The organism is Variovorax sp. Soil_C_26 (genome assembly GCF_057657075.1).
Genome location: NZ_JBDGJC010000002.1, coordinates 56481 through 279183, shown reverse-complemented (window position 1 = coordinate 279183; position 222703 = coordinate 56481). Strand labels below are relative to the sequence as shown.

Sequence of the window (222703 nt, the reverse complement as noted above, 5' to 3'; positions counted from 1 at the left end):
CGCCATTCGGTGCGCCAGAGCGTGGCGCCGGGCGTGGAGAGCTTCTTCTTCCTGGCCGACTACCACGCGCTCATCAAGGTGCAGGAGCCCGCGCTGATCCAGCGCTCCACGCTCGAGATCGCCGCGAGCTGGCTGGCCTGCGGGCTCGACCCCGAGCGCGTCACCTTCTATCGCCAGTCCGACATCGTCGAGATCACCGAGCTGACCTGGTTTCTCACCTGCGTGACCGGCAAGGGCGTGCTCAACCGCGCCCATGCCTACAAGGCGCAGCTCGACAAGAACGTCGCGAAGGGCGAAGACCCCGATGCCGACGTCACGGCCGGCCTCTTCATGTACCCGGTGCTCATGGGCGCCGACATCCTGATGTTCAGCGCCCACAAGGTGCCCGTGGGGCGCGACCAGGTGCAGCACATCGAGATGGCGCGCGACATGGCGCAGCGCTTCAACCACCAGTACGGCGAGCACTTCACGCTGCCCGAGGCCGAGATCGACGATGCGGTCGCCACCCTGCCGGGCCTCGACGGCCGCAAGATGAGCAAGAGCTACGGCAACACCATCCCGATGTTCGCGCCGCGCGCCCAGCTGCAAAAGCAGATCGCGAGCATCGTGACCGACTCGCGCGCACCCGGCGAGCCCAAGGACACCGAAGGCTCGGCGCTGTTCCAGATCTACCAGGCGTTTGCAAGCGCCGACGAGACCGAGGCCCTGCGCCAGGCCTACGCCGAAGGCATCGCCTGGGGCGATGCCAAGCAGATGCTGTTCGAGCGCATCGACCGCGAAGTGGCGCCGCTGCGCGCGCGCTACGAGGCGCTGATGAACGACCCGGCCGAGATCGAGCGCGTGCTGCTCGCCGGCGCCGAGAAGGCGCGCCAGCTTTCGCGGCCGTTCATGGCCGAGCTGCGCCATGCCGTCGGGCTGCGCAATCTCGCGGCGGGCCGCGACAAAGGCGGTGCCCGCAAGGCGGCCAAGGTCGCGAAGCCGAGCTTCAAGCAATACCGCGAGCGCGACGGCCTGTTCTATTTCAAGCTGCTCGACGCGCAGGGCGTCGCCCTGCTCCAGAGCCGCGGCTTCGCGTCGCCGCAAGACGCCGGCCGCGCCATTGCCGCCCTGCAGCAGCAGCGCGCAGAGGCCCTGGCCGCGCTGGCCGAGCAGCTCGAGCCGGCCGACGCCGACGCATTGCGCGCAGCGACCGAGGCGCTGGACGCACTGGCAGAGGCCACGGCCGCTGGCAGCAGCGAAAGTTGAAAGAGATCACTCCATCGGTTCACCCGCCGAGGAGCGACCGCTAGAGAAGACGACGGGCGATCATTAAGGAAGAAAACATGAGCATTTATGTCATCGACGACCACCCCCTGATGCGCGACGCGATCGTGATGGTGTTGCGGCGCCTTCGGCCCGCCGAGAACATCGTCGAGCTCGACCGGCTCGACAAGCTCGCGGGCTCGGTCCAGCAGCGCGGTGCGCCGACCCTCTTCTGCCTCGACCTGAAGCTGCCGGACACCAACGGCGTCTCGGGCGTGGTCGCGGTCAAGCAGGTCTATCCGAACGTGCCGATCGCCGTGTATTCGGCGGCCCCGGCCGCGGACATGGAAGACGCCTGCATCGAAGCCGGCGCCGACACCTACATCGAGAAGTCGGCCAGCTCGGCCGAGCTGGCGGCCGCCCTGCGCGGCCTGCTGATGGCCGGCTCCGAAGAGGCCGACGAGCCCGCGCTCGCCAACAACAGCAAACTCTCCAAGCGCCAGACGCAACTGATCGCGATGCTCGACAAGGGCATGAGCAACCGCGACATCGCCACCGATCTCGAGATCAGCGAGCACACGGTCAAGGTGCACCTCTGGCGCCTGTTCCGGCGCCTGGGCGTCAAGAGCCGCACGCAGGCGCTGCACTACGCGCGCACCAACGGCCTGCTGTCCTCTTCCAACTGAAAGGGCCAGGCAGGCCTAAAAAGAACCGCGCACACACGGCGCGGTTTTTTTCTGCCTTGTCGCGCTTCTTCTCTCAGCCGCCGCCCGAGGCGCTGACGCGCGCCTGGGCCACGGCCTCGTCGGCATCGTGGAGCGCGACGCGAAACACGCTGCCGCTGCCGAGCCGGGAGCGCACGCTGACCGGATGGCCCAGCACATGCGAGAGCCGGGCGACGATCGCCAGGCCAAGGCCGAAGCCGTCCGACGTGCCGGCGTGGTCGGCCACCTTGTAGAACTCCAGGAACACGTCGCGCAGGTGCTCGGGCGCAATCCCGATGCCGGTGTCCCACACCTCCACGCGCAGGCCGTCGCGCGTCTGTCGCGAGGCCAGCAGCACGCCGCCGTGGGTGGTGTACTTGATCGCGTTCGCGAGCAGGTTGCCGATCATCCGGCGCACGCGGATCGGATCGGTCAGGAAGCTGCCTTCGGTCACGTGCACGCGGAAGTCGAGCCCGCGGCTCTCGGCCACCGGGCGGTATTGCAGTTCGAGGTCGTGCAGCAGCTCGGCCACGTCCACCCGCTCGATGTGCAGCCGCACCTGGCCCGAGTCGATGCGCGCCAGGTCGAACATCGAGTCGAACAGCGCATTGACCGCGTGCGTCGCACGAACGATCTTCGGCGCGAGTTCGAGCACCAGCTCGGGCTCGTTGCGCAGCCAGTCGGCATACAGCGACAGGGCTAGCACCGGTTGGCGCATGTCGTGCGCGGCGCTCGCGAGAAAGCGGTTCTTCATCGCCACCGCCGACACCGCGGCCTGCCGCTGCTGCGTGAGCGACTTGATCAGGATGTGGTTGTGGAACAGCAGCTCGAGGCTGTTGCGTGCGGTCTCGTGGATGTGGCGGCCGGCGCGCAGCAGCAGAAACCAGTGCAGCATCGGCAGGATCGGCATCAGGTAGCCGTACTGGAAATGCGGATTCTCCAGCGTGATGCCGACCAGCCGGACCAGCACCGCGCCGAGCATGGTGATGAACAGCGTGTTCACATAGCGCTTGAGCAGCGGCGGATGCAGCGCGAGGCCGTTGAGCGGAAAGGTGCCGACGCCCGCCACGATGAGCCAGCTCATGAACTGGTTGACCTGCGGGATGCGCTCGAAGAACAGCAGGATCGACAGGCCCCAGACGACCGCACTTGCGCTCCAGACGAAGCCATAGCGCTCGGTGAACTGGAGCTGCGCCGCAGCGCTGCGGCCCGCGTAGCGCACGGCATAGACCCTCGCGCCCCAGGCACGGCAGGCCGTGGCCACGATGCCCGCGGCAAGCCAGGTCAGCAGTTCCCAGCGCGGTACGTAGAGCCAGCTCAGACCGACCATCGCCGGCATCAGCGCCGCCGAAACCAGGTAGGAGCCGCGCGCCGAGCGCATCAAACTGCGGATCAACTCGCCGCGTACCCACGACTCGGCTTCGTCCGCCGACCCCGGGACCGGAGTCAGGCTCGTGATCGACGCATTGGCCATGTGGCGCTGAGCCTCCTCGTTGTTGGAAATCTGGGGTCGCCCACGGCCGCCGCTGAGGCGCAGGGAGGAGGCGATCTTAACGGCGGCCGGAAGGCCGCTCGAGGGGTGTCGGCGCGATAGTTCGCCCGCACCGGCGCACCAGGTCGAGCAACGTGAACTTTCGGCTGAAGCGAAATGCTGCGGCCAAAAAAATAGCCCCTTGCGGGGCCATTTCTGGAGGAGAGGGAGGGATTCGAACCCTCGGTACTATCGCTAGTACGCCTGATTTCGAGTCAGGTACATTCGACCACTCTGCCACCTCTCCGGTGTTTTGTCGAGCCAGCGATTCTAGCAGAGAAATCGCGGGCTTTTTCAAGCCCTGGCCGTTCAGGCCCGCAGCACCTCGCCCCCGCCCAGGTACGGCCGCAGCGCCGCGGGCACGCGGACCGAGCCGTCCTCGTTCTGGTGGTTCTCGAGCACCGCGACCAGCGTCCGCCCGACCGCGAGGCCCGAGCCGTTGAGCGTGTGGACGAGTTCGTTCTTGCCCTGCGCATTCTTGAAGCGGGCCTGCAGGCGCCGCGCCTGGAAGGCCTCGCAGTTCGAGATCGAGCTGATCTCGCGGTAGGTGTCCTGCGCGGGCAGCCAGACCTCGAGGTCATAGGTCTTGGTGGCGCCGAAGCCCATGTCGCCGGTGCACAGCAGCACCACGCGGTACGGCAGCTCGAGCGCCTGCAGCACGGCCTCGGCATGGCCCGTCATCTGCTCGAGCGCCTCGTAGCTCTTCTCGGGATGGACGATCTGCACCATCTCGACCTTGTCGAATTGGTGCTGGCGGATCATGCCTCGGGTGTCGCGCCCCGCGCTGCCGGCCTCGGAGCGGAAGCACGGCGTATGGGCGGTGAGCCTGATCGGCAGTTGCGACTCGGCCACGACCTCGTCGCGCACGAAGTTGGTCAGCGGCACTTCGCTGGTGGGAATGAGATAGAGCGCCGAATGGTCGGGCGCGGGCTCGCCCTCCTGGCCGCCCTTCTTGGCGGCGAACAGGTCGCCCTCGAACTTGGGCAGCTGGCCGGTGCCGCTGAGCGTGGCGGCGTTGACGATGTAGGGCACGTAGCACTCGGTGTAGCCGTGCTTCTCGGTTTGCGTGTCGAGCATGAACTGCGCGAGCGCGCGGTGCAGCCGGGCGATCGGGCCCTTCATGACCGTGAAGCGCGAGCCGGCGAGCTTGGCGCCGGTTTCGAAGTCGAGCCCGAGCGGCGCGCCCAGGTCGACGTGGTCCTTGGGCGCGAACGGCAGCGGCGTGGCCGATGCACCGGCGCCGCCTTGCGGGCTCCAGCGGCGCTGCTCGACGTTGCCGCTCTCGTCCTCGCCCACCGGCACGCTGGCATGCGGCAGGTTCGGCACCGCCAGCAACAGCGCCTGCAGTTCGGGCTGGATCTCGTCGAGCCGCTTCGACTGCGATTCCTGCTCGGCCTTGAGCGCGTTGACCTCGGTCATCAGCGCATCGACCGATTCGCCCTTGGCCTTCAGCGGGCCGATCTGCTTGTTCAGCGCGTTGCGCCGGGCCTGGATTTCCTCGGTGCGGGTCTGCAGGGTCTTGCGCTCGGCCTCGAGCGCGGTGAAAGCCGCCACGTCGAGGTAGGGCTGGTTCTTCTTGCGTTTTTCGAGACCGGCGACGGCGGAGGCCAGGTCTTTGCGGAGCAGGGTGATGTCGAGCATCGGGCGATTTTAGGTGGCGAGCGACGCGGGATCGACGTTCGCGCCGCAGACGATCAGGCAGACCTTCTCGCCTTCGCGCGGCAGGTACGCGCCGGTCTGCAGCGCCGCGAGCGGCAGTGCGGCGGCGGGTTCCACCGCGAGCTTCATTTCCTTCCAGAGCCACCGCTGTGCGGCACGGATGGCATCGTCGGAAACGAGCAGCGCGTCCTGTACGAATTGCTGGGTGATGTCCCAGGAAATGGCGCCGATGCGGCGCGCGCCGAGCGAATCGGCGGCAATGCCGCCCACGTCGACATCGACCGGCTCGCCAGCTTGCCGCGCGCGGTACAGCGTGGGCGCCTTTTCGGGCTCGAGTGCCACCACGCGGGCGCGCTTCTCGAACCAGCCGGCGAGGCCGCCGATCAGGCCGCCGCCGCCCACGCTCACGAGCACGGCATCGGGCAGGCCGCCCTGGGCCTCGATCTCGTGGCCGAGGGTGCCGGCGCCGGCCACGACCTCGGGCTGGTCGTAGGCGTGGGTCAGCAGCGCTCCGGTCTCCTGCTGCCGCGCGAGGCAGGCCGCCAGCGCGTCGGGATAGAGTTCGCCGACCACGACCACTTCGGCGCCGAGCGCCCTCAGGCGGGCACGCTTGGCTTCGGGCGAGACGCCCGGCAAGAACACCTGGCAGCGCACGCCGAGCGCTTTGGCTGCCGCGGCGGTGGCGATGCCGGCATTGCCGCCCGAGGCCACGACCACGCCGCTGTCGGGAATGTCGTTGGCCAGCAGCCGGTTCATCATGCCGCGCGCCTTGAAGCTGCCGCTCACCTGCAGGTGCTCGAGCTTGAGCCAGACCTCGGCACCGGGGGCTTCAATGCCCAGCGCCGAGGCCGGCAGCTTCCACAGCGGGGTTTCGCGCAGGAAGCCGGCGGGGCCGGCGCGCAGCCGGTTGACGGCGGCTTCGGTTTCGAGGCGCCAGTTGGTTGTCGTTGTTGCTTGCATGTTCAGGAGATGTGCCCCGGCGGCGGGATGTCGTCGAGCTTGAGTCCCTTGGGGAGCGGGAACTTGATGGTTTCCTCGATGCCGTCCATCTTGCGCACCGACACCGCGCCGAACGCGCGCACGCGATCGATCACGTCGCGCACCAGCACCTCGGGTGCCGAGGCGCCGGCCGTGAGGCCGATGCGCGTCTTGCCCTCGAACCATTCGGGCTTCAGCTCGTCGGCCGAGTCGACCATGTAGCTCTCAGTGCCGAGCCGCTGGGCGAGTTCGCGCAGGCGGTTGCTGTTCGAGCTGGTGGGGCTGCCGACCACGATCACGAGCTCGACCTGCGGGCTCATGATCTTGACCGCGTCCTGGCGGTTCTGCGTGGCGTAGCAGATGTCCTGCTGCTTGGGCTCGCGCACGTTCGGAAAGCGCGCGCGCACGGCCGCCGCGATCTCGGCCGCGTCGTCCACGCTGAGCGTGGTCTGCGTCACCACCGCGAGCTTTTCGGCCTGGCCGGGCGACACGCGCGCCACGTCGGCCACGTCCTCGACCAGGTGGATGCCGCTCGAGAGCTGGCCCATCGTGCCCTCGACCTCGGGATGCCCCTTGTGGCCGATCATGATGAACTCGTAACCCTCCTTCGCGAGCTTGGCCACTTCGACGTGCACCTTGGTCACGAGGGGGCACGTGGCATCGAAGATCTCGAAGCCGCGGTCGCGCGCCTCCTGCTGCACCGCCTTGCTTACGCCGTGGGCGCTGAACACCAGCGTGGCGCCCGGCGGCACTTCGGCCAGGTCTTCGATGAAGATCGCGCCCTTGGCCTTGAGCTCGTTGACGACGTAGGTGTTGTGCACGATCTCGTGGCGCACGTAGATCGGCGCGCCGAACTTGGCGATCGCGCGCTCGACGATCTCGATCGCGCGGTCGACGCCGGCACAGAAGCCGCGCGGCTCGGCGAGGAGGACTTCCGAGATGGCTGGCACTGCGCTCATAGCACCCCGATCAGCTTCACTTCGAAGGTCACGGGCTGGCCGGCCAGCGGATGGTTGAAATCGAAGCGCACCGCAGTGTCGTTCGATTCGACCACCGCGCCCGCGTAGCTGCCGACGCCGTCGGGCGTGGGGAACTGCACCACGTCGCCGACCGCGTACTGCTCATCGGGGTCGCCCATCTGCGCGAGCAGCTTTCTCGCCACCCACTGCTGCATCTCGGGGTTGCGCTCGCCGAAGGCTTCGCCGGCCGGCAGCTCGAAGGTGGCGTGCGTGCCCTCCTCGAGGCCGATCAGCCGCTGCTCGACGGCCGGCGAGAGCTCGCCGGTGCCGAGCGAGAGCGTGGCGGGCTTGTCGGCGAAGGTGTTGATGATGTCGCCTGCCGGACCCGAGAGGCGGTAGTGCAGGGTCAGGAAAGAGGCGGAAGTCACGACATGGGACATGGGTGCGGCGGAGGTGGGCAAAGACAAGGTGGGTGTCCCGATAAACTGGACCGCATTTTAAGGAGCCGGGGCTTCCACCCGCTCTTCGAAGGTTTCCCAAGGTTTCACCCGATTTTCCCGATGGCATTCAAGGACCTCCCCGCCCACGCCCGCCCGCGCGAGAAGCTCATCGCGCGCGGTGCTGCGGCGCTGGCCGATGCCGAGCTGCTGGCGCTGCTGCTGCGCACCGGCGTCGCGGGAAAGAACGTGCTGCAGCTCGCCCAGGAACTGCTCGAACGCTTCGGCGGCCTCTCGGGGCTGCTCCAGACCGGCGCCGCAGACCTCAAGGTCGTGAAGGGCATGGGCGGCGACAGCAAGCGCGCCGAGCTGATCGCGGTGCTCGAACTCGCGCGCCGCGCCATGGCCGAGCGCCTCAAGGAGCGCACCGTGTTCGATTCACCCGACAGCGTGAAGCAGTACCTGCAGATGCACATCGGATCGCGGCCCTACGAGGTGTTCGCCGTGCTGTTCCTCGACGCGCAGCACCGGCTGATCGTGCTCGAGGAGCTGTTCCGCGGCACGCTGACCCAGACCAGCGTCTATCCGCGCGAAGTGGTGGTGCGCGCGCTGCACCACCAGGCGGCCGCCGTGGTGCTGTCGCACAACCACCCGAGCGGCAGCATCGAGCCATCGCGGGCCGACGAGGCGCTCACCCAGACGCTGCGCGCCGCACTCGCGCTGGTCGACGTGCGCGTGCTCGACCATGTGATCGTCAGCACCGGCCAGGGCTTCTCGATGGCCGAGGCGGGGGTGCTCTGATGGCGTCGCGCAAGCCGCCGGGCCAGGCGCCGATCAAGGACCTCTCCGACCTCAAGCAGGTTCAGCGCGCGCTGGCGGAAACCCGCGAGCGCGAGGCCGCCGAGGCGGCTGCGCAGGCCGCGGCGGAGCGCCGGCGCGCGGCCGAGAAAGACCTGTTCACGCGCGCCATCGGCGCGACCGAGCCGCTCAAGCGCAAGGCCGCGGTGCCGCTCATGCCCGAGCCGCCCGCGCCGATCCCCGTGCAGCACCAGCTCGACGAGCAGCGCGTGCTGCGCGAATCGCTGTCCGACGAGTTCGACGTGACGACCTTGCTCGACGTCGACGACGCGATGAGCTTTCGCCGCCCCGGCATCGGCACCGACGTGACGGCGCGACTGCGCAAGGGCGACTGGAGCATCCAGGCGCAGATCGACCTGCACGGCCTGCGCAGCGACGAAGCGCGCGAGGCGCTCGGCGGCTTCATCCGCAGTTCGTACAAGAAGGGGCTGCGCTGCGTGCGCGTGGTGCACGGCAAGGGGCTCGGCTCGCCGGGCCGGCAGCCGGTGCTCAAGACCAAGACGCAGCGCTGGCTGATCCAGAAGAACGAGGTGCTGGCCTTCGTGCAGGCCAAGCCGGCCGAAGGCGGCGCCGGCGCGCTGGTGGTGCTGCTGGCCCCCGCGCGCCGCTGAGCCTCAGGCCAGGTGGTTCTTGAGCGGCACGGCCGCGTCGGCCACCGCGTCGGGCGCCGGGCTGCGGCCGGCCTCGAGCAGCTTGCGGCTCATCATGTGGTCGACCGGGGCGTTGACCGATTCGACGCACACCAGCTGGCCGTCGACGTAATGGAACAGCGAGAACGCCTCGGGCTTGGGCCCCGCGCGGCGCACGCTCGCGAGCCCCGGCGTGCCTTCGGCGGGCATCAGGCCGGCCATCTGCAGGCGCAGCGCGCCCTGGTCGGACCAGAACCACGCCACCGCGTCGTGCGGGCGCGGCGCGCCGGTGAGCGTGGTCACCGCCGTGCGCGCCTGGTCGTTGGCGTTCTGCACCGATTCGAGCCGCAGCGCGCGGCCCGCGCGGCGGTCGGGAAAGCGCGTGCAGTCGCCCACCGCGAGCACGCCGGGCGCGCTGGTCTGCATGTGGCCGTCGACCACGATGCCGTCGGCGCATTCGATGCCGGCCGCCTGCGCCAGTGCGGTCTCGGGCACCGCGCCGATGCCCAGCAGCAGCAGGTCCACCGGTTGCCGTTCGCCGTTGACCTGGACCGACAGCAGCCGGTCGCCTTCGACCTCGAACGCCCCGGTGCGCGCGCCGAGCACGATCTCGATGCCGGCCGCGCGGTGCGTCGCGAGCACGTGGGCCGAGAGCTCGGGAGACACCGCGCGGCCGAGCAGCCGCGGCGCGCTTTCGATCACCCGCACCTGCTTGCCGAGCGCGCGGGCCGTCGCGGCCACCTCGAGCCCGATGAAGCCGCCGCCGAGGACGGTGACCCGCTCGGCATCGGCCAGGCACGCGCGCAGGCGATGCGCCTCGTCGGCCGCGCGCAGGCTGACCACGTTCTCGAGGCCCGGCTGCAGGTCGGGCATCTGGCGCGCGCGCGTGCCGGTCGCCAGCACCAGGTGTTCCCAGGGCAGCACCGCGCCCGAGCGCAGCCCGACGGTGCGCGCCTCGCGGTCGATGGCCACGGCCGCGTCGCCCAGGTGCAGCGTGATGCCGGCGTCGCGGTACCAGTCGAGCGCCTTGTGCGGCTGGGTGGTTTCCTCGTGGCTCTTGAGAAAGGCCTTGGACAGCGGCGGGCGGTGGTAGGGCTCGCAAGCCTCTTCGCAGACCAGGTGCACGCGTGCGCCCTGCCCCGCTTCGGCGAGTCCGGCGCAGAGCTGGGCCGCGGCATGGCCGCCGCCGATGATGACGATGGAATTCATTGGACGAAGGTCTTTCTTCGGAAGTGGTTGTCTCGTTTCAGCCGCCGCGGTTGCGCATCCAGTCGGCGGTCTGGAAGAAGGAGTCGCGCAGCCTGGCGCGCAGGCCCTCGGGCACGCCGGTCTCGCCCATCGCCTGGTCCATGCAGGCGAGCCACTGGTCGCGCTCCTTGATGCCGATGGTGTGGCCGCCGATGCTTTGCGGCAGGTGCCGCGCGCGCAGCATCGGATGGCCGAAGCGGTCGGTGTAGTGCTGCGGCCCGCCGAGCCATCCGCAGAGGAACCAGAACAGGCGCTGGCGGGCGTTGTCGAGGTGGGTGCCATGCACCGCGCGCAATTCGACGTATGCGGGTTCGAGCTCCATGAGGTCGTAGAAGCGGTCGACCAGCGCCTGCACCTTGGGTTCGCCGCCGATCCACTCGAACGGGGTGTCGAAGGGGGGCTTTTCGTGAATCTGCATGGCGGGGAGTATCCCTCCTCGCCTATTCCGGCATCCGGGCCATGGGATGCGGAAACCAACGCGGCAGGTGCGCCATCGCGCCATGCAGCGAGTCGAGCACATGCAGGGCCTGGTCGAGAATGGCCGCCGGCGGATGCTTGAGGTCGGGCACGATCACGACGCGCAGGCCCGCGGCCAAGGCGGCCCGAGCGCCGTTCTCGCTGTCCTCGAAGGCCACGCACTGCCCCGGTTCGACGCCCAGGCGTGCGGCCGCGAGCAGGTAGAGCGCGGGATCGGGCTTGGCGCGCGCCACCTCGTCACCGCCGGCGAAAGCGTCGAAATGGTCGAGCACGCCGAGACTGCCGAGGCAGGCCTGGATCTGCGCGCTGGTCGACGACGACGCCACGGCGCAGCGCGTGCCCTGCTCGCGCAGCGCGCCCAGGAATTCGGCCGCGCCGGGCTTGATGGGAAAAAGCGGAACGCCGTCCGCGCGCTCCAGCTGCAGGCACTTGCGGACATGGTCGATGGCGTGCAGGTAGGCCTCGTCGCCGCCGAGCAGCGTGCGCAGGATCAGCTGCGACTCTGCCGTGGCCAGTCCCACGCACTGGAGGTAGTGACTCTGCGAAAGCTCGATGTCGAGCGTGCGGGCGGCCTCGATCCAGGCGGCCATGATGGGGCGCTCCGAATCGATCAGCAGCCCATCCATGTCGAAGATGGCGGCGGCGAACATGGCCGCATCTTAGGGCCCTGCCGGCCCGCCGTCAGTCGCGCGCCAGCGCCCGGTCGAGCCCCAGCGCGGCCAGCGTGCCGACCGCGCCCGACAGCAGGTAGACGCTGACGTAGGCGAGCCCGAAGTTGGCCGACAGGCCCAGCGCCACGAGCGGCGCGAAGGCCGCACCGATGAGCCATGCGAGGTCGGCCGTGAGCGCTGCGCCGGTGTAGCGGTACCTCGGCGCGAAGTTCGAGTTCACGGCGCCGGCCGCCTGGCCGTACGACAGGCCCAGCAGCACGAAGCCCAGCAGGATGAAGATGTCCTGCCCGATCCGGCCGCCGTCGAGCAGGGTGGGCGCGAAGCCGCTGAACACCGCGATCAGCGCGGCCAGTCCGCCGAGCGTGAAGCGCCGGCCCACACGGTCGGCGATCAGGCCCGATGCCACGATGCCGGCGGCGCCGAGCACCGCGCCGATCATCTGCACCACGAGGAATTCGGTGATCGACTGGTCGGAATACAGCGTGATCCACGACAGCGGGAACACCGTGATCAGGTGGAACAGCGCGTAGCTCGCGAGCGCCGCGAAGGCGCCGATCAGCAGGTTGGTACCCTGCGACGAGCGCAGCAGTTCCATCACCCCAGTGGGCTCGAGCTCGCGCTCCTCGAGCTGGCGCGAATACTCGTCGGCGGCCACCAGCCGCAGCCGCGCAAACAGCGCCACGACGTTGATCGCGAAGGCCACGTAGAAGGTGTAGCGCCAGCCCCAGTCGAGGAAGTCCTTGTGCGAGAGGTTGCCGTACAGAAAAGCGAACAGTGCGCTGGCCACGAAGAAGCCGAGCGGCGCGCCGAGCTGGCCCAGCATCGCGTACCAGCCGCGGCGGTTCTTCGGTGCATTGAGCGCGAGCAGCGACGGCAGCCCGTCCCAGGAACCGCCGAGCGCGAGGCCCTGGGCAAAGCGGAAGATCGAGAGCAGCACGATCGCGGTGAAGCCGATGCTCGCGTAACCCGGCAGGAAGGCGATGCCGGCCGTGGAGGTGCCGAGCATGAACAGCGCGATGGTCAGCTTGGCCTCGCGCCCGAAGCGCCGCTGGATCGCCATCGAGATGATGGTGCCGAACGGCCGTGCGATGAACGCGAAAGAAAAGACCACGAAGGCGTAGAGAGTTCCCTCGAGGCGCGCCTCGAACGGGAAGAACACCGCCGGGAACACCAGCACGGAGGCGATGCCGTAGACGAAGAAGTCGAAGTACTCCGACGCCCGGCCGATGACCACGCCCACGGCGATCTCGCCAGGCGCGATATGTGAATGCCCATCACCCTGCGGGGCATCGTTTACAGACGTGTTCGGCGCGGGCTGCGCCCCGTGCGGACGGATGCTGGACGTCGTCGTCATTGCGTTCTTTATTCAGGTGTGTCACGGACAGTGACAGGGATAGACCATGGAACCAAGGCGCCAAGCGTCTCACCGAACGGACATTCCCGCCATAGGACAAAACGTCCAATGGCCGGCCGCCGCCTTTGGTCGTAGATTGTGGGTTCCTTGCGCAGCCCACGCACTACCTTCTTTCGGCATGCCTACCTCCAAATCCCTTCGCCGATGGCTCCTGTTGCTCCCGCTGGCCCTGCTCGCGGGCTGCAACACGGTGCTGCTGAACCCGTCCGGCGACATCGCCAACCAGCAGGGCCGACTCATCGTCGTGTCCACCGTGCTGATGCTGATCATCATCGTCCCGGTGATCGCGCTGACGCTCTACTTCGCCTGGCGCTATCGCCAGTCGAGCAAGGAGGCCGAGGCCGAGTACGCGCCCGACTGGGACCACTCGACGCAGCTCGAGCTCGCGATCTGGGCCGCGCCGCTCCTGATCATCATCGCGCTCGGCGCGATCACCTGGATCAGCACCCACACGCTCGACCCCTACCGCCCGCTCGACCGCATTGAGGCCGGGCGCCCGGTGCCCGCCGACGTCAAGCCGCTCGAGGTGCAGGTGGTGGCGCTCGACTGGAAGTGGCTCTTCATCTATCCCGAGCAGGGCATCGCCACGGTCAACGAGATGGCGGCCCCGGTCGACCGGCCGATCAGCTTCAAGCTCACCGCCTCCACCGTGATGAATTCGTTCTTCATCCCGGCGCTGGCGGGCCAGATCTACGCCATGCCGGGCATGGAGACCAAGCTGCATGCGGTCATCAACAAGCCCGGCGAGTTCGAGGGCTTCTCTGCCAACTACAGCGGCGCGGGCTTCTCGGGCATGCGCTTCAAGTTCCACGGACTCAGCGACGAAGGCTTCGACCAGTGGGTGCAGAAGGTCAAGGCCGGCAAGGACGGCGAACTCACCCGCGAGAAATACCAGCAGACGCTCGAGCGCCCGACCGAGCGCGAGCCGGTGCGCCATTACGGCAGCGTCGCGCCCGACCTGTATGGCGCCATCCTCAACCTGTGCGTCGACCGCAACAAGATGTGCATGCACGAAATGATGGCCATCGATGCGAGCGGCGGCCTCGGCAAGCCCGGCGCGTTCAACGTCGCCACCAAAGCGGCCTGGCAGGCCGATGACCTCCTCACCGCGGCGCCCACACGCAAGTACGTCACCGCGATGTGCACCACCGAAGAATGACGATGTTCGAGAACCTTGACCTGACGAAGCTGATCTTCGGCCGCCTCAGCTGGGAGGCGATTCCCCTGCACGAGCCCATCCTGCTCGCGACCTTCGCGGCCGTGGTGCTGGGCGGGCTCGCCATCGTGGCGGCGCTCACCTACTTCAAGCTCTGGGGCACCCTGTGGCGCGACTGGTTCACCAGCATCGACCACAAGAAGATCGGCATCATGTACATCGTGCTGGGCCTGGTGATGCTGCTGCGCGGCTTTGCCGACGCCCTGATGATGCGGGCGCAGCAGGCCGTGGCCTTCGGCGACAACATGGGCTATTTGCCGCCGCACCACTACGACCAGATCTTCACCGCGCACGGCGTGATCATGATCTTCTTCGTGGCGATGCCGCTGGTGACGGGCCTAATGAACTTCGTGGTGCCGCTGCAGATCGGCGCGCGCGACGTGGCGTTCCCGTTCCTCAACAACTTCAGCTTCTGGATGACCACCTTCGGCGCCGGCCTCGTGATGGCGTCGCTGTTCGTCGGCGAGTTCGCCAAGACCGGCTGGCTCGCCTACCCGCCGCTGTCGGGCATCCTCTACAGCCCCGACGTGGGGGTCGACTACTACATCTGGTCATTGCAGATCGCCGGCGTCGGCACATTGCTCTCGGGGGTGAACCTGCTGGTCACCATCGTGAAGATGCGCGCGCCCGGCATGACGATGATGAAGATGCCGGTCTTCACCTGGACGGCGCTCTGCACCAACGTGCTCATCGTGGCCGCCTTCCCGGTGCTGACCGCCGTGCTGGCCCTGCTCTCGCTCGACCGCTATGTCGGCACCAACTTCTTCACGAACGACCTCGGCGGCAACGCCATGATGTACGTGAACCTGATCTGGATCTGGGGCCACCCCGAGGTGTACATCCTGATCCTGCCGGCCTTCGGCATCTTCTCGGAAGTGGTCTCCACCTTTTCGGGCAAGCGCCTGTTCGGCTATGCCTCGATGGTGTACGCCACGGTGGTGATCACCATCCTGTCGTACCTCGTCTGGCTGCACCATTTCTTCACCATGGGCTCGGGCGCCAGCGTGAACTCGTTCTTCGGCATCACGACGATGATCATCTCGATTCCGACGGGCGCGAAGATCTTCAACTGGCTGTTCACCATGTACCGCGGCCGCATCCGCTACGAGCTGCCGATGATGTGGACCATCGGCTTCATGGTCACCTTCGTGGTGGGCGGTATGACGGGCGTGCTGCTCGCGGTGCCGCCGGCCGACTTCGTGCTGCACAACAGCCTGTTCCTGATTGCCCACTTCCACAACGTGATCATCGGCGGCGTGCTGTTCGGCATGCTGGCCGGCATCACCTACTGGTTCCCGAAGGCCTTCGGCTACAAGCTCGATGCGTTCTGGGGCAAGTGCTCGTTCTGGTTCTGGCTGGTGGGCTTCTGGGTCGCGTTCATGCCGCTGTACGTGCTCGGCCTGATGGGCGTCACGCGCCGCATGAGCCACTTCGAGGACACCTCGCTGCAGATCTGGTTCCAGGTCGCCGCCTTCGGCGCGGTGCTGATCGCGCTGGGCATCGCCTGCTTCCTGATCCAACTGGTGGTGAGCTTCATCCGCCGCGAGTCGCTGCGCGACACCACCGGCGACCCGTGGAACGGCCGCACGCTCGAGTGGTCGACCTCGTCGCCCCCGCCGGCCTACAACTTCGCGTTCACGCCGCGCATCCATGACAACGATGCCTGGACCGACATGAAGGGCCGCGGCTATGCGCGCCCGCTCGAAGGCTATACGCCGATCCACATGCCGAAGAACACCAGCGCCGGCTTCATCGTCGCGGCCCTGTCCGCGGCCTGCGGTTTCGGGCTGATCTGGCAGATGTGGCTCTTTGCCGGCGTGGCGTTCGTCGCCCTGGTGGCCGCCGTGATCGTCCATACCTTCAACTACAAGCGCGACTACTACATCCCCGCGGAAGACGTCGTCCGCACCGAGACCGAACGCACGCGCCTGCTGGCCACCGCCCATGTCTGACACCACCGCACTCCACGCCCACAGCGACCAGACGGGCAAGCCGCCCGTGTTCGAGCTGTTCCACGTCGGCAACGACCACCATCCGGAGAACGCAACCCTGCTCGGGTTCTGGATCTACCTGATGAGCGACTGCCTGATCTTCGCCTGCCTGTTCGCGGTGTACGGCGTGCTGGGCCGCAGCTATGCGGCCGGGCCTTCGGGCGCCGACCTGTTCGACCTTCAGCTGGTGGCGGTCAATACCGCGCTGCTGCTGCTGTCGTCGATCACCTACGGGTTCGCCGTGCTCGAGATGCAGAAAAAGCGCATGCGCGGCACGCTCGCCTGGCTCGCTGTGACCGGCCTGCTCGGCGCGGGCTTCATCGGCCTGGAGCTCTACGAATTCGCGCACCTGATCCACGAAGGCGCGGGCCCGCAGCGCAGCGCCTTCCTGTCGGCCTTCTTCGCGCTGGTCGGTACCCATGGGCTGCACGTGAGCTTCGGCCTCATCTGGCTCGTGGTGCTGCTGTTCCAGCTGCCGAAGCACGGCTTCAGCGCCGCCAACCGCCGCCGCGTGATCTGCCTGTCGATGTTCTGGCACTTCCTGGACGTCATCTGGATCGGCGTCTTCACCTTTGTGTACCTGATGGGATCGATGGCATGACGACAGCCTCCGCACACGACGACCACCACGACGACGACGGCCCGGCGAGCCACAGCACCTTCAAGGGCTACATGACCGGCTTCGTGCTGGCCGTGATCCTGACCGCGATCCCGTTCTGGCTCGTCATGGGCAACGTACTCGGCAAGCCCAGCACCACCTCGTTCGTGATCCTCGGCCTGGCCGCGGTGCAGATCGTGGTCCACATGGTCTACTTCCTGCACATGGACGCCAAGTCCGAGAGCGGCTGGAACATGCTGGCGCTGATCTTCACGATCGTGCTCGTCGTGATCACGCTGGCCGGATCGCTCTGGGTCATGTACCACATGAACGCCAACATGATGCCGATGTCGGTGCACGACATGAAGAACATGCCCTGACGCCGATGCCGTGACCGCCACGCCGCCAGACCGCCCCACCCCCGCCGCCATGCCGGCCGGCCGCCAGCGCCCTGCGGCCACGCGGATCGTCGCCATGGTGTTCGCGGCGCTGGCATTCGCGGGCTTCGTGGCGCTCGGCAACTGGCAAGTCGAGCGCCGCGCCTGGAAGCTCGATCTCATCGCACGCGTCGAGGCGCGCGTGCATGCCCCGGCCGCGCCGCCGCCTGCGCGCAGCCAGTGGCCGCAAGTGAATACGGCCAACGACGAATACCGGCATGTGCGCATCGCCGGCACCTTCCTCCACGACAAGGAGACGCTGGTGCAGGCCAGCACCCGGCTCGGCGCCGGCTTCTGGGTGCTGACGCCGCTCGCGACCGCCGACGGCGTGGTGCTGGTGAACCGCGGCTTCGTACCGCCCGAGGCCCGCACGCGCGCCGCCCGCGCCGCGAGCGAGCCGCGCGGCGAAACCCGCGTGACCGGCCTGCTGCGCATCACCGAGCCCGGCGGCGGCTTCCTGCGCCGCAACGATCCCGCCGCCGACCGCTGGTTCTCGCGCGACGTGCAGGCCATCGCCGCGGCGCGCGGTCTCTCCGACGTGGCGCCCTATTTCGTCGATGCCGCGGCGGCAGAGGCCCCGCCCGGCGCTGCGGCCGGCTGGCCCGCCGGCGGCCTGACGGTCGTCGCCTTTCCGAACAGCCATCTGGTCTACGCGATCACCTGGTACGGCCTGGCGCTGATGGTGGCGGGCGCGGCGTGGTTCGTCTGGCGCGACGACCGGCGGCGCGGCCGGGGCCTGCCGGCCGCGAACGGTGAAAATGCGGCCCATGCCGCCGACCCCAGCGCCCGCCCCGGAGCCCCCGATGCCCCCCGCGACTGAAGCGACGACCAGCGCGGTGGCCGGCGAGCTGCACCCGCTGCGCGCGGGCGTCGCGAGCCTGGACAACGCCACCGGCCACCAGAACATGCAGCAGCTGATCCAGCTGCGCTGGTTCGCGGTGGTGGGACAGGTCGTCACGATCCTCGTAGTGCACTACGGCTTCGGCATCCGGCTGCCGCTCGACCAGATGCTGCTGGTGCTGACCTGCCTGGCGCTCTTCAACGGCCTGAGCCTGCTGCGATCGCGCCAGATCCGCCGCGTGACCAACGGCGAGCTGTTCCTCGCGCTGCTGGTCGACGTCGCCACGCTCACCGCGCAGCTCTACCTGAGCGGCGGCGCCACCAACCCCTTCGTCTTCCTGTACCTGCTGCAGGTCATCCTGGGCGCGGTGCTGCTCAAGGCCTGGTCCACCTGGACGATCGTCGTGGTCACCGGTGCCTGCTTCGCGGGCCTGGCGCTGTTCTCGCGCCCGCTCGCGCTGCCGCTCGACCACGACCGCGGCCTCTGGAGCCCGTATGTCCAGGGCATGCTCGTGTGCTTTGCGCTCAATGCGGCGCTGCTGGTGGTGTTCATCACGCGCATCAGCCGCAACCTGCGCGCCCGCGACCAGCGGCTGGCCGACCTGCGCCAGCGCGCCGCCGAAGAAGAGCACATCGTGCGCATGGGGCTCCTGGCCTCGGGCGCCGCGCACGAGCTGGGCACGCCGCTTGCCACGCTCGCGGTGATCCTCGGAGACTGGCGGCGACTGCCGCATTTCAGCTCAGACCCCGAACTCCTGACCGAGGTGGCCGAGATGGAACTCCAGATCCAGCGCTGCAAGAGCATCGTGAGCGGCATCCTGCTGTCGGCTGGCGAGACGCGCGGCGAATCGTCCGAAGAAACCACGGTGAGCACCTTCCTCGACGAGCTGGTCGATGAATGGCGCACCACGCGCCCGGTGGAAGCCTTCGAGTACGACAACCGCTTCGGCCAGGACCTGCCCATGGTCTCCGATTCGGCCCTCAAGCAGATGGTCTGCAACGTGCTCGACAATGCCCTCGAAGCCTCGCCGCACTGGCTGCGCCTCGAAGTGGCGCACGATGCCGATGCGCTGATCCTCACGGTCACCGACACGGGGCCGGGTTTCCTGCCGGCGATCCTGAAGGAGTTCGGCAAGCCCTACCAGTCGAGCAAGAACCGGCCCGGCGGCGGGCTCGGGCTGTTCCTGGTCGCGAACGTCGCGCGCACACTGGGCGGCCGCGTCGCGGCGCGCAACCGGGCCGAAGGCGGCGCGGTCGTGACCATCACGCTGCCGCTCGCGGCCGTGGTGCTCGACGAAGAGGACGACGCCACGCTCGAACACGCCATCGCCGCCAGCGGCGCTAAGACCCCATGACCGACGAAGACACCGCCGCCGACGCCGGCCGCCGCCTGCTGATCGTCGAGGACGACGCGGCCTTCGCCCGAACACTGGGCCGTTCGTTCGAGCGCCGCGGCTATTCGGTGGCGCTGGCCAGCAGTCTCGAAGACGTCGAACAGCTGCTGCTGCAGGGCGATGCATCGGGCTACGGCTATGCGGTGGTCGACCTCAAGCTCAACGGCGAAGCCTCGGGCCTGGCGTGCGTGGAGCGGCTGCATCGGCACGCTCCCGAGATGCTCATCGTCGTGCTCACGGGCTTCGCGAGCATCGCCACCGCCGTCGAGGCGATCAAGCTCGGCGCCTGCCACTACCTCGCCAAACCCTCGAACACCGACGACATCGAGGCCGCGTTCGGTCGCGCCGCCGGCACCACGGAGGTCGAGCTGACGAACCGCTCGACCTCGATCAAGACGCTCGAGTGGGAACGCATCCACGAGACGCTCGCCGAGACCGGCTTCAACATCTCCGAGACCGCGCGGCGGCTCGGCATGCACCGGCGCACGCTCGCGCGCAAGCTCGGCAAGCAGCAGGTCAAGTAGCGCGACGCCGTCGCGTCAGTAGGTTCCGGGGTACGCGCCGCCGTCCGCGAGCACGTTCTGTCCGGTGACGTAGCCTGCCTGCATGCTGCAGAGGAACGCGCAGATCGCGCCGAACTCGGCGGGTGTGCCGAAGCGCTTCGCCGGAATGTTCTTCTTGCGGGCTTCCCAGACGGTGTCGAAGTCCTGGCCGGTCTTTTGCGCCGTGCCGGCCATGGTGCCCTTGAGGCGATCGGTGTCGAACGAGCCCGGCAGCAGGTTGTTGATCGTCACGCCCTTGGCCGCGATGGCGGTGCGCGCCACGCCCGCCACAAAGCCGGTCAGGCCGCTGCGTGCGCCGTTCGACAGGCCGAGGATGTCGATCGGCGACTTCACCGAGCTCGAGGTGATGTTGACGATGCGCCCGAACCCGCGGCTGGCCATGCCGTCCACCGTGGCCTTGATGAGTTCGATCGGCGTGAGCATGTTGGCATCGACCGCCTTGATCCAGGCCTCGCGGTCCCAGTTGCGGAAGTCGCCGGGCGGCGGTCCGCCGGCGTTGGTCACCACGATGTCGAAGTCGTGGCCGAGCGCGAACACCGCGGCGCGGCCGGCCTCGGTGGTGATGTCGGCCGCCACCTGCTTGACGAACGCGCCACCCGCGCCCTTGGCCGCATCGAGCTTCTTCGCGGCCGCTTCCAGCGCCTCGGCGCCGCGCGCCACGATCACCACGTTGACGCCTTCGCGCACCAGCGCCTCGGCGCAGCCGTAGCCCAATCCCTTGCTCGCGCCGCACACCAGTGCGGTCTTGCCTGCAATACCCAGATCCATGTCGTTGCTCCTGAACTGCAGGGACGCCGAACCTAGCGCCCCTTGCGTGTGAAAACGAAGATGCCCGCGATCACGAGCACCGTGCCGGCCGCGATCCACGCGGTGAACGGCTCGTCGAGTATGACCACGCCCATGAGGATGGTGGACAAGGGCCCGATCATGCCCGTTTGCGCGGCCATGGCGGGGCCGATGCGCTCGATGGCCATCATCACCATCAGCACCGGCACCGCGGTGCACAGCGTGGCATTGAGCACCGACAGCCAGATGACCTCGGGCGCCAGTTGCATCGCCACGCTGACTGGCCGCATGAGCACGAACTGCACGATGCACAACACGCACGCCACGGTGGTGGCCAGGCCCACGAGCCGCAGCGATCCGAGCCGCTTGACGAATTCGCCGCTGTAGACGAGGTAGCCCGCATAGCTCACCGCGCTCAGGAACACCAGGAACGCGCCCCATGCCGCCGCGCCGCCGCCCTTGCCGTCGCCGCCGCTCCAGAGTTCGTGGCCGAACACCAGCAGCACGCCCGCATAGCTCACGACCATGCCGAGCACCTGCGGCCGCGTCGCGCGCCGGCGGTACAAGAGCCAGCCGAACAGCAGCACGAGCGTCGGGTTGAGGTACAGGATCAACCGCTCGAAGCTGGCGGAGATGTAGGCAAGCCCCGCGAAGTCGAGAAAACTCGCGAGGTAGTAGCCCGAGAAGCCAAGCCCGATCACGCCGAGCCAATCTCGCAGCGTGAGCGCAGGCTTGCCGCGTCCGGCCCACCACGCCATCACCGCGAAGAGCGGCAGCGCGAACAGCATGCGCAGCATGATCAGCGTGACCGCGTCGACGCCGTAGCGGTACGCGAGCTTGACGATGATGGCCTTGCCGCTGAACGCGATCGCGCCGAGCGACGCGAGGATGAGGCCGGGAAGGAGGTTCTTCTTTTCGATGGTCAAGTGGTCACGCGGATGGAACGGCCTCAGTATCCGGCAGCCACGCCGTCGCGGCGCGCGTCACTCGCGGCCACGTAACCTTCCACGGACGGGTCACCCGCACGCCAGATGAACTGGCCGGCGCCGAAGTCCTGGTAGGAGTCGTTGATCACGTCGAGCTGGTGCCCGAGGCCGCGCAGGCCCTGCACGGTGTCCGCATTCATTGCCGCCTCGACGTTGATCTCGAGCCCGGCGTTGAAGCGCCAGCGCGGCGCGTCGCAGGCCACCTGGGGGCTCTGGCGGTAGTCGAGCATGCGCACCAGCGTCTGCATGTGGCCTTGGGGCTGCATGTTGCCGCCCATCACGCCGAAGCTCATCACGGGCTGGCCGTCCTTCGTGAGGAAGGCCGGGATGATGGTGTGGAACGGCCGCTTGCCGGGCGCCACCACGTTGGGGCTCTCGGCATTCAGGCTGAAGCCGTGGCCGCGGTTCTGCAGGCTGATGCCGAATTCGGGCTCGACGCAGCCGGAGCCGAAGCCCATGAAGTTGCTCTGGATGAAGCTCACCATCATGCCGCGCTCATCGGCGGCCGTGAGATAGATGGTGCCGCCCTTCACGGGGTTGCCGGCCTTGAAATCCTGTGCCTTCTTCACGTCGATGAGTCTCGCACGCGAGGCGAGGTACGCGTCATCGAGCATTTGCTCGGGGGTCACCGTCATCGACGATGGCTCGGAGACATAGCGGTACACGTCGGCGAAGGCCAGCTTCATGGCCTCGATCTGCAGATGCTGCGAGGCCACCGAATCGACGGGTAGCGAGGCGATATCGAACTTCTCGAGGATGCCGAGCGCGATCAGCGCCGCGATGCCCTGCCCGTTCGGCGGGATCTCGTGCAGCGTGTGGCCGCGATAGTCGCGCGAGATCGGCTTGACCCATTCGGGCTGGTAGGCCGCAAGGTCGGCCACGGTGAGCGCGCCGCCCTGCGCCTTCGAGAACTTGGCGAGCGCCTCGGCGATCTCGCCGTTGTAGTAGGCCTCGCCCTTGGTGCGTGCAATGGCCTTGAGCGCGCGTGCCGCGGCCGCGAAGCGGAACAGCTCGCCCACCTCGGGCGCACGGCCGCGCGGCATGAAGGCCTGCGCGAAACCCGCCTGGCCTTCCAGCACCGGCGTGGCGGCCGCCCACTTCTGCTGCACCACCGGCGGCACGAGGTAGCCCCGCTCGGCAATGTCGATGGCTGGCGCCAGCAGGTCGGCGAACGGCAGCTTGCCGAAGCGCTCGGAGAGCGCCACCCAGCCGCGCACCGCGCCGGGCACGCTGACCGAGTCGATGCCGCGCATCGGCGGCGTGGTGGCGTCGGCGCCGTACTTGGCCTTGAAGTACTCGGGCGTCCAGGCCTTGGGCGCGGGCCCCGATGCATTGAGGCCGTGCAGTTCCTTGCCGTCCCAGAGGATGCAGAAGGCATCGCTGCCGAGGCCGTTGCTCACCGGCTCGACCAGCGTCATGACCGCCGCGGTGGCGATGGCGGCATCGACCGCATTGCCGCCCTGCTGCAGCGTGCGCAGGCCGGCCTGCGACGCGAGCGGATGCGAGGTCGACACCACGTTGCGCGCGAAGACGGGGATGCGGGTGGTGAGGTAGGGGTTCGCGTAATCGAATTGCATGATGTGCCTTCTGGGGGGACGAACGGTTGGGGAGCGAGGCTGTCAGTCGTTGGAAATCTTGCGATCGACGACGATCTTCTTCCACTTGGCCGCATCGCCCGCGACCAGCTTCGAGAACTGCTCGGGCGTGCCGGGCGCGGCGGGCGAAATGCCCAGGCGCGAGAGCTTCTCTTTCAGTTCGGGATCGGCGAGGGCCTCGTTGGCCGCCTTGTTGATGCGCGCCACCAGGTCGGCCGGCAGCCCCTTCGGCCCGTACAAGCCGAACCAGGTGTTCGACTCGAAGCCCGGCAGCGTGTCCGCGATGGGGGGCAGCTCGGGGGCGAGCGGGCTTCGCTGGAGCGAAGTCACGCCGAGCGCGCGGAGCCGTCCGTCGCGCACGTGCGGCATGCCCGTGGGCAGCGAATCGAAGAGCACGTCGACACTGCCGGTGATCAGGTCGGGAATGGCGAGCGCCGTGCCCTTGTAGGGGATGTGCGTCACGAACACGCCGGCCTGCGACTTGAAGAGTTCCGCGGTCAGCTGGACGATCGTGCCGTTGCCGCTCGATGCATAGTTGAGCTGGCCGGGGTTCTTCTTGGCATGGTCGATCCACTCGCGCACGTTCTTCGCGGGCGAGTCGACCGGCACCAGCATGATGCTCGGCGCGTCGCCCACGTGCGCAATGGGCGTGAAGTCGCGCACCGTGTCGTAGGGCAGCTTGCGGGTGATGGCGGGGCCGATCGCGTGCGTGCTGGTGGTGGCCAGCAGCAGCGTGTAGCCGTCGGCCGGCGCCTTCGCGGCCAGGTCGGAGCCGATGGCGCCGCCGGCGCCGGGCTTGTTGTCGACGACCAGCGTGGTGCCGAGCTTTTCGCCCAGCTTCTGGCCGAGCGTGCGCGCGAAGAGGTCGGTGGCACCGGCCGCGGGGAACGGCACGATCAGCCGCACCGGCTTGGCCGGGTAAGCCTGTGCCAGGGCCGCCGTCGGAGCGGCCATGCAGAACGCAGCAGTTGCAGCAAGGGCTTGGAGGAACTGGATTCTTTTCATGGGCGGATTCTGGCGCGTTGAGGAAAACCTCCCATGCTATGCAGCCGCCACGCATCAAGCCAGATAATCCTGGTTATTCGACTATGAGCTGAACTAATGACACGATCCGCCACCGAAGCCGTTTCGCTGCAGCAGTTGCGGGCGCTCGCGGCCGTGGCCGAATCGGGCAGCTTCACGCGCGCGGCCGAGCGCCTGCAGCTCACGCAGCCCGCGATCAGCCACCTGGTGAAGCGCATCGAGGAAGAACTCGGGCAGCCGCTGGTGGTGCGCGGGCGGCGGCTGCAGCTCACGGGCGCAGGTCAGCTCATGGCCGAGACCGCGGTGCGCGCGCTGCGGCTGGTCGACGAATCGGTCGAGGCCTGCCGTTCGCAATCGCAACTGCGCGAAGGCCGCGTGGTGCTGGCGGTCGGCCACCTGACCGCGGGCGCGTTGCTGCCGCCGCTGCTCGAGCGCTTCTCGCGCGCGCACCCGACGCTGGCGGCCACGCTGCTCGACAGCACGGCAGAGCAAATGATCTCGCGCATCCTCTCGCAGGAGGCCGACCTCGGCTTCGGCTCCGACATTGGGCAGAAGCACTCGGAGCTCGCAACCGAGCCCCTGTTCACCGAGCGCATGGCGCTCTTCGTGCGCGACGACCATCCGCTCGCGCAGCGCGTGGTGGTCGATGCGCGGCACCTGGAGTCGCTGCCGTTCATCCACGTGAACCCCGACGCCAACGTATGGCGCGCCGTGAGCAGCCAGCTCTCGAGCATGGCCAACGTGTACCCGCGCGTGGTGCACCACGTCTCGATGCTCTCGACCGCCTTCGGCCTGGTGCAGGCCGGTGCAGGCGTCGCCCTGCTGCCGCGCTATGTCGAGGTGCTGATGCCCGGCAACCTGCGCGCCGTCGCCGTCACACGGCCGGTGCTCGAATACCCGGTCGTTGCGATCCGGCTCGCCAAGCATCCGCTCACGCCTGCGGCGATGGCCTTCCTGGCGATGGCAAGGCAGCACATGAAGCCCCCGAGGGCGAACAAGCCCTGAAATGGCAACGGCGCCCGAAGGCGCCGTTGCATGTTCGCGAACACCGCGGAACCGGCTTTGCCGGGCCGCAGGTGTTGCCCCCTCGAGGGGGAGGCGGCGACACGAAGTGCGCCGCTTCGGGGGTGGGTCAATCCTCGACGAAAGCTTCTTCGCGTTTCGCCTTCACGGCCGGCAGCAGCACGATCACCAGCAGCAGCAGCGCAGCCAGCAGCAGGCCGAGCGAGATCGGGCGCGTGACGAACACGCTCCAGTCGCCGCGCGACAGCAGCAGCGAGCGGCGCAGGTTCTCTTCCATCATCGGCCCCAGGATGAAGCCCAGCAGCAGCGGCGCAGGTTCGCAACCCAGCTTGAAGAAGGTGTAGCCCACGAAGCCGAAGATGCCGACCATCCAGATGTCCCAGGTGTTGTTGTTCGTGGAGTACACGCCGATGGCGCAGAACAGCACGATCGCCGGGAACAGGAACTTGTACGGCACCGTGAGCAGCTTGATCCACAGGCCGATCAGCGGCAGGTTCAGGATCACGAGCATCGCGTTGCCGATCCACATCGAGGCGATCAGGCCCCAGAACAGCTCGGGGTTGCTGGTCATCACCTGCGGGCCCGGCTGGATGTTGTGGATCGTCATCGCGCCCACCATCAGCGCCATCACGGCGTTGGGCGGAATGCCCAGCGTCAAGAGCGGGATGAAGGAGGTCTGCGCACCGGCGTTGTTGGCTGCCTCGGGGGCTGCCACGCCGCGGATGTTGCCCTTGCCGAAAGGCACTTCGCCCGGCTTCAGCTTGGTCTTCTTCTCGATCGTGTAGGCCGCAAAGGCCGACAGCAGCGCGCCGCCACCCGGCAGGATGCCGAGCGAGGAACCGAGCGCCGTGCCACGCAGGATTGCGGGAACCATGCGCTTGAAGTCTTCCTTGGTCGGGAACAGGCCCGAGACCTTGGCGGTGAACACCTCGCGGTCCTCGTCGGGGCGCGAGAGGTTGGCGATGATTTCGCCATAGCCGAATACGCCCATGGCGATCGCCACGAAGCCGATGCCGTCGGTGAGTTCGGGGATGTCGAAGCTGAAGCGCGCGACGCCCGAGTTGACGTCGGTGCCGACGAGGCCGAGCAGCAGGCCCAGCACGATCATGCCGATGGCCTTGAGCAGCGAACCCGAAGCCAGCACCACAGCACCGATCAGGCCCAGCACCATCAGCGAGAAGTACTCGGCCGGGCCGAACTTGAAGGCCAGCTCGGTCAGCGGCGGCGCGAAGGCCGCGAGGATCAGCGTGCCCACGCAGCCTGCGAAGAACGAGCCCAGGCCGGCGGCGGCGAGCGCCGGACCGGCGCGGCCCTTGCGCGCCATCTGGTAGCCGTCAATCACGGTCACCACCGAGGACGATTCGCCCGGCAGGTTCACGAGAATCGCGGTGGTCGAGCCGCCGTACTGTGCACCGTAGTAGATGCCGGCCAGCATGATGAGCGCCGACACGGGCGGCAGCGCATAGGTGGCGGGCAGCAGCATCGCGATGGTCGCGACGGGCCCGATGCCCGGCAGCACGCCGATCAGCGTGCCGAGAATACAGCCGCCGAGGCAGTACAGCAGGTTGGTGAAGGTAAAGGCAACGCCAAAACCCATCGAGAGGTGGTCAAACAATTCCATGAGCGCAGCTTTCGTCTCAACCGGTGATGAAGGTCGGCCAGACCTGGATCTGGAGCTTCAGCGCCCAGATGAAGGCCACGTAACTGCCGACGGCCAGCACGGTGGCCAGGATCAGCACGGTGGGCAGCTTGTACTCGTGGCCCGCGAGGCTCGCGATGAGCACGAGCGCGTAGATCGCGATGATCATGCCCATGGCCGGAACGCCGAAGGTCGGCAGGCCGCCGAGCAGCACGCCGAAGGCGAGGTTGGCGCCCAGGATGAACACCACCTGCTTCCAGGCCCACTTGCCGATCGGCTCGCCGTCGGTGGTTTCGACGGTCATGCCGCTGAACATGATCCCCAGGCCGATGACGGCCATCAGGATGCCCAGCATCAGCGGGAAGTAGCCGGGTCCCATGCGGGCGCCGGTGCCTACGCTGTAGGTGGTGGCGCCCCATGCGAACGCCAGACCCACGACCGTAAACATCACACCCGAGAAAAAGTCTTTCTGACTCTTGATTTTCACGAACAGTCTCCTCGAACAGATTTCGATGCGGGATTGTCGAGTCCGCCGGAGACCGGCTCGATGTGGATTCCACTAACGAAAGTGCTAGGGATAACCCGAGATCACCAATGCGGGCTCCCTCGCGGGAAACACCGCGGAACCGGCTTTTCCGGGCCGCTGGTGTTGCCCCCGCGAGGGGGGAGTCGAGCTACACGAAGTGAGCGAGGGACGGGGGTGGGCCCTACTCCAGCGGTGGCGTCGCGCTCAGCACTTCCTCGATGGTGGTGACGCCTTCGGCCACGCGCAGCGCGCCCGCGAGGCGCAGCGGGCGCATGCCGTCGACGACGGCCTGGCGGCGCAGGCCCGAGAGGTTGGGCTCCTTGGTGACCAGGCCCTTGAACTCTTCGCTGACGCTCAGCAGTTCGTACAGCCCCATGCGCCCCATGTAGCCGGTCATGCGGCAGTCGACGCAGCCCACGGGCTTGTAGGCGCGCACCGAGCCGGTGATCTGCCACGGCTTCACGATGGCTTCGAGCTTCTCGCGCGTGATGCCTTCGTCGGGCTGCTTGCAATGGGGACACAACGTGCGCACGAGCCGCTGGGCCAGCACGCCGAGCATCACGGCATTGATGAGGTACGAGGGCACGCCGAGCTCCATCAGCCGCGTGATCGCGCTCGGCGCATCGTTGGTGTGCAGCGTGCTGAAGACGAGGTGCCCGGTGAGCGCGGCCTGCACCGCCATCTCGGCCGTGGCAAGGTCGCGGATCTCGCCCACCATGATGATGTCCGGGTCCTGCCGCATCAGCGCGCGCAGGCCCTCGGTAAAGCCGAAGTCGAGCTGGGGTTGCACCTGCGTCTGGTTGAACGCGGGCTCGATCATCTCGATCGGGTCCTCGACCGTGCTCACGTTCACCTCTTCGGTCGCCACCCGCTTGAGCGTCGAGTAGAGCGTGGTGGTCTTGCCCGAGCCGGTCGGCCCCGTCACGAGGACGATGCCGTTGGGCCGCGTGACGAGCTGCTCCCAGCGGTGCGCGTCATGCTGCGAGAAGCCGAGCGCGTCGAGGTCCTTGACCGCCGTGTCGGGGTCGAAGATCCGCATCACCATCTTCTCGCCGAAGGCGGTCGGCAGGGTCGACAGCCGCATCTCGACCTCGTCGCCGCGCATGTTGCGCGTCTTGATGCGGCCGTCGAGCGGCCGGCGCTTCTCGACCACGTCCATGCGGCCCAGCAGCTTGATGCGCGCCACCATCGCGTTCATCACGCCCATCGGCATCTGGTAGGCCGGATGCAGGATGCCGTCGATGCGGAAGCGGATCACGCCCTGCTCGCGGCGCGGCTCCAGGTGGATGTCGCTGGCGCGCTGGTCGAACGCGTACTGCCAGAGCCAGTCGACCACCTGCACCACGCTCTGGTCGTTGGCGTCGAGCTGCCGGGTGCTCTTGCCAAGCTCCACCAACTGCTCGAAGCTCGCACCGCCCGTGTTGCCGCCGGCCTTCTGCGCGGCGCGCACCGACTTGGCGAGCGCGAAGAACTCGGCCGTGTAGCGCTGGATGTCGGCCGGGTTGGCCACCACGCGGCGCACCGAACGGCGTGCCTGGCGCTCGACCTCGGCGATCCAGTCGGTCAGGAAAGGCTCGGCCGTGGCCACGACCACCTCGTTGGGCAGCACCTGCACCGGCAGCACCTTGTGGCGCTCGGCGTAGGCGGCGCTCATGGTGTCGGCGACCTTGCCCACGTCGACCTTGAGCGGATCGATGCGCAGGTAGGCCAGGCCCGCACGGCCCGCGAGCCACTGCGTGAGCATTTCCAGGTCGAGCGGCTTGCCGTCGCTCTCGCGCGTCATGGCCACGTTGGCGAGCCGCACCAGCGGCGCTTGCCGGCTTTCGGCCTGTGCGCAGCGCGCGATGGTGCGCTTGGCCTCCACGGCCGAGATCACGCCATCGGCAGCCAGCCACTCGATCAGGCGGCGCAGGTCGAGCGGGCCTTCGTGGCGCACGGAAACGGCAGCGGGAACGGCAGGGACAGCACTCATGAACCGGAAGAACGCGTGAGGGTGGGATGGAGCGGCTTGAACACCCGCAGCCACTTCGGCGCAGGCAGGTCCCAGCGAGTCTGGATCGTTTGTGCGCGCTCGGCAAGCGCCTCGCGCTTCGGCCGGGCGGGCGCGCGCTGTGCCAGCACCACCGTGTTGCCTTCGCGCGTCGGCTTGAAGGCCCACACCGCGTCCGCGCCGAAGGCAGCCGCGATCTTCTCGAGGCTGCGCTCGTAGCTCGACGACCGGCCGAACAGGTTCACCGTCATGCAGCCGGTGTCGGTGAGTAGCGCGCGGCAGTCGGCATAAAAGTCTTCGCTGTCGAGCACTGGCGCCGCCGCCTCGTGGTCGTACAGGTCGACCTGCAGCGCATCGACCGTGCCCTGCCACTCGGCCTTGCGGATCTCGGCCGCGGCATCGGCCACCACCACGCGCAGCTTCGCATCGTCGGCCGGCAGCTTGAACCAGCCGCGGCAGGCCGACACCACCTGCGGGTTCAGCTCGATGGCCGTGGTGCGCATGCGCAGCGTCTTGCGGCTGAACTTGGTGAGCGTGGCCGCACCCAGGCCGAGCTGCATGGCGTGCAGGTTCGCCACCTCTTTCGGCTCGGCGAACAGCAGCCAGGCCATCATGCGTTGCACGTACTCGAGCTCGATCTCGAACGGCGCGTCGATCTTCATCGATCCCTGGACCCATTCGGTGCCCAGGTGCAGGTAGCGGATGTCGCCCCAGTCCGAGAAATTGACTTCGGGAAGCACGGGGGTTTTGCTTTTCTTGCTGGTGGCCATCAAAGAAGGTGGTGGGCGGCGAAGACCTCGCGCCAGGCAGCGAGCTTGCGCTCGAAGCGCCAGGACGCGTTGGCGGGACTGGTGGAAGGCAACTGGTAGACCGGCACGCCCAGGGTGCGCGTGTGGCGTGCATGCTTGAAGCTCTCGCCGCCGTTGTGGGCGATGGCGGCGAGCTTCGGCAGGTGCAGCGCCGCAATGTCGTTCACCACGGGCGCGCGGATCGCGGTGTCGAGGCTGCCCTCGCGCTCGCAGGCGCCATAGACGTCCCACACGCCCAGCCCGCGTTCGAGCAGCCAGGCCTTCTTCTGCGGGTAGCTGTCCACGCCCATCGGGAGCGGGTGGTCGGGCCAGATGGCTTGCAAGATCTTCCAGAACTGGTTTTGGGGATGCGCATAGTACTGCTGGAGCTCGAGCGAGCGCACGCCGGGGAAGCTGCCGAGGATCAGCACGACGGTGGCCGGCGAGACCACCGGGGCCAGGCCGGTGAGCACCGGGCCGGGTTTGCCGCTGGCGCGGCCGGTTCGGGTGGATTGCGTCATGGGCGTGATCTTGGCATTGCCCGGGCCAACGAAAAAACCCGCCGAAGCGGGTCTTGTCACGCGGCGGGCCGGCGCTTATTTCTTGGCCGCGTCGTGCTCGGCGGTGCCGGGCACCTTCTCCCCGATCGCATGGCCGGCGCTGCGCATGCCGTCGGCCGTCTTGTGGCCAGCATTCTCGACGGCATCGCCGGTCTTCGCAGCGACGTTCTTCGTTGCGCTGGTGGCCTTCTTGGTCGTGTTCTTGGTGGCGTCCCACGCCTTTTCGGTGCCGCTTTCGGTGGCGTTCACGGCCTTCTTGGTGGTTCGCTTGGTCGCGTCCCAGGCCTTCTCGGCGCCGTTCTCGGTGGCGTTGGCCGCCTTCTTGGAGGTGCGCTTGGTGGCGTCCCACGCCTTCTCGGCACCGTTCTCGGTGGCATTCACCGCCTTCTTGGTGGTGCGCTTGGTGGCGTCCACCGCATCGCTGCCGGCCTCCTTCGCCCTTTCGGTCACGGTGGGCTCGGCGGTGGTCGTGGCCGGGGCGGTGGTCTGCGCCACGGCCGAGATGCCGATCGAGGCGAGCGCCAGTGCGAGCACGGCGGGCAGGGTGCGAATCGAAGATGTGGTCATGTGAAGACTCCTTTTTTGAATCAGGTGTTGGAGTGGCGGAGTTGCCACTCATCGGCAACGCCACTTCGAACCCGGAGGATGACAGCAAAAAAATGCCTTTCACCGGCGTGGCCCCAAGTCGGGGCACCGGCCTACGGGCTGGGCGGCCCGCCTTCCGACAGTGCGAGTAGGCCATGGAGCCGCGGCATGGCGTCGAGCGCATTTCGCGTCGTGGCTTCGGCCAGTTCGTCGACCCCGATGCCGCGCAGCTGCGCCACCACTTCGGCGATGCGCGGCAGCTCGCCGGGCTCGTTGCGGCCCTGCGCCTCGCCGGCCGCGCGCTGCGCCTGCGTGCGGTAGATCCAGTGCGGCTGGATGTCGGGCGCGTCGGTTTCCATCACCATCGATTCGAGCGGCAACGATGCCGCCAGGCGCCGCAGCTGCAACGCGCGCTCGAAGGTTACGGCGCCGCCGAAACCCAGCTTGAGCCCGAGTTCGATGCAGGCCCGGGCCTGCTGCTCGCTGCCGTTGAAGGCGTGGGCAATGCCGCGCCACGGCCGCCCGCCCGCCGTCTGCCGCAGGTGCTTGAGCACCTTGTCGACCGAGCGGCGCACATGGATGAGCACCGGCAGATCGTGTTTGCGCGCAAGTTGCAACTGAGTGTGAAAGAAGTGCTGCTGCTTGTCGCTGTCGAGCCCCTCGACGAAATAGTCGAGGCCGATCTCGCCGACGGCAACGAGCCGCGGATCGTCATGGCGTGCCGACAGCTCGGCGTCGAGGGTCTCGAGGTCGGCCTCCTCGGCATTGCCGGTGCACAGCGGATGAATGCCGAGCGCATAAGCGTCGCCCTGCACCCGCGCGAGCTCACGCACGGTGGCGAAGTTGAAGACGCCCACGGCCGGAATGACGCACAGCGCGACGCCGCGCTCGGCCGCGCGCGCCCGGACGACGGGCATTTCCGCACCGAATTCGGGCGCGTCGAGATGGCAGTGGGTATCGATCAAGACAGCCATCGCCCGATGATGCCCGAAGGGATGCAAGGCCGCGGAAAGCGTGCTACTGTGAACCCCTCTCCCGTCGTTCCTTTGCCGGAGGTGCTTCGATGCGCAGGCCCGCCTTCTACAGCCGTTCGCCCCGCACGCTGCCTGGTGCGGCCGACGAGGCCGCCTCGCCTTTGCCAGAAGCCGCCGGCGGCACCCCTTCCCCGGCCGTCCCTCCGGGCAAGGCCGGTTGGCAGCCCGGCCGACGCAGCTTCGCACTGGTCGTGCTGCTGAGCGCCGCGCTTGTTGCCGGCACCGCCTGGTGGCCGCGCCAGGGCGCCAGGGCGCTCACGCAGAAAGACATCGATTCGGCCGTGCTGCGCACGCTGCAGACCCAGCCCCTTCCGTCTCCCGCCGCCAAAGCCGCCGAGATCGTGCGGCCTTCGGTGGTGCGCGTGGTCGGCTACGGCCCCGAAAAAGCTACGCCCGAAGCCAAGACGCAGAAGCGCGGCCGCAATCTCGCCAAGGGCAAGCCGCCCGAGGCCGACCCGCCTCCGGGCGAGGTCGAGCGCGGTGTGGGCACCGGCGTGGTGATCGTCGACAAGGGCGTGATCCTCACCAACCTGCATGTGGTCGCAGGCTCCGAGACGATCAAGGTCACCTTCGCCGATGGCTTCGAAGCCACGGCCACCATCACCGGCGTGCAGCCCGAGAACGACCTCGCTGTGCTGCAGGCGCAGAAGATTCCCGACGACCTGATTCCCGCCGTGATGCGCTCGACCGCCGACCTGCAGCCCGGCGATCAGGTGGCCGCGGTGGGCTTTCCGTTCGGCATCGGCCCCTCGGTATCGGCCGGCGTGGTCTCGGGCCTGAAGCGCTCGTTCCGCTCGCCCGAGGGCAAGCAGGAACTCGGCAACCTGATCCAGTTCGATGCCGCCGCCAACCCCGGCAACTCGGGCGGCCCGCTCGTCAACATGGAAGGCGAGGTGCTCGGCATCGTCACCGCCATCCTCAACCCGACACAGCAGCGCACCTTCATCGGCATCGGTTTTGCCGTGCCGATCGAGAACGCCGCTTCGGCCGCGGGCTCGCCGCCGTTCTAGCCGGCCCGAAGCCCATCCGCCCCTTCGAACTTTCGACCGTCCATCCAGCAAGAGGCCACCGCATGAGCACCGAGACCCCTTATTCCACGTCCACCGGCACGGCCGAGCTGATGGAGCAGATCCTCTACGAGGTCAAGCGCGTGGTGGTGGGCCAGGACCGCTTTCTCGAGCGCGTGATGGTCGCGATGCTTGCGGGCGGGCACCTGCTGGTCGAGGGCGTTCCGGGCCTCGCGAAGACACTCACCATCAAGACGCTGTCCGACACGGTGCGCGGCCAGTTCAAGCGCATCCAGTTCACGCCCGACCTCGTGCCGGCCGACCTCGTCGGCACCCGCATCTACAACCAGAAGACCGGCGAGTTCAGCACCTCGCTCGGCCCGGTGTTCGCCAACCTGCTGCTGGCCGACGAGATCAACCGCGCGCCCGCCAAGGTGCAGAGCGCGCTGCTCGAGGTGATGCAGGAGCGCCAGGTCACGATCGCGGGCGAGACGCACCGCGTGCCGCGCCCGTTCCTGGTCATGGCCACGCAGAATCCGATCGAGACCGAAGGCACCTATCCGCTGCCCGAAGCGCAGGTCGACCGCTTCATGATGAAGGTGCTGGTCGACTACCCCACCGACGAGGAAGAGTTCGTCATCGTCCAGCGCGTGATCGGCGCACCGCTCGAGGCCAACCCGGTCGCCACCACCGAGCAGCTCGCGGCGCTGCAGGCCGAGGCGCGGCGGGTCTACGTCGACCCTTCGCTCATCCAGTACGCGGTGAAGCTGGTCTCGGCCACGCGCACGCCCGACAAGCACGGCCTCAAGGACATGCGCCGCTTCATCACCTTCGGCGCCAGCCCGCGCGCGAGCATCAGCCTCACCGAAGGCGCCCGCGCGCTCGCGCTGCTGCGCGGCCGAAGCTATGCGCTGCCCGAGGACATGACCGCGCTGGTGCCCGACGTACTGCGCCACCGCGTGACGCTTTCCTACGAAGGATTGTCGGAAGGCCTCACACCCGACAGCCTGATCGAGAAGATCATGAAGGCCGTCCCTGCTCCCCCAAAGCCCCTCGAACATGAAAAGCTGGTGGCGTAAGGCCCCCGCGGCCGCCAACGACGAACGCCTCATCGCGCAGGCTGGCGGGGCGGAGCGGGTGCTGCGCCGGCTCGAATGGACGGTGATCCGCCGGCTCGACGGGCTGCTGCAGGGCGACTACCGCACGCTGATGCGCGGCGCCGGCCTCGACCTGGCCGACCTGCGCGAATACCAGCACCACGACGACGTGCGCCATATCGACTGGAACGTCACGGCGCGCCTGCAGACGCCCTACGTGCGCGTGTTCACCGAAGACCGCGAGATGGCGGCCTGGTTCGTGCTCGACCTGAGCCGCTCGGTCGATTTCGGTTCGGGCCTGAAGGCCAAGCGCGAGATCTCGGCCGGCTTCGTCAGCGTGCTCGCGCGCCTGCTCACGCGCCACGGCAACCGTGTCGGCGCGCTGGTCTACGGCAGCGACCTGGAGGCAGTGATCCCGCCGCGCAGCGGCCGCCGCCATGTGCTGCACTTGCTGCACGCCATGGAGCGCCGCGCCGACAAGGCCGAGGCCGCGCCAACCCAGAAAGGCATGACACGGCTGGACGAGCTGCTCAAGTCGGCCGCCATGCTGATGCCGCGCCGCTCCATGGTGTTCGTGGTGTCCGACTTCCTCAGCGAACCGGGCTGGGAGCGCCCGCTCGGCCAACTGGTGCAGCGGCACGAGGTGGTGGCGGTGCGACTGTTCGACCCGCTCGAACTCGAGCTGCCCGACCTCGGACTGGTGCCGCTGCGCGACGCCGAGACCGGCGAGCAGCTCTGGGTCGACACGCACGACGCCGGTTTCCGCAAGCGCTTCGCGCGGCTCGCCGCCGAGCGCGAGAACGCACTGCGCGCGGCGCTCGCCAAGGCGGGCGTCGACGCGCTCGAGCTTTCGACCAGCGACGACCTGGTGGAAGCCATCGTTCGTTTCGCCGACCTGCGCAAGCGCCGCACGCGCATCGGCCCGGGCAGCATGAAGGCGGTGGCAGCATGACGTTTCTCTGGCCTCAATTCCTCTGGTTGCTGGCGGCGCTGCCGCTCTTGGTGCTGCTCTACATCTGGCTGATCCGGCGCAAGAAGAAGATGGCGGTGCGCTATGCGAGCCTGTCGATCGTGCGCGAGGCCATGGGCACGGGCCAGAGCCTGCGGCGGCACATCCCGCCCGTGCTCTTCCTGCTCGCCATGGCCGCCATGCTCGTGGCGGCGGCACGGCCCATGGCCGTGGTGATGCTGCCGTCGAACCAGCAGACGATCATCCTCGCGATGGACGTGTCGGGCAGCATGCGCGCCGCCGACGTGCAACCCAACCGGCTCGTGGCGGCGCAGGAGGCCGCCAAGAGCTTCATCAAGGACCTGCCGCGCCATGTGAAGGTCGGCATCGTGGCCTTCGCGGGCAGCGCGCAGGTGGCGCAGCTGCCCACCACGAGCCACGACGACCTAATGACCGCGATCGACAGTTTCCAGCTGCAGCGCGCCACGGCCACCGGCAATGCCATCGTGGTCTCGCTCGCCACGCTGTTCCCCGACGCGGGCATCGACGTGTCGCAGTTCAGCACACCGAGCCGGCAGCGCGGCACGCCGATCGACCAGCCCGAGAAGCAGGCCAAGGAGTTCACGCCGGTGGCGCCGGGCTCGTACACCTCGGCCGCGATCATCATGCTCACCGACGGCCAGCGCACCACCGGCGTCGACCCGCTCGATGCCGCCAAGGCGGCGGCCGACCGCGGCGTTCGCATCTACACCGTGGGCGTGGGCACGGTCGACGGCGAGACCATCGGTTTCGAGGGCTGGTCGATGCGGGTGCGGCTCGACGAGGAAACGCTCAAGGCCGTGGCCAACAAGACCCAGGCCGACTACTTCTACGCCGGCACGGCCACCGACCTCAAGAAGGTCTACGAGACCCTGAGCTCGCGGCTCACGGTCGAGAAGAAGGAGACCGAGATCTCGGCGCTCTTCGCGCTCGGCGCGGCGATCCTCACGCTGCTGTCGGCCGGGCTGTCGCTGCTCTGGTTCAACCGGATTCTTTAGCTTCAGCCGCCGCCAGCGCGCGCGGCGGCGGCGCCTTCACCGCGCCGATGCCGCCGAGGAACAGGTCGGCCACGATCGGCGCGATCGATGCGTGGTCGAGCCGGCCATCGGGCTTCATCCAGGTGAACATCCAGTTGATCATGCCGAACAGCAGCATCGTGAGCGGCTTGGCAAGGTCGTCGCTCGGCGCGCCCGGGCGCAGCGCCGACACTGCCCGCGCGAAGGCGGCCACCACCTCGCGCTCCTGGTCGAGCACGCGCTCGCGGTCTTCTTGCTCGAGAAAGCGCACGTCGTCGGTCAGCACGCGGTGCGCGTTCTGCGCGCCCGCATATTCCTCGACGATGCGGTAGATGAAGCGGCGCAGCCGCTCCTCGTCGGTGTGCGTGGAGGCCTCTTCCTCGGCCACCAGCGCGGCCAGGCGCGAGACATGCGTCTCGGCGATGCTGATCAGCAGGCTGCTCTTGTCCTTGTAGTAGTGATAGAGCGTGGCCTTCGAGAGCTTGCAGGCTTCTGCCACCTGGTTCATCGAGGTCGCGGGATAGCCGCGGCGCGCGAACAGCTCGGCCGCGCGCGCGAGGATGAGTTCGCGCTGGTCGTCGTAGGTGGCGGATCTTCCACGCGGCATCGGGTCTTCTTTCTTCCTTAAGGCAAGTGGCTGCGGACAACCCGCGATCTTGCACGATCGAACTCGGCGCCCTAGCCGCGCCGCATCGCGATCAGCGATTGCACGTCGAAGTCGGGCAGCCGCGGCCGGTCAGCCTCGGGGCGCGCGAGCGGTGCCACTTCGCGCAGGCTCGCGAGGCTGCGATCGGTCAGCGCGTGGTAGGTGTGCGTGCCTTCCAGCTTCCAGGCGATCTCCTCGTCGCTGAGCACCTTCTTCACCTTGGCCGGAATGCCCGCCACCAGTGTGCGCGGGGGCACCTTCATGCCGGCCGGCACGAAGGCGCAGGCGGCCACGATCGCCTGCTCGCCGATCTCGGCCTCGTCCATCACCACCGCGTTCATGCCGACCAGCGCATCGCGGCGCACCACGCAGCTGTGCAGGATCGCGCCGTGGCCGATGTGGCCGTTGACCTCCACCACCGTGTCCTGGTCGGGAAAGCCGTGCACGCAGCAGTGGTCCTGCACGTTCGAGCCCTCCTCGAGCACGATGCGGCCGAAGTCACCGCGCAGGCTCGCGCACGGGCCCACGTAGCAGCGCGGGCCGACGATCACGTCGCCGATCAACACGGCGCTCGGATGCACGTAGGCGGTGGGGTCGACCACGGGAATCACGCCGTCGATGGAATAGCTGGGCATTCGGAACGTCTCCTCGGGGTGGAACGGCCGGCTCAGGGTTTGCCCGAGGCCCCGGCGCTTGTGCGGATACCGGGGACGATCCTAAAATCAACCGAACGGTCGGTCAATAGTGTTTGCGCTGCTGGCCGCCCTTCTTGAACAACGGGAGACAAAGCCCATGGCAGAACCTTTGGTTCTCATCGACGATGCCGGCGCCGTCCGCACGCTGCGCCTCAACCGGCCCGCGGCGCTCAACAGCTTCACGACCGAACTGCATGCCGCGCTGATGGCCGCACTCGAAGAGGCGGCCGAGGACACGGCGGTGCGCTGCCTTGTGCTTACGGGCGCGGGCCGCGCTTTCTGCGCCGGCCAGGACCTCGCCGATCCCTCGGTGGCGCCCGACCCCGCCCCCGGTGCCGCGCCCAAGGACCTGGGCCATGTCATCGCCACCTTCTATGCCCCGCTGGTCTCGCGCCTCCGCTCGATGCCGGTGCCGGTGGTCGCCGCGGTCAACGGCGTGGCCGCGGGCGCGGGCGCGAACCTCGCGCTGTGCTGCGACCTCGTGGTGGCCGGCCGTTCGGCGAGCTTCATCCAGGCCTTCGCGAAGATCGGCCTCGTGCCCGACACGGGCGGCACCTGGCTGTTGCCGCGGCTCGTCGGTCCGGCGCGCGCGCTGGGCCTCGCGATGCTCGGCGACAAGCTCCCCGCGGAAGAAGCGGCGCGCATCGGGCTGATCTGGCAATGCGTGGACGACGCGGTGCTCGCCGAGACGGCCGCCGCCCTCGCCGCCCGGCTCGCGGCCATGCCGACGCGCGCGCTCGTCGCCACGCGCGAGGCCATGGCCGCCGCCGACGGCCTGCGCCTCGACGAAGCGCTCGCCGAGGAAGCCCGCACCCAGCGCGACCTCGGCCATGCCGGCGACTACCGCGAAGGCGTCGAGGCCTTCCGTGCCAAGCGCCTCCCCGTCTTCAAGGACCGCTGAGCCATGAGTGAACCCACACGCACCCCGCAGCAGACCGCCGAGCACGTGCGCGACGGCATGTTCGCCAACGACAACGCGAGCAAGGGCCTGGGCATGCGCATCGTCGAGGTCGGCCCCGGCCAGGCCACGATCGAGATGCGCGTGCGCGCCGACATGCTCAACGGCCACGCCATCTGCCACGGCGGCTTCATGGCCACGCTGGCCGATTCGACCTTTGCCTTCGCCTGCAACTCGTACAACGAACTGACCGTCGCCTCGGGCTTCTCGATCGACTTCATCGCACCGGCACGCGAAGGCGACCTGTTGACCGCGCGCTGCTTCGAAGTCTCGAAGGCCGGCCGCACCGGCGTCTACGACACCGAGATCACCAACCAGCGCGGCGAGCGCATCGCGATGTTCCGCGGCCGTTCGTACACGGCCAAGGGCCGCCCTGCCGTGCCCGCCGAAGCCTGAGGAGACACGCCGCCATGACCGCAAGACACCCCGCCCCCGGCGAACTCGAACCGATCGAGACCGCGAGCCGCGACGAGATCACCGCGCTGCAGGTGCAGCGCCTGCGCGCCACGCTGCAGCGCGCCTACGACCACGTGCCGCACTACCGCCGCGCTTTCGATGCCAAGGGCGTGCACCCCGATGACCTGAAAACGCTCGCCGACCTGTCGAAGTTTCCGTTCACGGTCAAGAGCGACCTGCGCGACAACTACCCCTTCGGCATGTTCGCGGTGCCGCGCGAGCAGGTCGCGCGCATCCATGCCTCGTCGGGCACCACCGGCAAGCCGACCGTGGTCGGCTACACGAAGAACGACATCGAGACCTGGGCCGACCTGGTGGCGCGCTCGATCCGCGCCGCGGGCGGGCGCGCGGGCGACATGGTCCACGTGGCCTACGGCTACGGGCTCTTCACGGGCGGCCTCGGCGCGCACTACGGCGCCGAGCGCGCAGGCTGCACCGTCATTCCGGTATCGGGCGGCCAGACCGAGAAGCAGGTGCAGCTGATCCAAGACTTCAGGCCCGACATCATCATGGTCACGCCGAGCTACATGCAGGTGATCATCGAGCAGTTCGAGCGCCAGGGGCTGGACGCGAAGGACAGCTCGCTGCGCATCGGCATCTTCGGTGCCGAGCCCTGGACCGAGGCGATGCGCCGCGACATCGAGGCCAAGGCCGGCATCGACGCGGTCGACATCTACGGGCTCTCGGAGGTGATGGGCCCCGGCGTGGCGAGCGAATGCGTCGAGAGCAAGGACGGCCCGGTGATCTGGGAAGACCACTTCTACCCCGAGATCATCGACCCCGACACCGGCGAGCTCAAGGCCGACGGCGAGGAAGGCGAACTGGTCTTCACCTCGCTCAGCAAGGAGGCGATGCCGATCGTGCGCTACCGCACGCGCGACCTCACGCGCCTGTTGCCGCCCACCTCGCGTGCCTTCCGCCGCATGGGCAAGATCGTCGGGCGCAGCGACGACATGATGATCATCCGCGGCGTCAACGTCTTTCCCACGCAGGTGGAGGAGATCGTGCTGGCGCAAGGCCGGCTCTCCGGCCTCTACCAGGTGCACGTGCGCCGCGAGGGGCTGCTCGACGAGGTCGAGGTGCACTGCGAGCTCGAGCACCGCAACGCGAGCGTGGCGCAAGCCGAACGCGACGCCATCGCCAGCTGGGTGCAGGACCGCGTGAAGACGCTGGTCGGCATCTCGACGACGGTGCGCGTCTTCGACCCCGATTCGATCGAACGCACGCAGACCGGCAAGGCCCGGCGGGTGGTCGACACCCGTCCCCGGGGCTGATTTCCACCACACCGTTTCAAAGGACACGCACATGTACACCCAGGCCATGGACACCATGGGCAAGGACGCGGCAGACGGCAAGAAGAAAGCCGTGCGTTCCGCCCAGGAGATGCAGCGCGAGGAAGGCTTCGAGGCGCGCATCGATGCCGGCGAATTCATCGAGGCGAAAGACTGGATGCCCGAGCATTACCGCAAGACGCTGGTGCGCCAGATCAGCCAGCATGCCCACTCCGAGATCGTCGGCATGCTGCCCGAAGGCAACTGGATCAGCCGCGCGCCCACGCTCAAGCGCAAGGCCATCCTGCTCGCCAAGGTGCAGGACGAAGGCGGTCATGGCCTTTACCTGTATGCCGCGGCCGAGACGCTCGGCACCTCGCGCGACCAGATGTTCGACGCGCTGCACAGCGGCCGCGCCAAGTACAGCTCGATCTTCAACTACCCCACGCTGAGCTGGGCCGACATGGGCACCATCGGCTGGCTGGTCGATGGCGCGGCCATCATGAACCAGGTGCCGATCTGCCGCTGCTCCTATGCGCCCTATGCGCGCGCCATGGTCCGCATCTGCCGAGAGGAGAGCTTCCACCAGCGCCAGGGCTTCGAGTCGCTGCTGACGATGATGACGCACGGCACCGACGCGCAGAAGGCGATGGTGCAGGACGCCGTCAACCGCTGGTGGTGGCCCTCGATCATGATGTTCGGTCCGCCCGACGACCAGTCGCCCAACAGCGCGCAGTCGATGCGCTGGGGCATCAAGCGCGTCAGCAACGACGAGCTGCGCCAGAAGTTCATCGACGCCGCGGTCGAGCAAGCGCGCATCCTCGGCGTGACGCTGCCCGACCCCGACCTGAAGTGGAACGAAGAACGCCAGGCGCACGACTTCGGCACCATCGACTGGAGCGAGTTCTGGCGCGTGGTGGGCGGCGATGGCCCGTGCAACCGCGAGCGCCTGCAGGCCCGCGTCGACGCCTGGGAAGACGGCGCATGGGTGCGCGAAGCCGCGCTGGCCCACGCCGCCAAGCAACCGATGAAGGAAGCCGCATGAACGCCGACGCCAAGCAAGAGTGGCCGCTGTGGGAAGTCTTCGTGCGCAGCAAGGCCGGCCTCGACCACAAGCACTGCGGCAGCCTGCATGCCGCCGACCCGAAGATGGCGATCCAGATGGCGCGCGATGTCTACACGCGCCGCCAGGAAGGCAGCAGCATCTGGGTGGTGCGCTCCGACCAGATCGTGGCGAGCGATCCGGGCGAGAAGGACATGTACTTCGACCCCGCCGAAGACAAGGTGTACCGGCATCCGACCTTCTACGCGCTGCCCAAGTCGGTCGACCACATGTGAGCGCCGCCATGCAAGCATCGATCGAACTGAACCGGACACCCGCCGTGCAGTACCTGCTGCGCATCGGCGACACCTGCCTCGTGCTCGCGCAGCGGCTCGGCGAATGGTGCGGCCACGCGCCCGTGCTGGAGGAAGACATCGCGATGGCCAACATCGCGCTCGACCTCGTGGGCCAGGCGCGCGCGCTGCTCACGCACGCGGGCACGCTCGAGGCTTCCGGTGGAGAAGAGGGCCGCGCGCATGACGAGGACCAGCTCGCCTACCTTCGCGACGAGCGCGACTACTTCAACCTCACGCTCGTCGAGCTGCCGCGCGGCGACTTCGCCTTCGCCGTGGTGCGCAACACCATGGTCGCCACCTTGCTCAAGCTGCTGTGGCAGCGCCTCGCAACATCGAACGATGCCGAGGTGGCGGGCATCGCCGGCAAGGCGCTGAAAGAGGCGCGCTACCACCAGCAGCACTCGGCCGACTGGGTGGTCCGCCTCGGCGACGGCACCGACGAATCGCGCCGCCGCACCGAAAAGGCCTTGAAGCAGCTCTGGCTCTACATGCCCGAACTGTTCGAAAGCGACGAGGTCGATGCCGCAGCCAGCGCGAGCGGCCTCGGCCCCGCATGGAGCGAACTGCGCGCGCCCTGGCTCGCGGAGATGCAGCAGGTGCTCGACGGCGCAGGCCTCGCGATGCCGGCCGAAGCCGCCTTTCGCAGCACCGGCAAGCGGGGGGTGCACAGCGAGCACATGGGCTACCTTCTGGCCGAGATGCAGCACCTGCAGCGCGCCTATCCCGGAGGCGTGTGGTGACGGCGAACGCACTGGCCGCCTCGCGCGTGGACGCGGCCTGGGCCGTGCTGCACGGCGTGCCCGATCCGGAGGTGCCGGCGGTCTCGGTCTGCGACCTCGGCATCGTGCGCGAGGTCATCGAGCATGACGACGGCCTCGAGATCGTGCTGACGCCGACCTACTCCGGCTGCCCCGCCACCGAGGCCATCGAACACGACGTGCTGGCCGCCATCGCCGGGGCCGGGCTCGGCCCGGCGCGCGCCACATTGCGCCGCGCACCCGCATGGTCGAGCGACTGGATCAGCGACGAAGGGCGAACGAAGCTCAAGGCCTACGGCATCGCACCGCCTGCGCACCTCTCGGCCGAAGCCGCCGCCGGCACCGCGGTACCGATCCGCCTCTTCGGCCGCATCGCGGGCGAACGCATCGCCTGCCCACGCTGCGAGAGCGAGCGTACCGAACGTCTCTCGGCCTTCGGCTCGACCGCCTGCAAGGCGCTGTACCGCTGCCTCGCCTGCCAAGAACCCTTCGAACACTTCAAGCCGATCTAGATGAGCACCCTTTTCCACCCCTTGCGCGTGAAGGCGGTCGAACCCGACACCGCCGAGGCCGTGATCGTCTCGTTCGACGTGCCGCCCGCGCTGCGCGAGGTCTTCGGCTTCACGCAGGGGCAGTACCTCACGCTGCGCCGCGAGATCGACGGCCAGGACCTGCGTCGCTCGTACTCGATCTGTGCCGGCCTCGACGACGGCGAACTTCGCGTGGGCGTGCGCAAGGTGCGCGGCGGCGTGTTCTCGAACTGGATCAACGCGCACCTGCAGCCCGGCGACACGGTGCAGGTGATGGCGCCGCAGGGCCGCTTCTTCGTGCCGATCGAACCCGGCGCCGCACGGCACCACGTCGGCATCGCGGGCGGCAGCGGCATCACGCCGATCCTGTCGATCATGAAGACCGTGCTGGCGCGCGAGCCCCGAAGCCGCTTCACGCTGGTCTACGGCAACCGGCAGCTGCAGTCCACGATGTTCAAGGAAGAGATCGAGGACCTGAAGAACCGATGGATGACGCGGCTCGTGCTGCACCATGTGTTTTCCGACGAGCAGACCGATTCGCCGCTCGGCAGCGGGGTGATGGACCGCGCGAAGATCGGCGACTTCCTGCGCACCGTGGTGCCGGCGCACGGCATCGACCATGCCTATGTCTGCGGCCCGTTCCAGATGAACGACGAGGCCGAGGCGGCGCTGCTGGCGGCCGGCGTGCCCGAGGACCGCATCCACATCGAGCGATTCGGCGTCGCGCTGCCCTCGGCGGGCGCGGGCGCACAGGTCGGTGCCGTGGTGCACGAAGCGCTGCCGGGCGACGCGAGGCAGGCGCGCGTGACGATCGTGCGCGACGGCCTGCAACGCGAGATCACCTTCACCGAAGGACAGCCCAGCATCCTCGATGCGGCATCGGCCGCCGGGCTCGAGGTGCCTTTCTCGTGCACCTCGGGCGTGTGCGGAACCTGCCGCGCCAAGTGCGTGGAGGGGGAAGTCCGCATGGAAAGGAACTTCGCGCTCGACAAGAATGAAGTCGCCGCAGGCTTCGTGCTGACCTGCCAGGCCCATCCGCTGACCGAGCGCGTCACGCTGTCGTTCGACGAACGATAAGAACAACCATCACCCCTCACCCATCGACAACACCGGAGACAACCACCCATGAAATTCTTCTTCAAGCCCCTGCTGATCGCCGCGCTCTGCGCCACCGCCGCTGCCGCCTGGGCCGACGTCAACGTCGGCGTCACGCTCTCGGCCACCGGCCCGGCCGCGTCGCTCGGCATTCCCGAGAAGAACACCATCGCGCTGATGCCCAAGACCATCGGAGGCCAGAAGATCAACTACATCGTGCTCGACGATGCCTCCGACACCACGGCGGCCGTGGCCAACACCCGCAAGCTCATCGCCGAGAACAAGGTCGACATCGTGCTGGGTTCGACCACCACGCCCAACTCGCTCGCGATGATCGACGTGGTCGCCGAGGCGAAGACGCCGATGATCTCCATCGCCGCCTCGGCGCGCATCGTCGAGCCGATGGACGACAAGAAGAAGTGGGTCTTCAAGACGCCGCAGAACGACATCATGATGTCGCTTGCGATCGCCGAGCACATGGCGGCCAGCGGCGTGAAGACCGTGGCCTTCATCGGCTTCTCCGACGCCTACGGCGAAGGCTGGTCACAGGAGTTCGCGAAGGCCGCCGAGCTGAAGAAGCTCAAGGTCGTCGCCAACGAGCGCTACGCGCGCACCGACACCTCGGTCACCGGCCAGGCGCTGAAGATCATGGCGACGAAGGCCGATGCGGTGCTCGTCGCCGGCTCGGGCACGCCGGCCGCGCTGCCGCAGAAGACGCTCAAGGAGCGTGGCTACACCGGCAAGATGTACCAGACGCACGGCGTGGCCAACGCCGACTTCCTGCGCGTGGGCGGCAAGGACGTCGAAGGCACCTTCCTGCCCGCGGGCCCGGTGCTCGTGGCCGAGCAGCTGCCGGCCAGCCACCCGGTGAAGAAGTCGGCGCTCGCCTATGTGAGCGCCTACGAGGCCGCGAACGGCAAGAACTCGGTCTCGACCTTCGGCGCGCATGCCTGGGACGCGGGCCTCCTGATGACGGCAGCCGTGCCGGTCGCGCTCAAGAAGGCGCAACCCGGCACGCCGGAGTTCCGCGCGGCGCTGCGCGATGCGCTCGAGCAGGTCAAGGAAGTGTCGGGCGCGCATGGCGTGTTCAGCATGACCGAGAAGGACCACCTGGGCCTCGACCAGCGCGCGCGCGTGATGGTCAAGATCGAGAACGGCGCCTGGAAATTCCAGCCCTGATGACTTGCTCCCTCCCCCGCTGGGGGAGGGCTGGGGTGGGGGCACGGCGGCATTGAACGCCGCGCAACCGCAAGTGCCGCGCCTGCCCCCATCCCCGCCTTCCCCCAAAGGGGGAAGGAGCAACACACCGATTTCCGAAGGTTTTCTTCCATGGATTTTCAGATCGCCCTGCTGCTCGGGCAGGACGGCATCGTGAACGGCGCCGTCTACGGATTGATGGCGCTCGCGCTGGTGCTGGTGTTCTCGGTCACGCGCGTGATCTTCATCCCGCAGGGCGAGTTCGTCGCCTTCGGCGCCTTGTCGATGGCGATGCTGCAGGCGGGCAGTGTGCCGGCCACGCTGTGGCTGCTGGTCGCGCTCGCGGCCATGGTGCTGGTGGTGGAAGCCTGGCGCTGGAAGCGCGGCGCGCTGGTCGAGTGGGGCTCCACGCTGGCCTGGTGCGTGGTGCTGCCGGCCGCGGCCTGCGCGCTCGTGCTCGGGCTGCGCCCGACCTCGATGGCCGCACAGGCTCTGACCACGCTGGTGCTGATCGCGCCGCTCGGACCGCTGCTCTACCGGCTGGCCTACCGGCCGCTGGCCGACGCCAGCGTGCTGATGCTGCTGATCGTCTCGGTCGCGCTGCACGGGGTGCTGGTGGGCCTGGGCCTGCTGTTCTTCGGCGCCGAGGGCTACCGCACCACCGCCTTCTCCGACGCGCGCTTCGACATCGGCGGCATTCCGGTCAGCGGGCAGTCGCTGGTCGTGGTCGGCATCACGCTGCTGCTGGTGATCGCCATGTTCCTCTTCTTCGGCCGCTCGATGGTCGGCAAGGCACTGCGCGCGACCGCGATCAACCGCGTCGGCGCGCGCCTGTCGGGCATTCCCACGGGGCTCTCGGGTGACCTGAGCTTCGCGCTCGCAGCGCTCATCGGCGCGGTGTCGGGCCTCCTGATCGCGCCGCTCACCACGGTGTATTACGACACCGGCTTCCTGATCGGCCTGAAGGGCTTCGTCGCGGCCATCGTGGGCGGGCTTGCGAGCTATCCGCTGGCGCTTGCGGGCGCACTGCTGGTCGGCCAGCTCGAAGCCTTCGCCTCGTTCTGGGCCAGCCCGTACAAGGAGGTGCTCGTCTTCACGCTGATCATCCCCGTGCTGTGGTGGCGCTCACTGCACAGCCACCATGTGGAGGACGAGGAATGAACCGCACCGCATCTTCCAACGCCACTGCCGACGCCGCGGCGGCACCCGTGCGCCCGCCGCTGGTCACGCCGCGCCAGCTCACGCTGGCCTTCGTGGGGGCGCTCGCGCTGGCCTGGGGCTTCCTGCCGGACTTCACGGTCTCGGTGCTCAGCAACATAGGGCTCTATGCGCTGGTCGCGACCGGCCTGGTGCTGCTGACCGGCGTGGGCGGCATGACCTCGTTCGGGCAGGCCGCCTTCGTCGGCATGGGCGCGTATGCCACCGCCTGGATCTGCACCTCGCCGATGGTCGCCGCATGGCTGGGCGGCTTCGCCGACTCCGCGCTGCTGCCCTGGGCCGGGCTGCTGCTGGGCCTGGTGCTGACCTTCGCGCTCGCCTGGGCGCTCGGCGCGGTCACGCTCAAGCTGCAGGGCCACTACCTGCCGCTCGGCACCATCGCCTGGGGCCTGAGCCTCTATTACCTGTTCGGCAACATGGGGTTCCTCGGTGGCCAGACCGGCATCACGGGCGTGCCGCCGCTGGTCGTCGCGGGCTTCTCGTTCGCCTCGCCGCGCGCGCTCGGCGTGGTGATCTGGGCCGTGCTGCTGCTCGCGCTCTGGGCCATGCACAACCTGCTCGATTCGCGCGAAGGGCGCGCCATCCGCGCGCTCAAGGGCGGGCGGCTGATGGCCGAGTCGATGGGCGTCGACACCGCGCGGCACCGCATCAAGCTCTTCGTGCTCGCGGCGCTGCTTGCCGCCGTGTCGGGCTGGCTCTATGCGCACCTGCAGCGCTTCGTCAACCCGACGCCGTTCAACCTCAACATCGGCATCGAGCTGCTGTTCATGGCGGTGGTGGGCGGCGCAGGCCACCTGTGGGGCGCGGTGCTCGGCGCCGCGCTCATCACGCTGCTGAAGGAGAAGCTGCAGGACGTTCTGCCTTCGCTGCTCGGCACCAGCGGCAACTTCGAGGTGATCGTGTTCGGCCTGCTGATGCTGTTCGTGCTGCAGCGCTTCGCCGACGGGCTCTGGCCCACGCTGGCGCGCCTGTCGCACCGCTGGGTGCGCGAGAAGCCCCGCACGGGCGGCGCGCAGCCGACGGTGGTTGCCGCGCAGCAGCTCGCGCAACGCACGCTGCCCGCCGCCGGTACCGTGCTGCTGGAGGCCAACGAGGTCAGCAAGCGCTTCGGCGGCCTGGTGGCGAACGACGCGATCTCCATGACGCTGAAGGCCGGCGAGATCCATGCGCTCATCGGCCCGAACGGCGCCGGCAAGAGCACGTTCTTCAACATGGTCTCCGGCGTCGACGACCCGAGCGCGGGCGGCGTGCGGCTCGCGGGCCAGCCGATGACCGGGAAGCCTTCGCGCGCCTTTGCCGCGCTGGGCCTGGGCCGCACCTTCCAGCATGTGCGGCTGCTGGGGCAGCGCAGCGTGGTGGAGAACGTGGCGCTCGGCGCCCACTTGCGCGCCCGCCGCGGCTGGCTCTCCGCCATGCTGCGGCTGGACCGCACCGAAGAAGCTGCGCTGCTCGCCGAGGCCCGCCGCCAGATCGAACGCTGCGGCCTCGGCGGCCATGCAGATGCGCCGGCCGCCTCGCTCTCGCTGGGGCAGCAGCGCGTGGTCGAGATCGCGCGAGCGCTCGCGGGCCAGCCCTCGGTGCTGCTGCTCGACGAGCCAGCCGCGGGCCTGCGCCATCTCGAGAAGCGCGCGCTCTCCGACCTGCTCGGCCAATTGCGCACTGAAGGCCTCGGCATCCTGGTGGTGGAACACGACATGGAATTCGTCATGAACCTGGCCGACCGCGTGACGGTGCTCGAATTCGGCACCGTGATCGCAACCGGCACGCCCGCCGAGGTGCAGGCCGATCCGCGCGTGCTCGAGGCCTACCTCGGCAGTGCCGACGACGACCTGCAGGAGGCCGTGCGATGAGCGCCCCGATTCTCCAACTCGACGGCTTCTGTGTCGCCTACCGCACCGTCGAGGCGGTGCACGGCGTGCGGCTGCAGGTGAACGAAGGCGAGATCGTCACCGTGATCGGGCCCAACGGCGCCGGCAAGACCACGCTGTTGTGCGCGGCCATGGGCCTGCTGCCTTCCACCGGCACGCTGCGCCTGGGCGCCGAAACCATCGCACGCCCGAGCGTCGAGGCGATGGTGGCGCGCGGCGTCGCGCTGGTGCCCGAGCGGCGCGAGCTGTTCGGCGAGATGTCGGTCGAGGACAACCTGCTGCTCGGGGGCTTCTACCGCTGGCGCAAGGGCCAGCGCGACCAGCGCGCGCGCATGGAGGAAGTGTTCGAGATCTTCCCGCGCCTGCGCGAGCGGCGCCCGCAGATGGCCTCGACGCTGTCGGGCGGCGAGCGCCAGATGCTCGCCATCGGCCGCGCGCTGATGGCGCGGCCGCGGCTCCTGATGCTCGACGAGCCCTCGCTCGGCCTCGCGCCGCTGGTGGTGCGCGAGGTGCTGCGCGTGGTGTCGCAACTGCGCAGCCACGGCGTCTCGGTGCTGCTGGTGGAACAGAACGCACGTGCCGCGCTGCAGGTGGCCGACCGCGCCTATGTGCTCGAGATGGGCGCCGTGGCGCTCGAAGGCGATGCCCGCGAGCTGCTGCACGACCCGCGGATCATCGAGACGTACCTGGGCATCGGCAGGAAGGAAGCCGCCTGATTCGTTTTTCTCCCTCCCCTTTCGGGGGAGGGTTGGGGTGGGGGCACGACGGCGTTCGAGGAAGCGCTGGGTTCGAATCAAGCGCCGCATGCCCCCATCCCAACCTTCCCCCGGAGGGGGAAGGAGCCAATACAAGGACACACGCAATGACCACACTCCAAAGCTACATCGCCGGCCGCTGGGTCGGCAACCAGAGCGCACAGTCGCTGCGCAGCGCCGTCAACGGCCGCCCCGTGGCGAGCACGCACGCCGAGGCGATCGACTTCGCCGAGGCGCTGCAGCACGCGCGGCGCACCGGCCTCCCCGCGCTCATGAAGCTCGACTTCCAACAGCGCGCCGAGCGCCTCAAGGCCCTGGCCAAGTACCTCGCCGCGAACAAGGAAACGCTCTACGCGATCTCGGCCCACACGGGTGCCACGCGCACCGACAGCTGGATCGACATCGAAGGCGGTGCCGGCACGCTGAGCGCGTACGCCGGCATCGGCACCAACGAGCTGCCCTCGGGCAACCTCATGCACGAGGGCCCGGCGTTCCCGCTCGGCAAGAAGGGTGGCTTCGCGGGCACGCACATCCTGGTGCCGCGCGGCGGCGTCGCGGTGCACATCAACGCCTTCAACTTTCCCGTGTGGGGCCTGCTCGAGAAGTTCGCGCCGAGCTTCCTCGCGGGCATGCCCTGCATCGGCAAGCCGGCCACCGCCACCAGCTTCGTCACCGAGGCGCTGATGCGGCTGATCGTGCAGTCGGGCATCCTGCCCGAGGGCAGCCTGCAGCTCGTGGTCGGCAGCACCGGCGACCTGCTCGACCGGCTGCTGGAGCCCGACGTGGTCACCTTCACCGGCTCGGCCGACACGGCCGCCAAGCTGCGCGTGCATCCGAACCTCGTCGCCCGTTCGATCCCCTTCACCGCCGAGGCCGATTCGCTCAACTGCGCGATCCTCGCGCCCGACGTGACGCCCGACGACGAGGAGTTCGATCTCTTCGTGAAGGAAGTGGCGCGCGAGATGACCATCAAGGCCGGCCAGAAGTGCACCGCGATCCGCCGCGCGATCGTGCCGCGCCAACACCTCGACGCGGTGGCCGAGCGCCTGCGCGCGCGGCTCGCCAAGACGGTCATCGGCGACCCCGCGCGTGAAGAGGTGCGCATGGGCGCGCTGGCCTCGCATGCGCAGCAGGCCGACGTGGCCGCGCGCGTGGCCACGCTGCTGGAAGGCGCCGAGCTGGTCTACGGCGAGCGCGACGGCTTCGGGCCGCTCGGCGACGGCGTGGCCGAAGGCGCCTTCTTCGCGCCCACCCTGCTGCTGAGCCGCAAGCCGCTCGAACACGACGCGGCGCACGAGGTCGAGGCCTTCGGCCCGGTCAGCACACTGATGCCCTATGACGGCATCGACGAGGCACTGGCGCTGGCCGCGCGCGGACGCGGCAGCCTCGTGGGCACGCTGGTCACGCGCGACCCCGCCATGGCCGCCCGCGCGATTCCGGTGGCCGCCGCATGGCACGGCCGGCTGCTCGTGCTCGACCGCGAAGCCGCGGCAGAATCGACCGGTCACGGCTCGCCGCTGCCCCAGCTCAAGCATGGCGGACCGGGCCGCGCGGGCGGCGGCGAGGAGCTCGGCGGCCTGCGCGCCGTCAAGCACTACCTGCAGCGCGCCGCGGTGCAGGGCTCGCCCACCATGCTCTCGGCCGTGACCGGCGAGCATGTGCGCGGCGCCGCCGTGCGCGAGAGCGAGGTGCATCCGTTCCGGCGCCACTTCGAGGAACTGCAGATCGGCGACTCGCTGCTCACCCACCGCCGCACCGTGGGCGAAGCCGACATCGTGGCGTTCGGCGGCATCTCGGGCGACTACTTCTACATGCACTTTGACGAGGTCGCGGCGCGGCAGTCGCCGTTCGGCAAGCGCATCGCGCATGGCTACTTCGTGCTGTCGGCCGCGGCCGGGCTGTTCGTCTCTCCGTCGCCGGGCCCGGTGCTCGCCAACTACGGCCTCGACACGCTGCGCTTCGTCAAGCCGGTGGGCATCGGCGACACCATCCAGGCGCGCCTGACCTGCAAGCGCAAGATCGACCGCCGGAAGAAAGACGCCAGCGGCCAGGGCCAGGGCGTGGTGGCGTGGGACGTGGAGGTGACCAACCAGGACGGCGAGCTGGTCGCGAGCTACGATATCCTGACCCTCGTCTCCAAGAAAGCGGAAGCCCCCTGATGTTCGATCTCACCGGAAAAACAGCGCTCGTCACCGGCGGCAACGGCGGCATCGGCCTCGGCATGGCCGAAGGCCTGGCCAAGGCCGGCGCGCGCGTCGTCGTCGCGGCGCGCAATGCCGCCAAGTCGGCCGCCGCGGTCGAAAGGCTGCAGGCGCTCGGCAGCGACAGCTTCGCCCTCGAAGTCGACGTGCGCGACGAGGCCTCGGTGCAGCAGGCCATCGACGAAGCCGCGGCACGCTGCGGGCGGCTCGACATCCTGCTCAACAACGCGGGCACCACGGTGCGCAAGCCCGTCGACCAGCTCTCGCTGGCCGAATGGAACCAGGTGCTCGACACCAACCTCACGAGCGCGTTCCTCTGCAGCCGCGCCGCGCACCCGCACCTTCAGCGCGCCGGCGGCGGCAAGGTCATCAACATCGGCTCGATGATGTCGATCTTCGGCGCACCCTACGCGCCGGCCTATGCGGCCAGCAAGGCCGGCATCGTGCAGCTCACCAAGTCGACCGCGCTCTCGTGGGCAGCCGACAACATCCAGGTCAACGCCATCCTGCCGGGCTGGTTCGAGACCGAACTGACCGACGGTGCGCGAACGCTGATCCCCACGCTCTACGACCGCGTGGTGGCCCGCACCGCCGCCGGCCGCTGGGGCCAGCCGGCCGACATCGCCGGCACCGCCGTGTTCCTCGCGAGCCAAGCCTCCAACTACGTCACGGGCACGGCCATTCCGGTCGACGGCGGGTTCTCCATATCTGGCTGAAGGGCGGCGGTCCGTGTAGATTCGGCCGCCATGCTCTTCTGGTTCCAGATCCTTCTCTTCGTCGCCGGCTCCGCCGCGCTGGTGTACGTCTCGCGCGGGCCGCTGCGCCAGCCGGGCTCGCACGGGTTCTACCGCTTCTTCGCGTGGGAATGCATGCTGGTTCTCATCATCGTGAACCTGCCGGTCTGGCATGCCAACCCGTCATCGCCAGTGCAGATCGTGTCGAGCCTGATGTTCGTCGTGTCGATCTGGCTGCCGATCCACGCCGTCCGGCGGCTCAAGGCCGATGGCAAGCCGACCGAGGCGCGCGGCGACGACCCCGCCTTGTACGCCTTCGAGAAGACCTCGTCGATCGTCAGCACCGGCGCCTTCCGCTACATCCGCCACCCGATGTACACCGCGCTGATGCTGCTGGCCTGGGGCGCGTTCCTCAAGCAGTTCACCTGGCTCACGCTCGCGCTGGTGCTGGCCGCCACGGTGCTGCTGGTACTGACGGCGCTCAGCGACGAGAAGGAATGCCTCGCGCATTTCGGCGAGGCGTACCGCGACTACATGGGGCGCACGCGGCGGTTCATTCCGTTCGTGGTTTAGCGGCGCGCGTCAGCATGCGCCCCGCGCGCGCGATCACGCGCGCCTCGCCCGCATCGCCGCGGTAGGCAAGAACGCCGTTCACATACACCCGCTCGATCCCCAGGCTCACGCCGTGCGGCTTGTCGTAGGTCGCGGTGTCGGCGATGGTCTCGGGGTCGAACACCACCACGTCGGCCATCGCGCCCGCCCGCAGCAGGCCGCGGTCGGCGATGCGCAGGTTGCGCGCGGTCATGCCGGTCATCTTGTGCACCGCCTGCTCGAGCGTGAAGAGGCGCCGCTCGCGCCAGTAGCGCGCGAACACGCGCGGGAACGCGCCCCACAACCGCGGATGCGGATGGCGGTCGTGCGGCAGGCCGTCGCTGCCGATCATGGTGAGCGGATGCGCGATCACGCGCTCCACGTCTTCTTCCTGCATCTGGAAATAGCAGGCGCCACCGGGCTTCAGGCGCACGGCGGCTTTCTGCTCGCTCACGCCCCACTCGCGCGCGATGTCGGCCACGAGCCGGCCGGTCATCTCGGGGTGCGGGTCGGACCAGGTGAGCAGCACGTCGATGACGCCGTCGACGAGGTCCTCGCGCAGCACGGTGGAGCCCGCAACGTAGGGATAGGCGTCCATCGCGATCTGCTGCCGCTGGGCCAGCGCTTCGATCAGCGGCAGCGTTTCCTTGGTGCGGCCCCAGTTGGCGGGACCGGCGCACTTGTGGTGCGAGATGACCAGCGGCACGCCGGCGTCGAAGGCCGTGTCGCCAGCTTCGTGCAACGCCTCGATGATCTGCTGCATCTCGCTGCGCAGGTGCGTGGCGTACACGCCGCCGTGGCGTGCGACGACACGTGCGAGCGCGGTCACTTCCTCGGCCGGTGCGGCAAAGGCCTCTTCGTAGAAGAGCCCCGACGACATCCCGTGCGCCCCTTCGGCCATGCAGTCGTCGAGCAGCGCCGCCATGCGCGCGAGTTCGTCGTCCGTCGCGGCCCGGTCGAGCGCGGCCATGGCCGCGAAGCGCAAGGTCGTGTGACCCACGAGCGCCGCCACGTTGAGCGCGGGTTGCGCCGCATCGACCGCAGCGCGGTAGGCGGCCATGCTCGCATGCCGGAACGAGTCGGCGCCGAGCAGCGTGAGGGGCGGCAACGACTGCGGCGTGCGGTAGGGCGCGAGCGAGATGCCGCAATTGCCGGTGACCACCGTAGTGATGCCCTGCGAGAGCTTGGGCAGGCACAGCGGATCGCGCAGCACGATCGCATCGTCGTGCGTGTGCGCATCGATGAAGCCCGGCGCGATCACCCTGGCGCGGCAGTCGACCACGTCGAGGTCGCAGAGCGAAAGGCCCATCGGGAGCCGCTCGCGCAGGCCTTCGCCGAGTGCGACGATGCGGTCGGCCGAGAGCAGCACGTCGCCGGTCCATGCGGGGCCGCCCGCGCCGTCGACCACCAGGCCGGCCTCGAGCAGCACGGGCCTCTGCGCGGTGCCCGTCGTCATGCCGCGGCGTCCTTCGGATGGATGCCGCCGCCGTCCCAGCTCTGCAGCGGATGGGTGCTGGCATCGATGCCGTGGCGCTGGAAGGCCTCGCGCGCGCGCTGCAGCCGCTGCACGGCCGGCTCGCCGCGGCGCTGCGCCACCAGCACCGTGAGGATCTCGATCGCGGTGAGGTGCGCCAGGTAGGCGTCGATGCCGACGTGCATCACCGCGTCGTCGGGCACCGAGAGGCCGAGCAGGAAGTCGGCCCTGGCGGCGAGCGCGGTGCCCGGCCGCGTGAGCGCGACCACTTTGGCGCCCTGCCCGCGTGCGATGTCGACCGCGTCGAGCAGCGAGGGCATGCCGCCCACGTGCGAGATCGCGATCACCACGCCGCCGGGACGCTGCGCCGCGCCGGCCACCTGCTGCAGGTGGTAGTCGGCCCAGGCGTTGGCCGAGAGGCCGAGGCGGAACAGCCGCGCCTGCAGGTCGTTGGCCATGAACCACGAGGTGGCGCCCGCGCCATACAGGTCGACGTGCGGTGCGGCGGCGATGGCGGCCACGGCGCCGTCGAGCACCTGCATGTCGAGCTGGCTGCGCACGCCCGAGACCGAGGCCGCGGCGCTGCGCGCGATCTTGGAGACCACCTCGTCGGCCGCGTCCTCGATGTTCACGCGCCGATGCAGCGGCGAACCGCCGAGCGCGAGGTCCTGCGCCAGCGCGAGCTTGAATTCGCGCAGGCCGGCAAAGCCGAGGTCGCGGCAGGTGCGCATGATGGTCGGCACCGAGCTGCCCGAGCGCGCGGCCAGCGATTCGAAGCTTTCCTCGAGCACCCGATCGGGGTCCTCGAGGATCAGGTCGAGGATCGCGCGGCGCGTGGCCGGCGCGCCGGTGCGGGTCTGCGCGATCTTCTGGAGCAGCGAGGGCGTCATCGGTGCGCGCTTCAAAAGTGCATCGCCACCGCGTCGCTGACGCGGTAGTCGTTCTCGACGATGGGCATCCAGTGCCATTTATCGAAGGTGGTGCACGGGTGCGAGATGCCGAGGCCGACGCGGTCGCCGACGGCCGGCGCCAGCGCCTCCTCGGCGGCGTCCCAGCGCAGGTAGGCGTGCTGGTCGTTCAGGGCGGTGATCTTCCATCCGGTGGGCACCGGCTCGGCGACCCGCGCGCCGCGCGCCGCGCGCGCGATCGGCACCGGCATCGAGAGGTCGAAGGAAATGTCGCGCTTGCCGACGGCAAGAATCGCGAGGCCCGCCTCGGGCCGCGACTGCACCGTGGCCCAGACTTCCATCGCGGGCACCAGGCTCTCGTCGCAGCCGCAGCCCAGGCGCTCGTCGACCGCGCTCACCATGCGCTTGTAGAAGCCATGGTCGTGCGTCACGTAGCAGCCCGAGCGCAGCAGGCCGCGCACCGGTGCGCCGAGCGCCGGCTTGAGCCGCCCCGCCACGAGATCGAAGATGGCCGAGCCGCCGGCCGACACCAGCACCTCGTCGGCCTCGAACAGGCCCTGCGTGTCGCAGTGGCGCGCAATGGCTTCAACGCGGTCCATCAGCGCGTTGGCGTAGGCGGCATCGGGTTCGCTGGCACCGGTGGCGCCCTGCCCTTCGTAGGTCTCGATGCCCACGAGCTTGACGGCATCGCTGGCGCGCAGCCGCGTGGCGAGCGCGACCGCTTCGTCGTGCGTGCGGCAGCCGGTGCGCGCACCCTCGACGCCGATCTCGAGCATCACCTCGAACGGCACGCTCTCGGCGTGGCGCGTCGACCAGTCTTCGATCAGCGCCAGCTGCGCGAGCGAATCGACCAGGAACACCACGCGCAGGTCGGCGTGCGCGGCAAGCAGCAGCTGGATGCCGGCGAGGTCTTCGTCGCCGACCACCTGGTTCGCGATCAGCGTGCGGCGCGCGCCCGCGGCCACGCCCACGGCAAGCTGCGTGACGGTGGCGAAGGTCAGGCCCCAGGCGCCGGCATCGAGCTGGCGCCTGAACAGCTGCGGCGACATGGTGGTCTTGCCGTGCGGCGCGAGGTCGATGCCCCATTCGCGCACGCGGGCCTGCATCCATGCCAGGTTGTGTTCGAGCGCTTCGCGCCGCAGCACGGCCAGCGGCAGCGGCAGGTCGCCCGCGAGCACGTTCCATCCGGCCGCGCCGACCTCGCTGCGGCGGCGCGGCGGCTGGGTGCGCGGGTAGCCCTTGAAGCCGCTGCCGAGCAGCGGATCGTCGAAATCGTTGACAGGGGCGGTGTCGGCGGAGGTCATGGTCATGCGGCGATGTTGGAAAGCAGTTCCCGGCGAATGCAGGCGCTGTAGTGTCCGTTGGAAACCTCTTCGAGCGGCGGCACGGTGCGGGCGCAGGCGTCGATCGCGTGCGGGCAGCGGGTGCGGAACACGCAGCCCGACGGCGGCGCGATCGGGCTCGGGATGTCGCCCTTGAGCGCGACGTGCAGGGTCGGCGTGTCGGGATCGGGCCGCGGGCTCGCGGCCAGCAGCGCCTGCGTGTAGGGATGTGCGGGGCGTGCGAAGAGCTCGTCGGTGGTGGCCACTTCCATCACCTTGCCAAGGTACAGCACCACCACGCGGTCGCAGAGGTACTCGACCACGTCGAGGTCGTGCGAGATGAAGAGCATCGTGAGGCCGAGCCGTTCGCGCAGGTCGGCCAGCAGGTTGATCACCTGCGACTGGATCGACACGTCGAGCGCCGACAGCGGCTCGTCGGCCACGATGAACTCGGGCTCGACCGCGAGCGCGCGCGCCACGCCGATGCGCTGGCGCTGCCCGCCCGAGAACTCGTGCGGAAAGCGGCTCGCATGCTCGGCGCGCAGGCCCACGGTCTCGAGCAGTTCGGCAATGCGCCGCTCGCGGGCCTCTTTGCCCTTGTGCAGGCCGTGCGTGGCGAGCGCCTCGCCGAGGATGGCGCCGATGCGCATCTTCGGGTTGAGGCTCGCGTACGGGTCTTGAAAAATGATCTGCAGCTTGCTGCGCAGCCGGCGCATGCGCTCGCCCGAGAGCGTGCCGATGTCGTCGCCGCGGTAGAGCACCTGGCCCGCGGTGCGCTCGACCAGCCGCAGCACGGTGCGGCCGATGGTGCTCTTGCCCGATCCCGATTCGCCGACCAGGCCCAGCGTCTCACCGGGCTGGATCGCGAACGACACGTCGTCGACTGCGCGCACGGGGCGATCGCCGCTGCCGAAGTACTTCTTGAGGCCGCGGACTTCGATCAGGGGGGAAGCGGAGAGTGCGGTGGTCATGCGAGCCTCGCGAGCGGTACGTCGGGCTGCACGCGAATGCAGCGTGCCTGGCGCGCCGGCCGGATGTCGATCAGCGGCGGCACGGCCGCCCGGCAGGCCGCCTCCGCATGGTCGCAGCGCGGCTCGAAGGCGCAGCCGGGCGGCGGCGCGAGTGGGCTCGACACCTGCCCGCGTATCGCGTACAGCCGCTTCGGCCGGGGCTGGCCCGCCGCGCGCGCCTTGCCCGGCAGGCAGGCAAGGAGCCCCTGCGTGTAGGGATGGCCCGGCTGCGCGAACAGCGGCCGCACGGGCGCGCTCTCGACCACGCGGCCCGCGTACATCACGGCCACGTCGTCGGCATGGTGCGCAACCACGCCGAGGTTGTGCGTGATGAACAGGATGCTCATGCCGGTCTCGGCCTGGAGCCGGCGCATGAGCGCGAGGATCTGCGCCTGGATCGTCACGTCGAGCGCGGTGGTGGGTTCGTCGGCGATCAGCAGCGTCGGGTCGCAGGCCATCGCGAGCGCGATCATCACGCGCTGGCGCATGCCGCCCGAGAGCTGGTGCGGGTACTCGTGCAGTCGCTGCGCCGCGGCCGGGATCTCCACCAGTTCGAGCATGCGCAGCGCATGCGCGAGCGCGGCCTTGCGGTCGAGCCCTTTGTGCAGCCGCACGCTCTCGGCGATCTGCTCGCCGATGGTGAACACCGGGTTGAGGCTGGTCATCGGCTCCTGGAAGATCATCGCCAGCTGGTTGCCACGCAGCGAGCGCATCTCGCGCTCGCCGATCTGCAGCAGGTCGCGCGTCTGGCCTTCGCGCGTCACGAACGATGCGCTGCCGCTGACCTGCGCGTTCGCGGTCTTCGGCAGCAGGCGCATCAGCGTGAGGCTGGTGACCGACTTGCCCGAGCCCGACTCGCCGACCAGCGCGGTGGTCCGGCCCGGCCGGATCGAGAAGCTCACCTCGGCCACCGAGCGCACCAGGCCGTCCTCGGTGGGAAAGCTGGTGCTCAGGTTGCTGACCGTGAGACGGGGGATGTCGTTCGCGTTCGTCATCACGAGGTTTTCTTGAGCTTGGGGTCGAGCAGGTCGCGCACGCCGTCGCCGAGCAACTGCAGCGAGAGCGCCGTGAGGATGATCGCCAGCCCCGGGAACAGCACCACCCAGAAGGCCTGGTGCGCGTACTGCTGGCTGCCCGCCACCATGGTGCCCCAGGTCGGTATCTCGGGCGGCACGCCGACGCCGAGGAACGACAGCCCCGCCTCGGCCAGGATGGCGTAGGCGAAGATGAACGAGACCTGCACCAGGATCGGCGACATCAGGTTGGGCAGGATGTGGCGCCACAGGATGCGCGAGGTGCGCACGCCGAGCGCGCGCACCGCCTCGACGAACAGCAGCTCGCGCACCACCAGCGTCGAGGCGCGCACCACGCGGGCCACGCGCGGCGTGTAGACCAGCACCAGCGCGAGCACGGTGTTGAGCAGCGAGGGCCCGAGGATCGCCACCAGCGCGATCGCCAGCAGGATGTCGGGGAAGGACATCATCGCGTCGACCACGCGCATCAGCGGCGCGTCGAGCCGGCGGAAGAAGCCGGCCGCGAGGCCCAGCGCCGTGCCCGCGACCACCGCGCCGATCGCCGTGAGCGCCGCGATGGCGAGCGAATAGCGCGCGCCGTGGAGGATGCGCGAATACATGTCGCGGCCGAGCTCGTCGGTGCCGAGCAGGTGTTCGGCGCCCGGAGCCTTCAGCCGCTGCAGCACGGCGGTGTCGTTGGGATCGATGGAAGCGAACAGCGGCGCGCCGACCGCGAGCACCGCGATCGCCAGCAGCACGAGCGCGGACAGCATCACGATGCGGCGGTGCATCAGCTGGCGGAGCATTCGGGGCATGCGCATCGTTCAGACCTTCACGCGCGGATCGACCACTGCATACAGCAGGTCGATCGAGAAATTGATGAGCACGTAGATCGCGGCAATCACGAGCAGCGCACCCTGGATCACCGGGTAGTCGCGCCGCAGCACGGCGTTCACCACCAGGTTGCCCACGCCCGGCAGGCCGAACACGGTTTCGGTGACGACGGCGCCGCCGATCATCAGCGCGACCGTGAGGCCGATCACCGTGACGATCGGCACCAGCGCGTTGTGCAGCGCATGCTTGAGCACGACCACGCTTTCGCTGAGCCCCTTGGAGCGCGCGGTGCGCACGTAGTCCTCGCCGAGCACGTCGAGCATCGAGGCGCGCGTGAAGCGGATGATGAGCGCGGAGTTCAGCAGGCCCAGCACCGCTGCCGGCAGCACCAGCGCATGCAGGCGTTCGGCGAGCGGCGCATCGGGCGCGCCGTAGCCCGAGACCGGGAACCAGCCGAACGAGACCGCGAACACCTGGATCATCACGATACCGAGCCAGAAGCTCGGGATGCTCGCGCCGAGCATCGCGATGCCGGTGAAGAGCTGGTCGACCATGCGGCCGCGGAACACCGCCGAGACGATGCCGCAGGGCACGCCGATCGACGCCGCGATCGCCACCGCCATCAGCGCGAGCAGCGTGGTCGGCTCGGCCCGCTCCCAGAGCGCCTGTGCCACCGGGCGTTGCAGGAAGATCGAGGTGCCGAGGTTGCCCTGCAGCACTTCGCGCAGCCAGTAGCCGAACTGCACCGGCAGAGGCTTGTCGAGGCCGTAGTCCTTCTGCACGCGCGCGATGTCGGCCGCGGTGGCCTGGTCGCCCAGCAGCACCGAGACAGGGTCGCCCGAGGCGGCGCGCGTGAGCACGAAGACGAGCACCGCGACGATGGCAAGCACGACCAGCATGCCGGCGGCGCGGGAGGCGATGTAGCGGATCATGTGGAGGGAGGGTCGCGTCGGATGCCGAGGGCGCCTACTTGATCCGGGCGTTCCAGAAGAACGGCCAGGTCGCGGGCTGGTAGTTGTCGAGCGCCGGGCTCTTCGCGGAGAGGCCGTTGAACTTGCCGACGTTGATGTACGGCACTTCTTCGTAGACCACCTGCTGCACCTTGCCCCACAGCGCGGCACGCTTGGCCGGGTCGCTCTCGGTGTTGAAGGCGGTGAGCGCGGCCTTCTTGGCGGGCGTGTCCCACCAGCCGGGTGCGCCGTCGCCGAGCTGCGGGGGCGAGAGCATTGGCTCGGGGAACTGGCCCGAATGCGTGACGTAGATGTCCCAGAGCTTGGGGTCGTTGCGGCGCTGCACCAGCGTGGCCCAGTCGACCACGTTGAGGTCGACCTTGAAGCCCGCGCGCTTGAGCTGCTCGGCCATCAGGAGCGACATGTTGTAGTGGAAGTCGTACTGGCGGCTCGTGAGCACGCGGATCGGCTCGCCCTTGTAGCCGGCCTTGGCCGCGGCCTCCTTGGCCTTGGGTGCGTTGCGCTCGTTGTAGCGTGCGGTGCCTTCCGTCGAATAGAACGGCGAGCCCTTCGGGAAGTGATTGCCTTCCGCCACGAAGAAGCGCGTGTCGCCGAAGCCGGCCGCGAGCATCTCGCCTTCGCCGAGCGCCGACTGGATCGCCTGGCGCACCGCCTGCTTGGCGGCCACGCCCTCCTTGGTGTTGAGCACCAGGTACGGAAAGCCGAACGCGGGCGTCATGATCGGCACGGTCTTGCCGCCCGACTTCTCGAGCCGCGGCAGCGCCTCGACCGGCAGCAGGTCGGCATAGTCGTACTGGCCCGCCAGCGCACCCTCGACGCGCGTGCTGGCATTGGGCACGGGCACGAAGCGCAGCTCCTCGATCGCGGCCTCGCGCTTGCCACCGTAGCCGCTCGCGGGCTCCTTGCGCGCGCTGTACTTGTCGAAGCGCGTGAGCAGCACGAACTGGTCGGGCCGGCGCTCCTTGAACCGGTAGGGGCCGGTGCCGACGAAGTCCTTGAGCGGCGAGGCGATCGAGTCCTTGGCCATGATCGCCGCCATGCCGCTCGGCAGCGCGAGCTGCGACAGCAGCGGCGCGTACGGCGCCTTGAGCACGATCTCCACGTTGAGCGGGCCCTTGGCCTTGAGGCTCTCGATCTCCTTGCCCACGGCCTTGCCGCGCGGCGACTGCTCCATCCAGCGCTGCAGGCTCGCCACCACGTCGTCGGCGTTGAGCTCGCGGCCGCTGTGCAGCATCACGCCTTTGCGCAAGGCGATGGCGTAGGTCTTGCCGTCGGCCGAGATCTTCGGCATGGCCTCGGCGAGCATCGGCACCACGTTCCACTTGCCGTCGAAGGTGTAGAGCGTCTCGTAGACGTGCTGCATGATGGTTCCGACCAGGTCCGCGGTCGAGGCCATCGGATCGAGCGTCTGCGGCTCGGCCACCATCGCCAGCGTGGCGTGGTTGCGCGGCCCTTGCGCGTTGGCCGGCGTGTGAGGCAGCGCACAAAGCAGCGCAAGCAGCAGCGAAGCGCCGAGCAGGCTGCGCCGGGACGGCATCGGGCGCGGCAGGCGGGCTGCGGAAAGACCGGCGTGGGGCATGGGAACTCCTTCGTGGACGGACAGGTTTTGAAAGAAATTTTCTTTCTTGCCCGCACTTTGAAGCAGCATTTATGCCTATTCATCCGTGAAAACCCTTGCTTTTCACGTTTGATGAAATAGATTTTCAGATTGGTTGGATACTGCGGCCTGCGATTCTTATTTCCACCGACCCCTGCAGGAGTTCACGCATGCCCCTCGAATACCTCGGCGCCCCGCCCGTCGCCTCCGACCGCCAGGCCCGCCCTTTTTCCCCGGCCGTGCGCGCCGGCGACTTCATCTATGTCTCGGGCCAGGTGCCCGCCAACGCCGACGGCGAGATCGTCGCGGGCGGCATCGAGGCGCAGACGCGCCAGGTGATGGAGAACCTCAAGAAGGTGCTGGCGCTGGCCGGCGCCACGCTCGACGACGTGTGCAAGAGCACCGTCTGGCTGCACGACGCGCGCGACTTCGGTGCCTTCAACCGCGTCTACATGAGCTACTTCGGCGAGAACAAGCCCGCGCGCTCGACCACCGAGGCGCGGCTGATGGTCGATGCGAAGGTCGAGATCGACGTGGTGGCGTACAAGCCGAAGGGCTGAAGAAAACCGCGACCGGCTTTCTCAGCCGTGCAGCTCGGTCTTGCGCTGGATGATGCGCGACACCAGCCCGTACTCGACCGCTTCCTCGGCCGACAGCCAGCGGTCGCGTTCGATGTCGGTCATCACGACCTCGATCGGCTTGCCGGTCTCGCGCGCGATCTCGTGCGCGATGCGATGCCGGGCCTTGATGATCTCCTGCGCCTGGATCGCGATGTCGGTCGCCTGCCCGCCCGCGCCGCCGCTCGGCTGGTGGATCAGGAAGCGGGTGTTGGGCAGGCACACGCGGCGCTCGCGTGGGGCGGCAAGGAACAGGTGCGTGGCGGCGCTGCCGACCCAGCCGGTGCCGATCATGTTCACCGGCGCACTGATGAAGCGCACGATGTCGTGGATCGCATCGCCCGATTCGAGGTGCCCGCCGGGCGAGCTCACGAGGATGTCGATGGGCTTGTCGGTGCTGTCGGCATCGAGCGCGATGAGCCTGCGCGTGACGTCGGCGGCCACCGAATCGGTGATGCCGCCGAAGATCAGCAGCGTGCGCGATTTGAAGGCTTTTTCCTCGAGGTAGGAATTGCGCGGCTCGGCCGTGGCCGCAGGCGTGGTGTCGTCGTCGGTGTCCAGTGAAAACATGGCTTTCGCTCCGGTGAGATGAATGGCGTCGGCCTTAGATTACGCCCTGCGCCAGCATCGCGTCGGCCACGCGCACAAAGCCCGCAACATTGGCGCCGTCGACATAGCTCACGCGGCCGTCGGCGCGCTCGCCGTACTGCAGGCACGACGCATGGATGCCCTGCATGATCTGCAGCAGGCGTGCATCGACCTCGTCGCGCGTCCACGCCAGGCGCGAGGCGTTCTGGCTCATCTCCAGGCCCGAGGTGGCCACGCCGCCCGCATTGCTCGCCTTGCCGGGTGCATAGAGCACGTCGTTGGCCTCGAACACCTTCACCGCCGCCATGGTCGAGGGCATGTTGGCGCCCTCGGCCACGCAGACCACTCCGTTCTTCACCAGCAGCGCCGCATCGTCGGCGTTGAGCTCGTTCTGGGTCGCGCTCGGCAGCGCCACGTCGACCGGCACATGCCACGGCGTCGCACCAGCGATGAAGCGGGTGCCGGTGCGTTCGGCGTAGTCGCTGACGCGGCCGTAGAGGTGGTTCTTCACGTCCATCAGCACGGCGAGCTTCTCGGGTGTGAAGCCGTCCTCGTCGACCACGGTGCCGCTCGAGTCGGACACGGTGACGACCTTGGCGCCGAGCGCCATGGCCTTCTCGATGGTGTACTGGGCCACGTTGCCCGCGCCCGAGACGCTGACGCGCAGGCCGTCGAACGAACGGCCCTTGCGCTTGAGCATCTCCTGGGCGAAGTAGACGTTGCCGTAGCCGGTGGCTTCGGGCCGGACCAGCGATCCGCCGTAGCTCAGGCCCTTGCCGGTGAAGACGCAGTCGGCGCGGTTGGTCAGCTTCTTGACCATGCCGGCCATGAAGCCGATCTCGCGGCCGCCCACGCCCACGTCGCCGGCCGGCACGTCGGTGTCGGCGCCGACGTGGCGGAACAGTTCGGCGGCAAAGGCCTGGCAGAAGCGCATCACCTCGCCCTGGCTCTTGCCCTTGGGGTCGAAGTCGGCGCCACCCTTGCCGCCGCCCATGGGCAGCGTCGTGAGCGCGTTCTTCAAGGTCTGCTCGAAAGCGAGAAACTTGAGGATCGACAGGTTGACCGACGGATGGAAGCGCAAGCCCCCCTTGTAGGGGCCGATCGCGAGGCTGTGCTGGATGCGAAAGCCCCGGTTCACGCGGACCTCGCCATGGTCATCGACCCAGCACACGCGGAACACGATCACGCGCTCGGGCTCGACCAGCCGCTCGAGCAGGCCGTGCGCCGTGTACTTCGGGTGCTGCGCGATGTAGGGCCAGAGGCTCTCCATGACCTCGGTCACGGCCTGCAGGTACTCGGGCTCCCCGGGGTTGCGCTGGGCGACGTGGGCGAGAAAGTCCTCGACGGATGCGTGCTTCATTCCAATCAATCCAATTCCAAAACGGTGCACAACCCTGTGCGGACCGTGCATTTTGCCGGATCGATGAGCCCATCCTGGTGCGCGGCGCATTGATGACGTGCATCAGCGCCGCCGATGTCCCCGCACGAAAGAATCAGCCGGCCAGGCGCCCCGCCACGAGTTGCAGCACGCGGTCGCAGCGGCGCGCGAGATCCTGGTCGTGCGTGACCATGACGAAGGCGGTCCGGTGCTTGTGCGCGAGCTCGAGCATCAGCGCGAACACCGTGTCGGCGGTGCTGCGGTCGAGGTTGCCGGTGGGCTCGTCGGCCAGCACGCAGGCGGGCTGCGTGACCAGTGCGCGCGCGATCGCGACGCGCTGGCGCTCCCCGCCCGACAGCTCGGCCGGACGGTGGTGCAGGCGCTGGCCCAGGCCCACGCTGTCGAGGATCTTCGCGGCCGCAGCGGCGGCCTCCGACGATTCGGCGCGCCGGATCTTGAGCGGCATCGCCACGTTGTCGAGCGCGCTGAACTCGGGCAGCAGATGATGGAACTGATAGACGAAGCCCAGGTGCCGGTTGCGCAGGCGCCCCTGCTCGGCCGCATCGGCATGGGCGATGTCCTTGCCGAGCAGCTCGACCTTGCCGCTGGTGGGTTCGTCCAGGCCGCCCATCAGGTGCAGCAGCGTGCTCTTGCCCGATCCGGAAGCCCCGACGATCGCCAGCGTTTCGCCGGCACGCACGTCGAGGTCGACGCCGTGCAGCACGGTCAGGTCGATGCGGCCTTCGTGGAAGCGCTTGGTGAGGCCGCGGGCCTTGAGCACCACGTCATTGCCGGCGGCGGTAGGGGCGAGTTCACTCATAGCGCAGGGCCTCGGCGGGATTCACGCGGCTCGCGCGGTAGCTGGGGTACAGCGTGGCAAGAAACGCCAGCACCAGCGAGATGATGGCGATCGGCATGATGTCGCTGCGCTGCGGATCGCTCGGCATCTTGCTGATCAGGTAGATGTCCTTCGGCAGGAAGCTGGCCTGGAACAACTGTTCGAGAAAGGGCACGATCACGTCGATGTTGTAGGCAATGCCGAGGCCGAGCGCGAGCCCGGCCACGGTGCCGATCACGCCGACCATGGCCCCCTGCACCACGAAGATGCCCATGATGCTGCGCGGCGAGCTGCCGAGCGTGCGCAGGATCGCGATGTCGGCGCGCTTGTCGGTCACCGTCATCACCAGCGTGGAGACCAGGTTGAACGCGGCCACTGCCACGATCAGCGTGAGGATGATGAACATCATGCGTTTCTCGACCTGCACGGCCGCGAACCAGGTCTTGTTCTGCCGCGTCCAGTCGCGGATGAGGAACTGGCCCGGCAGCGTGACGGCCATCTGGTCGGCCACGTCGCGCGCTTCGTTCAGGTCCTTGAGCTTGATGCGGATGCCGCTCGGGCCCTCGAGCCGGAACACGCGCTGCGCGTCCTCCGCGTGGATCATGGCGAGCGCCGAGTCGTATTCGTAGTGACCCGAATCGAAGGTACCGACCACGGTGAACTGCTTGAGCCGCGGCACCACGCCGGCCGGCGTGACCTGCCCGCCCGGTGCCACCAGCGTGACCTGGTCGCCGGGCTGCACGAACAGCGCGCGTGCGAGCTCGCCGCCGAGCACGATGCCGAACTCGCCCGGCACCAGTTTGTCGAGCGTGCCCTTCTGCGCGGTGGTGGCGATGTCGGTCACCTCGGGCTCGAGCGCCGGCACGATGCCGCGCACCAGCGTGCCCTTCATGTCCTCGCCGCGCGCGATGAGCGCCTGCGTGGCGATGAAGGGCGCGGCACCGATCACCTCGGGGTTCTGGCGCGCCGCGGCCATGATCGCGTCGAGGTCGGGCAGGGCCTGGCCGTCGCGCGACAGGATCTCGATGTGCGAGACCACGCCGAGCATGCGGTCGCGCACCTCTTTCTGGAAGCCGTTCATCACGCTGAGCACGATGATCAGCGCCGCCACGCCGAGCGCAATGCCGAGCATCGACACGCCCGAGATGAAGGAGATGAAGCCGTTGCGCCGCGTGGCCCGGCCTGCGCGCGTGTAGCGCCAGCCGAGCTGCAGTTCATAGGGAAGTCGCATAAGTTCAGTGGTCCAAGGCGCGTTGCGCGCGCCGAGATTGTGGCATCCCGGACAATAGCCGGATGGCCGAAGCCCCCCCACGACACCTGTTGATCCCCTTCGCCGGCCGCGGTTCCCCCGCATGCCGCGCGGCCCTGCCCGCGCTGAGGCTGCCGAACCTCGAATCGCTGCTGTCACGCCTCACGCTGGTCGACACCGACCCGCAGGACGAAAGCACGCGCTCCCCGCCCCACGAAAGGGCGCTGGCGCGGGCGCTGGGCATCGCGTCCGACGACGGCTGCATTCCCTGGGCGGCGCTCGAAGCGCGGCAGGCCGGCATCGCCGAGCCGCACGACCGCGAAGCCTGGGCGCGGCTGTCGCTGTGCCATTGGCAAGTCGGCATCGACGACGTGGTGCTCGGCGACCCGGCCGCCATCGAGATCGACGCGGCCGAATCGGCGGCGCTGCTCGAGGCCGCCCGCCCCTTCTTCGAGGAGGACGGCATTGCGCTGCATGCGTCGCACACGCCGGGCCGCTGGCTGGCGCGCGGGCGCATCTTCGACGGGCTGCCCACGGCCTCGATCGACCGCGCGGTGGGCCATCCGATCTCTCAATGGTCGCCGCTCGCCGACGCGGCCCGGCCGCTGCGCCGGCTGCAGAACGAAATGCAGATGCTTCTCTACACCCAACGCGTGAACGACGAGCGCGCCGCGCGCGGCGTGCCCGCGATCAACTCCTTCTGGCTCAGCGGCACCGGTGCGCTGCCGCCGGACACCACGGTCGCCTCGCCGCCGCCCGAGGTCAGCGAGGCGCTGCGCGTGCCCGCGTTGCGCGACGACGGGCCCGGCTGGGCCGAGGCCTGGCAGGCGCTCGACGCCGGCGCCGTGGCCGACCTGCTGGCGGCGTACACCGCGGGCACGAACGTCACGCTCACGCTGTGCGGCGACCGCGCAGCGCAGCGCTACGGCGTGCAGCAGCAGCGCGGCCTGCTCGGCTGGGCCCGGCGCCTGTTCGAACGTGCCCAGGCCGCCACGGTGCTCGAGGCCCTATGAAGATCATCGCCAGGGACATTCCACCGCGCAGCGCCTGGGCGCTCGAACAGGCCGGCGTGCATCCGCTGCTGGCGCGCCTCTTTGCCGCGCGCGGCGTGCTGGCGGGCGACGAGCTCGACGACGGCCTGGCGCGCCTGCTGCCGCCCGACACGCTGCACGGCACGCGAGAGGCGGCGGTGCTGCTCGCCGATGCGATGAACCAGGGCAAGCGCCTGTGCATCGTGGCCGATTACGACTGCGACGGCGCCACCGCCTGCGCCGTGGCGGTGCGCGGCCTGCGGCTGCTCGGCGCGCAGCATGTGGGCTACCTCGTTCCCGACCGCGTGGTCGACGGCTACGGCCTCACGCCTCCCATCGCCGAACGCGTGGCCGCGAGCGGCGCCGACGTGCTCATCACGGTCGACAACGGCATCGCGAGCGTCGAAGGCGTGGCCGCGGCCAAGGCGCGCGGCCTGCAGGTGCTGGTGACCGACCACCACCTGCCCGGCCCCGAACTGCCGGCGGCCGACGTGCTGGTGAACCCGAACCAACCCGCCTGCGCCTTCGAGAGCAAGAGCATCGCCGGTGTCGGCGTGATGTTCTACGTGCTGCTCGCGCTGCGCTCCGAGCTGCGCGCGCGCGGCATCTTCACGGCGGCCACGCAGCCCAAGCTCGACGTGCTGCTGCCGCTGGTCGCGCTCGGCACCGTGGCCGACGTGGTCAAGCTCGATGCCAACAACCGGCGCCTGGTGGCGCAGGGGCTGCGGCGCATCCGGGCCGGCGCGATGCCCGCGGGCATCGCGGCGCTGTTCAGGGCGGCGGGGCGCAACGCGCCGGCGGCCACCACCTTCGACTTCGGCTTCGCGCTGGGCCCGCGCATCAACGCGGCCGGACGGCTCGCGGACATGACGCTCGGCATCGAATGCCTGCTGACCGACGATGCAGCCCGCGCCGACGAGCTCGCGCGGCTGCTCGACGGCATCAACCGCGAGCGCCGCGACATCGAGGGCGGCATGCGCGAGCAGGCGCTGCTGCTCGCCGAATCGCTGTTCGGTGCCGACGTCGACGGCGCCGAGACCACGCCCGCCGCGATCAGCGTGTTCGGCGCCGACTTCCACGAGGGCGTGGTCGGCATCGTGGCTTCACGCATCAAGGACCGCTTCCACCGGCCGACCTTCGTCTTCGCGGCGAGCGGCGCGCCCGGCAAGGAACACGAGCTCAAGGGCTCGGGGCGCTCGATCCCGGGCTTTCACCTGCGCGATGCGCTCGACCTCGTGGCCAAGCGCCACCCGGGCGTGCTGCTGCGGTTCGGCGGGCATGCGATGGCGGCCGGCTGCACGGTGGCGCGCGACCGGTTCGAGGTGTTCGAGCGCGCGCTGGCCGAAGTGGCGCACGAATGGCTCGATGCCGCCACGCTGACCCGCCGCATCGACACCGACGGCCCGCTGGCGCGCGAGTACATGCGCATCGACCTCGTCGACACGCTGCACCGCGAGGTGTGGGGCCAGGGCTTTGCGCCGCCCACGTTCAGCGAAGAGGTCGAGGTGGTGTCGCAGCGGCTCGTCGGCGAGAAGCACCTCGCGCTCAAGCTGCGCCACCAGGGCCAGCCCGTCGACGGCATCTGGTTCGGCCGCACCGAGCCGCTGCCGCCGCGCGTGACGCTCGCGTTCCGGCTCGATGCCGACGAGTGGCAAGGGGTGCGCCGCGTGCGCTTTCTCGTCGAGGCCGCCGAACTCCCTTGAGTCGCGCTCAGCCGCGGTTGCGGTGGATCGATTCGGCCTCGACGATCTGGTGCAGCACCTTGCCGGGGTCGATGCGCTCCGTCAGCGCTCGGACCTCGCCGTGGCTTTCGGGCGGCAGCTCCATCTTTTCGGCCATGCGGGTGACGAGGCGCAGCAGCGCCGTCATCTCGCGCTCGTTCAGCAGGTCGATCTGCAGGTCGAGGTGGTGCCGCCGCTCGCTTTCTTCTGCCGACATGTTCTGGCTGATGAGGATCAGGATCGCAAGCACGATCGCCTCGATCGAAACCATGAAAAGCAGGAAGGTGAACGGATACGGGTCGACAGGCCAGACCCATTGGTTGAGCGCGATCCAGACGGCGAAGAACGCCAGGTTCCACCACAGGAAGGCCACCGTGCCGCAGAAGCGCGCCACGCGGGAGACCAGCCGGTAGAGCGGCGGCTTGGACCGGCGGCTGTCTTCTTCGAGCGCCAGGATCGCCTCGATGTTGCGATGCGTCAGATCCTGGATCGATGGATGCCCGTGGCGGCCGTTCTTACGGGGTGCGGTGGTGTGCGGGTTCGTGTCGTTCTTGTCAGGCGCCATCGCCCGTGCTCCAGAGTCGAGAGCTTGCAAGATGCGCAAACCGCGCGTCCACCGGCGTAGGCGCGCGTCGTCGTTCGATGCAGGCGAAGTGCAGTCGCGCGACACGACGGGCGCGCATTCGAGACGCATTCCTACGCGGGCGCCCCGCCGCGGCACTAGCGTGGCATCTCCGAAGCAGGAGTTCCCGCACCATGAAGACGACCACCGCCCCCGCCAGGAAATCCGCCGCGAAATCTGCCGGCACCACCGCCGCCCGGCAACGTGCGGTCCAGCAGGCACAAGACGCCAAGGACAAGGCCAAGCCCACGGCCAAGAAGCCGATCCGGCCGGCCCAGATGGGCGAACGCGCCCAGCCGGCCAACCCGATGCCGGCGCAGCACCTGAAGAAGCCCGGCAACGAGGCGGACCTTGCGCTGCAGCCGCGCTTCGAGGCGCCCGACTACAAGGGCAGCGGCAAGCTCGAGGGCATGGCCGCGCTGATCACCGGCGGCGACTCGGGCATCGGGCGGGCGGTGGCCGTGCTCTACGCCCGCGAGGGCGCCGACGTGGCGATCGCCTACCTCGACGAGGACGAGGACGCCGAGGAAACGCGGCGCCATGTCGAAGCCGAAGGCACGCGCTGCATCCTCATCCGGGGCGATGTCTGCGACCCGGCGTTCTGCCGCGAGGCGGTGGCGCAGACGGTCGATGCCTTCGGCAAGCTCGACATCCTGGTGAACAACGCGGCCTTCCAGCTGCATGCCGAGTCGATCGAGGACATCACCGACGAGCGCTTCGAGATGACGCTGCGCACCAACGTCTTCGGCTACTTCCAGATGGCGCGCGCCGCAGTGCCGCACCTCGGCCAGGGCGCATCGATCATCAACACCGGCTCGGTCACGGGCCTCGAGGGCAGCGCCCACCTGCTCGACTATTCGACCACCAAGGGCGCGATCCATGCGTTCACCAAGTCGCTCGCGAGCAACCTGCTGCCCAAGGGCATCCGCGTGAACGCGGTGGCGCCGGGGCCGGTGTGGACACCGCTGAACCCGGCCGACAGCCCGCCCGAGAAGATCAAGGACTTCGGCAAGGCCACCGACATGCAACGCCCGGCGCAGCCCGAGGAACTCTCGCCGGCCTACGTGTTCCTGGCCGCGCCGAGCTGCGCGGGCTACATCACCGGCATCGTGCTGCCGGTGACGGGCAGCGTCGGCGCGGTGTGAGCCGGCGGTCGCGGCGGCCGGCGCAGAGTGTGCGACGTCATGGCGTCGAGCACGCTCAACGCCGTGACCAGAGCGTCGACCATCGGCACCTTGATCCCGGTAATCGACGCGCTGCGGATCGGCCGCCCACCGATCTTTCATTGGACCTTCTTGTTGTTGAGGGTGAACGCTCCGGACTGCAATTGCGCAAAGGCTTGGATGTTCTTTATTCATCCAATGCCATATCGATGGACTGATCCGCCATTTGCTCTTCCGGACGGTCGCTATTTCCACGCTCTCAAATAGCGGCAAAGCGGGTGACGATTCCCATTTGCCGTCACTAGGCCGCATGATGGTTCTGCACACGCGCAGGACGCGACCGCCGTTTCTTTCCGAATTCGTGACCTAAACCACGCAGAGCCACGGGCTACGGCCGCGATGCCTCATGATCGTTACCTGGCGGTCATGCCTTGCGCCGCATCGGGCAACGCGACGCGGCGGCAACGGGCAGCTTTTTCAGATGCGAAACGGCAGCGAGCGGATGGCCTGTTTTTGTGGATGGGCATCAGCGCAACAAGAAAAAGCCCGAGGCGCCTTGTGGGGCGCTACCGGGCTTTGAAGATGGTGCCGCTTGTCGGAATCGAACTGACGACCTTCCGCTTACAAGGCGGGTGCTCTACCAATTGAGCTAAAGCGGCATGATTGCTGAGTGGCTGAATTCTACCGAAGGCTTGCGGAGCGTTGCATTCGCCCCCGGCCTGGCTTCTTTTCTATTTGATTCGCTTGAGCGAAGGGCGGTTGCCGCCGCCGGTCGGAGGGCGCGGCGGCTCGTCGGGGGCGTTCTCGTCGACGCCCGATGCGTCACTCGAGTCTTCGCCGGACACCAAGTGGACGATATTGTTGGCATCGCCCTCGGTGCCCCGGGACGCATCTCGCAGCGGCATGCGCGCTGGCGCCGAGGCCGTTGGCAATACCGGCTCTGCGCCCGCTTGGCCGTCTTGCGTGCCGAGGGGCACGGCGGGCGGGAAAGCCATGCCCTGCCCGTTCTCGCGTGCATAGATGGCGATCACGCGGCCCACCGGCACGACGATCTCGCGTGCCGAGCCCGCGAAACGCGCCTTGAACTCGATGAACTCGTTGCCCAGCTTGAGAGAGCTGGTCGCGTCGAAGCTCACATTGAGCACGATCTCGCCGTTCTTCACGTACTCGCGCGGCACCTGCACGGTGTCATCCACCTGCACAGCGACATAGGGCGTGAACCCGTTGTCGGTGCACCATTCATAGAGCGCCCGAATCAGGTACGGGCGGGTGGAGGACGACTCGAGCGCGTTGATCATGAAATTTCTACTACCGTGCCCCGTGGGAGAACCTTACTTCCGCATGACCTTTTCGGACGGCGTGAGCGCCTCGATGTAGGCCGGACGCGAGAAGATCCGCTCGGCATACTTCAAGAGCGGCGCCGCATTCTTGCTCAGGTCGATGCCGTAGTAGTCGAGGCGCCAGAGCAGCGGCGCGATCGCGACGTCGAGCATCGAGAAGTTGTCGCCCAGCATGTACTTGTTCTTGAGGAACACGGGCGCGAGCTGCGTGAGGCGGTCGCGGATGTGCGCGCGCGCCTTCTCGAGGGCTTTCTCGTTGCCCTTGGCGGTGCGGTTCTCGAGCGCGGCCACATGCACGAACAGTTCCTTCTCGAAATTGAGCAGAAACAGCCGCACGCGGGCGCGGTCCACCGGGTCGCCGGGCATCAGCTGCGGATGCGGGAAGCGCTCGTCGATGTACTCGTTGATGATGTTCGACTCATACAGGATCAGGTCGCGCTCGACCAGGATCGGCACCTGGCCGTACGGGTTCATCACGCCGATGTCTTCGGGCTTGTTGTAGAGGTCGACGTCGCGGATCTCGAAGTCCATGCCCTTTTCGAACAACACGAACCGGCAGCGGTGGGAAAAGGGGCAGGTCGTTCCTGAATACAAGACCATCATGGCGAGAGACTCCTAAAAATCAAAAAGAGTGGGTCGCGTTCGCAACCCACTCTGTGGGACCGGACGCGCGCGGCGCCCGGTCGGCGTGGACGGAACTACTTGACGTCTTTCCAGTACGAGGCGTTCAGTCGCCACACGAAGACCAACGACATGACGAGGAACAGCAGGACCCACACGCCGATGCGGATGCGGGTGTTCTGCGCCGGCTCGGCCATCCATTGGAGGTAGCCCACGAGGTCGCCCACCGCATTGTCGAACTGCAGCGGGGTCATGGTGCCGGGCGTGACCTGCTCCCAGCCCTTGAAGACTTCGGTCTCGTGGCCGTGCGACACCACCTTGGTGTAGACCGGACGGCGCTCGCCCTGCAGTTCCCACAGCGGGTTGGGCATTGCGACGCTCGGGAACGCCAGGTTGTTCCAGCCCGTGGCCTTGGTGTCGTCGCGGTAGTAGGTGCGCAGGTAGGTGTACAGGTAGTCGGCGCCGGTGCCGCCATGGCCGGCCCGCGAGCGGGCCACGAGCGTCAGGTCGGGCGGCGTGGTGCCGAACCAATCCTTGGCCTGGCGCGGATCGAAGTTGGCCTTCATCGTCTCGCCGACCTTCTCGGTCGTGAACAGAAGGTTGTCCTTGATCTGCTGCTCGCTGATGCCGATGTCCTGCAGGCGGTTGTAGCGCATGAAGGCGGCCGAGTGGCAATTGAGGCAGTAGTTGACGAACAGCTTGGCGCCGTTCTGCAGCGAAGCGACGTCGGTGGTCTTGTTGGGCGCCTTGTCCCAGGCGATGCCGCCTTCGGCAGCCGACGCGGTCGCGGAAAAGGTCAGGCCCAATGCCAGACCCATAACCGCGATCCAGCCAGAAATGCATTTCTTCATCGTGTTTCTCTCGAGCTCTCTTGGGCTTCTCAATGGGCGGCGAAGGTCACGCGGTCGGGCACGGGCTTGAACTCGCCCTTGCTGCTCCACCAGGGCATGAGCAGGAAGAAACCGAAGTAGAACAGCGTGCCGATCTGCGAGATGGTCTGCGCGATATCGAGCGCGAACGAACCGATGACCAGGTTGCCCCAGACGCCTGGTGCCTGGATGCCCAGGTAGCCCAGGATCAGGAAGAAGAACACGAAGACGGCGTACACGTACTTGTGCCAGCTCGGACGGTAGCGGATCGACTTGACCTCGCTCTTGTCGAGCCAGGGCAGGAAGAACAGGATGATGACCGAGCCGCCCATCACGACCACGCCCCAGAACTTGGCGTCGAAGGCCTTGAGCAGGAAGATCACCACGGCTGCCACGACGGCAACCGCGATCTTCAGGGCCATGCCCGACCTGCCCTTGACGAAATTCAGGATCGCGGCCGCGCCGATGATCAGCGCGAACACGTTGACCATGTCGTCGGTGGTCGCACGCAGCATCGAATAGAACGGCGTGAAGTACCAGACCGGCGCGATGTGGTTCGGCGTCTTGAGCGAATCGGCCGGGATGAAGTTGTTGTACTCGAGGAAGTACCCACCGGCTTCCGGCGCGAAGAAAACCACGGCCGAGAAGATCGTGAGGAACACCACCACGCCGAAGATGTCGTGCACCGTGTAATACGGGTGCGACGGGATGCCGTCGAGCGGATGACCATCAGGTCCGCGCGTGGCCTTGATCTCGATGCCGTCGGGGTTGTTGGAACCCACTTCGTGCAGCGCGATCAGGTGGGCCACAACGAGGCCGAGCAGCACCAGCGGCACCGCGATCACGTGGAAGCTGAAGAAGCGGTTCAGCGTGGCATCGCTCACCACGTAGTCGCCGCGGATCAGGAGCGCCAGGTCAGGGCCGATGAACGGAATGGCCGCGAACAGGTTCACGATCACCTGGGCGCCCCAGTACGACATCTGGCCCCAGGGCAACAGGTAGCCCATGAAGGCTTCGGCCATGAGGCACAGGAAGATCGCACAGCCGAACACCCAGATCAGCTCGCGCGGCTTGCGGTAGCTGCCGTACATGAGGCCGCGGAACATGTGCAGGTACACCACGACGAAGAACGCCGAGGCGCCCGTGGAGTGGATGTAGCGGATCAGCCAGCCCCAGGGGACGTCGCGCATGATGTACTCGACCGAGGCGAAGGCGAGGTTCGCGTCGGGCTTGTAGTGCATCACGAGGAAGATGCCGGTCACGATCTGAATGACGAGCACCAGCATCGCGAGCGAGCCGAAGATGTACCAGAAGTTGAAGTTCTTCGGTGCGTAGTACTTGCCCCACTGGTCGTTCCAGAGCTTGGTCAGCGGGAACCGGTTGTCGACCCAGTTGAGGAGCTTCTCGCCCGCGGGCGCGTTGGGGGAGATTTCGCGGAATTCAGCCATGTTCTTCTTCTGCCTCAGGCCTTCTTGGAGTCTTCACCGATCAGGAGCTTGGTGTCCGACAGGTACATGTGCGGCGGCACAGGCAGGTTGTCGGGTGCGGGCTTGTTCTTGAAGACACGGCCGGCGAGATCGAAGGTCGAACCATGGCAGGGGCACAGGAAGCCACCCTCCCAATCGTTCGGCAGCGATGGCTGCGGACCGGCCTGAAGGCGGTCGACGGGCGAGCATCCGAGGTGGGTGCAGATGCCCACCACCACCAGCACATCGGGCTTGATCGAACGGTGTTCGTTCTGCGCGTAAGCCGGGGTGAACTCGTCGGGGTAGCGCTGGGACTGCGGGTCCGCCAGCTGGCCATCGAGCTTGGGCAGCTCGGCCAATTGCTCAGGCGAACGCTTGAGGATCCAGACGGGCTTGCCGCGCCACTCGACGGTGATCTTCTCGCCGACCTGGAGGCCGCCGATGTCGACCTCGATGGCGGCGCCCGCGGCCTTGGCCTTCTCGGAGGGCTGGAATGTGCTTACAAAGGGAATCGCGGTCGCCACGCCTCCCGCTACGCCGGCACAGCTGGATGCGATCAACCACGTCCGCTTGCTTGTGTCGATCCGGGGGGAGCCGGAGGTCATGTCACTCATGGGGATCCTCTAAGTCTTCTTCGCTGGAGCAGGGTCAACCCGCGATTGTAGCGGGCTGTGGAGCGCATATTCAACGGTCACGGGCGCGCAAGCCCCAACCCATGCATGCAGGTCATGCAGAAGGCTCAATTAAGAACAATGAATTAGCCATTTATTTCAAAGACATTTCGACACAGCCATTTGCACCCGCAAACGCCATAAAAGGTAAATTAGTTGCGGCACACTTCGCCAACTGATAGTCTTCTCTCAACTGTTAATTGCTATAGAGAGGATAAATCGCCATGAGAATTAAGCCATTGGTTTCCGCGGCCGCTGTCGCCGTTCTGGGCCTCTCCTCGGCGTTTGCCCAGACGCAGACACCGCCGCCTGCACCCGCTTCGGTCGCGACGCCGGCACCCCAGCCGGCCAACGCCTCGGGCGCCACCAACTCCGCATTCGGCCAGCTCACCGCGGCGCAGGCCGGCGGCGTGGCCGCCGGCGTCGGACTCGCAGCGGCCGTTGCCAGCGGCAATGGCGGCAACAGCGGTGGCGGCAGCGGTACGGGTGGTACCGGCGGCACCGGCACGGGCACGACCGGCACCAACTGAACGTGCCGGCCCTCCCTGCGGGAGGGCGCTCGCCAAAGGTCCCGTCCGCCGGCTTCGCCGTGCGATGGGTCGAATGCTGTCTTCTGGCAGCATTTCTTTTGGGCATTGGCGGCTGCTCTTCCGGTTCCTCGGCCATGCTGGCCACGGCGCGGCATCTCTATGGCGGCCCGTCCGCTGCTGCTTCCCAACCCACCTTCAATCCGAATTACCGCTATTTGCGCGTGACGACCGGCGCGCAGACGGTCTTCATGGTGCTGGGCTATATCGACCAGCGCCCCGAGGGCGCGGTCGAGGTCTGGTACAGCGGCAGCGGCGAAGTGCTGCGGCTGCTCGACGGGCGGCTGGTGGGGACGAGCGGGCTGTCGACCGACTGGCGCGAGGTGCGCTTCTCGAAGCTGCCCGCCTGGTCCGGCGACGCGGCCGCGAAAACCTACGTGCGTGAGCGCGACATGATGCCCGGCTACCGCTTCGGCATCCGCGACGAGGTGGCGCTGGCGCCGATCGCTGCTCCCAGCCAGTCGGCGCTGGCCGGCAGGCCCGCCGCATCGCTGCGCTGGTACGAGGAGCGCAGCACGACGCGACCGGCAAGCGCATCGCTCCCGGCCGCCCGCTTCGGTGTTTTGCAAGCGGGAGGCGCGCCGCGCGTCGTCTATTCCGAGCAATGTATTTCCAATAACCTGTGTATGAGCTTCGAGCAGTGGACGCCTTCTTCTCCAGCACCCGTCGCAGCGGCGAGCGCTGGTTCATGAGCCGTCCGCTTCTGCTGCGTGGCCTTGCCAGGGATCCCCGGCCCCTTCGCGCTGCGATGGCCGCCTGTGCATTGGCGGCAAGCTGCGCGGCGAGCGCCCAGGTGCCGGCCAATGCGCCGGCCGACAATGCCTCGCCCGCGAGCGACACGGACATCCGGCCCGGCGAACGCCTGAGCGCCTGGCTGCTGCGGCAGCCGCCCACCGCGGCATCGCCCGGACTCGCCTGGCGTGTTCCGCAGGAGCGGCTGGCCCAGCAGTTTCTGAAGAACACGCTGCTGGTGCGGCTCGAAGCGTCGCGCCGCCGCGCACCGAAGGCCGAACAGGCGCAGCACCAGCAACTGATCGCGCGGCTGCAGGGCCTGCCGGTCACCGGCCGCGTGGCCCTCGGCATCGTCGACCCGCGCTGGCTCGAGGCACATCCCGACCAGGACCCGGTGCTCGCGGCCGGCCAGCAGCTGATGGCGCCGCCACCCGCGCTGCGGACCGTGACGGTGCTGCAGGCCGACGGCCGCCTGTGCCAGGTGGCGCACGAGGCTGGCCGCAAGGCGTGGGACTACGTTGCGGCCTGCGATGTCGAGGGCGACTACGACTGGGCCTGGGTGGCCCAGCCCGACGGCCGGACGGCGCGCGTGGGCGTGTCGCCATGGAACGCGCATCCGTCGGACGAGCCCGCGCCGGGCGCCTGGATCTGGTCCGCGCCACGCGGCATGGACGACCTGGAGCGCATCTCCGAGGGCATCATCAAGCTGCTGGCCACGCAAGGGCCGTCGCCGCAGGAAGAAGCCACTGCGCAGGCGCCCCTCACCGAGGCCGCAGCCTCCGCACCGGACTCTCCGGCCGCGCCGCCCTCGACGGTGATCTCCGTCCTCACCGAGCCGGCCCCCGAGTACCGTGCGCTTCAGACCAGCGGCAACGACTGGGGCGAAACCGGCCTGCTCCAGACGCCGACCGCACGCATGGGCCAGGCAGGCGACATGCGGACGTCGATCTCGCATGTGTCCCCGTACACCCGGCTCAACGTGATGTTCCAGCCGCTGGACTGGCTCGAGGCGGGCTTCCGCTACAGCTCGATCAGCAACCGGATCTACGGCATCGGGCTCAGCAACCAGGGCTACAAGGACAAGAGCATCGACCTGAAGGCGCGCCTCTGGAAGGAATCGGCCTACCTGCCCGAAGTGGCGCTCGGCTTTCGCGACATCGGCGGCACCGGCCTGTTCTCGTCCGAGTACCTGGTGGCGAACAAGCGCTATGGCGAGTTCGACTTCAGCCTCGGCATCGGTTGGGGCTACATGGGGAACGCCGGCACCATCAGCAACCCCTTCGGCCTGCTCGACAGCCGCTTCAAGACCCGGGTGAGCCAGACGACGTGGGGCGGCGCCAACTTCAGCCGGCTCTTCCGCGGACCTGCGGCGCTGTTCGGCGGCGTGCAGTGGCGCACGCCCTGGGAGCCGCTGACGCTGAAGCTCGAATACGAAGGCAATGACTACCAGAACGAGCCGCTCAACAACAACCAGCGGCAGCGCTCGCCGGTCAACATCGGGCTCGAGTACCGCTACGCGCCGGGCGTGACCTTCTCGGCCGGCTTCGAGCGCGGCGACAAGGTGATGGTCGGGCTCACGCTGCAGACCAACCTCGCGAAGATGCAGATGCCCAAGACGGCGGACCCGCCCGCGCCGAAGTTCTCGCCGACCGCACCCACGGCTTTCCAGGGCTGGGCCGCCACGGCCGCGGACATCGAGCGCCGCACCGACTGGACCGTCCAGCGCATTGCGCCGCAGGGCGCGATGCTGCACGTCTGGATCACCGAGAGCGCCACCGTCTACCGCAGTGCGCGCGTCGAGCAGATCATCGCGGTGCTGCACCGCGACGCGCCCGGCTCGGTCCGGAATTTCGTACTGCACTATTCGGAACGCGGACTGCCGATGCATGCGCAGGTGGTCGACCGCGACGAATGGGTGAATGCGCACTACCAGGCGCAGACCCCGGCCCAGCAACGCGCCGCGAGCCAGCGCGACTACGCACCCGCGCCGCTCGATGCCGACCCCGGCGTGATCGTGCCGGTGGTGGCGGGCCGCACCGCCGCGGCCGCCGTAATCAATAGCGGCGACAGCGACAGCAGCAAGCGCCTGCCCGCATGGGAGCGCGACACCCCAAAGTTCACGATCGGGCTCACGCCCAGCCTGGGCCAGATCCTCGGCGGACCGAACGCCTTCGTGCTCTACCAAGTCGGGGTGCAGGCCGTGGCCGAGTACCGCTTCACGCCGAGCACCTGGGTCAACGGCGCGCTGAACCTGCGCCTGGTCGACAACTTCGACAAGTTCACCTACACGGCGCCGAGCAACCTGCCGCGCGTGAGGACCTTCCAGCGCGAGTACGTGACCTCGCGGCGGCTGACCATTCCGGTATTCCAGCTCACGCACGTGGGCCGGCTCACCGACAACCAGTACTACAGCGTATACGGCGGCGCGCTCGAGACGATGTTTGCGGGCGTCGGCGGCGAGTGGCTCTACCGCCCGTGGCGCAGCAAGCTCGCATTCGGCGTCGACTTCAACCATGTGCGGCAGCGCGACTTCGAGCAGGACTTCGGACTGCGCGACTACAAGGTCAACACCGGCCATGCGACTGTCTATTGGGACACGGGCTGGAACGGCGTGCTCGCGAAGGTCAGCGCGGGCCAGTACCTTGCGGGCGACCGCGGCGTGACGATCGACATCAGCCGCCGCTTCGACAACGGCGTGGTGCTCGGTGCCTATGCGACCAAGACCAACGTCTCGGCGCGGCAGTTCGGCGAAGGCAGCTTCGACAAGGGCATCTACCTGTCGATCCCGTTCGACGCGCTGCTGCCGCGCACGAGCAAGTTCACCGCCAACTTCGCCTGGGCGCCGTTGGTGCGCGACGGGGGTGCGCGGCTGGGCCGAATCCATCCGCTCTACGAAATGACTTCCGCACGCGACCCGAGCGCCTACAAGTTCCGCGCGCCCGGCACGGGCGAGCCGCGCGCGGGCGACAACATCCTGAACTTCGAGCGGCGGTAGCTGACGGCGTCAGCGCGCCGGCGCTGCGGCGCCCGCGCGCATGATGAAGAACAGCCAGCCGATCATGGCCGCCGCCATGCAGGCAAAGCCGACGGTCATGGCGTGGATGGTCTGGATGTAGGAGATCGGCGGCTCGGCTGCGAACATGCACGCCGCGAAAACCAGCGCACCGAAGATCGAGCACCACAGCAGCGCGCCGGGCCGTCCGGCCGCCCTGAACCCGGTGCGCAGGCACATCGTGAGGCCGAACACGGCCGGGGCATAGAAGAACGGCGAGAAATCCATGCCGGCGTAGTTGCGCCCGAAGGCCAGCACCACCAGGTGCGGCCCGAGCAGGCCGAGCACGACGCCGCCGACGGCCGCCACGAGAAAGCCGAACAGCACGAACTTGACGAAGAGGCGGTGCGCCTCCTTGCGCGCCTCCGTCTTCCAGCCGGCCGCGAGCCGCGGCAGGATGTAGTAACCCAGCGCCAGCAGCACGTACTGCATCGGCAGCAGGAAAGTGATGTAGATCTTCAGCAGCCCGCCCTGCGCGGCATCCGCCGAGGAGCCGAGCAGCAGGATTGCGCCGCCCGTCATGATCCAGCTCATCCACTGCGAGAGGCCGGCCTTCCAGCCATAGCTGGCGGCCTCGCCGATGGTCAGGGCCTGTGCATCGGCAGGCGCCGGCAGCGGCGCGATCACGCGCCCGAGGTTGCCGGCGATCAGCAGGGCGAACGGCAACTGGACGATCGCGATCCACAGCAGCGCCTCGGCCCAGGTAGTGGGCTTCAGCCCGATCAGCACCGCCACGTAGCCGACGCACACCAGGAGGCCCGACGCGCAGAGCGCGAGAAAGCGCCGTCCCACGAGCAGCATGCTGCGCGCGGTCCAGAACAGCTCGTAGCCCACGATCAGCGCGATGCCGGCCCAGGCCAGCGGACCGGGAAAACTCGCGAACTGCCACGCGAGGAAGCCCGCCACCGAGACGCCCAGCACGAGCGCCCAGCTCCACCATGCCGCCGACCGGCTCGCGTAGTAGCGCTTGATCAGGATCGGCTCGTGCACCACGGCCGTGTGCAGGATGTACTGGAAGCTGACGATCGCGAGAAAAGCCGAGGCGATGCCGAAGTCGGCGGGCGACAGGGCGCGCGCGAGCGCGAAGCTCAGCAGCAGCTGGCTCGCGCTGTAGATGCACTGATCGGCAATCGCGTAGACCGGGCCCAGGCGCTTTCGAATGCCCGCGATGTTCATTCCGAGAACGACAGCAGGACCGGCTGGGCGCTGGCCCTGGCTGCGAAGCCGCCCTCGTCCGGCGCACCGCAGCCGCCGCGGCGCACCTGCGGGAAGAACTCGACGCGCGTGCATTTCCTGCCCTTCTCGGCCGGCACGACCACGTTCTGTTCGCCGCGCTCGGTCCACACCACGTGCAGCAGCGCGCTTCCACGGCTCAGCACCAGCTTGTGCACGCCTCCGGCCTCCTCGTAGGAGACCTTCCTCGCGTCGCGCACGATCCGCAGGAACTCGGTGAGGCTCCCGAACGCCTCCTTCTTCTCGCCGCTCTTCGACTTGAGCCCGAAGTTGTCTTCCCGCGCGACGACCGAGGTGCCGCGGTCCTTCCAGGCATAGAGGTTCAGCAGCTTGATGCCGGCCGCCACGTTGGTGAGGTATTCGCGGAAGATCAGCGAGGCCTGGCCGTTGCGGTCGCGCACCGGCAGGTACGAGGCATAGCCCCATTCCGAGGCCACGATGCCCACCTTGTTCAACTGCCGCTGGTCGAGCTCGGCGCGCAGCCTGGCGTAGTCGGCGATGGCCGTTTCGGGCACCGAGCGGTACGGATGGATCGAGATGTCCGTCAGGCAGTTCGACTTGGCGGCCGAGACGAAGGCATTCTCGATCGGCGCCGGCACCTGGCCAGCGTGGAACGGCAGCTTGGCGAAGCCGAAGCCCATGACGATCTTCGGCGGCGTCTTCAGCTGCGAGATGCTGCTGCAGAAGGCCGCGGTCGCGACGCCGAAGTCCGCATGCAGCGACGGATTGAGAAAAGTCTTGTGGTCGGGCTCGTTCCAGAGTTCCCACACAGCCACGTCATCCGCATGCGCCTCCATGAAGCCGCGCGCGAACTCCGCGAACAGCTTCTCGCGCTGGCCGCCGCGCAGGTCCGCCGGCCGCTGGCCCCAGATTTCGCGCCCGCCGAACAGCGTGACGATCGCTTCGAGCCGCGCGTTCTTGACGCGGCGGATCAGGCTCGAATAGTCGATCGACGCCGGGTTCACGCTCTTGAGCGGCGGCCGCGCGCCGAAGCGCACGAACTCGAAGCCCGAAGCCTTGATCTCCCGCAGGTCGTCGTCCGAGATGTCCGCGGGATCGATCTGCACGCTCAGCGCCACGGGGTATGCCGATGCCAGTTCGGCGATGCCGCGCGCCTGGGCCCCGCTGCCGAGGCCGGCCAGTGCCGCCGTTGCCAGCAGGAAAGCAAGTATCTTCTTCAAAGCACCGACTCCTTGTAGAGGTCGACGATTGCGGCATTCATGCGGTCGGCGGTGTATTTCTGCTCGAACAGCGCGCGGCCGGCACGGCCCATGCGCGCCAGATCGTCCGAGGCAAGGCGGTCGATCTCGCGCAGCATGTCGTCGATGCGCTCGAGCGCGAACAGCCGTCCGCTGCGATGGTCCTCGACGATGTCGACCAGCCCGCCCACGGCCGAAGCAAACACCGGCTTGCCGCGCGCCATCGCCTCGACGGCCACCAGGCCGAAGCCCTCCCAGCGCGAGGGAACGATGATCGCCTCGCACGAACGGTAGGCCTCGTCGAGCGCTTCCTTTTCGAGCCAGCCCTTGAACTCGACCTCGTTGGGCTTGGCAAGCGGAAGGTCGTTGCGGACCGCTTCGCCGACCACGACCAGCTTGAAGTTCGGCCGCACACGGACGTAGGCATCGAGCAGCGCGTCGACGCCCTTCTGCTGGTCGAGCCGCCCGACGAACAGGATCTTCCTTTCGGACGGAACCTGGCGGGGCGCGGCCTCGATGGCAGCCGGTGCCGGCGAGGCGGCGATGCCGTTCGGAATGCAGGTGCAGCGCTTGATGCCGAATTTTTCGGCCAGCCGCAGTTCATGGTCGCTGATGCAGATGATCGCGTCGCTCCGGTGCGAGAGCAGCCATTCGATCCAGCGGTAGATCGCCTTCTTGTACGACGGCCCGATCTGGTCGAAGGCCCAGCCATGCGAGCAGTAGACGATGCGGGTCTCGGCCGGCACCTGGCCGACGAGCGCCATGGCGCGCACGACGCCCCCTGCGATCGAGCTGTGGAGATGCAGCACCGTCGGGCGTTCCGTGCGGATGATCCTGCGGATCTCGGCCGCATAGCCGGCAAGCACCAGCGGACTGCGCGCCGCCGGCACGACGTGCGTATCTTTCGGGCTCAGCCAGTCGACCGGCGCTGGCAGCACGAACTTGGCCTGGGAGATCGCGGGCGAATTCTGCTGGAAGCCCGACACCATCCGCAGGTAGGTTTCGAGGCCGCCCTTGAGCGTCTCCGCGACGTGCAATATCTTCATGTCGGCCCATCCATTCAGATCAGTGCATGGATGCCGGCCACGACCTGGCTTCGGAGCGCATCGAGGCGTTGCCGGGCCGGGTTCCGCTCACCCAGCAGGTCCCGCACCGAGGACCCGAGCTTTTCCACCTCGGGCGACAGGTCGAAGAGGTGACGCTCGCGTCCCGTCAGTTCGAAGAACGACGCGACCTTCTTGTCCCAGTTCATTCCGACCGAAGGAATGTGCAGGCCATAGGCCACGATGTTGGCGTGCAGCCGATGGGCCACGATGCAGGCGCACGCGCTGATCAGCGACACCAGTTCGTCGGGATGGCGAGGCACCACGAAGGCTGGTTTCGCCTCGCCGGCTGCCAAGACGATTTCGTCCAGCACCCGGTTGTCCTCGGCCGCGCCGTTGGTGAAATAGAGCACCCGCAGCCCCTGCGCGCGCAATGTGTCGGCCAGGCTCGAGAAGAACCGAGCCGACGGCGTCGAATTGGCGCTGCCGTATTCCGAATTCATCACCAGCGCATCGAGGCTGCTGACGCAGATGCCGACGTCCCAGGTCTTCTCGGGCGACAGCTCGTCGGGGAACGCGTCGGCACAGATCAATGCCGGATCGGGCACGACCCGGATCTGCGGCCGCGGCACCTTGAAATACGTGTGCAGGTTGTCGGCCGACTCCTGGTCGCGCGTGGCGTAGAACACCGGCCTTGCGTTGTCGAGGAAGCGCTTGACCAGGAATTGCCCCCAGAACGTCCATCTGGCGGTCACGCCCACGCTCGCGACCACCACCCTCTTCCCGCGCAGCAGCCGGCTCAGGAAAAACAGCTTGGCCGGAAAGTTGAGCGCCACGTCGCAGAAAAGCTGGCCGCCGCCAATCACCACGAGGTCGGCATCGTCGACGGCCGCCTCCCAATTCCTGCGCCATGAGGAAACGTAGCCCTTGAGGCAATACAGGAACACGATCAGCGACCGCAGCAGCAACGGCAATTTCGCGAACACGCGAAAGGCGCCGCCGCCACGCAGGTTCTCTTCCGCAAATCCCTGCCGACCGGCAATGTCCAGGAATTCCACCCGCGCCTGTGGGTATTTGAGGCCGACGATGTGCGCGAGCGAGGCAGCGATCACGCCGTCGCCGAGGTTGTCGCTGAAGGGCACAGCGCAGATCAGGATCTTCTTCATATCATCAATCAGGCGAAGCGCTCAGCGCGAGCCATGTCCCACGGCGACGACCCAGATGGTCCGGATGAAGATGCCGATGTCCCGGCTGACCGACAGCGTCTCGACGTAGGCAACGTCGAGCGCGACGCGCGCCTTGTAGCTCAGCTGATTGCGGCCGCTGACCTGCCAGAGTCCGGTGATGCCCGGGCGAACGGCGCAATAGAACGACCAGTCCGAGCCGTACAGGCTCTTCTGGTCGAGCATGCAGGGGCGCGGGCCGACAAGGCTCATGTCGCCCACCAGCACGTTCCAGAACTGCGGCAATTCGTCCAGGCTGGTCTTGCGGATGAATTTGCCGAACGGGGTGATGCGCGGGTCGTTCTCCAGCTTCTGGTATTCGGCCCATTGCTGGCGCGCCACCGGGTCGTTCTTCAGATGCTCTTCCAGGATCTGCGCGGAGTTCGGCAGCATCGAGCGGAATTTGTAGAACTTGAAGATCCGCCCGCCGCGTCCGTAGCGGGGTTGCGAATAAAGTACCGGCGCGCCCGATGTGATCAGCACGCCGACCGCCAAAATGGCAAATAGCCAGCCGAAGGCGCAGAAGAAGAACAGTGCCGCGGAAATGTCCACTGTCCGTTTGCCTGCGCGCAGCATGGGCGAATGACGCACCCTCGTCCATCCCGCATCGCCCGCAATGCCCCCGAAGGCCTCGTCGCCGGGGGGCACCATCGATTCCTCCGAACGGAAATTGGTCATCGGAATGCTCCTATTTCACATTCAAGGATCGAACGAATTTCCAGCTGAAGAAGTCTCATTGCAGAGCACCTTTCGTCTTACAAGCGCGTGCTTGCCCCTTGCGGGTCCTGTGGCATATGAAGGCCCGGCGCCCGAGCCTTTTCGACCCGGACCGCGGAAGCCCTGAAGGTTGCGGCGCAAAAATCCGTGCGCGGGCAAGCGATCTGGACGAGTAATACCAAATGAATACGCTATTCGCCCGAGTGCTTTTTAATTAGCAAATAACCCATCGCACCTATTTAGTGCGTCCAGTGATAAATCTCACATTCTTGGCAAATTTTCCCAGAAACGGAGCTTAAGACTAGGTGATATCCCTGTTGTTTTTGTATTTATAGTGTGTGTATCGGTAACCGCCGTACTTATAGCTGCTGCTACCGGCATGCCGTCGAGATAAGTCCATAGCATTCAATATGACGCCATTGGCGGCGCAGCCGGCATGGGCCAGCCTGCGGATGCTTTCGTTCAATTCGCCCAATTGGGTCTTTTCAGCACGCGCCACGAGCAGCAGCGAGCCGGCGAGCGGCGCCACCGACGCGGTGTCCGCAGCCACCAGCACGGGCGCCGTGTCGACGATCACCAGGTCGTAATCAGGGGAGAGCTTTTGCAGAATCTGCGAAAAAGATTCGCTCAGTAGCAATTCCGCCGGGTTGGGCGGCAGCACACCGGTCGTGATCACGTCGAGGTTCGGCTGGACCGATGAGCGAAGCGCCTTGTCCTGCGTGATGGTGCCGGCGATCAATTCGGACAGGCCCGGTGACCGCGGCATCGAGAAGAACTGGTTCACCCGGCCCTTGCGCAGGTCGGCATCGATGAGCAGCACCTTCTTGCCCGAGGCCGCGGTGATGGCCGCGAAGTTGACCGACACGAAGGTCTTCCCGACGCCCGGGGTCGCACCCGAAATGAGCAGTCGGTTGTTGGCAGCTTCGAGCATGGTGAACTGCAGCGCGGTGCGCAGGCTGCGCAGGCTTTCGATCGCGGGGTCTTCCGGTTGCTGCAGCGCCAGCACGTGCAGGCCGGGCGCCCTGTTCTCGATGCTCTTGTCGATCAGCCGCTGGGCGCCGCTCAGCGGAATGCTGCTGTAGACGCTGAGCCCGGTTTGCAACTCGATCTCGCTTGGGTTGCGGATGCCGCCGAACAGCGCGTTGCGCCCAATGGCCGCGGCTACGCCGGCGCCGAGCCCCAACAGCAGGGCCACGGCGAAGATCAGCGAGCGCTTGGGCCAGACGGGCTCCTCGGGAACGATGGCTTCGTCCAGAAGCCGCACATTGCCGACCTTGCCTTCCTTGGCGAGGCGCATCTGCAGCGAGCTGTTGAGCAGCGATACGTAGAGATCGGTGTTGACCTTGATGTCGCGCTGCATCTGCACGGTGTTTTGCTGCAGCAGCGGCATCTTGCGGATACGGACGTCGACACCTGCGATCTCGCCCTTCCACGCGGCGATCTGGTTGTCCAGCGTCTGCAGCGTCGGGTGCTTGTCGGTGAAGCGCGCCGAGAGTTCGCGCCGCTTCTGCTGCGCCTCGAGCAGCTTGGCCTGCAACTCGACGGTCTGCGACAACGCGTTCTTCGCCTCGTCGTCGAGGCTCACGGTGCCATTCTCGTTGCGGTAGCGGTTGTAGAGATCTTCGGATTGCTCGAGCTGCTTCTTGAACTGGGGCAACGCGGTGTCGAGGAAACCCAGCGTCTTCTCGGCCTCGGCCGCCTTGCGCTCGATGTTCTGGCGAACGTAGAGCCGGCCGACCTCGTTGAGAACCTGCGTGAGCCGCTCGGGATCGGGGTTCTTCCAGCTGACGTCGAGCACGCCCGACTGCTTGCCCTTCTCGGCCACCTTGAGGCTGTCCTGCAGCGCCAGCAGCGTCTTCTGCTTCGAGAACCTCACCAGCTCGAACTGCGCACCCGGCTTCGCGTTCACAGTGCTCACCAGCAGCCGGAGCCGTGCGCCGCCGAGTTCGGCCAGAAGCGGCGTGCCGATCGCACCCGCAAGCGGCGCGGCCATGTCGGGATGGCTCAGTTCGTACTGGTTGTTCGCCTTCACGGTCAGCCGGAAGGGCTTCTCCTCCAGGCTCGCCGGCACGTCGAACTGCGGAACCACGATCTGCTCGGTGCCGCTCACGTAGCCCGAAAGCCCCATGAAGCCGGGGTCCGAGAGCTCGCTCGCGCGCCGCGAAAGCCAGCTGCCCACGACCGGCGCATAGCGCGGCCGAGCGCTGATGTAGAGCTTGGTGTTCTCCACCGCCTGGCCGAGGATCGCGCGCGAACGGATGATCTCGATCTCGCCGGCGGCCGGGGTCTTGACGCTCAGCAGCGACGAGGCGGCATCGCCGAGGAAACTACCGGCGGAATTGCCCGAGTCTTCCACCTGCACGGCGAGGTTGGCCTCGTACACAGGCTTGCCGAAGAGCGCATAGGCGGCACCGAGGCACAGCGCGACCGCAACGACGCCGGCAATGAGCCAGCGGTTGTCGATCAGGATGTCCAGGTACTCGACCAGGTTGATGCCTTCGCTCTCCTCTTCCAGCGGTGGCATCGGCAGGGCGGCTTGCTGCGGTGCTGCATTCATGTCGGTTGCTGCTCGGGTGTTGTAATTTTCAGAATGCGGTCGATCCAGGTCCTGGCCCCCACGTCAATGAGCGAGAGCGCGTGCGCGAACGCCGCCTCGTCCTGCCGGTAGGGGTCGGGGACGTCCTGCTTGGCGGCCTCGGCGATGCGGAACACCTTGCCGCGCACGAACGGGTAGGTCGTCTCGAGGTGGCGGCGCTGGTCCATGTCCATCACGAGGATCAGGTCGGCCTGCCGGCACAGCAGCTGGTTCGCCTGCTGCGCCACGTGGCCCGAGATGTCGATGCCGCGCGCCTGCATGAGCTGCTGCGCCATCGGATCGGCGGCGCGCCCGACGAGCGCGCCGGTGCCCGCGGACATGACACGCAGGTGCGGCAGTCCTGCCGCCAGCAGGCCTTCGGCCATGGGGCTGCGGCAGATGTTGCCGATGCAGACCGTCAGTACGGATTTCATCGGTGGCGGCTCCAGACTTCGTCGCCCGCGTTGATGACCTGCGCGGCCGGCAAGATCAGGCTTGCAAGGCGGTTCCAGGTCACGAGCGGCACGGAATCGATGTAGACCACGTCCTTGGGCTGCAGCGGGAAGCGCTCGGCGAGCGCCAACGCCGCAGGGTTGCGTGCATTCAGATGGAAGATCGCCGGCAGGCCGCGCGCGTTGTTTCGGATGACGTAGATCTGGCCCGTGTTGGCGGACGCCAGGTTCGGACCGCCGGCTTCGCCGAGCGCTTCGTTGAGGCTGAGCCGCCCGTTGTACATGCGCAGCGCCGAGGGCCGCGCGATCTCGCCCATCACGAACACCTTGCTCTCGTCGCGGTTGCGCACCTGCACCACGTCACCGTTGCGCAGCGGGATCCTGCTGGCATCGGCACCGCGCGCCTGCAGGCGCTCCAGGTCGATCTGCGTGGTCCTGTCGCCGCGCGTGAGCGTCACGAACGACCGGTCGCCATTCGCGGTGACGCCGCCGGCCCGGCTCAGGGCTTCGGCCAGCGTCATCGGCACGTCGGTGAAGATCTGCAGCCCGGGGTTGCGCACCTCGCCTTCCACGAATGCGCGGCGGCTTCGGAACGACTGGATCCGCACCGTCACCTGCGGCGACTTGATGTACTCGGAGATCCGGCTAGCGATGAGGTCGGAGGCTTCGATCTCGGTGAGCCCCTCGAGCTTTACGCGGCCGATGTACGGAAAGCTGATCTGGCCCGTGGCGCCAACGATGAAGCCGGGGGCCACGCTGATGCCCGTGGGGTCGGCCTGCTGCGTGATCACTGCACCCGCGTTCGGCAGCAGTTCCGGGTGGTCGTAGACGATCACCCCGACCACGTCGCCGGGTCCGATGGTGTACGCCGGAGCTTCCCCGAACAGTGCCTTCACGTCCGGCGCAACGGAAGTCGGCTCCGCCTCGGCCATCGTGCGGATGAGCGCAGGCGAAATGGACGTGATCACCCCGTCCGGCGCACCGTCGGCCGGCAGGTACTGGAATTCGGGAGGCAGGCTCTGGTCGGCCTCGTAGGCGCCCAACGACCCGAACCCCGGTGCACAGCCCTGCAGCAATAACGCGCCCATTAGGGCAAAACCCCACCCCTTCGGGTACACGAAGCGTGTCAAATTGATCCCCATTGCACTAATTGGTTTTAACAACCGCGATGCCCATGCAAGGCCCGAGCCAAACCGGCAATTACGCCTTGTCTTTATGTCCGCGGTTCGTCAAAGCAAGCCTGCGCTGCATCGGCAGGCAGGCCGCGTCGAATTGTCGCTGTCCGCTCAACAGTGGTTTTCCGTTGAATAGATGAAAAACTTGTTTCCATCTGCGGAATACCCTGATCCGGCCTGTGGTTATCTAGCACCTCAATAAAAGAGGCCCCTCTTCCATTGGGAGAAGGGGCTGGAATCCCCTGCCCGACGAGCCGACCGCTCACCCGTAAATGTGAACTATCAATTACCGGCTTGACATTGCCCTTTGTGGCATCCGTGCCACGAACCAGAGGCCCCGGCAATGCGTTGAAAAGGTTTGCTCTTTTGTAAGCAGAGGTTTTTTGCTACGCCCGCTTGCGCGGAGGCTCGCGCAGCTGCCGCAGATCGAGGCGCGTGTACGGGCGTTCGATGCCCGCCATCCACTTGGCCAGCGCTTCCAGTGCGCCCTGTGTCGGTGCAGGGCGCCCCACGAGAAAGAACACGAGCGGCACGACCAGGCCGGCGGCCAGCCAGCGCGGCGCCGGCGACGGAATCCGCCGCGCACCATGCAACCAGAGAAAGCCGATGCTCGCCATCAGACCGAGGAACGTTCCGGTTACGACTTCCGTCGTGGAATGCGCCTCGAGGGCCAACCGCGAGGTGCCCACCACGACCGCCCAGCCGCACCCGGCTGCCACGGCAGCGAAGCGCACGGCAGGCGAAGCGCGCTGGGCCGCGAGCCAGAAGATGACCGGCCAGAGCCCCGTTGCCAACGCGGTGTGCCCGCTGAATCCGGTGAAATCGAAACGGGCACTGCCAATTCCCCAGCCCAGGAAAGCCAGTTTCGAGATCATCACCAGCAATCCGCAGCCGCCGAATAGGAATACCCAATGCACCGCTGCACGTCGCGTCTCCGGATTGCTCGCGAGCCAGATTGCAATCCAGAATGCCGCGGGCAGCAGAAAACCACTGTCACCGAATGCCGTGACAACTAACCAGAAATTATTCATCGAATTGAGGAAGATATTCTTCTTATTATTGATGCCGGCGACGCCGCCTGTGGCAAAACAACCGGACGCCATTGGCATGCAACGCTTTCGAACTACACTCGGGCGCTGCCCGGAAGCCTCTGATTGGCGAATCCCGAACGCGTGACGGCATACTGGCGGCCCATTCCACACCAAAGAACGCAGAGGGTAACGACATCATGAGCATCGTCAGTGAGTTCAAGGAGTTTGCCGTCAAGGGCAACGTAGTGGATCTCGCCGTGGGCGTGATCATCGGCGCGGCGTTCGGGAAGATCGTCGACTCGCTGGTGAACGACATCATCATGCCGCTCGTCGGGCTGGTGTTCGGCAAGCTCGATTTCTCGAACCTCTTCGTGGTGCTGGGCACGGCGCCGGCCGGCGTGGCAAACAACCTCGCGGACCTCAAGAAGGCAGGCGTTCCGGTGCTGGCCTATGGCAACTTCATCACCATCGCGGTCAACTTCCTGATCCTCGCATTCATCATCTTCATGATGGTCAAGCAGATCAACAAGCTGCGCAAAAAACAGGCCGAGACGCCAGCGGCACCGGTCGCCCCGCCCGAAGACATCGCGCTGCTGCGCGAGATTCGCGACAGCCTCAAGCGGCCCTGAGCGGCGCAATCAACGCGCTGCGGCCAGCCGGCGCGCCATGCGCAGGGCCTCGACGAGGCTCGACGCATCGGCCCGCCCCGTGCCGGCAATGTCGAAGGCGGTGCCGTGGTCGGGGCTGGTGCGCACCAGCGGCAGGCCGAGCGTCACGTTCACGCCTTTCTCCACGCCGAGGTACTTGACCGGGATCAACCCCTGGTCGTGGTACATCGCCACCACCACGTCGAACTCGCCGCTGTCGGGCACGCCGCCCTTGGCGCGCGCGCGCATGAAGACGGTATCGGGCGCGTGCGGGCCGTCGGCATCGATGCCTTCGGCGCGCGCGGCGGCAATGGCGGGCGCGATCACATCGCGCTCTTCAGAACCGAACAGCCCGCCCTCTCCCGCATGCGGATTGAGACCGGCCACGCCGATGCGCGGCGCCCGCCCGAGGATGCGCTGCAGCGCGCGGTGCGTGATGCGCAGCGTCTCGAGGACGCCGCCGAAGCTCACGGCCGTGATGGCATCGCGCAGCGACACGTGGATGCTCACCAGCACGGTGCGCAGTTCGTCGTTGGCGAGCATCATGCGCACCGGCATGCCCTCGACCGCGAGCCCCGCATGCGCCGCCGCCTCGGCCTGCAGCAGTTCGGTGTGGCCCGGGTACGGAAGGCCGGCCGCCGCCAGGGCTTCCTTGTGGAGCGGCGCCGTGACGATTGCGGCGACCTCCGCGCGCAGCGCCGCGCGCGCGGCCCAGACGACGCACTCGCCCGCAATGCGGCCGGCCTCGGCACTGATGCGGCCGAGCACGATCGGCTGCGCAGGCGGCGCCACCACCTGCAGCACCGGGATGCAGCCGGGCGGCACGGCGGCAGCCTCGGCGATGCGCTCGATCTGCGCCACCGGCCACGCCGGCAGGCCTGGCCGCGCAAGCGCCTGTGCGGCGCTGCGCACGGTGGCGACGTCGCCGGCCACGAACGCGCCGCGCGTGGTCTCGGGCGCAGCCTGAAACGCCTTGACGATGATCTCGGGCCCGATGCCCGCCGGATCGCCGAGCGTGATCGCGATCGGTGCGTGCGTGGCCAGATCGCTCATGCGGGGTTGTCGATGTCGATGAACTCGTGCTTGAGCCCGAGCTGCGCCGCCACGTGCCCCGCCACCGCGGGCGCACCGAAGCGCTCGGTCGCATGGTGGCCGCAGGCCAGGAAGGCTACCCCCATCTCGCGCGCATAGTGGGCCTGCGGCTCGGAGATTTCCCCCGTGATGAACGCGTCCGCGCCGGCAGCGATGGCGGCCTCGAAATATCCCTGGGCGCCACCCGTGCACCAGGCGACGTTCCGGATCGGGCGCTGGGCCGTGTCCACCAGCGTGACGGGCCGCCCCAGCACCTTCTCGGCATGTGCCGCGAGCGCCTTGCCGCTCGCGAAGGGCTCCCCGTTCTCGGGCGCGCCGAGGAAGCCGAGCTCCTGCTCGCCGAAGCGCCCTGCCGACCCGGGATGGGCCAGCAGCCCGAGCTGCAGGCCGAGCTGCGCGTTGTTGCCGAGCTCCGGATGCGCATCGAGCGGCAGGTGGTAGGCGAACAGGTTGACGTCGTCGCCCAGCAGCAGGCTCAGGCGCTGCTTCATCCAGCCGGTCACGCGGCCGTCCTGGCCGCGCCAGAACAGACCGTGGTGCACGAAGATGGCGTCGGCCTCGGCCCGAATGGCGGCTTCGATGAGCGCGCGGCTCGCGGTCACGCCCGAGACGATCTTGCGCACCACGGTGCGGCCCTCGACCTGCAGGCCGTTGGGTCCGTAGTCCTTGAAGCGCGAGGGCGCGAGCAGCAGATCGAAGGCGTGCAGCAGTTCGTTGCGTGTGGTGCTCATCGCGACATTGTCGCGCCCTCGCCGCGCCTGCGCATCGCCCGGCGATCGGAGGCCGAGCGAACTACCTGCCGCTCGCAGACCCGCGGCAGAACGCCTCGAACGCCTCGAACGCCTGCATGGTGTTGGGCAGGCCGTTCTTTCTCGCCAGTTCCCACGGTCGTTCGCACCGGTTCGTGCTGGCGCACCAGGCGTAACCGGCGGAGGGGATGCAACCTTGGGCGTCGCGGCCTGCGCCCGGGTTCGCCGACGCGGCTGCCGGCTGGGCCGGCGCGTTGGAGGACGATGGCGTGTTGCAGGCGGCGAGGTCGAGCAGGGCGAGGGAAGCGGCCGCGAGAAGCAAATGGCGTTTCATGTAAATAGGTGGCTTAACCAGCAGTTTGGAAACAATGTTGCGTTTTGACGCGATTTTCACTTCGCTGAGGATTCGCCTTGGGGAGCATACGCCGTGCAATTCCGCAGGGATCAAGACCCACGCGGCAAAAGTCGCATTCCGGCCGGCATTGCGCAGTTTTCTAGCTGGGTTGACGTTGAGGGAGAATCGACCCTTGCGCCGCCAGTGGGTGGCGCGCGCATTCACCGTCTGTCTTTCTCTTCCAAGTTTTCATGAAACGCACCTGGCTGCTCTTTGCCCAAGCCGTGACCGTCCTGCTCGCGGCCTACTTCGTCGTCGCGACGCTCAAGCCCGAGTGGATCAACCGGCGCACGACGTCACTGGGCGGCGTGGTGTCGATCGTCGAGGCGCCGGGCGGCGCCCCGTCCGCGCCGGCGCCGGGCAGCCTCAGCGCGGCGGCCAAGAAGGCCTCGCCGGCCGTGGTGAGCATCAACACCAGCAAGGCCGCGCCGCGCCATCCCCGCAGCAACGATCCCTGGTTCCGTTTCTTCTTCGGCGACCAGGCGGACCAGCCCCAGGTCGGCCTGGGCAGCGGCGTGATCGTGAGCTCCGACGGCTACATCCTGACCAACAACCATGTGGTCGAAGGCGCCGACGAGATCGAGATCACGCTCAACGATAGCCGCCACACGCGCGGCAAGGTCATCGGCACCGACCCGGACACCGACCTCGCGGTACTCAAGATCGAACTCGACAAGCTGCCCGCGATCGTGCTGGGCAACTCCGACGAACTCCAGGTAGGCGACCAGGTGCTCGCCATCGGCAACCCGTTCGGTGTGGGCCAGACCGTCACCAGCGGCATCGTCTCGGCGCTCGGGCGCAACCAGCTCGGCATCAACAACTTCGAGAACTTCATCCAGACCGATGCGGCCATCAACCCCGGCAATTCGGGCGGTGCGCTGATCGACGTGAACGGCAACCTCCAGGGCGTCAACACGGCCATCTATTCGCGATCGGGCGGCAGCATGGGCATCGGCTTCGCGATTCCGGTGTCGATGGCGAAGATCGTCCTCGAAGGCATCGTGAAGGACGGCCAGGTGCGCCGCGGATGGATCGGCGTCGAGCCCAACGAACTCTCGCCCGAACTGGCTGAAACCTTCGGCGTCAAGGCCGACTCGGGCGTGATCATCACCGGCGTGCTGCAGAACGGCCCCGCAGCGAAGGCCGGCATCCGCCCGGGCGACGTGATCACCTCGGTGGGCGAAAAGCGCACCGACAGCGTGCAGTCCCTGCTGACCGCAGTGGCCGGGCTCAAGCCCGGCACTTCGGCACGCTTCGCGCTGCAACGCGGTAGCGACAAGATGGAACTCGACGTGACGCCAGGCCTGCGCCCGAGAACGCCGATCCGGCAGATGCCGAACCAGCCAGAGTGACGCACTGAAAAGACCGGCCCGCAGGGCGCCGGTCAAACCGAGGAGTCGACGCTTTCCTCGTCGGGCTTCTTGGTGCCCTGTGCGAAATAGCGCGCACCGATGATGCCCACCTCGTACAGCAGGCACATCGGCACCGCCAGCGCGAGCTGCGAGATCACGTCGGGCGGCGTGAGCACCGCGGCAATCACGAAAGCCATGACGATGAAGTAGCCACGGAACGAGCGCAGCTTCTCGATCGTGACCATGTTGAAGCGCACCAGCAGCATCACCACGATCGGCACCTGGAAGGCCACGCCGAAGGCGATGTAGAGCGAGAGGATGGCCTCCACGTACGAAGAGATGTCGGGCGTGGCCGCCACCGCGTCGGGGGTGAAGTTCTGGATGAAGCCGAACATCTTGTCGAGCACGAAGAACTGCACGAACGCGATGCCTCCATAGGCCAGCAGGCTGCCGAAGAAGATCAGCGGCAGCGCGAAGCGCTTTTCGTGGCTATAGAGCCCCGGCGCGATGAACATCCAGGCCTGGTACATGAGCCAGGGCAGCGTGAGCAGCACCGCCGTCATCATCAGCACCTTGAGCGGCACGAAGAAGGGCGAGAACACGCCGATCGCGATGAGCTTGGCATCCGGCGGCATGTGCGCGCGGATGGGCATGGCGATCAGGTCGATCAGCCCGCCTGGGCCCGGCCAGATGGCGAGCAGCGCGCCCGCGATCGCCAGGCCGTAGACGCAGTAAAGCAGCCGGTCGCGCAGCTCGACCAGGTGCTGCACGAACGGCTGTTCGGTGCCCGCCAGCTCGTCTTCTGCGTCTTTGTTCTTGTTGTCGGAATCGGCCATGGGGGAGGAAGAAAGAGCGGGGAAAACGTGGCTCCGGCCGGCGTTCGGCGCACGAGGAACGCTGCGGATTCGCTAGTTGATCTTGCGGGGACGGTAGCGCGCCACGCGCGCCGCCCCGGACAGCGCCTTGGTGCGCATGCCATTGCGGGCCTTATACCACTGCGGCGTGGCGCCCTGCTTCAGCCGCCAGTTCTTGCGCGGGTGCCTGTATTCGGGCACCGACAGCTCGGGCTCGGCCAGCGCCGAGAGCGTTTCGCCCGAAGAGCCCGACAGCTGTTTCTCGAGATCGCTCGCGCCCGTGTGGATGCTGTGCTCCACGTCGCGCGCCGCGTCCTCGACCGTGGTTTTCATCTTGCGGAGCTCGTCGAGCTCCATCGACCGATTGACCTCGGCCTTGACGTCGTTCACGTAGCGCTGCGCCTTGCCGAGCAGCATGCCGACGGTGCGGGCCACCCGCGGCAGCTTTTCGGGTCCGATGACGATCAGCGCCACGACGCCGACCAGCGCCAGCTTCTCAATGCCGAGGTCGAGCACTTGCGGACGGCGCTCAGGACTTCTGACGTGCTTCGACGTCGATGGCCGACTTGTCGCTGTTGGCCGGGGGCTGGCCGGTCACTTGCGCGGTCGGGGCGGGTGCGGCCGCGGAGGCGTCGGTCGAGCCGCCGTCCTTCATGCCGTCCTTGAAGCCCTTGACGGCACCGCCAAGGTCCGAACCCATGTTCCGCAGCTTCTTGGTGCCGAAGATCATGACCACGACGAGCAGCACGATCAGCCAGTGCCAGATGGAAAAAGAACCCATGGAAGACTCCTAAGAATGTGTCCGATTTTAGTCGGGGTAAGTGTGACAGTTTGGCTTATCGCTCAGCCGCGAAGCCAGGGCCGGGGACCGCCCATGACATGGACATGGAGATGCTGCACTTCCTGCCCGCCCTCGGCCCCGGTGTTGACGACCACGCGGAAGCCGCCTTCGGGATACGGCCTGCAGCCCTGCTCGAGCGCCAGCTTGGGTGCCAGGGTCATGATCCGGCCCATCAGCGCGGCGTCGTCCTCGGTGAGCTGCGCCATGGACGCGATGTGGCGCTTGGGCACCACCATGAAATGCACCGGCGCCCAGGGCGCGATGTCGTGGAAGGCGAACAGCTCTTCGTCCTCGTAGACCTTGCGCGACGGGATCTTGCCTTCGACGATCTTGCAGAAGATGCAGTTCGGATCAGATGACATCTTTGGGTTCCATGGCGCGGTTGTCGTTCATGCGGATCATGCCCTTGACGATCCGGTACAGGAACCACAGAGAGATCAGGCTCCAGGCGATCCAGCCCGGCACGAGCAGCAGCAGCCAGAGCCACGAGGTCACGATGTACAGCAGGCCGGCCCAGAGCACCGAGCGGATGCGCCAGCTGAAGTGCGAGGCCTGCCAGGTGCCGGCTGCGTTGTCGCGCTTGATGAAATCGATCAAAAGCGCCACCAGCAGCAGCGCCACCGAAGCCTGCATGCCCGGCAGCACGGCGCCGACGGCCACGACCAGGTGCAGGATGTAGCTGATCCAGCCCCAGGTCTTGAGCGACTCCTCGGGTTCCACGTTCACGATCTCGTTGGCCATGCCTGTCCTTTCAATCGTTGGATGCTTCACGCGCCTGCGCCTTGCGCAGGGCCTTTTCCTCGATACCGCTGGTGCCTTCGCGGCGCTCGAGCTCCGCGATGACCTCGGCCGGCGATGCGCCGTAGTGCGCCAACGCCACCATGGTGTGGAACCACAGGTCGGCCACTTCGTTCACTATTTTTGCGCGGTCGCCGCCATGGTCGGCGTCCTTCGCGGCCATCACGACCTCGGTGGCCTCTTCGCCGATCTTCTTGAGGAAGGCATCGGGGCCGCGGTGCAGCAGGCGCGCGACGTAGCTCTTCTCGGGGTCGCCGCCGCGCGCGGGCAGGCGGCTCTCGATGACCGCGGCCAGGCGTGCAAGGGCGTCCGAGGTGTTGTTGTTCACTGTGGCGGTCATTTGTAGATCGACTCCGGGTCTTTCAAGACCGGCTCCGTGACCGTCCAGCGGCCGTTCTCGTACTTGCTGAAGAAGCAGCTGTGGCGGCCGGTGTGGCAGGCGATGCCGGGCTCGTGGCCGCGCTGCGTCACCTTGAGCAGCACCACGTCGTTGTCGCAGTCGATGCGGATCTCGTGCACGGTCTGCACATGGCCCGATTCCTCGCCCTTGAACCAGAGCTTGCCGCGCGAGCGGCTGAAATACACGGCGCGGCCGAGTTCGGCGGTCTTCTCGAGCGCCTCGCGGTTCATCCACGCGAACATCAGCACGTCGTTGCTGCCCTGTTCCTGCGCGATCACGGGCACCAGGCCGTTCGCGTCCCACTTCACTTCGTCGAGCCAGTTCATGGCGCGTATTGTCCCACCCCGGGCAACGCCTCAGGTGCGCACCGGAATGCCCCGGGCGGCCATGCGGGCCTTGGCCTCGCCGACCGTGTGCTGGCCGTAGTGGAAGATGCTCGCGGCGAGCACCGCATCGGCGCCGCCGGTCTGGATGCCGTCGGCGAGGTCGTCCAGGCTGCCGACGCCGCCCGAGGCGATGACGGGCACGTCGACCGCGTCGCTCACGGCGCGCGTGAGCGCGAGGTCGAAGCCGCTCTTGGTGCCGTCGCGGTCCATGCTGGTCAGGAGGATCTCGCCCGCGCCGCGGCGCGCCATCTCGGTGGCCCAGGCCACGGCGTCGAGCCCGGTGTTCTTGCGCCCGCCGTGGCTGTACACGTCCCAGCCTGGTCCGCGGGTGGCGGCCTCCTCGGCGCTGCGGCGCTTGGCGTCGATGGCCACCACGATGCACTGGGCGCCGTATTTCTGCGAGGCCTCTTCGATCACCTGCGGATTGGCGATGGCGGCCGAATTGAAGCTGGTCTTGTCGGCGCCGGCATTGAGCAGCCGCCGCACGTCCTCGACCGTGCGCACGCCGCCGCCCACGGTGAGCGGAATGAACACCTGCGAGGCCACGGCCTCGATCATCGGCAGGATCAGGTCACGGCCGTCGCTGGTGGCGGTGATGTCGAGGAAGGTGAGCTCGTCGGCGCCCTGCGCGTTGTAGCGCGCGGCAATCTCCACCGGATCGCCCGCATCGCGCAGTTCGAGGAAGTTGACGCCCTTCACGACGCGGCCGCCGGTGACGTCGAGACAGGGAATGATGCGTTTGGCGAGCATGGTCGGTGAGAGGGAAAATTTCAAAGAACGCGCAGTTGCTGCCAGCCCTGCCATTCGGCACCGGGCATCAGCAGCACCTGCTCGTCGATGCGGGCAGCTTCGACGCAGAGCATGTGGCGAAAGCCGTCGTCGGGCATGTCGGCGAGTTTCGCACTGAGCGCGGCGCCCGGGTTCCAGACCACGGTTTCGCTGCAGCTCGCGCTCTGGGAGATCTCGAGCGTGCCGCCGGGCTGCACGAGCTGGAGCGGTTGCGCGGGCGCGGCGTAGACGCTGTCGAACTCGGCATCGAAGCGCAGCGCCGGCGCCGTCTCCACGTGGCGATCGTCGCGCACCGAATCCCAGCGGTTCGCACCCTGCAGACCCTCCAGGCGCACTTCGGCGATGTCGTCGACGCACAGATAGGTGTGCAGCGCCGCGGCAAAGCTCAGCGGCGCAGAGCCCGTGTTGAGCAGCACGAGCGCGATGCGCAGCCGCCCCGGCGCCATGGCCAGATGAAGGCGCGCCTCGAAAGGATGGGGCCAGAGGCTGCGGGTGGCGTCGCTGTCGCGGAGGCGCAGCACCCAGTCGCCCGACGTTGCGTCGATGCCGCGGTCTTCCCAGGGCAGGTTCCGCATGAAGCCGTGCTTGGGCAGCGTGCCGCGCTGGTTGAACTGCGGGCAGCAGATGGGCACGCCGCCGCGGATGGCAGACTTGCCGTCGAACACCGCGCGCGGGCTCAGGTAGAGGCGCTCCACCCCATCGGCCGTGACCCACGAGAGCGCCTGCGCCCCGTGCAGCGACACCGTCAGCAGGCTGCCGTCGGCACCCGCGGCGCGAAGGGCCGGCTGGCCGCGAAACTCGATCGAGCTGATATCCATCGGGGAATTGTAGGCAGCGGCCCGCCCCGGTCAGCGCGCCGGCCACGCCCAGCGCGGGATCTCGCTCATGTCGAGGTTGGCAATGCGGGTCTCGCCCAGCCGCTTCTCGAGCACCACCGGCTGTACGGGGGTGCCGTCCTGCGCCGCATCCTCGAGCGCGGCGATGAGGCGCGCGGCGTGCGACACCACGATGACCTGCGACGCGCGCGCGGCGTGCGCGACCAGCCGGCCGAGTGCAGGCAGCAGGTCGGGATGCAGGCTGGTCTCGGGCTCGTTGAGCACCAGCAGCGCCGGCGGGCGGGGCGTGAGCAGCGCGGCGATCCACAGCAGGTAGCGCAGCGTGCCGTCGGAGAGCTCGGCGGCCGTCAGCGGGCGCAGCAGGCCGTGCTGGTGCATCAACGTCTCAAAGCGGTCCTCGACGGTGCGCACCTCGAGGCGCGCGCCCGGAAAGGCATCGTCCACCGCGCGGTCGAGCGCCTCGCCGTCCCCGATCTCGCGGATGGTCTGCAGCGCGGCGGCCAGGTCGGCGCCATCGTCGGCAAGCACGGGCGTGTAGGTGCCGAGCTGGGGCTGGCGCGCGGGCGCGCCGGCATCGGAGCGGAAATGGTCGTAGAAGCGCCAGGAGCGCATCTGCTCACGCAGCGTCAGCATCTCAGGCGCGGCCTGCGGATCGGCGAACTCCGTCATCATGCTCGCGAAGTGCGCGACCGGCCGACCCACGGGCGTCCAGCCGCCGCCGCGCTCGGCGCGCAGCCTCAGCGAGGCGCCCTTGCGGTCGACGAGCTGCGTCGACGCACGCAGCAGCGGGCCGCTCCAGATCGCCTCGTGCTTGATCTGCGGGTCGCGGTTGAAGCGGCTGCCGTCGCGCGGAATCGGCAGGCCGATGTCGATCGCGTAGCCGAAATCGTCACTGGCCGCGCCCGCGAAGCCCAGGCGCAGATTGACCGGCTCGCTGCGCACGGTGCCCTGCACCGGATGCTCCCCGCGCAGCATGGCGGCCGAGAAGCGCTCGGGCCCGGCCCACAGCGTGGAAGAGAGCCCGCCCTCGCGCACCAGCGAGCGGATCACGCCGCCGCTGGCGATCTCGGCCAGCAGGCGCATCGCGCGGTAGACGCTCGACTTGCCGCTGCCGTTCGGCCCCGTGACCACGGTGAGCTGCGCGAGCGGCACCGTGAGCGCGCGCAGCGACCGGTAGTTGGCGATGGCAAGCGCAGAGAGCACGTTGGAAGGACTCCGCTGGCGCGCCCGGAAAGCGGCCGGGAAGTCCGCTGTCTACGGCTGTCCGGCGCCCGCGAGCTCGTCGGCCCGCGCCTGCGCGGCCGCGAAGTCGAGGTCGCCCGAATAGATCGCACGACCGCAGATCACGCCTTCGACACCCTCGGGCTCGACCGCGCAGAGCTTGTCGATGTCGGCCATGTTCGAGAGGCCGCCCGAGGCGATCACCGGGATCGTCAGCGCCTGCGCGAGCCGCACGGTGGCTTCGATGTTGATGCCCGAGAGCATGCCGTCGCGGCCGATGTCGGTGTAGATGATCGACTCCACGCCGTAGTCCTCGAACTTCTTGCCGAGGTCGGCCACCTCGTGGCCCGTGAGCTTGCTCCAGCCATCAGTGGCGACCTTGCCTTCCTTGGCGTCGAGCCCCACGATGATGTGGCCGCCGAAGGCCACGCAGGCGTCCTTCAGGAAGCCGGGGTTCTTGACCGCGGCGGTCCCGATGATCACGTAGCGCAGGCCGTCGTCGATGTAGCGCTCGATGGTGTCGAGGTCGCGGATGCCGCCGCCGAGCTGCACCGGGATGTCGTCGCCGACTTCCTTCAGGATCGCCTTGATGGCCGCGTGATTCTGCGGCTTGCCGGCGAAGGCGCCATTCAGATCGACCAGGTGCAGCCGCCGCGCGCCGGCGTCGACCCATTTGCGGGCCATGGCGGCGGGGTCTTCGCTGAAGATGGTGGACTGGTCCATATCGCCTTGCTTGAGGCGTACGCAGTGGCCGTCTTTGAGGTCGATCGCTGGGATGAGGAGCATGAAAGTGGCGCGAGTGGGCGAAGAAAGGGCTGTCGGATGGCGAAGCCCAGGCGAGGGAATGGTGGTCAGGGATTCCAGTGAAGGAAATTTCGGTAGAGCTGCAACCCATGGTCCGCACTCTTCTCGGGATGGAACTGGGTGGCAAAAATATTATCGCGTGCGATGGCAGCGGTAAAGCATGCCCCGTAATCCGACTCGCCCACGCTGTGCCGCGCGTCCGCCGGCCGGGCATAGAAGCTGTGGACGAAATAGAAGTAGCTCAGGTCCGGCACGCTGGCCCACATGGCATGCGCATGCGCCTGGCGCACCTGGTTCCAGCCCATCTGCGGCACCTTGAAGCGGCTGCCGTCGGGCTGCAGGCGCCCGGCGAGATCGAACTTGACGACCTCGCCCGGAATGAGGTCGAGCCCCTCGGTCGGGCCTTCGTCGCTGCGCGACAACAGCATCTGCATGCCGACGCAGACGCCGAAGAGCGGCTTGGCCGCCGCCGCCTCGAGCACGCTTTCCATCAGCCCCGACTCGCGCAGTTCGCGCATGCAGTCGGGCATGGCGCCCTGCCCCGGCAGCACCACGCGTGTGGCCTGGCGCACCACCTCGGGATCGGACGTCACGAACACTTCCACGCCCGCCAGGTCGGCCGCATGGCGCACGGCCTGCGACACCGAGTGCAGGTTGCCCATGCCGTAGTCGACCACGGCGACGGTGTTTGCTGCTACAGATTTCATAGCTTCATAGCGCCGCTTGGCTCAGAGCGAGCCCTTGGTCGACGGGATCACGCCCGCCGAGCGCGGGTCGAGTTCGAGCGCGCTGCGCAGCGCGCGTGCGAAGGCCTTGAACACGGTCTCGCACTGGTGGTGCGCATTGATGCCCTTGAGGTTGTCGATGTGCAGCGTGACGAAGGCATGGTTCACGAAGCCCTGGAAGAATTCGTAGGTGAGCTGGCTGTCGAAGGTGCCGATCATGCCGCTCGTGAACGGCACGTGCATCTCCAGGCCCGGGCGGCCCGAGAAATCGATCACCACGCGGCTCAGCGCTTCGTCGAGCGGCACATAGGCATGGCCGTAGCGGCGGATGCCCTTCTTGTCGCCCACGGCCTTGGCCACGGCCTGGCCGAGCGTGATGCCGACATCCTCGACGGTGTGATGGCCATCGATGTGAAGGTCGCCCTGGCAGTCGATCTCGAGGTCGATCAGCCCGTGGCGGGCGATCTGGTCGAGCATGTGGTCGAAGAAGCCGATGCCCGTCGAGAGCTTGGCCTTTCCGGTGCCGTCGAGATTGACGCTCGCGGTGATCTTGGTCTCGGCGGTGTTGCGCGTGACGGAGGCGGTGCGCGCGGCGGTGCCGGTGTCGGCAGGCTGTGGGGTGGTCATAGTGAATCTTCGAGGGCCGCGAGCATGCGCGCATTCTCGTCGGCGGTGCCGACAGTCAGGCGCAGGCAGTTTGCGAGCAGTTCGTGCATTTTAGAAACGTTCTTGACCAGGATCCCGCGGCTCTTCATGCCCTCGAAGGTCTTCGCAGCGTCGGGCACGCGCACCAGGATCATGTTGGCGTCGCTGGGCCAGGTCTTGACGCCCGGCAGCCGTCCCAGGCCCATCATGAGCCGATGGCGCTCGTCGCGGATCTGCCGTGCCTGCGCCTCGAACACCTCTGCATGCTCGAGCGCGAACAGCGCGCACTCGCAGTTGAGGACGCTGATGTTGTAGGGCGGGCGCACCTTGTCGATCTCGGCGACCAGCGCGGCCGGCCCCATGAGGTAGCCGAGCCGGATGCCGGCGAGACCGAACTTGCTGAGCGTGCGCATCAGGAGCACATGGCCGTGGCGCGCGATGCGGTCGATGTAGCTGCGGGCGGCGAAGGGCTGGTAGGCCTCGTCGATGACCACCAGCCCACCCTCGGCGCCCTGGGCTTCGACGATCCTCTCGATCGCCGCGTCGTCCCAGAGGTTGGCGGTGGGATTGTTCGGATAGGCGAGGTAGACGATGGCGGGCTTTTCGCGTGCGATGGCGGCGAGCATCGCGGCCTCGTCGAGCTCGAAGTCCGCCGTGAGCGGCACACCCACGAAGCGCAGGCCCTGCAGCTGGGCGCTCATGGCGTACATCACGAAGCCGGGCACGGGCGCAAGCACTGCGGCGCCGGGCTTGTCGCAGGCAATGGCCAGCAGCGAGATCAGCTCGTCCGAGCCGTTGCCGAGCATCAGGGCGAAGCCTTCGGGCATCTGCGCATGCGCCGCCAGCGCGCGCTGCAGGTCGGTGCCGCGCTCGCCCGGATAGCGGTTGAGCGCCAGCGCGCCGAGCCGCGCGCCGAGTTCGGCCTGCAGCGACGTCGGCAGGCCGAAGGGGTTCTCCATGGCGTCGAGCTTGACGAGCCCGCGTGCATCCTGCACTGCATAGGCGTGCATGGACTGCACGTCGGAGCGGATGCGGTCGATCGGACGGACAGGCGGGGAAGTGGTCATTTTGTGCAGCGGTAGCTGTTGCGGAGGGCGCCGGCCATGACCAGCTGGACTGGCATGTCGGCTTCATAGGTGTCGGCGTTGCGGCTCAGTTCGGTCTGGTAGAGGGAGCGCGCCATCGCGGGTTCGAGCCGGCGGTCTTCGACGCAGAAGAGCGGTTTCTGGCCGTTGCGCTGCGAGGACTCCACGCCTTCGCGCAGGCCTTCGAGCAGGCCGACGAGGTAGTAGCTCGCATAGGCCTTGCCGTCCTTCTCGCCGGCTTCGAGCGTACGCAGTTCGCGGATGCTCATGGCCTGCGCCATGCCCGCGGCTGCAAGCAGCGCCAGCAGCACGGCCGCCGTGCGCGGACGATGAAAACGGCGTCTGGCCATCGTGCGTGCCTCTCCTGGCGCAATGAAATGGGCCGGACTCAGGCCTTGCGAAGCCGCAGCCGCGCCGCTTCGGCATGGGCCTGCAGGCCTTCGCCCTCGGCCAGCGTCACGGCGATCGGGCCGAGCACCTGCGCTCCGGCCTCGCTGACCTCGATCAGGCTCGAGCGCTTCTGGAAGTCGTAGACACCGAGCGGGCTCGAGAAGCGCGCCGTGCCGCTGGTGGGCAGCACGTGGTTCGGGCCCGCGCAGTAGTCGCCGAGGCTCTCGCTCGTGAAAGCGCCGAGGAAGATCGCGCCCGCATGGCGCAAGAGCGGCTCCCAGTGCTGCGGCTCTCTGCTGCTGACCTCGAGGTGCTCGGGGGCGATGCGGTTGCTGATCTCGCAGGCCTCTTCCATGCTCCGGGTGTGGATCAGCGCGCCTCGGCCATTGAGCGAGGCGGCGATGATTTCGGCGCGCGGCATCGTCGGCAGCAGGCGGTCGATCTCGGCCTGCACGCGGTCGATGTAGGCCGCGTCGGGACACAGCAGGATGCTCTGCGCGAGCTCGTCGTGCTCGGCCTGGCTGAACAGGTCCATCGCCACCCAGTCGGGCGACGTGCTGCCGTCGGCCAGCACCAGGATCTCGCTCGGGCCCGCGATCATGTCGATGCCCACGGTGCCGAACACGCGGCGCTTGGCGGCCGCCACATAGGCGTTGCCGGGGCCGGTGATCTTGTCGACCGCGGGGATGGTGGCGGTGCCGTAGGCCAGCGCGGCCACGGCCTGGGCGCCGCCGATGGTGAAGGCGCGCGTCACGCCGGCCACGTAGGCGGCGGCGAGCACGAGCGGGTTCTTCTCGCCCCCGGGCGTCGGCACGACCATGATGATCTCGCCCACGCCCGCGACATGTGCGGGAATGGCATTCATCAGCACGCTCGACGGGTAGGCGGCCTTGCCTCCCGGCACGTAGATGCCGACGCGGTCGAGCGGCGTGACCTTCTGGCCCAGCAGCGTGCCGTCGGCGTCTCGGTAGCTCCAGCTTTCGCCCGAGGCTTTCTTCTGCGCCTCGTGGTAGCTGCGAACGCGCTGCGCCGCGGCTTCGAGCGCCTCACGCTGCGCGGCGGGAAGCGACTCGAAGGCCGCCTTGAGTTCGGCCTGCGTGAGCTCCAGCTGCGACAGCGTCGTCGCCTCGAGCCGGTCGAAGCGCCGCGTGTATTCAAGCACCGCCTCGTCGCCGCGCCGCTGCACGTCGGCCAGGATGTCGGCCACGACCTTCTCGATGGCCGCATCGGCATCCGCGGACCAATGCAGCCGCGCCTTGAATTCGGCGTCGAAGCCGGCCGAGGCGGTGGACAGTCGGGCGGGGGCTGCTTTCGGGGTCATGGCTTCGAAAAGAGATCAGGCAGAGGGAATGGCCGACGCGAAGGCGTCGATGATGCGGCGGATCGGCTCGCGCTTGAGCTTGAGCGCGGCCTGGTTGACCACGAGACGCGCGCTGATGTCCATGATGCGCTCGACCTCGACCAGCTGGTTGGCCTTGAGCGTGTTGCCGGTCGAGACCAGGTCGACGATGGCATCGGCCAGCCCGGTGAGCGGCGCCAGTTCCATGCTGCCGTAGAGCTTGATCAGGTCGACGTGCACGCCCTTGCTCGCGAAGAACTCGCGCGCAAGGCCCACGTACTTGGTCGCCACCTTGAGGCGCGAGCCCTGGCGCACGGCCGAGGCGTAGTCGTAGTCGGCGCGCACCGCCACGCTGAGGCGGCAGGCCGCGATGCGCAGGTCGAGCGGCTGGTACAGGCCCTGGTTGCCGTGCTCGAGCAGCACGTCGAGGCCGGTCACGCCGAGGTCGGCGCCGCCGTACTGCACGTAGGTGGGCACGTCGGAGGCGCGCACCAGCACCACGCGCACGTCGGGCCGGGTGGTGCCGAGGATCAGCTTGCGCGATTTCTCGGGGTCTTCGGTGACCTCGATGCCGGCCGCGGCCAGCAGGGGCAGCGTCTCTTCGAAGATGCGGCCCTTGGACAGAGCAAGCGTGATCACGATTGCGACTCCTGTGATGCGAGGGTGATCATGCGGCGGCGGCTCCGGTCAGTCGTTCGATGTCGGCGCCGAGGCCGCGCAGCTTGGCTTCCATGCGGTCGTAGCCCCGGTCAAGGTGGTAGATGCGGTCGACCAGCGTCTCGCCGTCGGCCACGAGCCCGGCAATGACGAGGCTCGCCGAGGCGCGCAGGTCGGTGGCCATCACGGTGGCGCCCGAGAGCTGCTCCACGCCCTCGACCATCGCCACCTTGCCTTCGACATGGATGCGGGCGCCCAGGCGCATCATTTCGTTCACATGCATGAAGCGGTTCTCGAAGATCGTTTCGGTGACCATCGACGCGCCGCGCGCGATGACGTTGAGCGCCATGAACTGGGCCTGCATGTCGGTCGGGAAGCCCGGGTATTCGGTGGTGCTGAAGCTTTGCGCCTTGAGGTGCCCGCTGGCCGGCGCGCTGGAGCTGATGCGCACGCCGCCCTCTTCCGCAGCGACCGTGCACCCGGCATCGCGCAGCTTGTCGATCACGGCCTCCATGTGGTCGGCGCGCGCATGGCGCAGGAGCACATCGCCGCCCGTCGCGGCCACGGCGCAGAGGAAGGTGCCGGCCTCGATGCGGTCGGCCACCACCGCATGCTCGCAGCCGTGCAGCTTATCGACGCCCTGAATGCGGATGTGGCTGGTGCCATGGCCTTCGATCTTCGCGCCCATGCGGATCAGCATCTCGGCCAGGTCGACGATCTCGGGCTCCTGTGCGGCGTTCTCGAGCAGGGTCTCGCCTTCGGCCAGCGCTGCGGCCATGAGGAAGTTCTCGGTGCCGGTCACGGTGACCATGTCGGTCAGGATGCGGGCGCCCTTCAACCGCGTGCGGCCGGCCGGCAGCCGCGCGAGCATGTAGCCGTGCTCGACCGCGATCTCGGCGCCCATGGCCTGCAGTCCCTTGATGTGCTGGTCGACCGGCCGCGAGCCGATGGCACAGCCGCCCGGCAGCGAGACCTTCGCATGGCCGAAGCGCGCGAGCAGCGGGCCCAGCGCCAGCACCGAGGCGCGCATGGTCTTGACCAGTTCGTAGGGCGCCTCGGGGTTGACGAGATCGCCGGCGTCGAGCCGCACCGTGCCGTTGTCGTCGCGTTCGGCCGTGACGCCCATGTTGCGCACCAGCTTGAGCATGGTCGACACGTCCTGCAGCCGCGGCACGTTGTGCAGCACCACGGGCTGGTCGGTCAGGAGCGCTGCGCACAGCTCGGGCAGTGCGGCGTTCTTGGCGCCGGAAATGAGTACCTCGCCGCGAAGCTGGCGCCCGCCGCGAATCAGAAGCTTGTCCATCAGGAATCCAGCGAATAGGGGCCGCTCGGCGGCCGTTGCTTGCTTACTTATTTGTCGATCGCCGCCCATTCGGCCGGCGTGTAGGTCTTCATCGAGAGTGCATGCACCTCGTCGGTGTGCATTTTCGCACCCAGGGTGGCGTAGACCCGCTGATGGCGCTGGATCGGGCGCTTGCCCTCGAATTCGGCCGAGACGATGGTGGCATACCAGTGCCGGCCATCGCCCTCGAGCGCGATGTGCTCGCAAGGCAGATGGGACTGGATGATGGCTTGAAGCTCTTCAGCGGTCATGGGGGTTTTAGCCTCTGATTTTGTAGCCGATGCGCAGCAGATGGACCGCGATCGCGCTGATCACGAGCCACGCCGCGCCGACGATGCCCAGGCTGAGCCAGGGCGAGGCGTCGCTCACGCCGAAGAAGCCGTAGCGGAAGCCGTCGATCATGTAGAAGAACGGGTTCAGGTGGCTCACTTTCTGCCAGAACGGCGGCAGCGACCCGATCGAATAGAACACGCCCGAGAGAAAGGTCATGGGCATGATCAGGAAGTTCTGGAACACGGCCATCTGGTCGAACTTCTCGGCCCAGAGCCCTGCGATGAGCCCCAGCGTGCCGAGCATGGCCGAGCCAAGCAGCGCGAACACCACGATCCAGAGCGGCGCCACGAAATTCGGCATCGCGAAGAACATGGTGACCACGAAGACGCCGAGTCCCACGGCCAGCCCGCGGATCACCGACGAGCCCACGTAGGCGAAGAACCAGCCCCAGTGCGACAGCGGCGTGAGCAGCACGAAGACCAGGTTGCCCATGATCTTGCTCTGGATGATCGACGAGGAACTGTTGGCGAAGGCGTTCTGCAGCACGCTCATCATCACGAGCCCGGGCACCAGAAAGGCGGTGTAGCTGACCGAGCCGTAGACCTTCACATGGTCTTCGAGCACATGGCCGAACACCATCAGGTAGAGCAGCGCGGTGAGCACCGGTGCACCGACGGTCTGAAAGCCGACCTTCCAGAAGCGCAGCGTCTCCTTGTAGAGCAGCGCGCGCCATCCCGTAACGGCCATCATCGGGACACCTCCAGCGGCGTCTGCTCGCCCGCCATCAGGTCGATGAACACGTCTTCCAGGTCGGCCTTGCGCATTTCCACGTCTTCCACCACGACGCCGGCCTCGCGGATCGCGGCCAGCAGTTGTTCGACTTCATGCGCGTTCTGCGCCGGCAGTTGCACGATGCGGCCGGTGATGCGCGCATGCTGGGCGATGGACCACGGAAGCATGGCGTCGGTCTTGAAGCGCAGCACATTGCTCGCGGCGGACTTGAGCAGCTCGCTGGTGCGGTCCAGCGCGATCACGCGGCCGAGCTTGAGCATCGCGATGCGGCTGCACAGCGCTTCGGCCTCTTCGAGGTAATGGGTGGTGAGCAGCACGGTGCTGCCCTGCTTGTTGAGCCTGGCGACGAACTGCCACAGCGTCTGGCGCAGTTCGACGTCGACGCCGGCCGTGGGCTCGTCGAGCACGATGACCGGCGGCTTGTGCACCAGCGCCTGCGCCACCAGCACGCGGCGCTTCATGCCGCCCGAGAGCTGGCGCATGTTGGCGGTGGCCTTGTCGGCCAAGCCCAGGCTTTGCAGCAGCTCGTCGATCCAGGCCTCGTTGTTCTTGATGCCGAAATAGCCCGACTGGATGCGCAGCGACTCCCGCACGTTGAAGAACGGGTCGAACACCAGCTCCTGCGGCACGATGCCGAGCTGGCGCCGCGCTTCGGCGTAGTCGCGCTGCACATCGAAGCCGTGCACGCTGATCGCGCCGGCCGTGGGCCGCGACAGGCCCGCGAGCATGCTGATCAGGGTGGTCTTGCCGGCGCCGTTGGGACCGAGCAGGCCGAAGAATTCGCCCTCCTCGATCTGGAAGCTGACGTCGTCGACGGCGCGCAAACCCTGCTGGCCTTGGGCCCGCTGTTGTCTGGAGGGGGGATAGGTCTTGGAGACCGACTGGAATGAGATCGCGGGCATGGGAGCCGGCGATTTTACGGGCGCGCCAGTTTGCACGCTGGACGCAGGCCCGATGCCCTGCCCTGGCGCCGGCCGATGCGGCGCCCCGGAAGGCCGCTCAGGGCGCCGCCGGCAGCAGGCTCGCGACGCCGTACAGCGCCGCCAGCTCGCGCAGTCGGGGCGGCAGTCCCTTGACCGCGAAGCCGCGGCCGATCGCGCTCGATTCGCGCCGGCATTCGAGCAGCACCGCAAGCGCCGAGGAGTCGAACTGCGCGAGCGCGCTGGCGTCGACCACTGTCGACGTATCGGTCTGCCCCGCGAGCCCCTGCTGCAGCATGCGCATGCAGGCCGGGGCGTCGTCGTGCGTGAGCTTCGAGGGCAGCACCAGCATGGCGTCAGCTCCGGCCGCTGTTGCCCTTGTTGCGCGCGGCGAGCGCTGCAATCAGGCCATCGATGCCGCGGGCGTTGATTTCCTGCGCGAACTGCGTGCGGTAGGTGTCGACCAGCCAGACGCCCAGCACATTGAGGTTGTAGACCTTCCAGCCACCGCCCTGCCCCGGCGTCTTCTCGAGCCGGTAGTCGAGCTGGACCGGATCGCCGCGGCCCTTGACCTCGGTGCGGACCAGCACTTCGTTGTCTTCGGTCGAACCGCGGAACGGACGCACCGTGACGCTCTGGTCGCTGACCTGGTCGAGCGCGCCCGCGTAGGTGCGCACCAGCAGCGTCTTGAACTCTTCCTGCAGGCGCTTCTGCTGCTCCGGCGTGGCCTGGCGCCAGGCCGGGCCCACCGCGGACGCCGTCATGCGCTGGAAGTTGACGTTGGGCATGATCTTGCTGTCGACCAGCAGCATGATCTTGTTGATGTCGCCGGCCTTGATCGAGGTGTCCGCCTTGATGGTCTCGAGCACGTCGGTCGACAGCCGCTTGACGAGCGCGTCGGGCGCCTCGTCGGCCGCATGCGCGGGACGCACGAAGGCGGTGGCGGCGCCCACGAGCAGTGCGCTGGCCAGTACGAGCCGGCCGAAGCCGCGGCGTTGCAAGATCTTGTTGTTCATGAAAACCCCTTCAAGTTGAAACTCCTGCAGGGCCGCGCGATCGATTCGATTGTTCGCGCGCCTGCTGGAAAGAACGTGTTCGACAGGCCGCCGGCCGACCCGGTTCCCTGAAGCACAGGTGAAGCCTTGAAACGGGATGCAAGCAGAAACGCTCGCATCCGGCGGCGATCAGCCCTGCTTCCGCCCCGATCTACTTTCCGCCTTCATCGTCGTCGTCCGGTGGATTGCCGTCGTAGACGTCGCTGCGGCGATGCTGCAGGTAGGCGTCGCGCGTGAAGGTGTACTTGTCGAGCGCGGCGTCGTTCAGCAGCCGCCCCGCGCGCAGGTACCGCGCGCGCGTGTCGACGGCTTCGAGCAGCGCCAGCGAGTTGCGCCATGCCACGTCGTGCATGTTGCCGATCACGCTGCCGGCGCGGTCGACCGGCAGGGCGGCGGTGTCGCGCACCGTCGACGGGCCGAACACCGGCAGCACCACGTACGGTCCGGGCCCGACGCCCCAGCGGCCGAGTGTCTGGCCAAAGTCTTCCTCGTGGCGGTCGATGCCGGCCTCGGTGGCAATGTCCAGCAGACCGCCAAGCCCGAAGAAGGTGTTCACGTTGAGACGCATGAAGGTCTCGGCGCTGTTGCGCAGCTTGAGCTGTGCGACGCTGTTGGCGAAGCTCCAGATGTCGCCGACATTGCTGAAGAAGTTGCCCACGCCCGTTCGCACCATCGAAGGCAGCACGCGTTCGTAGGCGGTGGCCGCGGGCACGAGCACTGCGTCGTCCACCACGTCGTTGAAGCGCGTGACGCCGCGGTTGAAAGGCTCGAAAGGATCGCCCGGATGGGCCTGGGGGCCGCTGGCGCATCCCGCAGCCAGGGCCAGGGCGACGGCAGCGGCCGCCCAATGTGCGCCGCGCGCTACCTTATTGATAGCGAGCGGCCTCAGAGTGCTCGTTGATTTCATTTCTTGTTGGCTGTTCCCGGCGTCGAAGTGCTTCCTTCGGCCGCCTTGCTGTAGAGGAATTGGCTGATCAGGTTTTCGAGCACCACGGCCGACTGGGTCGCAGTGATCGTGTCGCCGGCCTGGAGGTTCTTCTCCTCGGCGCCCGCCTCGATGCCGATGTACTGCTCGCCGAGCAGGCCACTGGTCAGGATCTTGAGCGAGCTGTCCTTGGGAAAACTGTAGCGTTTTTGCAAAGCCAGCGTCACGTTGGCCTGAAATGTCTTGTCGTCGAAGGTGATCGATTCGACACGGCCGACGACCACGCCGGAACTCTTGACCGCCGTCTGCGGCTTGAGCCCGCCGATGTTCTGGAAGCGGGCGACCACGTTGTAGGTCTGCTGGAAATTCAGGCTCAGCAGGTTGGCGGACTGCAGCGCGAGGAAAAGCAGCGCCGCGCCGCCGATCAGGACGAACAGGCCGACCCAGAGGTCGTTGTTGGAACGTTGCATGGTTGGCACTCTCTAGAACGATGGAGCCGGGGCTCCTTCAAATACTGAACATCATGGCGGTGAGCAGGAAGTCGAGCCCCAGCACCGACAGCGACGCCATCACCACGGTGCGCGTGGTGGCGCGCGACACGCCTTCGGGCGTGGGCTGCGCCTCGTAGCCCTGCAGCAGCGCGATGAAAGTGACGGTGAAGCCGAAGACGATGCTCTTGATCACGCCGTTGCCGACGTCGCGCCACACGTCGACGCCGCCCTGCATCTGCCCCCAGAACGCACCGGGGTCGACGCCGAGCATCAGCACGCCGACCACGTAGCCGCCCATGATGCCGACGGCGCTGAACACCGCCGCCAGCAGCGGCATCGTGATGACGCCGGCCCAGAAGCGCGGCGCCAGGATGCGCCGCACCGGATCGACGGCCATCATCTCCATCGCGCTGAGCTGCTCGCCGGCCTTCATGAGGCCGATCTCGGCGGTCAGCGAGGTGCCGGCCCGACCGGTGAAGAGCAGCGCCGCCACCACCGGCCCGAGCTCGCGCACCAGGCTCAGCGCCACCAGCAGGCCGAGCGCTTCGGAGGAACCGTAGCGCTGCAGCGCGTAGTACATCTGCAGCCCGAGCACGAAGCCGACGAACAGGCCCGACACCGCGATGATCGCGAGCGAGTAGTTGCCGAGGAAATGGATCTGGTCGCGCACCAGGCTGAAGCGTCGCAGGCTCTGCGCGCCCTGCAGCACCAAGCGCACGAACAGCTTGGCGCCGTAGCCCAGGCCGGCGAGCTTGCTGCGCACCGTGAAGCCGACGTCGGCCGGATTCCACCAGCTCATGAGCGGCCTCCCTGCGGATCGAAGTCTTCCTCGATGCCGACGCCCGGGTGATGAAAGTGCACCGGTCCGTCGGGCAGCGCATTGACGAACTGGTGGACCAGCGGGTCGTCGCTCTGGCGCACGTCGTCGGGTGCGCCCTGCGCGGCGATGCGGCCGTTGGCCAGGATCACCACATGGTCGGCGATGCGGAAGGTTTCCTCGAGGTCGTGCGAAACCACGATGCTCGTGAGCCCGAGCGTGTCGTTGAGCCGCCGGATCAGCCGCGCCGCCGTGCCCAGCGAGATCGGGTCGAGGCCGGCGAAGGGCTCGTCGTACATGACCAGGTCGGGGTCGAGCGCGATCGCGCGGGCCAGCGCCACGCGCCGGGCCATGCCGCCCGAGACCTCGCTCGGCATCAGGTCGCGCGCACCGCGCAGGCCGACCGCGTCGAGCTTCATGAGCACGATGTCGCGCACCAGCGGCTCGGGCAATTGCGTGTGCTCGCGCAGCGGGAAGGCGACGTTGTCGAACACGCTCATGTCGGTGAAGAGCGCACCGAACTGGAACAGCATGCCCATGCGGCGCCGCGCCGCGTACAGCGCCGCCGCATCGAAGCCGCCCACATCGTGGCCGTCGAACAGCACCTCGCCGCGCTGCGCCCGCTGCTGGCCGCCGACGAGCCGCAGCACGGTCGTCTTGCCGCCGCCCGAAGCGCCCATCAGTGCCGTGACCTTGCCGCGCGGCACGGAAAACGACACGCCGCCGAGGATCGCGCGTGCGCCGTAGCCGAACGTGACGTCGCGGAACTCTACGAAGGGTTGGGGCTGGGGTACGGCTGCGTCCATCTCAATGAAAAAGCCGGGCACCCTTTCGGGCATCCCGGCGTGCGGTTTCCGCGAATGATAGCGGGAGCGCGGCAGGCCCCGCCAAACTGAAACAAAAATCTCAGCGCGGAAGGTCGCTGAATCCCATCAGGAATTCGTCCACCGAGCGCGCGGCCTGCCGGCCCTCGCGAATCGCCCAGACGACGAGCGACTGGCCCCGGCGGATGTCACCGGCCGCGAACACCTTGGGCACGTTGGTGACATAGCCGCCGACGAAATCGACGCTAGCGCGGGCGTTGCCGCGCGCGTCTTTCTCGACGCCGAAGGCATCGAGCACCGCCGCCACGGGGCTCACGAAGCCCATGGCGAGCAGCACGAGGTCGGCCTTGAGGATCTGCTCGCTGCCTGCGACTTCCTGCATCCTGCCGTCCTTCCATTCGACACGGACGGTCTTGAGGCCGGTGACCTTGCCCTTTTCGCCGATGAACTCCTTGGTAGAGATCGCGAACTCGCGCTCGCAGCCTTCCTCGTGGCTGGAGCTGGTGCGCAGCTTGATCGGCCAATAGGGCCAGGTCAGCGGGCGGTTCTCTTCCTCAGGCGGCTGGGGCATCAGCTCGAACTGCGTGACGCTCGCTGCGCCGTGGCGGTTGCTGGTGCCCACGCAGTCGGAGCCGGTGTCGCCGCCGCCGATCACGATCACGTGCTTGCCTTCGGCGCGCAGCTGGCCCTTGAGCTTGTCGCCGGCATTGACGCGGTTCTGCTGCGGCAGGAACTCCATCGCGAAATGGATGCCGTCGAGGTCGCGCCCGGGCACGGGCAGGTCGCGCGACTGCTCGGCGCCGCCGGTGAGCAGCACGGCGTCGAACTCTTTCTGCAGCTGCTCGGGCGTGACCGTTTCCTTGGCCAGGTTGGTCACCTTGGAGCCTTTGCCGAGCGGGTCCTTCGCGGCACCGACGACCACGCCGGTGCGAAAGGCCACGCCCTCGGCCTTCATCTGCTCGACGCGGCGATCAATGTGCGACTTCTCCATCTTGAAATCGGGGATGCCGTAGCGCAGCAGGCCGCCAATGCGGTCGTTCTTCTCGAACAGCGTGACGTCATGGCCGGCGCGCGCGAGCTGCTGCGCTGCGGCCATGCCGGCCGGGCCGGCGCCCACCACGGCAACCTTCTTCCCCGTCTTGTGCTTGGCCACGCGCGGCGCGACCCAGCCTTCGTCCCACGCGCGGTCGATGATCGCGTGCTCGAGCGACTTGATGCCCACGGGATCGTCGTTCACGTTGAGCACGCAGGCGGCCTCGCAGGGTGCAGGGCAGATGCGGCCGGTGAACTCGGGGAAGTTGTTGGTGGAGTCGAGCACTGCGAAGGCGTTCTGCCAGTCGTTGCGGTACACGAGATCGTTGAAGTCCGGAATGATGTTGTTGACCGGGCAACCGCTGTTGCAGAACGGCGTGCCGCAGTCCATGCAGCGCGCGCCCTGCACCTTGGCCTGTTCGGTGTCCAGGCCGATGACGAATTCCTTGTAGTGCTTCAGGCGCTCCTCGACCGGGCGGTAGCCCTCCTCGACGCGCTCATGCTCCAGGAAGCCGGTGATCTTTCCCATCGTGATGTTCCTTCGTTATGTCTTCTGCGTTCACCCGGGCATTCAGGCAGCCGCCGGCGCCGTTTTGGACGCGGCAATCGCATGCGGCTCGAGGCCGACGTGCGCGTTGTTGCCGCTGCTCGTGAGCTCGACCTTGCGGTCGTGGAGTTCGGCGAGCGCGCGCTTGTACTCGTTGGGGAACACCTTCACGAACTTGGTCCGCGCCTCGGCCCAGTTGTCGAGCAGCTCGCGCGCGCGCTTGCTGCCGGTCCAGCGGTGGTGGTCTTCGAGCAGCTTGCGCAGCTGCGCCTCGTCGGTCTCGCCGCCGTGCCAGATCTTGCGGTGCACGCTCGCGGTCTGCTCGGTGGAGGTCAGCACCTTCTCGAGCGAGACCATCGCCATGTTGCAGCGCGAGGCAAACTGGCCGTCCTCGTCGTAGACGAAGGCCACGCCGCCGCTCATGCCGGCCGCGAAGTTGCGGCCCGTCTTGCCGAGCACGGCCACGGTGCCGCCGGTCATGTACTCGCAGCCATGGTCGCCCGTGCCTTCGACCACCGCGGTGGCGCCCGACAGGCGCACTGCGAAGCGTTCGCCGGCCACGCCGCAGAGGTAGGCTTCGCCGGTGGTCGCGCCGTACAGCGCGGTGTTGCCCACGATGGTGTTGCGCACCGCCTCGCCCCGGAAGTCGAGGCTAGGGCGCACCACCACGCGGCCGCCCGACAGGCCCTTGCCGGTGTAGTCGTTGGCGTCGCCGATCAGGTAGAGCGTGATGCCGCGCGCCAGGAAAGCCCCGAACGACTGGCCGCCGGTGCCTTCGAGCTGGATGCGGATCGAATCGTCGGGCAGGCCCTGCGGATGCACCTTGGTCAGCGCGCCCGAGAGCATGGCGCCCACCGAACGGTTGACGTTGCGCGCCACCTCGATGAACTGCACCTTCTCGCCGCGGTCGATGGCGGGGCGCGACTTTTCGATCAGCTTCACGTCGAGCGCGCGGTCGAGGCCGTGGTCCTGGTTCTCGACGTGGTAGCGCGACACATCGGCGGGCACATTCGGCAGTGCGAACAGGCGGCTGAAGTCCAGGCCCGAGGCCTTCCAGTGCTCGATGCCGCGGCGCATGTCGAGCAGGTCGGCGCGGCCGATCATGTCGTCGAACTTGCGGATGCCGAGCTGGGCCATGATCTGGCGCACTTCCTCGGCCACGAAGAAGAAGTAGTTGACGACGTGCTCGGGCTTGCCCGAGAACTTCTGGCGCAGCACCGGGTCTTGCGTGGCCACGCCCACCGGGCAGGTGTTCAGGTGGCACTTGCGCATCATGATGCAGCCCTCGACCACCAGCGGCGCGGTGGCGAAGCCGAACTCGTCGGCGCCCAGAAGTGCGCCGATGGCGACGTCGCGGCCGGTCTTCATCTGGCCGTCGGCCTGCACGCGGATGCGGCTGCGCAGGCGGTTGAGCACCAGCGTCTGCTGCGTCTCGGCCAGGCCGATCTCCCACGGGCTGCCTGCGTGCTTGATCGACGACCAGGGCGAGGCGCCCGTGCCGCCGTCATGGCCGGCGATCACGACGTGGTCGCTCTTGCACTTGGCCACGCCTGCGGCGATGGTGCCGACGCCGATCTCGCTCACCAGCTTGACGCTGATGCTCGCATGCGGCGCGGTGTTCTTCAGGTCGTGGATCAGCTGCGCGAGGTCTTCGATCGAGTAGATGTCATGGTGCGGCGGCGGGCTGATGAGGCCCACGCCCGGCACCGCGTAGCGCTGCTTGCCGATGTACTCGGTGACCTTGCCGCCCGGGAGCTGGCCGCCCTCGCCGGGCTTGGCGCCCTGCGCCATCTTGATCTGGATCTGGTCGGCCGAATGCAAGTACTCGGCCGTGACGCCGAAGCGGCCCGAGGCCACCTGCTTGATGCGCGAACGCAGCGAGTCGCCATCGCGCAGCGGCAGATCGACCTCGACGTTCTCGGCGCCGATGACGCTGCGCAGCGTGTCGCCCTGCTTGATCGGAATGCCCTTGAGCTCGTTGCGGTAGCGCGCCGGGTCTTCGCCGCCTTCGCCGGTGTTGCTCTTGCCGCCGATGCGGTTCATGGCCACGGCGAGCACCGAGTGCGCCTCGGTGCTGATCGAGCCGAGCGACATCGCGCCGGTGGCGAAGCGCTTCACGATCTCGGACGCGGGCTCGACCTCGTCGACCGGAATCGCCTTGGCGGTATCGATCTTGAACTCGAACAGGCCGCGCAGCGTGAGGTGGCGGCGGTTCTGGTCGTTGATGAGCTGCGCGTATTCCTTGTAGGTGTTCCAGTTGTTGGCGCGCGTGCTGTGCTGCAGCTTGGCGATCGCATCGGGCGTCCACATGTGCTCCTCGCCGCGCGTGCGCCAGGCGTATTCGCCGCCCGCGTCGAGCATGTTGGCAAGCACCGGGTCGTCGCCGAACGCGGCCTTGTGCATGCGGATCGCTTCCTCGGCGATCTCGAACACGCCGATGCCCTCGACGCGGCTCGCGGTGCCCGTGAAGTACTTGCCGACCGTCCGGCTGTTGAGGCCGATGGCCTCGAACAGCTGGGCGCCGCAGTAGCTCATGTAGGTGCTGACACCCATCTTCGACATGATCTTCGACAAGCCCTTGCCGATGGCCTTGACGTAGTTGTAGACCGCCTTCTCGGCGCTCATGTCGCCCGGCAGGTCCGCGTGCATCGCCGCCAGCGTTTCCATGGCCAGGTACGGGTGCACGGCTTCGGCGCCGTAGCCCGCGAGCACGGCGAAGTGGTGCACCTCGCGCGCCGAGCCGGTCTCCACGACCAGTCCGGCCGTGGTGCGCAGGCCCTCGCCCACGAGGTACTGGTGCACGGCCGACAACGCCAGCGCAGCGGGAATCGCCACCTGCGTCGGGCCGACGCCGCGGTCGCTCACGATCAGGATGTTGTGGCCGCCCTTGATCGCGTCCACCGCCTCGGCGCACAGCGATGCCAGCTTGGCCTCGACGCCTTCGTAGCCCCAGTCGAGCGGGTAGGTGATGTCGAGCACGTAGCTCTTGAACTTGCCCTGCGTGTAGGTGCCGATGTCGCGCAGCTTGGCCATGTCGGCAAAGTCGAGGATCGGCTGGCTCACTTCGAGCCGCATCGGCGGGTTGACCTGGTTGATGTCCAGCAGGTTCGGCTTGGGGCCGATGAACGACACCAGCGACATCACGATCGCTTCGCGGATCGGGTCGATCGGCGGGTTGGTCACCTGCGCGAACAGCTGCTTGAAGTAGTTGTAGAGCGGCTTGTTCTTGCTCGAGAGCACGGCCAGCGGGCTGTCGTTGCCCATGGAGCCGATGCCCTCTTCGCCGGCCTGCGCCATCGGGCTCATCAGGAACTTGATGTCTTCCTGGGTGTAGCCGAAGGCCTGCTGGCGGTCGAGCAGCGGCACCTGCGAGATCGGCGCGCTGACCGCGCCGGCCGGCTCGGCCTCGACGCTGTCGAGCTTGATGCGCAGGTTCTCGATCCACTGCTTGTAGGGCTTGCTGTTCGCGAGGGTGGCCTTGACCTCCTCATCGTCGATCATGCGGCCCTGCTCCAGGTCGATCAGGAACATCTTGCCGGGCTGCAGGCGCCACTTGCGCACGATCTTCTGCTCGGGCACGGGCAGCACGCCCGACTCCGAGGCCATGATGACGAGGTCGTCGTCGGTCACGCAGTAGCGCGAAGGCCGCAGGCCGTTGCGGTCGAGCGTGGCGCCGATCTGGCGGCCGTCGGTGAAGACGATCGAGGCCGGGCCGTCCCACGGCTCGAGCATGGCCGCGTGGTATTCGTAGAACGCGCGGCGGCGCGGGTCCATGGTGGCGTGCTGCTCCCAGGGTTCCGGGATCATCATCATCACGGCCTGGCTGATCGGGTAGCCGGCCATCGTGAGCAGCTCGAGGCAGTTGTCGAAGGTGGCGGTATCGGACTGGCCGGCGAAGCTGATCGGGTAGAGCTTCTGCAGGTCGGGGCCGAGCACCGGCGACGACATCACGCCTTCGCGCGCCTTCATCCAGTTGTAGTTGCCCTTGACCGTGTTGATTTCACCGTTGTGGGCGACGTAGCGGTACGGGTGGGCCAGCGGCCACTCCGGGAAGGTGTTGGTCGAGAAGCGCTGGTGCACCAGGCCGAGCGCCGAAACGCAGCGCTTGTCCTGCAGGTCGAGGTAATAGGTACCGACCTGGTCGGCGAGCAGCAGGCCCTTGTAGACCACGGTGCGGCTCGACATGCTCGGAACGTAGTATTCCTTGCTGTGCTTGAGCTTCAGGCGCTGGATGTTGGCGCTCGCGGTCTTGCGGATCACGTAGAGCTTGCGCTCGAGTGCGTCCTGCACGATCACGTCGTTGCCGCGGCCGATGAAGACCTGGCGCAGCAGCGGCTCTTTCTCGCGCACGGTCGGCGACATCGGCATCTCGCGATTCACCGGCACGTCGCGCCAGCCCAGCAGCACCTGCCCCTCGGCCTTGATCGCGCGCTCCATCTCCTGTTCGCAGGCCTGGCGCGAGGCATGTTCCTTGGGCAGGAAGATCATGCCGACGCCGTATTCGCCGGGCGGGGGCAGCGTGACGCCCTGCTTGGCCATTTCTTCGCGGTAGAGGCGGTCGGGCAGCTGGATCAGGATGCCGGCGCCGTCGCCCATCAGCTTGTCGGCGCCCACTGCGCCGCGGTGGTCGAGGTTCTCGAGGATCTTGAGGCCCTGCAGCACGATGGCATGGCTCTTCTCGCCCTTGATGTGCGCGACGAAGCCGACGCCGCAGGCGTCATGCTCGTCGGCACCGGAATACAGACCGTGTTGTTGGAGATGTTCGATCTCGGCAGCCGTCGTCATGGCGCACTCCTTCAGTTTTCGCAGGGATGGTGAGGATATTGCGATGCACAAAGAATGCCAAACACTTTAATCGGGGTCAGAGTCTCATTGAATTTCGAGGGTTTTGGTGAGGATAAAATTGGGGACAGATTGATTGGCCGGCACGCGGAGCGGCGCCTTTTCCATGCCCCTGCGTTCAGGCCTGCGTCTCGGGCGCTGAGGGAGGCCGGCCGGCGCGGGCCTTGGTCACGCGGCGCTCGGTCGATTTCTGAAGCGAGGCCAGAAAGTCGGCATCGCCCGCTGCCCAGCCCCGCAAGGTTGCATCGGTGAGCGCGACCTGGTCGGCAGCACGCACGCCGCCGCGCACGAGCTCTACATAGGCAGCCTCGCGCGCGAACGGCGTGTTGCCGAGTTCCCAATAGAGCGGATGTGGCGTCAGCAGCCTGTCGTGGCGCAAGCCCGCGTAGTGACCGTGGCTGGACCAGGCGAAGTCGCGCGCATCCGACACCAGCCCTGCGCGCACCGGGTTCAGGTCGATATAGGCCATGCAGGTCAGCAGGTAGCGGTCGGTCTGGATCAGCGTGGACCTGTAGCGCCCTTCCCACAGCGTGCCGCTGCGGCCATGGCGGTCGTTGAAATAGCGCACGTAGCTGCGCCCCACCGACTGCATGAACTGCGGCAGGCCGGTGGTTCTGTCAGGCGTGGCCAGCAGGTGGAAATGGTTGTCCATCAGCACGTAGGCGTGCAGCGCGATGCCAAAGCGCACGGCGTTGTCGGCGAGCAGGCCGAGCAGCTTTTCGTGGTCCGCGCGATCCACAAAGATCGGCTGGCGGTTGTTGCCGCGCTGGATCACGTGGTGCGGCATGCCGGGGAGCGTGAGGCGGGGAAGACGGGCCATGGCGTCGAACGCTCGCGCGGGTTGCGTCGACGCCGGTTCAGTCCAGCCGAAACCGCGTATCGCCCAGGGCGTCGAGTCCGAACTGCGCCAGCAATTCGCGCAGCCGCGCCGCGGCGGCAGCCTTGCGCTGGCCGGTATGGCGCGCCAGGATCAGTTCGTTCTTCATGCTGTGCTCCCAGCCGACCAGTTCGGTGACGGTCACGCTGTAGCCGTTGGCCTCGAGGTAGAGGCAGCGCAGCACGTTGGTGAGCTGGCTGCCGATTTCGCGCGTGTGCAGCGGATGGCGCCAGAGCTCGGCCAGCGGCGTGCGCGACAGCGCGAGCGCCTTGGTCTCGCGCAGGCAGGCCGCGACCTCGGCCTGGCAGCAGGGCACGAGCACCATCGCGCGCGCCTTCTTCGCCAGTCCGAAGGCGATGGCGTCGTCGGTCGCGGTGTCGCAGGCATGCAGCGCGGTGACCACGTCGATGCGCTCGGGCAATTCGCTGGCGCTGGCCGACTCGGCCACCGTGAGGTTCAGGAAAGACATGCGGTCGAAGCCGAGCCGCGTGGCCAGCGCACGCGATTTCTCGACGAGTTCGCCGCGCGTCTCGATCCCGTATACGTGACCGCCCGCGTGCGAGCGGAAGAACAGGTCGTAGATGATGAAGCCGAGGTACGACTTGCCGGCGCCGTGGTCGGCCAGCGTGGCGCCGGTGCCCGCCTCCGGCAGCTCGCGCAGCAATTGCTCGATGAACTGGAACAGGTGGTAGACCTGCTTGAGCTTGCGGCGCGAGTCCTGGTTGAGGCGGCCTTCGCGCGTGAGGATGTGCAGTTCCTTCAAGAGCTCGACCGATTGGCCCGGACGCAGCACCTCCAACAATTCGTTTTCGGCCTTCGACGCTTTGGCGGTCATCCCGGCCCGGGTCGGCTGTGCGTTCATCGCGTTGCACTCCCGGCGCCGACGTCGAGCGCATTCCAGCCGGCCTGGCCCAGCGCTTCGAGCGTTTCGATGTTGCGCTCGAAGATCGCCTCGGCCTCGGGAAAGGCCTCGACCGCGCGGCTCACGCTGTCTTCGCGCAGCAGGTGCAGCGTGGGATAGGGCGCGCGATTGGTGGCGTTGCCGATGTCGTCGGGCGCGCTGCCGGCGAACTCGAACTGCGGATGGAAGCTCGCGAGCTGCAGCACGCCGTCGAAGCCTGCGCGCGCGAGCTTGCGTTCGGCGCGGGCCGTGAAGTCGTTGAAGTCCAGAAAGTCCGCCAAGGTGTTGGGTGCGATGAGCAAGGTGGTGTCGCGCACGGAAGCATCGTGCGCAGTGAGTTCACGGGCTTCGGCCAGGAGCATCTCGATCAGAGGGCCTTCGTCGGCGCCCAGGTAGACGGCATGGTGGATCTGCCGTTTCACGTGCACCGCCTTTGCGAAGGGGCACAGGTTGAGCCCGATGACCGCGCGCTCCAGCCAGCGCCGGGTATCGGCTTCGGCCTGCATGGCGTCGATTGTCGCTGCGTCCTTCATGCCACTTCCGTCGCAAGGCGTATTCGCCCGAGGCCCGCCGCGAGCAGCATGCCCGCGAGCGAGCAGGCGAGCGTGGCGATCCAGGTCCAATGCCAGCCGCCGGCGCGCAGCGCGATCCAGGCCACCGCCGGCGGCGCGAGGAACTGCCCCAGCGACGAGGCCTGCTGCATGAGGCCGACCGTGGTGGAGACGGTCGAAGGCCCCGGCGCCAGGCGCACGCCGAGCAGGAACAGCGTGGCAGGCACCATGCCGCCACCCAGCGAAAAGACGCAGACCGCGATGTAGCGCAGCGCCGGCGGCAGCCCCAGCGCGTCGCCGCCCTGCCCCACCTGCGCAAAGGCCGCGATGCCGCCCAGCGCCATGGCCAGGAACCCCCAGCGCAGCAGGCGCTCGGGCGCCACGCCGCGCTGGAGCCAGCGGCCGCCCGCGAGGTTGCCGACAATGTTCATCGCGGCAGCCAGCGCGGTCAGCACGGCGCTGAGCCCGGCCGGCACGCCCGCCCCCGCGTAGATGGCGGGCAGGAAACCGATTACCGCCATCCATTGGGCCGAATACACCGCGAAGGTCGCAGCCGTCATCCACGGCCCCCGTGCGCCGACAGTGGCGCGCAGCCGCGCCGGCCAGCCGGTGGCCGCCGCCCCGTCCGCCACCTTCGCGGCAGCGCCGGTCCGCCGTGCGTCCGGGGACACCGCAAGCCACAACCAGAGCGCCGCACCCGCGGAGACCGCGGACAGCGTCCACCACCAGTCGGGCCATCCGCCCCAGGCGATCAGGGCCGGGCCGGCCAGCAGCGCGAGCGCGACGCCGAACGGCATGTAAGCGCCCCACACGCCCAGCGCGGCCTTGTCGGCGCCGGCCGGCGTCAAGGCCCGGATCAACCCCGGTCCCGGCATCACGGCCATCAGGAAGCCGACGCCTTCGAGCGCGCGCAGGCCCAGCAGCCATTGCAGCGCGAACGTTCGGCCGAGCCAACCCGCGCCCACCGCGCCGCCCAGCAGGCTCGCGACCGTCAGGATCGCCAATCCCGCCAGCATGCTGCGGCGCAGGCCGATCGTGTCGGCTGCCAGCCCCGCAACCAGGCCCAGCGCCATGCTCGCCACCTGCACCAGCGACAGCAGGAACCCGGCCTCGACCAGGTCGATGCCCATCGTAGCTTGCAGCGCCGGCACCGCGGGCGGCAGCTTGCCGAGGTGCAGCGCGGCGCTGACGCCTCCCAGAACCACGGCAAAGGCGGCGAGCGGAACGCGTGCCGGCGCGGCGGCTGCAGCACTCACTGGTGCACCCTTCGCGCGGCGCTCATTCGATCGCCCGACGCCCGGTCAGGCGCTCATGCTCGCGCATCGCGAAGCGATCGGTCATGCCGGCGATGTAGTCAGCCACCGCACGGTGGCGGTCGCGGCGGCCCGCAAAGGAAGCCGGCATCTCGGCGTCGCGTTCGAGATACGCGTCGAACAGCTCGCGCACCACCTGCTGCGCCTGGTCGGTGGTCTGGGTGACCTGCGGATGCCGGTACAGATTGCGGAACAGAAAGCGCTTGAGTTCGTCGGATTGCGCCTGCATGGCCGGACTGAAACGCACCAGCGGTGGCGATTGGCGCACTGCGTCCGCGTCAGCCGGCTGCACCGCCTCGATCGCCGCCCGGGTGGCGTCGATCACGTCGTAGACCTGGGCGCTCAGCATGCGCCGGATGGTTTCGTAGAGCATGCGCCGCCCCTGCAGCCCCGGGTGCTCAGCCACCGCCTCGCAGCGGTATCGCTCGAACAGCGGCACCTCGCCGAGCTGCTCGACGCTGATGAGGCCGGAGCGCACGCCGTCGTCGATGTCGTGCGCGTTGTAGGCGATCGCGTCGGCCAGGTTGCACAGCTGCGCCTCGAGCGCCGGCTGCGTGCGGTCGAGAAAGCGCCGGGCCACGCCGCCGGGCTCGGCCGCTTCGAGCCGCTCCGCATTCGTTCGCGAGCAGTGCTTGAGGATGCCTTCGCGCGTCTCGAAGCTCAGGTTCAGCCCGTCGTACTGCGGATAGCGATGCTCCAGCGCATCGACCACGCGCAGGCTCTGCAGGTTGTGCTCGAAGCCGCCGTGGCCTTCCATGCAGGCGTCGAGCGCATCCTGGCCCGCATGGCCGAACGGCGTGTGGCCGAGGTCGTGCGCCAGCGCGATGGCTTCGACCAGGTCCTCGTTGATGCGCAGCGCACGCGCGATCGAGCGGCCCAGCTGCGCCACCTCCAGCGAATGCGTCAGCCGGGTGCGGAACAGGTCGCCCTCGTGGTTCAGGAAGACCTGGGTCTTGTAGACCAGGCGCCGAAATGCGGTCGAATGCACGATGCGATCGCGGTCGCGCTGGAATGCGTCGCGCGTCGGCGCCGGCGGCTCGGCATGCCGGCGCCCGCGCGAGCGCGACGGATGGCACGCAAAGGCCGCGAGGGTCATTGGTGCACCCTTGGCGCTGCGCGCCTTCCCGCCAAGCGGGAGCGAGCTTGCTTGGGGCGGCCCGGCGCGGCGCTCATTCGCTTGCGCAGCACTGCGCGAGCACTTCGCGCACCAGCGCATCGGGCGCGCTGCGGACTGCGGCCGAGCCCGGCCTGTCGATGACTACGAAGCGGATCTCGCCCGCCTCGGACTTCTTGTCGACCCGCATCAGTTCGAGGTACCGGTCGGCGCCCAGCGCCGGTCCGACGGTCGGCAGGCCGGCGCGCTCGACCAGCCGCGTGAGCCGCTCGACAAAGGCCGCATCCACGCCGCCGAGGCGCTGCGACAGATGCGCCGCCATGACCATGCCGCAGCCGACCGCTTCGCCATGGAGCCATTCGCCGTAGCCGAGCCCCGATTCGATGGCATGGCCGAAGGTATGGCCGAAGTTGAGAATGGCGCGCAGCCCGGTCTCGCGTTCGTCCTGGCCGACGACCAGCGCCTTGATCTCGCAGCTGCGCCTCACGGCATGCGCCAGCGCAGCCGGATCGCGCGCCACCAACGCATCGATGTTCGCCTCGATCCAGTCGAGGAACGCCATGTCGTGGATCGGGCCGTACTTGATGACCTCGGCCAGGCCGGCGCTCAGTTCGCGCGGTGGCAGCGTCTGCAGCGTTTCCAGGTCGCACACCACGAGCTGCGGCTGGTAGAACGCGCCGATCATGTTCTTGCCGAGCGCATGGTTGATGGCCGTCTTGCCGCCGACCGACGAATCCACCTGCGCCAGCAGCGTGGTGGGCACCTGGACGAAGGGCACGCCGCGCATGTAGCTCGCAGCGGCGAAACCCGTCATGTCGCCAACGACACCACCGCCGAGGGCAAACAGCACCGTCTTGCGGTCGCTGCCGCGGCCGAGTAGTTGGTCGAAGATCAAATTCAGGGTCTGCAGGTTCTTGTGGCTCTCGCCGTCGGGCAGCTCGAGCAGGTGCACGCTGCGGAAGCGGCCGGCCAGCACTGCACGCAGCCGCTGGGCATAGAGCGGCGCCACGGTGGTGTTGCTGACGATCAACGCGCTGGCAGCCGAGGGCACCACGTCAAAGCTCTGCGGCACGTCGAGCAGGCCGGCGCCGATCAGAATCGGATAGCTGCGGTCGCCGAGCTGGATGTCGACGCGTTCTGTCGTGGCGGAAGATGCGGGAAGGGACATGGCAGCGAGTTTAGGCGCTGCCACGTCCCTGCCCGTTGCGCGGGTTCGGCTCAGGGCTCCGACGCTTCGGGGTAGGCGCCCGGCGAGACGATGCCGGCCAGTTCGAGCTGCATCACGATGACGTTCACCAGCATCGTGATCGAGGGCCGGCCGGTGTCGACCACGTCGTGGGCGGTCTCGCGGTAGAGCGGGTCGCGCACGTCGTGCAGCTCGCGCAGCCGGCCGAGCGGATCGGCCACCTGCAGCAGGGGCCGCTTGACATCGTGGCGCAGGCGCCGGAACAGGTCTTCGGGCGAGGAGCGCAGGTAGATCACATGGAAGCGCTCGTGCAGCTGCCTGCGGTTGGCTTCCCTGAGCACCGCGCCGCCGCCGGTGGCAAGGATGCCGTGTGGCTGCGCGCCCAAGTCCTCGATGACGGCTTGCTCAAGATCGCGAAACGCCGTCTCGCCCTCGCGCTCGAAGTAGTCGCGGATGGAGCAGCCGATGCGCTGCTCGATCACATGGTCGGTGTCGACGAACGGAAGGTCCAGGCGGGCACCGAGGCGCCGGCCCACTGCAGATTTGCCGGCGCCGGGCAAGCCGACGAATGCGATCGCCACGCGGTGGCTGCTACACCTCGCGCGTCAGCGCGCGGCGTTGCGGTCGGTAATCATCTTCGGAGTGATAAAGACGAGCATTTCGGTCTTGTTGGCAACGCGCTCGCGCTTGCGGAACAGTGCCCCGAGGTAGGGCACTTCACCCAGCACCGGCACGCGCGATTCGTCATTGGTTTCGGTGAGTTCGAAGATACCACCGATGACGACCGTGCCGCCGTTCTCGACCAGCACTTCGGTCTGCACGTGCTTGGTGTTGATAGCCGGACCTGCCGAGGTGTTCACGCCGCGAGCGTCCTTGCTGACGTCGAGCGTCAGGATGATGTTGCCTTCGGGGGTGATCTGCGGCGTGACCTCGAGCTTCAGCACGGCCTTGCGGAATGAGATGGAGGTGGCGCCGCTCGAGGTTGCCTGCTGGTAGGGGATTTCCTCGCCCTGCTCGATCAGTGCCTTGGTCTGGTCGGCGGTGATCACGCGGGGGCTGGAGACCAGCTTGCCCCTGCCGTCGGCTTCGAGCGCCGAGATCTCGAGGTTCAACATGCGCGACAAGCTCGAGTTGAACAGCGAGATCGCGAAGGCACCGGGCGTATTGCCGGTGCCGCCGGCATCGCCTGCGGGCAGGTTGATGAAGTTGGAGTTGGTCCAGGTGGCTGCTGCGCCGCCGACGCCGCCGCCGGTGGTGGCGGGCATCACGCCGACGGTGCCGAAGGCCGGATTGCCGTTGGACGACGCGACGCGTTCGCGGGAGATGCCGCCGCCCAGCCGCACGCCGAGCGATTTGCCGAAGGTGTCGGAAGCCTCGACGATCCGGGCTTCGATCAGCACCTGGCGCACCGGTATGTCGAGCTTCTGGATCAGTTCGCTGACCTGCGCGAGCCGCGACGGAATGTCGGACACGAACAGCTGGTTGGTGCGCGCTTCGGCGATCACGCTGCCGCGCGGGCTCAGGATGCGGGTGGTGGAGCCGGAGCCGCCACCGCCGCCGGCCGAGGCGCCGGTGCCGGTCAGGCCCTGGGCGATCGCGATCGCCTTGGTGTAGTTGAGCTGGAACGACTGGGTCCGCAGCGGCTCGAGGTTCTCGATCGCGGCCTTGGCCTCGAACTCGAGCTTTTCCTTGGCATTGATCTCGTCCTTGGGCGCGATCCACAGCACGGTGCCGTTCTTGCGCATGCCCAAGTTCTTGGCCTGCATGATGATGTCGAGCGCCTGATCCCAGGGCACGTCCTTCAGGCGCAGCGTCAGGGCGCCGGTGACCGAGTCGGAGGTCACGATGTTGAAGTTCGTGAAGTCGGCGATCACCTGCAGCAGCGAACGGATCTCGATGTTCTGGAAGTTCAGCGAGAGCTTCTCGCCGTTGTAGCCCACGCCCTGCGTCAGCTTGGTCGGGTCGACCTTGCGCGCGCGAAGCTCGACCACGAACTGGTTCTCGCTCTGGTAGGCGCTGTGCTCCCAGTCGCCACGCGCTTCGATGGTCATGCGGACGCGGTCGCCCGACTGCTGCGAGGTGATCAGCTGGACCGGCGTGTTGAAGTCGGCCACGTCGAGGCGGCGGCGCAGGCCCTCGGGCAGCGTCGACTTGGTGAACTCCACCACGAGGTTCTTGCCCTGCTGCCGCACATCGACGCCGACCTGGTTATTGGCCAGGTCGACGATCACGCGGCCCGAATTGTCGGGGCCCATGCGGAAGTCGACGTCGCGCAGCGGCAGGGTGTCACGGTTGCGGTTTTCGGCAAAGACCGAGGGCGTCGACGACGCGAGCGCCGTGCCCGCCACGGGCTCGAGGATCACGAGCAGCGACTTGCCCTGGATCTCGGCCTTGTAGGCAGTCGCCTGCTTGAGGTTGAGCACCACGCGGCTGCGGTCGCCCGCCTGGACCACGTTCACCGAGCGCAGGTTGCCCTGGTTCACCTCGATGGCGGAGCGCCCGATGGCGTTTGTCACGCCGGGAAAGTCGAGCGCGATGCGCGCCGGCGTCTGGACCGCGAAGCCGGTCGGCACGGCCGTGAGCGGCTGGGCGAGATCGATGCGGATCACCTCCGAACCGGACTGCGTCGAACTGGTGACCGCTTCAATAGCGTTTTGCGCATGCGCGATCGCGAACGCGCCAAATGCCAGCAGGCCCAGGCCCGCCACTCGCAGCCGCTGTACCAACGTTAGTTTCTTGTGATTCATTTCGCACTCTCTTGCAGCTGCAGTGTCGCCGCGCGTTCGATCCATTCACCGGCGGCATCCTGCACGATCTCCCGCAGGCTCACTTCGGTTTCGTTGATACGGGTGATGCGCCCGTAGTTGAGGCCCAGGTATTCGCCGACCCGCACCTTGTAGAGCAGCTTGTCGACGCGGATCAGCGCCACGGGCTGGCCGTTGCGGTTCATGCTGCCCACCATGGCCATCGCATCGAGCGGGAAGGCTTCGAGCGCCTCCTTGCGGCGCGCCAGCTCCGGCGCGATCAGTTCCGAGGTGCTCGGCTGGTTCGACTCGCGGCGCAATGCCTGGGTCAGCTTCAGCAGGTTGAACGGCTCGAAGGCCGCGCCTTCGGTATAGGCCTGCGGCGTGAACTTCTTGGGCTCGGTGATCGGCGGCACGTTGGGCTTGACCTGGGCGCGCTGCTCGGCCATCCAGCGCCGCAGCTCTTCACGCTCGGCGTCGGCGCAGGCGCTCAGGCCCAGCGCGGCCATCAGCAGCCAGAGGAATTTCGCAAACGTCCTCATTTCTTCTTCGCCTTCGGCGCAGCGGCGCGTTTCTGGGCTGCCCGCTCTTCGTCGTCGAGGTAGCGGTAGGTGCGTGCCGTGGCGTCCATCGTCAGGGTGCCGTCCTTCTCTTTTTGCGGCGTGACCGTCAGGTTGTTCAGCGTGACGATGCGCGAGAGGCTCGCGATATCGGCGGCGAAGGCGCCGATGTCGTGGTAGCGACCGGTCACGCGCACCGCGATCGGCAGCTCCGCGTAGTAGTCCTTCACCGAGACCTGGCCCGGGCGGAACAGCTCGAACTGGAGGCTGCGGCCCAGGCCGGCCTGATTGATGTCGGACAGCAAGGCGTCCATTTCGGCCTTGCTGGGCAGCTGCTTCTCGAGCAGCGTCACGTATTGCTGCACCTGCTCGCGCTGCTTCTTGAGCAGGTCGAGGTTGGCGGCCAGCCCGACCTTCTTCTTGTAGTCGGCCCGCAGCGCGACTTCGCGGGCGCGCTCGCTCTCGAGTTCGTCGTTGGCATTGGTGAGCCACACGAACCACAGCGCGACGAGCACCAGCAGCGTGACCGCCACGCACAGGGCGTAGCGCGGCACGGGCGGCCACATCGAGGGGTCGTTCGGATTCAGGTTGCGAAACTGGTCGCCGAAGTTGCGCAGTGCCGCGCCGACGTCGAGTTTCTGGGAGGGGCGATTGCTTGCCATTGTTCGTCTACCCCTTGCCCGGCGCCGGTGCCGACCCCGGTGCGGTCAGCGCCTTCTCGGCCGCCTTCTGCGCGTCGGTCGGCCGCTTGAGGCCGATGCGCATCGTGAAGTTCGCCACACGGCGCTGGTCGCGCTGGCTCAGGCTCACGGTGGCGGAGGTGATCTCGATCAGTTCGGGCTTGACGAGCCAGGGGCTGTTGTTGCCGAGATTGCGCAGCAGTTCCGAGACGCGCTCGTTCGACTGTGCCATGCCCTGCAGGGTAACGGTCTGGTTGTCCTGCTTCATGCTCGTGAGATAGACGCCATCGGGCAGTTGCCGGACCAGTTCGTTGAGCAGGTGGACCGGCAGGTTGCGGTCGCCCTGGAGGTCTTCGACCGCCTGCTGGCGTGCGCGCAGCGCGGCGATTTCTTCCTGCAGCGTGGAGATTTCCTTGATCTCGACCTCTAGCTTGGTGATCTCCGCCTTGAGGAAGCTGTTCTTGTCCTGCTGGGCCGAGATCTGCGCCTCGAACCAGAGGTAGCCGAGGCCGGCGATCACGACGCCCAGCACCGCCGCGGCGCCGAGCGCGCCATAGAACGCCTCGCGCCGCCGCTTGCGTGCGGCCTCGCGGTGCGGAAGCAGGTTGATGAGGATCACTGCACGAACCTCCGCATGGCCAGGCCGCAAGAGGTCAGGTACGAGGGCGCCTCGCGCCGGACCTTCTTCTCGCGGACGTTGGGTCCGATGTCCATGCCGTCGAACGGGTTCACGAGCGAGCAGGCGAACGAGGTCTGGCGCGTCACCGCGCTGGCCAGGCCCGGCAACGAGGCCGAACCGCCCGCGAGCAGCACGTAGTCGACCCGGTTGTGCGGCGTGCTCGTGAAGAAGAACTGCAGCGCGCGGGCGATTTCCTGGCCGATGCTCTCGACGAAGGGCTTGAGCACGCCCGAGCCGTAGTCGTCGGGCAGATCGCCGCTGCGCTTCTTGGCCTCGGCCTCCTCGGCGGAGAAACCGTACTGGCGAACGATGAGCTGGGTCAGCTGCGCGCCCCCGAAGGCTTGGTCGCGGTCGTACAGCACCTCCTGGTTGCGCAGCACCTGCATGCTGGTGGTGAAGGCGCCCACTTCGAAGAGCGCCACGACCGCATCGACCCCATTGCTCGGCAACTGCTCGATCAGGCGGGCGGCTGCAAGGCGGGAAGCGAAGGACTCGACGTCGAGGATCACGGCTTTCAGCCCGGCCGCTTCGGCCAGGCCTTCGCGATCCTGGACCTTCTCCTTGCGCGAGGCGGCGATCAGCACTTCGACGTCGCCGGCGGACGCGGTGCTCTGGCCGGTGACGCAGAAATCGAGGCTGACCTCGTCGAGCGAAAAGGGGATGTACTGGTTGGCTTCGGACTCGACCTGGATCTCGAGTTCCTGCTCGCTCATGCCGCCCGGGAGAATGATCTTCTTGGTGATGACCGCCGAGGGCGGCAGCGCCAGGGCGACATTGCGGGTGCGGGTGCCGCTCTTGCGCACGACGCGGCGCACGGCTTCGGCCACTTCGTCGAACTTCTCGACGTTGCCATCGGTGATCCAGCCCCGCTCCAGGGGTTCGATCGCGCAGCGCTCGAGAACCAGCTTGCCGCTGGCTTCGCGGCCGAGCTCGACCAGCTTGACGCTGGACGAACTGACGTCCAGGCCGAGCATGGGAGCGCCTTGCCGGCGAAACAATGATCCGAAAGAAGCCAAGTTAGGTCCCTCTAGCCCTGCATTTGTAACTAATGGAAAGATTTGCGTTCGGTTGCATGCTATCAGCAGGCGTAGCGCCATCCAAGCGGGCGGCGCGGGCAAAACTCCGGTTCGTTGTCAAAACCTGACGCGGCAGCGACATTCGGTAACTTTTGGCTTAGCGGGAAACCTCTCCCTCACAGTTGAACCCCTTTCGGGTAGTCGGCTTTTTATAATGCGCGGTGACTCTCCGGGCCCCCATGCAAGAAACTCCACGCCCCAAAGGGGCAGCCAAGACCCCCTCTCCCGCACGCCCCGCCTGGCTGAAATGGCTGCTGCGCTTTCTTGCCTGGGGATTCGGCATTGCTGCAGCCGGCGCCCTGGCGATCCTGTGCGTTATTGCCGTCGCCCTCGCGGTCGCCTACCCGAATCTGCCCGACATCTCGGAACTGTCCGACTACCGGCCGAAGCTGCCGCTGCGGGTCTTCTCTGCCGAAGGCATCCAGATTGGCGAATTCGGCGAAGAGCGCCGCAATCTAACCCCGATCGCAGCCATTCCCAAGCTCGTGAAGGACGCAGTGCTGGCCGCGGAAGACACCCGCTTCTACGATCACGGCGGCGTGGACTACAAGGGCATGGTGCGTGCCGCCATTGCCAACCTGAGCCGGGTGAAGAGCCAGGGCGCATCGACCATCTCGATGCAGGTGGCACGCAACGTGTACCTGAGCTCCGAAAAAACGCTGACCCGCAAGATCTACGAAGTGCTGCTCACCTTCAAGCTCGAGCACCTGCTGAGCAAGGATCAGATCTTCGAGATCTACCTGAACCAGATCTATCTTGGCAACCGCGCCTATGGTTTCGCCGCCGCATCGGAGGCCTACTTCGGCAAACCGCTGCACGCGCTGACCATTGCAGAGGCCGCCATGCTGGCGGGGCTGCCGAAGGCGCCGGGCGCAAACAACCCGGTCAACAATCCGCAGCGCGCCCGCGGGCGGCAGTTCTACGTGATCGACCGGATGCAGGACGCCGGTTTCATCACGGCCGAGCAGGCGGCCGAGGCCAAGAAGGAAGAACTCCACCTGCGCGACGCGTCCAACCCGGACCGGCTGCACGCCGAATTCGTGGCCGAGACGGTGCGCCAGCTGATGTACGCGCAGTACGGCGACAGTACCTACACGCGCGGCCTCAAGGTCTATACCTCGCTCGTGGCCGCCGACCAGGCCGCAGCCTACAAGGCGCTGCGCAAGGGCATCATGGACTACGAGCGGCGCCAGATCTACCGCGGGCCCGAGAAGTTCGTCGACTTGCCCAACGACCCGAAGGAACTCGACGAGGCCGTGGACGACGCGCTCGCGGAACACCCCGACAACGGCGACGTGAGGGGGGCCGTTGTGCTCCAGGCCGGGCCGAAGGAGATCTCCGCCGTGCGCGGCAACGGCGACCTGGTGCAGATCACAGGCGAAGGCCTGAAGCCCGCACAGTCAGGGCTTTCCAGCAAGGCTCCGCCAAACATCAAGATCCGTCGCGGCGCGGTGATCCGCGTGGTCAGGACGCCGAAGGACACCTGGGAGATCACCCAGTTGCCCGAAGTGGAAGGCGCCTTCATCGCCATGGACCCGCGCGACGGCGCCATCAAGGCCCTGGTGGGCGGCTTCGATTTCGGCAAGAACAAGTTCAACCACGTCACGCAGGCCTGGCGCCAGCCGGGATCGAGCTTCAAGCCGTTCATCTATTCGGCGGCCCTCGAGAAGGGCTTCACGCCGTCCACGGTCATCAACGACGGGCCTCTCTTCTTCGATGCCGGCACCACGGGCGGCCAACCCTGGGAACCCAGGAACTACGGCGGCGGCTACGACGGTCCGATGTCGATGCGCACCGCGCTCATGAAGTCGAAGAACCTGGTGTCGATCCGCATCCTGCAGTCGATCGGCACGCGCTACGCGCAGGATTGGGTCACCAACTTCGGCTTCGACAAGGAGAAGCATCCGGCCTACCTGCCGATGGCGCTCGGTGCCGGCTCGGTCACGCCGATGCAGATGGCCACCGCCTATTCGGTGTTCGCCAACGGCGGCTACCGCGTCAATCCCTACCTCGTGACCCGCATCACCGACCACAAGGACCGGGTGCTGGTCGAGAAGCAGCCGCCGCTGCTCAACGAGACGATCCGCGCGATTCCCCAGCGCAATGCGTTCATCATGAACACGCTGATGCAGTCGGTGACACGCTCGGGCACTGCCGCCAAGGCGCAAGCCCTGTTGAAGCGACCCGACCTCTACGGCAAGACCGGCACCACCAACGACTCGCTCGATGCCTGGTTCGCGGGTTTCCAGCCGACCATGACCGCCATCTCTTGGATCGGCTACGACACACCACGCAACCTGGGCGACCGCGAGACCGGCGGCGGCCTGAGCCTGCCGATCTGGGTCAACTTCATGCAGACCGCGCTCAAGGGCGTGCCGGTCACCGAACTCTCGGCGTCCCCGCCAAGCGGCGTCGTGAGCGTGGGCGGCGAGTGGTACTACGACGACTATGCACCGGGCCGCGGCGTGTCGAGCCTCGGCGTCGAGACCCCCGCCATCGCGCCCGTAGAGGCCTTGACCGGCGTGCCCGTGGCCCCGCCCCCCCCGCCCGAAGAGCGCAACCGCATCCTCGACCTCTTCAGGAACTGAAGTAGGACGCCCCCCGAAGCGGCTCACTTCGTGTAGCCGCCTCCCCCCACTGGGGCGCGCACCCGGTGGCCTGGCGGAGCCAGTTCCACGGGTGCACTGGGCTGGGGCGGGGGTGTCCGGATTCGCGGGTGGGTGTGGAGGTCAGGCCGCTTTGAATTCCAGTGGCTGCCCGGCCTGCAGGCTTGCTTCGCGCGTCAGGTTCGCGAAGAACTCCTCGCCCGTCTTGGTGTCGACCCAGGCGCTACCGTCGTGGCGGTAGTGATAGCCGCCCGAACGCGCGGCGAGCCAGATCTCCTGCAGCGGCTTTTGCAGATTGACGATCAGCTGGCTGCCGTTCCTGAACGAGATCGTGATCATGCCGCCGACCCGCTGGTTGTCGACGTCGGCGTCGGTGGCATCGTTGATGCGATCGCAGCATTGCTCGATGGCGGCGAGCGCGGCTTCGGCGCGGTCCAGGTATTCGGAGTCGGTCATTACAATTTCGTCATGTTGAATGTTCGTCAAATTCTAGTGAGCGCCTCCACCCGTGCTGCGCTCATGGTCGCCGGCCTCGCGGCTGCCGCCGCGGTCCTGTCGGCTTGCGGGCAGCGTGGACCGCTGTTCCTGCCGACCGATCCGGCGGCCGCACAGCGCGCCACCTTGCCGCAACTGCTGATCCCCGGCGGCGCGCCCGGCGCCGAGACGGCGCCTGCACCCGCTGCGCGAAGCAGTGCGCCAGTCGGCAATGGAGCGACGCGATGACGGCAAGCACCCCGCTCCCCGGCCATCCGCACATCGCCGACCAGGGCGGCGCGCTCCATGTCGAAGGCCTGAGCCTCGACGCGCTGGCCCGCGAACACGGAACCCCGCTCTTCGTCTATTCGAAGCAATGGATGCTCGACGCGCTGGCCGCCTACCAGCGCGGCTTCGAAGGGCGCGATGCGCTGATCTGCTATGCGATGAAGGCGAACGCGTCGCTCGGCGTGCTGCGCGTCTTCGCCGAGGCGGGCTGCGGCTTCGATATCGTCTCGGGCGGTGAACTGGCGCGCGTGCTGGCGGTGGGCGCCGATCCCGCGAAGATCATCTTTTCGGGGGTCGGCAAGACCCGCGCCGAAATGCGCCAGGCCCTCACGGCCGGCATCGCCTGCTTCAACGTCGAGAGCGAGGCAGAGCTCGACGTGCTCAACGAGGTGGCGCTGGCCGAGAGCAAGCGCGCACCGATCAGCATCCGCATCAATCCCAACGTCGATCCGAAAACGCACCCGTACATCTCGACCGGGCTCAAGGGCAACAAGTTCGGCATCGCACACGACCGCGCGGTCGAGGCCTACCGGCATGCCGCAGGGCTGCCCGGCATCGAGGTGGTCGGCATCGACTGCCACATCGGCTCGCAGATCACCGAGGCGTCGCCGTATCTGGACGCCTGCGACCGGGTGCTCGACCTGGTCGAAGCCATCGAGGCAGCCGGCGTGCCGGTCCATCACCTCGACTTCGGCGGCGGCCTGGGCATCGACTACAACGGCGAAGCCCCTCCCAAGGCCGATGCACTCTGGCAGCAGCTGCTCGCCAAGCTCGATGCGCGCGGCTTCGGCCAGCGCAAGCTGGTCATCGAGCCGGGCCGCTCGCTCGTCGGCAATGCAGGCGTCTGCGTGACCGAGGTGCTCTACATCAAACCGGGGCAGGAAAAGAACTTTTGCATCGTCGATGCCGCCATGAACGACCTGCCGCGGCCCGCGATGTACCAGGCGTTCCAGAGGATCGTGCCGCTGCGCCCGCGCGCCGGCGACGGCACGACCTACGACGTGGTCGGCCCGGTGTGTGAGAGCGGCGACTGGATCGGCCGCGACCGGGCACTCAACGTGGTGGCCGGCGACCGGCTGGCCGTGTTGTCCGCAGGCGCCTACTGCATGAGCATGGCCAGCAACTACAACACCCGCGGCCGGGCGGCCGAAGTGCTGGTGAGCGGCCAGGAGGCGCGGCTCATACGCCGCCGCGAAACGGTGGAAGACCAGCTGCGCACCGAGCAGCAGATCGACGGCTGAGCGGCCGGCACGGGTCAGCCGGGGCTGCTGCCGCGCAGCGGCTTCTCGCCACCGCTCGCCGCGGTGGGCTTCGGCTTGCGCTTGCCCAACGCGTGCCACACTCGCCAGCCCAGCAGCACCGCGATGATGCCCGCGTAGACGAACACCTCGGCGAAATCGTTCTTGCCGGCCCGCATCCAGAAGAAGTGCAGCAGGCCGAGGCCGGCGATCAAGTAGACCAGCTTGTGCAGCATCTGCCAGCGCTTCGCGCCCATGGCCTTGATGGCGCGGTTGAACGAGGTCGCGGCCAGCGGCGTCAACAGCACGAAGGCCGAGAACCCCACGAGGATGAACGGCCGCTTGATGATGTCGCTTGCGATCTCGCCCCAGTCGAAGCCCTTATCGAACAGGCTGTAGCACAGCAGGTGCAGCACGACGTAGAAGTACGCGTACAGCCCGAGCATGCGGCGAAAGCGCGCCAGCGCATTGAGCTTGGCCATCACCCGCAGCGGCGTCACCGCAAGCACGATGCAGAGAAAACGCAGCGTCCAGTCGCCCGTGGCGCGGATCAGGAACTCCTGGGGATTGGCCCCCAGCTGGTCGGCCACCACGCCATAGACCAGCCAGGCGAATGGCAGCAGGCACAGAAGGAAGACGAGCGGCTTGGCCGCCGGGTGCATGAGCAGCTTGTTCATGGGGCGATGCGCGCCGGGCCCGGAGGCCGGCACAGGCTCATTCAGAAGTTCTTCTTCAGGTCCATGCCGGCGTAAAGCTGCCCGACCTGGGCCTCGTAGCCGTTGAACATGAGTGTCTTGTGGCGCTTGGCAAACAACCCGCCCAGCCCGCCGCCCTCGCCGATCCGGCGCTCGGTGGCCTGGCTCCAGCGCGGATGGTCGACGTTCGGATTGACGTTGGAATAGAAGCCGTATTCGTTGGCCGCGGCCTTGTTCCACGCCGTGCTCGGTTCCTTTTCGACGAAGCGGATCTTCACGATCGACTTGGCCGACTTGAAGCCGTACTTCCAGGGCACCACGAGGCGCACAGGCGCGCCGTTCTGGTTCGGCAGCACCTCGCCGTACATGCCGAAGGCCAGCAGCGTGAGCGGATGCATGGCCTCGTCCATGCGCAAGCCCTCGACGTAGGGCCAGTCGAGCACGCGCGAGCCGACGAAGGGCATGGTCTTCGGGTCGGCGAGCGTCACGAACTCGACGAACTTCGCATTGCCCTGCGGCTCGACGCGCTTGATGAGTTCGGCCAGCGAGTAGCCCACCCAGGGAATGACCATCGACCAGCCCTCGACGCAGCGCAGGCGGTAGATGCGTTCTTCCTGTGCGCTGAGCTTGAGCAGGTCTTCGATGCCGTACTTGCCGGGCTTCTTGACCAGGCCCTCGACCTCCACGGTCCAGGGGCGCGTCTTGAGGGTGCTGGCATTCTTGACCGGATCACCCTTGTCGGTGCCGAACTCGTAGAAGTTGTTGTAGCTCGCCGCGTCCTTGTAGTCGGTGAGCTTTTCCATCGTCTGCGCGCCGGCCACGGCCGACTTGGCGCCGGGCAGCAGCGCGAGCTTGTGCGGCCCCGTGCCCTGGGCAAAGGCCTCGCGGCCCGCGAAACTCGCGAGCGCAGCACCTGCGGCACCGCCGGCCATGAGCTTGAGCAGGTCGCGCCGGCGCTCGTAGACTTCGCGCGGCGTGATTTCGCTCGCAACCGGGTGGATGAAACCGCTGCTGCGACCCTGCGGGCGGGAATGGAACGTCATGGTGGAGGCCTTTCGCGTGAATCGTTTGCTCGGGGTAGTTCGCGACTTCCCCTGATCCGGTTACGCGCTTTTGGCGCGCGCGGTTTCATTCTTCGCTAAAAAGCCGCCGTCTGCCCGTCAAAGGGTGCCGTAGCTGTGCAACCCGCTCAGGAACATGTTCACGCCGAGGAAGGCGAAGGTGGTCACGGCCAGCCCTGCCAGGGCCCACCATGCGGCCACGGTGCCGCGCAGGCCCTTGACGAGCCGCATGTGCAACCAGGCGGCGTAGTTGAGCCAGACGATCAGGGCCCAGGTTTCCTTCGGATCCCAGCTCCAGTAGCCGCCCCAGGCATCGGCCGCCCACAGTGCACCGAGCACCGTGGCAATGGTGAAGAAGGCGAAGCCGACCGTGATCGACTTGTACATCACGTCGTCGAGCACCTCGTTGGCAGGCAGCCGCGCGGCAATGCGCTTGCGGCCGAACAGGATGCCCGCGGCGATGAGTGCGGAGATGGCCGCATAGACCACCCAGTAGCTACCGCCGGCTTCCTGTGCGCGCTGGCGGAAGGCCACGGGCACGAAGCACAGCGCCATGCCCAATAGCCAGATCGGCGTGAGCTTGTACCAGCGTGTCTCGTTCGCCTGCTCCTTGACGAGGTAGGCGAAGGCCACCATGGCCGCGAGCGCGAAGGTACCGTAGCCGATGAAGTTGGCGGGCACGTGCACTTTCATCCACCAGCTCTGCAGCGCGGGCACCAGCGGCTGGATCTCGTGGGCTTCGCGCACCAGCGTGTACCAGAGCAGGAAGCCGACGGCGGCACTCACGACCAGCATGACGAAGGCGCCGAGCGACCGTGTGCGGTAGCGCTCTTCGTAGTACAGGTAGAACGCGGTCGTGAGCCAGCAGAACAGCACGAACACCTCGTACAGGTTGCTCACCGGGATGTGGCCGATGTCGGGCCCGATCTGGTGGCTTTCGTACCAGCGCACCATGGTGCCGATGAGCGCCATCGTGACGGCGGCCCAGGCCAGCCGCGATGCGATGGCTTCGAACGCATCGCCCTGCTTGCCGCCGAACAGGCCCAGCCAGTAAAACAGCGTGCTCATGAAGAACAGCACGCTCATCCAGAGGATGGCCGACTGGCTCGACAGGAAGTACTTGAGCCAGAACACCGTCTCGGCGCGCGCGAGGTCGCCCTGGTAGGACACGATGGCCAGCAGCGAGGCCGCCGCGACCACGATCGCCAGCACGCGCAGCGGCCGCCAGAACCAGCAGATGGCGATGATGGAAATCATCGCGCCCACGAGGATGGGTTTCTCGTAGTTGTCCATCGCGCTGGCGTATTGCGTCAATGCGAACAGGCCGCCGGCGATGACCAGCGCCGCGAACAACCAGTCGAACAGGCTGCGGCGCGAGAGCCAGCTTTCGTGGAGCGTGAGGGTGGTGGTGTTCATGGTGAGGCCGGCTCTTCTTTTTTCAGGGCGAGCAACTTGTGCTTGAGATGCTCGAACTCGCGATCACTGTCGATGGTCTTGCGGTTGACCGAGAACGCCATGGTCGCGGCGGTCGCAGCGGTGTCTCCGGCGCCCTCGCCGGGCGTCAGCCACACCCAGAGACGGCGCTCGCGCACGTACAGCATGGCAAAAATCCCGATGATCAGCAACAGACAGCCCAGATAGACCACGTTCTTGCCGGGCGCGCGCGCCACCTGGAAGACGCTTGCCTGCACCTGGGTGAAGTCGGTCATCAGCATCGCGACCGGTGCCGGATAGAAATGGGCGTCGCTGATGGCCAGCACCGCCTGCGTCAGGAAGGCCTGCGACTTCGGTTCGCTCGGCAATGCCGCCAGCCCCGCGCCCTCGCGGCTCAGGTTGAGCACCTCGAACAGCACGTCGTTGAGGATGCGCACCAGCACTGTGCCGGCGCGCTCGCGGTCGGCCTCGGGCACGTTGGCCTCCATGAATTCGGCAATCGCCTGCCAGCCGCCACGCGTGCTCGCGTCGGCCTTGGCGCGTTCGCTGCCGGCAAACAGGGCCAGCGCCCGCGCCGCCGAGACGCGCAGTTGCTCGGCCATTTCGGGCCGCTTCGGATCGGCCGCCTTGGCGATGTAGCGCTCGACCGCGCGGGCGCGGGTGTCGGCGTCGGCCAGCGCGGTGCGCATGCGCACGAAGCCGTCCATCGCGCCCTCTTCGTCGGCCGGCACGCGCAGGTAACGGAAAGGCTCCTCGGGCTTCTCGCGCATGCCGAGCAGGAACACCGGCTGGCCGTCGCCCGTGTCGACCGGCACCATGTAGTTCTGGTACTCGCGCGCCTGGCCCGCGGCATCGCGCAGCTTGTAGCCGATGCTCGGGCCGATGTTGCGCAGCACTTTCGGCTTGTTGGTCTTGTTGGCCGCACCGAAGCGCGACTCGATGTCGTGGCGCAGGTCGACCTTGCGCACGTCGGCGCCGCTGCTCATGGCGCCGCCATCCGCGAAATTTTCGACGTTGATCACGCGCAGCGCCGCGTATTCGAGCGTGAGCTTCTCGGTGCCGTTGGTGATCTCGGTGCTCGGGCCGCCGATCACGCCCTCGACCTCGAAAGGCTTGGCCGCGGCGGCCATCGGCACGGCCTTGAGCTTCACGCGCGAGCCCCCGTCGTCGAAGCTCGACTGGTAGATCTCCACGCCCTTGTAGCTCGCGGGATGGTTGACCTCGATGCGCGCCGGCACCTGCGCGCCGGTTTCACGGTCGTGCAGCACCACCTCGCTCGCGAACAGCTTGGGCATGCCGGTCGAGTAGTAGTCGACGATGAATTTCTTGAGCTCGATCGAGAACGGCAGCTCCTGCAGCAGCACACCGTCGGACTGTTGCAGGATGGCCACGCTGCCCTGCCCGCCCTCTGGCACCAGGATGTTGCCGCGGAAGGTGGGGTTGCGCGGCGAGAGCCGGTGTTGCGCCGGCACGTCGGCGATCATGCCGCCGCCGGTGAACACGCTCTTGCCGTTGAACCAGGTCTGGGCGCGCACCACGAGGTCGCCGTCGAGCAGGCCGCCGATGCAGACCAGCACGATCGCGCTGTGGGCCGCGATGTAGCCGAGCTTGTGGGCGCCGCCCGCGCGCGCGGCCACCATCCAGCCGGCGCCGGTTTGCCCGTCGGCACCGTCGCGCTGCTGCAACTTGACCTTCCAGCCACCGCTCACCAGCAGCTGGCCGATGCGGTTGGCAGCGGCCGCGGGCGCCTCGTCGAGCCGGCTCTCGGCACGCTGGCCGAAAGCCTTGAGGCTCTGCGCGCGGATGTCTTCCTTGAAGGTCTTGAGGTCCACCAGGATGCGCGGCGTGTTGCGCGCAATGCACAGCGAGGTACTGACCACCAGGAACAACAGGATCAGCAGGAACCACCAGGCGCTGTACACCGAATCGAGCTTGGCCGCGCGGAACAGCTCGGCCCAGAAGGGCCCGAACTGGTTGATGTAGTTGTTGATGGGCTCGTGCTGCTTGAGCACGGTGCCGATGATCGATGCGATGCAGATGACCGTGAGCAGCGCGATCGCGAAGCGCATCGAGGACAGCAGTTCCACCGCAGCGCGAAGCACTTGCGGGCCGCGATGGACGCGAAGGCCGTGGGTGGAGACAGACATCGGGCAGCGAACGTGAAAAGAAGAAGAAAAGGGCAGGAAAGCGGGAAAAACAAAAGGGCGGGCCATCCAGCTGGATCGGCCCGCCCTCTGTTTGGGATTTTTATCGGCGGTTAGTTCAAGCGGTGCATGCGCCCTGAGCGCAGCGGTGCGTCAACGCAGGCCGGCGATGTAATCGGCCACGGCCTTGATCTCGCGGTCGTTCAGCTTGGCCGCGACGTCGCTCATCGGGATGCTGTTGAGGCGAACCTTGTCGCGGAACGCCACCAGCTGCGCCGCGGTGTAGTCGGCATGCTGGCCGCCCAGGCGCGGGTACTGCGCGGGCATGCCGGCGCCGTTGGGGCTGTGGCAGCCGGCGCAGGCCGGGATCTGGCGATCGGCAATGCCGCCGCGGTAGATCCGCTCGCCGAGCGCCACAAGGTCCTTCTCCTTGGAGAAGCCGGTCTTGATCTGCTTGGAGCCGACGAACCAGGCGATGTCGCGCATGTCCTGGTCGGACAGCTTCGCGGCCAGCGGCTGCATGATCGGGCTCTTGCGCTTGCCGGACTTGAATTCCTGCAGTTGCTTGAGGATGTATTCGGGATGCTGTTGCGCCAGCTTCGGGTTCGCCGGGATGGCCGAGTTGCCGTCGGCGTTGTGGCACGAAGCGCAGCTTTGGCTGTTTGCCGGCGTCGCACTGAACAGCGTATCGCCCCTGGCCGGGTCGGGCTTGGCTGGCTTGGCGGCCGCCGCAGGGGCAGTTGCAGGCTCTTCAGCTGCAAAACTCGCGCTGGCTGCAACGCCCATGAGGGCTGCAAGCAGAAAATTGGCAAACAACTTCATATCGGGGGCTCGATTTATTGGCGCAAAACCCCGCGATTCTACAATGGCGGCTCGTACCGAAAGCCTATTGATGACCAGCCCGTCGCGCAAGCACGCCGCCCCCCCTTCCCGCGCGACCCCGGCCGTGGACCCTGTCGTCGCCGAGCGCGAGCGCATTGCGCTCGGCTGGCTGCACACCGCCCACTTCCTGACCAGCGCGCCGCAGCTCGAGCATCTGCCGCCGATCGAGCTGCCCGAGATCGCCTTCGTCGGCCGCTCGAATGCAGGCAAGTCGACCGCCATCAACACGCTCACGCAGCAGACGCGGCTGGCTTTTGCCTCCAAGACGCCGGGCCGCACCCAGCACATCAACCTGTTCGGCGTCGGCAAGCAGAAGGCGGACGACGCCGTGCTGGCCGACCTGCCGGGCTACGGCTATGCCGCGGTGCCCAAGGAGGCCAAGCTGCGCTGGCAGCGGGTCATGGGCAACTACCTGATCACGCGCGAGAACCTGCGCGGCGTGGTGCTGATGTGCGACCCGCGCCAGGGCCTCACCGAGCTCGACGAGATCCTGCTGGACGTGATCCGCCCGCGCGTGCAGCAGGGGCTCAAGTTCCTCGTGCTGCTGACCAAGGCCGACAAGCTCACGCGCAGCGAGGGCGCCAAGGTGCTGTCCATCACGCGACTGCAGGCCGGCGGCGGCGAGGTCAAACTGTTCTCCGCGCTCAAGAAACAGGGCGTCGGCGAAGCCGCCGAGCTGCTGTGGCGCTGGGCGCATCCGACCGAAGAGACGACGCAGGCAACGCCGCCGCCCGAGACCACCGACGGCCCGTAGCGAATCCGCCGCGGCCCGGCTCTCCCGGCGTGCAGCTATCGAAACCATAGCAAAGAGAGGCCAGGCCACCATGATCGAGACCTTCCAGCGCCAACTGCCGAACGGCACCACCCTGAGCTGCCGCGCGGCCGGCACACCGGGGCGGCCGTTGATGATGTTCCTGCACGGCTTCCCCGAGGCCGCGTTCATCTGGGACGAACTGCTCGCGCATTTCGCCGACCCGGCGCACGGCGGCTATCGCTGCGTCGCGCCGAACCTGCGCGGCTTCGAACGATCGAGCGCTCCCGCCGACGTGGCCCAGTACAAGGCCCATCTGCTGATCCAGGACATCCAGCAGCTCGTCGCCACCGAAAACCCGGCCGGCACGCTGGCCGCATTGGTAGCCCACGACTGGGGCGGCGCCTTCGGCTGGGGCTATGCCAACGCGTTCCCTGGGCAGGTCGAGCGGCTGGTCATCGTCAATTCGCCGCACCCGGGCACCTTCGCGCGCGAGCTGCGCGACAACCCGGCGCAGCAGCAAGCCAGCGCCTACATGAACTTCCTCGCGCGGCCCGACGCCGAGACGCTGCTCGCCGAAGACGACTACCGGCGCATGTGGCCTTTTTTCACGATGATGAAAGCGGGCCCCGATGGCCACGGCTGGCTGACCGACGAAGTGAAGCAGCAGTACCGCGAGGTCTGGAACGCAGGCCTGACGGGCGGCTGCAACCTCTACCGCGTGACGCCGCTGAAGCCGCCTCCGCCGGGCCAGAGCGCCGACAGCATCCCGGTGCCACCGCGCGAGCGCCTCACGGTGAACGTGCCGACACTGGTGCTCTGGGCACTCGACGACGTGGCGCTGCTGCCGGGACTGCTCGAGGGCCTCGACGACTACGTGCCCAACCTCGTCGTGAAGAAGGTGCCCGGCGCCACCCACTGGATCGTGCACGAGCAACCCGGGCTGGTCGCCGGCGAGATCGAGGCGTTCGTGCGCCCTCAGTAGATCGGCGCTTCTCCGTCGGGCCGGGTCTTGAAGCGCCGGTGTACCCAGTAGTACTGCGCGGGCATCGCATCGATGTAGCCCTGCAGCCGCAGGTTCATCAGCGTCGTGTCGGCGGCCACGTCGTCGGTCGGAAAGTTCTGCCAGGCCGGCAGCACCTCGACCTCGTAGCCCTCGCGCGTGAGCTTCGAGACGATCGGCACCACCTTCGCCTTGCCCAGCCGCGCAAAGCGCGACAGCGACGGCACGGTGGCGGCCTGCACGCCGTAGAACGGCACGAAGATCGTCTGGTCGCGGCCGAAATCCATGTCGGGCAACAGGTAGAGCAAGCCGCCCTTGCGCAGCCCCGCGAGCACCGGCTTGATGCCGTCGACGCGGTTGAGCGCGGCCACGTTGCCGAAGCGCGTGCGACCCTGGCGAATCCATTCGTCGACCATCGGATCGCGCTGGGTCGTGTAGATGGTGGCCGAGGGCCGCTCGGTGTGCATGGTCAGCGCGGTGGCCGCGGCATCGAGGCCGTAGAAGTGCGGCGCGAACAGGATCATTGGCGCCTCGCCGTCGGCGATCTCGCGGATCTCGGGCACCGAGCCCACCACCTTGAGGCGGCTTGCCACCACGCGCTCGGGCGCATGCCAGAGCCAGCTGCGGTCGAGCCAGGACTGCGCCACGTACACGAAGGTCTGGCGCGCGATGGCACGGCGCTCGGCCTCGGACTTGTGCGGAAAGCAGACCGCCAGATTGCGGTCGACCACGCGCCGGCGCGGCACGGCGAGCGTGTGCAGCACGCGCCCGAGCACAGCGCCGACACCGCGCACGAGCGGCAGGGGCAAGGGCGCGATCGCGCGCATGAAACCGATGCCGAGTCGCGAACCAAGGCTCATGGCGCCTCCCCCGCGGCCGCGGCCGCCACACGCTCGGCCCGCGGTTCCTTGTAGCGCGCATAGTCCCACACATACTGGCCCGGCAGGCTGCGGATCAGCCTGCCGATGGCATCGTTCATGGCGGTGGCGGCCTCTTCGACGGACGCCTTCGGATCGGTGAGCGCCGTGCCGACGATCGGCTCGAACCGGATCACGTAGCCCGCGCCGCGCGGCAGCCGCTCGCACACGCTCAGGAAGCAGGCCGCGCCGGTCTGCTGCGCGAGGCGCGGCAGCAAGGTCATGGTGTAGGCCGGCCGCCCCAGGAACGGCGCCCACACGCCCTGCCCTGCCGGCGGCACCTGGTCGGGCAGGATGCCGGTGTAGCCGCCGCTGCGCAGCGTGCGGATCAGGCCGCGCACGCCCGTGTTGTTGGTCGGCAGCGTCTGCAGCCCGGGGCGGTCGCGCGAGCCGGCGGCGATCAGTTCGGCCATCCACTTCTTGCGCGCCGGACGGAACAGCGCCGTGATCGGCCCGAAGGTGGAAAGAAAGCGCTCGCCGATGGCCTGGCCGCACATCTCCCAGCTGCCGAGGTGCGGCGCCACCAGGATCACGCCCTTCTTCGCGCGCATGGCCGCCTCGAAGGCCTCGACGCCTTCCCATCGCACCACGCGCGACAGCACGGTCTCGCCCTGCGGCCGCAGCCACAGCCAGGGCAGTTCCGATACCATGTGGCCGGCCGCCGCGATCGCCGGCCGGTATTGCGCGGGAGAGACTCCCGCGCTCTCGGCGTTGGCCTTGAAACGGCGCCGGTAGCCGGGCGCACAGAACCAGACCAGCCAGCCCAGCAAGCTGCCGAGGCCATGCATCAGCGGCATCGGCACGCGGGCAAGCAGGCGAAACAGGGTGATCATCAACGGGCGGGAACGGGTGTCAAAAGCGGGACGCGCGCGCATGTTATTGCGCGGCTCGAATACAATCGAAATTGTCGCCGAGTTACGGAACAACTTGCAGGGCGACAAACACAAGCGCGAAGCGATTGTGCCCCGCCGATCACCGGCATCTGCTAAAGCGTTCGCCAGGGCTCCGCAGAGTTGGCAACGCGCCAAGTCACTTCTAGGAGTTTTGTACAAATGGCGAACGACTTTCTCTTCACTTCCGAATCGGTCTCCGAAGGCCATCCCGACAAGGTCGCCGACCAGATCTCGGACGCCATCCTCGACGCGATCTTCGAGCAGGACCCCCGCAGCCGCGTGGCCGCCGAGACCCTGACCAACACCGGTCTCGTGGTGCTCGCCGGCGAGATCACCACCAACGCGCACGTCGACTACATCCAGGTGGCGCGCGACACGATCAAGCGCATCGGCTACGACAACACCGACTACGGCATCGACTACAAGGGCTGCGCCGTGATGGTCTGCTACGACAAGCAGTCCAACGACATCGCCCAGGGCGTGGACCACGCGAGCGACGACCACCTCAACACCGGCGCCGGCGACCAGGGCCTGATGTTCGGCTATGCCTGCGACGAGACGCCCGAGCTGATGCCCGCGCCCATCTACTATGCGCACCGCCTCGTCGAGCGCCAGGCCCAGCTGCGCAAAGATGGCCGCCTGCCCTTCCTGCGCCCCGACGCCAAGAGCCAGGTCACGATGCGCTACGTCGACGGCAAGCCGCACAGCATCGACACCGTGGTGCTCTCCACCCAGCACAGCCCCGACCAAAGCGAAACGCCCACCAAGATGAAGGCTTCGTTCAACGAAGCCATCATCGAGGAGATCATCAAGCCGGTGCTGCCCAAGGAGTGGCTGCAGAACACGCGCTACCTGATCAACCCGACCGGGCGCTTCGTCATCGGCGGCCCCCAGGGCGACTGCGGCCTCACGGGCCGCAAGATCATCGTCGACACCTATGGCGGCGCCTGCCCGCACGGCGGTGGCGCGTTCTCGGGCAAGGACCCGTCGAAGGTCGACCGCTCGGCCGCCTATGCCGCGCGCTACGTGGCCAAGAACGTGGTGGCCGCCGGCCTGGCGCGCCAGTGCCAGATCCAGGTGGCCTACGCGATCGGCGTGGCGCAGCCGATGAACATCACGGTCTACACCGAAGGCACCGGCGTGATCCCCGACGACAAGATCGCCGAGCTCGTGCGCGAGTTCTTCGACCTGCGCCCGAAGGGCATCATCCAGATGCTCGACCTGCTGCGCCCGATCTACCAGAAGACCGCCGCCTATGGCCACTTCGGCCGCGAAGAGCCCGAGTTCACCTGGGAAGCGACCACCCAAGCTGCGGCGCTGCGCGCGGCGGCGGGCCTGAAGTAAACGAGGCGCAACGACGCGATGGTGGGCCCGGTCAGAAGCGGTACGCGCCGTTCAGGCCCACCGTCCAGTTGCGGCCCGGCGCGGGCTCGAAATAGCGCGCATTGCCTTCGTTGACGATGACCGAGCCCACGTAGCGCCGGTCGAACAGGTTGTCGACGCGCGCGAAAGCGTTGAACTCCCAGCGCTCCCATTTCCTGAGATAGCCGGCGTACAGCGCCGCCACCGCATAGCCCGGCGCGCTCGCGCTGTTGGCGTCGTTGGCCTGAATGCGCCCGAGCGCGCGCATCTCGATGCCCGCACGCCAGCCTTCGGGCGGCACCCAGCCGAGTGACGCGTAGAGCGATTGCTGCGCAATCCCGGGAATGCGGTTGCCGGCCGCGACCTGGCTGGATGCGGTGCATGGCGACGGCGAGCAGAAGGTATCGCGGTAGCGCGCATCGAGCCAGGTGTAGGCCAGCTGCGTGCGCCAGTGGTTGGTCGTTTCGTGCTGCCAGGCGAGCTCGAAGCCGTCGCGGCGCGTGCGGCCCGCATTCTGGAAGGTGGCACGCCCGCCGCTGTTGGTGTCGGTCACGATCTCGTCGCGCGTGCGCGTCTGGAACAGCGCTGCGGTCAGCAGGCCGCCGCCCAGCCGGGCCTTGGCGCCAAGCTCGACGCTGTCGTTGACGGCCGGACGCAATGCGAAGTTGAGCCCGCTGGCGCCGCCGGCGCGGTACGAGAGTTCGTTCAGCGTCGGCGTCTCGAAGCCCCGCCCGATCGATCCGTACAGCGCGAGGTCGCGCGTGGCTTGAAAGCGCAACGAGGCCACCGGCAGTGTCTTGGCGTGGCGTGCACTGCCGCTGTCGTCGCGGTTGGGGCCGAGGATGTAGCGGTCGCGCGAATCGAAGTGCACGCTGCTGCGGCGCACACCGGCTTCGAGCGTCCATCGCTCGGCCAGCCGCCAGGTGGCCTGCGCGTATGGGTCGAGGTTCCAGACCTCGTTGCGCTCGTTGCGCCGCAGCCGACCCTGTACGCCGAGCAGTGCCGACGAGGCGGGCCCCAGGTAGTTCTCGTGGCCGCGCCGCGATTCGCGCAGGCTGTCGTAGCCCAGGCCCGCCACCACGTCGAAGGGCCGTCCAGCCACGGTCCAGGCGGCGCTCCAGCGCAGGTCGATGCCGCTGTACTGCCGCGAAAGGTCGATGACGCCGCCGGCATGCAGCGGGTTCTGCTGCGCGGAGGGCGGGATCGACTGGTACTGCACGGTCTTGCGCTCGCCGCCGTAGACCATCAGCCGCAATCCCTGCGTCGCATCGATGCGGCGTTCGTACAACAGGCCGAGCTGGGTCTGCTCGACCGTCTTGCGCGTGTCGTACTGCATGGCGAGCGGCGCACCGCGCGGCGCGAGCGCGTACTGGCTCGCGGTCAGGCCCAGCGGGTCCTGCGCATCGATGCGCACGCTGTTGACCACCAGCGTCAGGCGGTCACCGTTGTCGAGCGCGACGCCGAGCTTGCCGTTCACGAGGTCGCGCCGGGCCGCGCTGTGCGCGCGCCATCCCTCGGTGCGGAACCGGCTCGCGTTCAGCAGGTAGTCGACCGCGCCCTGCGATCCGCTGGCCTGCAGCGACTGGCGCCAGGTGCCGAAGCTCCCGCCCGCCGCCGAATAGGCAAGCCTCGGCGCGCCTTCGCCCGATGCGGTGAAGGCCTGCAGCACACCGCCCGACGAGTTGCCGTAGAGCGCCGAAAAGGGTCCGCGCAGGATCTCGATGCGATCGATCGAGCCGATGTCGATGTTGGAGGTCTGCCCCTGCCCGTCGGGCAGCGTCGCCGGAATGCCGTCGACATAGAGCCGCACGCCGCGCACCCCGAAGGTCGAGCGCGCGCCGAAGCCGCGGATCGAGAGCTGCAGGTCCTGCGCGTAATTCATGCGGTTCTGCACCTGCAGACCCGGCACGCTCCCGAGGCTCTCGGAGAGATTGACCTGCAGGCGGCTGTCGCGCATATCGGCGCCGTCGATCCGGTCGACCGAGCCCGGCACGCTGAAGGGCGCGACCTCGCCGCGCGGCGTCGACACGGTGACCTCGGGCAACTGGCCGCGGTCGGCCTGCGGCGGTGCTGCCATCTGCGCCTGCGCGATCAGGGGGATGCCGAATAGCAAGACCCGCGTTGTGGCGACACTGGCGGAAAAGGCGGAGTTCATGCGCCGATTCTGCTTCGGCGCGCGCCGCCCGGCCTACCGGCAACCACCCGGTCGGGTCGGGATCAACTTTTGCCTTTGCGCCAGCCGAACCAGGCGCACACTGCCACGGGGACGCCCAGAGCAAACCAGGCGACCACATCGCCTGCCCCACCGTCGCTGAACAGCGCGGAGATGAGGCCCACCCCGGTCAAGAGGCCAAGTGCGATCGGCCAGCCCCACATGCGTCCGAACGACTGCGAATGGCGCTGCGGCTTCATGCCTGCACCTTCATCGCCGGCGCCGGTTCGCCTGGCTTTCCGCCGCCCTGCGCCGGCGTTCGCCCGGCGGCGCCGGCCGCCGCGGCAGGCCCAGCCGGCGTGGGCACCGTGTTGCCGCGCTTGAGCCAGAGATAGAGCCCGCTGCCCAGCACGATGATGGTCGCGATGTCGAGCAGCGCCCAGAGGATCTGCATCGGCATGCCGCCGTAGTCGCCGAAGTGCAGCGGCTGCGACACCAGGAGCGCGGTCAGGTACCACGGCAGCTCGGGCACGGCCGTGACCTGCGCGGTCTTGGCGTCGACCAGCACCGGCTTCAGCAGCTTCGAGGTGAAGGGCTCGTTGCCCCGCATGAAGAAGGTCGTGTGGTGCGGGCTCGAGAACGCGGTGCCCGGGAAGGCGATGAACGACAGCTCCATGCCGGGCGCCTGCTGGACGGCGGCTTCCAACGATCGCTGGACCGAGGCCCGCTCGGCCACGGCCACCGTCGGTTCGCCCTTGTACGGCGCCAGCAACGCGCTCAGCTGGTCGTACTGCCAGTACTTGATGAGCAGGTCCGCCCAGGTGTTGATCATGCCCGTGGCGCCCACCACGAACACCCACACCAAGGTGACGATGCCCAGCAGGTTGTGCAGGTCGAGCCACTTCAGGCGGGGGCGCTTCTCGCGGCGCACGGTGCCAAATTCGAGCTTGCGCATGAACGGCGCATAGAGCACCACGCCCGAGACCACGGCCACCAGCAGCAGCAGGCCCATGAAGCCCAGGAACAGCTTGCCCGCGAGCCCGGCGAACAGGTCGACGTGCAGCTTGAACATCACGTACATGAAGCCCTCGCCGAACTTGGGCTCTGCCAGCACGGCGGCGGTGCGCGCATCGACCGCCACCGACTTGAAGTCGTCGGTGGGATCGGGCGTTGGCGTCAGCGTGACGAACCACAGGCCTTTGTCGTCCTCGGGCTGCGACGCGAACTGCACCACGCGGTCGGGATGCTTCGCACGCGCAACCTCGAGCACGCGGTCCAGGCTTGCGCGCGGCGTGTCCGCCGGCATGGCGGGCGACTCGACCTCGGTGCCCAGCAGATGCCCGATCTCATGGTGAAAGATCAGCGGAAGCCCCGTGATGCACAGCAGCAGCATGAACACGGTGCATACCAGGCTGCTCCACTTGTGCACCCAGGCCCAGGTCTTGATCTTGCGGCTGTTCATGTCGCGGCGGCTCCGGTCGAAAGTGAGCTATTAGAAGCGATAGGTCGCACTTGCCACAACGCTGCGGCGGGCGCCGTACCAGCAATCGCCGCGCGCAAGGCAGGTGCTGGAGTACGTCTTATCGGTCGCATTGTTGATGTTCAGGGCATAGCGCCACTTGTCCGACTCGTAGGCCAGCATCAAGTCCAGCAGGGTCACGGCGGGCATGTTGGGCCCCACGCTGGTACCTTCGACGTCGCGGAAACTCCCCATGTAGCGCACGCCGGCACCCGCCGAGAAGCCCGGCACGCCGCCCACGGAGAAGCGGTACTTGCCCCAGACCGACAACTGGGTGCGGGGCGCGTCGGTGAGTTTCTTGTCGACGTCGATGTACGTGTAGTTGGCGATGACGTCGAGATCGCGGCCGAGGGTGGTCTTCAGTTCGAGCTCGACGCCCTTGTTCTTGCTCGAATCGACCTGGCGGCCGTAGTTGATGTCGGCGCTGTCGAAAACGGTGCGGTTCTTTTCCTTGAGCGAGAAGACCGACGCAGTGAAATTCGTGGACGACCCCAGAGGCTGGAACTTGATACCCGCTTCCACCTGCTCGCCACGCAGCGGCTTGAACAGATTGCCATTTGCGTCGGTGCCCGCCTGAGGCGTGAACGATTCGGTGTAGCTCAGGTAGGGCGACCAGCCAGAAGGCAGGTGGTACATGACGCCCAAACGGCGCGACGTGGCGCTCGTCGTCTCCGAGGCACTGCCCGCCGATCCGGCGGTGCTGCGGTCGTAGCGCAGGCCAGCCACGAAGATCCAGTTGTCCAGCTTCATCTGGTCCTGCACATACACACCAGCGTTGCGCTGCGTCGTGCGAGGCCGGTCGGTCAGTTCCGTCACGGGAACATGGCCGATGCCATAGATGGGCGCGTAGGCATCGATGGTGCTGAACGCTGAGCCCTCGCGCTTGTCCTGGCGCTGGCGCGAATACTCGGCGCCCACCAGCAGCGTGTGGCGCAGGGCGCCGGTGTCGAAATGGCCTTCAACATGGTTGTCGATGCCCGCCATGCGCGTCCAGGCGAGCGACTTGTCGTTGTAGCGGCCGAGGATTCGCTGACCGAACGGGTCCTTTGCCCAGCCACCCGGCAGCGAGAACGAATCGGCATAGTGGTAGTGCGAGTCGTTGAAGGTGCGAGACACACGGAAGTTCTGCCGGAACGCCCACTGGTCGTTGAACCGGTGCTCGAACAGCCAACCCAGGGTCTTGCGCTCGGTGTCGTATCCGTCACCGGGCTCTCCGATGAAGCGGCTGAGCGGCAACGGACCATTGCGGTTAGGCAACTGCGTGCCTTGCCAGGGGAAGAACTGCGACGTACTGCCGGTCTTGTCCTTTTGCCAAAGCCCTTGCAGCGTCAGCGAGGTGGCAGCCGTGGGTCGCCACGTGAGTGAGGGCATGAGAAGCGAGCGGTCGTCAGGCACATGGTCGACCTGCGTATCGGATTTTCGGTGCAGCGCCACAAGGCGATAAGTCCAGTCGCCATCCGCGGTCAGCGCGCCAGTGAGGTCGGCCTGGACCTGCTTGCGGCCAAACGAACCCACCTGCACGCCCACTTCGCGGTAGGTCTCCCGCTGTGGGCGCTTGCTGACCATGTTGACCACGCCGCCGGCGTTGCCCGCGCCGAAAAGCATGCCCGCCGGACCGCGCAGCACTTCCAGGCGCTCCAGCGTGTACGGGTCGGGCCGCGCCGTCGCGGTGTACCAGCCGGCCGAGTACATCTGCAATCCGTCGAGGTAAATCGTGGGCTCGCTGCCGCGCACCTGGAAACTGTCGGCACGCGAGTCGAGGCCGTACGCATCGGAGCGCACACCCGCCGCGTAAGTGAGCGCATCCTGCAGGTTCGTGGCGCCCTGATCCACGATCTGGTCGCGCGTGACCACCGTCACCGATTGGGGTGTTTCGGCCAGCGGGGTGTCCGTCTTGGTGGCCGTTGCGGCGTTCCTCGCGCGGTAGCCGACGACGGGCGAAGTCGCTGTCTCGGCTTCGGTGCTCGCGTCGACGCGCACCTCCGGCAGCGAGCCAGTGGCCGGCGCGGCGGGCTGTGCCACCGCATGCTGCTGCACATAGATTGCCAGGCAACCCGCCAGAACGGATGCGACCTTGTGCCGCGCGATGAACCTCGTCATTTCCTGCTCCACTCCAAAACTCACTAAGAACGATTCGCATTCTAATAGTTAAGAATCAATCATTTCCAGTTCTTGTCTTGGATCGGAGCGACATCCCGCGGCAGGCGGAAGCGCCGGCACCCGGGCGTCGCCGGGTCAGGCGCGCATCGACGAAGGCGTCCAGTAAGGAATGGCGGCCCCCTCGCGCCCCGACGAACCGTCGAGGCGATAACCCGCACCCCAGACAGCCCGCAGCTCCCAGCCGTTCGAAGGCAGCTTCAATGCCCGACGGAGCACCGAGACGCAGGTGTCGAGCATGCGCGACTTCCCGTCCCACGGCTTGGCCCACACTGCGTCCCAGAGGGCGTCCCGTGCGACCGTGGAGCCTTCGTGGCCAAAGAGTTCGATGGCCAGATCGAACTCGTCAGGGCGCAGTTGCACCCGCCGACCGCCGAACTCCACCGTGTTGCTCTGCATCAGGAAGCGGTAGCCGCCCCATCGGCGCTCGAGCGGCGGCATTTTGCCCGGGAAGCTGCTTGCGAAGAGCCGAACGACGCTGAAGAGTTCGGCAAACGACGAAGGCTTTGCGATCAGCTCGTCCGTGGCCTCCCGGCGCAGTGCGCTCACGTCGTCGAACTGCTCCTTGGGAAGCAGGCAGAGCATCGGCGTCTGCGTATCGAACATGCCCTTCGTTTCACGGATCAGCGCCATGGACGACAGGCTGTCGCTCTCGCCGGTCAGGATAAGCATCTTGAAAGCTTCAGGATTGTCGGAGCCCGAGGCGCTCGCTGCGCTGCTGCAAAGAACCACCGGCTCGTAGCCGAGCCTGCGGACGATCCGCCGCACGGCTTCGCGCAAGCGGTTTTCCTGGCCGAGGATCGCAATGCGCCCGGACGCGTAGCGGTTGTTGTCGTTGTCCATTGTTGTTCCTCATTTGCGCGCCGCGGATATCGAGCTCCGCACGGCGGTTGGCTGTGCCTTTCGTGTACTTTAGTAAATAGAAAATTCCGACACTACGAATGATGCGCGGTAGGAATATGAAAACCGCGCACGCAGAGGCAGCATTGCACGAAGCGCTCGTTTCGTTGTTTACGAGCCGCCGGCACTCACTCCCGGCTTGAATCGCGGGCTTACGCCGATGGCGCCTCGGTGGCCCGCGCGTAGGCACCCGGAGGGCAGCCGTACTTCTTTCGGAACACCAGCCCGAAGTAGGCCGGGTCTGCAAAGCCGCAGCGGTAGGCCACCTGCGCTATCGCGCCGTTGCCTGCGGCGGTCGTCCGCAGCAGGCGCCTTGCGGCTTCGAGACGCTCGTGCTGCAGCGCCTCGCGAAAGGTCACCCCATGCCCGGCGCTTGCAAACACCTTGTGCACGTAGCGCGTCGACAGGTTGAAGTGCGCCGCGGCCTTGGTCACGCTGACCTCGGTGTCGGCATAGTTGTCGCGGATCCAGCTGGAGATGTGGGCGTGCATGGCACGGTCACGCGGCGGAACGGCATCGGGCGCTGCGCTGGGCGGCACCCCGGTCTGCGCCAGCGCGAACGAGAGCATGGACATGAGATGCTCCGCGACGAATTCGCGCTGGAACTTGCCGCCCTGGCGCTGCACCTGCCGGATGTCGAGCGACTGGATGTAGTTGGAGAGCACGCCGGCCCAGCCCGAATGTCCGTCGAGCCGCAATGCCGTTGCATCCTTGGCGTTCGGAAGCCACCGCGTGACCAGCGAGGTCGACAGTCCGATGATCCAGGCGTCGTTCCCTTCGGAAGACCGCAGGTGCATGGCCTCGTTCGAGTCGAGCAGCGTCATGTCGCCGGTTTGGAGTTCGAGCACACGTCCGTTCTGCTCGACGAACGTGGCGCCTGGCGAGAGCTTCAGCAGCAGATGGAAGGGGTACATCCGACCTTCTTCCGGGACGCTCGCCTTCGGCCGATAGATGTCCAAGGCGGCACCTTGCGATCGCATGAAGGCCAGCCCGTCGGGATCGACGAGAACCAGTTTCAGGTTGACGGGGCTTGGTTCGGCAGCGTCACCCTGCCATGCCCCGGCCTTGGTCTCCAGTTCCTCGGCCCAGGCTGCAAGTTCGCCCCCGCTTCGGGTTCGGGTGTCTGGGTCTTGAGGGGGGAGAGGTGTGTGCACGGCGTTTTCAGCTGCCGCAACTCGCAGAACATTCACGAAGGTTATTCGCTAGAAACCTCGTCGTGGTTATTAGGGTTTTCCCTTATTTTCGAGTTGATCGGTTCCGGCGTTCGGCCCATGCGACGTGCGAAGGTTCCCGGGGAGGAGCCGAATTCCTTACGAAAGACCAAGCCGAAGTAGGCAGGATCCGAAAAGCCGCAGCGCTCCGCCACCTGGGCAACGAGGGTGTGCGACACCGTGGCGGTACGCAGCATTCGAACCGCCGCCTTGAGGCGCTCATGCTTCAGCGTCTCGCGAAAGGTCACGCCCTGCCCCGCCCCGGCAAACACCTTGTGCACGTAGCGGATCGAGACGTTGAAATGCCGCGCAAGCGTCGTCGCATTGACCTCCGGATTGCCGTAGTTGTCCCGGATCCAGCCGCACATGCGTGCGTGCAGCACGCGGTCGCGCGCGGGCACGCGGTCGTCGTCCGTCATCGGGAAGCCACTCTGCGTCAAGGCGAACGACAGCATCGACAGCATGTGCTCGCCGACCAGTTCTTCTTCGAAGGTGCTGTCGATGGTTTCGAGAAGGCTGGCGTCCAGCGCCCGGAGGTAGGCCGACAGCGTGCCGGCCCATCCAGCGCGGCCCTCGAGGCGAAAAGCGACGGCGTCCTTGGCGCTGGGCAGCCACCGCGCGACCAGCGAGTCGGGGAATCCGATGGCGAGAAAGTCCGTGGTCGGTCGCGAATGCAGCCGGAACTCGCGCCGGGCATCGAGCAGGACCATGTCGCCGGGCTCGATGGTCACTTCCCTTTCCTGGAGAAGCGTCGTGGCGCCGTAGCCCAGGCGGATCAGCAGATGAAAGGGCCGAAGTTCCGATTCGGGCAAATGGCCGGCTTCCGCATGGGACGCCGTTTCGCTGCCCCGCAAGCGGAGAAACCGCGTGAGCCCGAGATCGACACGTGTCAGGGTTTGATGGAAATTGTGGCCATCGGGACTTTCGAGCCCGGCGTATCCCAGGGTTTGGCCGAACTGCAGCGACCAATGGGCCAGTCTGCTTTCTGCGGGAAGGTCTTGCGTACTGAAGCGATTTATTCGAGTGGGGCGTTGAGGCATGCAGCACGGGACTCTATTGCAGCAAACTCAATTACTGAATAAAGATTCGCGCACACCGCTTATAAATAACAAGCACGGGCCTCGATATTTTCACATCGATTGAACCAAAAAACTTCAGCTCAAATTTCAATTGAAATCAAATTCATCTCAGTTGAAATAAATAATAATCTTGAGCAAGCCGAGCCGCACCCGTGCGCTCGGCTTCTTTCACACCACCGGCGGCAGTCGGTCCAGCAATTTGTCGAGCGTGATCGGATAGTTGCGCACGCGCACACCGGTGGCGTTGTAGACGGCATTCGCCACGGCGCCTGCGACCCCGCACATGCCGAGCTCGCCCACGCCCTTCGCCTTCATCGGCGATGAGATCGGATCGGTCTCGTCGAGAAAGATCACCTCCTGGTGCGGAATGTCGGCATGCACCGGCACCTCGTACCCCGCCAGATCGTGGTTGACGAAAAAGCCGTGGCGCTTGTCGAGCGCGAGCTCTTCCATCAGCGCCCCGCCGACGCCCATCGTCATGGCGCCGATCACCTGGCTGCGCGCCGACTTGGGGTTCAGGATGCGCCCCGCGGCGCAGACGGCAAGCATGCGCCGCACGCGAATCTCGCCGGTCATCGCATCGACGCCGACTTCGACGAAGTGCGCGCCGAAGGTCGACTGCTGGTACTTCTTGTCGAGATCGCCGTACTCGATGCCGTCCTCGGCCACGAGGCCGTTCGCGCCGGCCGCCTGTGCCAGCGGCACCGCCCGCCCCCCGACACGCACCATGCCGTCCGAGAACGCCGCTTCGGCCGCTGCGAAGCCCAGCTTGGCCGCCACGGCCTCGCGCAGCTTCATGCAGGCGGCAAACACGCCCGACGTGGAATTGTTGGCACCCCACTGCCCGCCCGAGCCCGCCGACTCGGGATAGGCCGAGTCGCCAAGCCGCACCTGCACGCGCTCGAGCGGCAGGCCCATGGTCTCGGCCGCGGTTTGCGCAATGATGGTGTACGAGCCGGTGCCGATGTCGGTCATGTCGGTTTCCACCGTGACGATGCCCCGGTCGTCCAGGCGCACGCGCGCGGCCGACTTCGTCAACAGGTTGTTGCGGAATGCCGCCGCAACGCCCAGGCCGACGAGCCAGCGACCGTCGCGCTGCTGGCCCGGCGCCGCGTTCCGCTGGTTCCAGCCGAAGCGCTCGGCACCCGTGCGCAGGCATTCGTTGAGCCGGCGCTGGGAAAAGGGGCGCTCGGGCTTCTCGGGATCGACCTGGGTGTCGTTGAGGATGCGAAATTCGACCGGATCGAGCCCCAGCTTCTCCGCCATCTCGTCCATCGCGATCTCAAGCGCCATCATGCCCGGCGCCTCGCCGGGCGCGCGCATGGCGTTGCCCTCCGGCAGGTCCAGCACGGCAAGGCGCGTGGTCGTCAGGCGGTTGGCCCCGGCGTACAGCAACCGGGTCTGGTTGACGGCGGTCTCCGCCTGCCCGCCGGGCAGGTCGCCCGACCAGCCCTCGTGGGCAATGGCGGTGATCCTGCCTTCTCTCGAAGCGCCGATGCGGATGCGCTGGATCGTGGCAGGCCGGTGCGTGGTGTTGTTCGCTATCAGCGGCCGCTGCAGCGCCACCTTCACCGGCCGCCCGGCCGCCCGCGCGCCGAGTGCGGCCAGCACGGCATCGGCGCGCACGAACAGCTTGCCGCCGAAGCCGCCACCGACGAAGGGCGACACCAGCCGCACGTTCTCCTTCGCAATGCCGAGCGTCTTGGCGACGTCGCCGACGCCCCACGCGATCATCTGGTTCGAGGTCCAGAGGGTCAGCTTGTCGCCCTTCCACTCCGCGATGGAGGCATGCGGCTCCATCATCGCGTGCGACTCGTCGGGCGTGGTGTAGGTGGCGTCGAGCTGTACCGGGGCCGCAGCGAACGCGCCCGCAAAATCGCCGGTCCGGGTCTCGGGCTGGCCCGAGAACGGATTGGGCTCGGGCATCTGCGCCGCGTTCTTTTCCGCGGCCAGGTCGAAGCGGCCCGGCGTTGGGGTGTAGTCGATGCGCACCAGCTGCGCGGCGGCGCGCGCCTGTTCGAAGGTGTGGGCCACCACCACCGCGAGCGCCTGGTGGTAGTGGTCGATCTCGGGCCCGCCGAGCAGCTTGGCGGTGTTGAAATTGCCCTTGCCGAGCTTGCCCGCGTTGCGCGCGGTGACGATGGCCAGCACGCCCGGCGCAGCGCGCGCCGCGCGCAGGTCCATCGACGCGATGCGGCCCTTGGCAATGCCTGCGCCGACAACGCAGCCGTAGGCGGCGCCCGGAACCTCGGCATGGCGTTCGTAGGCGTAGCGCGCAGCGCCGGTCGTCTTGAGCGGTCCATCGATCCGGTCGGTCGGCTTGCCGATGACCTTCAGCTGGTCGATGGGATTGGTGGTGGCGGGGGTGTCGAATTTCATGGCGATCAGCTCCTCGCTTGTGCGATGGCCGCAGCCAGCGCGCGCTCGGCCAGCGGCAATTTGAAGGCGTTGTCGTGGGTCGGCTGCGCATCGGCGAGAAGTCGTGCCGTTACGGCCCGCGCACCCTGCGGCATCGCGGCCTCCGCGGCCTCGACGCGCCACGGCTTGTGCGCAACGCCGCCGAGCGCCACCCGCCCCGATCCGTCGCGCTGCACGACCGCCGCGACCGACACCAGTGCAAAGGCGTACGAGGCACGGTCGCGGACCTTGCGGTAGATCTGCGTGCCGCCAACCGGCTTTGGCAGCGTGACCGCGGTGATCAGCTCGTCGCGCTCGAGCGCGGTCTCGATGTGCGGCGTGTCGCCGGGCAGGCGATGGAAATCGGCGATCGGGATCACGCGCGTGCGCCCGTCGGGACGCACGGTCTCGACGGCCGCGTCCAGCACGCGCATCGCAACGGCCATGTCGCTCGGGTTCGTGGCGATGCAGGACCTGCTGCCGCCCACCACCGCGAGCTGCCGCGTCACGCCGCCGATGGCGCTGCAGCCGCTGCCCGGGCGACGCTTGTTGCAGGGCTGGTCGGTGTCGTAGAAATAGGGGCAGCGCGTGCGCTGCAGCAGGTTGCCGGCGGTGGTCGCCTTGTTGCGCAGCTGCCCGGAGGCGCCGGCCAGCAGCGCGCGCGACAGCACGCCATGGTCGCGCCGCACGCGCTCGTCGGCGGCGAGGTCAGTGTTGCGCACCAGCGCACCAATGCGCAGGCCGCCATCGGGCGTGGGTTCGATCTTGTCGAGCGCGAGGCCGTTCACGTCCACCAAGTGCGCAGGCGCCTCGATCTGGAGCTTCATCAGGTCGAGCAGGTTGGTGCCGCCGGCGATGAACTTGGCGCCCGGGTTCGCGGCCACGGCCGCCGCGGCCTGTGCCGGCGTTTGCACGCGCTCGTAGCTGAACGGCTTCATGTCGGGCTCCCGGCCACTTCGGTGATGGCGTCGACGATGTTGGAGTAGGCGCCGCAGCGGCAGATGTTGCCGCTCATGCGCTCGCGCAGCTCTTCGGCCGAGAGGATCGGCCGTGCCGTGAGGTCTGCGCTCACATGGCTCGGCACGCCGCGCCGGACCTCGTCGATCACCGCCACCGCCGAGCAGATCTGGCCCGGCGTGCAGTAGCCGCACTGGTAGCCGTCGTGCTTGACGAACGCGGCCTGCAGCGGATGCATGTTCTGCGGCGTGCCGAGCCCTTCGATGGTCGTGACCTGCCCGCCGTCGTGCATGACCGCGAGCGTCAGGCACGAATTGATCCGCCGTCCGTCGGCGATCACCGTGCAGGCACCGCATTGGCCGTGGTCGCAGCCCTTCTTGGTGCCGGTGAGGTGCAGGTGCTCGCGCAGTGCATCGAGCAAGGTGGTGCGTGTGTCGAGGTCCAGCGCATGCGCGTTTCCGTTGACGTTGAGCGTGAGCTTCATGCGGGGTACGGCCGCAGCAGAGGGTGCCGCCGGTGCGGCAGCGGCCGGTGCCGCGGACGAGACCGCCGCCGCGGTGGCGGCGGTCGCAGCGCCGACGATGAGCGCGTCGCGCCGCGAGATCATCTGGGTCGTGGGACTGTTCATGTCAACTCCTGTTGTTGATCGAAGTTCGGTGTCTGCATGCATCGTGGAGGGCTGCACAGGAGAATGGTTTCGGCGGTGCCGGCGCGCAGTTCATCGCCTACTTTCCGAGTCAGCCGAAGGCTTCCCGGCCTGGGTCCGGACCGACCATTCTTCGCGAGACGCGCTGCCATCGATAGCGCATTCCGCTCCATTTCTTGCCCGATCCTGTGAGGCTCGCGGCGCGCTGTGACGTAAAGACTTAAATGCGCCGGCGCGCGGCGGGGTCGCCGCCCTTGGCGTTGTCGCGCAGCAAGCCGATGTCGCGTTTGGGCGGGGCGCCGAACAGCCGGCTGTATTCGCGGCTGAACTGGGACGGGCTTTCGTAGCCGACCCGGAATGCGGCGCTCGCCGCATCGGCGTGTTCGCTCAGCATCAGGCGCTTCGCCTCGTTCAGCCGCAGCCATTTCTGGTACTGCAGCGGGCTCATCGCGGTGAGCTGGCGAAAGTGATGGTGAAAGGTGGGCGCGCTCATCTGCACGCGGGCCGCGAGCTCGTCCACGCGCAGCGAGGAGGCGTAGTTCAGCTTGAGCCAATCGATCGCCCGCGCGATGCGGCGGCCCTGCCCGTCCACCGAGGCGATCTGCCGCAGCCTGCCCGCCTGGTCGCTCATCAGCAGCCGGTAGTGGATCTCGCGCTGGATCAAGGGAGCGAGAACCGGAATGGCCTCGGGCTCATCGAGCAGCGCCAACAGTCGCTCGATGGGCGCCCAGAGCGCAGGGGTGGCGGTGCCGATCTCCACGCCCACCCCGGCCGGACGGTCGCGCTGCGGCGGCAGGCTGCCCTGCGCGATCAGCTCGGCCAGCATGCGCACGTCGAACTTCAGCACCAGGCCGAGGCAGGGCGCCTCGGGGCTCGCCGCCAGCACTTCGGAGTTGGCGGGCACGTCGAGCGAGGTGACGAGGAAGCGCGAGGCGTCGTACGCATAGGCCGCGCCGCCGACCCACAGCTGCTTCGTCCCCTGGGCGACGAGCACGATGCCGGGTTCGATCATGCAGACGACGGGCGCTGCCGGGGCGTCCCGCCGGAACAAGCCGAGGCCCGCGATCGGCGTCTCGAAATCGCCCGCGCGCGGCGTGTGGGCGGCAATGATCCGCGCCATCGCGGCCTGGGGGGCCCGCAGGTGCTCGGCAGCGGGCGTGTCGTGTTGATGTCGGGTTGCCATGGACGGCGTGAATCTCCGCGGCGGACTCTACCTGCGAGGCACCGGCCTTTCACAAAACCGCGGGTGCCGCGAGGGGATCGGGCAAGAAATCCAGCGGATTGCGCAACCAGCGCGTGTGCCCTGCCGGGCCGCCCGGCCTTGAAACTCCGCCGATTGCCCTTATGATTAGCACTCGCTGCTGTTGAGTGCTAACAACCAGGCCTCGCTTCCAGTCGATGGCTGCCTGCTTTCCCGCGGGCGCCGACCACAACCCCGTTTCTTATTCAGGAGATGCAATGAAACTTCGTCCTTTGGCCGATCGCGTGATCGTCAAGCGTGTTGACAGCGAAACCAAGACCGCCTCTGGCATCGTCATCCCCGACGCCGCCGCCGAGAAGCCCGATCAGGGTGAAGTTCTGGCCGTGGGCCCGGGCAAGCGCAATGACAAGGGCGAAATCTCGGCCCTGACCGTCAAGGTCGGCGACCGCGTGCTGTTCGGCAAGTACAGCGGCCAGACCGTGAAGGTCGACGGCGACGAGCTGCTCGTGATGAAGGAAGACGACCTTTTCGCGGTCGTCGAAGCAAAGTGATTTTGCGGGACAGACCAAGCCGACGCGAAGCGCGGATTGCTCTGTCCCCAACTGATTAGATCTAATTACTGGAGTAATAAAACATGGCAGCAAAAGACGTAGTCTTCGGCGGTGAAGCCCGCGCACGCATGGTCGAAGGCGTGAACATCCTCGCCAACGCCGTCAAGGTGACCCTGGGCCCCAAGGGCCGCAACGTGGTGCTCGAGCGTTCGTTCGGCGCCCCCACCGTGACCAAGGACGGTGTGTCGGTCGCGAAGGAAATCGAGCTCAAGGACAAGCTCCAGAACATGGGCGCCCAGCTCGTGAAGGAAGTGGCCTCCAAGACCAGCGACAACGCCGGTGACGGCACCACCACCGCGACCGTGCTGGCCCAGGCCATCGTTCGCGAAGGTTTCAAGCTGGTGGCTGCCGGCATGAACCCGATGGACCTGAAGCGCGGCATCGACAAGGCTGTCACGGCCCTGGTCGCCGAGCTGAAGAAGGCTTCGAAGCCCACCACCACGTCGAAGGAAATCGCTCAAGTCGGCTCGATCTCGGCCAACAGCGACGAAACCATCGGCAAGCTCATCGCTGACGCGATGGACAAGGTCGGCAAGGAAGGCGTGATCACCGTCGAAGACGGCAAGTCGCTCGACAGCGAACTCGACGTCGTCGAAGGCATGCAGTTCGACCGCGGTTACCTGTCGCCCTACTTCATCAACAACCCCGAGAAGCAATCGGCGCTGTTGGACAACCCCTTCGTGCTGCTGTTCGACAAGAAGATCAGCAACATCCGCGACCTGCTCCCCACGCTGGAACAAGTCGCAAAGGCTGGCCGTCCGCTCCTGATCATTGCCGAAGAAGTCGAAGGCGAAGCCCTGGCTACCTTGGTCGTGAACACGATCCGCGGCATCCTGAAGGTCGTGGCCGTCAAGGCACCTGGCTTCGGCGACCGCCGCAAGGCCATGCTGGAAGACATCGCCATCCTGACGGGCGGCAAGGTCATCGCTGAAGAAGTGGGCCTGACGCTCGAGAAGGTGACGCTGGCCGACCTGGGTCAAGCCAAGCGCATCGAAGTGGGCAAGGAAAACACCATCATCATCGACGGTTCGGGCGCTGCGGCCGACATCGAAGCCCGCGTGAAGCAAGTCCGCGTGCAGATCGAAGAAGCCACGAGCGACTACGACCGCGAGAAGCTGCAAGAGCGCGTGGCCAAGCTGGCCGGCGGCGTGGCAGTGATCAAGGTTGGCGCTGCCACCGAAGTCGAAATGAAGGAAAAGAAGGCCCGCGTCGAAGACGCCCTGCACGCCACCCGCGCTGCAGTGGAAGAAGGCGTCGTGGCTGGCGGCGGCGTGGCTCTGCTGCGTGCCAAGCAAGCCGTGGGCGACAAGGTCAAGGGCGACAACGCCGACCAGGAAGCCGGCATCAAGCTGGTGCTCAAGGCCATCGAAGCGCCGCTGCGCGAAATCGTGAACAACGCCGGCGGCGAAGCCTCGGTGGTGGTCAACGCTGTGTTGGCCGGCAAGGGCAACTACGGCTTCAACGCTGCGAACGACACGTACGGCGACATGCTCGAGCTGGGCATCCTGGACCCGACGAAGGTCACCCGCACCGCACTGCAGAACGCCGCTTCGGTGTCCTCGCTGCTGCTGACGACGGAAGCCATGATCGCCGACGCACCCAAGGACGAGGGCGCTGGCGGCGGCGGCATGCCCGACATGGGCGGCATGGGTGGCATGGGCGGCATGGGCATGTAAATTCGCCCGCGCCCCTGCCCGGGGCCAGCACCCCGCGGACCGGCAGCGCCGGTTCTGCGGGGTGTCGCGAACAGGAAACCCGTCGAAAGGCGGGTTTTTTTATGGGCGCTCGAAAAGGGTGCCGGCCGTGACTACCTGCCGCGCGAGCGCCGCCTCGACGGCCGCGAGGGTGGGCGGATCGGCACCCTCGCGGGCGCAGTTGAGCGCCGCAGCCGTGGCGGCAAAGCACATGGCCGTTTGCCATGCACCGTCGGTCAGCGCGCCGAGTTGCGCCGGATGCGCCACGCCCGCGGCAAGCAGCGCGACCGAGAGCCCGGCCGTGAAGGTGTCGCCCGCGCCGATGGTGTCGACCACCTCGACCCGCGGTGCCGGCACGGAAAGCGGCGCATGGCCGGTACGCCAGAGCGTGGCACCGGCCCCGCCCTGCGTGACGACCACCGCACGAGCGCCGGCCTGCAGGCATTGGGCCGCGAGTGCATCGATGGACTGGCCAGGCGCCAGCAGCCCGGCGTCCTCGTCGCTGAGCTTCACGATGTCGGCCAGCTCGACCCAGCCTTGGACGCGCGCGCGGTAGAACGCCATGTCGGGAACCAGGCTCGGCCGCACGTTGGGATCGAAGACGATCACGCAACGCCCGGCGTGGGCCGTGACGAGTTCCACGATGCGCGTCGCCGCGGGCTCCTGCAGCAGCGCGATCGAACCGAAGTGGAGGAAGCGGCATTCCGCAGGCAGCCGTGGCAGCGGCTCGGGCGCCCAGGTCGCATCGGCACTGCCGCGGGTGTAGAAGGCGTAGCGGTTGGTCTCAGGCATGCGCTCGACGAAGGCCAGTGTCGATGGCGCATCGCTGCGCAGGATGAAACGCGTGTCCACGCCGTTGCGTTCGAGAAAGCCCACCAGCCGCTCGCCGAACAGGTCCGTCGACAACTGCGTGAGAAAGCCGGTCGGCTCGCCCAGGCGCGCACAGGCCACGGCCGTGTTGAGCGGCGAGCCGCCTTCGTGGCCTACGAAGGTCAGGGCGCCCGGCTCGCCAGCGGTGAAATCGATCAAGGCTTCGCCCGTGAGTGCAATGCGCATGTGCGTGGATTCTCGTGCGGGTTGAGGCAGAAAACAAAAAGGCCGCTCGCGCGGCCCTTTGATGCGTGCGTGGGTGCTCAGACCGCCGGCGCGCCGTGTGCGTTGGTCTCGGGTTGCGTCGGCTGCACGAAGAAATAAATCAGCACGAGGTTGACGAGCGGAATGATCATCAGCAGCTGGAGCCATCCGCTCTTGCCGATGTCATGCAGGCGGCGTGCACCCACGGCGAGCACCGGCAGCAGGAACCCCAATGCCGCAATGAAGTAGACGTACTGGTGGATCAGGCTCGCGACAATGAGCACGGCCACCTCGGCCAATATGAACCACCAGAACTCCGAGCGCGACGCACGCCCGCTGAAATCGGTGTACTTGGCGAAACAGGTCTTGACGGCTGTTTGGAAATCCATTGAACGACTCCTCTTGATTGACCCCCGGGAAAGTTCCCGGGGCCGATCATATCGGTGCGTCATTCAATAGCGAATACAGCTTTTGGCGGGTTGCGAGATCGCAAACAAAAGGCCGCAGACGGCCGGACGGTCTACGTCCGCAGCCGTTCGAGCAGGCCCGCGGTCGAGGCATCGAGGCCCGTGACGTCGCCCGAGGCGAGGCGCGGCTCGATGTCCTTGGCGAGCACCTTGCCGAGCTCCACGCCCCACTGGTCGAAGCTGTTGATGCCCCAGAGCGCGCCGCTCGTGAACACGCGGTGCTCGTACATCGCGAGGAAGGCGCCGAGCGATTCGGGCGTGAGCTTCTCGAGCACGAAGAAGGTGCTCGGCCGGTTGCCCGAAAAGTTCTTGTGGCCGCCCGCGTCGAGCTGGCCGACCATCAGCGCTTGCGCCTGCGCGAGCGCATTGGCCAGCAGCTTCGGATGGTGACCGTCGAGGTCGTGCGCCGCGTCGCGCACCGCGACGAATTCGAGCGGGATCACATCGGTGCCCTGGTGCAGCATCTGGAAGTAGGCATGCTGGCCGTTTGTGCCCGGCTCGCCCCAGAGCACGGGCGAGGTACCCAGGCCCGGCGGCAGCGCCGCGCCGGTCGCATCGACCTGCTTGCCGTTGCTTTCCATCTCGAGCTGCTGCAGGTAGGCCGGCAGGCGCTTCAGCGCGCTGTGGTACGGCGCAATGCCGCGGCTCGTGAAGCGATGGAAGTTGCGGTACCAGACGTCGAGCAGGCCCAGGCGCACCGGCAGGTTCTGCGCGAGCGGCGCGGTGCGGAAGTGCGCGTCCATCGCGTGCGCGCCCGCGAGCAGCCGGCGAAAGCCTTCGGCGCCGATGGCGAGCGCGATCGGCAGGCCGATGGCCGACCACAGCGAATAGCGTCCGCCCACCCAGTCCCAGAAGCCGAAGGTGGTCTCGATGCCGAACTGCCTGGCGGCCTCGACGTTGGTGGTGAGCGCGGCGAAATGGCCGGCAATGTCGTTGCCGCCCGATTGCGCATACCAGCGCTTGGCCGAGAGCGCGTTCGTCATCGTCTCGGTCGTGGTGAAGGTCTTCGAGGCGATCAGGAACAGCGTGTGCTCGGGCGCGAGGTCGCGCAGCACGCCCGCGAGCTCGTGGCCGTCGACGTTCGAGACGAAGTGGAACCGCTTGCCGGGCGCCACGAATTCCGCGAGCGCCAGCACCGCCATCTGCGGACCGAGGTCGGAGCCGCCAATGCCGATGTTGACCACGTCGGTGATGGTGTGGTCCGCGCGCACCTTCTCGGCATAGGCCAGCATGGCGTCGAGCGTGGCATGCACCTCGCGCAGCTCGGCGGCCGTCTTTCCCGCGTTCGCACCAACCGGTGCGCGCAGTAGCGTGTGCAGCACCGCGCGGTCTTCGGTGCTGTTGATGTGCTCGCCCGCGAACATTGCGTCGCGGTGCGCCTCGAGGCCGCATTCTCCGGCCAGCCGCAGCAGCAGCGCCTCGGTGGGCACGTCGATCAGGTTCTTCGACAGGTCGGCAAAGACATGCGGCGCCTGCTGGCTGAAATGCTCGAAGCGCCCGGCGTCGTCGACGAAGGCATGGCGCACATCGAACTGCTTGCCCGCGGTGTCGAAGCAGGACTGGAGTTGCGCCCACGCGGGCGCACGGTCGCAGCGGAAGGTCATGGCCATCTTTACTTGCCGCTTTCCTGCATTAGCTTCTCGAGCTTCACGGCATCGGCCGCGAAGGCGCGGATGCCTTCTGCGAGCTTCTCGGTGGCCATCGCGTCCTCATTGAGCGCGAAGCGGAATGCGGCCTCGTCGTAGCTGAGCTTCTTCACCTTCGCCTCGGCGGCGGCCTTGCCCGCATCAAGCGCATGCGAAAGCGGCGCGTCGCTCGCGGCCAGTTCGGCCAGCAGTTCGGGGCTGATGGTCAGCAGGTCGCAGCCGGCCAGTGCTCGGATCTGGCCCACGTTGCGGAAGCTCGCGCCCATCACTTCGGTCTTGATGCCATGCTGCTTGTAGTACGTGAAGATTTCTCGCACCGACTTCACGCCAGGGTCGTTTGCGCCCGCATTGGCGGTCTCGTCCCATTGGCTGCCGGCCGACTTCTTGTACCAGTCGTAGATGCGGCCCACGAAGGGCGAGATCAGCTGCACGCCCGCCTCTGCGCAGGCCACGGCCTGGGCGAACGAGAACAGCAGCGTCAAGTTGGTGCGGATGCCCTTCTGCTCGAGAGCGCGCGCGGCCTGGATGCCTTCCCAGGTGGAGGCCACCTTGATGAGCAGGCGCTTTTCGGTGTCGATGCCCTCGGCCTTGTAGAGCGCCACGATGCGTTCGCCGCGCGCCACGGTGGCGGCCGTGTCGAAGGACAGTCGTGCATCGATCTCGGTCGACACGCGGCCCGGGATGATCGAGAGGATCTCGGTGCCGAAGCGCACCAGCAGGCGGTCGATGACCTCGTCGATCGGCTTGCCCGTGTGCTTGCCGACCGTCTCGTCGAGCAGTGGCCGGTACTCGGGCTTCTGCACCGCCTTGAGGATCAGCGACGGATTGGTGGTCGCGTCCTGCGGCTTCGAGATGGCGAGTTGCTTGAAGTCGCCGGTGTCGGCGACCACGGTGGTCCATTGGCGGAGGGCATCGAGTTGGTTCATGGCGAAAGATTATCCGGTCCGGGTGATGACAAGTCCTGCACGCAGTTGTGCAGGGGCCGATGTTTGTTTCTTCATTCATACCGTAGCACGGGTTCCCGCCCCCCTCCATCGGCCTTCCGCCGACAGGGTTGTCGGCGTTTTGCGCCGCGCTCCCCTACACGGGCTGTGGTCCGTCGCTGACGGCGGGCGCACCTGGGCCCGGGCTACCCTTTGCATTCGCCGGCTTCATGCTTTTCTTTTGCACCCGCAACACACAGGAGTGCCTCGCCCATGCCTTTCCGTCATCGCTCCGCGGCATCCGCCGCCGAAAGCCGCGCTCCTTTCGACGACCGCCGCACCAGCCGCGCCATCGGTACCCTGGCAACCGCCTTCGTCGTGGGTGGCGTCGTCACATGGTTCGCGCTCGGCGCGGGCCGGACCGCGCGCGCGCAGCTGCCGGGCCCGCCGGATGGCGCGCCGCTCATGCGTGCACCGCTGCAGGTGGTGGCGCCGGTCGACCTTCAGCGCTACGCCGGCATCTGGCACGAACAGGCACGCCTGCCGAACCGTTTCCAGAAGGAGTGCAGCGGTCCCGTCACCGCGGAGTACACGCCGCAGCCCGACGGCACAGTGCAGGTGCGCAACCGCTGCGTACGGCCGGACGGCAACTTCGACGAGGCCGTGGGAACCGCGCGCGTGGTGCCGGTGGCGGGCCAGCCCGGCGCCGGCCGGCTCGAGGTGCGATTCGCACCGGCCTGGCTCGGCTGGCTGCCGATGGTCTGGGGCGACTACTGGATTCTCAAGCTCGACCGCGACTACCAGGTGGCGCTGGTCGGCACGCCCGACCGCGAATACCTGTGGGTGCTCTCGCGCGCGCCGCGCCTCGAGGACGCCGCGCTCCAGGCCGAGCTCGACTACGCGGCCAGCCTGGGTTTCGACACCTCGAAGGTCGTTCTCACCGGCCGATAGGCGGCAGGTAACGGGCGAGCTGCGCGCCGAGCGCGGCCGGATGCGTGCAATGGATCGCATGCCAGCCGAAGGCGCGCGCCGCTTCGACGTTGGCGGCCGAATCGTCGATGAAGACAGTCTGCGCCGGCTCGAGCGCATGGCGCACCGCGAGCAGTTCGTAGATCTCGCGGTGAGGCTTGAGAAACTTCACGTCACCTGAGAAGACACCGCCGTCGAAACGCCGCATGAAGGCATGTCGGCGCTCGATGGCGCGCGCATACGGCGCCGGCATGTTCGAAAGATAGTAGAGCCGGAGCCCCTCCCCCGCCGCGCGGCGGGCGAAGAGCCCCTCGAGCAGTTCGACCGTGACTGCGATCGGTTCGAGGCGCTCGCCCAGCGTGCCGAGCATCGCGTCGAGCTTCTCGCCCGGCAGCGACAGCCGCGGCGCCATGCGCGCGATGGCTTCGTCGAGCGAGCGGGTTCCGCAGTCGAAGCTCAGCCAGTCGTCATGTTGAAACAGCGCGCGGCCCAGCGCCGCCGCAGCAGCCTCGTTGGGCGCATTCTCGGAAAGATGCGTCTGCACCAGCCGGGTGGGCTCCCAAGCCAGGAGCACGGCGCCAAGATCGAAAACCACGTTCATGGCGCCATTGTTTCATGGGCCTGTTGCAACGATCTTCCCGGCATCGGGGATGCGCGGATCGAGCCGGGTGTTCCTGTTGCTCGGCACCTGAAACTGGCCATTGGCTGCGGCCAGCGCCTGCGCGGCAGGCGTCAGCGCCCATTCATAGAGTTTCGTGGCGGCATCGAGGTTGCGCGCGCCCTTCACGAGGCTCATGGCGCCGATCTCGGCACCGGTGCCGTCGGCCGGGACCACGGTTTCGATCGGAAAGCCCTGCATCTTCTCGGCGATGCCGTCGTGCACGAAGCCGATGGCCACGGCGGCCTCGCCGCGCGCGACGGCCTTCATCGGTCCGGCGGCCGAGCGGGTGTAGCGGGCCACGCTGCCGTGCAGCGCCTTGAGATAATTGAACGCCTTGTCCTCGCCCATGCGCCGGACCAGCGCGGCGGTCATCGCCTCGCCCGGGCCGCCCGGGACCGGGTCGACCACCTGGACCACGCCCTTGTACGCGGGCCTGAGCAGGTCGGCCCAGGTCATGGGCACCGGGAGCTGCTTGCTGGCCAGCAGGTCGGGGTTGTAGCCAATGCCGAGCGGCGCCGCATGGAGGCCCACGCTCCTGTGCCCCGACTGCTGTGCCAGCTGCCGCGCCCACGGACGTAGCTGCGCGAGCGTCGGCGACCGGTATTCAAGCGTGAGGCCTTGCGCGGCCGCTTGAAGATGCGCCTTGGCCGCGCCGCCGAACCAGAGGTCGGCGCCGGGGCGGTCCCCGTCGGCGATCAGCTGGGCCAGCGCGTCGTCAGGGCCCTTGAGCGACATCCTGACGTGCGTGCCGGTGCTGCGCGCATACGCGGTGGCCATCGCGCTGCACCAGGCGGCCTGCACCGAGCAGATCACATCGACCGAGCCCTGCGCCGAGGCCGTCGACATCGCCATGCAGGCGGTTGCGAAAAGAAGCTTCTTCATCCGGAACCTTGCCGCCCTGAAACAAAAATAGGCCTCGTGGCCATGGTGAAGCGTAGCCGCCGTGCCGGCCTCATGAATCGGTACAAGTACCATTCGGTGGACGACAGAACCCCTCTGCATCCAGACACAAGGAAATTCGACCCATGAGCTTCGATCTCGTTCTGTTCGGCGGTACTGGCGACCTTGCATGGCGCAAGCTGATGCCCGCGCTGTTCCAGGCCTTCAGGCACGGCAGCCTGCCGAAGGACGGACGCATTGTCGGCGTGGCGCGCGACGATCTCTCGGACGACCAGTACCGCGAACTGATCCAGTCGCGCTTCAACGCGGTGGAGGGCGCCAAGCGCCCGTCGGCCGAGGAGTTCGAGAAGTTCGCCTCGCTGCTGCACTTCCTGCGCATGGACCTTTCGAAGCCCGACGACTATGCGCGCCTTTCCGACCTGCTGAAGCAGCGCAACGCCGACACGGTCGTGATGTACGTGGCCACCGCGCCGGCGCTCTTCACCCAGGTGGTCGAGCAGATCGCCGCGGCCGGCCTCAACGGCCCGTCGACGCGCGTGGTGCTCGAGAAGCCGCTCGGCCACGACCTGGCATCGAACCGCGCGATAAATGCGGCGGTGTGCAAGGTGCTCGACGAGAAGCAGGTCTTCCGCATCGACCACTACCTGGGCAAGCCCTCGGTGCAGAACCTGTTCGCGATGCGCTTCGGCAACGCACTGTTCGAGCCCATCTGGCGCCGCGAGCACATCGCCAACATCCAGATCACGATCGCGGAAGACCTGGGCGTCGAGAAGCGCGGCGCCTTCTACGACCAGACCGGCGCCTTGCGCGACATGGTGCAGAACCACGCGCTGCAGCTGGTCTGCGCGATCGGCATGGAGCCGCCGATCAATTCGCATGCCGACGCGATCCGCGACGAGAAGCTCAAGGTGCTGCGCGCGCTCAAGCCCTGGACGCCCGAGACGCTGGGACTGCACGCGATCCGCGGGCAATACACCGCCGGCACGGCCTACGGCGAGCGCGTGCAGGGCTACAAGGACGAACCCGGCGTCGACCCCGAAAGCCGCACCGAGACCTTCGTCGCGCTGCGCACCGAGATCGCCAACTGGCGGTGGGCCGGCGTGCCGCTCTACATCCGCACCGGCAAGCGGCTGGCCTCGCGCGACGCGCGTATCGAGGTCAACTTCCGTCCCACGCCGCATGCGATCTACCGCGCGCCGGCCGGCGCGGTGAACAAGCTGGTCATCAACCTGCAGCCGCGCGACGGACTGGAACTGCACATGCTCGCGCAGGCGCAGGACAACCGGCGCGGCAACGGCCACCAGAGCGCCACGCAACTGGCGCCGGTGCAGCTCGACCTCGACTTCGACAAACGCTTCGGCTCGGAGCGCGTGGGCGCCTACGAACGGCTTCTGCTCGACGTGATCGACGGCCGGCTGAACCTGTTCGTGCGCAGCGACGAGCAGGAAGAAGCCTGGCGCTGGGTCGAGCCGCTGATCGACAGCTGGGCTTCGGACGGCGTGCCGCGCCCCTATGCGGCCGGCACGTGGGGGCCGAGCGCCTCGAGCGCGATGATCGCGCGCGACGGCTTCTCGTGGAGTGAGGAGCAATAGCCCCTCAGACAGGCTCTCAGATCCGCCCCTCTTCCACGGCGTGGCAGGCGACCTTCACGCCGTTGATCTCCAGCAGCGCCGGGCGCTCTGCCGAACAGCGGGCATTGGCGTTGGGGCAGCGCGGGTGGAAGGCGCAGCCCGTGGGCGGGTTCAGCGGGTTCGGCACTTCGCCCTGCACCGGCGTGCGGGCACGCCCCGTGTGCTTCATCTGCGGGATCGCGTCGAGCAGCATGCGCGTGTAGGGATGCTGCGGCTCGGCGAAGAGCTTGCGCTTGTCGGCCACCTCGACCAGCCGGCCCAGGTACATCACGCCGACCTGGTCCGCCACATGCCGCACCACCGCGAGGTTGTGCGAGATGAACAGATAGGTCAGGCCGCGCTGGCGCTGCAGGTCCTTCATGATGTTGAGCACCTGCGCCTGCACGCTGACGTCGAGCGCGGAGGTCGGCTCGTCGCACACCAGGAACTCGGGCTCGGTCGCCAGCGCGCGCGCGATCGAGATGCGCTGGCGCTGGCCGCCCGAGAACTGGTGCGGGTACTTCACGCCGTCGAGTGGCGAAAGGCCGACCGACTGGAGCAGTTCGCCCACGCGCGCGCGCAGCTCGGCCTTGTCGCTCAGGATGCCGTGCTCGCGCAGCGGCTCGCCGATGATGTCCTCGACGATCCAGCGCGGGTTGAGGCTCGCGTAGGGGTCCTGGAAGATCATCTGGATGCGTCTGCGCAGCGTACGGCCTTCGGGGGTCTTGAACGCGGCATGCGCATCCTGCCCGTCGAAGCGGAAGCCGCCGCGCGTGGGCGCATACAGACCTACCAATAGGCGCGCCACGGTGCTCTTGCCGCAGCCGGATTCGCCGACCAGCGCGAGTGTCTTGCCGCGCTCGATCGAAAAGCTCACGCCGTCCACCGCATGCAGCAGCACGCGCGGCTTGCGCTCGAGCACGCGGTTGAGCCAGGGCGGCGACACGTCGAAGGTGCGGGCCAGGTCGTGCGCGACGACGAACGGCTCGCTGCCTGCGGTGTCGCGGCTCTTGTCGTCGGCCGCGGGAAGCGTAGCGGTGCTCATCGGCTCACCTCGTCGAGTGGCGCTGCGGCATCGGGCACGGCGCGTTCGCCGGCCAGTTCCGCATCGTGGTGGCGGGCGGCCAGTTCGGCTTGGCCGCGGTGCGGATCGGTGGCATCGTGCAGCCAGCATGCGGCCCGCGTGGCGCCCGCATGCATGAGCGCGGGCCGCTCCGAGAGGCAGCGCGCGAAAGTGCGCGGGCAGCGCGGGTTGTAGGCGCAGCCCTCGGGAATGGCATTGAGCCGCGGCATGGCGCCGTCGATCTGATTGAGCCGCTCGCGGTCGCTCGCCATGTCCGGGATCGAGGCCATGAGGCCCGAGGTGTAGGGATGCGCCGGCTGGTGGATGACCTCGTGCACCGGACCGATCTCGGCGATGCGGCCTGCATACATCACCGCCACGCGGTCGCAGGTTTCGGCGATCACGCCCATGTCGTGCGTGATCAGCATCACGGCCGCGCCGCGGTCCCTGCAGACGCGCTTGAGCAGCTGGATGATCTGCGCCTGGATCGACACATCGAGCGCCGTGGTGGGCTCGTCGGCCACGATCAGCTTGGGCTCGGCCGCGAGCGCGAGCGCGATCACGACGCGTTGACGCATGCCGCCCGAGAACTGGTGCGGAAAATGATCGATGCGCTGCTCGGCGGCCGGAATGCCGGTGTCCTGCAACAGGCCGATGGCACGGCGCCGCGCCTCGGCCTCGGTCACCGGCAGGTGGGTGCGGATGGTCTCGATCAGTTGCCGCCCGACGCTGTAGAGCGGGTTCAGCGAAGTCAGCGGATCCTGGAAGATCGCGCCGATCTTGCGGCCGCGGATCGGCCGCATCGCATCGAAGCCGAGGTTGTCGATGCGCTGCCCTTCGAGCACGATCTCCCCTCCGGCCACGCGGCCGGGTGGCTCGAGCAGCCCGATGATGGCCGCGCCCGTGAGCGACTTGCCGGCGCCCGACTCGCCGACCACGCCGAGGATCTCGCCGGGCGCGATGTCGAAGGAAATGCCGTCGATCGCGCGCAATGTGCCGCGGCGGTGCGGAAACTCGACCACGAGGTCTTTGACCTGGAGCAGTGTCATGGTGTCCTTCCTTGTCTGTGTCAGCGCAGGCGCGGATTGAGCGCGTCGCGCAGCCAGTCGCCGAGCAGGTTCACGCTGAGTGCGATCAGCACCAGCATCGCCCCCGGAAACACCGTGATCCACCATTCGCCCGAGAACAGGTACTGGTTGCCGATGTTGATCAGCGTGCCGAGCGAGGGCGACGTCGGCGGCACGCCGACGCCGAGGAACGACAGGGTCGCCTCGGTGATGATCGCGGTCGCCACCTGGATCGTCGCGAGCACCATCACCGGCCCCATCACGTTGGGCAGCACATGGCGCAGCATGATGCGCAACGGCGCCACGCCGGTCACGCGGGCGGCCTGTACGTATTCCTTGTTGCGCTCGACCATCGTGGAGCCGCGCACGGTGCGTGCGTACTGCACCCAGCCGGTCAGCGCGATGGAGATGATGAGCACGCCGAAAGCCAGCGACTCGTGCGCGTTCGGAAACAGCGCACGGCCCACGCCGGCGATCAACAGGGCGACCAGGATCGGCGGGAACGAGAGCATCACGTCGCACAGGCGCATGAGGAAGCTGTCGAGCCAGCCGCCGAAGAAGCCGGCCGCCAGACCGAGCACCACGCCGACGACCATCGAAATCACCACCGAGACGACGCCGACGATGAGCGAAATGCGCGCGCCGTAGATCACCGCCGACAGGATGTCGCGCCCCTGGTCGTCGGTGCCGAGCAGGTACTTGCTCGAACCCTCGGCCACCCAGGCCGGCGGCAGCCGGGCATCACTGAGCTCGAGCACGGCAAGGTCGAAGGGATTGTGCGGTGACACCCAGCCGGCGAATGCGGCGCAGAACACGCACACCAGTGCAATCAGTGCCGCGCCGATCGCCACCGGCGAGGTGCGGAAGCTGTGGCCGACATCACTGTCGAGCCAGCGGACAAGCGTTTTTTTTAACATCGTGGGAAGCAAAAGGAATGGGCCCGCAAGAAGCGGGCCCATGGGGTCAGGCCACCGGGGCGCTCAGATGCCCGCTCAGGGCTTGATGCTCATCCACTTGAAGAACATGAAATTGTCGGCGAGCTGCACCAGCTCGACCTTCTTGCTCAAGCCCCAGGCCAGCGACTGCTGGTGCAGCGGCAGGTGGCCGATGTCGTCGGAATGAACCTTGAAGGCCTGCTTGATCAAGTCGTTGCGCTTGCCCTTGTCGATTTCCGACAGGATCTGCTTGGTCAGCCCGTCCAATTGCGGGCTGCAGTACGCACCCAGGTTGAACTGCCCTGCGCCCTTGTCGTCGGGGCAGAACATCAGCGAAGCGAGCGCGTTGTGCGCGTCGTAGGTGGTCGGGGTCCATCCGAGCATGTAGAAGCTCGTGTCGCGCCGCAGGATCTTCGGGAAATAGGTTCCCTTGGTCTCGGCCGCGAGATTGATTTTCACGTTGATGCGCGCCAGGTTGGCGGCCACTGCCTGGCATATCTGGCCGTCGTTGACGTAGCGGTCGTTGGGGCAGTTCATCGTGACTTCGAAGCCCTGCGGATAGCCCGCCTCGGCCATCAGCTTCTTGGCCGCCTCGACGTCGTAGGGCATCCGCTTGTCCTGGTCCTCGGTCCAGCCGTTGATGCCGGGCCCGATCATCAGCGCGGTGGGCCGCGAGGCGCCGCGCATCACGGTGCGCTGGATGCCGGCGATGTCGATGGCCTGGTAGAAGGCCTGGCGCACGCGCTTGTCCTTGAACGGGTTCTTGCCCTTGACGTTCGAATAGAGCAGCTCGTCGCGCTTCTGGTCCATGCCCAGGAAGATGGTGCGCAGTTCGGGCCCGACGATCACGCGCGAGTTCGGGCTCGCGTTGATGCGGCCGATGTCCTGCAGCGGCACCGGCTCCATCACGTCGACCTCGCCCGAGACCAGAGCGGCCACGCGCGTGGACGGATTGGCGATCGGCGTGAAGATCACTTCCTGGACGTTGCCTTCGATCTTGCCCCAGTACTTGGCATTGCGCTCGAACACCGTGCGCACGTTGGGCTGCCGCTCGCGCACGCGGTACGGGCCGGTGCCGTTGGCCTTGAACGAGGCGGCGTTCTCGATGCCCTTGCGGCGGTCGACCGGCTGGACCGCCTTGTTCTCCTCGCACCACTTCTTGCTCATGATCGAGAACGTGGTGAGCGCGTCGGGCAGGATCGGCTGCGGGCCGGTGGTCTCGATCTCGACGGTGTGCGCGTCGACCTTGCGCACTTCCTTGATGTCGGACAGCGAGGCCTTCATGTCGGAGCCTTCGCCCTTGCCGCGCGCGATGCTGAACACCACGTCGTCGGCGGTGAACGGCGTGCCGTCATGGAACTGCACGCCCTTGCGCAGTTCGAAGCGCCAGACCGTCGGCGAACTCTGCTTCCAGCTGGTGGCGAGCAGCGGCGCCAGGCTCAAGTCCTTGTTGCGGCCCACGAGGGTTTCGTAGGCGTTGGCCGTCACGCTGAGCTGCAGCGACTCGTTGAGCGAATGCGGATCGAGCGAAAGCGCGTCTCCCTGGTTGGCGATCCGGATGGTCTGCGCACTGGCGACCAGGCTGACGGCGCCCAGGGCGCACAACACGGCGGCCGCAGCCACGTTCTTCCTGAAACTCATGGGAACACTCCTCGGGTTGGGATCAAAAATTTCAAGGCGCCGCGGTGGCGGCAGCTTTCTCGGTCAACTCGCCGCGGGTGGCGGCCAGTGGCATGCCCTGCTCGATCAGGCCCGCGTGCAGCGCGGCGCCGAGCGGCAGGATCTCGTCGTTGAAGTCGTAGCGGCTGTTGTGCAGGAAGGCGCCATTTCGGGCGTCCTGGCCGATGCGCAGGTAGGCACCGGCCTTCTTCTGCAGCATGAAGGAAAAATCCTCGGCGCCCATGCTGGGCTCCATGCTGCGCTCGACGTTCGAGGCGCCGACCAGCGATTCGGCCACGTCGGCCGCGAACATCGCCTCGGGCGCGGTGTTGATGGTGGCCGGATAGATGCGTTCGTACTTGATCGTGGCGGTGGCACCAAAGCCCGTGGCCACCGCGGTGCAAAGCTCGCTGAGCCGCTGCTCGACCTGCGCCTGCACGCGCGCACTGAAGGTGCGCACCGTGCCCACCAAAGTCGCCTCGCCCGGGATCACGCTCATGGCGCCGAGGTCGCCGGCCTGCACGGCGCAGATGCTGACGACTGCGGCATCGATGGGCCGCACATTGCGCGACACGATGGTTTGCGCGGCCGTGATGATGTGCGCGGCCACCACCACCGGATCGATGGTCTGGTAGGCATGCGCGCCATGCCCGCCCTTGCCCTTGATCTCGATGGTCACGCGGTCGGCGGCGGCCATCATGGCGCCCCGGTTGATGCCCACCGTGCCCGCGGGCAGGCCGGGCCAGTTGTGCATCGCATAGACCGACTGCACCGGAAAACGCTCGAAGAGGCCGTCTTCGATCATCACGCGGGCGCCAGCCAGGCCTTCTTCGCCGGGCTGGAAGATCAGCACGGCGGTGCCGTCGAAGTGGCGCGTCTCGGCCAGGTAGCGTGCCGCGCCGACCAGCATGGCGGTGTGGCCGTCGTGTCCGCAGCCGTGCATCAGGCCGTCGTGGGCCGAGCGCCAGCCGAAATCGTTGTCTTCGCGCATCGGCAAGGCGTCCATGTCGGCGCGCAGACCGATCATTCGCCCGCTCGCGGTGGAGCGGCCGCGGATGACGCCCACCACCCCGGTCTTGCCGATGCCTTCGTGGATCTCGTCCACGCCGCAGGCGCGCAGCGCCTCGCGCACGCGCCGCGAGGTGTAGACCTCTTCGAAGCCGAGTTCGGGATGGGCATGCAGGTCGCGGCGGAAGGCCTCGATCTCGGGATAGAAAGTCGCAATCTGCGCGAATGCCCTGCCGGCTGCGCGCAGCCGCGGTGCGGCAGCGGTGGTCGTCGTCATCTCAATGCCCTCCCGCCTTGCCGACGCGCAGCCGCGGGTCGACCACGAAATACAGCAGGTCGACCACGAGGTTGATCACCACGAAGATCAGCGCGATGAGGCACAGGTAGGCCGCCATCACGGGCACGTCGGCGAAGGTCACGGCCTGGATGAACAAGAGCCCCATGCCGGGCCACTGGAACACCGACTCGGTGATGATCGCAAAGGCGATGAGGCCGCCGAGCTGCAGACCCGTGATGGTCATCACCGGCACCAGCGTGTTCTTCAGTGCATGGCCGAAGTGAATGGCGCGATTCGTGAGCCCGCGCGCCCGCGCGAACTTGATGTAGTCGGTGCGCAGCACCTCGAGCATCTCGGCGCGCACCAGCCGCATGATCAGCGTGAGCTGAAAGATCGCGAGCGTGACGGCCGGCAGGATGATGTGGTGCCAGCCGTCGGCACGGAACAGCCCGCTGGTCCACCACCCGAACTGCACCGTCTCGCCGCGTCCGAAGCTCGGGAACCAGCCCAGCGTCACGGCGAAAATCAGAATCAGCAGGATGCCGATCAGAAAGGTCGGCAGCGACACACCGAGCAGTGACACGGTCATGAACAGCTGGCTCAGGAAGGTGCCGCGGCGCAGCGCGGTGTACACGCCCATCGGAATGCCGACGAACAGCGCCAGCATGGCCGCGACCAGCGCAAGTTCGAGCGTGGCTGGAAAGCGCTCGCCGATAAGACGCGAAACCTTCGCGCCCTGGCGCAGGCTCAGGCCGAACTCGCCCTGCGCAGCATTGCCCAGAAAGCGCCAGAACTGCACGAAGAAGGGCTGGTCGAGCCCCAATGCGGCGCGCATTTCGCGGATCTGCTCGGGCTTGGCATCCTGCCCCAGCAGGAAGACGACCGGGTCGCCCACGTATTGGAAGAGAAGAAAGGCAATGAACGCGACCGCGATCATGACGATCACGGCCTGTATCAGGCGACGCAGGACAAAGGCAATCATTCAGCAAACAAAGTGAGCAGGCATGCTAGCAGTGCAAGGTGCGTGCCCGCACGGTGATTCCCCGGGGGTGCACGCCCCTGGTGCGCTTTCGCCACACTTGCGGCAAAGTGGAATTGCAATAAAAAAAGCCACCCGACTTGCGTCGAGTGGCTTTTTGAACTTTCGATCAAAGCTGGCTCAGGCCAGCCTCGAATTAGAAAGCGTGACGGATGCCGAAGTCGTAACCGGTCGAGTTCTTCGGGGTGAAGACGCCGGTGTTGATGAAGGCGGGGCCGCCGACGGTCAGAGCAGCACCGTTCTTGTTGCTGACGCGAGCGATCGTGGCGTACAGAGCCGTGCGCTTCGACAGGTTGTGCACGTAGCCGATGGCCAGCTTGTTGGCCTTCGGGTCGGCAATGCTCGGCTCGAACGGCAGTTGAACTTCGTTGAAGTCGTACTTGACGTGCGAGTAGGAAGCGCGGATCAGGCCAGCACCGACCGGCACGGTCACGCCGAGCAGGTAGCCGGTGAGGTCGGCGTCGGCAGCAGCCACGAACGGGGTCACTTCGTAGTCGACCTTGTTCTTCAGGCGCGACACTTCACCGAACAGCTTCACGGGACCGAAGTCATACGAAGCGCCAACATTCAGCGTGTTGACCTTGGTGGTCGTGCCAGCGTAGAACTGGTCGCCCACGGTGCTGGTGCCATAAGCCACAGCAACGTCCAGCGGGCCGTTGGCGTAGCCAAAGCGGCCAGCGATGTTACGGCCGGTGCGCGAATTGTTCGCGACGTTCGGCGTAGCAAGGCCCGGATCGTACTTGGTCTTCTCGTGGAAGCCGTACTGCAGCTGACCGTAGAAGCCACCCAGGTTCGGCGGCAGGAAGTAGCCGATGGTGTTGCTGGCGCGGGTCGGGTGACCGAAGTCGGCGGCGGCCGTCTGGATCAGGTTGGTACCCACACCGTTGGTGCCGAACGGATCGAACACGGTGTTGTTCCAGAAGGTGGGCGTGTAGTCACGGCCGAGGCGGACTTCACCGAAACCACCCGACAGGCTCACGGTCGAACGACGGTTGAACGTCGAAACGCCGGTAGCGCCATCGTCATTGGTGATCGGGGCTTCGAGCCAGAAGCTCGCGGCCAAGCCACCACCGAGGTCTTCCGTGCCACGGAAGCCCAGCCGGCTGGAGTTGTAGCCCGAGTTGGCCAGTTCACGGCGGCTGACCTTGACGCTGCCTTGGTTCACGTAGAACGGGTTCAGGAACGTGGCGCCGTTCAGGTCACGCGACGAGCTCGAATAGCTGCTGATCGAAGCGTCGACCACGCCGAAAAGGGTGACGGACGACTGAGCCGAGGCAACACCGGCAACAGCCAGGGCAGCCAGAGCAACTAGAGATTTTTTCATTGCAAGTTTCTCCAAGGTTAAACATAGGGCTCCGGTGCGAAGGGCTCACCGTGACTGGCACTTTGTGCTCCCACCGGACCCCGGGCCAACCTCCTTTTGGGAAGTTGATGCTATTGCACCAGAGCCGATGCGGCAGGGCAAAACAAATCGCCCGAAATCTCCGGCACCCCCTGCGTTTCGTTGCGGGACTGCAACAAAGGCCGGAAACACCCCGGAAACTCACGATGTGAAATGAAAGCAAGCACTATCTTGCCGCCCCTGCGCCTGGGTTTAAATTGCGGCATGTCCCTTTCGCTTGATCCCGTCCTGACCACGGCCGATGCAGCGCTGCGTACCCTTTTTGCGCGCCATCGCGCCAGCCGCGCCCTTCCCACACCGGTCCAGCCGCCCGGCGAAATGACCGATTCAGAGCGCCGCGAAGCCGGCGCGCTGATGCGGGTGAACCATGTGGGTGAGGTCTGCGCCCAGGCGCTCTATACCGCCCAGGCCGCGGTGGCGCGCGATCCCGTGCTGCGGGCGCAGCTGCTCGAAGCCTCGCACGAGGAGACGGACCATCTGGCCTGGACGCGCGAGCGGCTGGACGCGCTCGGCGCCCGGCCTTCCTTGCTGAATCCGCTCTGGTACGCGGGTGCATTTGGCCTCGGGCTCGTGGCCGGACGCCTCGGGGATCCACTGAGCCTCGGCTTCGTGGCGGAGACCGAGCGCCAGGTCGAAGCCCACCTGGAGAGCCACCTCGGCCGGCTGCCGGCCGTCGACAGCGCCTCGCGGGCCGTGGTCGAGCAGATGAAGGTCGACGAGGCGCGGCATGCCTCGCAGGCCGTCGCCGCGGGAGCGGCCGAATTGCCCGCACCGGCCAAGGCGCTGATGCGGATGGCCTCCCGTGTCATGACCACGGTGGCGCACCGCATCTGACCCAAGGCCGCGGCCTGCTCAGGTCTCGATCAGGTCGAAACTCGTGGTGATCTCGGCCGTCTTGGCCAGCATGATGCTGGCCGAGCAGTAGGTGTCGTGGCTGAGCGCAATGGCGCGCTCGACCGCAGCGGCCGGAATGTCTTTGCCGGCCACCGTGAAATGCATGTGGATCTTGGTGAAGACCTTCGGATCGGTCGGGGCGCGTTCGCTCGTGAGCTTGACGCTGCAGCGCTCCACGCGGTGGCGCCCGCGCTTGAGGATCAACACGACGTCATAGGCGGTGCAGCCGCCTGTGCCGGCGAGCACGGTCTCCATGGGGCGGGGCGCCAGGTTCTGCCCGCCGTTTTCGGGTTTGGCCGCATCCGGGGCGCCATCCATCGTCAGTACATGGCCGCTGCCGGTCTCGGCCACGAAACCCATGGCCGAACGGGTGCCGGCGTCGCCGGTCCAACTCACTGTGCATTCCATCTTCGTCGGGTCCAATCGGAACGTCAGCAGTAACGTTTGCTGACATTCGTTTGTGTGTGGGAAAAGCGTCACTGCTTGTTGCAATGCAGCAAACAGCCGATATACTTTATTTCATCGCGCACCCCGCTGTGCGCACCGGTTGTCTCCTCCACCCTTCCAATTGGTGGATTTAGCCCCGAGCCGCAAGGCCCGGGGCTTTTTTCTTGCCTGCTTGTGACGCGGCGCCCACCTCCACTCTAGTTTTTCGTTCGAAGGGCAGCTGTTCGCCTCGAAATGGCAGCTTTTCGCCTCGAAAAGGGCAGTTGCTCTGGCTGCCCTGGCTGTTGCCGGTGTTGCCTCGGCTCAGTCGTCCGTCACCCTGTTCGGCGTGGTCGACGCTTCGATCAGCAGCTATTCGAACAGCGCGAGCGATCAGCGCGATGGCTTCACGTACAACGCGTTCGGCTACCCGGTCGCGTACAACCCGGCCTTCGTGAATCGTGGCAGCGTCAAGACCAGCAGCCGCGGGCTGTCCACCGGCGCCTACAACAGCAGCCGTCTGGGTTTCCGTGGCACTGAAGACCTCGGTGGTGGCCTGGCTGCCAGCTTCTGGCTCGAAGCCCCAATCAAGAACGACGACGGTTCGGAAGGTGTCGCAACCTTCGCTCGCCGCTCCACCGTGAGCCTGTCGGGTGGTTTCGGTGAAATCCGCCTCGGCCGTGACTACAGCCCCACGTTCTGGAACAACACCGTGTTCGACCCGTTCGGCACGGTTGGCGTAGGCGGCAACGTGGTCCAGACGGCAGTCAGCGCGTTCGGTCACCCCACTCGCAATAGCAACAGCGTGGGGTACTTTCTGCCGGGCAACCTGGGCGGCTTCTATGGCCAAGTCCAATATGGTTTCCACGAGCAGGCCAAGTACAGCCCTGGCCTCGCAACGCCTGATGTCGCGAACAACTCACGCACCGGTCGATATGTCGGCACCCGCTTTGGCTATGCCAATGGCCCAGTGGACGTCGCGTTCTCCGTGGGCAGCGCGACTGTCGGTGACGACTACTACGCCGGCACGACGGACAAGCTGAACACCATGAATCTTGGTGCTTCGTACGACTTCGGCCCAGCGAAGCTCTTCGGCCAGCTGTCGCGTTCAAACAAGAAGACCGATTTCGACAGCAGCTTCTTCGCCAACGCGGGCAACTTCAGCGACAGCGTTCTTCCGAACGTCGTTTCCTCGACCACCACCGACAAGCTCAACGGTTGGCTGATCGGCGTGACCGTTCCCGTGGGTGCCGGCCTGATCCGCGCTTCCTACTCTGGCGTGAAGTACAAGCTGCAAAGCAACGACCCGTTCTCGAACAAAGCGGATCCCAAGGCAAACAAGCTGGCACTCGGCTACGTGCACAACCTGTCGAAGCGCACTGCGCTGTACGCAACGATCGCCCGCGTGAACAACAAGGACGGCGCAGCCCTCACGGTGGGTGGACCGAAGTTCGTCACCAACGACGTCTTCACCCCGAAGAGCTCGACCGGCTACGACTTCGGCATCCGCCACGCCTTCTGATCGCGACTTGACGCCATGCTGGCTTTCGCCAGTTCACGTCGATTCAGTGTCAAGCCGCCCTGCGCAAGCCGGGCGGCTTTTTGGCTTTCCTCAATTTGCCCGGCTGCGCCTGCTTTGCAGCAGCCCCACATTCATTTCTCCGCTCAACACCGAAGCGTAGAAACGTTCGACCATGTTTACGCTTGTGCGCGCATTTCGTGCCAAGGTCAGCATGTCGATGCCTTGTCCATAGAGCAACCGCAACGTGATCGCGGTGTGACGCAAGCAATAGAGCGTCCTCGATTGGCCGAGCGGTCCCTTCTCGAGGCCTTTGACCTTGAGGGCCCAATGGAACAAAAAGTTGAGCACCGCAAGCGCGTGCTCACGGTTCTTCAGGTGCGGCATGAAGATGTAGTCATCCGCACCGCCGCCGCCCTGCGCGCGCCGATGCGCAAGCAGACATTCGTAAACCCGTACTGCGGGACGCAAGCTCACGATGGGCTGGCTGTGCCGCTTGGTTTCCGGCAGGTTCATGCGCAGATAGACATGCTTGCCGCGTACGACCTCGATGTGCTTGTGCTTCATGAGCTTGATGTCGCTCGGACGCACGAAGGTATTGACCATCCAGCGAATCAGCCACGGCAGTTCCTCCGGCATGACGAGCAACTCCCGTGCAATCCAGAAACGATCGCCCGCGCCGAGCTCGTCGAGCACGGGATGCGGCAGCCCACGCAACTTGCGCGCAGCGGCCACCACCGCGCGGTACTCCGCGACGCTGAAGCTGCCACGCGGCTGACTGCGCACCTTGACCTTTGGAAACGGCGGTGCCGCGCGAAGCACACCCGTGCTCACGCCATGCACCACGACCTTCCGCAACAGCACGAGGTACTGCGCAATCGTCGTGCTCGTGAAGCCTTGCTCGCCGAGGTGATCGATCAGGCGTTGTGCATCCGCCGTCGAGAAGTCTTGCGCGCGCACCGAACCCAACAGCGGAAGGATGTGGGCATTCAATCTGTTGCCCATCACCTGCCAGGTGGGACGTCCGATTTCGCCTCGCTGCACACGCGCGGCTTCTGCTTGCATTAACCCTCTAGAAAGGTCACTGACAAGAACTGATAACAAATTTTGCTCATCTGTTAACCGAACGGCGGACGTATGGATCGCGGGATAGGCTCGTTCAAAAAAACCTGAATCGTTAGCGGCAGAGGCTCTAAAAGAGATATTTATGACATTTGTGTCCATGTCATATCCGTAAGCAATCTCGATGCCTCTTATGATGATGCGTTATCAATTTAAAACTCCCGTGGAAATAACGTGCGCGATGTACCTGCGGCGCTGACGCCCGCCGACTATCTCAGAAAAATCCTGAATGCCCGCGTTTACGATGTAGCAGTCGAATCTGCACTCGAAAAAGCCAACGCACTCAGTGAGAGGCTCGACAACACGGTGTTGCTCAAGCGCGAAGACCAGCAACCGGTCTTCAGCTTCAAGCTGCGCGGTGCCTACAACAAGATGGCGAACCTCACGCCAGAGCAGCTTGCGCGCGGCGTGATCTGTGCGTCGGCCGGCAACCATGCACAAGGCGTGGCGCTGGGGGCGCGCAAACTCGGCACGCGCGCAATGGTGGTGATGCCCGTCACCACGCCGCGTCTCAAGATAGATGCAGTGCGCGGCTTCGGCGGCGAAGTGGTGTTGCATGGCGACAGCTATTCCGACGCCTATCTGCATGCGCTCGAACTGCAGGCGCAGCAAAATCTCACCTTCGTGCATCCCTTCGACGATCCCGATGTGATCGCGGGACAGGGCACGATCGCGATGGAGATCCTGCGCCAGCATCAGGGCAGGCTCGACGCCGTGTTCGTTGCGATCGGCGGCGGTGGCCTGATCTCGGGCGTGGCCAACTACATCAAGGCATTGCGTCCCGAGATCAAGGTGATCGGCGTGCAGATGAACGACTCCGACGCGATGATGCAATCGGTCGCGGCCCACCAGCGCGTGAGCCTGCCCGATGTCGGGCTGTTCTCGGATGGCACGGCGGTCAAGCTCGTGGGCGAGGAAACCTTCCGCATCGCAAGCAACCTCGTCGACGACTACATCGCGGTCGACACCGATGCCGTGTGCGCCGCCATCAAGGACATCTTCGTCGACACGCGCAGCATCGTCGAGCCGGCCGGTGCACTCGCGGTGGCGGCAATCAAGCAGTACGTGGCCGAACAGGGCCGCCACGGCGAGACCTATGCGGCGATCCTGTGCGGCGCCAACATGAACTTCGACCGGCTGCGCTTCGTCGCCGAGCGCGCCGAGGTCGGCGAAGAGCGCGAGGCGCTGTTCGCCGTCACGATTCCCGAAGAGCGCGGCAGCTTCCGCCGCTTCTGCGAACTCGTCGGAGAAATGCCGGCGGGCGCGTCGCAGCAAACGGGTTCGGCCGGCGGCACGCTGCGCAACGTGACGGAGTTCAACTACCGCATCAGCGATGCGGCGAAGGCCCACGTGTTCGTGGGGCTGACGACGTCCACGCGCGGCGAGTCGGCCACGATCGCGCAGACCTTCAATGCCCACGGATTCGACGCGCTCGACCTCACGCACGACGAACTCGCAAAGGAACACCTGCGGCACATGGTGGGCGGCCGCACCGGCCTCGCGCACGACGAGCGCCTGCTGCGTTTCATCTTTCCGGAGCGACCGGGCGCGCTGCTCAAGTTTCTGAGCCTGATGCGGCCGAACTGGAACATCAGCCTGTTCCACTACCGCAACCAGGGCGCCGACTACGGCCGCATCCTCGTAGGCCTGCAGGTGCCGGCGAGCGACGCTGCGGCGTTCGAAGCGTTCCTCGAAACGCTGGGCTATCCCTGGGTGGAAGAAACCGCGAACCCTGCGTACCGCCTGTTCCTGCAGGCCTGAGCCAGTCGCCGGTCCGGTCGGCTATTGCGCGGGCTGTTGCTGTTGTTGCTGCCCAGGCGGCGGCGCCATGACCGCCGGCATGGTAGCGGGCAGCAGACCCGTCGGCGCCTGTTCCGGCGATGCTGGCTGGACTGGCGGTGTTTGCGCCATCGGCAAACCTGCCGGCGCAGGCGGAATCACTGCTGGAGCGCTTCCGACGGCGATCGGCGCACGCACGGGCAGTTGCAGCGTGAACGCCGCCGGCCCGTCCGCCTGCGCGCCGAGCGTCGCGGCACGCACATCCACCGACTGCAGCACGTAGCTGTCGCCGACGCGCGAACCGACGCGGAACGGGCGCGGCGGCTTGCCGTCGATCGAGATGAGGGCAGCACCCTGATTGGACGGATCCGCCACCACGCCCGAAAGTGCGAAGCGGCTCGCCGCCGCGGGCGCCTCGGGCGCCATCTGCTCCGCCGGAAGCGCACCGAACAGCCGTGCGATCGCATCGGCGTCGGCAGAGACCGCCGCACGCGGCAGGGCCGCCGCTGCGGCCACGGGTTCGGCCGGGCTCGCGAGCCGGAGCCCCCAGAACACGGCCGCGCCCGCGGCCAGTGCCCAGAGGCCCGTGGTGGCGACCGGGGCATGCCAGCGCGCAGCGGAATAGGGACTTGTCATGGCCGCGGATTATCATGCAGCGGGCCTTCCGAAACATGTTCTTCCCGATATGAAAAAAATCCTTCACGAGACCATCCGCACCGCCCAACGCGGCTTCACGCTGATCGAGCTGATGGTGGTGCTGGTCATCATCGGCGTGCTGGCCGCGCTGATCGTGCCGAACGTGATCGAGCGGGCCGATGATGCCCGCGTGACCGCCGCCCGCACCGACATCAACAACCTGATGCAGGCGCTGAAGCTCTACCGCCTCGACAACCAGCGCTATCCCACGGCCGAACAGGGCCTGCAGTCGCTGCTCGTGCGGCCCACGGCCGGCCCCGCGGCACCGAACTGGAAGCCTTATGTCGAGAAGCTGCCGAACGATCCCTGGGGCCATTCCTATCAGTACATGAATCCGGGCATCAAGGGCGAGATCGACGTGCTCTCCCTCGGTGCCGATGGCCAGGCCGGCGGCGAGGGCAAGAATGCCGACATCGGCAGCTGGCAATAGGCGCCGCAGCGGCTTCACGCTGCTCGAGCTCATCGTGGTGATCGCCATCATCGCGGTCGCCACGGCAGGCGTGAGCTTCGCGATGCGCGACAGCAGCGCTGCCCAGCTCGACCGCGAAGCCGACCGGCTGGCCGCGCTGCTCGAGTCGGCCCGCGCCCAGTCGCGCGCGAGCGGCGTCGCGGTGCGCTGGCGCCTCGTCGAGGGCGGCAATTTCGTGTTCGAGGGCCTGCCGCCCGATGCGCTGCCCGGCGGCTGGATCACCAGCGGCATCAGCGCCCGGGCCGCGCTGGCGAACGGTGCTCCCATCGCTGCGGTTCAACTGGGGCCCGATCCGATCATCGCGGCCCAGCAGATCCTGCTGCAGGCCGAAGGACCGCCAGCGCGCTCGCTGCGCATTGCGACGGACGGCCTGCGCCCCTTCACTGTGTCCACGCCATGAGCGCCGCGCCGGGCTGCCCCCGAGCAAGCTCGCTCCCGCCTGGCGGGAAGGCGCGCAGCGCCAAGGGTGCACCATTGACCCCCGCGCGGCGCGCCCGCCACTGTTGCGGATTCACGCTGATCGAAGTGTTGATCGCACTCGGCATCGTCGCGCTTGCGCTCGCGGCGGGTTCACAGGCCACGATGTCGCTCACGCGCAATGCCCAGCGCCAATCCGACCTGCTGCTGGCCGACATCTGTGCCGAGAACGAACTCGCCAAGGTGCGGCTCGCGCGGCAGATGCCGCCAGTGGGCGATTCGGGTTCGATCTGCGTGCAGGCCGGCGTCTCGTTCAACGTCACCACCGCCACCATCGCCACGCTCAATCCGAACTTCCGGCGCGTCGACGTGCAGGTGCGCGACGAGGCCGATGCGCCAGTGCTGCGCGTCTCGACCGTGGTGGGCCGCTTCTGATGTCCGACCGTTTCGCGCGCCGACAAGGCCCTTGCGGCTTCACGCTGATCGAACTGCTGGTGGCCATCGCGGTCATGGCGCTGCTGGCGCTCGTGAGCTGGCGCGGGCTCGACGGCATGTCGCGCGCCACCACCCTGAACCAGCAGCGTGCCGATGCGGTGCTCACGCTGCAAACCACGCTGGCGCAATGGAGCGCCGACCTCGACGCGGTCACCGCGCTCGCGCAGACGCGCCCCATCGACTGGAACGGCCGCGTGCTCCGGCTCACGCGTCGCGGCGGCGACGAGGCCGCACCCGTGGTGCTGGTGGTGGCCTGGACGCTGCGCAGCGGCGCCGACGGCACGCGCTGGCGACGCTGGCAATCGCCGCCTTTCTCCACACGCGGCGAGTGGCAGCAGGCCTGGAACATGGCGGCCTCGTGGGCGCAGGATGGTGGCGCGGCGGCCGGCGGCGAGGTTGCGCTCATGCCGGTCGACAGCTGGCAGCTCTACTACTTTCGCGAGAACGTCTGGGCGCCCGCCGGCGCGCTCCCAACCGCTCCACCCACCCCATCCAACCCTGCCAATCCGCTGCGCGCCACGGTGAACATGCCGGACGGCGTGCGCCTGGTGCTCAACCTCTCGCCGGGCGACGGGCTCGCGGGCATGCTCACGCGCGACTGGGTCAAGCCCACCGTGGGAGCGCCAAGGTCATGAGCACATCGCCCAGGCTCGCGCGCCCTCGCCAGCAGCGTGGCGCCGCACTGCTCGCGGCCATGCTCACCGTGATGCTCGTCGCGACCTTCTCGGCCGCGGCGCTGTGGCAGCAATGGCGCGCCTCCGAGGTCGAGGCCGCCGAGCGTGGCCGCGTGCAAGCCGCATGGGTGCTGGTCGGCGCGCTCGACTGGTCGCGCCTCATCCTGCGCGAAGACGGCATGACTGGCGGCCCCGATCACCTGGCCGAGCCCTGGGCTGTGCCCCTCGCCGAGGCGCGGCTCACGAGCTTTCTGTCGGCCGAGAAGAACGTGGCAAGCGACAACCTCGAAGGACTGCCCGACGCCTTTCTTTCGGGCCGCATCGTCGATGCGCAGTCCAAGCTCAACATCCTGTCGCTGGTCGACGGCAACAAGCCGGTGCCGGCCAGCGTCGCGACCTTCACCAAACTGTTCAACATCCTCGGCCTGCCGGCCTCCGAACTCAGCGCAATGACTGCCTCGCTGCTGCGCACGATGGCCACCGCCTCCGATGCGGCAGGCGACGGTGCCGGCGGCGGCGCGGCACCGTTGATGCCGCAGGAGCTGTCGCAGCTCGTATGGCTCGGCCTCTCGCCCTCGACAGTGGCCGCGCTCGAGCCTTACGTCACGGTCCTGCCGGGGCGCACGCCGCTCAACATCAACACCGCGAGTGCCGAGGCCATCAGCGCCAGCCTGCCATCGCTGAGCATCAGCGACGCGCGCCAGGTGGTCGAGAAGCGCACACTCGCGTTCTTTCGGCAGATCACCGATGCCAACCGCGCGCTGCCGAATGGTGGTTCGCAGTTCAATGCCGCCCAGCACAGCGTGAGCACCCAGTTCTTCGAGGTCTACGGCCGGCTGCGCATCGACCGCACCTGGGTCGACGAGCGTTCGCTGCTGCAGCGCGACGGCATCACCGTCAAGACCATTTGGCGCCACCGCGGTGCCGGCCTTGCCGCGACGCCGCCGGCCAAAACCTGAGGCGGGTTTTTCATCGATCCTTTTGCATTGATTAATCTTCCAACGCGCGCCGCACCTGGGTTACTAGCTATCGAAAAAATAGCGCTTTCAGGACGCCCGACCCTACAATCACCCGCCCTTCCGAATTCGAAATGACACCGCTGCTGCTCATCGCCCCCCTCGCCCCGGCGGATGCCGCGGGCGAGTACGACTGGGCCCAGGCGGGCGATGACGGCATCGCATTGCGCGACCATGGCCGCGCCCTGCGCGCGCTGCTGCCTGCCGGCGCCGAAGTCACGCTCGGCGTTCCCGCCGCAGCGCTTTCGTGGCATCGCGTCACGCTGCCCAAGGGCAGCATGGGAAGCGCATCCAAACTGCGCGCGGTACTCGACGGCCTGCTCGAAGAGCGCCTGCTCGATGAACCCGAAGCCCTGCACTTCGCGCTCGAGCCCGAGGCCAAGGCCGGCGTGCCGGTCTGGGTCGTGGCCTGCAACCGCATCTGGCTGCGCACGCTCGTGCAGGGCCTCGAATCCGCAGGCCGGCGCGTGGTGCGCATCGTTCCCGAATTCACGCCGCAGCCGCTCGATGCCCCGCCGCTGCTGCAGGTCACCGGCGAAGCCGACGCACCGATGCTCACCGTGTGCGACGCTGACGGCGTGGTCTCGCTGCCGCTCGCGGGCGCCGGCCTCGCGCTCTCGGGCACCGTCCCGCTCGACACGGCCGTGATCACCGCCGAGCCCGCCGTCGCAGAAGCTGCCGAGCATCTGCTCGAGCGCCGGCTGCCGATCGTGCAGGCGCCGCAGCGCTGGCTCCAGGCTGCGCGCTCGCCTTGGGAGCTCGCGCAGTTCGACCTCGCCGCCACCGGCCGCGCACGCGCCGGCAAGAAATTCGCGTCGCTGCTCCAGACGCTGCGCCACGCGCCCGAATTTCGCGCCGCGCGCTGGGGCGCCGCTGCGCTGCTGCTGGTCCATTTGATCGGCCTCAACGCCTGGGCCTGGAAGGAGCGGCAGGCGCTCGACGCCAAGCGCCAGGCCGTGAACACCATGCTGACCCAGACCTTCCCGTCCGTGAAACTCGTGGTCGACGCACCGTTGCAGATGGCGCGCGAGGTCGCGGCGCTGCAGCAGGCCGTGGGCGACGTCGCCGGCAGCGATCTCGAACCGATGATCGGCGCGCTCGCGGGCAACCTGCCGCCGGGCCGCATTCCCACCGCCATCGACTTCAGTGCCGGCCAGCTGCGCCTGCGCGGCCTGGCGCTGCAGCCGTCCGAACTCACGCGCCTGTCGGGCACCCTGGGCCCACGCGGCTACAGCGTACGTGCCGAAGGCGATCTCCTGCTGGTGCAGGCCGAGGGGACGCGATGAACGCCAGCGAACAACTCCGCGCGCGGTGGGCCGCACTCGAACAGCGCGAGCGGCGCATGGTGGCCATCGCGGCTGCGCTCGTCGCGCTGGCGCTGCTGTGGTGGATCGCGCTGGCCCCCGCGCTGCGCACCTTGGCGGCAGCGCGCACCGAGCACGCGAAGCTCGACGCACAGCTGCAACAGATGGCGAGCCTGCAGGCGCGTGCCAAGGCACTGCAGGCTCAGCCGCGCCTCACGCGCGACGACGCGCTGCGCGCGCTCGAAACCTCCGTGCGCCAGAGCCTCGGCGGCAATGCCCAGCTCATGACCGCGAGCGGCGACGGGGCAGCCACGATCACGCTGCGCGCCGCACCCGCCGATGCTGTCGCGCAGTGGCTCACGCAGGCGCGTGGCAATGCCCATGCGGTGCCGCGCGAAGCCCATCTCACGCGCGCTGCCGCCGCGCCGCCGGCCGCCGGCAAGAACGAACCCGCGACTCCGGCCGTGCGCTGGGAAGGCACCTTCGTGATGGCGCTGCCCGCCGCCCGATGAGCCAGGCTTGGTGAACCCATCACATGCTGAAGCGCTCTCCACTTTCTGAACCGGCGCCGCGACGCGGCTGGCGCTGGGCCCTGCTCGGCCTCGTGATCGGCGCGCTGGTCGCGCTCGTGCTGTTCGCGCCCGCACGCTGGCTCGCCGCGGGGCTGTCGAACTGGAGCCAAGGCCGTCTGCTGCTGGTCAATGCACGTGGCACGGTCTGGAACGGCACCGCGGCCGTGGTGCTCGCAAGTGGCGCGGGCGGCGCCGAAGCGGTTTCGCTGCCTGGCCTGCTCAACTGGCGCATGCGCCCGGGCTGGGGCGGCCTGTCCGCCGCGCTCGACCTGCCCTGCTGCGCCGCCCGGCCGCTGCAGCTCAGGGCCAGCCCGCGCACCAACGGCCTGCAGCTCCAATGGGGCGACGGCAGCTCGCGCTGGCCCGCGAGCCTTCTGACCGGGCTCGGCGCACCGTGGAACACGCTCAGGCTCGAAGGCACGCTCGACCTCTCCACGCGCGGGCTCGCCATGCAGTGGGACGGGCCGGTGCTGCGCATTGCCGGCCAGGCCACGCTCGATGCCACCGACGTTTCATCAAGCCTGTCTACCCTCAAGCCGATGGGCAGCTACCGGATCACGCTCGAGGGCGGCAACCGGCCCACGCTGCTGCTGAACACGCGCGAAGGCAGCCTGCAGCTCAACGGCAGCGGCAGCTGGAACGGCACGGCCTTCCGCTTCAACGGCGAAGCGAGCGCTGCTGCGGGGCGCGAAGACGCGCTCTCCAATTTGTTGAACATCATCGGACGCCGCGACAACGCGCGTTCGATCATCACCCTGGGTTGACCATGAAGAAGCCTCCGACCACGCTCGGCATCGTTGCACTCGCCGCGCAGATGCTGATCGCTGCCACCCTCGTGCAGGCCGTGCCGCCCGCCTTCGCGCAGGCGACCGGCGGCGCGCCGCGGCGCGGCGAACCCATCACGCTCAATTTCGCGAACGCCGACATCGAGGCCGTGGCGCGCACCATGGCGGTGGTCACGGGCCGCGACGTGGTGGTCGACCCGCGCGTCAAGGGCACGATGAACCTCGTCACCGACCGCGCCATCGCACCGGCGGCGGCGTTCAACCAGTTCGCCTCGGCGCTGCGCCTGCAGGGCTTCGCGATCGTTGAGGCCGAAGGGCTCTACAAGATCGTGCCCGAGGCCGAAGCCAAGCTGCAGACCCAGAGCGTCAGCACCGCAACGCCCGGCGCCTCGGTGGCCGACAGCCAGATCGTCACGCAGATCTTCAGGCTTAACCACGAATCGCCGAACAGCCTGCTGCCGGTGCTGCGGCCGTTGATTCCGCCCAACAACACGATCAACGTGAACCCGGGCAACAACTCGCTCGTAATCACCGACTACGCGGGCAACATGCGCCGGCTCGCGCGCATCATTGCGGCGCTCGACGTGCCCGACGCGTCCGACATCGAAGTGATTCCGCTCAAGCATTCGATCGCCACCGACATGCTGCCGCTGATCACGCGGCTGGTCGACGGCAGCGGCTCGGGTGCACCGGGCGCCGCTGCGCCGGGCAGGGCTGATACCTCGTTCCGCACCACGCTGCTGGCCGATCCGCGCAGCAACTCGCTCATCCTGCGCGCGGCGAATCGCGCCCGGACGGCGCTGGTGCGCACGCTGGTCGAGAAGCTCGACCGCCCGCCGGCCGAAAGCAGCAACGGCGCGGCCGGCAACATCTACGTGGTCTACCTGAAGAATGCCGACGCGGTGCGCCTCGCGGCCACGCTGCGTGCAGCCATGGCCGCCAACCAGATGCCCGGCATGCCCGGCGCCCCGGGCGCTGCCGGCGGGGCCGCGAGCACACCGCAGGCGCAGGCGAACATGCCGCAGGCCATGTCCATGTCGGTCGGCCTCAATGGCCAGAGCGGTTCGCCGGCCGCCAACGCGCCGCTCAACAATGCCAACCAACCCTCGACCGGCGGCCAGATCCAGGCCGACCCGTCGACCAACTCGCTGATCATCACCGCGCCCGAGCCGCAGTACCGACAGATGCGCGCGGTGATCGACAAGCTAGACGGCCGGCGCGCGCAGGTCATGATCGAGGCGCTGATCGTCGAGGTCAGCGCCGACAAGGCCGCCAACTTCGGCGTGCAGTGGCAGAGCGCGCTCGGCAACAACGCGGTCATCGGCACCAATTCGAGCCTGGCCAGCGCCAACATCCTCGCGCTCACGCAGGCGCTGGCCACGCGCGACGTGGCCAACATCCGGCCGTCGTCGGGCCTGAACCTCGGCATCGCCGGCAAGATCGGCGGGCAGTACATCCTCGGGGCCATCGCGAACTTCTTCAACAGCGACGGCGACGCCAACGTGCTCTCGACGCCCAACCTGCTCACGCTCGACAACGAAGAGGCCAAGATCGTCATCGGCCAGAACGTGCCCTTCGTCACGGGCCAGTACGCGAGCACCTCGGGCTCGGTGGGCATCAACCCGTTCACCACGGTCGAGCGCAAGGACGTGGGCCTCACGCTGCGCGTGCGCCCGACGATCAACGAGAACGGCACCGTGAAGATGACCATTTTCCAGGAGATCTCCACCGTCGCCGGGAACACCATCAACAACCCCAACGGCCCCACCACCAACAAGCGCGCGATCGAATCGAGCGTGCTGGTCGAAGACGGCGGGCTCATCATGCTCGGCGGGCTGCTGTCGGACGACTACAGAAACACGATCGAGAAGGTACCGCTGGCCGGCGACATCCCGGTGTTCGGCAACCTGTTCAAGAACGAGGTCCGTTCGCGCGTCAAGAGCAACCTCATGATGTTCCTGCGGCCCGTGGTCATGCGCGATGGCGCATCGAGCGAAGCCTTCGCCTACGACCGCTACGACGAGATCCGCGGCATGCAACAGCGCGCCCAGCCCAGCACCGACAACATCATGCTGCGCGGCGTCGACGCCGCGCCCGTGCTGCCCGAGGCGCCGCTGCCGCGCGCGGCGGCTCGCCAGAGCGAGAGCGGCAACCGCAGCGACCGCATCATGGGCACGCAGCTCATTCCCCCGCCCGCCCCGCCGGCCGACACGCGCATCCTGCGCCCGAGCCCGTTGCGTGGTGCGCTGCCGCCCACGGCCGATCCGAGCACCGCGCGCGAACTGCCCTGAAGCCGACCATCGCCATGCGCCATCCCCTGCCCTACGCGTTCGCCCGCAGCCAGCAATTGCTGCTCGAGGAAACCGACGACGGCCGCTACACGCTCTGGATGTCGCGCCTGCCTTCGCGCAGCGCGCTCGGCGAGGTCACGCGCAAGTACGGCGTGCATGCCTTCGAGGTGCTCGACCCCGGCCCGCTCGCACAGCGCATCAGCGCCGCCTACGCGCAGGGCGAATCGAGCGCCGCCGCGGTGGTGAGCGAAGTGCAGAGCGACGCCGATCTCTCGCGCATGATGCAGGAGCTGCCTGCGGTCGAAGACCTGCTCGAGAGCGCGGGCGACGCGCCGATCATCCGCATGCTCAACGCGCTGCTCACGCAGGCCGCGCGCGACGGCGCGAGCGACATCCACATCGAGCCGTACGAGCGCACCTCGTCCGTGCGCTTTCGCATCGACGGCACGCTGCGCGAGGTGGTTCAGCCCAACCGCGCGCTGCATGCGGCGCTGATCTCGCGCCTGAAGATCATGGCCGACCTCGACATCTCCGAGAAGCGGCTGCCGCAAGACGGCCGCATCTCGCTGCGCATCGGCACGCGCGCGGTCGACGTGCGCGTCTCCACGCTGCCGAGCGCGCACGGCGAACGTGCGGTGCTGCGGCTGCTCGACAAGACCGAATCCAAGCTCACGCTCGAATCGGTCGGCATGCAGGGCGACACGCTCGATCGCTTCGAGCGGCTCATTGCGCAGCCGCACGGCATCATCCTCGTCACCGGCCCCACGGGCTCGGGCAAGACCACCACGCTGTACGCGGCGCTGGCGCGGCTCGACGCCGGCCGCAGCAACATCATGACGGTCGAAGACCCGATCGAATACGAACTGCCGGGCGTGGGCCAGACGCAGATCAACGCCAAGATCGAACTGACCTTCGCCAAGGCGCTGCGCGCGATCCTGCGGCAAGATCCCGACGTGATCATGATCGGCGAGATCCGCGACTTCGAGACCGCGCAGATCGCCATCCAGGCGTCGCTCACCGGCCACCTCGTGCTCGCGACACTGCACACCAACGATTCGGTCAGCGCCGTCACGCGCCTGACTGACATGGGCGTGGAGCCGTTCCTGCTGAGTTCGTCGCTGCTCGGCGTGCTCGCGCAGCGGCTCGTGCGCAAGGTCTGCACCGCCTGCGCGGGCGCCGGCTGCGACGTCTGCGGCCAGACCGGCTACCAGGGCCGCACCGGCATCTTCGAGCTGCTCGTGGCCAACGACGAAGTGCAGGCGCTCATCCACGGCAAGGCCGCCGAGAGCCAGCTCTTCGAGGCCGGCACGCGCGGCGGGTTGCGCTCGATGCGCGACGACGGCGAACGGCTGGTCGAGACCGGCATCACCTCGCGCGCCGAGCTGCTGCGCGTGACGCGCGAATAACCGCCGCCACGCCGCGTCCGCCATGCCCGCCTATTCCTTCGAAGCCATCGATGCTGCCGGCCAGTCGCGCGAAGGCGTGCTCGAGGCCGACACCGCGCGCAGCGCGCGCAGCATGCTGCGCGCGCAGTCGCTCATCCCGCTGTCGGTCAAGCCGGTCGGCGGCGAGGCGCTCGATGCCAATGGCCGGCCTAGCGGCCTCGGGCGCTGGCTCGGCGGCGGCAAGCGCGTCTTCAATTCCACCGGCCTCGCGGTCTGGACGCGCCAGCTCGCTGGCCTCGTCTCCTCGGGCCTCCCGCTCGAACGCGCGCTGACCGCGCTCACCGACGAAGCCGAGACCGAGCCGCAGCGGAACCTCGTCGCATCGCTGCGCGCCGAGGTCAATGCGGGTTCCCCGTTCGCACGCGCCCTGTCCGCACATCCGCGCGAGTTCTCGCCCATCTACACGGCCGTGATCGGCGCGGGCGAGCAGAGCGGCAATCTCGGCCTCGTGCTCGACCGGCTTGCCGACGACCTCGAGGAACGGCAAGCGCTGCAGCAGAAGCTCGTCGGCGCGGCGCTCTATCCGGCCATCGTCACGCTGGTGGCGATCGTGATCGTGATCTTTCTCGTGAGCTATGTGGTGCCGCAGGTGGCGCAGGTGTTCGCGGGCACCAAGCGCTCATTGCCTTTTCTCACCACCGTGATGCTCTCGCTGAGCGCCGCCGTGCGCAGCTACGGATGGTGGATGCTCGGCGGCGTGGTGCTGGCCACCATCGCCGTGCGCATCGCCTTGGCGCAGGAAGCCTTTCGTCTGAAGTTCGATGCGGCGTGGCTCAACCTGCCGCTGGTCGGCAAGCTCGCCCGCGGCTACAACGCCGCGCGCTTCGCCAGCACACTCGCCATGCTCGCGACCGCGGGGGTGCCGATCCTGCGCGCGCTGCAGGCCGCCGCCGAAACGCTGAGCAACCGCGCCATGCGCGCCGATGCGCTCGACGCGCTGGTGCTGGTGCGCGAAGGCGCACCGCTCGCGTCGGCCCTGGCGCAAAAGAAGCGCTTCCCCGGCCTGGTCTCGATGTTCGCGCGGCTCGGCGAACAGACCGGCACGCTGCCCCTGATGCTGCAGCGCGCCGCCAACCAGCTCGGTGCCGAGGTGCAGCGCCGCGCCATGCACCTGGCCACCATCCTCGAGCCGCTGCTGATCGTGGCGATGGGTGGCGTGGTCATGCTGATCGTGCTCGCGGTGATGCTGCCTATCATCCAGCTCAACCAGTTCGTCAAGTAGCGCCATGCCCGTCACCCTCGAAGACAAGCTCGTGGTCGCGATCTCCTCGCGCGCCCTGTTCAACCTCGAAGAAGAAAACCTGGTTTTCGAATCGGGCGACGACACGGGCTACATGAAGCTGCAGCTCGAGCGGCTCGACGTGCCGGCCGCACCCGGCATCGCGTACTCGCTGATCCGCAAGCTGCTGCGCTTCAACGACGACGGTGTCCAGCGCGTCGAGGTCGTGATCCTGTCGCGCAACGACCCGGTCTCGGGCATGCGCATCTTCCGCTCCAGCGCGGCGGCCGAGATCAAGCTGCAGCGCGGCGTGTTCACCCAAGGCCGCCCGCCTTTCGGCTACCTGCGGCCGCTGCGCGCGCACCTGTTCCTGTCGGTCAATGCGCAGGACGTGCGCGAGGCGCTCGGCGCAGGCTTTCCGGCCGCGCGGGTGCTGGTCGAATCGGTCAAGGCCAGCGATGCCTGGCCCAACGAAGTGCGCATCGCCTTCGACGGCGACGCCGTGCTGTTCTCTGACGAAGCCGAGCGCGTGTTCCAGTCCGAAGGCCTCGACGCCTTCCAGGCGCATGAACTCAGCAAGGCCGATCTGCCGCTGCCCGAAGGGCCGTTCAAGCCGCTGCTCATGGCGCTGCACCGCCTGCAGCTGGCGGGCAATGCACAGATGCGCATCCGCACCGCGCTCGTCACCGCGCGCAGCGCCCCTGCGCACGAGCGCGCGATCCGCACGCTCATGAACTGGAACATCCGCGTCGACGAAGCGATGTTCCTCGGCGGCCTGCCGAAGGGCGAATTCCTGCGCGAGTTCGAGCCCGACTTCTTCTTCGACGACCAGACCGGCCACGTCGATGCCGCGGCACGCCACGTGCCCGCGGGCCACGTGTCGAGCGGCATCAGCAACGAAAAGTAGGGGCCTGCCCCCGAACGCCCGAACGCGCCGGCCTGCGCCCGCGCTGGCTTTGTCACGGCCGATTCACCGTGACGTCATGGCTTCGCCCTAGTCTTTGACGCTGTCCGCGCAACGTCCTTGCGCGGGCGCTTTTTTTTGTGCGAACCGACACGAGCCAAAGGAACCCCATGCAGCGTCCACGCCCACTTCATTTGCCGCGCCTCGTTCCGGCGCTCTTCCTGGCCTGCCTGCTGTGCGCCTGTGGTGGCGGCAACGGCGGCGGCGGCGGCTTCTTCGGCGGCCTGCCCGTGGTGGGTAATCCGGAACCCACGCCCACTCCGCCGGCCGCGCCCGAGCCGGTGATGCGCTGCGCCCCTTGAGTGCGCCTGGAATCGATCAAGAACAACGCCCAGGACGCACCCCGATGACCATGCCTTCTCGCCGCAAATTCCTGACCGGCACCGCCACCACCGGTGCCGCCGCGCTCGCGCTCTCGGCCTTTCCCCCGAGCATCCGCCGCGCCCTCGCCATTCCCGCCAGCAACAAGACCGGCACTCTCAAGGACGTCGAGCACATCGTCATCCTCATGCAGGAGAACCGCTCGTTCGACCAGTACTTCGGCACGCTCATGGGCGTGCGCGGCTTCGGCGACCGCTTCACCATTCCGCTGCCCGAAGGGCGCGGCGTCTGGCAGCAGCTCGACGATGCAGGCAAGGAAGTGCTGCCCTATCACCTCGACGATTCGAAGGGCAATGCCCAGCGCGTGACCGGTACGCCGCACAGCTGGAGCGACGGCCAGGATGCATGGGCCGGCGGACGCATGCACGAGTGGGTCAAGTACAAGAAAACCGACACGGCGCCTTTCACGCAATCGATGGGATACCTCCGGGAGGCGGAACTGCCGTTCCAGTTCGCACTGGCCAATGCCTTCACGCTGTGCGACGCCTACCACTGCAGCATGCACACCGGCACCAACTCGAACCGCATGTTCCACTGGACCGGCACCAACGGCCCCACGGGCGCGGGCGTGGCCACGGTGAACAACGAGTGGGACTCGATCGACAGCTCGGCCACGGGCTACGAATGGAAGACCTACCCCGAACGCCTGCAGGAGGCCAAGGTCAGCTGGATCGTCTACCAGAACATGCCCGAGAACTTCGGCGACAACCCGCTCGCGGGCTTCAAGCAATACCGCCTGGCCAACGAGGCTTCGGGCAAGCCCGTCAGCAACAGTTCGAGCATTGCCTCGCCGGTGTACGACCCGGCCAGCGACGACGCCAGCAATCCGCTCTACAAGGGCATTGCCAACACCATGGGCGACGGCGGCTTCCTCGAACAGTTCCGTCAGGACATCAAAGGCGGCAAGCTGCCGCAGGTCTCGTGGCTCATCGCGCCCGCCACCTACTCCGAGCACCCGGGACCGTCGAGCCCGGTGCAGGGCGCCTGGTACATACAGGAAACGCTCGACGCGCTCACCGCCGTGCCCGAGGTGTGGAGCAAGACGGTGCTGTTGATCAACTTCGACGAGAACGACGGCTACTTCGACCACTACCCCTCGCCGGCCGCGCCCTCGATCAACCCCGACGGCACACCCGCAGGCAAGACCACGCTGCCGATCGAGGTGCTTGCGCCCGAGTACTTCAACCATCCGAAGCCGCCGGGCACCAGCAGCCAGCCCGCGCCCGACGGCCGCGTGTACGGCCCCGGCCCGCGTGTGCCGATGTACGTGATCTCGCCCTGGAGCCGCGGCGGCTGGGTCAATTCGCAGGCCTTCGACCACACCTCGGTGCTGCGCTTCATCGAGGCGCGCTTCGGCGTGCAGGAGCCGAACATCAGCGCGTTCCGTCGCGCGGTGTGCGGCGATCTCACGAGCGCCTTCAACTTCGCCAACCCGAACGACGAGCCGCTGCCCGCGCTCGCCGGCCGCACCACGCGCAACGCGGCCGACCAGTTGCGCAGCGACCAGGAAAAGCTCGCTCAGGTGCCGCTGCCGCTCGACCCGCAACGCCCGCGCCAGGCGAGCGGCACAAGGCCTTCGCGGGCACTCCCCTACGAGCTGCACACCAGTGCGCGCAGCGACGTGGTCGCCGGCACGGTGCGGCTGGTGTTCGCCAACACCGGCACCGCCGCTGCCGTGTTCCACGTCTACGACAAGCTGCACCTCGACCGCCTGCCGCGCCGCTTCATGGTCGAGCCCGGCAAGACACTCGACGAGGCGTGGAACGCGATGGCCGACGACAGCGGCTTCTACGACCTCTGGGTGCTCGGGCCCAACGGCTTCCATCGCCACTTCCAAGGCGACCTGGGCCGCGTGCGCGCCGGCGGCGCCGCGGCGCCCGAAGTGCGCGTGTGCTACGACATCGCGAACGGCAACGTGTACCTCGAGATGCTGAACGGCGGCGGCAGCCCCGCAAAGTTCACGGTGCGCGCCAAGGCCTACCGCGACGATGGTCCGTGGACGGCCACGGTGCAAGGCGGCAGCAAGGCCGAGCTGCACTGGGATCTGGCGTCGAGCGGCGCCTGGTACGACTTCGTCGTGACATGCGATACCGATCCCGGCTGGCAGCGCCGGTTCGCGGGTCGCGTGGAAACCGGCCGCCACACGGTCAGCGACCCGGCCATGGGCATGGGCGACCTGTGAGGCGCGCGACCGACATGACCACCCGCCGCAAGTTCCTCACCGGCAGCGCCGCCACCGGTGCCGCTGCGCTCGCGCTCTCGGCCTTTCCCCCGAGCATCCGCCGCGCGCTCGCCATCCCCGCCAACAACAAGACGGGCACCCTCAACGACGTCGAGCACATCGTCATCTTGATGCAGGAGAACCGTTCGTTCGACCACTACTTCGGCACGCTCATGGGCGTTCGCGGCTTCGGCGACCGCTTCACCATTCCGCTGCCCAAGGGCATGAACGTCTGGCAGCAGAGCGATGCCACCGGCAACACCGTGTTGCCCTACCACCTCGACAGTTCCAAAGGCAATGCCCAGCGCGACGGCGGCACGCCGCACGACTGGGCCGACAGCCAGGACGCCTGGGACGGCGGGCGCATGCACCAATGGGCGCGCTACAAGACCAGCCAGTCGATGGGCTACCACAAGCAAGCCGAGGTGCCGTTCCAGTTCGCGCTGGCGAACGCCTTCACGCTCTGCGATGCCTACCACTGCAGCATGCACACCGGCACCGATGCGAACCGGGCCTTTCACCTGACCGGCACCAACGGACCGACCGCCTCCAACACCGCCTTCGTGACCAACGAGTGGGATTGGATCAGCGGCCTGCCCGACTCGCCCAACGTGGGCTACACCTGGAAGACCTATGCCGAGCGCCTCGAGGAAGCGGGCGTGCGCTGGATCAGCTACCAGAACATGCCCGACGAATGGGGCGACAACATGCTCGGCGCTTTCCGGCAGTTCCGCCAGGCCAACGTCGACTCGGGCTATCCGGTGTCGAGCGGCGGCGAACCCAACAAGCCCTACGCGAACACCGGCCAGCCGCTGCCCTACAAGGCCTACGACCGCACCACCGACGACGCCAGGAGCCCGTTGTACAAGGGCATCGCGAACACGCTGCCGGGCACCCGCCCCGAGGACTACCTCGACGCCTTTCGACGCGACGTGCGCGAAGGCACGCTGCCGCAGGTCGCCTGGATGAGCGCGCCGTCGATCTACTGCGAGCACCCCGGGCCGTCGAGCCCGGTGCAGGGCGCCTGGTTCGTGCAGGAGGTGCTGGACGCGCTCACCGCCGTGCCCGAGGTCTGGAGCAAGACCGTGCTGATCGTCAATTTCGATGAGAACGACGGCTACTTCGACCACGTGCCCTCGCCGTCGCCGCCCTCGATCAATCCCGACGGCACGCCCGCGGGCAAGACCACGCTGTCCGACAGCGCACTGCTCCCCGAGTACTTCACCCAGCCCGCGCCGATCGGCAGCACCAAGCAGCCCACACCCGACGGCCGCGTGTACGGCCCCGGCCCGCGCGTGCCGATGTACGTGATCTCGCCCTGGAGCCGCGGCGGCTGGGTCAATTCGCAGGCCTTCGACCACACCTCGGTGCTGCGCTTCATCGAGGCGCGCTTCGGCGTGCAGGAGCCGAACATCAGCGCGTTCCGCCGCGCGGTGTGCGGCGACCTCACGAGCGCCTTCAACTTCGCCACCCCCAACGACGAGCCGCTGCCCGCGCTGGCTGGCCGCGTCAGCCGCACCGAGGCCGACCAGATCCGCGTCAACCAGGAGAAGCTGGACCACGTGCCGCTGCCGCTCGACCCGCAGTTGCCGCGCCAGGCCAGCGGCACGCGGCCTTCGCGCGCGCTGCCGTACGAGCTGCACGCCAGCGCGCGCGTGGCGCCGCTCGACGGCACGCTGCAGTTGCTGATGGCGAACACCGGCACTGCGGCCGCGGTGTTCCACGTGTACGACAAGCTCAACCTCGACCGGCTCCCGCGCCGCTACATGCTCGAGGCCGGCAAGACGCTCGACGATGTGTGGACGGCGGGCCGCGACAACAGCGGCTTCTACGACCTCTGGCTGCTCGGCCCCAACGGCTTTCACCGCCACTTCAAGGGCGACCTCGGCAGCTTGCGCGTCGCCGATGCGTCGAGCCCCGAGGTGCGCGTGTGCTACGACATCGCCAACGGCAACGTGTACCTCGAGATGCGCAACACGGGCGCGAGGGCCTGCAGGTTCACGGCGCGCGCCAAGGCCTACCGCGAGGACGGCCCGTGGACCACGACGGTGCAGCCCGGCGGCAAGGCCGAGCAGCACTGGGACCTGGCTTCGAGCGGCGCCTGGTATGACTTCGTCGTGACGTGCGATGCCGACGCGTCCTGGGCGCGCCGTTTCGCGGGCCGCGTCGAGACCGGCCGGCATTCGGTCAGCGACCCGGCCATGGGCCTGGGCGAACGCTGAACTTCACAACCTCAGTATTGCGCCTTCACCTCGGGCGCATTCCCGTTCGCCAGCGTCGCCGGGTCTTGCAGCACCGCGGCCACGTCGGCCAGGTACTGCCCGACGACGGGCTCGTGCGTGAGGTTGAGCATGTGGTGGATGCCCGCGGGCTGCTGCACGTAGCCCACGGTCCAGCCGCGCTCGCCGAGCCCGTGGCCGATCGCGCCCATGTCGCGCGTGGGCGAACCGAAGGCGAAGATCGACAGCTGGGGCCGGCCCAGCGTGGGCAGGCCGAGTGCGTCGAGGCCCTGCTGCATCGCGCGCCGCGTGGCGAGCACGCGCTCGGTCACGCGCAGGTAGCCTTCGTGGCCCAGGTAGTTCATCACCGCCCATGCCGCGGCGATGGCGCCGCCCGCGCGCGTGCCCACCAGCGTGTGCGTGAAGTACTGGCCGCGCGGCCAGTCGTCGAAGTAGTAGCCCATCAGCGCGAACGCATCGGGGTCCGCGAAGAACAGCGTCGACGCGCCCTTGGCGGTGTAGCCGTACTTGTGCAGGTCGGCCGAGATCGAGGTGACGCCCTCGACCGCGAAGTCGAAGTCGGGAACGTCCGCGCCGAGCGCGCGCGCAAACGGCGCAAAGTAGCCGCCCACGCAGGCATCGACATGCATCCAGGTGCCGTGTTCGCGCGCCAGCGCTGCAATCTCGGAAATGGGGTCAACCACGCCGTGCGGGAACGCGGGCGCCGAGCCGACGACCATCGCGGTGTCGGGCGTGACCGCCGCGCGCATCGCCGCCGGGTCGGCGCGAAAATCGGCCGCGAGCGGCGTGCGCACCGGCGTGAGCCCGAGAAAGTACGCGGCCTTGTCGAAGGCCGGGTGCGCACTGTGCGGCATGACGATCTGCGGCCGCCCCATGCCGGGCCGCCGTGCCAGCGCGCGGTCGCGCGCGCACTTCACCGCCAGGAAGATGCTCTCGGTGCCGCCCGTGGTCATGGCGCCGCGCGCCTCGGGGCCGCCGTGCAGCAGGCCCAGGCCCATCTCCACGACTTCGCGCTCGAACTTCGCGAGGCTCGCGAACGCGCGCGGCCCGAGTCCGTTCTCGGAGAAGTACATCAGGTAGGCCTGCTTTGCCACGTCGAGCACGTCTTCGCCCGCGTAGTGGATGAACATCGGCACGCGGCCGCGGCGCCAGTCCACGTCGCCTTCGCCGGCTTCTTTGAGCTGCCGCTGCAGTTCGGGCCAGGGCGTGCCGCTGGCCGGGAGTGTCATTGCCATGAGTGAGTCATCCTTCCTTGCCGCCCCAGTGGACGACCTTGTTTTCGAGCGCCCGCGCCAGCAGGTCGAGCAGGTAGCCGAGCACCGCCATGATCAGAGCGCCGACGATCACGACATTGGTGAGCAGGAAGTCGGAGGCCGACATCGCCATGTACGCGATGCCCGCGTTGGTGGCGATCATCTCGGCGCCCACCAGCATCGTCACGCCCAGGCCGATGCTCACGCGGATGCCGGTGAAGATGCCCGGCAGGCTCGCCGGGAAGATCACACGCCGGAAGATCATGGCGCGCGACGCGCCGAGCGCCATCGCGGCCTGCACCTTGCGACGGCCCACCGCGCGCACCGCCTGCATCGCGCTGATCGACAGGATCGGGAACAGCGCGAGCACGATGATCACGATCTTCGACACTTCGCCGATGCCGAACCAGATGATCAGAAGCGGCAGAAGCGCGAGCTTGGGCATCGGCCGCGTGATCTCGATCGGCGGATCGAGCACGGCCTTGACCGTTTCGTTCATGCCCATCCACAGGCCCAGCGGCACCGCGACCAGCACGGTGAGCCCAAACGCCACGCCGAAGCGGAACAGGCTGATGCCCAGGTGGTGCGCGAGCGTCTTGCCCTGGTAGCCGTTCTCCATCAGCTGCCAGAAGGTCTGCCACACCGCCATCGGCGACGGCAGGAAGAGCGGCGCGACGAAGGGCTTGTCGCCCACCAGCGGCACGGTGAGCAGCAGCCAGAGCGCCAGCAGCACGGCGAACGAGCCAAGATTGATCCAGCGCGAGCGCCCGCGCGCGCCCGAGCGGGCGTTGGATGCACCGCTCATCGCTGCGCCTCCTGGTGCTGCGCCGCCAGCGCCTCTTCGCGCAGCAGCCCGAAGATCTCGGCCTTCATGCGCGCGAACTCGGCGCTCGCGACCACCGCCGGGTCGTCGCTCTGCGCAAAGGTGGGATGAAACGTCGCCTTGATGCGCCCGGGCCGCGCCGACATCACGACCACCTCGGTCGCGAGGAACAGCGCCTCGTCGATGCTGTGCGTGATCCACAGCACGGTCTTGCGCGTCTCCTGCCAGATGCGCTTGATCTCCTCCTGCAGCAGCTCGCGCGTCTGCGCGTCGAGCGCCGCGAAGGGCTCGTCCATCAGCAGGATCTCGGGCGAATTGGCGAGCGCGCGCGCAATGCCGACGCGCTGCTGCATGCCGCCCGAAAGCTCGTACGGGTAGCGCTTCGCAAAGCCGGTGAGTCCGACCATCTCGAGGTAGTGCGACGCGATGCGCGTGGCCTCGGCCGCCGGTTTGCCGGTGGCGAGCGGGCCGAAGGCCACGTTGTCGATCACCCGCATCCAGGTGAAGAGCGCGCCCTGCTGAAACACCACGCCGCGGCGCGGGTCGGGGCCGCGCACCGGCAGGCCGTCCATCAGCACGCGGCCGGCCGTGGGCTGCTCGAAGCCCGCGACGATGTTCAGCAGCGTGCTCTTGCCGCAGCCCGAGGGGCCGAGCAGGCAGGTGAAGGCGCCCTGCGCGATGTCGAGCGTGATCGGCTCCAGCGCCTGCACCGCATCGGGCCCGTCGCCGAAGCGCTTGGAAATGTCCTCGAAGCGAACCTTGGGCGCGCCGGCGGCCGGCGCCGGCTGCGCCGTTCCTGTGTGTGCCAGTCCCATGGCCTCAGGCGGCCATCTTCGCGACGAAGCTCGCATCGACGAGCCCGCTCAGGTCCTTCGGCATCGCCGTGATCTGGCCCGCCTCGAACAGGAACTGCGCCTGCGTCTGCAGCGTCTTGAGCACGCCCGTGTCCTTCTCGCCGGGCTTGCCCATCCACTGGCTCGTCAGCTGCTCGCGCGCGGGCACCGGGTAGAAGGTGTTGAGCGAGCGCATCACCGTGGCCTCGTCGACGTTGAGGAACTTGGTCATCGTCTCGACCACTTCCTGCGGCTCCTGCTTGAAGGTGCGCGCGATCTGCTCGTAGTCCTTGAGGAAGGCCAGCACCAGGTCGGGCGACTTCTGCTTGAACTCGTCGCGCACCAGCAGGCCGTCGAAGATCACCAGGCCCTGCTTGTTGAGGTCGCCGGTCTTGAAGATGATCTTGCCGCCGTCGTCGGTGAGCCGCGGCACCACCGGCACCCAGATGTAGCTGGCATCGATCTCGCGGCGCTGCCAGGCCGAGGCGATCTGGTCGGCGCGCATGTTGATGAGCTGTACGTCCGAAAGGCCCAGGCCCGCGGTCTTGAGCGCGGCCACCGCCGCGAAGTGCACCGAGGTGTTGAACGGCAGGCCGATCTTCTTGCCCTTGAGGCCCGCCACGGTGGTGATGCCCGATTGGCCCTGCACCACCAGGCATTCGCTGTCGACGATGTTCTTGTAGACGTAGACCATCGAGGCCTTCAGCCCGTTGGCGTAGCCGACCATCATGGGGCTCGAGCCGATGTTGCACATGTCGAGGCTGCCGCCGGCCATCGCCGAGATCACCTCGGAGCCGGCGCGCACGGTGACGAAATCGGCACTCACGCCTGCGCCGAAGGTCTTGGCCACCAGGTTCTTCGCACGGATGTAGTTCTGCGCGTCGATGGCACCGAAGGTGCCGAGCCGGACCGCGCGCGCCTGCGCGGCGGCCGGCGCCGAAGCCCCCATCAACAGCGCGCCGGCGGACGACGCGACGAGCATGTGGGCGCTCGCCAGATGGAACTCGCGGCGGGAGAGATTCAGCTTCATGCGACGGCCTTTCCTGAACAAACAAGGAACTGGCGCCCGGCACACCGGGGGCCTGGCACGCACTTTAGGCGATCAGAATATATTCTGCGTACGCAAAAACCCGAATCCCGCGCAACTTCAGGGCTTGAGCAGCCGGATCAGGTAGCGCGACCCGTGCGTCAGGTCGTCGCGCATCGCCTGCCCCAGCGCGTCGCCATCGCGCCGGCGCAGTGCATCCATGGCCACGCGATGCGTCTCGTGCCCTGTGAGGCTGCCACAGTACTGCGGAAACAGCAGGTTCAGCGTGGGGCCCACGCGCAACCACAGGCTTTCGATAATGCGGATCAGGATGGGCTGGCCCGAGGCGCGATATATCGAAAGATGGAACTCAGTGTTCTGGACCAGCGTGCGGTGCGCATCGCCGGCCTGGATCGCCGCCAGGTGCGCCTGCATCACGCCGTCGAGCCGCTCGATCTCGTCATTCGAGATGCGCGGCGCGGCCTCTTTCGCGGCCAGGCATTCGAGTTCCATGCGGATCTTGAGGATCTCGCGGTAGGTCTCGACACCGAGCCGCGGCACGCGGATCGTGCGGCCATTGACCACTTCGAGCCCGTGCTCCACCACCAGCCGCTGCACCGCCTCGCGTACGGGCGTGAGGCTCACCCCCTGATTCTCGGCGACGCCACGCACGGTGAGCACCTGCTCGGGCAGCAGCGCGCCGGTCATCAGCGACTGGCGCAGCTGCTGGTAGACCTGGTCGGTCAGCGTGTCGCCGCCGCGCACCGCGGTCTCCTCGGGCATGGCAGGGCGCGCGGCGGCGCGGGCGGGCCGCCGGGAAGGCGACGAGGTCTGCTGGGGCATGGGAACAGGTGTTCGGCGGTCAGTGAGTCGGCTTGAATATACTCTGCCGCCTTGCGATCACCGTCACCCGCCACAGCAGCATGGCCGCGATCGACACGTTCACCAGGTTCCACGCGATGCCGTTGAGGAAGGCGGCGTGGTAGCTGCCGGTGAGGTCGAACACCTTGCCCGACATCCATCCGCCGAGCGCCATGCCGAACAGCGTGAACATCAGCACCGTGCCCACGCGCGCGCCCGCCTCGGACGCCGGGAAATGCTCGCGCACGATGATCGCGTACGACGGCACGATGCCGCCCTGGAACAGCCCGAACAGCGCCGACACCACGAACAGCGGCACCAGTCCGTCGAAGGGCAGGAACAGCAGCAGCGCCACGCACTGCAGCGCGCCGCCGAGCAGCAGCGTGCGCAGCCCGCCGATGCGATCGCAGATCGCGCCCGACACCAGCCGGCTCACCACGCCGAAGGCCAGCATCAGCGACAGCATCTGCGCGCCGCGCGCGGCCCCGAAGCCCAGGTCGCTGCAGTAGGCCACGATGTGCACCTGCGGCATCGCCATGGCCACGCAGCAGGCCACGCCAGCGACGCACAGCAGGCCTTGCGCGGTGCCCAGGCTGAGCCCGAAAGGCCGGAGGGCATTGCGCACCGCGGCGCTGCCGGCAGCCGCGGTGCCGGCCGGTGCAGCCGCCGCGATCGGCGGGCGCGCGCGGAAGAACAGGGCCAGCACCACCATCGTGAGGCCGCAGAAGACGCCCATGCCGATGTAGGTCTGGCGCCAGCCCACCGTCTCGATGAAGTGCTGCACGATCGGCGGCCACACCGCGCCGGCCACGTAGTTGCCGCTCGCGCATACGGCCACCGCGATGCCGCGGCGCTTGACGAACCAGAGCGAGGTGTCGGCCACCAGCGGCGCAAAGGCCACGGAGCTGCCGAGCAGACCCACAAGCAGCGTCTGCGCGATGGTGAACGACACGATGCCGTCGGCCAGGCCCGAGGCGATGTAGCCGAGCCCGAGAAACACCGCACCGCCGAGCAGCGGCCACATCACGCCGAAGCGGTCGGCGAGCTTGCCCATCAGCACGCCGCCGATGCCGAAGCCCAGCATCAGCAGCGTGTAGGGCAGCGAGGCATCGGCGCGCGCGATGCCGAACTCGGCCTGCACCGACGGCAGCATCACCGACACCACGTACATGCCGCTGCTGCCCACGGTCATGACGAGGAGCGTGACCCCCAGACGTACCATGGCGTAGCGGGAGTCGGGCTGGTGCCTTGCGGCCGTGGTCTCCATCGTGGTTCTCTCTTCTCTCGTATGCGCCGGGCGCCGCGAACGTGGGCGTCGAGCATACAAGGCGCGGCGAGATCGCGCAGGAAGGCACCGCGCCGCCGCGATGGCGGCGCGCGCGGCGACCGGATCAGGCCAGCGAAGGCGCGGCGAGCGACACCGCCGCGGCCTTGGGCATCGGCCCGCCGGGCTTGGGCTTGTCGTCGCAGCCGGCGGCCAGCAGGCCGAGGCAGAAGAAGAGTGCGGTCAAGAGGGTTCGCATGGACCGCATGCTAGGCCTGCGCCGCCCCCGGTCAAGTCGGACGTGAGCCCGATCCGGCCACCGCCGCAAGCGCGCCAGGCCCGGCCTTCAGCGCTGCCGCCACTGCTGCGTGCGCGCCAGCGCCCACCGCCCGGCGAGCGCGAACAGCCCGCGGCCGACCGCCGCCGTGAGCATGATCAGCGACGCCATCGCCGCGGCCGGCGCCACGTCGCCGGCGTCGTCCATGTTGAGCACCGCGATCGCGGCCAGCGTAGTCTGTGGCGAATAGAGGAAGACCACGGCCGACACGGTGGTCATCGCGTTGACGAAGAAGTAGCCGCCGACGTTGAGTACCGTCGGCAGCGCCACCGGCAGGTGCACGCGCCACAGCGTGCGCCAGAACGGCACGCCCATCGACTCGGACACCAGTTCGTACTCGCGGTCGAGCTGGCGCAGCGCGGTGAGCGCGGTGAGGTGCGCCACCGAGAAAAAGTGCGCCACGGTGCAAACCACCAGGATCGTCATGCTGCCGTAGATGGCGCGCAGCGGGTTCGAAGGCGAGATGAAGAAGAAGATGTAGCCCACGCCGAGCACCAGCCCGGGCACCGCGAGCGGCAGGTTGGCCAGCAGGTTCAGCAGTTCGCGCAGCAGGCCGAAGCGCCTCGGCTTCTCGACCAGGTAGGCCGAGACGAAGGTGGCCAGCGCGCCGGCCACCGCCGCGCAGAGCGCGAGCCGCAACGAGTTGAAGTAGCTGCCCCAGCCGCCGCCGTCCATGTTGCCGAAGTCGTAGTTCTTCAGCGAGGGCGCGAGCTGGTAGGGCCAGTAGGTCGCGAGCGATGCGAACACGGCCATGCCGATCATCACGAGGATGGCGCAGGCGGTGAGCGCGCAGAACACGAAAAGCGCCCGGTCGCGTGCGGCCACCGGCTCGGGCCGGTGGGGCGTGGCGCGCGCGGACAACGCCGCCGACTGCCTGCCGCGCACATGCCGTTCGACCAGGAACGACAGCAGCGCCGGAACCAGCAGCACCAGCCCGACCACCGCGCCCATCTGGAAGTTCTGCTGCCCGACCACCTGCTTGTAGATGTCGGTGGCGAGCACGCCGGTCTGGCCACCCACTACCTTGGGCACGCCGAAGTCGGTGATGACGAGCACGAACACCACCATCGCGGCCACGATCAGCCCGTAGCGCGTCGACGGCAGCGTCACGGTGCGGAACATGCGCCAGCGCGAGGCGCCGAGCGTCTGCGCGGCCTCGTAGAGCCGGCCGTCGGAGGTGGCCATGGCCGTGGTGAGGATCAGGAGCGCATGCGGCAGCGTCCAGAACACCGAGCCCAGCACGATGCCGAGCGGTCCGTAGATCGACGTGTCGCCGAACAGGCCCTTGAAGATGCCTTGGTTGCCGAAGAGGTAGACCAGGCTGATGGCCGGCAGCAGTGACGGCGCAAGCAATGGCACCAGCGCCACCGCACGCAGCACGCCCTTGGCGGGCATGCACGAGAGCGTGAGGCCGTAGGCGTACACGTAGGCCAGCGTCGTGCAGACCACGGCGCTCAAGGCCGCGATCCAGACGCTGTTGAAAGCCGACTGCACGAGCGCCGGACTGTCGAGGTAGCGCGCGAAGTTGGCCAGGCCGACGAAGGCGCCCGTGCGGTCGAAGAAGCTCTGGCCCACGAGCGCACCGACCGGCAGCGCCACGATCAGCACCAGCAGCGCCACCATCGCCAGCACGGCCGCGCCGGTGAGCCAGCGCTCGCGGTCGAACGCGCTGCTGCGCGGCATCGCCATCGGCATGACGGCGATGGCCTGGGGGCTGCTGCTCATGCTTTTTCAGTGCGCGAGGACCGACAGCGCATTCAAGGGCAGCTGGATGTGCACCATGCTGCTGGGCGCCAGGGGCTCCTCGCCGCCGTAGCGCGCATCGGCCGGCAACTCGGCCTCGATCTCGATGCCGAGCGGCTCGCAGGCCAGCCGCGCGGAGGTGCGGTTGCCGAAGAATTCCGTGTCGAGCAGGCGCGCTGCGAAGCTGTTGGCACCCAGCTCGGTGCCGAAGCGCTTCACCACCACGTGTTCGGGGCGGATGCCCACGGTGGCCTGCGAACCGATGCCCAGGGCACCGAGGTGGCCCGGCGTGCAGAACAGCTCGCTGTCGCGCACGCGCACCTTGCCGTCGGCCACGATGGTCGCGGGCAGCATGTTCATGCGGCCGACGAAGCCCGCGACGAAGCGGGTGCGCGGCTGGCGGTAGAGCTCGTCGGGCGTGCCGGCCTGCTCGATGCACCCGTCGTGCATCAGCACCACGCGGTCGGCCATCGAGAGCGCCTCTTCCTGGTCGTGCGTGACCATGATCGTCACGATGCCCAGGCGCTTCTGCAGCGCGCGGATCTCGCTGCGCAGGCTGGCGCGCACCTGCGCGTCGAGCGCCGAGAGCGGCTCGTCGAGCAGCAGCAGCCGCGGATTGGGCGCGAGCGCACGCGCCAGTGCCACGCGCTGCTGCTGGCCGCCCGAGAGTTGCACCGGGTATTTGTCGGCATGCGCCGTGAGTCCAACGAGGTCGAGCATCTCGCGCGAACGCTTGGCCATCTCGCGCGCGAGCGCGCCCGTGGGATGCAGGCCATACGCGATGTTCTGCGCCGCCGTGAGGTTCGGAAAGAGCGCATACGACTGGAACACCACGCCGAAGCCGCGCGCCGCAGGCGGCAGGCCCGCGATGTCCTGGCCGCCGAGCAGGATCTGCCCGCGGTCCGCGCGCTCAATGCCGCAGACGATGCGCAGCAGCGTGGTCTTGCCGCAGCCCGAAGGCCCGAGCAGGCAGACGAACTCGCCCGGCTCGATGTCGAGGTCGATGCCGTCGAGCACGCGGCTGGCACCGAAGGATTTTTCGATGCCGCGCAGGGACAGGAAGCTGGTGGTCATCTCGGTCCGCTGGCTCACATCGGCTTCTTTTCCGACTTCGATTCGTAGCGCTTCGACCACTCGGTGAGGATGCGCTCGCGGTTGGCTGCGGCCCAGGTGAAGTCGTTCTTGGCGAGCAGCTTCTCGACGTCGCCCGGCACGAACTCGAGCTTCTCCTGGATGCCCGGCAGCGCGAGCACCGCGAAGTTCTTGGCGTAGAGCGCGTTGGCCTGCTTCGTCACGGCCCAGTCGGCGAGCGCGCGGACGGCGTCCTGCTTCTTGCTGGTTTTGAGGATGCCGGTGGCCTCCATGTCCCAGCCCAGGCCTTCCTTGGGCAGCACGATGTCGATCGGCGCGCCGTCGCGCTTGGTCTTGTCGGCGCGGTATTCGAACGACATGCCGAGCGCGAACTCACCGGCGCCGGCCTGGCGGCAGGGCTTGCTGCCCGACTGGCTGTAGATGCCGATGTTCTGGTGCAGCGCGTCCATGTACTTCCACGCGTTCTCCTCGCCCATCATCTGGATCCAGCCCGAGACCATCAGGTAGCCGGTGCCCGACGCAGCCGGGTTGGGCATGGTGATCTGGCCCTTGTAGACCGGGTTCACGAGCTCGGCCCAGCTGGTGGGCTTGGGCAGGTTCTTCTTCTGCGCCTCGACGGTGTTGAAGCAGATGGCCGACGACCACACGTTCATGCCGACCCACTTGGGCGGGTTCGCGGGGTCGCGCATCGTGGGCTTGACGGCCTCGAGGCCCTTGGGGGCGTAAGGTTGCAGCATGCCTTCCTTGTCCAGCAGCATCAGCGAGGTGGCGGCCAGGCCCCACACCACGTCGGCCTGCGGGTTGGCCTTCTCGGCCAGCAGCTTGGCGGTGACGATGCCCGTCGAGTCGCGCACGAACTTCAGCGCGATGGACGGATTCTCCTTTTCGAAGGCGGCCTTGTAGGCCTGCATCTGGTCGGCTTCGAGCGCGGTGTAGACCAGCAGTTCGGTGCGGCCCTGGGCCGAGGCGGCAAAGGCCAGCGAGAGCAAGGCAGCGGGCACGGAGGCGCGGCGGATGAAACGAAGCAGCATGGTGGGGGAGTCCCTCGAAGGAGTGGGCAGAAAGACGGGAAGAAGACGGGGAAGAAAGACGCGGAAGAAAGTACGCAGCGCAAGGCCTGGAACGCGCGATGCTCGCAGCGCCATGTGACAGGGATTTGTCATCCGCGTCACGCCGCTGTCACAACCGCGCCGCTGCGGCTGGCGCATTTCAGGGCGGCTTAAGAAATCTGTCTACGATCGCTCCCTCACGGTCCCCGCGCGCGAGCGCCTGTCGAGGAAACCCCTGCATGTCATCTTCCGCCAATGAACGCGCCCGAGGCTTCGTCCAGGTGCTGCGCCGCATCTTCGCGCTCGCGGTGCCCTATTTCCGCTCCGAGGAGAAATGGCGCGCCCGGACCATGTTCGCAGCCATCGTCGCGCTGAACCTGGCCTACGTGTACGCGCTGGTGCTATTCAACCAGTGGTACGGGCGCTTCTACGATGCGCTGCAGAACAAGGACGCCACGGTGTTCTGGCGCGAGATCCAGGTGTTCGGCATCCTCGCGTTCTTCAACATCGCGCTGCAGGTGCTCAAGTTCTACGTGACGCAGCTGCTGCAATTGCGCTGGCGCGCCTGGATGACGCGCAGCTACCTGGGCCGCTGGATGGCCAACCGCACCTTCTACGAGCTCGAGCTCGCGCGCTACGCAAAGGGCGACGGCACCACGCCCGACAACCCCGACCAGCGGATCCAGGAAGACATGCACCTGTTCACCAGCGCGACCATGACGCTGTCGATGGGCCTGCTCAACGCGGTGGTCACGCTGGTGAGCTTCGTCGGCATCCTGTGGGGGCTGTCGGGCACGGTGATGCTGCCATTCGGCGGCAGCAGCTACGAGATCGCGGGCTCGATGGTCTGGCTCGCGCTGGTCTACTGCGTGGTGGGCACGGTCATCACCCACTACATCGGCCGGCCGCTGATCGGGCTCAACTTCCGCCAGCAGCGCTTCGAGGCCGACTTCCGGCACCATCTGGTGCGCGTGCGCGAATACAGCGAGGCGATCGCGCTCGACCGCGGCGAGACCGTGGAGCGCGGCCAGCTCGACCTGCGCTTCGGAGCGGTGCTGCGCAACTACCTCGCGCTCATCAAGCAGCAGAAGAACCTGGTCACCTTCACGGCCTTCTTCAGCCAGGCGGCGGTGATCTTCCCGTTCATCGTGGCGGCGCCGCGCTTCTTCAGCGGCGCGATCCAGCTCGGCCAGCTGATGCAGATCTCCACCGCCTTCGGCCGCGTGCAGGATTCGCTGAGCTGGTTCGTCGACAACTACGACAATGTGGCCGCCTGGCGCGCCACGGCCGACCGCCTGACGAGCTTCGACGACGCGATCCGTGCGCGCACCGAGCAGGCACGCGCGCTGGAGCGCAGCGACGCCGAGGTGCTGCACACCGATGGCCTCTCGCTCAGCCTGCCGACCGGCCGGCCGCTGCTCGCGGACGCCGCGCTCTCGGCGGCCGCGGGCGAGAGCGTGCTGGTGCAGGGCCCCTCGGGCAGCGGCAAGTCGACGCTGTTCCGCGCCTTCGCGGGAATCTGGCCCTTTGCGCGCGGCCGCGTGCAGGTGCCGGCCGACGCGATGTTCATGCCGCAGCGCCCCTACGTGCCCGACGGTCCGCTGCGCCAGGCGCTGGCCTATCCCGAGGACGCCGCGAAATACAGCGAGGCCGAACTGCGCCAGGCGCTCGACGACGCGCTGCTGCCCGACCTGGCGGTGCGGCTGGACGACAGCGACGCCTGGAGCCAGAAGCTCTCGGGCGGCGAGCAGCAGCGGCTGGCGATCGCGCGCGTGCTCCTCAAGAAGCCGCGCTGGATCTTCGCCGACGAGATCACGAGCGCGCTCGACGCGGCGGCCGAGCGCACCGTGTACCAGCGGCTTGCGCAGATGGTGAAGGCCCGCGGCGGTGCGATGGTGTCGATCGCGCACCGCGCGGCGGTGGGCGAGTTCCACACCCAGCGCTGGACGCTGGTGCCCGACACCGCCGAAGGCGCCGCGGCGCGCTACACCGTCGAGGTCACGCCCTCGGCCGCACCGGCCGGCGCCGCGACGTAGCGCTCCCAGCCCTTCTTGCGCAGGTCGCAGGCAGGGCATTCGCCGCAGCCGTAGCCCCAGGCCTGGCGGTGCGCGCGGTCGCCGAGGTAGCAGGTGTGGGTTTCTTCGACGATCAGGTCGACCAGCGGCGCGCCGCCCAGCCGGTGCGCGAGCTGCCAGGTCTCGGCCTTGTCGATCCACATCAGCGGCGTCTCGATGACCAGGCGCCGCTCCAGGCCGAGCGACAGCGCGAGCTGCATCGCCTTCATGGTGTCGTCGCGGCAGTCGGGGTAGCCTGAAAAGTCGGTCTCGCAGACGCCGGTGACGATCACCTGCAGCCCGCGCCGGTACGCAAGCGCGCCGGCGAGCGTGAGGAACAGCAGGTTGCGCCCGGGCACGAAGGTGTTCGGCAGGCCGTCGGCCTGCATCTCGAACGCGACTTCTTCAGTCAGCGACGAGCCGCCGAGCTGCGCCAGCGCGGCGAGCGTGAGCACGTGGTCCTGCCCGAGGCGCGGCGCCCAGTCGGGAAAGCGCTCGCGCAGCTTGGCGAGCACGGTGCCGCGCACGTCGAGCTCCACGCGGTGGCGCTGGCCGTAGTCGAAGCCCAGCGTTTCGACGCGCTGGTACTTCGACAGCGCATCGGCCAGGCAGGTGGTCGAATCCTGGCCGCCCGAGAACAGGACCAGCGCGGTGGTGTGAAGAGGCATGTGCGTTTCGTTTTCTTCAGAGAAAGCGCTCGAGGAGCTTGCGCGAGGCGCGGTCCAGCGCCTTGGGATCGGGAATGCGGAACTGCACGCCATGCGCGCTCGCGATCAGCAGCGCGCCGCCGTCGATCCGGCGAATATCTTCCTCGGCCTTGAGCACGAAGCGGGTCTCGCCGCGGTCGGTGCTCACGGTCCAGGTGCTCGGCACGCCGAAGCTCGAGACGCTGTGCAGCCGCAGCAGCGTGGGTGCGAAGTCGCGCACCGCGAGCTCGGCTTCGAGCAGCGTGCGCACCGGTGCCGGCAGCTGCTCGAGGCGATCGATCCAGACCAGCTCGCGGCCGTCGCTGCCGACCAGCGACACGCCCTCGCCCGGCGCGCTGAGCGGAAAGGCACGCACCGGCGTCACGCCCGCATGGCGCTCGCCGCGTGCATCGGTCAGCACCAGCCGGCCGAAGCCGTCGCGCTCCAGCGTGAAGCCCTGTTCGATGGAGGGGTGGGTGTGGGCGTTCATGCGTCTCCTGCCGGATGGGCCGCGTGGCTGACCAGCGGCACCAGGATGCCCGCGCGTTCCTCGACCGCGCCTTCGCTCGCGTCCTCGTCGGCCTGGCGCAGCTGCGCCTGGTAGAGCCGCCAGTAGGCGCCCTGCTTCTCCATCAGCGCATCGTGCGGCCCGACCTCGACCACCTCGCCGCGGTCCATCACCACCAGCCGGTCGGCCTTGCGCAAGGTCGAGAGGCGGTGCGCGATCGCGATGGTGGTGCGGCCCTGCACGAGGTTATCGAGCGCCTTCTGGATCTCTTTCTCTGTCTCGGTGTCGACGGCCGAGGTCGCCTCGTCGAGGATCAGGATGCGCGGGTCGATCAAGAGCGCGCGCGCGATGCTGATGCGCTGGCGCTCGCCGCCCGAGAGCCCCTGGCCGCGCTCGCCCACGAGCGAGTCGTAGCCATGCGCAAGGCGCAGGATGAAGTCGTGCGCATGCGCGGCGCGCGCGGCGGCCACGATCTCCTCGCGCGTGGCATCGGGCTTGCCGTAGGCGATGTTCTGCGCGATCGTGCCGAAGAACAGGAAAGGCTCCTGCAGCACCAGGCCCACGTGGCGCCGGTAGTCGGCCACCGCGAAGCGCCGGATGTCGGTGCCGTCGACCTTGATCGCGCCGTCGGTCACGTCGTAGAAGCGGCAGATCAGGTTGACCAGCGTGCTCTTGCCCGAACCGCTGTGGCCCACGAGGCCGATCATCTCGCCGGGCTCGATCGTGAGGTCGAGGTCGTGGATCACCGCGCGCGAGCCGTAGCGAAAGCCCAGCCCGCTCATCTCGATGCGGCCCTGCACGCGCTCGACCTTCACGGGGTTCGCGGGTTCGGGCACGTTGCTCACGTGGTCGAGGATGTCGAAGATGCGCTTGGCGCCGGCCGCCGCCTTCTGCGTGACCGAGACGATGCGGCTCATGGAGTCGAGCCGCGTGTAGAAGCGCCCGATGTACGCGATGAACGCGGTCAGCACGCCCACCGTGATGCTGCCGCGCGCCACCTGCCAGATGCCGAAGCCCCAGACCACGAGCAGCCCGATCTCGGTCAGCAGCGACACGGTCGGTGTGAACAGCGACCAGGTGCGGTTGAGCTTGTCGTTGACCTGCAGGTTGTAGGCATTGGCAACGCGGAAGCGCTCGGCCTCGCGGCGCTCCTGCGCAAAGGCCTTGACCACGCGGATGCCGGGAATGGTGTCGGCCAGCACGTTGGTCACCTCGGACCAGACGCGGTCGATCTTCTCGAAGCCGGTGCGCAGCCGGTCGCGCACCACGTGGATCATCCAGGCGATGAAGGGCAGCGGCACCAGCGTGACCACGGCGAGCAGCGGGTTGATCGAGAACAGGATGGTCGCGGTCATCACGATCATCAGCACGTCGTTGGCGAAGTCGAGCGCGTGCAGCGACAGGAACACGTTGATGCGGTCTGTCTCCGAACCGATGCGCGCCATCAGGTCGCCGGTGCGCTTGCCGCCGAAATAGTCGAGCGGCAGCGTCAGCAGGTGCTCGTAGGTGCTGGTGCGCAGGTCGGCGCCGATGCGCTCCGAAACCAGCGCGAGCAGGTAGGTGCGCGCCCAGCCCAGGCCCCAGCCGAGCAGCGCCGCGCCGAGCAAGCCGCCGAGGTACAGCGCCACGCGCGACGGGTCGATCGTCTGTCCGTTCTGGAACGGAATCAGGATGTCGTCCATCAGCGGGATGGTCAGGTACGGCGGCACCAGGCTCGCGGCCGTGGAGATCAGGGTCAGCACGAAGCCCGCGATCAGCTGTTTGCGGTAAGGTCGCGCGAAGCGGCCCAGGCGCAGCAGCACCCAGGTCGATGGCGGCGTCTGCAGCTCGGTGTCGACCGCGGCCTCGTCCCCGTCGGCTTCGGCTGTCGCCTCAGCGACAGCGGCGCCATTCGCGCGCTGCCCGAAGATTTTCAGCAGTTTCAGCGCGGCCGGCTGGTGCACCAGGGTGTAGCGCCAGCGCGCCAGCAGCCCGGCGGCGCCGGCGAGGTCGAGCGTGCCGACGCCGGCATGGTCGTTCAGACGCAACGTCAGTCCCAAATCGGACAGTGGCCACTCACACCATTGGCCGGCCGGGCCGAGCGCCACCAGGCGCCGGTCGGTCAGGGCCAGCAGGCCGGAGGTAAACCTAAGTTCTTCGTCGAGGTCAACCGCCAGTGTGACCAGAACGTTTTCGGCGGCTGCGAGGCGGCTTTTCAGCGCGGCTGAAGCCGCCGTCTCTGTATCTTCGCCCTCCCGGGTGCCGACTGGATCGTGATGTTGCATCGTGTTGATTTGACTCTTGCCCGTCGCGGTTCACTACAACCGCGCCATGACGCCCTTTGCGGGGCGCCGATTCTGACCGATCGCCATGGGCGCGCTTGAAGGCGCCGCGGTGCTCGGCCAAAGCACATCGAACGTTTGCATGACCCGTTTCGACGACATCCGCCTGCTGCGCATCAACTATTTGCGCGGACCGAACCTCTGGACCTACCGGCCCGTGCTCGAGGTCTGGCTCGACCTGGGGGCGCTGGAAGACTTTCCCTCCAACAAGATCGACGGCTTCACCGCCCGCCTCACGGGCCTGCTGCCGGCGCTGATCGAACACCACTGCGGTGTCGGCGAGCGCGGCGGCTTCATCCAGCGCCTGACCGAAGGCACCTGGGCCGGCCACGTGCTCGAGCACGTGGTGATCGAACTGCTCAACCTGGCGGGCATGCCCACGGGCTTCGGGCAAACCCGCAGCACCTCGGCGCACGGCGTCTACCGCATGGTGTTCCGCGCGCGCGACGAACAGGTGGCCCGCGTGGCGCTGGCCGAGGGCCATCGCCTGCTGATGGCCGCCATCAACGCCGATCCGTTCGCCGCCGCCGACGTGCAGAAGGCCGTCGATGCGGTCAAGGCCAAGGTCGAGGACTGCTACCTCGGGCCGAGCACCGCGGCCATCGTGGCCGCCGCCACCGACCGCGGCATCCCGCACATGCGGCTCAACAGCGGCAACCTCGTGCAGCTGGGCTATGGCGCGAGCCAGCAGCGCATCTGGACCGCCGAGACCGACTACACCAGCGCCATCGGCGAATCGATCGCGAGCGACAAGGAGCTCACCAAGTCGCTGCTCGCGAGCTGCGGCGTGCCTGTGCCCGAAGGCCGGGTCGTGGCCAGCGCCGAGGAAGCCTGGGAAGCGGCCGAGGACATCGGCGTGCCGGTGGCGGTCAAGCCCTCGGACGCCAACCACGGCCGCGGCGTGTCGCTCGAACTGACCACGCGCGAAGAAGTCATGGCCGCCTTCGCCGTGGCCGAGCCCGAGGGCAGCGACGTGATGGTCGAGCGCTTCATCCGTGGCCATGAGCACCGCCTGCTGGTGGTGGGCGGCGAAGTGGTGGCCGCAGCGCGCGGCGAGATCATCACCGTGACCGGCGATGGCCGCAGCACCGTGGCCGAGCTGATCGACAAGCAGCTCAACAGCGACCCGCGCCGCGGCGCCGAAGAAGAATTTCCGCTCGACCTGATCGTGCTGACGACCGACGCCAAACTGCAGCTCGAACTCAAGCGCCAGGAACTCGACGGCGATGCGGTGCCCGCCGCCGGCCGCGTTGTCACGATCCAGCGCAACGGCAACATGGCCAACGACTGCACCGACCAGGTCCACCCCGAAGTGGCGCACGCCGCCGTGCTGGCCGCCCGCGTGGTCGGCCTGGACATCGCAGGCATCGACCTCGTGGCCGAGGACATCGGCAAGCCGCTCGGCCCGCAGCGCGGCGCCATCGTCGAAGTGAATGCCGGCCCCGGCCTGCTGATGCACCTGAAGCCGGCTGTCGGCTCGCCGCGTCCGGTGGGCCGCGCGATCTGCGACCACCTGTTTCCGAACGACGCGCCGGGCCGCATCCCGGTGGTGGGCGTCGCGGGCTCGCGCGACACCGCCGTGCTCGCGCGGCTGGTGGCATGGCTCATCGACCTTGGCGGCCGCCACACCGGCCTGGCCTGCCGCGACGGCCTGTTCCTCGAGCGCCGCCGCGTCGATGCGCGCGACAGCGCCAACTGGGACGCCGGGCGCCGCCTGCTCATGAACCGCGCCGTGCAGGCGGTGGTAATCGAGAACGGCGCCGAGACCATCTTGCGCCACGGCCTCGCGTACGACCGCTGCGAGGTCGGCATCGTGACCGACCTGGACGGCGCCGAGGCGCTCGGCGATTTCGACATCACCGAGAGCGAGCAGATGGTCAAGGTGCTGCGCACGCAGGTCGACGTGGTGCTCGCCGAAGGCACCGCCGTGCTCAATGCCGGCGATGCGCGCGTCGCCGGCCTCGCGCCGCTGTGCGACGGCGCCGTCATCCTGTATGCGGCCGACGCGCAGGCGCCGGCGCTGGCCGCGCACCAGGGCGCGGGCGGCAAGGCCGTGCTGGTGCGCCAGGACCGCGTGGTGCTGGCCAACGGCAGCAGCGAATCGTTCCTGCCGGGGCTCGGCCGCCTGACCGTCTGGCGCGCCACGCACGTGGGCGTCGGCCTCGAGAGCCTGCTCGCCGCCGTGGCGGCGGCCTGGGCGCTGGGCATTCCGCTCAACCTCATC

Annotated in this window: 212 protein-coding genes and 2 tRNA genes (2 of these 214 only partly in view); 71 read left to right on the top strand and 143 right to left on the bottom strand. The window is 67.6% G+C overall.

Annotated features, from left to right (window positions below; all coding sequences use genetic code 11):
- Both AC3A6G_RS06775 and AC3A6G_RS06770 read left to right on the top strand, forming a co-directional pair.
- A protein-coding gene (locus AC3A6G_RS06775; protein ID WP_487873385.1) for a tryptophan--tRNA ligase crosses the window boundary here: on the top strand, positions 1-1245 show its 3' portion. Its footprint begins 93 nt before the window's first position; only the last 1245 of its 1338 coding nucleotides appear in the window; the start codon falls outside the window, past its left edge; the stop codon is at positions 1243-1245.
- Between the two features lie 77 nt (positions 1246-1322).
- On the top strand, positions 1323-1928 hold the full coding sequence (locus AC3A6G_RS06770) for a response regulator transcription factor (protein WP_487859502.1): 606 nt from the start codon (positions 1323-1325) through the stop codon (positions 1926-1928).
- Positions 1929-2001: 73 nt separating this feature from the next.
- Here the strand turns inward: AC3A6G_RS06770 and shkS are convergent, their stop codons facing one another.
- The 6 genes from shkS to AC3A6G_RS06740 form a co-directional block, all read right to left on the bottom strand.
- Positions 2002-3420, bottom strand: coding sequence for a surface-behavior sensor histidine kinase ShkS (gene shkS / locus AC3A6G_RS06765; protein ID WP_487859501.1), 1419 nt, complete (start codon positions 3418-3420; stop codon positions 2002-2004).
- Between the two features lie 214 nt (positions 3421-3634).
- Positions 3635-3724, bottom strand: a tRNA-Ser gene (locus tag AC3A6G_RS06760).
- A 62-nt stretch (positions 3725-3786) separates the two neighbouring features.
- Positions 3787-5118: a serine--tRNA ligase gene (serS, locus tag AC3A6G_RS06755; protein WP_487864236.1), complete on the bottom strand. Its 1332-nt coding sequence runs from the start codon at positions 5116-5118 to the stop codon at positions 3787-3789.
- Between the two features lie 9 nt (positions 5119-5127).
- Positions 5128-6096: a threonine/serine dehydratase gene (locus AC3A6G_RS06750; RefSeq protein WP_487873384.1), complete on the bottom strand. Its 969-nt coding sequence runs from the start codon at positions 6094-6096 to the stop codon at positions 5128-5130.
- 2 nt (positions 6097-6098) lie between these two features.
- Positions 6099-7073, bottom strand: coding sequence for a 4-hydroxy-3-methylbut-2-enyl diphosphate reductase (gene ispH / locus AC3A6G_RS06745; RefSeq protein ID WP_487859436.1), 975 nt, complete (start codon positions 7071-7073; stop codon positions 6099-6101).
- Entirely contained in the window at positions 7070-7513 is a 444-nt protein-coding gene (locus AC3A6G_RS06740; protein ID WP_487859435.1) for an FKBP-type peptidyl-prolyl cis-trans isomerase, read from the bottom strand. The genes ispH and AC3A6G_RS06740 overlap by 4 nt, the downstream gene beginning before the upstream one ends.
- A 120-nt stretch (positions 7514-7633) precedes the next feature.
- On the opposite strand from AC3A6G_RS06740, the gene radC reads away from it, so the two are divergent.
- Together radC and AC3A6G_RS06730 are read left to right on the top strand one after the other, a co-directional pair.
- A complete protein-coding gene (gene radC, locus AC3A6G_RS06735) occupies positions 7634-8311 on the top strand; it encodes a RadC family protein (protein WP_487864238.1) in 678 nt (225 codons plus the stop codon).
- On the top strand, positions 8311-8979 hold the full coding sequence (locus AC3A6G_RS06730; RefSeq protein ID WP_487859433.1) for a Smr/MutS family protein: 669 nt from the start codon (positions 8311-8313) through the stop codon (positions 8977-8979). The genes radC and AC3A6G_RS06730 overlap by 1 nt, the downstream gene beginning before the upstream one ends.
- A 3-nt stretch (positions 8980-8982) precedes the next feature.
- Here AC3A6G_RS06730 and AC3A6G_RS06725 read toward each other — a convergent pair whose 3' ends face one another.
- From AC3A6G_RS06725 to AC3A6G_RS06710, 4 genes are read right to left on the bottom strand one after another with little or no spacing between them, the layout of a single operon-like run.
- Positions 8983-10206: an NAD(P)/FAD-dependent oxidoreductase gene (locus AC3A6G_RS06725; protein WP_487859432.1), complete on the bottom strand. Its 1224-nt coding sequence runs from the start codon at positions 10204-10206 to the stop codon at positions 8983-8985.
- A gap of 37 nt (positions 10207-10243) precedes the next feature.
- Positions 10244-10663 carry a group II truncated hemoglobin gene (locus AC3A6G_RS06720; protein ID WP_487859431.1) on the bottom strand — a complete coding sequence of 140 codons (420 nt, stop codon included), beginning with the start codon at positions 10661-10663 and terminating at the stop codon, positions 10244-10246.
- Between the two features lie 22 nt (positions 10664-10685).
- A complete protein-coding gene (locus AC3A6G_RS06715) occupies positions 10686-11372 on the bottom strand; it encodes an HAD family hydrolase (RefSeq protein WP_487873383.1) in 687 nt (228 codons plus the stop codon).
- Positions 11373-11403: 31 nt separating this feature from the next.
- Positions 11404-12747 carry an MFS transporter gene (locus AC3A6G_RS06710; protein ID WP_487859429.1) on the bottom strand — a complete coding sequence of 448 codons (1344 nt, stop codon included), beginning with the start codon at positions 12745-12747 and terminating at the stop codon, positions 11404-11406.
- 178 nt (positions 12748-12925) lie between these two features.
- On the opposite strand from AC3A6G_RS06710, the gene cyoA reads away from it, so the two are divergent.
- The 7 genes from cyoA to AC3A6G_RS06675 are packed head-to-tail and all read left to right on the top strand — an operon-like array spanning position 12926 to position 19807.
- Positions 12926-13966 carry a ubiquinol oxidase subunit II gene (gene cyoA, locus AC3A6G_RS06705; RefSeq protein WP_487873382.1) on the top strand — a complete coding sequence of 347 codons (1041 nt, stop codon included), beginning with the start codon at positions 12926-12928 and terminating at the stop codon, positions 13964-13966.
- Between the two features lie 2 nt (positions 13967-13968).
- Entirely contained in the window at positions 13969-15975 is a 2007-nt protein-coding gene (cyoB, locus tag AC3A6G_RS06700; protein WP_487873381.1) for a cytochrome o ubiquinol oxidase subunit I, read from the top strand.
- A complete protein-coding gene (cyoC, locus tag AC3A6G_RS06695; protein WP_487873380.1) occupies positions 15968-16615 on the top strand; it encodes a cytochrome o ubiquinol oxidase subunit III in 648 nt (215 codons plus the stop codon). The genes cyoB and cyoC overlap by 8 nt, the downstream gene beginning before the upstream one ends.
- Complete coding sequence (gene cyoD, locus AC3A6G_RS06690; protein WP_487873379.1) at positions 16612-16992, top strand: cytochrome o ubiquinol oxidase subunit IV; 381 nt, start codon at positions 16612-16614, stop codon at positions 16990-16992. The genes cyoC and cyoD overlap by 4 nt, the downstream gene beginning before the upstream one ends.
- Positions 16993-17002: 10 nt before the next feature.
- Positions 17003-17869: an SURF1 family protein gene (locus tag AC3A6G_RS06685; protein WP_487859424.1), complete on the top strand. Its 867-nt coding sequence runs from the start codon at positions 17003-17005 to the stop codon at positions 17867-17869.
- The gene (locus tag AC3A6G_RS06680; RefSeq protein ID WP_487873378.1) at positions 17853-19244 is read left to right on the top strand and encodes an ATP-binding protein; all 1392 of its coding nucleotides are present in this window, start codon (positions 17853-17855) and stop codon (positions 19242-19244) included. Before AC3A6G_RS06685 ends, AC3A6G_RS06680 begins: the two co-directional genes overlap by 17 nt.
- Positions 19241-19807 carry a response regulator transcription factor gene (locus AC3A6G_RS06675; protein WP_487859422.1) on the top strand — a complete coding sequence of 189 codons (567 nt, stop codon included), beginning with the start codon at positions 19241-19243 and terminating at the stop codon, positions 19805-19807. The genes AC3A6G_RS06680 and AC3A6G_RS06675 overlap by 4 nt, the downstream gene beginning before the upstream one ends.
- Positions 19808-19822: 15 nt before the next feature.
- Here AC3A6G_RS06675 and AC3A6G_RS06670 read toward each other — a convergent pair whose 3' ends face one another.
- From AC3A6G_RS06670 to AC3A6G_RS06655, 4 genes are read right to left on the bottom strand one after another with little or no spacing between them, the layout of a single operon-like run.
- Positions 19823-20614: an SDR family oxidoreductase gene (locus tag AC3A6G_RS06670; protein WP_487859421.1), complete on the bottom strand. Its 792-nt coding sequence runs from the start codon at positions 20612-20614 to the stop codon at positions 19823-19825.
- 32 nt (positions 20615-20646) lie between these two features.
- Complete coding sequence (locus AC3A6G_RS06665; protein WP_487873377.1) at positions 20647-21558, bottom strand: DMT family transporter; 912 nt, start codon at positions 21556-21558, stop codon at positions 20647-20649.
- A gap of 23 nt (positions 21559-21581) precedes the next feature.
- A complete protein-coding gene (locus tag AC3A6G_RS06660) occupies positions 21582-23195 on the bottom strand; it encodes a gamma-glutamyltransferase family protein (RefSeq protein ID WP_487873376.1) in 1614 nt (537 codons plus the stop codon).
- Positions 23196-23237: 42 nt separating this feature from the next.
- Positions 23238-24218 (bottom strand): tripartite tricarboxylate transporter substrate binding protein, encoded by a 981-nt coding sequence (locus AC3A6G_RS06655; RefSeq protein WP_487859418.1) that lies wholly within the window; start codon positions 24216-24218, stop codon positions 23238-23240.
- 96 nt (positions 24219-24314) lie between these two features.
- Here AC3A6G_RS06655 and AC3A6G_RS06650 point away from each other — a divergent pair, with 96 nt between their 5' ends.
- The gene (locus AC3A6G_RS06650; protein WP_487859417.1) at positions 24315-25241 is read left to right on the top strand and encodes a LysR family transcriptional regulator; all 927 of its coding nucleotides are present in this window, start codon (positions 24315-24317) and stop codon (positions 25239-25241) included.
- A 127-nt stretch (positions 25242-25368) separates the two neighbouring features.
- Here the strand turns inward: AC3A6G_RS06650 and AC3A6G_RS06645 are convergent, their stop codons facing one another.
- The 7 genes from AC3A6G_RS06645 to AC3A6G_RS06615 form a co-directional block, all read right to left on the bottom strand.
- Positions 25369-26880, bottom strand: coding sequence for a tripartite tricarboxylate transporter permease (locus AC3A6G_RS06645; protein WP_487859416.1), 1512 nt, complete (start codon positions 26878-26880; stop codon positions 25369-25371).
- A gap of 16 nt (positions 26881-26896) precedes the next feature.
- On the bottom strand, positions 26897-27385 hold the full coding sequence (locus AC3A6G_RS06640) for a tripartite tricarboxylate transporter TctB family protein (RefSeq protein ID WP_487859415.1): 489 nt from the start codon (positions 27383-27385) through the stop codon (positions 26897-26899).
- Between the two features lie 220 nt (positions 27386-27605).
- The gene (tfpB, locus tag AC3A6G_RS06635) at positions 27606-29396 is read right to left on the bottom strand and encodes a type IV pilus assembly ATPase TfpB (protein ID WP_487859414.1); all 1791 of its coding nucleotides are present in this window, start codon (positions 29394-29396) and stop codon (positions 27606-27608) included.
- The gene (locus tag AC3A6G_RS06630; protein ID WP_487859413.1) at positions 29393-30184 is read right to left on the bottom strand and encodes a class I SAM-dependent methyltransferase; all 792 of its coding nucleotides are present in this window, start codon (positions 30182-30184) and stop codon (positions 29393-29395) included. Before AC3A6G_RS06630 ends, tfpB begins: the two co-directional genes overlap by 4 nt.
- On the bottom strand, positions 30184-30723 hold the full coding sequence (locus AC3A6G_RS06625; RefSeq protein ID WP_487873375.1) for a DNA-deoxyinosine glycosylase: 540 nt from the start codon (positions 30721-30723) through the stop codon (positions 30184-30186). Before AC3A6G_RS06625 ends, AC3A6G_RS06630 begins: the two co-directional genes overlap by 1 nt.
- Before the next feature lie 75 nt (positions 30724-30798).
- Positions 30799-31329 (bottom strand): hypothetical protein, encoded by a 531-nt coding sequence (locus AC3A6G_RS06620; protein WP_487873374.1) that lies wholly within the window; start codon positions 31327-31329, stop codon positions 30799-30801.
- A gap of 131 nt (positions 31330-31460) precedes the next feature.
- The gene (locus AC3A6G_RS06615; protein WP_487873373.1) at positions 31461-32321 is read right to left on the bottom strand and encodes a TatD family hydrolase; all 861 of its coding nucleotides are present in this window, start codon (positions 32319-32321) and stop codon (positions 31461-31463) included.
- An 89-nt stretch (positions 32322-32410) separates the two neighbouring features.
- On the opposite strand from AC3A6G_RS06615, the gene AC3A6G_RS06610 reads away from it, so the two are divergent.
- The 4 genes from AC3A6G_RS06610 to AC3A6G_RS06595 all read left to right on the top strand — a co-directional run bounded on the left by AC3A6G_RS06610 (position 32411) and on the right by AC3A6G_RS06595 (position 36471).
- Complete coding sequence (locus AC3A6G_RS06610; RefSeq protein ID WP_487873372.1) at positions 32411-33391, top strand: S1C family serine protease; 981 nt, start codon at positions 32411-32413, stop codon at positions 33389-33391.
- A 62-nt stretch (positions 33392-33453) separates the two neighbouring features.
- Positions 33454-34467, top strand: a complete 1014-nt coding sequence (locus AC3A6G_RS06605; protein WP_487859408.1) for an AAA family ATPase — start codon at positions 33454-33456, stop codon at positions 34465-34467.
- Positions 34448-35437 (top strand): DUF58 domain-containing protein, encoded by a 990-nt coding sequence (locus AC3A6G_RS06600; protein ID WP_487873371.1) that lies wholly within the window; start codon positions 34448-34450, stop codon positions 35435-35437. Before AC3A6G_RS06605 ends, AC3A6G_RS06600 begins: the two co-directional genes overlap by 20 nt.
- Entirely contained in the window at positions 35434-36471 is a 1038-nt protein-coding gene (locus AC3A6G_RS06595; protein WP_487873370.1) for a VWA domain-containing protein, read from the top strand. Before AC3A6G_RS06600 ends, AC3A6G_RS06595 begins: the two co-directional genes overlap by 4 nt.
- Here the strand turns inward: AC3A6G_RS06595 and AC3A6G_RS06590 are convergent.
- On the bottom strand, positions 36455-37096 hold the full coding sequence (locus tag AC3A6G_RS06590) for a TetR/AcrR family transcriptional regulator (protein WP_487859405.1): 642 nt from the start codon (positions 37094-37096) through the stop codon (positions 36455-36457). The two genes, AC3A6G_RS06595 and AC3A6G_RS06590, sit on opposite strands and share 17 nt — an antisense overlap.
- A gap of 71 nt (positions 37097-37167) precedes the next feature.
- Positions 37168-37770 carry a phenylacetic acid degradation protein PaaY gene (locus tag AC3A6G_RS06585; protein WP_487859404.1) on the bottom strand — a complete coding sequence of 201 codons (603 nt, stop codon included), beginning with the start codon at positions 37768-37770 and terminating at the stop codon, positions 37168-37170.
- 157 nt (positions 37771-37927) lie between these two features.
- Here AC3A6G_RS06585 and AC3A6G_RS06580 point away from each other — a divergent pair, with 157 nt between their 5' ends.
- The 15 genes from AC3A6G_RS06580 (at position 37928) to AC3A6G_RS06510 (ending at position 52842) form a co-directional block, all read left to right on the top strand.
- Positions 37928-38731: an enoyl-CoA hydratase-related protein gene (locus AC3A6G_RS06580; RefSeq protein WP_487873369.1), complete on the top strand. Its 804-nt coding sequence runs from the start codon at positions 37928-37930 to the stop codon at positions 38729-38731.
- Positions 38732-38734: 3 nt separating this feature from the next.
- Positions 38735-39184, top strand: coding sequence for a hydroxyphenylacetyl-CoA thioesterase PaaI (paaI, locus tag AC3A6G_RS06575; protein ID WP_487873368.1), 450 nt, complete (start codon positions 38735-38737; stop codon positions 39182-39184).
- Positions 39185-39198: 14 nt separating this feature from the next.
- Positions 39199-40518, top strand: a complete 1320-nt coding sequence (paaK, locus tag AC3A6G_RS06570) for a phenylacetate--CoA ligase PaaK (protein ID WP_487864249.1) — start codon at positions 39199-39201, stop codon at positions 40516-40518.
- A gap of 31 nt (positions 40519-40549) precedes the next feature.
- A complete protein-coding gene (paaA, locus tag AC3A6G_RS06565) occupies positions 40550-41560 on the top strand; it encodes a 1,2-phenylacetyl-CoA epoxidase subunit PaaA (protein WP_487873367.1) in 1011 nt (336 codons plus the stop codon).
- On the top strand, positions 41557-41853 hold the full coding sequence (gene paaB / locus AC3A6G_RS06560) for a 1,2-phenylacetyl-CoA epoxidase subunit PaaB (protein ID WP_487859399.1): 297 nt from the start codon (positions 41557-41559) through the stop codon (positions 41851-41853). Before paaA ends, paaB begins: the two co-directional genes overlap by 4 nt.
- Before the next feature lie 8 nt (positions 41854-41861).
- Positions 41862-42653, top strand: coding sequence for a 1,2-phenylacetyl-CoA epoxidase subunit PaaC (paaC, locus tag AC3A6G_RS06555; RefSeq protein WP_487873366.1), 792 nt, complete (start codon positions 41862-41864; stop codon positions 42651-42653).
- Positions 42647-43183: a 1,2-phenylacetyl-CoA epoxidase subunit PaaD gene (gene paaD, locus AC3A6G_RS06550; protein ID WP_487859397.1), complete on the top strand. Its 537-nt coding sequence runs from the start codon at positions 42647-42649 to the stop codon at positions 43181-43183. The genes paaC and paaD overlap by 7 nt, the downstream gene beginning before the upstream one ends.
- Positions 43184-44278: a 1,2-phenylacetyl-CoA epoxidase subunit PaaE gene (paaE, locus tag AC3A6G_RS06545; RefSeq protein ID WP_487873365.1), complete on the top strand. Its 1095-nt coding sequence runs from the start codon at positions 43184-43186 to the stop codon at positions 44276-44278.
- Between the two features lie 48 nt (positions 44279-44326).
- On the top strand, positions 44327-45475 hold the full coding sequence (locus AC3A6G_RS06540) for an ABC transporter substrate-binding protein (protein WP_487859395.1): 1149 nt from the start codon (positions 44327-44329) through the stop codon (positions 45473-45475).
- A 150-nt stretch (positions 45476-45625) separates the two neighbouring features.
- Positions 45626-46654: a branched-chain amino acid ABC transporter permease gene (locus AC3A6G_RS06535; RefSeq protein WP_487859394.1), complete on the top strand. Its 1029-nt coding sequence runs from the start codon at positions 45626-45628 to the stop codon at positions 46652-46654.
- Positions 46651-48561 carry a branched-chain amino acid ABC transporter ATP-binding protein/permease gene (locus AC3A6G_RS06530; RefSeq protein ID WP_487864252.1) on the top strand — a complete coding sequence of 637 codons (1911 nt, stop codon included), beginning with the start codon at positions 46651-46653 and terminating at the stop codon, positions 48559-48561. Before AC3A6G_RS06535 ends, AC3A6G_RS06530 begins: the two co-directional genes overlap by 4 nt.
- Positions 48558-49295, top strand: coding sequence for an ABC transporter ATP-binding protein (locus tag AC3A6G_RS06525; RefSeq protein WP_487873364.1), 738 nt, complete (start codon positions 48558-48560; stop codon positions 49293-49295). Before AC3A6G_RS06530 ends, AC3A6G_RS06525 begins: the two co-directional genes overlap by 4 nt.
- A 146-nt stretch (positions 49296-49441) precedes the next feature.
- Positions 49442-51493: a phenylacetic acid degradation bifunctional protein PaaZ gene (gene paaZ / locus AC3A6G_RS06520; RefSeq protein ID WP_487873363.1), complete on the top strand. Its 2052-nt coding sequence runs from the start codon at positions 49442-49444 to the stop codon at positions 51491-51493.
- Positions 51493-52251, top strand: coding sequence for an SDR family NAD(P)-dependent oxidoreductase (locus tag AC3A6G_RS06515; protein ID WP_487873362.1), 759 nt, complete (start codon positions 51493-51495; stop codon positions 52249-52251). The genes paaZ and AC3A6G_RS06515 overlap by 1 nt, the downstream gene beginning before the upstream one ends.
- Before the next feature lie 30 nt (positions 52252-52281).
- Entirely contained in the window at positions 52282-52842 is a 561-nt protein-coding gene (locus AC3A6G_RS06510; protein ID WP_487859389.1) for a methyltransferase family protein, read from the top strand.
- On the opposite strand, the gene AC3A6G_RS06505 is transcribed toward AC3A6G_RS06510, so the two are convergent.
- From AC3A6G_RS06505 to AC3A6G_RS06470, 8 genes are read right to left on the bottom strand one after another with little or no spacing between them, the layout of a single operon-like run.
- On the bottom strand, positions 52823-54316 hold the full coding sequence (locus AC3A6G_RS06505) for an N-acyl-D-amino-acid deacylase family protein (protein ID WP_487873361.1): 1494 nt from the start codon (positions 54314-54316) through the stop codon (positions 52823-52825). The two genes, AC3A6G_RS06510 and AC3A6G_RS06505, sit on opposite strands and share 20 nt — an antisense overlap.
- Positions 54313-55224 (bottom strand): MurR/RpiR family transcriptional regulator, encoded by a 912-nt coding sequence (locus AC3A6G_RS06500; protein ID WP_487873360.1) that lies wholly within the window; start codon positions 55222-55224, stop codon positions 54313-54315. Before AC3A6G_RS06500 ends, AC3A6G_RS06505 begins: the two co-directional genes overlap by 4 nt.
- Positions 55225-55235: 11 nt before the next feature.
- Positions 55236-56552 (bottom strand): amino acid deaminase, encoded by a 1317-nt coding sequence (locus tag AC3A6G_RS06495; RefSeq protein ID WP_487873359.1) that lies wholly within the window; start codon positions 56550-56552, stop codon positions 55236-55238.
- A complete protein-coding gene (locus AC3A6G_RS06490; RefSeq protein ID WP_487859385.1) occupies positions 56549-57535 on the bottom strand; it encodes an ABC transporter ATP-binding protein in 987 nt (328 codons plus the stop codon). The genes AC3A6G_RS06495 and AC3A6G_RS06490 overlap by 4 nt, the downstream gene beginning before the upstream one ends.
- Positions 57532-58569 (bottom strand): ABC transporter ATP-binding protein, encoded by a 1038-nt coding sequence (locus tag AC3A6G_RS06485; protein WP_487873358.1) that lies wholly within the window; start codon positions 58567-58569, stop codon positions 57532-57534. The genes AC3A6G_RS06490 and AC3A6G_RS06485 overlap by 4 nt, the downstream gene beginning before the upstream one ends.
- On the bottom strand, positions 58569-59408 hold the full coding sequence (locus AC3A6G_RS06480) for an ABC transporter permease (protein WP_487859383.1): 840 nt from the start codon (positions 59406-59408) through the stop codon (positions 58569-58571). The genes AC3A6G_RS06485 and AC3A6G_RS06480 overlap by 1 nt, the downstream gene beginning before the upstream one ends.
- Positions 59409-59411: 3 nt before the next feature.
- Entirely contained in the window at positions 59412-60353 is a 942-nt protein-coding gene (locus AC3A6G_RS06475) for an ABC transporter permease (protein WP_487873357.1), read from the bottom strand.
- Positions 60354-60387: 34 nt separating this feature from the next.
- Positions 60388-61971 (bottom strand): ABC transporter substrate-binding protein, encoded by a 1584-nt coding sequence (locus tag AC3A6G_RS06470; protein ID WP_487873356.1) that lies wholly within the window; start codon positions 61969-61971, stop codon positions 60388-60390.
- Between the two features lie 188 nt (positions 61972-62159).
- Between AC3A6G_RS06470 and AC3A6G_RS06465 the strand changes: the two genes are divergently transcribed.
- Complete coding sequence (locus AC3A6G_RS06465) at positions 62160-62549, top strand: RidA family protein (RefSeq protein WP_487873355.1); 390 nt, start codon at positions 62160-62162, stop codon at positions 62547-62549.
- Between the two features lie 21 nt (positions 62550-62570).
- Here the strand turns inward: AC3A6G_RS06465 and AC3A6G_RS06460 are convergent, their stop codons facing one another.
- The 4 genes from AC3A6G_RS06460 to AC3A6G_RS06445 all read right to left on the bottom strand — a co-directional run bounded on the left by AC3A6G_RS06460 (position 62571) and on the right by AC3A6G_RS06445 (position 66641).
- The gene (locus AC3A6G_RS06460) at positions 62571-63176 is read right to left on the bottom strand and encodes an ATP-dependent Clp protease proteolytic subunit (protein ID WP_487859379.1); all 606 of its coding nucleotides are present in this window, start codon (positions 63174-63176) and stop codon (positions 62571-62573) included.
- Positions 63177-63210: 34 nt separating this feature from the next.
- On the bottom strand, positions 63211-64554 hold the full coding sequence (gene gdhA, locus AC3A6G_RS06455) for an NADP-specific glutamate dehydrogenase (RefSeq protein ID WP_487864261.1): 1344 nt from the start codon (positions 64552-64554) through the stop codon (positions 63211-63213).
- A 133-nt stretch (positions 64555-64687) separates the two neighbouring features.
- On the bottom strand, positions 64688-65392 hold the full coding sequence (gene lolD / locus AC3A6G_RS06450) for a lipoprotein-releasing ABC transporter ATP-binding protein LolD (protein ID WP_487873354.1): 705 nt from the start codon (positions 65390-65392) through the stop codon (positions 64688-64690).
- Complete coding sequence (locus tag AC3A6G_RS06445; protein WP_487859376.1) at positions 65385-66641, bottom strand: lipoprotein-releasing ABC transporter permease subunit; 1257 nt, start codon at positions 66639-66641, stop codon at positions 65385-65387. The genes lolD and AC3A6G_RS06445 overlap by 8 nt, the downstream gene beginning before the upstream one ends.
- Before the next feature lie 62 nt (positions 66642-66703).
- Here AC3A6G_RS06445 and AC3A6G_RS06440 point away from each other — a divergent pair, with 62 nt between their 5' ends.
- Both AC3A6G_RS06440 and recJ read left to right on the top strand, forming a co-directional pair.
- Positions 66704-67672 (top strand): hypothetical protein, encoded by a 969-nt coding sequence (locus tag AC3A6G_RS06440; RefSeq protein ID WP_487873353.1) that lies wholly within the window; start codon positions 66704-66706, stop codon positions 67670-67672.
- Positions 67669-69393: a single-stranded-DNA-specific exonuclease RecJ gene (gene recJ / locus AC3A6G_RS06435; RefSeq protein ID WP_487873352.1), complete on the top strand. Its 1725-nt coding sequence runs from the start codon at positions 67669-67671 to the stop codon at positions 69391-69393. Before AC3A6G_RS06440 ends, recJ begins: the two co-directional genes overlap by 4 nt.
- A 7-nt stretch (positions 69394-69400) precedes the next feature.
- On the opposite strand, the gene AC3A6G_RS06430 is transcribed toward recJ, so the two are convergent.
- Entirely contained in the window at positions 69401-69976 is a 576-nt protein-coding gene (locus tag AC3A6G_RS06430; RefSeq protein WP_487873351.1) for a DUF1003 domain-containing protein, read from the bottom strand.
- A 191-nt stretch (positions 69977-70167) separates the two neighbouring features.
- On the opposite strand from AC3A6G_RS06430, the gene AC3A6G_RS06425 reads away from it, so the two are divergent.
- Positions 70168-71178: an SDR family oxidoreductase gene (locus AC3A6G_RS06425; RefSeq protein WP_487873350.1), complete on the top strand. Its 1011-nt coding sequence runs from the start codon at positions 70168-70170 to the stop codon at positions 71176-71178.
- A 601-nt stretch (positions 71179-71779) separates the two neighbouring features.
- On the opposite strand, the gene AC3A6G_RS06420 is transcribed toward AC3A6G_RS06425, so the two are convergent.
- The 6 genes from AC3A6G_RS06420 to petA form a co-directional block, all read right to left on the bottom strand.
- Positions 71780-71855: transfer RNA gene (locus AC3A6G_RS06420), tRNA-Thr, on the bottom strand.
- A gap of 72 nt (positions 71856-71927) precedes the next feature.
- A complete protein-coding gene (locus tag AC3A6G_RS06415) occupies positions 71928-72494 on the bottom strand; it encodes a ClpXP protease specificity-enhancing factor (protein WP_487862126.1) in 567 nt (188 codons plus the stop codon).
- A gap of 33 nt (positions 72495-72527) precedes the next feature.
- Positions 72528-73139, bottom strand: coding sequence for a glutathione S-transferase N-terminal domain-containing protein (locus AC3A6G_RS06410; RefSeq protein WP_487862127.1), 612 nt, complete (start codon positions 73137-73139; stop codon positions 72528-72530).
- A 95-nt stretch (positions 73140-73234) separates the two neighbouring features.
- Positions 73235-74008, bottom strand: a complete 774-nt coding sequence (locus tag AC3A6G_RS06405) for a cytochrome c1 (RefSeq protein ID WP_487862128.1) — start codon at positions 74006-74008, stop codon at positions 73235-73237.
- Positions 74009-74037: 29 nt separating this feature from the next.
- Positions 74038-75474, bottom strand: a complete 1437-nt coding sequence (locus tag AC3A6G_RS06400) for a cytochrome b (protein ID WP_487862129.1) — start codon at positions 75472-75474, stop codon at positions 74038-74040.
- 14 nt (positions 75475-75488) lie between these two features.
- On the bottom strand, positions 75489-76106 hold the full coding sequence (gene petA / locus AC3A6G_RS06395; protein ID WP_487873349.1) for a ubiquinol-cytochrome c reductase iron-sulfur subunit: 618 nt from the start codon (positions 76104-76106) through the stop codon (positions 75489-75491).
- 101 nt (positions 76107-76207) lie between these two features.
- Here petA and AC3A6G_RS06390 point away from each other — a divergent pair, with 101 nt between their 5' ends.
- The 4 genes from AC3A6G_RS06390 (at position 76208) to AC3A6G_RS06375 (ending at position 80477) form a co-directional block, all read left to right on the top strand.
- Entirely contained in the window at positions 76208-76342 is a 135-nt protein-coding gene (locus tag AC3A6G_RS06390) for a hypothetical protein (RefSeq protein ID WP_487873348.1), read from the top strand.
- A gap of 45 nt (positions 76343-76387) precedes the next feature.
- The gene (locus AC3A6G_RS06385; protein WP_487873347.1) at positions 76388-76693 is read left to right on the top strand and encodes a hypothetical protein; all 306 of its coding nucleotides are present in this window, start codon (positions 76388-76390) and stop codon (positions 76691-76693) included.
- A gap of 134 nt (positions 76694-76827) precedes the next feature.
- On the top strand, positions 76828-77442 hold the full coding sequence (locus AC3A6G_RS06380) for a YjbF family lipoprotein (RefSeq protein WP_487873346.1): 615 nt from the start codon (positions 76828-76830) through the stop codon (positions 77440-77442).
- Positions 77439-80477: a YjbH domain-containing protein gene (locus tag AC3A6G_RS06375; protein ID WP_487873345.1), complete on the top strand. Its 3039-nt coding sequence runs from the start codon at positions 77439-77441 to the stop codon at positions 80475-80477. The genes AC3A6G_RS06380 and AC3A6G_RS06375 overlap by 4 nt, the downstream gene beginning before the upstream one ends.
- A 9-nt stretch (positions 80478-80486) precedes the next feature.
- Here the strand turns inward: AC3A6G_RS06375 and AC3A6G_RS06370 are convergent, their stop codons facing one another.
- The 9 genes from AC3A6G_RS06370 to AC3A6G_RS06330 form a co-directional block, all read right to left on the bottom strand.
- Complete coding sequence (locus AC3A6G_RS06370) at positions 80487-81710, bottom strand: lipopolysaccharide biosynthesis protein (protein ID WP_487873344.1); 1224 nt, start codon at positions 81708-81710, stop codon at positions 80487-80489.
- Positions 81707-82948, bottom strand: a complete 1242-nt coding sequence (locus AC3A6G_RS06365) for a hypothetical protein (protein ID WP_487864269.1) — start codon at positions 82946-82948, stop codon at positions 81707-81709. Before AC3A6G_RS06365 ends, AC3A6G_RS06370 begins: the two co-directional genes overlap by 4 nt.
- Positions 82945-84012 carry a glycosyltransferase family 4 protein gene (locus tag AC3A6G_RS06360; RefSeq protein WP_487873343.1) on the bottom strand — a complete coding sequence of 356 codons (1068 nt, stop codon included), beginning with the start codon at positions 84010-84012 and terminating at the stop codon, positions 82945-82947. The genes AC3A6G_RS06365 and AC3A6G_RS06360 overlap by 4 nt, the downstream gene beginning before the upstream one ends.
- A 14-nt stretch (positions 84013-84026) precedes the next feature.
- On the bottom strand, positions 84027-85175 hold the full coding sequence (locus AC3A6G_RS06355) for a polysaccharide pyruvyl transferase family protein (RefSeq protein WP_487862137.1): 1149 nt from the start codon (positions 85173-85175) through the stop codon (positions 84027-84029).
- A 21-nt stretch (positions 85176-85196) separates the two neighbouring features.
- Positions 85197-85910: a sugar transferase gene (locus AC3A6G_RS06350; RefSeq protein WP_487862138.1), complete on the bottom strand. Its 714-nt coding sequence runs from the start codon at positions 85908-85910 to the stop codon at positions 85197-85199.
- 340 nt (positions 85911-86250) lie between these two features.
- Positions 86251-88506 carry a polysaccharide biosynthesis tyrosine autokinase gene (locus AC3A6G_RS06345; protein WP_487862139.1) on the bottom strand — a complete coding sequence of 752 codons (2256 nt, stop codon included), beginning with the start codon at positions 88504-88506 and terminating at the stop codon, positions 86251-86253.
- Positions 88503-88958: a low molecular weight protein-tyrosine-phosphatase gene (locus AC3A6G_RS06340; protein ID WP_487864272.1), complete on the bottom strand. Its 456-nt coding sequence runs from the start codon at positions 88956-88958 to the stop codon at positions 88503-88505. The genes AC3A6G_RS06345 and AC3A6G_RS06340 overlap by 4 nt, the downstream gene beginning before the upstream one ends.
- Positions 88955-90118 carry a polysaccharide biosynthesis/export family protein gene (locus AC3A6G_RS06335; protein WP_487862141.1) on the bottom strand — a complete coding sequence of 388 codons (1164 nt, stop codon included), beginning with the start codon at positions 90116-90118 and terminating at the stop codon, positions 88955-88957. The genes AC3A6G_RS06340 and AC3A6G_RS06335 overlap by 4 nt, the downstream gene beginning before the upstream one ends.
- Before the next feature lie 419 nt (positions 90119-90537).
- Entirely contained in the window at positions 90538-91260 is a 723-nt protein-coding gene (locus tag AC3A6G_RS06330) for a phosphatase PAP2 family protein (RefSeq protein ID WP_487873342.1), read from the bottom strand.
- A gap of 119 nt (positions 91261-91379) precedes the next feature.
- Between AC3A6G_RS06330 and mscL the strand changes: the two genes are divergently transcribed.
- Positions 91380-91811 (top strand): large conductance mechanosensitive channel protein MscL, encoded by a 432-nt coding sequence (gene mscL, locus AC3A6G_RS06325; protein WP_487873341.1) that lies wholly within the window; start codon positions 91380-91382, stop codon positions 91809-91811.
- Positions 91812-91820: 9 nt separating this feature from the next.
- Here mscL and pdxA read toward each other — a convergent pair whose 3' ends face one another.
- The 3 genes from pdxA to AC3A6G_RS06310 form a co-directional block, all read right to left on the bottom strand.
- Positions 91821-92882 carry a 4-hydroxythreonine-4-phosphate dehydrogenase PdxA gene (pdxA, locus tag AC3A6G_RS06320; protein ID WP_487873340.1) on the bottom strand — a complete coding sequence of 354 codons (1062 nt, stop codon included), beginning with the start codon at positions 92880-92882 and terminating at the stop codon, positions 91821-91823.
- On the bottom strand, positions 92879-93652 hold the full coding sequence (locus tag AC3A6G_RS06315; protein WP_487862145.1) for a Nif3-like dinuclear metal center hexameric protein: 774 nt from the start codon (positions 93650-93652) through the stop codon (positions 92879-92881). The genes pdxA and AC3A6G_RS06315 overlap by 4 nt, the downstream gene beginning before the upstream one ends.
- 61 nt (positions 93653-93713) lie before the next feature.
- Positions 93714-94229 carry a hypothetical protein gene (locus AC3A6G_RS06310; protein WP_487873339.1) on the bottom strand — a complete coding sequence of 172 codons (516 nt, stop codon included), beginning with the start codon at positions 94227-94229 and terminating at the stop codon, positions 93714-93716.
- Between the two features lie 26 nt (positions 94230-94255).
- On the opposite strand from AC3A6G_RS06310, the gene AC3A6G_RS06305 reads away from it, so the two are divergent.
- Complete coding sequence (locus AC3A6G_RS06305) at positions 94256-95416, top strand: S1C family serine protease (RefSeq protein ID WP_487862147.1); 1161 nt, start codon at positions 94256-94258, stop codon at positions 95414-95416.
- Positions 95417-95448: 32 nt separating this feature from the next.
- Here the strand turns inward: AC3A6G_RS06305 and tatC are convergent, their stop codons facing one another.
- From tatC to AC3A6G_RS06100, 41 genes are all read right to left on the bottom strand, one after another.
- Positions 95449-96252, bottom strand: a complete 804-nt coding sequence (tatC, locus tag AC3A6G_RS06300; RefSeq protein ID WP_487862148.1) for a twin-arginine translocase subunit TatC — start codon at positions 96250-96252, stop codon at positions 95449-95451.
- 72 nt (positions 96253-96324) lie between these two features.
- Positions 96325-96786, bottom strand: a complete 462-nt coding sequence (gene tatB, locus AC3A6G_RS06295) for a Sec-independent protein translocase protein TatB (protein WP_487862149.1) — start codon at positions 96784-96786, stop codon at positions 96325-96327.
- A gap of 13 nt (positions 96787-96799) precedes the next feature.
- A complete protein-coding gene (tatA, locus tag AC3A6G_RS06290) occupies positions 96800-97051 on the bottom strand; it encodes a Sec-independent protein translocase subunit TatA (protein WP_487862150.1) in 252 nt (83 codons plus the stop codon).
- Positions 97052-97113: 62 nt separating this feature from the next.
- Positions 97114-97473: a histidine triad nucleotide-binding protein gene (locus AC3A6G_RS06285; RefSeq protein WP_487862151.1), complete on the bottom strand. Its 360-nt coding sequence runs from the start codon at positions 97471-97473 to the stop codon at positions 97114-97116.
- Entirely contained in the window at positions 97463-97852 is a 390-nt protein-coding gene (locus AC3A6G_RS06280) for a DUF4870 family protein (RefSeq protein ID WP_487862152.1), read from the bottom strand. Before AC3A6G_RS06280 ends, AC3A6G_RS06285 begins: the two co-directional genes overlap by 11 nt.
- Positions 97853-97862: 10 nt before the next feature.
- Positions 97863-98249 carry a phosphoribosyl-ATP diphosphatase gene (locus AC3A6G_RS06275; RefSeq protein ID WP_487862153.1) on the bottom strand — a complete coding sequence of 129 codons (387 nt, stop codon included), beginning with the start codon at positions 98247-98249 and terminating at the stop codon, positions 97863-97865.
- Positions 98246-98644 (bottom strand): phosphoribosyl-AMP cyclohydrolase, encoded by a 399-nt coding sequence (gene hisI / locus AC3A6G_RS06270; RefSeq protein WP_487862303.1) that lies wholly within the window; start codon positions 98642-98644, stop codon positions 98246-98248. The genes AC3A6G_RS06275 and hisI overlap by 4 nt, the downstream gene beginning before the upstream one ends.
- A gap of 21 nt (positions 98645-98665) precedes the next feature.
- Positions 98666-99445: an imidazole glycerol phosphate synthase subunit HisF gene (hisF, locus tag AC3A6G_RS06265; RefSeq protein ID WP_487862154.1), complete on the bottom strand. Its 780-nt coding sequence runs from the start codon at positions 99443-99445 to the stop codon at positions 98666-98668.
- Positions 99446-99465: 20 nt separating this feature from the next.
- A complete protein-coding gene (locus AC3A6G_RS06260; protein ID WP_487862155.1) occupies positions 99466-100302 on the bottom strand; it encodes a D-hexose-6-phosphate mutarotase in 837 nt (278 codons plus the stop codon).
- 30 nt (positions 100303-100332) lie between these two features.
- Entirely contained in the window at positions 100333-101523 is a 1191-nt protein-coding gene (locus AC3A6G_RS06255; protein ID WP_487862156.1) for an AAA family ATPase, read from the bottom strand.
- 51 nt (positions 101524-101574) lie between these two features.
- Complete coding sequence (hisA, locus tag AC3A6G_RS06250; RefSeq protein WP_487862157.1) at positions 101575-102327, bottom strand: 1-(5-phosphoribosyl)-5-[(5-phosphoribosylamino)methylideneamino]imidazole-4-carboxamide isomerase; 753 nt, start codon at positions 102325-102327, stop codon at positions 101575-101577.
- A gap of 65 nt (positions 102328-102392) precedes the next feature.
- Positions 102393-103052 carry an imidazole glycerol phosphate synthase subunit HisH gene (gene hisH / locus AC3A6G_RS06245; protein WP_487862158.1) on the bottom strand — a complete coding sequence of 220 codons (660 nt, stop codon included), beginning with the start codon at positions 103050-103052 and terminating at the stop codon, positions 102393-102395.
- A 21-nt stretch (positions 103053-103073) separates the two neighbouring features.
- A complete protein-coding gene (hisB, locus tag AC3A6G_RS06240; protein WP_487862159.1) occupies positions 103074-103697 on the bottom strand; it encodes an imidazoleglycerol-phosphate dehydratase HisB in 624 nt (207 codons plus the stop codon).
- Positions 103694-104782: a histidinol-phosphate transaminase gene (hisC, locus tag AC3A6G_RS06235; RefSeq protein ID WP_487862160.1), complete on the bottom strand. Its 1089-nt coding sequence runs from the start codon at positions 104780-104782 to the stop codon at positions 103694-103696. Before hisC ends, hisB begins: the two co-directional genes overlap by 4 nt.
- Positions 104779-105150, bottom strand: coding sequence for a hypothetical protein (locus AC3A6G_RS06230; RefSeq protein WP_487862161.1), 372 nt, complete (start codon positions 105148-105150; stop codon positions 104779-104781). Before AC3A6G_RS06230 ends, hisC begins: the two co-directional genes overlap by 4 nt.
- A gap of 38 nt (positions 105151-105188) precedes the next feature.
- Positions 105189-106511: a histidinol dehydrogenase gene (gene hisD, locus AC3A6G_RS06225; RefSeq protein ID WP_487862162.1), complete on the bottom strand. Its 1323-nt coding sequence runs from the start codon at positions 106509-106511 to the stop codon at positions 105189-105191.
- A 15-nt stretch (positions 106512-106526) separates the two neighbouring features.
- A complete protein-coding gene (gene hisG / locus AC3A6G_RS06220; RefSeq protein ID WP_487862163.1) occupies positions 106527-107168 on the bottom strand; it encodes an ATP phosphoribosyltransferase in 642 nt (213 codons plus the stop codon).
- Between the two features lie 28 nt (positions 107169-107196).
- Complete coding sequence (murA, locus tag AC3A6G_RS06215) at positions 107197-108489, bottom strand: UDP-N-acetylglucosamine 1-carboxyvinyltransferase (RefSeq protein WP_487862164.1); 1293 nt, start codon at positions 108487-108489, stop codon at positions 107197-107199.
- A gap of 47 nt (positions 108490-108536) precedes the next feature.
- Positions 108537-108779, bottom strand: a complete 243-nt coding sequence (locus AC3A6G_RS06210; RefSeq protein ID WP_487862165.1) for a BolA family protein — start codon at positions 108777-108779, stop codon at positions 108537-108539.
- A gap of 7 nt (positions 108780-108786) precedes the next feature.
- A complete protein-coding gene (locus AC3A6G_RS06205; RefSeq protein WP_487862166.1) occupies positions 108787-109551 on the bottom strand; it encodes an ABC transporter permease in 765 nt (254 codons plus the stop codon).
- Positions 109548-110495 carry an ABC transporter ATP-binding protein gene (locus AC3A6G_RS06200; RefSeq protein ID WP_487862167.1) on the bottom strand — a complete coding sequence of 316 codons (948 nt, stop codon included), beginning with the start codon at positions 110493-110495 and terminating at the stop codon, positions 109548-109550. The genes AC3A6G_RS06205 and AC3A6G_RS06200 overlap by 4 nt, the downstream gene beginning before the upstream one ends.
- Positions 110496-110592: 97 nt before the next feature.
- On the bottom strand, positions 110593-110865 hold the full coding sequence (locus AC3A6G_RS06195; protein ID WP_487862168.1) for an STAS domain-containing protein: 273 nt from the start codon (positions 110863-110865) through the stop codon (positions 110593-110595).
- 4 nt (positions 110866-110869) lie between these two features.
- Complete coding sequence (locus AC3A6G_RS06190) at positions 110870-111529, bottom strand: MlaC/ttg2D family ABC transporter substrate-binding protein (protein WP_487862169.1); 660 nt, start codon at positions 111527-111529, stop codon at positions 110870-110872.
- Positions 111530-111719: 190 nt separating this feature from the next.
- Positions 111720-112475, bottom strand: a complete 756-nt coding sequence (locus AC3A6G_RS06185) for an MlaA family lipoprotein (protein WP_487862170.1) — start codon at positions 112473-112475, stop codon at positions 111720-111722.
- The gene (gene mlaD, locus AC3A6G_RS06180) at positions 112472-112963 is read right to left on the bottom strand and encodes an outer membrane lipid asymmetry maintenance protein MlaD (protein ID WP_487862171.1); all 492 of its coding nucleotides are present in this window, start codon (positions 112961-112963) and stop codon (positions 112472-112474) included. The genes AC3A6G_RS06185 and mlaD overlap by 4 nt, the downstream gene beginning before the upstream one ends.
- A gap of 37 nt (positions 112964-113000) precedes the next feature.
- Positions 113001-113783: a lipid asymmetry maintenance ABC transporter permease subunit MlaE gene (gene mlaE / locus AC3A6G_RS06175; protein ID WP_487862172.1), complete on the bottom strand. Its 783-nt coding sequence runs from the start codon at positions 113781-113783 to the stop codon at positions 113001-113003.
- Positions 113780-114640 (bottom strand): ABC transporter ATP-binding protein, encoded by an 861-nt coding sequence (locus tag AC3A6G_RS06170; RefSeq protein ID WP_487862173.1) that lies wholly within the window; start codon positions 114638-114640, stop codon positions 113780-113782. The genes mlaE and AC3A6G_RS06170 overlap by 4 nt, the downstream gene beginning before the upstream one ends.
- Before the next feature lie 67 nt (positions 114641-114707).
- Entirely contained in the window at positions 114708-116186 is a 1479-nt protein-coding gene (locus AC3A6G_RS06165) for a glutamate synthase subunit beta (protein WP_487862174.1), read from the bottom strand.
- A gap of 42 nt (positions 116187-116228) precedes the next feature.
- Positions 116229-120989 (bottom strand): glutamate synthase-related protein, encoded by a 4761-nt coding sequence (locus tag AC3A6G_RS06160; RefSeq protein ID WP_487873338.1) that lies wholly within the window; start codon positions 120987-120989, stop codon positions 116229-116231.
- Between the two features lie 175 nt (positions 120990-121164).
- A complete protein-coding gene (locus tag AC3A6G_RS06155) occupies positions 121165-121866 on the bottom strand; it encodes a transposase (protein WP_487862176.1) in 702 nt (233 codons plus the stop codon).
- Between the two features lie 37 nt (positions 121867-121903).
- Positions 121904-122785 carry a class I SAM-dependent methyltransferase gene (locus tag AC3A6G_RS06150; protein WP_487873337.1) on the bottom strand — a complete coding sequence of 294 codons (882 nt, stop codon included), beginning with the start codon at positions 122783-122785 and terminating at the stop codon, positions 121904-121906.
- On the bottom strand, positions 122782-123357 hold the full coding sequence (locus AC3A6G_RS06145; RefSeq protein ID WP_487864287.1) for a DUF1415 domain-containing protein: 576 nt from the start codon (positions 123355-123357) through the stop codon (positions 122782-122784). The genes AC3A6G_RS06150 and AC3A6G_RS06145 overlap by 4 nt, the downstream gene beginning before the upstream one ends.
- The gene (locus AC3A6G_RS06140) at positions 123354-124631 is read right to left on the bottom strand and encodes an MFS transporter (RefSeq protein WP_487862179.1); all 1278 of its coding nucleotides are present in this window, start codon (positions 124629-124631) and stop codon (positions 123354-123356) included. The genes AC3A6G_RS06145 and AC3A6G_RS06140 overlap by 4 nt, the downstream gene beginning before the upstream one ends.
- 22 nt (positions 124632-124653) lie before the next feature.
- Complete coding sequence (locus AC3A6G_RS06135) at positions 124654-125784, bottom strand: deoxyguanosinetriphosphate triphosphohydrolase (protein WP_487862180.1); 1131 nt, start codon at positions 125782-125784, stop codon at positions 124654-124656.
- Positions 125785-125857: 73 nt separating this feature from the next.
- On the bottom strand, positions 125858-126970 hold the full coding sequence (gene aroB, locus AC3A6G_RS06130; protein ID WP_487873336.1) for a 3-dehydroquinate synthase: 1113 nt from the start codon (positions 126968-126970) through the stop codon (positions 125858-125860).
- A gap of 50 nt (positions 126971-127020) precedes the next feature.
- Positions 127021-127569, bottom strand: a complete 549-nt coding sequence (locus AC3A6G_RS06125) for a shikimate kinase (protein WP_487864289.1) — start codon at positions 127567-127569, stop codon at positions 127021-127023.
- Positions 127570-127593: 24 nt separating this feature from the next.
- Complete coding sequence (locus AC3A6G_RS06120) at positions 127594-129735, bottom strand: type IV pilus secretin PilQ (protein ID WP_487862183.1); 2142 nt, start codon at positions 129733-129735, stop codon at positions 127594-127596.
- On the bottom strand, positions 129732-130274 hold the full coding sequence (locus AC3A6G_RS06115; RefSeq protein ID WP_487862184.1) for a pilus assembly protein PilP: 543 nt from the start codon (positions 130272-130274) through the stop codon (positions 129732-129734). Before AC3A6G_RS06115 ends, AC3A6G_RS06120 begins: the two co-directional genes overlap by 4 nt.
- The gene (locus AC3A6G_RS06110) at positions 130271-130954 is read right to left on the bottom strand and encodes a type IV pilus inner membrane component PilO (RefSeq protein WP_487862185.1); all 684 of its coding nucleotides are present in this window, start codon (positions 130952-130954) and stop codon (positions 130271-130273) included. Before AC3A6G_RS06110 ends, AC3A6G_RS06115 begins: the two co-directional genes overlap by 4 nt.
- A 7-nt stretch (positions 130955-130961) precedes the next feature.
- Entirely contained in the window at positions 130962-131591 is a 630-nt protein-coding gene (locus AC3A6G_RS06105; RefSeq protein ID WP_487862186.1) for a PilN domain-containing protein, read from the bottom strand.
- Entirely contained in the window at positions 131588-132667 is a 1080-nt protein-coding gene (locus AC3A6G_RS06100; RefSeq protein WP_487862187.1) for a pilus assembly protein PilM, read from the bottom strand. The genes AC3A6G_RS06105 and AC3A6G_RS06100 overlap by 4 nt, the downstream gene beginning before the upstream one ends.
- Positions 132668-132906: 239 nt before the next feature.
- Between AC3A6G_RS06100 and AC3A6G_RS06095 the strand changes: the two genes are divergently transcribed.
- Complete coding sequence (locus AC3A6G_RS06095) at positions 132907-135315, top strand: penicillin-binding protein 1A (RefSeq protein ID WP_487873335.1); 2409 nt, start codon at positions 132907-132909, stop codon at positions 135313-135315.
- Between the two features lie 141 nt (positions 135316-135456).
- On the opposite strand, the gene cyaY is transcribed toward AC3A6G_RS06095, so the two are convergent.
- The gene (cyaY, locus tag AC3A6G_RS06090) at positions 135457-135789 is read right to left on the bottom strand and encodes an iron donor protein CyaY (RefSeq protein ID WP_487873334.1); all 333 of its coding nucleotides are present in this window, start codon (positions 135787-135789) and stop codon (positions 135457-135459) included.
- A 12-nt stretch (positions 135790-135801) separates the two neighbouring features.
- Here cyaY and lptM point away from each other — a divergent pair, with 12 nt between their 5' ends.
- Positions 135802-136056, top strand: a complete 255-nt coding sequence (gene lptM / locus AC3A6G_RS06085) for an LPS translocon maturation chaperone LptM (protein WP_487862190.1) — start codon at positions 135802-135804, stop codon at positions 136054-136056.
- Entirely contained in the window at positions 136053-137336 is a 1284-nt protein-coding gene (gene lysA / locus AC3A6G_RS06080; RefSeq protein WP_487873333.1) for a diaminopimelate decarboxylase, read from the top strand. Before lptM ends, lysA begins: the two co-directional genes overlap by 4 nt.
- Before the next feature lie 14 nt (positions 137337-137350).
- Here the strand turns inward: lysA and AC3A6G_RS06075 are convergent, their stop codons facing one another.
- From AC3A6G_RS06075 to AC3A6G_RS06055, 5 genes are all read right to left on the bottom strand, one after another.
- The gene (locus AC3A6G_RS06075) at positions 137351-138010 is read right to left on the bottom strand and encodes a protein-methionine-sulfoxide reductase heme-binding subunit MsrQ (protein WP_487873332.1); all 660 of its coding nucleotides are present in this window, start codon (positions 138008-138010) and stop codon (positions 137351-137353) included.
- 41 nt (positions 138011-138051) lie between these two features.
- Positions 138052-139071, bottom strand: coding sequence for a protein-methionine-sulfoxide reductase catalytic subunit MsrP (gene msrP / locus AC3A6G_RS06070; protein ID WP_487873331.1), 1020 nt, complete (start codon positions 139069-139071; stop codon positions 138052-138054).
- A 117-nt stretch (positions 139072-139188) separates the two neighbouring features.
- A complete protein-coding gene (gene ccsB, locus AC3A6G_RS06065) occupies positions 139189-140505 on the bottom strand; it encodes a c-type cytochrome biogenesis protein CcsB (protein ID WP_487862194.1) in 1317 nt (438 codons plus the stop codon).
- Positions 140502-142670 carry a cytochrome c biogenesis protein ResB gene (locus AC3A6G_RS06060; protein WP_487873330.1) on the bottom strand — a complete coding sequence of 723 codons (2169 nt, stop codon included), beginning with the start codon at positions 142668-142670 and terminating at the stop codon, positions 140502-140504. The genes ccsB and AC3A6G_RS06060 overlap by 4 nt, the downstream gene beginning before the upstream one ends.
- Before the next feature lie 150 nt (positions 142671-142820).
- Positions 142821-143489, bottom strand: coding sequence for a c-type cytochrome (locus tag AC3A6G_RS06055; RefSeq protein ID WP_487873329.1), 669 nt, complete (start codon positions 143487-143489; stop codon positions 142821-142823).
- Between the two features lie 70 nt (positions 143490-143559).
- On the opposite strand from AC3A6G_RS06055, the gene yihA reads away from it, so the two are divergent.
- Both yihA and AC3A6G_RS06045 read left to right on the top strand, forming a co-directional pair.
- Entirely contained in the window at positions 143560-144303 is a 744-nt protein-coding gene (gene yihA / locus AC3A6G_RS06050; RefSeq protein ID WP_487873328.1) for a ribosome biogenesis GTP-binding protein YihA/YsxC, read from the top strand.
- 70 nt (positions 144304-144373) lie between these two features.
- Positions 144374-145285 (top strand): alpha/beta fold hydrolase, encoded by a 912-nt coding sequence (locus AC3A6G_RS06045; RefSeq protein ID WP_487864293.1) that lies wholly within the window; start codon positions 144374-144376, stop codon positions 145283-145285.
- Here the strand turns inward: AC3A6G_RS06045 and AC3A6G_RS06040 are convergent.
- Positions 145279-146163 carry an LpxL/LpxP family acyltransferase gene (locus AC3A6G_RS06040; protein ID WP_487873327.1) on the bottom strand — a complete coding sequence of 295 codons (885 nt, stop codon included), beginning with the start codon at positions 146161-146163 and terminating at the stop codon, positions 145279-145281. The two genes, AC3A6G_RS06045 and AC3A6G_RS06040, sit on opposite strands and share 7 nt — an antisense overlap.
- Complete coding sequence (locus tag AC3A6G_RS06035; RefSeq protein WP_487873326.1) at positions 146160-147053, bottom strand: lysophospholipid acyltransferase family protein; 894 nt, start codon at positions 147051-147053, stop codon at positions 146160-146162. Before AC3A6G_RS06035 ends, AC3A6G_RS06040 begins: the two co-directional genes overlap by 4 nt.
- Positions 147054-147272: 219 nt before the next feature.
- On the opposite strand from AC3A6G_RS06035, the gene metK reads away from it, so the two are divergent.
- Positions 147273-148457, top strand: a complete 1185-nt coding sequence (gene metK / locus AC3A6G_RS06030) for a methionine adenosyltransferase (protein WP_487862201.1) — start codon at positions 147273-147275, stop codon at positions 148455-148457.
- 31 nt (positions 148458-148488) lie between these two features.
- On the opposite strand, the gene AC3A6G_RS06025 is transcribed toward metK, so the two are convergent.
- From AC3A6G_RS06025 to AC3A6G_RS05975, 11 genes are all read right to left on the bottom strand, one after another.
- Positions 148489-150630, bottom strand: coding sequence for a TonB-dependent receptor domain-containing protein (locus AC3A6G_RS06025; RefSeq protein ID WP_487873325.1), 2142 nt, complete (start codon positions 150628-150630; stop codon positions 148489-148491).
- 62 nt (positions 150631-150692) lie between these two features.
- A complete protein-coding gene (locus AC3A6G_RS06020; protein WP_487864296.1) occupies positions 150693-150887 on the bottom strand; it encodes a hypothetical protein in 195 nt (64 codons plus the stop codon).
- On the bottom strand, positions 150884-152089 hold the full coding sequence (locus AC3A6G_RS06015; RefSeq protein ID WP_487873324.1) for a PepSY-associated TM helix domain-containing protein: 1206 nt from the start codon (positions 152087-152089) through the stop codon (positions 150884-150886). The genes AC3A6G_RS06020 and AC3A6G_RS06015 overlap by 4 nt, the downstream gene beginning before the upstream one ends.
- A gap of 30 nt (positions 152090-152119) precedes the next feature.
- Complete coding sequence (locus tag AC3A6G_RS06010) at positions 152120-154246, bottom strand: TonB-dependent siderophore receptor (protein ID WP_487873323.1); 2127 nt, start codon at positions 154244-154246, stop codon at positions 152120-152122.
- Between the two features lie 135 nt (positions 154247-154381).
- Positions 154382-155146 (bottom strand): winged helix-turn-helix transcriptional regulator, encoded by a 765-nt coding sequence (locus tag AC3A6G_RS06005; protein WP_487862206.1) that lies wholly within the window; start codon positions 155144-155146, stop codon positions 154382-154384.
- A 209-nt stretch (positions 155147-155355) separates the two neighbouring features.
- Positions 155356-156117 carry a helix-turn-helix transcriptional regulator gene (locus AC3A6G_RS06000; RefSeq protein WP_487873322.1) on the bottom strand — a complete coding sequence of 254 codons (762 nt, stop codon included), beginning with the start codon at positions 156115-156117 and terminating at the stop codon, positions 155356-155358.
- A 281-nt stretch (positions 156118-156398) separates the two neighbouring features.
- Positions 156399-157454: a helix-turn-helix transcriptional regulator gene (locus AC3A6G_RS05995; protein WP_487873321.1), complete on the bottom strand. Its 1056-nt coding sequence runs from the start codon at positions 157452-157454 to the stop codon at positions 156399-156401.
- Between the two features lie 207 nt (positions 157455-157661).
- The gene (gene paoC / locus AC3A6G_RS05990) at positions 157662-159872 is read right to left on the bottom strand and encodes an aldehyde oxidoreductase molybdenum-binding subunit PaoC (protein WP_487873320.1); all 2211 of its coding nucleotides are present in this window, start codon (positions 159870-159872) and stop codon (positions 157662-157664) included.
- 5 nt (positions 159873-159877) lie between these two features.
- Positions 159878-160828, bottom strand: coding sequence for an FAD binding domain-containing protein (locus AC3A6G_RS05985; protein WP_487862210.1), 951 nt, complete (start codon positions 160826-160828; stop codon positions 159878-159880).
- Positions 160825-161475, bottom strand: a complete 651-nt coding sequence (gene paoA, locus AC3A6G_RS05980) for an aldehyde dehydrogenase iron-sulfur subunit PaoA (protein WP_487862211.1) — start codon at positions 161473-161475, stop codon at positions 160825-160827. The genes AC3A6G_RS05985 and paoA overlap by 4 nt, the downstream gene beginning before the upstream one ends.
- Positions 161476-161713: 238 nt before the next feature.
- Entirely contained in the window at positions 161714-162676 is a 963-nt protein-coding gene (locus tag AC3A6G_RS05975) for an AraC family transcriptional regulator (RefSeq protein WP_487862212.1), read from the bottom strand.
- A 275-nt stretch (positions 162677-162951) separates the two neighbouring features.
- Between AC3A6G_RS05975 and AC3A6G_RS05970 the strand changes: the two genes are divergently transcribed.
- Entirely contained in the window at positions 162952-163245 is a 294-nt protein-coding gene (locus AC3A6G_RS05970; protein ID WP_487862213.1) for a co-chaperone GroES, read from the top strand.
- A gap of 83 nt (positions 163246-163328) precedes the next feature.
- Complete coding sequence (gene groL, locus AC3A6G_RS05965; RefSeq protein ID WP_487862214.1) at positions 163329-164981, top strand: chaperonin GroEL; 1653 nt, start codon at positions 163329-163331, stop codon at positions 164979-164981.
- 99 nt (positions 164982-165080) lie between these two features.
- On the opposite strand, the gene AC3A6G_RS05960 is transcribed toward groL, so the two are convergent.
- The 4 genes from AC3A6G_RS05960 to tal form a co-directional block, all read right to left on the bottom strand.
- Entirely contained in the window at positions 165081-166055 is a 975-nt protein-coding gene (locus tag AC3A6G_RS05960; protein ID WP_487873319.1) for a carbohydrate kinase family protein, read from the bottom strand.
- A gap of 77 nt (positions 166056-166132) precedes the next feature.
- Complete coding sequence (locus AC3A6G_RS05955; protein ID WP_487862216.1) at positions 166133-166462, bottom strand: DUF805 domain-containing protein; 330 nt, start codon at positions 166460-166462, stop codon at positions 166133-166135.
- Positions 166463-166593: 131 nt separating this feature from the next.
- On the bottom strand, positions 166594-168150 hold the full coding sequence (gene pgi / locus AC3A6G_RS05950; RefSeq protein ID WP_487864302.1) for a glucose-6-phosphate isomerase: 1557 nt from the start codon (positions 168148-168150) through the stop codon (positions 166594-166596).
- A 2-nt stretch (positions 168151-168152) separates the two neighbouring features.
- Positions 168153-169112 carry a transaldolase gene (tal, locus tag AC3A6G_RS05945; RefSeq protein WP_487864303.1) on the bottom strand — a complete coding sequence of 320 codons (960 nt, stop codon included), beginning with the start codon at positions 169110-169112 and terminating at the stop codon, positions 168153-168155.
- Positions 169113-169382: 270 nt separating this feature from the next.
- Here tal and AC3A6G_RS05940 point away from each other — a divergent pair, with 270 nt between their 5' ends.
- On the top strand, positions 169383-170060 hold the full coding sequence (locus AC3A6G_RS05940) for a lipocalin family protein (protein WP_487873318.1): 678 nt from the start codon (positions 169383-169385) through the stop codon (positions 170058-170060).
- Here the strand turns inward: AC3A6G_RS05940 and AC3A6G_RS05935 are convergent.
- A complete protein-coding gene (locus AC3A6G_RS05935; protein ID WP_487873317.1) occupies positions 170047-170679 on the bottom strand; it encodes an HAD family hydrolase in 633 nt (210 codons plus the stop codon). The two genes, AC3A6G_RS05940 and AC3A6G_RS05935, sit on opposite strands and share 14 nt — an antisense overlap.
- 12 nt (positions 170680-170691) lie before the next feature.
- On the bottom strand, positions 170692-171621 hold the full coding sequence (locus AC3A6G_RS05930; protein WP_487873316.1) for an extracellular solute-binding protein: 930 nt from the start codon (positions 171619-171621) through the stop codon (positions 170692-170694).
- Between the two features lie 143 nt (positions 171622-171764).
- Between AC3A6G_RS05930 and zwf the strand changes: the two genes are divergently transcribed.
- A complete protein-coding gene (gene zwf, locus AC3A6G_RS05925; protein WP_487862222.1) occupies positions 171765-173231 on the top strand; it encodes a glucose-6-phosphate dehydrogenase in 1467 nt (488 codons plus the stop codon).
- 16 nt (positions 173232-173247) lie between these two features.
- Here zwf and AC3A6G_RS05920 read toward each other — a convergent pair whose 3' ends face one another.
- The 7 genes from AC3A6G_RS05920 to AC3A6G_RS05890 all read right to left on the bottom strand — a co-directional run bounded on the left by AC3A6G_RS05920 (position 173248) and on the right by AC3A6G_RS05890 (position 181621).
- Positions 173248-174294, bottom strand: coding sequence for an ABC transporter ATP-binding protein (locus AC3A6G_RS05920; protein ID WP_487873315.1), 1047 nt, complete (start codon positions 174292-174294; stop codon positions 173248-173250).
- Positions 174291-175361, bottom strand: a complete 1071-nt coding sequence (locus AC3A6G_RS05915) for an ABC transporter ATP-binding protein (RefSeq protein ID WP_487873314.1) — start codon at positions 175359-175361, stop codon at positions 174291-174293. The genes AC3A6G_RS05920 and AC3A6G_RS05915 overlap by 4 nt, the downstream gene beginning before the upstream one ends.
- A 20-nt stretch (positions 175362-175381) precedes the next feature.
- Positions 175382-176296: an ABC transporter permease gene (locus AC3A6G_RS05910; protein ID WP_487862225.1), complete on the bottom strand. Its 915-nt coding sequence runs from the start codon at positions 176294-176296 to the stop codon at positions 175382-175384.
- Positions 176297-176371: 75 nt separating this feature from the next.
- Entirely contained in the window at positions 176372-177955 is a 1584-nt protein-coding gene (locus tag AC3A6G_RS05905; protein WP_487862226.1) for an ABC transporter substrate-binding protein, read from the bottom strand.
- 31 nt (positions 177956-177986) lie between these two features.
- Positions 177987-179258 (bottom strand): M20 aminoacylase family protein, encoded by a 1272-nt coding sequence (locus tag AC3A6G_RS05900; protein WP_487873313.1) that lies wholly within the window; start codon positions 179256-179258, stop codon positions 177987-177989.
- Between the two features lies 1 nt (position 179259).
- A complete protein-coding gene (locus tag AC3A6G_RS05895; protein WP_487862228.1) occupies positions 179260-180240 on the bottom strand; it encodes an ABC transporter permease in 981 nt (326 codons plus the stop codon).
- Between the two features lie 193 nt (positions 180241-180433).
- Positions 180434-181621 carry a porin gene (locus AC3A6G_RS05890; protein ID WP_487862229.1) on the bottom strand — a complete coding sequence of 396 codons (1188 nt, stop codon included), beginning with the start codon at positions 181619-181621 and terminating at the stop codon, positions 180434-180436.
- Between the two features lie 282 nt (positions 181622-181903).
- Here AC3A6G_RS05890 and coq7 point away from each other — a divergent pair, with 282 nt between their 5' ends.
- Positions 181904-182533 (top strand): 2-polyprenyl-3-methyl-6-methoxy-1,4-benzoquinone monooxygenase, encoded by a 630-nt coding sequence (gene coq7 / locus AC3A6G_RS05885; RefSeq protein WP_487873312.1) that lies wholly within the window; start codon positions 181904-181906, stop codon positions 182531-182533.
- An 18-nt stretch (positions 182534-182551) separates the two neighbouring features.
- Here coq7 and AC3A6G_RS05880 read toward each other — a convergent pair whose 3' ends face one another.
- Entirely contained in the window at positions 182552-183001 is a 450-nt protein-coding gene (locus AC3A6G_RS05880) for an OsmC family protein (protein WP_487873311.1), read from the bottom strand.
- 307 nt (positions 183002-183308) lie between these two features.
- Between AC3A6G_RS05880 and AC3A6G_RS05875 the strand changes: the two genes are divergently transcribed.
- Positions 183309-184541 carry a porin gene (locus AC3A6G_RS05875; RefSeq protein WP_487873599.1) on the top strand — a complete coding sequence of 411 codons (1233 nt, stop codon included), beginning with the start codon at positions 183309-183311 and terminating at the stop codon, positions 184539-184541.
- A gap of 90 nt (positions 184542-184631) precedes the next feature.
- Here the strand turns inward: AC3A6G_RS05875 and AC3A6G_RS05870 are convergent, their stop codons facing one another.
- Positions 184632-185603 carry a hypothetical protein gene (locus AC3A6G_RS05870; protein ID WP_487873310.1) on the bottom strand — a complete coding sequence of 324 codons (972 nt, stop codon included), beginning with the start codon at positions 185601-185603 and terminating at the stop codon, positions 184632-184634.
- A gap of 231 nt (positions 185604-185834) precedes the next feature.
- Between AC3A6G_RS05870 and ilvA the strand changes: the two genes are divergently transcribed.
- Positions 185835-187421, top strand: coding sequence for a threonine ammonia-lyase, biosynthetic (gene ilvA / locus AC3A6G_RS05865; RefSeq protein ID WP_487873309.1), 1587 nt, complete (start codon positions 185835-185837; stop codon positions 187419-187421).
- 21 nt (positions 187422-187442) lie between these two features.
- Here ilvA and AC3A6G_RS05860 read toward each other — a convergent pair whose 3' ends face one another.
- Positions 187443-188075 (bottom strand): type II secretion system protein N, encoded by a 633-nt coding sequence (locus tag AC3A6G_RS05860; protein WP_487873308.1) that lies wholly within the window; start codon positions 188073-188075, stop codon positions 187443-187445.
- 49 nt (positions 188076-188124) lie between these two features.
- On the opposite strand from AC3A6G_RS05860, the gene gspG reads away from it, so the two are divergent.
- From gspG to AC3A6G_RS05785, 15 genes are all read left to right on the top strand, one after another.
- Positions 188125-188565 carry a type II secretion system major pseudopilin GspG gene (gspG, locus tag AC3A6G_RS05855; protein ID WP_487862234.1) on the top strand — a complete coding sequence of 147 codons (441 nt, stop codon included), beginning with the start codon at positions 188125-188127 and terminating at the stop codon, positions 188563-188565.
- The gene (locus AC3A6G_RS05850) at positions 188540-189004 is read left to right on the top strand and encodes a prepilin-type N-terminal cleavage/methylation domain-containing protein (RefSeq protein WP_487862235.1); all 465 of its coding nucleotides are present in this window, start codon (positions 188540-188542) and stop codon (positions 189002-189004) included. Before gspG ends, AC3A6G_RS05850 begins: the two co-directional genes overlap by 26 nt.
- 74 nt (positions 189005-189078) lie before the next feature.
- Positions 189079-189456: a type II secretion system minor pseudopilin GspI gene (gspI, locus tag AC3A6G_RS05845; protein WP_487864312.1), complete on the top strand. Its 378-nt coding sequence runs from the start codon at positions 189079-189081 to the stop codon at positions 189454-189456.
- Positions 189456-190151 (top strand): PulJ/GspJ family protein, encoded by a 696-nt coding sequence (locus AC3A6G_RS05840; RefSeq protein ID WP_487862237.1) that lies wholly within the window; start codon positions 189456-189458, stop codon positions 190149-190151. The genes gspI and AC3A6G_RS05840 overlap by 1 nt, the downstream gene beginning before the upstream one ends.
- Positions 190148-191149, top strand: a complete 1002-nt coding sequence (gene gspK, locus AC3A6G_RS05835; RefSeq protein ID WP_487873307.1) for a type II secretion system minor pseudopilin GspK — start codon at positions 190148-190150, stop codon at positions 191147-191149. The genes AC3A6G_RS05840 and gspK overlap by 4 nt, the downstream gene beginning before the upstream one ends.
- Positions 191150-191280: 131 nt before the next feature.
- Positions 191281-192492, top strand: coding sequence for a type II secretion system protein GspL (gspL, locus tag AC3A6G_RS05830; RefSeq protein WP_487873306.1), 1212 nt, complete (start codon positions 191281-191283; stop codon positions 192490-192492).
- On the top strand, positions 192489-193022 hold the full coding sequence (locus tag AC3A6G_RS05825; protein WP_487862240.1) for a type II secretion system protein M: 534 nt from the start codon (positions 192489-192491) through the stop codon (positions 193020-193022). The genes gspL and AC3A6G_RS05825 overlap by 4 nt, the downstream gene beginning before the upstream one ends.
- 23 nt (positions 193023-193045) lie before the next feature.
- Positions 193046-193846 carry a type II secretion system protein N gene (gspN, locus tag AC3A6G_RS05820; protein WP_487864316.1) on the top strand — a complete coding sequence of 267 codons (801 nt, stop codon included), beginning with the start codon at positions 193046-193048 and terminating at the stop codon, positions 193844-193846.
- Between the two features lie 2 nt (positions 193847-193848).
- Positions 193849-196158, top strand: coding sequence for a type II secretion system secretin GspD (gspD, locus tag AC3A6G_RS05815; protein WP_487873305.1), 2310 nt, complete (start codon positions 193849-193851; stop codon positions 196156-196158).
- Positions 196159-196172: 14 nt separating this feature from the next.
- A complete protein-coding gene (locus AC3A6G_RS05810; RefSeq protein ID WP_487864318.1) occupies positions 196173-197564 on the top strand; it encodes a GspE/PulE family protein in 1392 nt (463 codons plus the stop codon).
- Between the two features lie 22 nt (positions 197565-197586).
- The gene (gene gspF / locus AC3A6G_RS05805; RefSeq protein WP_487862244.1) at positions 197587-198825 is read left to right on the top strand and encodes a type II secretion system inner membrane protein GspF; all 1239 of its coding nucleotides are present in this window, start codon (positions 197587-197589) and stop codon (positions 198823-198825) included.
- A gap of 4 nt (positions 198826-198829) precedes the next feature.
- Entirely contained in the window at positions 198830-199729 is a 900-nt protein-coding gene (locus tag AC3A6G_RS05800; protein ID WP_487862245.1) for a 5'-nucleotidase, read from the top strand.
- Between the two features lie 167 nt (positions 199730-199896).
- Positions 199897-200088 carry a hypothetical protein gene (locus AC3A6G_RS05795; protein ID WP_487873304.1) on the top strand — a complete coding sequence of 64 codons (192 nt, stop codon included), beginning with the start codon at positions 199897-199899 and terminating at the stop codon, positions 200086-200088.
- Positions 200089-200138: 50 nt separating this feature from the next.
- On the top strand, positions 200139-202349 hold the full coding sequence (locus AC3A6G_RS05790) for a phosphocholine-specific phospholipase C (RefSeq protein WP_487864384.1): 2211 nt from the start codon (positions 200139-200141) through the stop codon (positions 202347-202349).
- 14 nt (positions 202350-202363) lie between these two features.
- Entirely contained in the window at positions 202364-204610 is a 2247-nt protein-coding gene (locus tag AC3A6G_RS05785) for a phosphocholine-specific phospholipase C (protein WP_487873303.1), read from the top strand.
- Positions 204611-204621: 11 nt separating this feature from the next.
- Here AC3A6G_RS05785 and AC3A6G_RS05780 read toward each other — a convergent pair whose 3' ends face one another.
- The 10 genes from AC3A6G_RS05780 to AC3A6G_RS05735 all read right to left on the bottom strand — a co-directional run bounded on the left by AC3A6G_RS05780 (position 204622) and on the right by AC3A6G_RS05735 (position 214892).
- Positions 204622-205863 (bottom strand): pyridoxal phosphate-dependent decarboxylase family protein, encoded by a 1242-nt coding sequence (locus AC3A6G_RS05780; RefSeq protein WP_487873302.1) that lies wholly within the window; start codon positions 205861-205863, stop codon positions 204622-204624.
- A gap of 7 nt (positions 205864-205870) precedes the next feature.
- Entirely contained in the window at positions 205871-206686 is an 816-nt protein-coding gene (locus AC3A6G_RS05775) for an ABC transporter permease (protein WP_487873301.1), read from the bottom strand.
- Positions 206683-207519 carry an ABC transporter ATP-binding protein gene (locus AC3A6G_RS05770; RefSeq protein WP_487873300.1) on the bottom strand — a complete coding sequence of 279 codons (837 nt, stop codon included), beginning with the start codon at positions 207517-207519 and terminating at the stop codon, positions 206683-206685. Before AC3A6G_RS05770 ends, AC3A6G_RS05775 begins: the two co-directional genes overlap by 4 nt.
- Before the next feature lie 4 nt (positions 207520-207523).
- Entirely contained in the window at positions 207524-208567 is a 1044-nt protein-coding gene (locus tag AC3A6G_RS05765; RefSeq protein WP_487873299.1) for a taurine ABC transporter substrate-binding protein, read from the bottom strand.
- Positions 208568-208684: 117 nt separating this feature from the next.
- A complete protein-coding gene (locus tag AC3A6G_RS05760) occupies positions 208685-209407 on the bottom strand; it encodes a GntR family transcriptional regulator (protein ID WP_487862252.1) in 723 nt (240 codons plus the stop codon).
- A 19-nt stretch (positions 209408-209426) separates the two neighbouring features.
- On the bottom strand, positions 209427-210692 hold the full coding sequence (locus AC3A6G_RS05755; RefSeq protein ID WP_487864325.1) for an MFS transporter: 1266 nt from the start codon (positions 210690-210692) through the stop codon (positions 209427-209429).
- 124 nt (positions 210693-210816) lie between these two features.
- Positions 210817-210948: a hypothetical protein gene (locus AC3A6G_RS05750; protein WP_487862254.1), complete on the bottom strand. Its 132-nt coding sequence runs from the start codon at positions 210946-210948 to the stop codon at positions 210817-210819.
- Positions 210949-211035: 87 nt separating this feature from the next.
- A complete protein-coding gene (locus AC3A6G_RS05745; RefSeq protein WP_487873298.1) occupies positions 211036-212751 on the bottom strand; it encodes a putative 2-aminoethylphosphonate ABC transporter permease subunit in 1716 nt (571 codons plus the stop codon).
- 6 nt (positions 212752-212757) lie between these two features.
- Positions 212758-213843 carry an ABC transporter ATP-binding protein gene (locus AC3A6G_RS05740; RefSeq protein WP_487873598.1) on the bottom strand — a complete coding sequence of 362 codons (1086 nt, stop codon included), beginning with the start codon at positions 213841-213843 and terminating at the stop codon, positions 212758-212760.
- A 14-nt stretch (positions 213844-213857) separates the two neighbouring features.
- A complete protein-coding gene (locus AC3A6G_RS05735; RefSeq protein ID WP_487873297.1) occupies positions 213858-214892 on the bottom strand; it encodes a putative 2-aminoethylphosphonate ABC transporter substrate-binding protein in 1035 nt (344 codons plus the stop codon).
- Between the two features lie 257 nt (positions 214893-215149).
- On the opposite strand from AC3A6G_RS05735, the gene AC3A6G_RS05730 reads away from it, so the two are divergent.
- A complete protein-coding gene (locus tag AC3A6G_RS05730) occupies positions 215150-216946 on the top strand; it encodes an ABC transporter ATP-binding protein/permease (protein WP_487873296.1) in 1797 nt (598 codons plus the stop codon).
- Here AC3A6G_RS05730 and queC read toward each other — a convergent pair.
- The 3 genes from queC to AC3A6G_RS05715 are packed head-to-tail and all read right to left on the bottom strand — an operon-like array spanning position 216895 to position 220422.
- Complete coding sequence (gene queC / locus AC3A6G_RS05725) at positions 216895-217632, bottom strand: 7-cyano-7-deazaguanine synthase QueC (protein ID WP_487864329.1); 738 nt, start codon at positions 217630-217632, stop codon at positions 216895-216897. The two genes, AC3A6G_RS05730 and queC, sit on opposite strands and share 52 nt — an antisense overlap.
- Positions 217633-217648: 16 nt before the next feature.
- Positions 217649-218140: a cyanophycin metabolism-associated DUF1854 family protein gene (locus AC3A6G_RS05720; RefSeq protein ID WP_487862259.1), complete on the bottom strand. Its 492-nt coding sequence runs from the start codon at positions 218138-218140 to the stop codon at positions 217649-217651.
- A complete protein-coding gene (locus AC3A6G_RS05715; RefSeq protein WP_487873295.1) occupies positions 218137-220422 on the bottom strand; it encodes a cyanophycin metabolism-associated ABC transporter in 2286 nt (761 codons plus the stop codon). The genes AC3A6G_RS05720 and AC3A6G_RS05715 overlap by 4 nt, the downstream gene beginning before the upstream one ends.
- A gap of 139 nt (positions 220423-220561) precedes the next feature.
- Between AC3A6G_RS05715 and AC3A6G_RS05710 the strand changes: the two genes are divergently transcribed.
- Positions 220562-222703, top strand: partial view of a cyanophycin synthetase gene (locus tag AC3A6G_RS05710; protein ID WP_487864332.1) — the 5' portion only. Its footprint extends 102 nt past the window's final position; 2142 of the gene's 2244 nt are visible here — the first part of the coding sequence; the start codon lies at positions 220562-220564; the stop codon falls past the right edge of the window.

What these genes read in the sequence shown, in the direction of transcription:
- AC3A6G_RS06770 (WP_487859502.1), top strand. Translation starts at nt 1,323, where the DNA reads ATGAGCATTTATGTCATCGACGACCACCCCCTGATGCGCGACGCGATC.
- shkS (WP_487859501.1), bottom strand. Translation starts at nt 3,420, where the DNA reads ATGGCCAATGCGTCGATCACGAGCCTGACTCCGGTCCCGGGGTCGGCG.
- serS (WP_487864236.1), bottom strand. Translation starts at nt 5,118, where the DNA reads ATGCTCGACATCACCCTGCTCCGCAAAGACCTGGCCTCCGCCGTCGCC.
- AC3A6G_RS06750 (WP_487873384.1), bottom strand. Translation starts at nt 6,096, where the DNA reads ATGCAAGCAACAACGACAACCAACTGGCGCCTCGAAACCGAAGCCGCC.
- ispH (WP_487859436.1), bottom strand. Translation starts at nt 7,073, where the DNA reads ATGAGCGCAGTGCCAGCCATCTCGGAAGTCCTCCTCGCCGAGCCGCGC.
- AC3A6G_RS06740 (WP_487859435.1), bottom strand. Translation starts at nt 7,513, where the DNA reads ATGTCCCATGTCGTGACTTCCGCCTCTTTCCTGACCCTGCACTACCGC.
- radC (WP_487864238.1), top strand. Translation starts at nt 7,634, where the DNA reads ATGGCATTCAAGGACCTCCCCGCCCACGCCCGCCCGCGCGAGAAGCTC.
- AC3A6G_RS06730 (WP_487859433.1), top strand. Translation starts at nt 8,311, where the DNA reads ATGGCGTCGCGCAAGCCGCCGGGCCAGGCGCCGATCAAGGACCTCTCC.
- AC3A6G_RS06725 (WP_487859432.1), bottom strand. Translation starts at nt 10,206, where the DNA reads ATGAATTCCATCGTCATCATCGGCGGCGGCCATGCCGCGGCCCAGCTC.
- AC3A6G_RS06720 (WP_487859431.1), bottom strand. Translation starts at nt 10,663, where the DNA reads ATGCAGATTCACGAAAAGCCCCCCTTCGACACCCCGTTCGAGTGGATC.
- AC3A6G_RS06715 (WP_487873383.1), bottom strand. Translation starts at nt 11,372, where the DNA reads ATGTTCGCCGCCGCCATCTTCGACATGGATGGGCTGCTGATCGATTCG.
- AC3A6G_RS06710 (WP_487859429.1), bottom strand. Translation starts at nt 12,747, where the DNA reads ATGACGACGACGTCCAGCATCCGTCCGCACGGGGCGCAGCCCGCGCCG.
- cyoA (WP_487873382.1), top strand. Translation starts at nt 12,926, where the DNA reads ATGCCTACCTCCAAATCCCTTCGCCGATGGCTCCTGTTGCTCCCGCTG.
- cyoB (WP_487873381.1), top strand. Translation starts at nt 13,969, where the DNA reads ATGTTCGAGAACCTTGACCTGACGAAGCTGATCTTCGGCCGCCTCAGC.
- cyoC (WP_487873380.1), top strand. Translation starts at nt 15,968, where the DNA reads ATGTCTGACACCACCGCACTCCACGCCCACAGCGACCAGACGGGCAAG.
- cyoD (WP_487873379.1), top strand. Translation starts at nt 16,612, where the DNA reads ATGACGACAGCCTCCGCACACGACGACCACCACGACGACGACGGCCCG.
- AC3A6G_RS06680 (WP_487873378.1), top strand. Translation starts at nt 17,853, where the DNA reads ATGCCCCCCGCGACTGAAGCGACGACCAGCGCGGTGGCCGGCGAGCTG.
- AC3A6G_RS06675 (WP_487859422.1), top strand. Translation starts at nt 19,241, where the DNA reads ATGACCGACGAAGACACCGCCGCCGACGCCGGCCGCCGCCTGCTGATC.
- AC3A6G_RS06670 (WP_487859421.1), bottom strand. Translation starts at nt 20,614, where the DNA reads ATGGATCTGGGTATTGCAGGCAAGACCGCACTGGTGTGCGGCGCGAGC.
- AC3A6G_RS06660 (WP_487873376.1), bottom strand. Translation starts at nt 23,195, where the DNA reads ATGCAATTCGATTACGCGAACCCCTACCTCACCACCCGCATCCCCGTC.
- AC3A6G_RS06655 (WP_487859418.1), bottom strand. Translation starts at nt 24,218, where the DNA reads ATGAAAAGAATCCAGTTCCTCCAAGCCCTTGCTGCAACTGCTGCGTTC.
- AC3A6G_RS06650 (WP_487859417.1), top strand. Translation starts at nt 24,315, where the DNA reads ATGACACGATCCGCCACCGAAGCCGTTTCGCTGCAGCAGTTGCGGGCG.
- AC3A6G_RS06645 (WP_487859416.1), bottom strand. Translation starts at nt 26,880, where the DNA reads ATGGAATTGTTTGACCACCTCTCGATGGGTTTTGGCGTTGCCTTTACC.
- tfpB (WP_487859414.1), bottom strand. Translation starts at nt 29,396, where the DNA reads ATGAGTGCTGTCCCTGCCGTTCCCGCTGCCGTTTCCGTGCGCCACGAA.
- AC3A6G_RS06630 (WP_487859413.1), bottom strand. Translation starts at nt 30,184, where the DNA reads ATGGCCACCAGCAAGAAAAGCAAAACCCCCGTGCTTCCCGAAGTCAAT.
- AC3A6G_RS06625 (WP_487873375.1), bottom strand. Translation starts at nt 30,723, where the DNA reads ATGACGCAATCCACCCGAACCGGCCGCGCCAGCGGCAAACCCGGCCCG.
- AC3A6G_RS06620 (WP_487873374.1), bottom strand. Translation starts at nt 31,329, where the DNA reads ATGACCACATCTTCGATTCGCACCCTGCCCGCCGTGCTCGCACTGGCG.
- AC3A6G_RS06615 (WP_487873373.1), bottom strand. Translation starts at nt 32,321, where the DNA reads ATGGCTGTCTTGATCGATACCCACTGCCATCTCGACGCGCCCGAATTC.
- AC3A6G_RS06610 (WP_487873372.1), top strand. Translation starts at nt 32,411, where the DNA reads ATGCGCAGGCCCGCCTTCTACAGCCGTTCGCCCCGCACGCTGCCTGGT.
- AC3A6G_RS06605 (WP_487859408.1), top strand. Translation starts at nt 33,454, where the DNA reads ATGAGCACCGAGACCCCTTATTCCACGTCCACCGGCACGGCCGAGCTG.
- AC3A6G_RS06600 (WP_487873371.1), top strand. Translation starts at nt 34,448, where the DNA reads ATGAAAAGCTGGTGGCGTAAGGCCCCCGCGGCCGCCAACGACGAACGC.
- AC3A6G_RS06595 (WP_487873370.1), top strand. Translation starts at nt 35,434, where the DNA reads ATGACGTTTCTCTGGCCTCAATTCCTCTGGTTGCTGGCGGCGCTGCCG.
- AC3A6G_RS06590 (WP_487859405.1), bottom strand. Translation starts at nt 37,096, where the DNA reads ATGCCGCGTGGAAGATCCGCCACCTACGACGACCAGCGCGAACTCATC.
- AC3A6G_RS06585 (WP_487859404.1), bottom strand. Translation starts at nt 37,770, where the DNA reads ATGCCCAGCTATTCCATCGACGGCGTGATTCCCGTGGTCGACCCCACC.
- AC3A6G_RS06580 (WP_487873369.1), top strand. Translation starts at nt 37,928, where the DNA reads ATGGCAGAACCTTTGGTTCTCATCGACGATGCCGGCGCCGTCCGCACG.
- paaI (WP_487873368.1), top strand. Translation starts at nt 38,735, where the DNA reads ATGAGTGAACCCACACGCACCCCGCAGCAGACCGCCGAGCACGTGCGC.
- paaK (WP_487864249.1), top strand. Translation starts at nt 39,199, where the DNA reads ATGACCGCAAGACACCCCGCCCCCGGCGAACTCGAACCGATCGAGACC.
- paaA (WP_487873367.1), top strand. Translation starts at nt 40,550, where the DNA reads ATGTACACCCAGGCCATGGACACCATGGGCAAGGACGCGGCAGACGGC.
- paaB (WP_487859399.1), top strand. Translation starts at nt 41,557, where the DNA reads ATGAACGCCGACGCCAAGCAAGAGTGGCCGCTGTGGGAAGTCTTCGTG.
- paaC (WP_487873366.1), top strand. Translation starts at nt 41,862, where the DNA reads ATGCAAGCATCGATCGAACTGAACCGGACACCCGCCGTGCAGTACCTG.
- paaE (WP_487873365.1), top strand. Translation starts at nt 43,184, where the DNA reads ATGAGCACCCTTTTCCACCCCTTGCGCGTGAAGGCGGTCGAACCCGAC.
- AC3A6G_RS06540 (WP_487859395.1), top strand. Translation starts at nt 44,327, where the DNA reads ATGAAATTCTTCTTCAAGCCCCTGCTGATCGCCGCGCTCTGCGCCACC.
- AC3A6G_RS06535 (WP_487859394.1), top strand. Translation starts at nt 45,626, where the DNA reads ATGGATTTTCAGATCGCCCTGCTGCTCGGGCAGGACGGCATCGTGAAC.
- AC3A6G_RS06530 (WP_487864252.1), top strand. Translation starts at nt 46,651, where the DNA reads ATGAACCGCACCGCATCTTCCAACGCCACTGCCGACGCCGCGGCGGCA.
- AC3A6G_RS06525 (WP_487873364.1), top strand. Translation starts at nt 48,558, where the DNA reads ATGAGCGCCCCGATTCTCCAACTCGACGGCTTCTGTGTCGCCTACCGC.
- paaZ (WP_487873363.1), top strand. Translation starts at nt 49,442, where the DNA reads ATGACCACACTCCAAAGCTACATCGCCGGCCGCTGGGTCGGCAACCAG.
- AC3A6G_RS06515 (WP_487873362.1), top strand. Translation starts at nt 51,493, where the DNA reads ATGTTCGATCTCACCGGAAAAACAGCGCTCGTCACCGGCGGCAACGGC.
- AC3A6G_RS06510 (WP_487859389.1), top strand. Translation starts at nt 52,282, where the DNA reads ATGCTCTTCTGGTTCCAGATCCTTCTCTTCGTCGCCGGCTCCGCCGCG.
- AC3A6G_RS06505 (WP_487873361.1), bottom strand. Translation starts at nt 54,316, where the DNA reads ATGACGACGGGCACCGCGCAGAGGCCCGTGCTGCTCGAGGCCGGCCTG.
- AC3A6G_RS06500 (WP_487873360.1), bottom strand. Translation starts at nt 55,224, where the DNA reads ATGACGCCCTCGCTGCTCCAGAAGATCGCGCAGACCCGCACCGGCGCG.
- AC3A6G_RS06495 (WP_487873359.1), bottom strand. Translation starts at nt 56,552, where the DNA reads ATGACCATGACCTCCGCCGACACCGCCCCTGTCAACGATTTCGACGAT.
- AC3A6G_RS06490 (WP_487859385.1), bottom strand. Translation starts at nt 57,535, where the DNA reads ATGACCACCGCACTCTCCGCTTCCCCCCTGATCGAAGTCCGCGGCCTC.
- AC3A6G_RS06485 (WP_487873358.1), bottom strand. Translation starts at nt 58,569, where the DNA reads ATGACGAACGCGAACGACATCCCCCGTCTCACGGTCAGCAACCTGAGC.
- AC3A6G_RS06480 (WP_487859383.1), bottom strand. Translation starts at nt 59,408, where the DNA reads ATGCGCATGCCCCGAATGCTCCGCCAGCTGATGCACCGCCGCATCGTG.
- AC3A6G_RS06475 (WP_487873357.1), bottom strand. Translation starts at nt 60,353, where the DNA reads ATGATCCGCTACATCGCCTCCCGCGCCGCCGGCATGCTGGTCGTGCTT.
- AC3A6G_RS06470 (WP_487873356.1), bottom strand. Translation starts at nt 61,971, where the DNA reads ATGCCCCACGCCGGTCTTTCCGCAGCCCGCCTGCCGCGCCCGATGCCG.
- AC3A6G_RS06465 (WP_487873355.1), top strand. Translation starts at nt 62,160, where the DNA reads ATGCCCCTCGAATACCTCGGCGCCCCGCCCGTCGCCTCCGACCGCCAG.
- AC3A6G_RS06460 (WP_487859379.1), bottom strand. Translation starts at nt 63,176, where the DNA reads ATGTTTTCACTGGACACCGACGACGACACCACGCCTGCGGCCACGGCC.
- gdhA (WP_487864261.1), bottom strand. Translation starts at nt 64,554, where the DNA reads ATGAAGCACGCATCCGTCGAGGACTTTCTCGCCCACGTCGCCCAGCGC.
- lolD (WP_487873354.1), bottom strand. Translation starts at nt 65,392, where the DNA reads ATGAGTGAACTCGCCCCTACCGCCGCCGGCAATGACGTGGTGCTCAAG.
- AC3A6G_RS06445 (WP_487859376.1), bottom strand. Translation starts at nt 66,641, where the DNA reads ATGCGACTTCCCTATGAACTGCAGCTCGGCTGGCGCTACACGCGCGCA.
- AC3A6G_RS06440 (WP_487873353.1), top strand. Translation starts at nt 66,704, where the DNA reads ATGGCCGAAGCCCCCCCACGACACCTGTTGATCCCCTTCGCCGGCCGC.
- recJ (WP_487873352.1), top strand. Translation starts at nt 67,669, where the DNA reads ATGAAGATCATCGCCAGGGACATTCCACCGCGCAGCGCCTGGGCGCTC.
- AC3A6G_RS06430 (WP_487873351.1), bottom strand. Translation starts at nt 69,976, where the DNA reads ATGGCGCCTGACAAGAACGACACGAACCCGCACACCACCGCACCCCGT.
- AC3A6G_RS06425 (WP_487873350.1), top strand. Translation starts at nt 70,168, where the DNA reads ATGAAGACGACCACCGCCCCCGCCAGGAAATCCGCCGCGAAATCTGCC.
- AC3A6G_RS06415 (WP_487862126.1), bottom strand. Translation starts at nt 72,494, where the DNA reads ATGATCAACGCGCTCGAGTCGTCCTCCACCCGCCCGTACCTGATTCGG.
- AC3A6G_RS06410 (WP_487862127.1), bottom strand. Translation starts at nt 73,139, where the DNA reads ATGATGGTCTTGTATTCAGGAACGACCTGCCCCTTTTCCCACCGCTGC.
- AC3A6G_RS06405 (WP_487862128.1), bottom strand. Translation starts at nt 74,008, where the DNA reads ATGAAGAAATGCATTTCTGGCTGGATCGCGGTTATGGGTCTGGCATTG.
- AC3A6G_RS06400 (WP_487862129.1), bottom strand. Translation starts at nt 75,474, where the DNA reads ATGGCTGAATTCCGCGAAATCTCCCCCAACGCGCCCGCGGGCGAGAAG.
- petA (WP_487873349.1), bottom strand. Translation starts at nt 76,106, where the DNA reads ATGAGTGACATGACCTCCGGCTCCCCCCGGATCGACACAAGCAAGCGG.
- AC3A6G_RS06390 (WP_487873348.1), top strand. Translation starts at nt 76,208, where the DNA reads ATGCATGCAGGTCATGCAGAAGGCTCAATTAAGAACAATGAATTAGCC.
- AC3A6G_RS06385 (WP_487873347.1), top strand. Translation starts at nt 76,388, where the DNA reads ATGAGAATTAAGCCATTGGTTTCCGCGGCCGCTGTCGCCGTTCTGGGC.
- AC3A6G_RS06380 (WP_487873346.1), top strand. Translation starts at nt 76,828, where the DNA reads ATGCTGGCCACGGCGCGGCATCTCTATGGCGGCCCGTCCGCTGCTGCT.
- AC3A6G_RS06375 (WP_487873345.1), top strand. Translation starts at nt 77,439, where the DNA reads ATGAGCCGTCCGCTTCTGCTGCGTGGCCTTGCCAGGGATCCCCGGCCC.
- AC3A6G_RS06370 (WP_487873344.1), bottom strand. Translation starts at nt 81,710, where the DNA reads ATGAACATCGCGGGCATTCGAAAGCGCCTGGGCCCGGTCTACGCGATT.
- AC3A6G_RS06360 (WP_487873343.1), bottom strand. Translation starts at nt 84,012, where the DNA reads ATGAAGATATTGCACGTCGCGGAGACGCTCAAGGGCGGCCTCGAAACC.
- AC3A6G_RS06355 (WP_487862137.1), bottom strand. Translation starts at nt 85,175, where the DNA reads ATGAAGAAGATCCTGATCTGCGCTGTGCCCTTCAGCGACAACCTCGGC.
- AC3A6G_RS06350 (WP_487862138.1), bottom strand. Translation starts at nt 85,910, where the DNA reads ATGACCAATTTCCGTTCGGAGGAATCGATGGTGCCCCCCGGCGACGAG.
- AC3A6G_RS06345 (WP_487862139.1), bottom strand. Translation starts at nt 88,506, where the DNA reads ATGAATGCAGCACCGCAGCAAGCCGCCCTGCCGATGCCACCGCTGGAA.
- AC3A6G_RS06340 (WP_487864272.1), bottom strand. Translation starts at nt 88,958, where the DNA reads ATGAAATCCGTACTGACGGTCTGCATCGGCAACATCTGCCGCAGCCCC.
- AC3A6G_RS06335 (WP_487862141.1), bottom strand. Translation starts at nt 90,118, where the DNA reads ATGGGGATCAATTTGACACGCTTCGTGTACCCGAAGGGGTGGGGTTTT.
- AC3A6G_RS06330 (WP_487873342.1), bottom strand. Translation starts at nt 91,260, where the DNA reads ATGCCAATGGCGTCCGGTTGTTTTGCCACAGGCGGCGTCGCCGGCATC.
- mscL (WP_487873341.1), top strand. Translation starts at nt 91,380, where the DNA reads ATGAGCATCGTCAGTGAGTTCAAGGAGTTTGCCGTCAAGGGCAACGTA.
- pdxA (WP_487873340.1), bottom strand. Translation starts at nt 92,882, where the DNA reads ATGAGCGATCTGGCCACGCACGCACCGATCGCGATCACGCTCGGCGAT.
- AC3A6G_RS06315 (WP_487862145.1), bottom strand. Translation starts at nt 93,652, where the DNA reads ATGAGCACCACACGCAACGAACTGCTGCACGCCTTCGATCTGCTGCTC.
- AC3A6G_RS06305 (WP_487862147.1), top strand. Translation starts at nt 94,256, where the DNA reads ATGAAACGCACCTGGCTGCTCTTTGCCCAAGCCGTGACCGTCCTGCTC.
- tatC (WP_487862148.1), bottom strand. Translation starts at nt 96,252, where the DNA reads ATGGCCGATTCCGACAACAAGAACAAAGACGCAGAAGACGAGCTGGCG.
- tatA (WP_487862150.1), bottom strand. Translation starts at nt 97,051, where the DNA reads ATGGGTTCTTTTTCCATCTGGCACTGGCTGATCGTGCTGCTCGTCGTG.
- AC3A6G_RS06285 (WP_487862151.1), bottom strand. Translation starts at nt 97,473, where the DNA reads ATGTCATCTGATCCGAACTGCATCTTCTGCAAGATCGTCGAAGGCAAG.
- AC3A6G_RS06280 (WP_487862152.1), bottom strand. Translation starts at nt 97,852, where the DNA reads ATGGCCAACGAGATCGTGAACGTGGAACCCGAGGAGTCGCTCAAGACC.
- AC3A6G_RS06275 (WP_487862153.1), bottom strand. Translation starts at nt 98,249, where the DNA reads ATGACCGCCACAGTGAACAACAACACCTCGGACGCCCTTGCACGCCTG.
- hisF (WP_487862154.1), bottom strand. Translation starts at nt 99,445, where the DNA reads ATGCTCGCCAAACGCATCATTCCCTGTCTCGACGTCACCGGCGGCCGC.
- AC3A6G_RS06260 (WP_487862155.1), bottom strand. Translation starts at nt 100,302, where the DNA reads ATGGATATCAGCTCGATCGAGTTTCGCGGCCAGCCGGCCCTTCGCGCC.
- hisA (WP_487862157.1), bottom strand. Translation starts at nt 102,327, where the DNA reads ATGCTCCTCATCCCAGCGATCGACCTCAAAGACGGCCACTGCGTACGC.
- hisH (WP_487862158.1), bottom strand. Translation starts at nt 103,052, where the DNA reads ATGAAATCTGTAGCAGCAAACACCGTCGCCGTGGTCGACTACGGCATG.
- hisB (WP_487862159.1), bottom strand. Translation starts at nt 103,697, where the DNA reads ATGACCACCCCACAGCCTGCCGACACCGGCACCGCCGCGCGCACCGCC.
- hisC (WP_487862160.1), bottom strand. Translation starts at nt 104,782, where the DNA reads ATGACCACTTCCCCGCCTGTCCGTCCGATCGACCGCATCCGCTCCGAC.
- AC3A6G_RS06230 (WP_487862161.1), bottom strand. Translation starts at nt 105,150, where the DNA reads ATGGCCAGACGCCGTTTTCATCGTCCGCGCACGGCGGCCGTGCTGCTG.
- hisD (WP_487862162.1), bottom strand. Translation starts at nt 106,511, where the DNA reads ATGACCCCGAAAGCAGCCCCCGCCCGACTGTCCACCGCCTCGGCCGGC.
- murA (WP_487862164.1), bottom strand. Translation starts at nt 108,489, where the DNA reads ATGGACAAGCTTCTGATTCGCGGCGGGCGCCAGCTTCGCGGCGAGGTA.
- AC3A6G_RS06210 (WP_487862165.1), bottom strand. Translation starts at nt 108,779, where the DNA reads ATGACCGCTGAAGAGCTTCAAGCCATCATCCAGTCCCATCTGCCTTGC.
- AC3A6G_RS06205 (WP_487862166.1), bottom strand. Translation starts at nt 109,551, where the DNA reads ATGATGGCCGTTACGGGATGGCGCGCGCTGCTCTACAAGGAGACGCTG.
- AC3A6G_RS06200 (WP_487862167.1), bottom strand. Translation starts at nt 110,495, where the DNA reads ATGCCCGCGATCTCATTCCAGTCGGTCTCCAAGACCTATCCCCCCTCC.
- AC3A6G_RS06195 (WP_487862168.1), bottom strand. Translation starts at nt 110,865, where the DNA reads ATGCTGGTGCTGCCCTCGAAGCTCACGCACGACGACGCCCCGGCCTGC.
- AC3A6G_RS06190 (WP_487862169.1), bottom strand. Translation starts at nt 111,529, where the DNA reads ATGAACAACAAGATCTTGCAACGCCGCGGCTTCGGCCGGCTCGTACTG.
- AC3A6G_RS06185 (WP_487862170.1), bottom strand. Translation starts at nt 112,475, where the DNA reads ATGAAATCAACGAGCACTCTGAGGCCGCTCGCTATCAATAAGGTAGCG.
- mlaD (WP_487862171.1), bottom strand. Translation starts at nt 112,963, where the DNA reads ATGCAACGTTCCAACAACGACCTCTGGGTCGGCCTGTTCGTCCTGATC.
- mlaE (WP_487862172.1), bottom strand. Translation starts at nt 113,783, where the DNA reads ATGAGCTGGTGGAATCCGGCCGACGTCGGCTTCACGGTGCGCAGCAAG.
- AC3A6G_RS06170 (WP_487862173.1), bottom strand. Translation starts at nt 114,640, where the DNA reads ATGCCCGAAAGGGTGCCCGGCTTTTTCATTGAGATGGACGCAGCCGTA.
- AC3A6G_RS06165 (WP_487862174.1), bottom strand. Translation starts at nt 116,186, where the DNA reads ATGGGAAAGATCACCGGCTTCCTGGAGCATGAGCGCGTCGAGGAGGGC.
- AC3A6G_RS06160 (WP_487873338.1), bottom strand. Translation starts at nt 120,989, where the DNA reads ATGACGACGGCTGCCGAGATCGAACATCTCCAACAACACGGTCTGTAT.
- AC3A6G_RS06155 (WP_487862176.1), bottom strand. Translation starts at nt 121,866, where the DNA reads ATGGCCCGTCTTCCCCGCCTCACGCTCCCCGGCATGCCGCACCACGTG.
- AC3A6G_RS06150 (WP_487873337.1), bottom strand. Translation starts at nt 122,785, where the DNA reads ATGAACGCACAGCCGACCCGGGCCGGGATGACCGCCAAAGCGTCGAAG.
- AC3A6G_RS06145 (WP_487864287.1), bottom strand. Translation starts at nt 123,357, where the DNA reads ATGAAGGACGCAGCGACAATCGACGCCATGCAGGCCGAAGCCGATACC.
- AC3A6G_RS06135 (WP_487862180.1), bottom strand. Translation starts at nt 125,784, where the DNA reads ATGACCCTCGCGGCCTTTGCGTGCCATCCGTCGCGCTCGCGCGGGCGC.
- aroB (WP_487873336.1), bottom strand. Translation starts at nt 126,970, where the DNA reads ATGTCCCTTCCCGCATCTTCCGCCACGACAGAACGCGTCGACATCCAG.
- AC3A6G_RS06120 (WP_487862183.1), bottom strand. Translation starts at nt 129,735, where the DNA reads ATGAATCACAAGAAACTAACGTTGGTACAGCGGCTGCGAGTGGCGGGC.
- AC3A6G_RS06115 (WP_487862184.1), bottom strand. Translation starts at nt 130,274, where the DNA reads ATGAGGACGTTTGCGAAATTCCTCTGGCTGCTGATGGCCGCGCTGGGC.
- AC3A6G_RS06110 (WP_487862185.1), bottom strand. Translation starts at nt 130,954, where the DNA reads ATGGCAAGCAATCGCCCCTCCCAGAAACTCGACGTCGGCGCGGCACTG.
- AC3A6G_RS06095 (WP_487873335.1), top strand. Translation starts at nt 132,907, where the DNA reads ATGCAAGAAACTCCACGCCCCAAAGGGGCAGCCAAGACCCCCTCTCCC.
- cyaY (WP_487873334.1), bottom strand. Translation starts at nt 135,789, where the DNA reads ATGACCGACTCCGAATACCTGGACCGCGCCGAAGCCGCGCTCGCCGCC.
- lptM (WP_487862190.1), top strand. Translation starts at nt 135,802, where the DNA reads ATGTTGAATGTTCGTCAAATTCTAGTGAGCGCCTCCACCCGTGCTGCG.
- lysA (WP_487873333.1), top strand. Translation starts at nt 136,053, where the DNA reads ATGACGGCAAGCACCCCGCTCCCCGGCCATCCGCACATCGCCGACCAG.
- AC3A6G_RS06075 (WP_487873332.1), bottom strand. Translation starts at nt 138,010, where the DNA reads ATGAACAAGCTGCTCATGCACCCGGCGGCCAAGCCGCTCGTCTTCCTT.
- msrP (WP_487873331.1), bottom strand. Translation starts at nt 139,071, where the DNA reads ATGACGTTCCATTCCCGCCCGCAGGGTCGCAGCAGCGGTTTCATCCAC.
- ccsB (WP_487862194.1), bottom strand. Translation starts at nt 140,505, where the DNA reads ATGAACACCACCACCCTCACGCTCCACGAAAGCTGGCTCTCGCGCCGC.
- AC3A6G_RS06060 (WP_487873330.1), bottom strand. Translation starts at nt 142,670, where the DNA reads ATGTCTGTCTCCACCCACGGCCTTCGCGTCCATCGCGGCCCGCAAGTG.
- AC3A6G_RS06055 (WP_487873329.1), bottom strand. Translation starts at nt 143,489, where the DNA reads ATGAAGTTGTTTGCCAATTTTCTGCTTGCAGCCCTCATGGGCGTTGCA.
- yihA (WP_487873328.1), top strand. Translation starts at nt 143,560, where the DNA reads ATGACCAGCCCGTCGCGCAAGCACGCCGCCCCCCCTTCCCGCGCGACC.
- AC3A6G_RS06045 (WP_487864293.1), top strand. Translation starts at nt 144,374, where the DNA reads ATGATCGAGACCTTCCAGCGCCAACTGCCGAACGGCACCACCCTGAGC.
- AC3A6G_RS06040 (WP_487873327.1), bottom strand. Translation starts at nt 146,163, where the DNA reads ATGAGCCTTGGTTCGCGACTCGGCATCGGTTTCATGCGCGCGATCGCG.
- AC3A6G_RS06035 (WP_487873326.1), bottom strand. Translation starts at nt 147,053, where the DNA reads ATGATCACCCTGTTTCGCCTGCTTGCCCGCGTGCCGATGCCGCTGATG.
- metK (WP_487862201.1), top strand. Translation starts at nt 147,273, where the DNA reads ATGGCGAACGACTTTCTCTTCACTTCCGAATCGGTCTCCGAAGGCCAT.
- AC3A6G_RS06025 (WP_487873325.1), bottom strand. Translation starts at nt 150,630, where the DNA reads ATGAACTCCGCCTTTTCCGCCAGTGTCGCCACAACGCGGGTCTTGCTA.
- AC3A6G_RS06020 (WP_487864296.1), bottom strand. Translation starts at nt 150,887, where the DNA reads ATGAAGCCGCAGCGCCATTCGCAGTCGTTCGGACGCATGTGGGGCTGG.
- AC3A6G_RS06015 (WP_487873324.1), bottom strand. Translation starts at nt 152,089, where the DNA reads ATGAACAGCCGCAAGATCAAGACCTGGGCCTGGGTGCACAAGTGGAGC.
- AC3A6G_RS06010 (WP_487873323.1), bottom strand. Translation starts at nt 154,246, where the DNA reads ATGACGAGGTTCATCGCGCGGCACAAGGTCGCATCCGTTCTGGCGGGT.
- AC3A6G_RS06005 (WP_487862206.1), bottom strand. Translation starts at nt 155,146, where the DNA reads ATGGACAACGACAACAACCGCTACGCGTCCGGGCGCATTGCGATCCTC.
- AC3A6G_RS06000 (WP_487873322.1), bottom strand. Translation starts at nt 156,117, where the DNA reads ATGTACCCCTTCCATCTGCTGCTGAAGCTCTCGCCAGGCGCCACGTTC.
- AC3A6G_RS05995 (WP_487873321.1), bottom strand. Translation starts at nt 157,454, where the DNA reads ATGCCTCAACGCCCCACTCGAATAAATCGCTTCAGTACGCAAGACCTT.
- paoC (WP_487873320.1), bottom strand. Translation starts at nt 159,872, where the DNA reads ATGAAATTCGACACCCCCGCCACCACCAATCCCATCGACCAGCTGAAG.
- AC3A6G_RS05985 (WP_487862210.1), bottom strand. Translation starts at nt 160,828, where the DNA reads ATGAAGCCGTTCAGCTACGAGCGCGTGCAAACGCCGGCACAGGCCGCG.
- paoA (WP_487862211.1), bottom strand. Translation starts at nt 161,475, where the DNA reads ATGAACAGTCCCACGACCCAGATGATCTCGCGGCGCGACGCGCTCATC.
- AC3A6G_RS05975 (WP_487862212.1), bottom strand. Translation starts at nt 162,676, where the DNA reads ATGGCAACCCGACATCAACACGACACGCCCGCTGCCGAGCACCTGCGG.
- AC3A6G_RS05970 (WP_487862213.1), top strand. Translation starts at nt 162,952, where the DNA reads ATGAAACTTCGTCCTTTGGCCGATCGCGTGATCGTCAAGCGTGTTGAC.
- groL (WP_487862214.1), top strand. Translation starts at nt 163,329, where the DNA reads ATGGCAGCAAAAGACGTAGTCTTCGGCGGTGAAGCCCGCGCACGCATG.
- AC3A6G_RS05960 (WP_487873319.1), bottom strand. Translation starts at nt 166,055, where the DNA reads ATGCGCATTGCACTCACGGGCGAAGCCTTGATCGATTTCACCGCTGGC.
- AC3A6G_RS05955 (WP_487862216.1), bottom strand. Translation starts at nt 166,462, where the DNA reads ATGGATTTCCAAACAGCCGTCAAGACCTGTTTCGCCAAGTACACCGAT.
- pgi (WP_487864302.1), bottom strand. Translation starts at nt 168,150, where the DNA reads ATGGCCATGACCTTCCGCTGCGACCGTGCGCCCGCGTGGGCGCAACTC.
- tal (WP_487864303.1), bottom strand. Translation starts at nt 169,112, where the DNA reads ATGAACCAACTCGATGCCCTCCGCCAATGGACCACCGTGGTCGCCGAC.
- AC3A6G_RS05940 (WP_487873318.1), top strand. Translation starts at nt 169,383, where the DNA reads ATGCCTTTCCGTCATCGCTCCGCGGCATCCGCCGCCGAAAGCCGCGCT.
- AC3A6G_RS05935 (WP_487873317.1), bottom strand. Translation starts at nt 170,679, where the DNA reads ATGAACGTGGTTTTCGATCTTGGCGCCGTGCTCCTGGCTTGGGAGCCC.
- AC3A6G_RS05930 (WP_487873316.1), bottom strand. Translation starts at nt 171,621, where the DNA reads ATGAAGAAGCTTCTTTTCGCAACCGCCTGCATGGCGATGTCGACGGCC.
- zwf (WP_487862222.1), top strand. Translation starts at nt 171,765, where the DNA reads ATGAGCTTCGATCTCGTTCTGTTCGGCGGTACTGGCGACCTTGCATGG.
- AC3A6G_RS05920 (WP_487873315.1), bottom strand. Translation starts at nt 174,294, where the DNA reads ATGAGCACCGCTACGCTTCCCGCGGCCGACGACAAGAGCCGCGACACC.
- AC3A6G_RS05915 (WP_487873314.1), bottom strand. Translation starts at nt 175,361, where the DNA reads ATGACACTGCTCCAGGTCAAAGACCTCGTGGTCGAGTTTCCGCACCGC.
- AC3A6G_RS05910 (WP_487862225.1), bottom strand. Translation starts at nt 176,296, where the DNA reads ATGTTAAAAAAAACGCTTGTCCGCTGGCTCGACAGTGATGTCGGCCAC.
- AC3A6G_RS05905 (WP_487862226.1), bottom strand. Translation starts at nt 177,955, where the DNA reads ATGAGTTTCAGGAAGAACGTGGCTGCGGCCGCCGTGTTGTGCGCCCTG.
- AC3A6G_RS05900 (WP_487873313.1), bottom strand. Translation starts at nt 179,258, where the DNA reads ATGACGACGACCACCGCTGCCGCACCGCGGCTGCGCGCAGCCGGCAGG.
- AC3A6G_RS05895 (WP_487862228.1), bottom strand. Translation starts at nt 180,240, where the DNA reads ATGATTGCCTTTGTCCTGCGTCGCCTGATACAGGCCGTGATCGTCATG.
- AC3A6G_RS05890 (WP_487862229.1), bottom strand. Translation starts at nt 181,621, where the DNA reads ATGAAAAAATCTCTAGTTGCTCTGGCTGCCCTGGCTGTTGCCGGTGTT.
- coq7 (WP_487873312.1), top strand. Translation starts at nt 181,904, where the DNA reads ATGTCCCTTTCGCTTGATCCCGTCCTGACCACGGCCGATGCAGCGCTG.
- AC3A6G_RS05880 (WP_487873311.1), bottom strand. Translation starts at nt 183,001, where the DNA reads ATGGAATGCACAGTGAGTTGGACCGGCGACGCCGGCACCCGTTCGGCC.
- AC3A6G_RS05870 (WP_487873310.1), bottom strand. Translation starts at nt 185,603, where the DNA reads ATGCAAGCAGAAGCCGCGCGTGTGCAGCGAGGCGAAATCGGACGTCCC.
- AC3A6G_RS05860 (WP_487873308.1), bottom strand. Translation starts at nt 188,075, where the DNA reads ATGACAAGTCCCTATTCCGCTGCGCGCTGGCATGCCCCGGTCGCCACC.
- gspG (WP_487862234.1), top strand. Translation starts at nt 188,125, where the DNA reads ATGAAAAAAATCCTTCACGAGACCATCCGCACCGCCCAACGCGGCTTC.
- AC3A6G_RS05850 (WP_487862235.1), top strand. Translation starts at nt 188,540, where the DNA reads ATGCCGACATCGGCAGCTGGCAATAGGCGCCGCAGCGGCTTCACGCTG.
- AC3A6G_RS05840 (WP_487862237.1), top strand. Translation starts at nt 189,456, where the DNA reads ATGTCCGACCGTTTCGCGCGCCGACAAGGCCCTTGCGGCTTCACGCTG.
- gspK (WP_487873307.1), top strand. Translation starts at nt 190,148, where the DNA reads ATGAGCACATCGCCCAGGCTCGCGCGCCCTCGCCAGCAGCGTGGCGCC.
- gspL (WP_487873306.1), top strand. Translation starts at nt 191,281, where the DNA reads ATGACACCGCTGCTGCTCATCGCCCCCCTCGCCCCGGCGGATGCCGCG.
- AC3A6G_RS05825 (WP_487862240.1), top strand. Translation starts at nt 192,489, where the DNA reads ATGAACGCCAGCGAACAACTCCGCGCGCGGTGGGCCGCACTCGAACAG.
- gspN (WP_487864316.1), top strand. Translation starts at nt 193,046, where the DNA reads ATGCTGAAGCGCTCTCCACTTTCTGAACCGGCGCCGCGACGCGGCTGG.
- gspD (WP_487873305.1), top strand. Translation starts at nt 193,849, where the DNA reads ATGAAGAAGCCTCCGACCACGCTCGGCATCGTTGCACTCGCCGCGCAG.
- AC3A6G_RS05810 (WP_487864318.1), top strand. Translation starts at nt 196,173, where the DNA reads ATGCGCCATCCCCTGCCCTACGCGTTCGCCCGCAGCCAGCAATTGCTG.
- gspF (WP_487862244.1), top strand. Translation starts at nt 197,587, where the DNA reads ATGCCCGCCTATTCCTTCGAAGCCATCGATGCTGCCGGCCAGTCGCGC.
- AC3A6G_RS05800 (WP_487862245.1), top strand. Translation starts at nt 198,830, where the DNA reads ATGCCCGTCACCCTCGAAGACAAGCTCGTGGTCGCGATCTCCTCGCGC.
- AC3A6G_RS05795 (WP_487873304.1), top strand. Translation starts at nt 199,897, where the DNA reads ATGCAGCGTCCACGCCCACTTCATTTGCCGCGCCTCGTTCCGGCGCTC.
- AC3A6G_RS05790 (WP_487864384.1), top strand. Translation starts at nt 200,139, where the DNA reads ATGCCTTCTCGCCGCAAATTCCTGACCGGCACCGCCACCACCGGTGCC.
- AC3A6G_RS05785 (WP_487873303.1), top strand. Translation starts at nt 202,364, where the DNA reads ATGACCACCCGCCGCAAGTTCCTCACCGGCAGCGCCGCCACCGGTGCC.
- AC3A6G_RS05780 (WP_487873302.1), bottom strand. Translation starts at nt 205,863, where the DNA reads ATGGCAATGACACTCCCGGCCAGCGGCACGCCCTGGCCCGAACTGCAG.
- AC3A6G_RS05775 (WP_487873301.1), bottom strand. Translation starts at nt 206,686, where the DNA reads ATGAGCGGTGCATCCAACGCCCGCTCGGGCGCGCGCGGGCGCTCGCGC.
- AC3A6G_RS05770 (WP_487873300.1), bottom strand. Translation starts at nt 207,519, where the DNA reads ATGGGACTGGCACACACAGGAACGGCGCAGCCGGCGCCGGCCGCCGGC.
- AC3A6G_RS05765 (WP_487873299.1), bottom strand. Translation starts at nt 208,567, where the DNA reads ATGAAGCTGAATCTCTCCCGCCGCGAGTTCCATCTGGCGAGCGCCCAC.
- AC3A6G_RS05760 (WP_487862252.1), bottom strand. Translation starts at nt 209,407, where the DNA reads ATGCCCCAGCAGACCTCGTCGCCTTCCCGGCGGCCCGCCCGCGCCGCC.
- AC3A6G_RS05755 (WP_487864325.1), bottom strand. Translation starts at nt 210,692, where the DNA reads ATGGAGACCACGGCCGCAAGGCACCAGCCCGACTCCCGCTACGCCATG.
- AC3A6G_RS05750 (WP_487862254.1), bottom strand. Translation starts at nt 210,948, where the DNA reads ATGCGAACCCTCTTGACCGCACTCTTCTTCTGCCTCGGCCTGCTGGCC.
- AC3A6G_RS05745 (WP_487873298.1), bottom strand. Translation starts at nt 212,751, where the DNA reads ATGAGCAGCAGCCCCCAGGCCATCGCCGTCATGCCGATGGCGATGCCG.
- AC3A6G_RS05740 (WP_487873598.1), bottom strand. Translation starts at nt 213,843, where the DNA reads ATGACCACCAGCTTCCTGTCCCTGCGCGGCATCGAAAAATCCTTCGGT.
- AC3A6G_RS05735 (WP_487873297.1), bottom strand. Translation starts at nt 214,892, where the DNA reads ATGCTGCTTCGTTTCATCCGCCGCGCCTCCGTGCCCGCTGCCTTGCTC.
- AC3A6G_RS05730 (WP_487873296.1), top strand. Translation starts at nt 215,150, where the DNA reads ATGTCATCTTCCGCCAATGAACGCGCCCGAGGCTTCGTCCAGGTGCTG.
- queC (WP_487864329.1), bottom strand. Translation starts at nt 217,632, where the DNA reads ATGCCTCTTCACACCACCGCGCTGGTCCTGTTCTCGGGCGGCCAGGAT.
- AC3A6G_RS05720 (WP_487862259.1), bottom strand. Translation starts at nt 218,140, where the DNA reads ATGAACGCCCACACCCACCCCTCCATCGAACAGGGCTTCACGCTGGAG.
- AC3A6G_RS05715 (WP_487873295.1), bottom strand. Translation starts at nt 220,422, where the DNA reads ATGCAACATCACGATCCAGTCGGCACCCGGGAGGGCGAAGATACAGAG.